This window comes from Streptomyces sp. MH60 (genome assembly GCF_002939385.1).
In the GTDB taxonomy this organism is placed as follows: Bacteria; Actinomycetota; Actinomycetes; order Streptomycetales; family Streptomycetaceae; genus Streptomyces.
This window is the reverse complement of sequence record NZ_MULI01000002.1, coordinates 169,678-337,438: the sequence shown is the minus strand read 5'-3', so window position 1 is coordinate 337,438 and position 167,761 is coordinate 169,678. Positions and strand designations below refer to the sequence as shown.

Annotated in this window: 119 protein-coding genes and 19 pseudogenes; 59 read left to right on the top strand and 79 right to left on the bottom strand. The window is 70.2% G+C overall.

The features are described 5' to 3' along the window. From BZZ08_RS38740 to BZZ08_RS03410, 4 genes and pseudogenes are all read left to right on the top strand, one after another. Positions 1–1,051 (top strand): hypothetical protein (locus BZZ08_RS38740; protein WP_157953312.1); only part of this gene is annotated, 1,051 nt, incomplete at its 5' end. Between the two features lie 768 nt (positions 1,052–1,819). After that, positions 1,820–2,287: a RipA family octameric membrane protein gene (locus BZZ08_RS03425; protein ID WP_104630590.1), complete on the top strand. Its 468-nt coding sequence runs from the start codon at positions 1,820–1,822 to the stop codon at positions 2,285–2,287. Between the two features lie 295 nt (positions 2,288–2,582). Beyond that, positions 2,583–3,224 (top strand): PASTA domain-containing protein, encoded by a 642-nt coding sequence (locus BZZ08_RS03420; RefSeq protein WP_198601257.1) that lies wholly within the window; start codon positions 2,583–2,585, stop codon positions 3,222–3,224. A 302-nt stretch (positions 3,225–3,526) separates the two neighbouring features. After that, positions 3,527–3,884 (top strand): annotated as a pseudogene (locus BZZ08_RS03410) (transposase); the annotation flags it as partial. 123 nt (positions 3,885–4,007) lie between these two features. Here BZZ08_RS03410 and BZZ08_RS03405 read toward each other — a convergent pair. Beyond that, positions 4,008–5,264 (bottom strand): serine hydrolase domain-containing protein, encoded by a 1,257-nt coding sequence (locus BZZ08_RS03405; protein WP_241965353.1) that lies wholly within the window; start codon positions 5,262–5,264, stop codon positions 4,008–4,010. Between the two features lie 301 nt (positions 5,265–5,565). On the opposite strand from BZZ08_RS03405, the pseudogene BZZ08_RS03400 reads away from it, so the two are divergent. After that, a pseudogene (locus tag BZZ08_RS03400) lies at positions 5,566–6,686 on the top strand (IS1380 family transposase); the annotation flags it as partial. Positions 6,687–7,004: 318 nt separating this feature from the next. Here BZZ08_RS03400 and BZZ08_RS03390 read toward each other — a convergent pair. Next, positions 7,005–7,322 carry a hypothetical protein gene (locus tag BZZ08_RS03390; protein WP_104630588.1) on the bottom strand — a complete coding sequence of 106 codons (318 nt, stop codon included), beginning with the start codon at positions 7,320–7,322 and terminating at the stop codon, positions 7,005–7,007. Next, entirely contained in the window at positions 7,319–7,522 is a 204-nt protein-coding gene (locus BZZ08_RS38735; protein WP_157953311.1) for a hypothetical protein, read from the bottom strand. Before BZZ08_RS38735 ends, BZZ08_RS03390 begins: the two co-directional genes overlap by 4 nt. Before the next feature lie 225 nt (positions 7,523–7,747). On the opposite strand from BZZ08_RS38735, the gene BZZ08_RS38935 reads away from it, so the two are divergent. Beyond that, on the top strand, positions 7,748–8,212 hold the full coding sequence (locus BZZ08_RS38935) for a hypothetical protein (RefSeq protein WP_198601256.1): 465 nt from the start codon (positions 7,748–7,750) through the stop codon (positions 8,210–8,212). Between the two features lie 31 nt (positions 8,213–8,243). Here BZZ08_RS38935 and BZZ08_RS39350 read toward each other — a convergent pair. Further along, positions 8,244–8,360 (bottom strand): annotated as a pseudogene (locus BZZ08_RS39350) (dienelactone hydrolase family protein); the annotation flags it as partial. 233 nt (positions 8,361–8,593) lie between these two features. Next, the gene (locus BZZ08_RS03375) at positions 8,594–10,417 is read right to left on the bottom strand and encodes a sigma-54-dependent Fis family transcriptional regulator (protein WP_104630586.1); all 1,824 of its coding nucleotides are present in this window, start codon (positions 10,415–10,417) and stop codon (positions 8,594–8,596) included. Positions 10,418–10,643: 226 nt separating this feature from the next. Between BZZ08_RS03375 and BZZ08_RS03370 the strand changes: the two genes are divergently transcribed. The 5 genes from BZZ08_RS03370 to BZZ08_RS03350 all read left to right on the top strand — a co-directional run bounded on the left by BZZ08_RS03370 (position 10,644) and on the right by BZZ08_RS03350 (position 14,738). Beyond that, positions 10,644–11,441, top strand: a complete 798-nt coding sequence (locus BZZ08_RS03370) for an acetoin reductase (RefSeq protein WP_104630585.1) — start codon at positions 10,644–10,646, stop codon at positions 11,439–11,441. 80 nt (positions 11,442–11,521) lie between these two features. Further along, entirely contained in the window at positions 11,522–12,523 is a 1,002-nt protein-coding gene (locus tag BZZ08_RS03365; RefSeq protein ID WP_104630584.1) for an amidohydrolase family protein, read from the top strand. A 1-nt stretch (position 12,524) separates the two neighbouring features. Beyond that, on the top strand, positions 12,525–13,334 hold the full coding sequence (locus tag BZZ08_RS03360) for an iron-sulfur cluster assembly protein (protein WP_104630583.1): 810 nt from the start codon (positions 12,525–12,527) through the stop codon (positions 13,332–13,334). Further along, entirely contained in the window at positions 13,331–14,356 is a 1,026-nt protein-coding gene (locus tag BZZ08_RS03355; RefSeq protein WP_104630582.1) for an NAD(P)-dependent alcohol dehydrogenase, read from the top strand. The genes BZZ08_RS03360 and BZZ08_RS03355 overlap by 4 nt, the downstream gene beginning before the upstream one ends. 52 nt (positions 14,357–14,408) lie before the next feature. Beyond that, complete coding sequence (locus BZZ08_RS03350) at positions 14,409–14,738, top strand: putative quinol monooxygenase (RefSeq protein WP_104630581.1); 330 nt, start codon at positions 14,409–14,411, stop codon at positions 14,736–14,738. A 77-nt stretch (positions 14,739–14,815) separates the two neighbouring features. On the opposite strand, the gene BZZ08_RS38730 is transcribed toward BZZ08_RS03350, so the two are convergent. Next, a complete protein-coding gene (locus BZZ08_RS38730) occupies positions 14,816–14,962 on the bottom strand; it encodes a hypothetical protein (protein WP_157953310.1) in 147 nt (48 codons plus the stop codon). A gap of 417 nt (positions 14,963–15,379) precedes the next feature. Between BZZ08_RS38730 and BZZ08_RS03345 the strand changes: the two are divergent. Both BZZ08_RS03345 and BZZ08_RS03340 read left to right on the top strand, forming a co-directional pair. Further along, positions 15,380–16,273, top strand: a pseudogene (locus BZZ08_RS03345) (transposase); the annotation flags it as partial. 424 nt (positions 16,274–16,697) lie between these two features. Beyond that, positions 16,698–17,330 carry a DUF6368 family protein gene (locus BZZ08_RS03340; protein ID WP_104630580.1) on the top strand — a complete coding sequence of 211 codons (633 nt, stop codon included), beginning with the start codon at positions 16,698–16,700 and terminating at the stop codon, positions 17,328–17,330. 60 nt (positions 17,331–17,390) lie between these two features. Here the strand turns inward: BZZ08_RS03340 and BZZ08_RS03335 are convergent. After that, positions 17,391–18,505 (bottom strand): annotated as a pseudogene (locus BZZ08_RS03335) (IS630 family transposase). A 107-nt stretch (positions 18,506–18,612) separates the two neighbouring features. After that, complete coding sequence (locus tag BZZ08_RS03330) at positions 18,613–20,769, bottom strand: hypothetical protein (RefSeq protein ID WP_133169147.1); 2,157 nt, start codon at positions 20,767–20,769, stop codon at positions 18,613–18,615. A 430-nt stretch (positions 20,770–21,199) separates the two neighbouring features. Between BZZ08_RS03330 and BZZ08_RS39335 the strand changes: the two genes are divergently transcribed. Next, positions 21,200–21,727 carry a mycothiol transferase gene (locus BZZ08_RS39335; RefSeq protein WP_241965352.1) on the top strand — a complete coding sequence of 176 codons (528 nt, stop codon included), beginning with the start codon at positions 21,200–21,202 and terminating at the stop codon, positions 21,725–21,727. A gap of 644 nt (positions 21,728–22,371) precedes the next feature. On the opposite strand, the gene BZZ08_RS03315 is transcribed toward BZZ08_RS39335, so the two are convergent. Continuing rightward, entirely contained in the window at positions 22,372–22,689 is a 318-nt protein-coding gene (locus BZZ08_RS03315) for a DUF6355 family natural product biosynthesis protein (RefSeq protein WP_104630576.1), read from the bottom strand. Positions 22,690–22,955: 266 nt separating this feature from the next. Here BZZ08_RS03315 and BZZ08_RS03310 point away from each other — a divergent pair, with 266 nt between their 5' ends. Continuing rightward, complete coding sequence (locus BZZ08_RS03310; RefSeq protein ID WP_241965351.1) at positions 22,956–23,945, top strand: AraC-like ligand-binding domain-containing protein; 990 nt, start codon at positions 22,956–22,958, stop codon at positions 23,943–23,945. Here the strand turns inward: BZZ08_RS03310 and BZZ08_RS03305 are convergent. Then, positions 23,905–24,243 carry a hypothetical protein gene (locus BZZ08_RS03305; RefSeq protein WP_133169146.1) on the bottom strand — a complete coding sequence of 113 codons (339 nt, stop codon included), beginning with the start codon at positions 24,241–24,243 and terminating at the stop codon, positions 23,905–23,907. The two genes, BZZ08_RS03310 and BZZ08_RS03305, sit on opposite strands and share 41 nt — an antisense overlap. 726 nt (positions 24,244–24,969) lie before the next feature. Between BZZ08_RS03305 and BZZ08_RS03295 the strand changes: the two genes are divergently transcribed. Continuing rightward, positions 24,970–25,272 carry a hypothetical protein gene (locus BZZ08_RS03295; RefSeq protein ID WP_241965350.1) on the top strand — a complete coding sequence of 101 codons (303 nt, stop codon included), beginning with the start codon at positions 24,970–24,972 and terminating at the stop codon, positions 25,270–25,272. On the opposite strand, the gene BZZ08_RS03290 is transcribed toward BZZ08_RS03295, so the two are convergent. The 4 genes from BZZ08_RS03290 to BZZ08_RS03275 form a co-directional block, all read right to left on the bottom strand. Next, positions 25,269–26,135: an SCO6745 family protein gene (locus tag BZZ08_RS03290; RefSeq protein ID WP_446750229.1), complete on the bottom strand. Its 867-nt coding sequence runs from the start codon at positions 26,133–26,135 to the stop codon at positions 25,269–25,271. The two genes, BZZ08_RS03295 and BZZ08_RS03290, sit on opposite strands and share 4 nt — an antisense overlap. Positions 26,136–26,231: 96 nt before the next feature. Next, complete coding sequence (locus BZZ08_RS03285) at positions 26,232–27,122, bottom strand: fumarylacetoacetate hydrolase family protein (RefSeq protein ID WP_104630573.1); 891 nt, start codon at positions 27,120–27,122, stop codon at positions 26,232–26,234. After that, complete coding sequence (locus BZZ08_RS03280; protein ID WP_104630617.1) at positions 27,119–27,886, bottom strand: oxidoreductase; 768 nt, start codon at positions 27,884–27,886, stop codon at positions 27,119–27,121. Before BZZ08_RS03280 ends, BZZ08_RS03285 begins: the two co-directional genes overlap by 4 nt. A gap of 8 nt (positions 27,887–27,894) precedes the next feature. Then, a complete protein-coding gene (locus BZZ08_RS03275; protein WP_198601254.1) occupies positions 27,895–29,004 on the bottom strand; it encodes an epoxide hydrolase family protein in 1,110 nt (369 codons plus the stop codon). A 94-nt stretch (positions 29,005–29,098) separates the two neighbouring features. Between BZZ08_RS03275 and BZZ08_RS03270 the strand changes: the two genes are divergently transcribed. Next, positions 29,099–30,025, top strand: a complete 927-nt coding sequence (locus BZZ08_RS03270) for a LysR family transcriptional regulator (protein WP_104630571.1) — start codon at positions 29,099–29,101, stop codon at positions 30,023–30,025. Between the two features lie 148 nt (positions 30,026–30,173). On the opposite strand, the gene BZZ08_RS40045 is transcribed toward BZZ08_RS03270, so the two are convergent. From BZZ08_RS40045 to BZZ08_RS03250, 4 genes are read right to left on the bottom strand one after another with little or no spacing between them, the layout of a single operon-like run. Continuing rightward, entirely contained in the window at positions 30,174–30,704 is a 531-nt protein-coding gene (locus BZZ08_RS40045; RefSeq protein ID WP_446750226.1) for a DUF6207 family protein, read from the bottom strand. Beyond that, positions 30,704–31,423 carry an alpha/beta fold hydrolase gene (locus tag BZZ08_RS40040; RefSeq protein ID WP_133169145.1) on the bottom strand — a complete coding sequence of 240 codons (720 nt, stop codon included), beginning with the start codon at positions 31,421–31,423 and terminating at the stop codon, positions 30,704–30,706. Before BZZ08_RS40040 ends, BZZ08_RS40045 begins: the two co-directional genes overlap by 1 nt. Then, positions 31,423–31,779 (bottom strand): hypothetical protein, encoded by a 357-nt coding sequence (locus BZZ08_RS03255; protein ID WP_104630569.1) that lies wholly within the window; start codon positions 31,777–31,779, stop codon positions 31,423–31,425. Before BZZ08_RS03255 ends, BZZ08_RS40040 begins: the two co-directional genes overlap by 1 nt. After that, positions 31,769–32,254 (bottom strand): hypothetical protein, encoded by a 486-nt coding sequence (locus BZZ08_RS03250; protein WP_198601253.1) that lies wholly within the window; start codon positions 32,252–32,254, stop codon positions 31,769–31,771. The genes BZZ08_RS03255 and BZZ08_RS03250 overlap by 11 nt, the downstream gene beginning before the upstream one ends. Positions 32,255–32,699: 445 nt before the next feature. Between BZZ08_RS03250 and BZZ08_RS03245 the strand changes: the two genes are divergently transcribed. The 4 genes from BZZ08_RS03245 (at position 32,700) to BZZ08_RS03230 (ending at position 37,279) form a co-directional block, all read left to right on the top strand. After that, positions 32,700–33,791: a hypothetical protein gene (locus BZZ08_RS03245; RefSeq protein ID WP_198601252.1), complete on the top strand. Its 1,092-nt coding sequence runs from the start codon at positions 32,700–32,702 to the stop codon at positions 33,789–33,791. A 291-nt stretch (positions 33,792–34,082) separates the two neighbouring features. Next, positions 34,083–35,045 (top strand): alcohol dehydrogenase catalytic domain-containing protein, encoded by a 963-nt coding sequence (locus tag BZZ08_RS03240; RefSeq protein ID WP_198601251.1) that lies wholly within the window; start codon positions 34,083–34,085, stop codon positions 35,043–35,045. A gap of 123 nt (positions 35,046–35,168) precedes the next feature. Next, positions 35,169–36,107, top strand: a complete 939-nt coding sequence (locus tag BZZ08_RS03235; RefSeq protein WP_104630567.1) for an SRPBCC family protein — start codon at positions 35,169–35,171, stop codon at positions 36,105–36,107. Then, on the top strand, positions 36,104–37,279 hold the full coding sequence (locus BZZ08_RS03230; protein ID WP_104630566.1) for a zinc-dependent alcohol dehydrogenase: 1,176 nt from the start codon (positions 36,104–36,106) through the stop codon (positions 37,277–37,279). The genes BZZ08_RS03235 and BZZ08_RS03230 overlap by 4 nt, the downstream gene beginning before the upstream one ends. Before the next feature lie 103 nt (positions 37,280–37,382). On the opposite strand, the gene BZZ08_RS03225 is transcribed toward BZZ08_RS03230, so the two are convergent. The 10 genes from BZZ08_RS03225 to dnaK all read right to left on the bottom strand — a co-directional run bounded on the left by BZZ08_RS03225 (position 37,383) and on the right by dnaK (position 47,481). Then, entirely contained in the window at positions 37,383–39,140 is a 1,758-nt protein-coding gene (locus BZZ08_RS03225; RefSeq protein ID WP_104630565.1) for an FAD-dependent oxidoreductase, read from the bottom strand. Then, entirely contained in the window at positions 39,140–39,403 is a 264-nt protein-coding gene (locus BZZ08_RS03220) for a UBP-type zinc finger domain-containing protein (protein ID WP_104630564.1), read from the bottom strand. The genes BZZ08_RS03225 and BZZ08_RS03220 overlap by 1 nt, the downstream gene beginning before the upstream one ends. A 107-nt stretch (positions 39,404–39,510) precedes the next feature. After that, positions 39,511–39,939: a DUF2267 domain-containing protein gene (locus BZZ08_RS03215; RefSeq protein ID WP_104630563.1), complete on the bottom strand. Its 429-nt coding sequence runs from the start codon at positions 39,937–39,939 to the stop codon at positions 39,511–39,513. 71 nt (positions 39,940–40,010) lie between these two features. Then, positions 40,011–40,502 carry an Hsp20/alpha crystallin family protein gene (locus BZZ08_RS03210; RefSeq protein WP_104630562.1) on the bottom strand — a complete coding sequence of 164 codons (492 nt, stop codon included), beginning with the start codon at positions 40,500–40,502 and terminating at the stop codon, positions 40,011–40,013. Positions 40,503–40,513: 11 nt separating this feature from the next. Next, a complete protein-coding gene (gene trxA / locus BZZ08_RS03205; RefSeq protein WP_104630561.1) occupies positions 40,514–40,972 on the bottom strand; it encodes a thioredoxin in 459 nt (152 codons plus the stop codon). Beyond that, positions 40,969–43,611, bottom strand: a complete 2,643-nt coding sequence (gene clpB / locus BZZ08_RS03200; RefSeq protein WP_104630560.1) for an ATP-dependent chaperone ClpB — start codon at positions 43,609–43,611, stop codon at positions 40,969–40,971. The genes trxA and clpB overlap by 4 nt, the downstream gene beginning before the upstream one ends. Continuing rightward, a complete protein-coding gene (locus tag BZZ08_RS03195) occupies positions 43,602–44,009 on the bottom strand; it encodes a chaperone modulator CbpM (RefSeq protein WP_104630559.1) in 408 nt (135 codons plus the stop codon). The genes clpB and BZZ08_RS03195 overlap by 10 nt, the downstream gene beginning before the upstream one ends. Further along, entirely contained in the window at positions 44,006–44,959 is a 954-nt protein-coding gene (locus tag BZZ08_RS03190; protein WP_104630558.1) for a DnaJ C-terminal domain-containing protein, read from the bottom strand. The genes BZZ08_RS03195 and BZZ08_RS03190 overlap by 4 nt, the downstream gene beginning before the upstream one ends. Positions 44,960–44,965: 6 nt before the next feature. Continuing rightward, positions 44,966–45,577, bottom strand: a complete 612-nt coding sequence (locus tag BZZ08_RS03185) for a nucleotide exchange factor GrpE (protein ID WP_104630557.1) — start codon at positions 45,575–45,577, stop codon at positions 44,966–44,968. Between the two features lie 8 nt (positions 45,578–45,585). Further along, positions 45,586–47,481: a molecular chaperone DnaK gene (gene dnaK / locus BZZ08_RS03180; protein ID WP_104630556.1), complete on the bottom strand. Its 1,896-nt coding sequence runs from the start codon at positions 47,479–47,481 to the stop codon at positions 45,586–45,588. A gap of 431 nt (positions 47,482–47,912) precedes the next feature. Between dnaK and BZZ08_RS03175 the strand changes: the two genes are divergently transcribed. Continuing rightward, positions 47,913–49,694 (top strand): PucR family transcriptional regulator, encoded by a 1,782-nt coding sequence (locus BZZ08_RS03175; protein WP_198601250.1) that lies wholly within the window; start codon positions 47,913–47,915, stop codon positions 49,692–49,694. Between the two features lie 34 nt (positions 49,695–49,728). Here the strand turns inward: BZZ08_RS03175 and BZZ08_RS03170 are convergent, their stop codons facing one another. Continuing rightward, the gene (locus tag BZZ08_RS03170) at positions 49,729–51,903 is read right to left on the bottom strand and encodes an FUSC family protein (protein WP_104630555.1); all 2,175 of its coding nucleotides are present in this window, start codon (positions 51,901–51,903) and stop codon (positions 49,729–49,731) included. 136 nt (positions 51,904–52,039) lie between these two features. Then, positions 52,040–53,128, bottom strand: a complete 1,089-nt coding sequence (locus BZZ08_RS03165; RefSeq protein ID WP_241965349.1) for a hypothetical protein — start codon at positions 53,126–53,128, stop codon at positions 52,040–52,042. Between the two features lie 407 nt (positions 53,129–53,535). Between BZZ08_RS03165 and BZZ08_RS03160 the strand changes: the two genes are divergently transcribed. Together BZZ08_RS03160 and BZZ08_RS03155 are read left to right on the top strand one after the other, a co-directional pair. Continuing rightward, the gene (locus BZZ08_RS03160; protein ID WP_104630553.1) at positions 53,536–53,985 is read left to right on the top strand and encodes a DUF1931 family protein; all 450 of its coding nucleotides are present in this window, start codon (positions 53,536–53,538) and stop codon (positions 53,983–53,985) included. Between the two features lie 98 nt (positions 53,986–54,083). Beyond that, positions 54,084–54,847, top strand: a pseudogene (locus BZZ08_RS03155) (IS5 family transposase). Positions 54,848–54,917: 70 nt separating this feature from the next. Here the strand turns inward: BZZ08_RS03155 and BZZ08_RS03150 are convergent. The 3 genes and pseudogenes from BZZ08_RS03150 to BZZ08_RS03140 form a co-directional block, all read right to left on the bottom strand. Beyond that, a pseudogene (locus BZZ08_RS03150) lies at positions 54,918–55,687 on the bottom strand (transposase family protein). 40 nt (positions 55,688–55,727) lie between these two features. Then, a complete protein-coding gene (locus tag BZZ08_RS03145) occupies positions 55,728–55,970 on the bottom strand; it encodes a DUF5133 domain-containing protein (RefSeq protein ID WP_104630552.1) in 243 nt (80 codons plus the stop codon). Positions 55,971–56,086: 116 nt separating this feature from the next. Beyond that, a complete protein-coding gene (locus tag BZZ08_RS03140; protein ID WP_198601249.1) occupies positions 56,087–56,509 on the bottom strand; it encodes an STAS domain-containing protein in 423 nt (140 codons plus the stop codon). Positions 56,510–56,569: 60 nt separating this feature from the next. On the opposite strand from BZZ08_RS03140, the gene BZZ08_RS03135 reads away from it, so the two are divergent. Beyond that, positions 56,570–56,932 (top strand): helix-turn-helix transcriptional regulator, encoded by a 363-nt coding sequence (locus BZZ08_RS03135; protein ID WP_198601248.1) that lies wholly within the window; start codon positions 56,570–56,572, stop codon positions 56,930–56,932. Between the two features lie 7 nt (positions 56,933–56,939). Here the strand turns inward: BZZ08_RS03135 and BZZ08_RS03130 are convergent. Further along, positions 56,940–57,790: pseudogene (locus BZZ08_RS03130) on the bottom strand (IS5 family transposase). 79 nt (positions 57,791–57,869) lie between these two features. Further along, positions 57,870–58,214 (bottom strand): STAS domain-containing protein, encoded by a 345-nt coding sequence (locus BZZ08_RS03125; RefSeq protein ID WP_104630550.1) that lies wholly within the window; start codon positions 58,212–58,214, stop codon positions 57,870–57,872. Here BZZ08_RS03125 and BZZ08_RS38545 point away from each other — a divergent pair. Further along, positions 58,183–58,533 (top strand): hypothetical protein, encoded by a 351-nt coding sequence (locus tag BZZ08_RS38545; RefSeq protein ID WP_133169144.1) that lies wholly within the window; start codon positions 58,183–58,185, stop codon positions 58,531–58,533. The two genes, BZZ08_RS03125 and BZZ08_RS38545, sit on opposite strands and share 32 nt — an antisense overlap. Before the next feature lie 41 nt (positions 58,534–58,574). Here the strand turns inward: BZZ08_RS38545 and BZZ08_RS03120 are convergent, their stop codons facing one another. From BZZ08_RS03120 to BZZ08_RS03080, 10 genes and pseudogenes are all read right to left on the bottom strand, one after another. Then, positions 58,575–59,516, bottom strand: coding sequence for an urease accessory protein UreD (locus tag BZZ08_RS03120; protein WP_104630549.1), 942 nt, complete (start codon positions 59,514–59,516; stop codon positions 58,575–58,577). Further along, on the bottom strand, positions 59,513–60,229 hold the full coding sequence (gene ureG / locus BZZ08_RS03115) for an urease accessory protein UreG (protein WP_241965348.1): 717 nt from the start codon (positions 60,227–60,229) through the stop codon (positions 59,513–59,515). Before ureG ends, BZZ08_RS03120 begins: the two co-directional genes overlap by 4 nt. A gap of 54 nt (positions 60,230–60,283) precedes the next feature. Beyond that, on the bottom strand, positions 60,284–60,970 hold the full coding sequence (locus BZZ08_RS03110) for an urease accessory protein UreF (RefSeq protein WP_104630548.1): 687 nt from the start codon (positions 60,968–60,970) through the stop codon (positions 60,284–60,286). 107 nt (positions 60,971–61,077) lie between these two features. Further along, positions 61,078–62,802 (bottom strand): urease subunit alpha, encoded by a 1,725-nt coding sequence (ureC, locus tag BZZ08_RS03105; protein ID WP_104630547.1) that lies wholly within the window; start codon positions 62,800–62,802, stop codon positions 61,078–61,080. Then, positions 62,802–63,212, bottom strand: a complete 411-nt coding sequence (locus BZZ08_RS03100) for an urease subunit beta (RefSeq protein ID WP_104630546.1) — start codon at positions 63,210–63,212, stop codon at positions 62,802–62,804. The genes ureC and BZZ08_RS03100 overlap by 1 nt, the downstream gene beginning before the upstream one ends. A 39-nt stretch (positions 63,213–63,251) precedes the next feature. Next, positions 63,252–63,557, bottom strand: a complete 306-nt coding sequence (locus BZZ08_RS03095) for an urease subunit gamma (RefSeq protein ID WP_104630545.1) — start codon at positions 63,555–63,557, stop codon at positions 63,252–63,254. Between the two features lie 4 nt (positions 63,558–63,561). Next, positions 63,562–64,515 (bottom strand): urea transporter, encoded by a 954-nt coding sequence (locus BZZ08_RS03090; RefSeq protein WP_104630544.1) that lies wholly within the window; start codon positions 64,513–64,515, stop codon positions 63,562–63,564. Positions 64,516–64,861: 346 nt separating this feature from the next. Then, a pseudogene (locus BZZ08_RS39325) lies at positions 64,862–65,147 on the bottom strand (telomere-protecting terminal protein Tpg); the annotation flags it as partial. Next, complete coding sequence (locus BZZ08_RS03085; protein ID WP_104630543.1) at positions 65,069–65,317, bottom strand: glycosyltransferase; 249 nt, start codon at positions 65,315–65,317, stop codon at positions 65,069–65,071. The pseudogene BZZ08_RS39325 and the gene BZZ08_RS03085, both read right to left, overlap by 79 nt. 192 nt (positions 65,318–65,509) lie before the next feature. After that, positions 65,510–66,353, bottom strand: a pseudogene (locus BZZ08_RS03080) (COG4705 family protein). Between the two features lie 155 nt (positions 66,354–66,508). Between BZZ08_RS03080 and BZZ08_RS03075 the strand changes: the two are divergent. Next, positions 66,509–67,594, top strand: coding sequence for a sodium-dependent transporter (locus BZZ08_RS03075; protein ID WP_241965347.1), 1,086 nt, complete (start codon positions 66,509–66,511; stop codon positions 67,592–67,594). Between the two features lie 317 nt (positions 67,595–67,911). Here BZZ08_RS03075 and BZZ08_RS03070 read toward each other — a convergent pair whose 3' ends face one another. Both BZZ08_RS03070 and BZZ08_RS03065 read right to left on the bottom strand, forming a co-directional pair. Continuing rightward, positions 67,912–68,841, bottom strand: a complete 930-nt coding sequence (locus BZZ08_RS03070; protein ID WP_104630541.1) for a M48 family metalloprotease — start codon at positions 68,839–68,841, stop codon at positions 67,912–67,914. Further along, entirely contained in the window at positions 68,838–69,209 is a 372-nt protein-coding gene (locus tag BZZ08_RS03065) for a BlaI/MecI/CopY family transcriptional regulator (RefSeq protein WP_104630540.1), read from the bottom strand. The genes BZZ08_RS03070 and BZZ08_RS03065 overlap by 4 nt, the downstream gene beginning before the upstream one ends. Before the next feature lie 126 nt (positions 69,210–69,335). Here BZZ08_RS03065 and BZZ08_RS03060 point away from each other — a divergent pair, with 126 nt between their 5' ends. The 7 genes and pseudogenes from BZZ08_RS03060 (at position 69,336) to BZZ08_RS03030 (ending at position 75,945) form a co-directional block, all read left to right on the top strand. Next, on the top strand, positions 69,336–70,004 hold the full coding sequence (locus tag BZZ08_RS03060) for a DedA family protein (protein ID WP_198601246.1): 669 nt from the start codon (positions 69,336–69,338) through the stop codon (positions 70,002–70,004). Then, positions 70,001–70,609: a phosphatase PAP2 family protein gene (locus BZZ08_RS03055; protein ID WP_104630538.1), complete on the top strand. Its 609-nt coding sequence runs from the start codon at positions 70,001–70,003 to the stop codon at positions 70,607–70,609. The genes BZZ08_RS03060 and BZZ08_RS03055 overlap by 4 nt, the downstream gene beginning before the upstream one ends. Continuing rightward, positions 70,606–71,280, top strand: a complete 675-nt coding sequence (locus BZZ08_RS03050) for a phosphatase PAP2 family protein (protein WP_198601245.1) — start codon at positions 70,606–70,608, stop codon at positions 71,278–71,280. Before BZZ08_RS03055 ends, BZZ08_RS03050 begins: the two co-directional genes overlap by 4 nt. A gap of 66 nt (positions 71,281–71,346) precedes the next feature. Next, entirely contained in the window at positions 71,347–72,009 is a 663-nt protein-coding gene (locus BZZ08_RS03045; RefSeq protein ID WP_104630537.1) for a response regulator transcription factor, read from the top strand. Further along, entirely contained in the window at positions 72,006–73,385 is a 1,380-nt protein-coding gene (locus BZZ08_RS03040) for a sensor histidine kinase (protein ID WP_104630536.1), read from the top strand. Before BZZ08_RS03045 ends, BZZ08_RS03040 begins: the two co-directional genes overlap by 4 nt. A gap of 362 nt (positions 73,386–73,747) precedes the next feature. Then, positions 73,748–74,740 carry an aldo/keto reductase gene (locus tag BZZ08_RS03035; RefSeq protein WP_104630535.1) on the top strand — a complete coding sequence of 331 codons (993 nt, stop codon included), beginning with the start codon at positions 73,748–73,750 and terminating at the stop codon, positions 74,738–74,740. Between the two features lie 143 nt (positions 74,741–74,883). Then, a pseudogene (locus BZZ08_RS03030) lies at positions 74,884–75,945 on the top strand (IS701 family transposase). 165 nt (positions 75,946–76,110) lie between these two features. On the opposite strand, the gene BZZ08_RS03025 reads toward BZZ08_RS03030, so the two are convergent. Both BZZ08_RS03025 and BZZ08_RS03020 read right to left on the bottom strand, forming a co-directional pair. Then, the gene (locus BZZ08_RS03025) at positions 76,111–76,473 is read right to left on the bottom strand and encodes a VOC family protein (RefSeq protein WP_198601244.1); all 363 of its coding nucleotides are present in this window, start codon (positions 76,471–76,473) and stop codon (positions 76,111–76,113) included. A 120-nt stretch (positions 76,474–76,593) separates the two neighbouring features. Then, positions 76,594–77,362 (bottom strand): annotated as a pseudogene (locus tag BZZ08_RS03020) (transposase). A gap of 189 nt (positions 77,363–77,551) precedes the next feature. On the opposite strand from BZZ08_RS03020, the gene BZZ08_RS03015 reads away from it, so the two are divergent. Next, positions 77,552–78,388, top strand: coding sequence for an alpha/beta fold hydrolase (locus tag BZZ08_RS03015; RefSeq protein ID WP_104630533.1), 837 nt, complete (start codon positions 77,552–77,554; stop codon positions 78,386–78,388). Positions 78,389–78,554: 166 nt separating this feature from the next. On the opposite strand, the gene BZZ08_RS03010 is transcribed toward BZZ08_RS03015, so the two are convergent. Next, a complete protein-coding gene (locus tag BZZ08_RS03010; protein ID WP_133169143.1) occupies positions 78,555–78,971 on the bottom strand; it encodes a hypothetical protein in 417 nt (138 codons plus the stop codon). Positions 78,972–79,357: 386 nt separating this feature from the next. Here BZZ08_RS03010 and BZZ08_RS40035 point away from each other — a divergent pair. Then, positions 79,358–79,723 (top strand): annotated as a pseudogene (locus BZZ08_RS40035) (helix-turn-helix domain-containing protein); the annotation flags it as partial. 270 nt (positions 79,724–79,993) lie between these two features. Next, positions 79,994–80,133, top strand: a pseudogene (gene cas2e / locus BZZ08_RS39315) (type I-E CRISPR-associated endoribonuclease Cas2e); the annotation flags it as partial. A gap of 293 nt (positions 80,134–80,426) precedes the next feature. Here cas2e and BZZ08_RS39925 read toward each other — a convergent pair. Further along, positions 80,427–80,732, bottom strand: a pseudogene (locus tag BZZ08_RS39925) (ATP-dependent DNA ligase); the annotation flags it as partial. On the opposite strand from BZZ08_RS39925, the gene BZZ08_RS02990 reads away from it, so the two are divergent. After that, positions 80,721–81,362 (top strand): nucleotidyltransferase domain-containing protein, encoded by a 642-nt coding sequence (locus BZZ08_RS02990; protein WP_104630530.1) that lies wholly within the window; start codon positions 80,721–80,723, stop codon positions 81,360–81,362. The pseudogene BZZ08_RS39925 and the gene BZZ08_RS02990 overlap by 12 nt on opposite strands. Before the next feature lie 728 nt (positions 81,363–82,090). On the opposite strand, the pseudogene BZZ08_RS02980 reads toward BZZ08_RS02990, so the two are convergent. Then, a pseudogene (locus BZZ08_RS02980) lies at positions 82,091–82,393 on the bottom strand (transposase); the annotation flags it as partial. Between the two features lie 138 nt (positions 82,394–82,531). On the opposite strand from BZZ08_RS02980, the gene BZZ08_RS02975 reads away from it, so the two are divergent. The 5 genes and pseudogenes from BZZ08_RS02975 to BZZ08_RS02955 form a co-directional block, all read left to right on the top strand. Then, entirely contained in the window at positions 82,532–83,254 is a 723-nt protein-coding gene (locus tag BZZ08_RS02975) for a GntR family transcriptional regulator (protein WP_104630528.1), read from the top strand. After that, positions 83,251–84,243, top strand: a complete 993-nt coding sequence (locus tag BZZ08_RS02970) for an ADP-ribosylglycohydrolase family protein (RefSeq protein ID WP_104630527.1) — start codon at positions 83,251–83,253, stop codon at positions 84,241–84,243. Before BZZ08_RS02975 ends, BZZ08_RS02970 begins: the two co-directional genes overlap by 4 nt. Before the next feature lie 112 nt (positions 84,244–84,355). Beyond that, entirely contained in the window at positions 84,356–85,828 is a 1,473-nt protein-coding gene (locus tag BZZ08_RS02965) for a purine-cytosine permease family protein (protein ID WP_104630526.1), read from the top strand. Then, entirely contained in the window at positions 85,825–86,784 is a 960-nt protein-coding gene (locus BZZ08_RS02960) for a PfkB family carbohydrate kinase (protein WP_104630525.1), read from the top strand. Before BZZ08_RS02965 ends, BZZ08_RS02960 begins: the two co-directional genes overlap by 4 nt. Positions 86,785–86,818: 34 nt before the next feature. Beyond that, positions 86,819–87,282, top strand: a pseudogene (locus tag BZZ08_RS02955) (IS5 family transposase); the annotation flags it as partial. A gap of 641 nt (positions 87,283–87,923) precedes the next feature. Here the strand turns inward: BZZ08_RS02955 and BZZ08_RS02950 are convergent. Next, positions 87,924–89,486, bottom strand: coding sequence for an MFS transporter (locus tag BZZ08_RS02950; RefSeq protein WP_104630524.1), 1,563 nt, complete (start codon positions 89,484–89,486; stop codon positions 87,924–87,926). Positions 89,487–89,716: 230 nt separating this feature from the next. Here BZZ08_RS02950 and BZZ08_RS02945 point away from each other — a divergent pair, with 230 nt between their 5' ends. The 5 genes and pseudogenes from BZZ08_RS02945 to BZZ08_RS02925 all read left to right on the top strand — a co-directional run bounded on the left by BZZ08_RS02945 (position 89,717) and on the right by BZZ08_RS02925 (position 93,205). Next, positions 89,717–90,595, top strand: a complete 879-nt coding sequence (locus BZZ08_RS02945) for a TetR/AcrR family transcriptional regulator C-terminal domain-containing protein (RefSeq protein ID WP_104630611.1) — start codon at positions 89,717–89,719, stop codon at positions 90,593–90,595. 191 nt (positions 90,596–90,786) lie between these two features. Beyond that, complete coding sequence (locus BZZ08_RS02940; protein ID WP_104630523.1) at positions 90,787–91,482, top strand: alpha/beta hydrolase; 696 nt, start codon at positions 90,787–90,789, stop codon at positions 91,480–91,482. 253 nt (positions 91,483–91,735) lie between these two features. Further along, positions 91,736–91,965, top strand: a pseudogene (locus BZZ08_RS39920) (hypothetical protein); the annotation flags it as partial. Between the two features lie 326 nt (positions 91,966–92,291). Further along, positions 92,292–92,882: a DUF5994 family protein gene (locus BZZ08_RS02930; RefSeq protein WP_104630522.1), complete on the top strand. Its 591-nt coding sequence runs from the start codon at positions 92,292–92,294 to the stop codon at positions 92,880–92,882. Between the two features lie 5 nt (positions 92,883–92,887). Beyond that, entirely contained in the window at positions 92,888–93,205 is a 318-nt protein-coding gene (locus BZZ08_RS02925) for a hypothetical protein (protein ID WP_104630610.1), read from the top strand. Between the two features lie 532 nt (positions 93,206–93,737). On the opposite strand, the gene BZZ08_RS02915 is transcribed toward BZZ08_RS02925, so the two are convergent. Beyond that, positions 93,738–94,223, bottom strand: a complete 486-nt coding sequence (locus BZZ08_RS02915) for a potassium channel family protein (protein ID WP_446750225.1) — start codon at positions 94,221–94,223, stop codon at positions 93,738–93,740. A 187-nt stretch (positions 94,224–94,410) separates the two neighbouring features. Here BZZ08_RS02915 and BZZ08_RS39305 point away from each other — a divergent pair, with 187 nt between their 5' ends. The 3 genes and pseudogenes from BZZ08_RS39305 to BZZ08_RS39290 all read left to right on the top strand — a co-directional run bounded on the left by BZZ08_RS39305 (position 94,411) and on the right by BZZ08_RS39290 (position 95,381). Further along, the gene (locus tag BZZ08_RS39305; RefSeq protein WP_241965361.1) at positions 94,411–94,665 is read left to right on the top strand and encodes a hypothetical protein; all 255 of its coding nucleotides are present in this window, start codon (positions 94,411–94,413) and stop codon (positions 94,663–94,665) included. Further along, positions 94,554–94,986, top strand: a pseudogene (locus BZZ08_RS40030) (DUF1254 domain-containing protein). The gene BZZ08_RS39305 and the pseudogene BZZ08_RS40030 overlap by 112 nt, the downstream one beginning before the upstream one ends. Further along, positions 94,983–95,381: a DUF1214 domain-containing protein gene (locus BZZ08_RS39290; RefSeq protein ID WP_241965360.1), complete on the top strand. Its 399-nt coding sequence runs from the start codon at positions 94,983–94,985 to the stop codon at positions 95,379–95,381. Before BZZ08_RS40030 ends, BZZ08_RS39290 begins: the two are co-directional and overlap by 4 nt. Positions 95,382–95,779: 398 nt before the next feature. Here BZZ08_RS39290 and BZZ08_RS02905 read toward each other — a convergent pair whose 3' ends face one another. After that, positions 95,780–96,529, bottom strand: coding sequence for a hypothetical protein (locus BZZ08_RS02905; RefSeq protein ID WP_198601243.1), 750 nt, complete (start codon positions 96,527–96,529; stop codon positions 95,780–95,782). Positions 96,530–96,564: 35 nt separating this feature from the next. On the opposite strand from BZZ08_RS02905, the gene BZZ08_RS02900 reads away from it, so the two are divergent. Continuing rightward, complete coding sequence (locus BZZ08_RS02900; protein WP_104630519.1) at positions 96,565–97,773, top strand: glycosyltransferase; 1,209 nt, start codon at positions 96,565–96,567, stop codon at positions 97,771–97,773. A 104-nt stretch (positions 97,774–97,877) separates the two neighbouring features. On the opposite strand, the gene BZZ08_RS02895 is transcribed toward BZZ08_RS02900, so the two are convergent. The 3 genes from BZZ08_RS02895 to BZZ08_RS02885 are packed head-to-tail and all read right to left on the bottom strand — an operon-like array spanning position 97,878 to position 112,065. Then, a complete protein-coding gene (locus BZZ08_RS02895) occupies positions 97,878–98,750 on the bottom strand; it encodes a TauD/TfdA dioxygenase family protein (protein ID WP_104630518.1) in 873 nt (290 codons plus the stop codon). A gap of 26 nt (positions 98,751–98,776) precedes the next feature. Beyond that, the gene (locus BZZ08_RS02890; RefSeq protein ID WP_104630517.1) at positions 98,777–108,058 is read right to left on the bottom strand and encodes a non-ribosomal peptide synthetase; all 9,282 of its coding nucleotides are present in this window, start codon (positions 108,056–108,058) and stop codon (positions 98,777–98,779) included. Next, positions 108,058–112,065 carry a non-ribosomal peptide synthetase gene (locus BZZ08_RS02885; protein ID WP_274543245.1) on the bottom strand — a complete coding sequence of 1,336 codons (4,008 nt, stop codon included), beginning with the start codon at positions 112,063–112,065 and terminating at the stop codon, positions 108,058–108,060. The genes BZZ08_RS02890 and BZZ08_RS02885 overlap by 1 nt, the downstream gene beginning before the upstream one ends. A gap of 385 nt (positions 112,066–112,450) precedes the next feature. Here BZZ08_RS02885 and BZZ08_RS02880 point away from each other — a divergent pair, with 385 nt between their 5' ends. Next, positions 112,451–113,260 (top strand): hypothetical protein, encoded by an 810-nt coding sequence (locus tag BZZ08_RS02880; RefSeq protein WP_198601242.1) that lies wholly within the window; start codon positions 112,451–112,453, stop codon positions 113,258–113,260. A gap of 271 nt (positions 113,261–113,531) precedes the next feature. Here BZZ08_RS02880 and BZZ08_RS02875 read toward each other — a convergent pair whose 3' ends face one another. From BZZ08_RS02875 to eccD, 12 genes are all read right to left on the bottom strand, one after another. Continuing rightward, positions 113,532–114,599 (bottom strand): RICIN domain-containing protein, encoded by a 1,068-nt coding sequence (locus BZZ08_RS02875; protein WP_133169142.1) that lies wholly within the window; start codon positions 114,597–114,599, stop codon positions 113,532–113,534. A gap of 351 nt (positions 114,600–114,950) precedes the next feature. Further along, complete coding sequence (locus tag BZZ08_RS02870) at positions 114,951–117,899, bottom strand: hypothetical protein (protein ID WP_104630514.1); 2,949 nt, start codon at positions 117,897–117,899, stop codon at positions 114,951–114,953. A 203-nt stretch (positions 117,900–118,102) separates the two neighbouring features. Beyond that, complete coding sequence (locus BZZ08_RS02865) at positions 118,103–118,738, bottom strand: type VII secretion system-associated protein (RefSeq protein ID WP_241965345.1); 636 nt, start codon at positions 118,736–118,738, stop codon at positions 118,103–118,105. A 135-nt stretch (positions 118,739–118,873) separates the two neighbouring features. Then, complete coding sequence (locus BZZ08_RS02860; RefSeq protein WP_133169141.1) at positions 118,874–134,572, bottom strand: lonely Cys domain-containing protein; 15,699 nt, start codon at positions 134,570–134,572, stop codon at positions 118,874–118,876. A gap of 12 nt (positions 134,573–134,584) precedes the next feature. Beyond that, complete coding sequence (locus BZZ08_RS02855; protein ID WP_133169140.1) at positions 134,585–134,950, bottom strand: hypothetical protein; 366 nt, start codon at positions 134,948–134,950, stop codon at positions 134,585–134,587. Positions 134,951–135,014: 64 nt separating this feature from the next. Further along, positions 135,015–135,470, bottom strand: coding sequence for a YbaB/EbfC family nucleoid-associated protein (locus tag BZZ08_RS02850; RefSeq protein ID WP_104630511.1), 456 nt, complete (start codon positions 135,468–135,470; stop codon positions 135,015–135,017). Between the two features lie 13 nt (positions 135,471–135,483). After that, positions 135,484–139,071 (bottom strand): AAWKG family protein, encoded by a 3,588-nt coding sequence (locus BZZ08_RS02845; RefSeq protein ID WP_104630510.1) that lies wholly within the window; start codon positions 139,069–139,071, stop codon positions 135,484–135,486. Positions 139,072–139,171: 100 nt separating this feature from the next. Then, positions 139,172–139,702, bottom strand: coding sequence for a type VII secretion system-associated protein (locus BZZ08_RS02840; RefSeq protein ID WP_104630509.1), 531 nt, complete (start codon positions 139,700–139,702; stop codon positions 139,172–139,174). Between the two features lie 125 nt (positions 139,703–139,827). After that, a complete protein-coding gene (locus BZZ08_RS02835; RefSeq protein ID WP_104630508.1) occupies positions 139,828–140,148 on the bottom strand; it encodes a WXG100 family type VII secretion target in 321 nt (106 codons plus the stop codon). 74 nt (positions 140,149–140,222) lie between these two features. Beyond that, entirely contained in the window at positions 140,223–140,591 is a 369-nt protein-coding gene (locus BZZ08_RS02830) for a hypothetical protein (protein ID WP_104630507.1), read from the bottom strand. Between the two features lie 174 nt (positions 140,592–140,765). Further along, a complete protein-coding gene (eccB, locus tag BZZ08_RS02825) occupies positions 140,766–142,310 on the bottom strand; it encodes a type VII secretion protein EccB (RefSeq protein WP_104630506.1) in 1,545 nt (514 codons plus the stop codon). Positions 142,311–142,442: 132 nt separating this feature from the next. After that, positions 142,443–143,843, bottom strand: a complete 1,401-nt coding sequence (eccD, locus tag BZZ08_RS02820) for a type VII secretion integral membrane protein EccD (protein WP_104630505.1) — start codon at positions 143,841–143,843, stop codon at positions 142,443–142,445. Between the two features lie 347 nt (positions 143,844–144,190). On the opposite strand from eccD, the gene eccCa reads away from it, so the two are divergent. Further along, complete coding sequence (gene eccCa / locus BZZ08_RS02815) at positions 144,191–148,210, top strand: type VII secretion protein EccCa (protein WP_241965357.1); 4,020 nt, start codon at positions 144,191–144,193, stop codon at positions 148,208–148,210. Positions 148,211–148,332: 122 nt separating this feature from the next. Here eccCa and BZZ08_RS02810 read toward each other — a convergent pair whose 3' ends face one another. Continuing rightward, positions 148,333–149,556: a S8 family serine peptidase gene (locus BZZ08_RS02810; protein ID WP_104630503.1), complete on the bottom strand. Its 1,224-nt coding sequence runs from the start codon at positions 149,554–149,556 to the stop codon at positions 148,333–148,335. Between the two features lie 182 nt (positions 149,557–149,738). Here BZZ08_RS02810 and BZZ08_RS02805 point away from each other — a divergent pair, with 182 nt between their 5' ends. Both BZZ08_RS02805 and BZZ08_RS02800 read left to right on the top strand, forming a co-directional pair. Then, a complete protein-coding gene (locus tag BZZ08_RS02805) occupies positions 149,739–153,089 on the top strand; it encodes a right-handed parallel beta-helix repeat-containing protein (RefSeq protein ID WP_104630502.1) in 3,351 nt (1,116 codons plus the stop codon). A gap of 415 nt (positions 153,090–153,504) precedes the next feature. Then, entirely contained in the window at positions 153,505–155,694 is a 2,190-nt protein-coding gene (locus BZZ08_RS02800; protein WP_104630501.1) for a polysaccharide lyase family 8 super-sandwich domain-containing protein, read from the top strand. 77 nt (positions 155,695–155,771) lie between these two features. Here BZZ08_RS02800 and BZZ08_RS02795 read toward each other — a convergent pair whose 3' ends face one another. From BZZ08_RS02795 to BZZ08_RS02780, 4 genes are read right to left on the bottom strand one after another with little or no spacing between them, the layout of a single operon-like run. Further along, entirely contained in the window at positions 155,772–156,851 is a 1,080-nt protein-coding gene (locus BZZ08_RS02795; RefSeq protein WP_104630500.1) for a glycoside hydrolase family 130 protein, read from the bottom strand. Between the two features lie 2 nt (positions 156,852–156,853). Further along, the gene (locus BZZ08_RS02790; protein ID WP_104630499.1) at positions 156,854–157,687 is read right to left on the bottom strand and encodes a carbohydrate ABC transporter permease; all 834 of its coding nucleotides are present in this window, start codon (positions 157,685–157,687) and stop codon (positions 156,854–156,856) included. Between the two features lies 1 nt (position 157,688). Then, positions 157,689–158,669, bottom strand: a complete 981-nt coding sequence (locus BZZ08_RS02785) for a carbohydrate ABC transporter permease (RefSeq protein WP_104630498.1) — start codon at positions 158,667–158,669, stop codon at positions 157,689–157,691. Between the two features lie 11 nt (positions 158,670–158,680). Further along, positions 158,681–159,982: a sugar ABC transporter substrate-binding protein gene (locus BZZ08_RS02780; protein ID WP_104630497.1), complete on the bottom strand. Its 1,302-nt coding sequence runs from the start codon at positions 159,980–159,982 to the stop codon at positions 158,681–158,683. Between the two features lie 232 nt (positions 159,983–160,214). On the opposite strand from BZZ08_RS02780, the gene BZZ08_RS02775 reads away from it, so the two are divergent. Both BZZ08_RS02775 and BZZ08_RS38725 read left to right on the top strand, forming a co-directional pair. Beyond that, complete coding sequence (locus BZZ08_RS02775; protein WP_104630496.1) at positions 160,215–161,306, top strand: LacI family DNA-binding transcriptional regulator; 1,092 nt, start codon at positions 160,215–160,217, stop codon at positions 161,304–161,306. A gap of 218 nt (positions 161,307–161,524) precedes the next feature. Beyond that, entirely contained in the window at positions 161,525–161,692 is a 168-nt protein-coding gene (locus BZZ08_RS38725) for a hypothetical protein (protein ID WP_157953309.1), read from the top strand. 415 nt (positions 161,693–162,107) lie between these two features. Here the strand turns inward: BZZ08_RS38725 and BZZ08_RS02770 are convergent, their stop codons facing one another. The 4 genes from BZZ08_RS02770 to BZZ08_RS02755 form a co-directional block, all read right to left on the bottom strand. After that, positions 162,108–163,067: a family 43 glycosylhydrolase gene (locus BZZ08_RS02770; RefSeq protein WP_104630495.1), complete on the bottom strand. Its 960-nt coding sequence runs from the start codon at positions 163,065–163,067 to the stop codon at positions 162,108–162,110. Between the two features lie 390 nt (positions 163,068–163,457). Continuing rightward, positions 163,458–164,828 (bottom strand): FAD-binding oxidoreductase, encoded by a 1,371-nt coding sequence (locus BZZ08_RS02765; protein ID WP_104630608.1) that lies wholly within the window; start codon positions 164,826–164,828, stop codon positions 163,458–163,460. Positions 164,829–164,933: 105 nt separating this feature from the next. Beyond that, complete coding sequence (locus BZZ08_RS02760) at positions 164,934–165,788, bottom strand: alpha/beta hydrolase (protein WP_104630494.1); 855 nt, start codon at positions 165,786–165,788, stop codon at positions 164,934–164,936. Next, on the bottom strand, positions 165,785–166,996 hold the full coding sequence (locus BZZ08_RS02755; RefSeq protein ID WP_241965343.1) for a metal-dependent hydrolase family protein: 1,212 nt from the start codon (positions 166,994–166,996) through the stop codon (positions 165,785–165,787). The genes BZZ08_RS02760 and BZZ08_RS02755 overlap by 4 nt, the downstream gene beginning before the upstream one ends. 67 nt (positions 166,997–167,063) lie before the next feature. On the opposite strand from BZZ08_RS02755, the gene BZZ08_RS02750 reads away from it, so the two are divergent. Further along, positions 167,064–167,660 (top strand): TetR/AcrR family transcriptional regulator, encoded by a 597-nt coding sequence (locus tag BZZ08_RS02750; protein WP_104630493.1) that lies wholly within the window; start codon positions 167,064–167,066, stop codon positions 167,658–167,660. The last annotated feature ends 101 nt before the right edge of the window (positions 167,661–167,761 follow it).

Genomic DNA, 167,761 nt, shown 5'->3' with positions numbered 1-167,761 from the left:
CTGGTTGTTGATCGCCCTGAACACCTTCTGCAGTTTCATGGCAGCCCTGTCGATCCGGGCGCGACTTCCGGGCGGCGACTACAACCCGTCGCCCGCCCGACAGATGCGGCAAAGACCGGGAGTGGGGCGCATACTCACCGCTCTGGGCTGGACACTGCGCGCTGTGGCGGTGTCGGCCGTGCTCGTCGCCGGCCCCTTGTACAGCGATCTGGCGGCCGAGGAGACAGTCCTGTCCTGGGGACCCCCGCTCGCGGCGTTCGCGCTCGTGTGCCTCCCGTATCTGGTGTTCGCGGCGGGCGGTGCGCTGCTGCATCGGGGCAGACTCCACCGTCATCGGATCATCGCCGATCTCGCGAGCCTCAGCGGCGAGCGCTACTTGATCCACCTGCGCCCCTTCGCCGTCGACGCGGCGATGGCGCTGCCGCCGGAGGAGGCTCCGGGCTGGTACACCCGCTCACCCTTCGAGATCTCGGGGTCGCTCGAACAGTTCCTGACGCGTCAGTTCCGGAGCCTCGGCCGCGTCATTGCGATCGGGCAACCCGGCGAGCTCCTGCCGCCGCTCGGGGCTGAGCGCGGCTACCTGCCCGTCGACAACTGGAAGGACACGGTCAGCGACCTCATCAGGGGCGCCCGAGCCGTCTTCCTGACGGCGGCCCCGGGCCCCGGAACCGTCTGGGAGTTCACCGAAGCGCTCCGCACCACCACGCCTGACCGCATTCTGTTGCTCATCTACGACGCGGATCTCTACCACGCCTTCCGCGACGACGTCACTCAGGCATGCGCGGAAGACATGTCCGCCGGTTCGACTCCCGCTGCCCCGCGGATGCCGCTGCCGCGTGCTCCGTGGCCTCTTCCGGCCGCAGCACCGCGAACCAAGGGGCTCCGCTGGGACTTCCCGCTCAAGGGAGTGCTGTCCTTCGACCCTGAGGGGCATCCCCGCTTCACGCACTTCCTGCCGACCGTTCCCCGGTGGCGAACCGTCTGGACCCTGCGCCGACTGGCACGGCGCGACCTCGCGCCGGTCCTCGACGCCATCGCCCGTCTGCCCTGAGCATCCTGCTCCCCGTCCACCGGCCACCATGTAAATCCACGCAACGTGCATGACTGCTAGTCGAGTTGGGGAAGACCGAGGGACAGGGAGAGACTTTGGACGCCGGTAGTTGCCACACCGCCGCGGACGCGGGGCTCGGACTCGCCGAGATGGTCCTCGCCCCCGGCTACGTCCTCGGCCCCATGACGGCCTGGGTCATCCAGACCCCGGCGCCGCGCAGGACGCTGTTCCCGCACGCCCACACACACGCTCGGCTCAAGCGCAGGAACCATGTGGGAGCTGACCGAGGCCATGCGTGTCCTCCCACCCCAACGGCTTCTCCTGCTCGTCCCCCGACGGCTGGACCTGCGGCGCCCATACGAGACGACCCGCGAGAAGAACGAGACAGCGGTCCGCGCCCTCCCCGCTGGCCGGCGGAAACCCCTCGTGGCCAACCTCATACGTCGTCAGCTCAGCGAAACGAGGCGCAGTCCACGCATGAGGCTGGTTGCACAGGTTCTTTCAGGGGAAGCCGCCAACGGCGTCCCAGGAGAGGCCGTGAGTGGGTGGGCGCGTGAGGACGGGTTCCCGGTCCGCGTGAAGTGGATGACACCAATCACCGGGTCGAGGGACGGCAGGCCGGGCAGGGAAGAGCGGCGGGGAGTCGGGGCGGGGACCGGCCGGGAACACGACAGACTCACGATGCGTCGCGGCGCATCCCGACCGAGGGAAGGACAACATGCCTGAGCGCGGGCCCATCAGCTACGCGAACAGGGGTGGAGGCGCCCGGTGACTTCGCCCCAGGAACCGAACCCGTCTCCCGACGTGCTCGACCTCTACAAGCTCGCCGTGGAGATGGCCGACCGCGTCTCCGCACGCCGGGGAAGCGCCAACGCCTTCTTCCTCTCGGTGCAGACAGCACTCGTCACCCTGGTCGGCTTCGGCATCCCGACACTGTCCGAATCACCCTGGTGGGTGCCGTCCGCCGTGGCCCTGGCCGGAGTCACCCTGTCCGCAGCCTGGTGGATGCCGCTGCGCAGCTACCGGGATCTCAACACCGCGAAGTTCAAGGTCATCCACAAGCTGGAGGAACGTCTGCCGGTGAAGCTCTTCGCCGACGAGTGGGAAGCTCTGCGCAGCGATCCCATTCCCTCCTGGCGCAAACGCTACGCCGAGCTGGGCACCTCCGAACGCCTGATCCCCGTCGTGTTCGCGGCGGCGCACCTGATCCTGGCCGGGGGCACACTGAGCGTGTGACCTACCTTGATCCCCTCGCAGACCTCGCAGGGCTGCCTCAGCAACGCTGGGATCGTGGCTCGTCGGCTTCTTTGCGGCCAGGGCGAAGTACTCCATCGGCCGATGATGGCAGCCGGCCATTCTGTCCGTCAGGTAGATGGGGGCTCTCACGCCTGAAAGCGGGATCGCAACTAGCACCAAGATGAGGTGCAACCATGAACCATTCCGTCACGGACCGGTAACCCGCCCTCACAGTTCCCTCACATGTGCTCTACCGTGTTCCGCCTGTACTGGCATCACTCGGGGGGGGGAATCTGTGCGTACCCGCATCATCACGGCGGTCCTGCTTTGCGCTGCGGTCGCTACCGTCACGGCCTGCGAACCAGGCGACGACGGCAAGTCGTCCAGCAGCGCCCCGTCCAAGGTCGCAGAGTCGTCGGCTGGCGACCCGGCGAAGGACGACGAGGCGGATGGGGAGCAGGCGAAGGTGCCCAACTTCGTCGGCATGGGGCTGCAGTCGGCGCAGGACAAGGCGCAGGAGGTCGGCTTCTACAGTCTCGACTCGCACGACGCGCTGGGCCGGGATCGGATGCAGGCGTTCGACCGGAACTGGAAGGTGTGCAGCCAGAACGTGGCCGCCAACACCAGCACGTCCACGGACACCGATCTCGACTTCGGGGCGGTGAAGCTCGAGGAGGACTGCCCGGCGAAGGATGAGAAGCCGCCGTCTGCTGAGGGCGGCAAGATGCCGGACTTCAAGGGCAAGTCGGTGAAGGCTGCGCGTGGTGCGCTCGACTCCGGCATGTCGATCACCGTGAACGATGCATCGGCCGACGACCGAATGGTGCTCATGGAGTCGAACTGGCAGGTATGCACGCAGAACCCGGCGCCCGGCACGGCCCTCAACGGGCAGCCCGTCGAGTTCACTGCGGTCAAGTTCGGCGAGTCCTGCCCGTAGCCCGACAAGGTCACCTTCTTGAGACTCATTCCTGGGGGATCTATGCGCGTGCGCGCGTCTGCGGCTACGGCTACGGCTACGGCTACGGCTACGGCTACGGCTACGGCTACGGCTACGGCTACGGCTACGGCTACGGCTACGGCCGCAACGTCTGCCTCACCACGTAGGACACGGTCCTAGCCTCGCGCTTTCACCAAGTGGGCTGTCCGATGGTTGATCAAAAAAGCGGGAAGTGCCTCTGACCTGCAACGATGGGACTTGCTGACGGTCCTGTTGGCTGCAAGGAAAGAAGCACTTCTCAGGTGAAGAAGCGTATCGGGTGCTACCCGCGTGTCCGCGTCGAGGGCGGCGGTCGTGGGGCGGTCTCGCAGGCCAGGGCCGTGCTGCTGGTGGAGACGGTCCGCAAGACCGGCCTGCACCAGGCACTAGCGGCGGCGTTCGCGCCGTGACGCAAGGCCCGGGCGGTGCACGATCCGGGCAAGGTGCTGCTGGCGGTGGCGCTGGGCGGGGACTACCTGGCCGACGTCGCGATGCTGCGGGCCGAGCCGGCCGTGTCCGGGCCGGTCGCCTCCCGACCCGACCGTCTCCCGGCTCGTCGAGACGCTCGCCGCCGGCGGGATACGGGCCCTGACCGCCCTCCGCCGCCGCAGTACGCGAATCGCTGGAGTCGAGCCTGCGACGTCTGAAAACCGATCGCGTGGACCTGTTGTGGGCCCACGCTCCCGACTGCGCGACTCCTATCGAAGAAATCAAGTGGTGTCTTCTGCGGGTGTGCGCCCTTGATCACCCGCGCTTCCGGTCCCCGCACACCGCCCGGTCCAGCAGGCGGACCGCGGCCTCCGCCTGCTCGAGGAAGCGCTTCTCGTCACCGAAGCGCGTGGTGAAGACGGCGGCCGCGGCCGACACCCGGCCGTCGGGCGTGACGGCGGTCTCGGAGGCGGTGCCGAAGGACGTGCCGCCGTGGTACCAGATCCCGCTTCTGCAGCCCTCGGCCGGGCGCCAGGCGAGGCCGAGCCCGTAGCGGGCCCTGCCGTCGGTGGCGTAGCCGGGCGCCGGGACGGTGGTGCGCATCTGCTCCAGCTGCTCCGACGGCAGCAGCCGGCCGCCCATCAGGGCACGCAGGAAGGTGTTCATGTCGCGGGTGGTGCTGATGATGCCGCCGTCCGCGCCGCCGCCCACGGCCAGCGTGGTGTCGGTGAGGTCGTCCCGGCCGGGGAACTGCGTGTACCCGGTGGCCGTCGGCATCGGCACGTACGGCGAGGTGTCCGGTATCAGCGTGCGGCGCAGCCCCAGCGGCTCGATGATCCGGTCGTGCACCTCCTGCGCCCAGGGGTTGCCAGTAGCCTTCTCGATGACCATCCCGAGCAGCACGTAGTTGGTGTTGGAGTACGCCCACTGCGTCTCGGCGCCCGGATCGTCCGCGTCCGGCAGCCAGCCGGGGGCGCGCTCCATCGCCACGGCGACCTGCTCCTCGGGGCTCTGCGAGCGGAACCGCTGTGCGTGGAAGCGCTCGGGCGTCAGCTCCGCGGGGTCCTCGAAGGCGATGTCCGTGTAGTTGGCCAGGCCACTGGTGTGCTGGAGTAGGTTGCGCAGCGTGATGCGGCTGCCGTCGTTGCCGTTGCCGGCGACCACCCCGGGCAGCCACCGCTCGATGGTGTCGTCCAGGCTCAGCGTGCCCTCGCCGACGAGCTGGAGCGCGGCCACGGCCGTGAAGGTCTTGGTGTCGCTGCCGATGCGGTAGTAGGCGTCAAAGGGCACCCGGCCCCCGTCCTTCAGGCTCGCGGTGCCGGACCGGGCCTGCGTCTCGCGCCCGGCCGAGTCCCGGGCGAGCACCGTCAGCCCGGTGGCTCCCGTGTCCCGTACCGCGTCCGCGTCCCGCTGCAGCCGCGACCGTGTGTCCCCGCCGCCGGCGCCCATGGCCTCGGCCGTGGTGCCCGGCCCGAGAAGCGATGCGGTCCCGATTGCGGCGACCCCGGCCACGGCCAGCCCCGCCCGCCACCGTCCGGACCGGCCCCACCGTGCACTCTTCGTGATCTCCATGGCCGGAACGCTACGGAGGGCTGGCGCCGAGGACCATCCAGCTGGCTGCCCAGGCGGGGTGGTGCTGGCCCCCCTACCACCCGCCGGCCACCGCCTTCCTTGGCGCCCCTCTGCTGACTGTGCCGGTGAGAAGCAACAACGCGTGATGGTGAGTTCTGAGAGGGCATTTGATCTAGGCGTATTGCCCTGTATGCCCTAGCCTCTTGCTTTCGCGAGGTGGGGTTGTCCGAGGCTTGATCAAATAAGCGGGGAGTGATCCTGACCTGCAACGATGGGACTTGCCGAGGGTCCTGTTGGCTGCATGGAAAGAAGCACTCTCCAGGCGAAGAAGCGTGTCGGGTCCTACCCGCGCCTCCGCATCGAGGGCGGCGGCCGGGCGGTGGTCTCGCAGGCCGGGGGCGTGCGGCTGGTCGAGACCGTCCGCAAGGCCGGTTTGGACACCGCGATATCCGCGGCGCTGACGCCGTGGCGAAAGCCGCGGGCCGCGCACGATCCGGGGAAGATCCTGCTGGGCGTCGCGCTGTCGGTGGCGCTGGGCGGGGACTGCCCGGCCGATGTCGACATGCTGCGGCCCGAGCCGGCCGTGTTCGGGCCGGTCGCCTCTGACCCGACGGTCTCCCGCCTGATCGACACCCTCGCCTCTTCCGGCGACCGAGCTCTGCAGGCTGTCCGGGCCGCGCGGGCCGAAGTACGCGAACGGATCTGGCGGTGGCCAGCCGGGAAGCGCCCGATGCCGACGGGAGGGTGACCGTCGATCTGGACGGGATGCTGGTGATCTCGCACTCCGACAAGGAGGACGCGGCACCGACCTGGAAGCGGAGGTGGGGCCACCACCCGCTGATGGGGTTCGTCGATCACGGGCCGGGCGGCACTGGAGAGCCGGTGGCAGCCCTGCTCAGGCCCGGGAACGCGGGCTCGAACACCGCCACCGACCACATCGCCGCCGCCCAACTGGCCCTGGCGCAACTGCCGAAGAAGCACCAGCGCGGACGCCTGCCCCTGATCCGCACCGACTCCGCGGGCGGCACCCACGACTTCGTCGCCTGGCTCGCCCGGCGGGGGCTGTGGCTGTCCTACTCCGTAGGCATGGTGATCACCGACGCGACCACCAGCATGTGCTGCAGGTTCCCGCCTCGGCCTGGACGCCGGCCGCCGAGACGGACGGCGAGATCCGCGACGGGGCCTGGGTCGCCGAACTCACCGGAGAAGTCCTGAACAGCTGCCCCAAGGGCATGCGGTTGATCGTCCGCAAGGAAAGACCGCCCCCTGGGGCCCAGTTGCGGCACGGACGCGGACGGCATGCGGCTGACCTGTTTCGCCACCAACTCCCCCGGCCGACCGATCGCCGAACTCGAACTCCGTCACCGGCTGCGAGCGAGGGTCGAGGACCGCATCCGCGCCGCCCGGGCCACCGGCCTGCGCGGGTAGACCTGGTCGCTGGAGGAGCCTCCATCGTCTTGGACTGCCCGGAGGGCCCGCAGGATGGCGAGGACGCCGAGGACCGCCGGTAGGAGCAGGAGCGCTCCTGCGGCAATAACCCGTCGTGGGTCGATGAGGGCCATGGCCGCGGTGCCCAGCAAGGGCGTGACGACGAAAGTGAGCTCTTCGACAATGGAGTCGAGGGTGTGGATGCGATGCAGGTGGCCTCTGTCCGGCATCAGGCGGGACCAGATGGCGCGTAGGTTCGGGGTGAGCGGGGGGGAAGAGCGCGCCGGCTGCCGCGGTGACGGCCAGGGGAATCTACCAGGCGTCGTCGCTGGTGAGAGCGCCGGCTGCCAGGAACAGCAGCACGCTGGCCAGAGTCATGGCGACCATGCCGGCGACACCGTGCCGGGTGCACCAGCGGGCACGGGCGGGCCCGAGGACGGCGATGGCCAGAAGCAGGGCGCCGGAGGCCAGGCCGGCGATGCCGGTGCCGTGGTGCTGAGTGAATGAGATCAGTACGGCGAAGGGGACCAGGCCGGCGGGGAGCCGACTCAGGATGCCAAGCGTGAGCGCCTGCCTGGCTCTGGGGATGGCGAGGGTGGTGCGGTAACTGGGGACAGTCGTGTCACTCACGAGGCAGCTCCGACGCGTGGGGAGGGGCCGAGGACCGGGATGTTGGTTGCCTGCGCCCAGCGACAGAGGATGGTCAGGGCTTCGTTGAGGTGTGCGGGATCATAGCCGTCGAGGAGCTGGTGGCCCTCGACGATGGCGGAGCCCTTGCTGATGCGGACAGCGATGCGGCCGACCAGATGGGTACCGACGAGGATGGGCATGCCGAAGTATCCGCACTCCCGCGTAGCCGCGGGCCGTAGGCCTCCAGCAAGTACTCCATGCCGAACAGACGCCGCATGCGGGGTCGGTGCCAGATCAGGGAATGGAAGGGCGAGAGCGGGGTGCACACCTGCTCGTTGACCGGGGGAGATCCAGGGCGGTGCGCGCTGCCCAGGTGGGTTCCGTCCACCCCTGTACTCGGACAGGCTCTGCTTCTCCATGGCAGGGTGGTCGGTGATGCAGTAGACGCACTCCCCGAGAGTGCCGTCTGGGCGGCGCAGGCGTTCACGGATCAGGTAGCCGTACGCCTCCAGCTCCCTCAGGCCAGCGCCTACCGCGTCCCGGCCATCGGGACGGCCACGAAGGACGACGCGCTGAACGCCTGGACGACACTCCGGGACTGCACCAGCCCGCTCGACGCCCTCACCGCCGCCAGCACGGCGGCCCCCGTCCAACTGGCTGACGACCCGGCGCTCACCCACCGCCACACCGAGGCGACCGCCCGGACCCCCACCGTCCGTCGCACCATCGGCCGTCGTCCCCAGCCACCGGCCCCCGAACCGGCATCCGGCAACCTCTTTCCCGCCGCCCCCGACGCCTCCACCCAGACCGCACTCGATGGCCACCTGGACACTCTGCTGGCCTGTTACACCCCACCAAGCCCCCAGGAACCCCCGACCGCCACACGCTGAGCCGGGGCTGACCATAACTGGCCGTGCAGGCATCTCCCGCTGCGTCGTCCCGTCCGCACTCGACGTCGCTGAGCCCCATGCCCTTCGGTCCGAGCAGCACCGCGGGCCGGCGGTCGGCACCAACCGGGAGCGCGAGGTGCCCGATCATCGTCAAACCGTCGGCCAGGTACGCGAACGTACGCGTCGCGATCGTCGAGCCCGGTTCGTCCGGTCTTCTGCCTCTGGCAGAACAGTGTGCGTGTCCCCCCGCATCCCCCGTGTACCTCTGAAACGTGGGACCCGGGCACTCGAGGCTGTGGAGCGGAAGGTCCAGGTGATCACCGACCGCGTTCGCGGAGGATCTGGATGCGACCGCCGCCGCCCGCGCGGTCTGCGCCCGCCTCAGCCCCGGGCGGGGAGGGTGATGCCGTAGGCCCGCATCTTGCGGTAGATCGTCGTACGGGAGATGCCGAGCCGCTGGGCGGCGAGCAGTTTGTTGCCGTCCGCCTCCAGCAGCGCCTGGACCAGGGTGTCGCGCTCGGACGCCTCCCAGACGCTCAGGGAGCGGCCGCCCGCGCTGTGCAGGGACGGCGGCAGGTCGCCGACCTCGATCCGGTACGTACGGCGGGCCGCGGCGGCCTTGCTCAGGACGAGGCTCAGTTCGCGGACGTTGCCCGGCCAGTCGTGCCGGCGCAACGGCGGTAGCACCTCCGGTGCGCATTCCACGCCGCCGCCCATCCGCTGCAGCAGGCAGTCGACCAGCGCCGGGAGGTCGGTGAGGCGGTGGCGCAGGGCGGGCGCCGCCGCCGCTTCCAGGAAGCAGTGCCTGAGCGACTCCGGCATGCCCGCCGCGCGGTGCACGGTGCCGACCACCCAGGTGCCCCGGGCCGCCGCCGTGTCCAGTGCTTCGGCGACGGCGGCTTCGTCCTCGGGGAGCACCTCGTCGACGTTGCGCAGGACCAGGGCGCGGCCCGGTCCGGCGGGCGCCGCGCGCAGGGCGGCCGCCGGGTCGTACCCGGCGTGCGGCGTGCCGGGGGCGGCGGCGTCCACGACGACGGGCGCCCAGGACGCCCCCGTCAGCGCGTGCGCGGCACGGATCAGGGTGGCCTTGCCGGTGCCGGTCTCGCCGTGGAGCAGCAGCGGGGTGCGGTCCCGTGCGCAGCGCGTGACCGTGCGGGAGACCGTGTTCCAGGCCGGGTCCGTCCCGGCCAGGCCCGGCAGCGGCCGGGGCCCGGCCTCGCTGCCCTCAGCGCGGGAGCCATGGCGGAATCCGGTACGGGAGCCCGTACCGGGGCCGGGGGCGTCGGCCTGGCGGTCCGTGAAGGCCAGCTCCAGCAGGTATCCGGCCGCGCCCGCGGAGCTGTCGACCTGCCGGCAGCGCATCATGACGCTCTCCCCGCCGGTCAGCCGCACCTCCCTGCGGGTGCGGGGTGCGTGCCCGAACTCGGCGGCGGCCTCGTGCAGCAGCCGGTGGTCGTCTCCGGTGAGCCTCGCCGAGGCGGCGGTGTTGGCGAGCACGAGGTCCTGGCCGAGGCAGAGCACCGGCCGGTCACCGTAGTGGGTGACCTGCTGGAATGCCTCCAGCAGGGCGCGTTGGTGCGCGCTGCTGAACTCGTACATCACGCGCTCGATGTCTTCGACGGCTTCCTGCACGAGGGCTGCCATGAGGGTGCGCGCCGGACCGTTCCAGCAGGTCAGGTTCATGGCTCCCTCGACCCGCCCGGTGACCGTGTTCCGGATCGGGGCGGCCGCGCAGGAGACGCTCTGCAGGCGTTCGTTGAAGTGCTCGGTGCCCAGGACGACGTTGGGCCGGCGTTCCTCCAGCGCGACCCCGATGCCGTTCGTGCCGACGAACTGTTCGGCGTAGTTGAAGCCGGGTGCCAGGTGGACCCGGTCCAGGTGCGCCGAGAGCCGCTTCTCCCCGACGCGGCGGTCGCGCACCCAGCCGTTGCGGTCCGTCACGATCACACTGGCGTCCGAGCCCGTCAGCGCCTGTTCCAGCCGGTCCAGGACCGGTGTGGCGGCGCGTACCAGGCGGCTCTCCCGGTCGTAGTCCGGCTGGTAGGGGACGACCACCTCGTCCGTGCCGATCCCCAGGTACTTGGAACGCTGCCAGGAGTTGAGGATGCCCTCGGGCACGACCGCCGCAGGCAGTTCCGCGTTCTGAAGGAACTTCAGGCGTGCTCGCGCGATGGTTCGGTCCCGCGCTGTGCTGTCACTGAGCATGGCGCCCCTCCGATGAGCGTGTTTCCGCCATATTACGAACGCGTTTGCACCTGTCAACGGGTGGTTCGGCACGGCTTTTCCCGGCGTTCGCCGTGCCCTGATCAGGGGCGGGCCGGGTGTGTTCCACATTGAAAAAGTCGACGGCGCTCCCCGCCCGCACGCTGTTGGGCAGCACCGCACGAGAGCGCGGATGCTCATCGCCTTGCAGTCGAACCCTGGAGGACCCATGACTTCCGTCGACAACGCCACCCCCCGTATCGCCGTCGTCACCGGCGCGGCGCGGGGCATCGGCCGCGGCATCGCGGAGCGGCTGGCCGAGGACGGTCTCGACGTGGTCGTCGCCGACCTCCCCGGCATGGCCGAGGAGTTGAGTGCGGTGGCGGACGGCATCGAGAAGACGGGCCGCCGGGCCCTCGCCGTGCACGCCGACGTGACCAGCAAGGAACAGACCGACGCACTCGTCGCGGCGGCGGCGGACCGCTTCGGCCGGGTCGACGTCTACGTGGCCAACGCCGGTATCGCCCGGGTGACCCCGCTGCTGGAGACCGGTCTCGACGAGTTCGAGCAGGTCATGGCCGTGAACCTGCGCGGTGTCTTCCTCTCCTACCAGGCCGCCGCGCGGCAGATGATCGCCCAGGGCGGTGGCGGCAAGATCATCGGCGCCGCCTCGATCGTCGCGCACCGCCCCTTCGCGCTGCTCGGCGCCTACTCGGCGTCGAAGTGGGGCGTACGCGGGCTGACCCAGGCCGCGGCGATGGAGTGGGCGCGCCACGGCATCACCGTCAACGCGTACTGCCCGGGCATCGTCGGCACCGACATGTGGGACCTGATCGACGAGCGGCTGGCCGAGGAGGCGGGCATCCAGAAGGGCCAGGCCATCAAGAAGCACGCGGAGTCGATCGCCCTCGGCCGGGTCGAGGAACCCGCCGACGTCGCGGCCTTCGTCTCCTACCTGGCCTCACGGGACTCGGACTACATGACCGGCCAGTCGGTGATGATCGACGGCGGCATCCAGTTCGCCTGACCCGCGCGGTCGAGCCCTCCTGTCCCGCACCGCCGAGCGCCCACTCGGTCCACCACCCACCGCGAACCGAGGAGTAACCGATGTATTCCAAGGACGGCGAGAACTACTTCATCGTGGACGCGCACGTCGCCCTCTGGGACGCGCGCCGCGAGAACCAGCGCAACATCCACGGCAAGCAGTTCATCGACTGCTTCTACGACTACCACCGCAACCTGAGCCCGGAGTCGGAGCTCTGGCCGTACGAGGACTTCCTGTACCAGGGCGGCGAGCGGCTGATGAAGGACCTGTTCACCGACGGGTACGTGGACCACGCGATCTTCCAGCCGGCGCATCTCGGAGCGTTCTACAACACCGGCTTCGGGCAGACCGAGGAGGCCTTCGCGCTCACGCGGAAGCACCCCGGCATGCTCACCTACAACCACTGCTTCGACCCGCGCTTCGAGGAGGCGGGCCTCAGGCAACTGCGCGAGGACGCCGCTCGCTTCGGCCTGAAGGGCGTCAAGCTCTACACCGCCGAGTGGAAGGGCGACTCCCGCGGCTACAAGCTCAGCGACCCGTGGACGTACCGCTACCTGGACGCCTGCCGGGAGCTGGGCATCAAGAACATCCACATCCACAAGGGCCCCACCATCCGTCCGCTGGACCGGGACGCCTTCGACGTGGCCGACGTCGACGCGGCGGCCAGCGACTTCACCGACCTGAACTTCGTGGTCGAGCACTGCGGTCTGCCCCGCCTCGAGGACTTCTGCTGGATCGCCACCCAGGAGCCCAACGTGCACGCGGGGCTCGCCGTCGCGATCCCGTTCATGCACACCCGGCCCCGCTACTTCGCGCAGATCATCGGCGAGCTGCTGTACTGGCTGGACGAGGACCGCATCCAGTTCTCCAGCGACTACGCGTTGTGGACGCCCAGGTGGATCGTCGAGCAGTTCGTCGACTTCCGGATCCCCGACGACATGACGGGCGAGTACCCGCAGCTCACCGTCGCCCAGAAGAAGAAGATCCTCGGGCTGAACGCGGCCGCCATGTACGACATCGAGGTCCCGGCCGGGCTGGGTCTCGCCGAGCCGGCGGTGGTCTGACATGGGGGCCGCGCAACTCGAGGCGGCGGCGCGCGCCGCGCTCGACACGGTGTACGACCCCGAGCTGGACGAGCCCGTCACCGACCTCGGCTTCGTACGCTCGCTGACCGCCGAGGACGGCCGCGTCACCGTGCACCTGCGGCTGCCGACCTCGTTCTGTTCACCGAACTTCGCCTACCTCATGGCCTCCGACGCCAAGGACGCACTCGGCGCCCTGCCCGGCGCCCGGGAGGTCACGGTGCTGCTCGACGACCACCACGACTCCGATCTCATCAATCGGGGGCTGGCCGCCGATGCCGGGTACCGCGGCACCTTCGGCCACGAGGCGGAGCAGGACCTGGAGGAGCTGCGGGGCATCTTCCGGCGCAAGGCGCACACCGCCGCGATGGAACGGGCGCTCACCGCGCTGCTGCGCGCCCGGCCCGCCCTGGCCGAGGCACAGCTCGGCGACGTCGTCCTCGGCGACCTGCCGGACACCTCCGCCACCCGGGCACTGCTGCGCCGCCGGGCCGCCCTCGGGCTCGGCACCGCCCCTGCCGACCCGGTGCTCGTGGACGACGACGGCCGGCCCTACCCACCGGGGGAGATCCCGCTGCGGCTGCGGTTCGCCCGCTCCGTGCGCATCTCCATCGACGGCAACGCCCACTTCTGCCGGGGCCTGCTGCGCACCCGGTACCCGCAGTCCGCGGACGCCCAGTCCGCGCGCCCGGAGGAGTTCCCCGCGGGCGGGAAACCCGTTGGGGCCGGGGAACCCGTACCCGCGGGTGAGCTCTTGCGGCTCTCCGCTCCAGCGAAGGAGAACGTCTCGTGAAAGCAGTCCAGGTGGTGGGCTACGGCAAGAGCCTCGAGCTGGCCGAGGTCCCGGCCCCCGAGGTCACCGGACCGTACGACGTGATCGTCAGGATCGGCGGCGCCGGGGTGTGCCGTACCGACATCCACATCCTGGAGGGGCAGTGGGCCGAGAAGTCGGGGGTGGAGCTGCCCTACACGATCGGTCACGAGAACGCCGGGTGGGTGCACGCCGTCGGCAGCGCTGTCACCAACGTGTCAGAGGGCGACAAGGTCATCGTGCATCCGCTGATCACCTGCGGGCTCTGCCGGGCGTGCCGGGCCGGTGACGACGTGCACTGCGAGAACAACCGGTTCCCGGGCATCGACACCGCGGGCGGTTACGCCGAGTACCTGAAGACCTCCGCGCGCAGCGTCGTACGGCTCGACGACTCCCTCGAACCGGCGGACGTCGCCGCTCTCGCGGACGCGGGCCTCACGGCGTACCACGCGGCGGCCAAGGCGGCCCGGAGACTCCGGCCGGGCGACCGCTGCGTCGTGATCGGTGCGGGCGGTCTCGGGCACATCGGCATCCAGGTGCTGGGGGCCCTCACCGCCGCCGAGATCGTCGTCGTCGACCGCAACCCCGGCGCGGTCGACCTGGCCGTCTCCGTCGGGGCCGACCACGGTGTCCTCGCCGACGGCGACCACGTGGACCGGGTGCGCGAGCTGACCGGCGGGCACGGGGCGGAGGCGGTGATCGACTTCGTCGGTGAGGGCGGCTCCACCGGGGACGGCATCGGCATGCTGCGCCAGGCCGGCGACTACCACGTGGTCGGCTACGGCGAGAACATCGACGTCCCGACCATCGACATCATCTCCGCCGAGATCAACTTCATCGGTAACCTCGTCGGTTCCTACAACGACCTGTGCGAGCTGATGGTCCTCGCGGCGCGGGGCCGCGTGCGCCTGCACACCGCCAAGTACTCTCTCGACCGTTTCCAGGAAGCCCTGGACGACCTGGACAGCGGCCGCATCCGGGGCCGCGCGATCCTTGTTCCGTGACCCGGCCCGGGGTGACGGAGCCCCGAGTACGAACAACGAAGGAAGCCAGACCTTGATCTTCATCACCGCGAAGTTCCGTGTCCTCCCCGAGCATGCCGACCAATGGCCGCAGGTGGTGGAAGAGTTCACCCGCGCGACGCGGGCCGAACCGGGATGCCTGTGGTTCGACTGGTCCCGCAGCCTCGACGACCCGACCGAGTACGTCCTCGTGGAAGCCTTCCGGGACGACGAGGCCGGTGCGGCCCACGTGGGCTCGGCGCACTTCAAGGCGGCCCAGCAGACGCTGCCGCCGCACCTCGCGACGACCCCCAGGATCGTCAACGCCAACGTGCCCCAGGACGACTGGTCGCTGCTCGGCGAGATGGCGGTCGACGCGGGCTGACGCCGGCGAGCGTGACGGAGGGGCGACAGCCGGTCGTACGGCTGCCGCCCCGCGGCCGGTCCAGGAGGCGGCCGAGGTCAGCCGATCTGTTTGATCACGCGGGCGGGCACTCCACGTTCGTCGGCGGGCGGGCCGAGCAGCACGCCGAGCGCGCGTGCGTCGTCGACGTCGCTGCCGATGTCGGTGTCGGTGTTGAGGAGGACGTGATGGAGCAGGGTGGTCATGCGGTGGGGCCGGGCCTTGACCCCGAATCCTGAACGCGGGATATGCAGCTTGGCCAGCGTAGTTGGTGTGAGGTGGAAGGCGTTCTCGAAGGCGGTCGGTGATCGTTGTCCGAGGCGGGCGTGTCGGCGTCGGGTGTTGCAGCGGTTCAGCCATCGGGAGGCGTCGAGTCGGGCCTCGCGCTCGGTTGGTCAGTTTTCTCGTCCTTGCAGGGTCTCGCGTTTGAAGGTCGCGTTGAAGGACTCGGCGAGTGCGTTGTCCGCGCTGGGACCCGACCGCGCTCATGCCGCGCCGAACCCCTGCTGAACTGCAGGCCTCCTCGTTCGCGGCCAGTCCTCATCAGTGCTGGGCGCCTGCGGGTGGTGGCTGAGGGCCTGCCAGCGTCGCTCGAATTCGGCAGCGTGCTCGGTGATGTAGGCGGCAGCACCAGTTCGGTGCGCTACCCGCGGGCGATGATGCTGCTGGCCTCAGCCGGCGGCAACCGGGGCCCGGTGATCGCCCCGTTGGTACCGGCCGACGAGGACACCGTCCGGGACGTGATCCACCAGTTCAACAAGATTGACCTGCCTGGACCCTCGGTGGGCGGGAGGCCGTCCCCGCCTTCTCAGTGAAGACGACGAGGATCATGTCGTTCAGACGGCCGCCTCCCGCCCGACCAAGCTCGGCCAGCCCTTCACGCGCTGGTCGATCCGCAAGCTCGTCGCCTACCTGCGGAAAGTCCACGGCCGCGTGATCCGGATCGGCCGCGAGGCACTACGTTGTCGGCATCCGGCCCGTGGGCGGGCCGTGCTGGGCGCCTGCTGGTCGCCCCGAACGGCATCCCGCGAACTACCACCGCACCCACGGGGTCCGGTATTTCCACAGCTGCTACTCGATCGGCGACGACACCCTGTGGGGCGTCAACCGACATAAAAAGGGCGCCGCGAATACCCTGGCCGCGCTGAGGTCGATCCGCGCGGCCCGTCCGGACGGGTGCCCCGATCTACGTCATCTTGGACAACCTGTCCGCCCACAAGGGCGAGACGATCCGGCGCTGGGCGCGAAAGAACCGGGTCGAACTGTGCTTCACGCCGACCTACGCGTCCTGGGCCAACCCGATCGCAGCACACTTCGGGTCGCTGAGACAGTTCACCATCGCGAACTCGAACCACCACGACCAAACCGTCCAGCCTCGGGGCCTACACGCCTACCTGCGCTGGCGCAACAGGAACGTCCGCCACCCCAACGTGCTCGCCGCCTTGAGGAAGGAGCGTGCTCGCGTCCGCAGCGAGAAGAGCATCCGCTGGGGCGGACGACCAGCCCTCATCGCGTGATCAGACCTTGCCCTCGCTCGCAGCCCCCTGTGACTGGTGCGAATTCTGCGTCGCGAGGCTGGCCCCCGCCCGTCGTCTCAGAGCGCGCCGCAACTCTCGCACCTGGTTCTCCGTGCGCGCCTGGTCCCGCACGGCACTCTCCAACGCGTGCTTCGATTCTTCGAGGGAACGCTGGCGTCTCGCCGCTTCCTCCCGAACGCCAGCACTCCAGTCCTTGCTAGGACCGCTGAACCTGACGAACTCGGCCAGCCCACTCCGCTTCCGACAAACCGACAGCTGAAGATACCCGAGAGCATCCTGGTCACAGCACTAGTGCTGTGACCGCGTAGGTTCGCCGGGTTGGCGGCGTCGGTGCTCGGACCGGCTGGACTCGGTGTGGGAACAATGCGAGCGGTCGCGGAGCCGATCAAACTAGGCTCCCAGCATGTCTGGTCCGACGTTGGTGATCGAGTTGGCGAAGCCGCTCTCCCCGGCTGCGCTGCGGGAGTTCCGCGCGTTGATGGTGGGGCTCTCCTCCCACTTCGCCGAGAAGCGGCCCGGGTTCTTCGACGTCAACGTGCCCGCAGAGCGACTGGGCGTCGAGGACAGGCGAGAGAAGGACTGGCGAAAGCCGTTCCCGCTTCCACTCCTCGGCAACACCTCTGCGGATGAGGAGCTCACAGCCCTGGTGGGATGCAATCCGCAGCGCGAGGACTGGCGTCGGCCCTTCCTGGTCTACTTGATGGGGCCGGGCGTCGGCGACGAAAGCACCTTCGAGGCTGAGCACGCGGACGAGCCCGAGGTGGAGGCTATCCTCGGCTTCAGACCGACCCATGCCGTCAATGTCAGCGCCTGCTGCAATCGCGAGATCGACCACGTGACCACGGCCCTGCTGACCGCCGCTGTCATGGATGTCATCGGGGGCGTGGCCAATGTCGAGCTGCTGGACGGACAGGCGTCGGTCGTCGCTGGCCTTCCGGGGGTGTTGGGGATCGCGGGCGACGACTGGATGGCGCTGGGATCGGCGAAGTTCCTGCGGGCCTGGGTTGGGCACCCCGCCTTCCGGCTGGTCAAGTAGCCCAGACAGATCCGCGGCGGAGGTGATGCTGTGACCTGGAACGTTCGCCAGGTTGCCTGATCATGCGGCGAGAGCGGGTCGGCCGCCCCAGCGGATGCCTTTCTCGCTGCGGATGCGGGCGCGTTCCTTGCGTTCGGCGGCCAGGACGTCGTGGTGGCGGGCGTTGACGTTGCGCCAGCGGAGGGAGGCGTGCAGGGCCCGGGTCTGCACGGTGTGGTTGGGGTAGTTCGAGTTGGCGATAGTGAACTGCCGCAGCGGTCCGATGTGCGCTTCGATCGGGTTCGCCCACGAGGCGTAGGCCGGGGTGAAGCACAGCTCGACCTTGTGTTTCTTCGCCCAGCGGCGGATGTCAGCGCCCTTGTGGGCGGACAGATTGTCCAGGATCACGTAGATCGGGGCGCCGTCGGGCCGGGCGGCGCGGATCGATTTCAGCGCGGCCAGCGTGTTCACGGCTCCCTTCTTTCGCCGGTTCACGCCCCACAGACGGTCGTCGCCCACCGAGTAGCAGCCGTGGAAGTACCGGACTCCGTGGGTGCGGTGGTAGGTGGCTGGCAGCCGGTCGGGACGCCGTTGTTCGGCCCAGCCCGAGCCCGCGGTGGGCCGGATCCCGAGTGGGCCGAACTCGTCGAAGGCGAAGACCCGGTCCGGGAAGCGGTCCAGGACGTACTCGATCCGGTCCAGCTTCGCCTCACGGTCGGGGTCCGGGGACTCCTTCCAGGTCTTGGTGCGCTGAAAGGTGACGCCGCGGCGGGCGAGCAGGCACCGTAACGCCTCACGGCCGATGCGGATCACCCGGCCGGGCACTTTCCGCAGGTAGGCGACCAGCTTGCGCAGCGACCAGCGGGTGAACGGCTGACCGAACTTGACCGGGCGAGTAGTGGCCGTCGCGATGACGAAGTCCTCGTCGTCATCATTGAGTCGGCGGGGACGGCCTCCCGCCCACCGAGGGTCCAGGCAGGCCAGGCCCTTCTCATTGAACGCGTGGATCACATCCCTGACGGTGTCCTCGTCGGCCTGCACCAGCTGGGCGATCACCGGCACTCGGTTCCCGCCGGCCGAGGCCAGCAGCATCATCGCCCGCCGGTAGCGAACCGAACTGGCGCTGCCCCGGCGTACGATCTGCTGCAGCTTCTGACCCGGTCGGTCAGTCTGCGCACACGGACGGGCTCGGCCACCGCGCCTCCAGTGGTCGGATGGGATGTCACCGCACATCCAACCGTTACGACCGCCAACCCGGCGAACCTATGCGGTCACAGCACTAGACGCAGATGTCAGCCCTGAGTCACCCCTTGGAGCGTGCAGAACCGGTCAAACTCTCCCGCAGCCAGTCATGGCGGAACTGGTAGGCCGGTCCCGCCACCCGCAGAAGGTTACGCCGCCGGGCGTCCTCAAGGAAGGACATCAGACGCACCGGGGTGCCCTCACTGATGGAGAGCTGGATGGCGGAGAGGACAGCGGCAACACCCAGATTTCCGACAGGGCCGGCGAAGAGGCAGGCCCATAGCCCAGCTGTGGCACCGACCAAGACGCCGTTACTGAGGCCGTACTCGTGGGCTACGAGCGAGCCGGAGAACACCGCGACTGCGACTCCCGTCAGAAGGCCGAGGACAAGCCTCAGCCCGATGTGGTGCCGCCACACGTCACGCGGACTGACCGCCCGGGTTTCCGTCACGGGGCGCTGGCTGAGACGGTTCCTGAGTTCGTCATATTGGGGTCCAGATCCGGTGCCGAGGATTGTCCCGGCTACGAGTTTGTAGCCGCGGCTGCTCACCATCGTCGTACCGAATCCGAGCGGTAGCGCGGCGAGGTAGGCGAGCCAGGCAGGAAACGGGTCGTTCCCCGGCAGTTGAAAAACAAGCCAGGACGTGGTTCCCGAGAGGAGCCAGATGAAGATACCCAAGGCGACAGCGCCCGGCGGGAAAATGTCGCGCCACCCGGCGCTGGGGAGCGGCTGCTGGTCACTGAGCTCCGAATGGTGGTGGGCGGCCAGGAAGCCCCCACCGAGTGCGCAGAGGGGCCCGAGCAGACACGCCCACACCGGGCCAGCCGTCCCCCACAGTGTGAAGAGGCCGACCGCTCCGTACAACAGACCGGTGACAGCTCCGATGAAGATCATCCTGGGGCGGCGGTCCGTCCAGGTGGGGATGTGCCACCAGCGCAGCTCACGGTCGGTTTGGGTCTGGGTGACTTGCGTGGCGAGGTAGCGCAACGTCCGTTCGGCGGTCTCGGGCGAGAAACGCGGGCGGGGGCGTCTCGGTCTCGGAATGTACGCGGCCCTGACCAGCTGGTCCAGGAGGTGGTCCTGAAGGGATCTAGTGCTCGGAAAGCGCTCAGCATCCAGCAGTTCGTCTACCGGGCGTCCTTCGCCATCGGCATAGATGTCGCGGAGCAGGCTGATCGCCAGCGGACTGGTTAACGTCTCCGCCACTGCGCTGCCGGGTTCGTTCAGAAGTCTGCGGTTGAGCTCCTGCCAGCCGGACGGGGCCGGATCCCGCAGGGGATTCATCAGGTAGGCGCTGGCGTCCTCGGAGCACACCGGCTGAATCTCCAGCGGTGCCGCTCCGCTCAGCCGCTGCCGCCTGCCGGTGAGGGCCCTGGCCCGGGAGACAACCACAACGCGAAAGCTAGCCTCCTCCAGCGCGCTTAACATGGCGGCGCGTTGCTTCCCACCTACCTCGTCGAGCCCGTCCAAAAACAGGGCAATCCGCCCCTCCTCCAGCAGTTCTCTCGCCCGGTCAGCCCCTCCCCTGTTCCGGAAAAGGGTGTACTCGCGCAAGAGACGGCCAGCCACCCAGTCCGTCGCATTGTCCTGATCGGGGTCCCAGCCGAATGGCGTAAGCATCACCGGTACGGGGATATCGCCCCTTACGTCCGGTGTCGCCTCCGCGCGGTACATGAGCGCCTCCCGGAGTAGCAGCACCGCGGCAGACGTCTTACCCACCGCCGGCTCGCCCACAAGGAGCAGACGGCCTGAGGCCAGCCCGCCGTAAACCGCGTGCAATTCGGGCAGGGCGCCGCCCCGGCGCAGAACGTCACGGGTGACTGCAGTCAACCCGGGCAGTGGGGCGAAACGGGCGCGGCCGTCCTCGGCGATCGCCCCGTCGATCCGGCCTGCCACTCTGCGTTGGGTCACCTGCCATCGCACCGGAAGAGGCGCAGGTTCCAAGAGCCGCCGCAGCCTGGCCTCCTTCTCCCACTCACGGCGCACGGCCTTGGCCAGCGCATCGGCCGCAACGTCCAACGGGTGACGCGGGGCGGCGGCCTGTCGCACCTGGACGAACTTGCGGATCGACAGGTACCCGCTGTTGGCCAGTCCACCGTTGGCATAGGCGTTCCCGGTACCGCTCACATGTACCGCACCTGCGGCAGGTCCGGCGTAGCCGGACACCGCGATGCCGCCGTCGCGGGCAGTCGCATCACCGGTATCCGTGGCGGTCAACTTCGACCCTCGCGTTGCGTCTGCGGCCTCCGGGCGAGCGCCAGGGCCCCCGCCCGGGCTGGGGCGGCGACGGGACCATCTCACGGCCAGAACCTCCCCCGCATGCCGTGGCCTTCAGCTGAAGTCGACGCCCGTACTTGCACTGCTGCCAGGACCGTCCGAGGTGGCGTCGCCGGTTCGCTCCACCCGGACAGGCACGTCCCCGGCTTCCCGCGGGCGTCGCACACCGGTTGACGCCCGGCCTCCACCGGTCGCCTCCGCCCTCCCCGTATCGGCCACCACAAACCCGGGTTGTGAGTCGGGGGATGGGGACTGCATCAATGCCCAAACCAGAGCGGCAATACCAGTGGCGCCCTGGACTGACGCGGCAACCAACTGCCCGGTATTCGGATTGCCCAGCAGCCAGAAGAACGGCGTTGATGCCGTCAGCATGACCGCGACCACGATGACCGTGATCTTCCTGCTTCGCGACATACACACTCGCCCCTCCCAACAGGCAACGAACCCCTGCCCTCAGCAGCATCGGATGAACTTCGCTGGTACGCAAGGACGCCGCTGCGTGGCCACCGGTTCCAACCACACGTCGCTGGTACGGCTGCTTTCGGCGGCGGGCGCCAACTCCCAGCTCCTCCCGCCAGAAGAACCGCACCCACCGATGATGCTGCTGGGACTCGTGCAGCACATGGCTGAGGTGGAACGCAACTGGCTCCAACGTGTGCTCGCTGGTCAGGACGTGCCGCCGGTCTTCGGGAAGAGCAACCACGATGGTTTTGCCCTCCAGTCTGAACGAGGGCTCGACGAGGCGGTGACCGCGTGGCAAGCCGAGGTCTCCTGCGGCCGTGAGCTGGTCGCTAACGCAGGACTGGACGACTCCGGCCACCTGTCTGAACAGGAAGCAGGTCATGTCGGCGATAAGGGAGTCTCCCTGCGCTGGACCATGGTGAACATGATCGAGTAGTACGCACGTCATAACGGCCATGCCGACCTCGGCGGACCGGAACCGCCCCACCCCGGCAGAACCACGCCCGGGCCGCCAGGCTGCAGGCGGGGAAAGTGGACAAGCACTCGGCCACACCGACTGTGGGTCGAGCAGACCGAGGACGCGAGCTGGGCGAGGACCAAGAGCGCAGGCTGCTCGGGGCGGTACACCAGGACGCTGCCCGTCCGGTGCGGATGGCGCACTGTTGCACCTACCAGAGAAACGAAGAGTCGACTTCGCCGGGATTGCGCTGACTGGCTGTCCCCAACTCGCCTTCGCATAGTGGAGCTCGCGCGGCTGCAGCGTCGACACTGGGCACCGCCGACCACTCAGAAGGACGGCTTACGGGCGTCATCACTCCTCGCGCAGCCGCCGGGACGAGCCGCAACTTGACCATGATTCAGGCGAGCGCAAAGGGGAGATTTTCCTGCTTCGGGTGGCGATCAAGAACGGCCCGGCCCGGGTCAGGCGACGATCGTACGAGCCTGACGCGGTGCGGCACGAAGACCTCTGTGTGGTGCAGCCCTCGCCGGCCCCACCACACAGAGGTCTTCGCCATGATCAAGCCCGGCCGGTGTTGACAACACTCGTGATCAATACACCTAGCGGGGCTGGGCCGTGGCTCAGCAGGTCTTGCCGGCGTACCAGGCCCCCTGGAAGTCGGGCCAGGAGCCCAGGTAGTGGTCGCCCGGCGTTACGCACGTCTCGTAGTCGCGGATACCGCCGATGTTGAGGCGGTCGACGAAGATGACGACGTTGCCAGTACCGCAGTGGTTGTAGTAAGCCCTGCTCAGGACCGTGTACCAGCCGCAGGGGGAGGCCGCCACGGTCGGGCTCACCTCCTTGGCGGGGGCCGCCGACGCGGTCTGCACACCCATCGCGGTCGCGGCCAAGGTCAGGGCCGAAGCAGCCGTCAGTGTCACCCGGTAGTTGCGTCGCATGTGTCTTCCCTCCAAGTAGCAGGGTCCCCGTGTGGGCCGCCAAGGGCACCCAATGCCCCGGGCCGGCGGTTTTTCCGGGCGCCCCGTTCTCTGTTGAACAGCGATTCCAGCAACTGATGTGTTGTGAGACGTCGGTTCATTCGGCGAGTCCGCGGTAGCAGAAAGAGGCCGGAGACTCAGGTGCTGCATCGCTTGTGATGACCGTAGACGGAAGGCGCACCCCATAAGCACCAATATGTGCACCGCGACACGCCACTCCGTGCACAGTGCACGAGCCGGCAGTAGGGTTCCTGTGCGCGACGGGATGGGGGTGGGTTGGCGTGACAGACCACGGGGGCTGTCGGCTCACGGGGACCGAGTCGTTCGAGGCGGTAGCCTCGGGCTTGTTCGCTCCATTGCGGGTGACCGGTCCCCAGCCACAGGGGTTCGAAGCCGTGGTCGACCACACAACTATGGGACCCCTGGTCATCGCTCGTATCCAGGCCAGCACCGCAACGGTCACGCGAGGCAAACGGAGTATCACTTCCAGCGACGTGGAGTGGATGCATTTCAATCTGCACCACCACGGTCCGGTCACGGCGGCCCAGGATGACCGGACCACGACGGTGAAACCCGGTGAACTCTTCGCCTGTGACAACACCCGGCCCTACCGGCTCATCGGTGCCGACTCCAGTGACATGACCGTGCTCTGCGTTCCTCGGGCAAGTCTCGGCAGCTACGCGAACTCCATCAGTCGGCGCACGGCGTCGCCCATCCCCACTCAGGGCGCGATCGGTAAACTCCTCGGCCACGCGATGGCCGCAGTCGACGAAGGCCTCCCCCGCCAAGGCGTTCCATGCACGCATCTGGCCGACGCTCTCACCGCACTCCTGCTCGCCGCTTTCGCCGACACCACCCCCGAGCGGGTTTCCGTCGCCAGCGACCTTGCCGACCGTATCCGCGCCTACGCGCTGGCCCACCTTGGCGACTTGCACCTCACTTCGGAACAAGTCGCACGTCAGCACTACATCTCGGTCCGACACCTCCACGCGTTGTTCAAAGGCAGCGAGCTGACTTTCTCCGCCTGGGTCCGGCACGAACGTCTCTTACGAATCCGCCGAGACCTTCTCGATCCCACATGCTCGGACGTCTCCACGGCCACGATCGCAGCACGGTGGGGCGTGCACGACCCCAAACACCTCGGCAGGGCCTTGAAACGTGAGTTCGGCGAAACGGTCAGCGACCTACGCCGCGGGCAAAAGACTGACTGGCTCTAACCAAAGCTGCAGCCCGGTCCGGGAGTTCGGCCGCTGCCGCTTTCAGCGGCAACCGCACCTGACCGAACATCTCCGGGGCAACGAGCGCCTCACCCTCGGCATCCCGGATCGCCAGCGCACAGCGGATGATCCGCATCACCGTATGGGGCCACGTCGAGGTCAGCCCTTGTGCCGCTGCCCGCTCCTCGGCCAGTGCCCGAACAGCGCTCTCCTCCGGCCAGCGCCGGCCGCCGATCCGGCGCGCGTGCTCGCGCTCCAGGCGCCACCGAACCGGGAACAGCGTCAGCTGCCCCGGCATCACGGCGGGACAGATCCTCGGGTCGTCGACCGGCCGCCGGATCTGGGGCGGCCCCAGGCACGGGGTGGCGGCATCGCGCGGCCGTGCGAGATTCCCACCTCTCCTGCTGTCCCAGCCCGATCACGTACACCCGCAGCTGCGTCGTGCCCGGGAAGACGACCTCGAACCCGGTGGCGATCTCCTCGCGTACCGCGACCACGCAGGGACGGCACAACCGGTCCGTGCACCCGGTCGAGCCGGGTGCACCGGACATACATCGCTGAGTCCGGGTGGATCTTGCGCCAGCCCACACAGCCCCAGCACAGACCATCACACAGCCGGTGCACACCCCAGTCCAGACAGCGGCAGCGCATCACGGCACGCGGCGAAGAACTCGCGTATCGCCCGCTGCGAGGGAGGCACCCGCAACCCGAAGTCACCACGATGGCGCCGCCGGTTGAATGGGCGACCGGCGACTCCACCGCGGTGCCGAACCGGCGGCGGACCCCGGACGCACCAGCAGAGCAGGGGGCTCTCGGTCACTTCGTGGAACCTCTGACCCGTCGTGATCGAACTTCAGCGACAAAAGTCGCGCCAGCCAAAGTTCGGTGTCACGTGCTCAAGGTTCATTGGCACGGGACACAAGTCTCCCGTGCCAATGAACATTGAGCGTTTGCTTGACACCGAATCCTGACGGCCGCGAGTTGGCCTCAGCGAGGGTTGAGTACCGCAGGTCCAGGAGGCGCGATGTCCGAGCCCATCCTCGACGACCTGCGCTGCTCTCGCTGCGGTCAACTGCCGGAGCCGCTCCTCCGCCTCGGCCATAGGGCCGACGGCACACCCACTACTGACTCACCCGCGGCGATGGTCGCGCTCGAAGCCAAAGTCGGCCTTGCCGATGACGCGCGCCACCGGGCCACCGGCGCCGCGCTCACCGATACCCAGACCGCCGCGTTGCTTCGCGCCACGGCCGACGGCCCCGACCTGGGCATCTGCACGGGGAGCGCCTTGGCGCAGGGGCTCGGGACGGGCTGGCGGGGTTCGGCCTAACTGGCGGCCTCCGGATCGCCGGACTGTTTGCCTCCCATCTCCACGCGGAAAGGGTATGTCCCGGCCGCGGTGAACGCCGCGTGGATCGGCATGATGAGCGAGGTGAGGCGCCGGACGTTCACCTCGCCGATCGGCGTCCAGAGCGCGGCACAGTGCTCGTCGGTCTCGACCTCGATCCGCTCGCGTGCCGCGACGCCGGCATCGGTCGCGGTGCCGTCGGTGTTGAGCCAGTAGCGTGCGACGAGGCGCGTCGTTGCCGCAGCCACCTCCTCCTCGTCCCACAGCCGGGTGGCACGCGCGATCGCTTCCGGGAAGTGACCTGTCGCGGTTTGCAGAACGTTGCAGTCACACGGCCCGAGGTCGTTGGCCGCGAGCACGGTGACATGCGCGTCGCCGCGCCATTCGCGCAAGACCGTGATCTGCTGCCACAGCGCGACGAGCGGATCGGCTGGGAGGGGGACCGAGGCGTTGGCGGCAGCCATCGTCTTTCCGGCGTAGTCGGCGCTCGCGACGACCGGGTCGATCAGTGATCGTGCCTCGGCGATCTGATCGGCGGTGAGACCTACGTCGACGCGCCGCAACGCACGATCGGCGGCTGCGAAGCGGGCGGCCTGCCACTGCTCTGGCGTCGCTGTCTCCCACACGCCTGCCATGGCCTGCACCGACCGCGGGCTGAAGCTGTAGAAGGCCGCAAGTGTGACCTGCCACGGGACTGCGCCCATCGGGGCTGACCGGAACGCGAAGTACGCCGGGCCGTACTCGGTCACGCCCAGTGCGGCGGCCTCTTCCGGTGCCTCGGGGATGAAGTAGATGAACAGGTGGGCCGCGTTGATGGTGAGGCTGACCTCGCGGACAGCGGTCATGTCCATGTTGGTGCGGCTGAAAGTGCTGGCGAGATGCATAGCGGTGGTCTCCTGGCTAGTGGAAGGATCGGGATCGTCCTTGGTGTGTTCGGTAGGTCAGGACGGCTCTGGCGCGGTGATCCGTGCGCAAATCGCGCCGAGTTCCTGCACTTCGATCCGGACCGTGTCCCCCGCTACCAGGTAGGGGCGGTGGCTGGACAACTCCTGGATGCAGCCGGTGCCCACGGGGCCGCTGGCGATGATGTCACCGGCGCGCAGCGTGGTGCCGCGTGACGCGTGCGCCAGCATCTCGCCGAAGGACCAGTGAATCTCGTCCCAGCTGCCGCCGCCGTAGTGGTCGTCGTTGACGTACCCGTCCATCCGCAGCGCATAGCCCTTGCCCGAGCGGTAGGGCTCCAGCTCGTCGGGGGTAACGAGGAACGGACCGAGGCTGGTCGAGGCGTCCTTGCTCTTGGAGGGGCCGTACACGAACCCCATCTCGCGTGCGGAGATGTCGCGTGCGCTCCAGTCGCAGTAGACCAGGTAGCCGGCGATGTGCTGCTCCGCCGTGGCGGCGTCAAGGTTCGAGCAGTCCCTGGCGATCACCGCGGCGACCTCGACCTCGTAGTCCCACAACTGAGCGCCCGGAGCGATGGGGACCTCGTCGTTGGGTGCCTTGATCGCCGCCGGGTTAGAGAAGTAGAAGAGCGGATACTCGTACCAGACCGGACTGACCGTGCCGTCGCCAACGGCGGCCTTGCCCGCGTTGCTGATGTGACGTTCGAACGCGGCGAAGTCCCGGATCGCGGGAGGCACTGGTATCGGCGCTCGCAGGTCGGCCGTGGCCAGCTCGACGATCTCGGCCGGTTCCCGGGTCGCGGCGGCCTGAAGCCCGCCGTCGGCGCGGAGCAGCTCCAACAGGCCCCTGCCCACGGCATGGATCTTGTTGTCACGCACCACGCCGCAGCGCGTGGAGCCGTCGGCGGAGCGGTAGCTCACCCACTTCATCGGGCAAGCACCTCCCGGGTGTAGTCGTAGAGCCGTCGTGCGTCGGCGGGGGGTGACGAATGAGAGTCCAGGAGGACGGCGCCCCTCGCGCTCACGGCGACGGGGTGGCCCGGGGAGCCGGAATCCAGGAACGGCAGGATCTCCTTGACGGCGGTCTCCACGGGATTGCCGGTCACGCGAAGACGGTCGATCTGCGCGGCCTCGGCATCGTCGCAGTCACCGGCGAAGCTCGTGGCGACGGTACCGGGGAAGTAGTTCACGTACCGGATGGCGGGGTGGTGGCCGACGAAGTCGACCGCGAGCGGGGCGTTGAGGATTCCGGCCTGGATCGCCGCGGTGCGGCCGTGGTGCTGCGTCCGCTGCTGAAGGCCGTCCCAGCGCGGGGGCCCGAAACACCCGGCGCCGCAGTAATTCAGCCCTCCCGGACCGGCGGCGCGGCCGAGCAGGCCGGCCAGGCCGCGGCTGAGCAGGAAACGGCTGAGGTAGGTCAGCTCGAAGTAGGACTCCAGGCCGTCGGCGGTCTCCGTATGCCGGGAGCGCTGGACCCGGGCACCCAGGACGAGGACGTCGATGGTGTCGAGCTCGGGGGAGAGCCGGTCGATCAGCCGCCCGTTCTCGTCGATGAGGTCCAGGTCGGCCCGGAGGAACCAGGCGCCGGGCTCGGTCTTGGCCTTGTCGGTGCCGATATCCACGACCCGCTCCCCTCGCGCGAGGTGGACACGGGCGATGCCGCGCCCGATGCCGTCCGTGCCCTCTGTGATCACCACCGTTTTCACGCGGCCACCGCCCGCGCGAACTTGACGATCTCCTCGACGAACAACTCTGGCTGCTCCAGAGCGGCGAAGTGGCCGCCCGCGGGGATGTCGTCGTTGAAGTAGCGCAGGTCGCGGTAGGCGCGCTCGGCCCAGATGCGCGGGGTACGCGTCAGTTCGTCCGGGAAGACGCTGACGCCGACGGGGAGGACCAGCTCGGTCATCGCGGGCGGCTGCTGGGCGTACTCCCAGTACAGGCGGGCTGAGGAAGCCGCGGTGGCGGTGAACCAGTACAGGGAGATGTGGTCGAGAATCTCGTCGGGGGTGAGGGCTTCGGGCCGGGCCCAGTCGAGGAATTTCTCGTAGATCCAGGCGGCCTGCCCGGCTGGGGAGTCGGTCAGGGCGTAGCCGATGGTCTGCGGCCGGGTGCGCTGCACGACGTGGTAACCGGAATGGAGGGCGAAGAAGAGGCTGCCCTGTTCGAGTGCGGCTTTCTCCTCAGGGGTCGGGTCGTCGCCGACCGGTGGTTCGGCGAGGAACTCGGGGAAGTTGACGTGGATCGCCCGCAGGCCCGCCGGGCGCTGCGCCCCCATCCGGGTCGCGACGACACCGCCCCAGTCTCCGCCCTGGGCCAGGTAGGAGTCGTAGCCGAGGCGCTGCATGAGCACGCCGTACGCGCGGGCGGTCCGGTCCGGATCCCAGCCGGTCGAGACGGGCTGGTCGGAGAAACCGTAGCCGGGCATCGAGGGGATGACGAGGTGGAAGCCGTGCTCGGTGAGCGGGCCGACGGTCTTGAGGAACTCCAAGAACGAGCCCGGCCATCCGTGCAGCAGCAACAGCGGGGTGGCGTCGGGGCGGGGCGAGCGTACGTGCATGAAGTGGAGACCGAGACCGTCGATAGTGGTGCGGAACTGGCCCAGCTCGTTCAGCCGCCGCTCCAGATCGCGCCAGTCGTACCCGGTGGCCCAGTACTCCAGCAGCTTCTCCAAGCGCTCCCGCTGCACCCCCTGACTGCTGTCCCGCGCTGTCTCCCGGCCGGCGAGGCGTACCCGGTGGAGCCGGTCCTTCAAATCCTCCAGGGCACTCTCGGGAACGTCGATACGAAACGATGTCACGCTGTCCGATGTCATGGTCACCACGGTGCGGCCGCAAGGAGCGCGCAGTCCAATGATTGTTCCGTTACATGTAATACGGCGTGCGTATAAGAGCAGCTAGAGTGGGGTGATGTCCGAACGCTTCCCCGCACCCGTGGACCTCGACCTCCGGCTGGTGCAGTGCTTCGCAGTGGTTGCCGAGCACCAGCACTTCGGGCGTGCCGCCGAGGCGCTGCACACCACCCAGCCATCGCTGAGCCGGCAGATCCGCCGCCTCGAACAGCAAGTGGGCGTCCGCCTGCTCGACCGCACCACTCGTGGCACCCGCCTCAGCAAGGCCGGCGAGGTCTTCCTGCCTCAGGCCAGGGAGCTGCTGCGTACCGCGGTCGAGGCGATGGCCCGCACCCGGTCCGCGGTCCAGCCCAGCAGCATCACCATCGGCTACAGCAAGGGTCTGATCATCACTCCGGCCGTGCGCGCCCTGCGGGACCGCAATCCCGATGCCGAGGTCCACACCCGCCTGCTCGCCTGGAACGACTCGCGCGGCGCGCTGCTGGAGCACCGTGTCGACGCGGTGGTAACGCGGCTGCCGTTCCCCACCGACCGGCTGCGCGTCACCGTCCTCTACGACGAACCGCGCGTGCTGGTCGTGCCGCGGGACCATCGTCTGGCGGACAAAGAGTCAGTCACCCTTGACGACATCGCCGACGAGCCGATCCCCCACGTACGCCAGTCCGACCCGCTGCTGAACGCCTACTGGCGGTTCGATCCCCGGCCCGATGGGCGGCCCGCGCCCGACGGCCCCCTGGTCGAAGCCCTTGAGGACAAACACGAACTCATCGCCGCCGGGCAGGCGGTGGCCATCGGGCCGCCCCTCGACCACGCGACCGGCCTACATCCCAGTCTCACCACCGTCCCGTTGCACGGGGTCGAACCGAGCCAGGTCGTACTCGCCACGCGCACCGGCGACCGCAGCCATTTGGTCAGCGCTTTCCGTAAGCATGCCGAAGCGCTGCTTACCGGAACCCACCGGGACGGACCGATACGCACGACGTGATCAGCGGCTGCGCGGCTCCGCCCGCACACTCAAGCGATCACCGACCGTGCCTGGTCTGCCGCCCCGGCGTCCCGACAAGAGCGGCGGTCTCGGCCGGGGACGTCCTGTGCACTGCTGAACTGGACGACGCCGAGCGGGCCACACTCTGTCAGGGCGTAGACAGTACAGCGCGGTCAGCGCCTTCTGCTACGGACTGCCGGAGAGAATCCCCCCGCACCATGAAAACTGGAACACCCAGTGCAAAACCTGGCCTGGGTCGGACCTGTAAGTCGAAGGTGTCCGGGTGGCGGCGTACATCCGCGTACATCCGGACCCTGACCCCCGGCTTCCCCAGCGTAAGCCGCACCGGGCAGATCCCCGAGAGCTCGCCCACTGCTGCTGGAGGCCGTCCATCACCGCTCGCAGGGTGTCTTCGCCCCCCGGTGACGTCAAGGACAACGAGTCCCGGCTCGGAAGTGTGCTGACCACAGCAACATCCACGGCCACCGCGTCCTGCGCTCGCACCGTCAGGTCCACGTCCTGACGTGAGGCCTCGGCTCGCAGAACGGCTGACCGGCCGGTGTCCCGCGTCGTCGCCACGACGCGCCGTCCCTTGTGGGCCAAGCCGAGTGCCGTGTGCAGGCCGATACCGCTCGCAGTTCCCGTGACCACTGCGATTTCTGGGTCCGCCATGTCGCATCACCTCGAGCGAAGATCTGGATGGCAGGCAACAGTCCTCAGCTCGTCCGGCTGAGCACCGCGCACAGGCGCTCGTCGTCGGTGACGGGAGCCATATGGCCGGCGCCCTGGACTGTCAGGAGCCGGGCCCCGCGCCGCTGCGCTGTCTCCGCAGCGTCGGCGAAGGGGAGACGCTCCGAACCGTATGTATGTCACCGGTGGGTGAGGGGCGCGGATCGCGGGGCCCGGCAGGGCCTCCTCGTGGGTGGCGCGGGTCATCGGCCGAGCCCGGGAGGTCACCCACTCCAAGTCCGCCGCCGCGAGCCCCATCGTCTCGAAACCGAAGGGTGGGATCAGCCATGCCTCCCGCTCCGGCCGCAGAGCGGCATCGGCGTCGCACGCGTCACGCACGACGGGTTGGAGGTCGAAGGCGCACTGGCCGGGCGAGGGAAAGAACGCGTCCAGATACACGAGTTGTCGGATGTGCTGCGGTCGTTCGCTCCCGACACCGGAGATGACCATGCCTCCGTAGCTGTGGGCCGCGAGGATCACGTCGGTGAGGTGGTGTCTGTCGATCAGCGCGACGATGTCGGCGATGTGCGTGCTCAGTCCGACGCCGGGTCCGGCTGGAGTGAGTGAGGGGCACAGGACGGTGTGGCCGGAGGCCCGCAGCCGGGGGGCGACCCGCTCCCACGCCCAGCCTCCAAGCCAGGAACCGTGCACGAGAACGAAAGTGGTCATCACGCCTCTGCCTCCGCCCTGACCGCCCAGGAAGAGCGGATGTCCCGCAGAATCCACTTCAGACGGTCGTCGGGGATCAGGAACCCGCCGACTCCGGACGAGAACAGTACGTCGTACACGCGCTGGGAGACCTCGGTGAGTCGTTCTTCGAAGTCCTCGTCGTCCTCCGGTTTCGCGGGAAGCATGATGACGATGGTGTCGTCCTGCTGTTCCACCGCCTCGACGGCGAAGTCCTCGCTCGGGCTGTGGCCCGACTCCTCGCACCGGACTGCTTTCGGGTCGGAGACAAGCCTTTCCCGGTGAACGCTGTCGTTGACGAGCCGGAGTGTGTGGACGGTCCCGGCGTCATGCTTCATGGTTGCTCCGCGTCGCAGTGGTGCCGGTCTGGGCTTCGTGGAAACTCCTGCGCATGGCCAGCAGTTCGGTCTTGAGCCGTTCGGGCATCATCCAGACGAAGTTGTCCCCGCTGCGCCATAGATCCATCACGTTCACGGGCTCACGGCGGTCGGGTTCGTCCGGCCGCTTCGCGGGTGGGACGACGTAGTACAGAGTGTCGCGTTTCTGCAGCCTGACCTGCACCTTGACCTCAGGGGCCACGTGCACTCCCATCGACGCCAGGGTCTTCAACGGTTCACTCTCCAGTTGCTCGGCGAAGCCTGGGTCCTCCCAGGCACGGCGGGTGAGCCCCGCTTCGAGATCTTGGTCCTCGCTCCGGGTGGGTGTCCTGCGGATTCCGCCGGGTTTGCGTGCCTCGGCACGTTCGCTCACCGCGGTGTGGCCGGTCGCTATCGTTCCGCCGCCGCGCCAAAGGCCGACCGCGTACCAGAGCAAAGCGCACTCGCTGCCGAGTCATTTCCGACGGATCACCACTCACCGCACAACTGGAGGCCCACCGGTCGATCACAGGACAACTGGCTTAACGTCAGACCAGGTCGGGCACTGAGGCGGCCGGCAGCGGCCACCAGATGTCCACCTAGAGCGGCTACCTGCTCCAAGCCGCCCTCGCACAGTCCACCCCCGCCTCATCGATCGTCGTGTTGTGGCAAAAGGTGCAGGGCCGACGAGGCGGCCGTTCCGTAGAAACGATGGGACCGCTGGTCAGGGCATGACGTCGCCGTGCCTGACGGGCAGAGGTACGGCTCAAAGCGGTCCTCCGGTTTGGACGCCCATCGTGGGCTGGCGCGGCATACGCTGCGACCCGGGGTGCGCCGACGCATGCGCGGAGGCATTCTGTGGTCACCTGCGATCGCGGGCGACCGACGAGAAGGGGCCAGTCATGCGGGTGGTTCTCCTGGCGGATCCGGATGCGCCGACGGAGATCGCTCAGCGTGTGGCGCGGAGACTTCCTGATCGGCTCGCCGAAAAGTCTGGCCATGAGCGACGGTTCGACGTCGAGGTGGTCAGTGAGCCGTTCACCTCGGGGACGGAGGACCCGCCCACCTTGATGCGCCGGATCAAGGACCGCGGGAGGGCGGAGAACTGGGACATCGTCGTGGCCCTCACCGATCTGCCGCTGCACTCACATGGGCGCAAGCTCGTGGTGGACCTGAGTCGCGAAGACGGCTTGGCGCTGCTGTCCCTTCCTTCACTGGGGGGATGGCGCCTGCAGACGAGGGCCCGGCGGGCCGTTGAGGAAGCCGTACTCAGCTTGGCGGGCTTGCGCGCCAGGGAGGGCGTAAGAGCTGGTCAGCTGTCACTGAAGCCCTTCGTCGGCCGTCTCGCGCCTGTCCATTCAGACACGGTCGGTGAGGAGGAGACTACCGATCTGAGGTACATCGCCAGTGGGCCGCGCGGATACATCAGGGTTCTGGTCGGCATGGTTCGCGCCAACCGGCCGTGGCGGTTGGTGCCGGGTCTGTCGAAGGCTCTGGCGGCCGCACTAGCCACGGGAGCCATCGCCACCGTGAACTCCACCGTCTGGAGTCTTGCCGCGTCTTTGAGCGCACCACGCCTCGTGATCGCCACCGTCGGGTCTGTCGCGCTCATGATCGGCTGGCTGATCGTGGATGCACACCTGTGGCATCGAACGGCGGAAGAGTCACCGGAGGCGAGAAAGCGGACAGCTCTCTACAACACCTCGACCGTCGTGACCGTGGGCATCGGGGTAGTCGTGTGCTACGTGGGTCTGATGGTCATCAATTTGGTGTGGGCACTGTTCATCCTCAACGACAGGGTGTTCGCTTCCTTCACTCGAAACCCGCTCGACGCCGCGGAGTACTGGACACTGTCCTGGTTCGTCGCTTCGATCGCCACGGTGGGCGGCGCCCTTGGCTCGGGTTTGGAGACCGACGAGGCGATCCGGGCAGCCGCCTACTCCAAGCGTGAGCAAGAGCGTCGCCGCATGCTGCAGGACGACCAGGACCACTAGCAGCAGATGCGTCCACAGGCATCGACCGGGTCCGGAGAATTGCGCTGACCGGGCAGTGCGTGGCTGTTATAAGCCGAGGTCGACGCGGACCCGGACAGCATGCCGCCGGAGCACTGGAGTTTCGCCCGGCAGGACGGCGGCACCACCGTTCCCCCTCAATTCGGGTGAACGGCCTGCAGAGGCGTGCCAAAGCCGCGCGCGCCCCCTCGTGGCGACCCAAGGCATTCAGGCTCTACGCCGTCTTCATCCCTTTTGTACTGCGGTCGAACAGCGGCACCGAAAGAAGTCATCGTGAAAGCAGCGGTATACGAGGGACCGCGAACGGTCACAGTGAAGGACGCACCGGACGCTAAGACCGAGCACCCCTGCGACATCATCGTCAAGATCACCGCTACCAATATCTGCGGTTCGGACCTGCACATGTACGACGGCCGCACCTCGTTCGAGTCCGGCCGCACGCTGGGACACGAGAACATGGGCCAAGTCGTAGAGCTTGGCTCAGCTGTCCGCAAGGTCCAGGTCGGCGAGTACGTGGTTCTGCCCTTCAACATCGCCTGCGGCTTCTGCATGCAGTGCGAGCGAGGGCTGACCAACTACTGCCTGACCATGCAGCCAGAACCCGCCCTCGCCGGAGCCGCCGACGACTTCGCCGACATGGGCCCCTACCAGGGCGGCCAGGCAGAACTGCTGCGCGTGCCGTACGGCGACTTCAACGCGCTGCGCCTGGGCGAGGACGCCGCCGAGCGCCAGAGCGACCACCTAATGCTCGCCGACATCTTCCCCACCGGCTACCGCGCCACCCAAATGGCCAACGTCAAACCGGGCGACCAGACGATCGTCTTCGGTGCCGGCCCCGTCGGGCTGATGGTGACCTATTTGCTCACGCTCAACAGCCTGATCGACTCGGTCAGGTTCACCGGTGATGTCGGCGTGGTGGGCGTGTTCCTGCCCCAGGACCCCGGCGGCGCGGAGGCCCAAAGCGAGCTGGAGGCGCAGGGCAAGGTCCCGATCGACTCCGGGATGATGTGGTTCAAGGGCCAGCACGTGGGGACCGGGCAGGCGCCGGTGAAGAAGTACAACCGCGCGCTGCGGGACCTGATCGCCAGCGGGAAGACGACGCCGGGCTTCGTCGTCTCCCACGAGTTCAGCCTGGACGAGGCTCCCACCGCCTACGAGCACTTCGACGCCCGTGACGAGGGCTGGACGCAGGAGGTGCTGCACCCTGACGGCCACGGCAACGGACACAAGCAGTAAGGGACGCGAGGACCTCCGTCCGCTGTTCACCTCGGACCAGTCCGACCGGCGCGTAGCAAGCGGCCCGAGGTGGGCCGGTGGTGGACGGCAGTGCCTTCACCCCACCGCAGGTACGGAGCACCCATGAACACGAACACTCATCACATCTCCCGCCTTCGGCGCGATCCGCTCGTACGCGGCCTCGGCTGGGCCAGCGCCCTCTTGGGCGTGCCGCAGGTCGTTGCCCCGGCGGGCGTCGCCCGCGCACTGGGCGTGGGCGACGCCTCTCGGCACCGTCTGGCCACGACCGTGGTCGGAGTGCGGGAGCTGGCGGCAGCGGCCGGGCTGCTGGGGCGGCCGCATCCGGCCTGGCTCTGGGGACGCGTCGGTGGCGACCTTACAGATCTGACGATGCTGACCCGGGCCCTGAGGAACCACGACGGACGCGGCTTCGGTCGCACTGTTGCCGCGACGGCCGCGGTCACCGTCGTCACGGCTACGGACCTCTACGCGGCCGTGACCCGCACCCGTAGGAGCACCCCCATGGAACTGACCGCGGCCACCACCGTCGCCCGGTCCCCGGACGAGGCGTACATCCTCTGGAAGGACCTGGAACGACTGCCGTACTTCATGGTGCACCTGGACGAGGTGCACGTGACCGGCGAGCGCACCAGTCACTGGCAGGCCAGCGCACCGTTCGGCAGGACAGTCGAATGGGACGCCGAGATCGCCCGGGACGTCCCCGGGCAGTTGATCGCGTGTCGGTCGGTGAATGGTGCCGACATCGACCATTCAGGCGAAATCCGTTTCGTGCTGGCCCCCGGCGGCCAGGGCACGGAGATCCGGGTGTTCCTGCGCTACGTCCTGCCCGGCGGAGCGGTGGGCAAGGCGGCGGCGCGCTACTTCGGCGAGGAGCCGCACCAGCAGCTGGACGACGACCTTCGCCGCTTCAAGCAGATCGCGGAAACCGGTGAAGTCGTCCGCTCCGAGGGCGCACCCGGCGGCAAGCGGGCCCGTGGCGAGTTCCCGCAGCACCCGGCCCGGCCGTTGACCGTGGGCGAACTGAAGGAGGCCCTGGCATGAAGGCCACCTGCTGGACGGGACGCAACTCGGTCGAGGTGCAGGACCTCCCCGACCCCTCGATCCTCAACAGCCGCGACGTCATCGTGAGAATCACCTCGACGGCGATCTGCGGCTCCGACCTCCATCTGGTCGACGGCTACGTGCCCACCATGGAGAAGGGCGACATCCTGGGCCATGAGTTCATGGGAGAAGTCGTCGAGGTCGGCCCCGGCGTCAGCGACGGCAGCCTGCGCGTCGGCGACCGTGTCGTGGTGCCCTTCCCCATCGCCTGCGGCTCCTGTGCGTCCTGCCGCGCGGAGCTGTACTCGTGCTGCGAGAACAGCAACCCCAACGCCGGCATCTCGGAGAAGCTGTTCGGTCATCCCACCTGCGGCGTCTACGGCTACTCACACCTCACCGGCGGCTTCGCCGGCGGCCAGGCCGAGTACGCGCGGGTGGTCCTCGCCGACGCCAACGCCCTCAAGATCGAGTCGGACCTGACCGACGAGCAGGTCCTCTTCCTGTCCGACATCCTGCCGACCGGCTACATGGGCGCCGACATGTGCGACATCAAGGAAGGTGACATCGTCGCCGTCTGGGGCGCCGGGCCGGTCGGCCAGTTCGCCATGGACAGCGCCGGCGTCCTGGGCGCGGAGAAGGTCATCGCCATCGACAAGGAGACCTACCGCCTCGACATGGCCGCCGCTCAGGGCTACACCACCGTCGACTTCGACAACACCGACGTACGGTCCGCCCTGCTCGAACTCACCGGCGGCCGTGGCCCCGACAAATGCATCGACGCCGTCGGCCTGGAGGCCACACACGGCGCCTCCCACATCCACCTCTACGACCGTGCCAAGCAGGCGGCCCGCTCCGAGACCGACCGGCCGCACGCCCTGCGCCAGGCCATCATGTCCTGCCGCAGCGGCGGCGTCGTCTCGGCCATCGGCGTCTACGGAGGAATGATCGACAAGTTCCCGGCGGGTGCCTGGATGAACAGGTCAGTGACCCTGCGAACCGGCCAGTGCCACGTACAGCGGTACATGAAGCCACTGCTGAGCATGATCGAGCAGGGCAAGATCGAGCCCACCCGGATCATCACCCACCGGCTGCCCCTGACCGAGGCACCGACCGGCTACGCCCCGTTCAAGGACAAGAAGGACCACTGCGAGAAGGTCGTCCTCACGCCATGAGACCCGAGAGGACGCACTCCGTGTGCGGTCCCGGTTACGGCTCGGTGGCCGGCACTGTTCTACGGGGCGCGGGTGCACTCCCGACAGCGAGCCTGCCCAGGGGTCAGCGCCCGGGCCCGGATTGAGCCCTCACCGGCCCGCGCCCCTCCGGGCCCGCGGCGCGGACCAAGTTGCCCGTCTGCTGCCGGTGCTCGTGCACGAGGTGGATCGACATCGCACCCTCACCGGTCGCCGCGGCTACCCGCTTGACCGAACCGCTTCTGACGTCGCCGACAGCAAAGACGCCGGGAAGGGTGGTCTCCAACGGCAACGGACCACGGCCGAGCGAGGCCCACCGGTCCGGGCCGGCCAACGCCTGGGCGTCGGCACCGGTGAGGACAAAACCCTTCTCGTCCAGGGCCAGCAGATCCCTGAGCCATTCCGTGCGCGGTCGGGCTCCGATGAACACGAACAGCGCCGCGGCTCGCACCTTCCGCCGTCGGCCGCTTGTGTTGTCCTCCACCAGCAGCGCTTCCAGCTTCTCCGCCCCGAAGACGCGCCGGACTTCGGTGTGCAGCAGTACCTCGATCTTCGGATGCCGTTCGACTTGGTCGACGAGGTAGCGGGACATGTCCGCGTTGAGGTCACGGCCCCGGATGAGGAGCTGGACCCTGGACGCGTGGTTCGCGAGGAACAGTGCCGCTTGTCCGGCGGAGTTCCCGCCACCGACCACGGCGACCGGGTCAGCCCGGCAGAGGCTGGCTTCGTGGACGGTCGCCGCGTAGTAGACGCTGATGCCCTCCAGGCGGTCGATGCCGGGCACCTCGAGTTTGCGGTACCACACGCCCGAAGCGAGGACCACGGCGCCAGTCCGGGCCCGCGACCCGTCGGCGAAGCTGACGACGTACTCGTCGTTGTGCGGAGTGAGCCCGGTGACCTTGGCGGGCACCATGAGGTGGGCGTCGAACTTGCGGGCCTGGAGCACCGCGCGTTCGATGAGCTCGCCCCCGGAGATGCCCGACGGGAAGCCGAGGTAGTTCTCGATGCGGGACGAGGTACCCGCCTGGCCACCGGTGGCCACAGCGTCGACGACGGCCGTGGTGAGGCCGTCGGAGGCGCCGTACACGGCGGTGGCGAGTCCCGCGGGACCCGCACCGACCACCATCACGTCGTACCGCCGCCCGGCCTCCGGCGAGGGGGCGGGCAGCCCGATGATGCGGGCGAGTTCGGCGTTGCTGGGGTTCCGCAGTACCTGGTCGCCCTTCCAGAGGACCACGGGGGTCTCTTCGGGACGGACTCCGAACCGGCGCAGCAGCGCCTCCGCCTCCTTGTCCTTCTCCAGATCCACCCAGCGGTGGGGCAGCCTGTTGCGGGCGGCGAACTCACGCAGCCGCAACGTGTCCGGTGAGTAGCACGATCCCAGGATCCGGAAGCCCGCGCCGAGGCCGATGAGTAGATGTCTGCGGCCCAGGTATGCGCGGAGGATCAGGTCACCGAGGACGGGGTCGCGGCTGACCAGGGCGCGTTGCCGGCCCACCGGTACGGCCAGGATCTCGCCCGGTTCACGCACCACGGCGGTGTCGAAGGCCGCCTGGCCCTCCAACAACCCGAGTTCGCCCAGGAATCTGCCCGGTCCGTGCACCGCCACCGTGCGCTCCTCGGGGCCGCCGTGGTCATGGATGATCTCGACGGTCCCGCTGAGGACCGCGAGGAACTCCCGGAACGGCTCACCCTCGCGGTACAGCACCTCGTTCTCGGTGGTCCTGCGGCGTTCACCATGCGTGGCAAGGATCTGGAGCTGCGCCGCTGAGAGGCGCGGGAACGCCCCGTACTGGTCCGGTGTCTCTCGGGGCCCACCATGCACGTGCTCTGCGCTGCTCATCAGACCATGACCTCGTGGACGTAGCACCAGCGCCAGTTCTCCCCCGGCTCGAAGGACTGCACCACGGGGTGACCGACGCCGGCCGCGTGGCGGCTGGCGTGCTTGAGGGGCGAGGAGTCGCAGCAGCCGACGTGCCCACAGGTGAGGCAGAGCCGCAGGTGCACCCAGGGGGAGTGGACCTTGAGGCACTCCTCGCAGCCTTCCGGGGTACGCGGACTCACGGGACGCACCATCGCCAGGTGCGGGTCGGGGATCGTAGCCATGATGGCGTGCTCCTTCGTGGACGGGGCTGTTCGGCAGCTGGGCGCGGCAGGGCGTCGGTCGGCCGGTGCCGGCCTCGGAGCCCACGGGCGTGCCCGTGCGCCGGCGTCTACGGCAGTACGGAGGTCAGCGATTTCGGCAGTGCGGACTTGAGGTGGTCCCACTCGCCCTCGCTCACGTGGCGTTCCAAAACCTCCAGGACGGTGTGCACGACCCGTTCGACGCCGCCGTCGACCGCGTAGGGAAAGTCGTCCCGGACGCGCTGGAGGAAATCCTCACCGCTCAATTTCACCGGTGTCTCGGACGGCTTCCAGCCGTCGTAGTAGATGCCTCGGATCAGGGTGGGCAGCTGTGCCCCGAAGTGCGCGGCCCCGTCCACGGAGAGCCGGTCCCGTAGCCGGTGCAGGACGGCCCGCAGCGCGGCGTACGACTGCTTACGGCGTTCCTTGGGCCACCCGTTGGCTTCCTCGATCTCCCTGAGCAGTCGGTTTGCCTTGTCCACCATGGTGTCGAATGAGGAGAATCCTGTTTCGGTCATTACCCGGGCTCCTTTCGCTTCCGGCGGACCGGCGGTGCCGGACCGCGGTCCCGCACCGCCGGGCTCCCGGGTCAGTCGGCGCTGTTCTCGTCGCTCTCGGTGACCTGGATGTGACGGGGCTTGGCGGCCTCCGCCTTGGGAACGGTGACCGTGAGGACACCGGTCGACATCTCCGCTGTGACTCTCTCGGTGTCCACCTCGCCCGGCAGCCGCAGCCGGTACTCGAAGGCACCGGTTCGGCGGGCGCGGCGGCGCAGGACGCCTGTGCGCTCCTTTTCCTTGATCTCTCCGGCGACCACCAGCTCTTGTCCGTTGGCCTCGACGTGGACGTCCTTGTTCTTGACGCCGGGAAGTTCGATCTCGACCTCGAAGGCGTCATCGGTCTCCGTGACGTCCGCGAGGGGGGTCCAGGCGGCTGCGGGCGTGGCGCCCCCCACCGTCGATTCGAGCAGACCGCTCATCTGGTTGAGCAGTTCGTCGAATTCCGTCAGTGGGTTGCGGGCCCACCCGAGAGGCCGCTCTGCCGTGGCGCCACCGCGGTGGCTGCGGACGGGCATGTTCATCACCGATCACCTCAGCTTTGTCGTCGGTCCGGCTGGCTTGTCATGGCCTGTTCGACCCACTGTCGTAGGACGTGCGCGGGCGCCGCGCCCGCCTGCCGGGCGACCGTCTCACCCCGGTCCAGGACCAGCAGTGTGGGCACCGCCTGCACTGCGAACCGGCTGCTGAGCAGTGGGTTCTTGTCCACGTCGACCTTGACGAGTTTGATCCGTCCGGCAAGGTCGCGAGCCACCTGTTCGAGTGCGGGGCTGACCATGCGGCAGGGGCCGCACCAGGTGGCCCAGAGATCGACGACGACGGGCACCGTGGCCTGCTCGACGACCTCGCCGAAGTCACCGTCGCTCGCGTCGACGATCCATGGCAGGTACTGCTTGCAGTGGCCGCACCTGGGGCGCCCCTCGGCGGTCACGGGGATCCGGTTCCCGCGCCCGCAGTGCGGGCAGGTCACCGTCGTCGTCCGGCCGGTGTTCACGCTGCCCTCGCTTCCCGGGCGGCGGCCTCCGGCTGGTCGTAGGTGACCACCAGTTCCCCGTTCTCGGTGTCCACTCGGACCGTCGCGCCGTCCTGGACGTCGCCGCGAAGAAGGGCGCGCCCGACCAGGGTCTCCACCTCGTGGGAGATGTAACGGCGCAGTGGCCGCGCCCCGTACACGGGGTCGTAGCCCTGGTGGGCGATCGCCTCACGCGCCCGATCGGTGAGTTCGACGTCGATGCGGCGTTCGGCGAGCCGCTGCCGCAGCTCGTCGAACTGCAGCTCCACGATCCGCTCGATCTGGCTCTCGCCGAGCGGCTTGAACAGCACGATGTCGTCGACGCGGTTGAGGAACTCCGGGCGGAAGTGCCCGCGCAGTTCGCCCATGACCAGGGCGCGGGCGTCCGGCTTGATTTCCCCTTCGGCGGTGACGCCTTCGAGGAGATGCTCGGAGCCGATGTTGGACGTCATGATGATCACGGTGTTGCGGAAGTCGACGGTACGACCCTGGGCGTCGGTGATGCGACCGTCGTCGAGGACCTGCAGCAGCGTGTTGAAGACATCGGTGTGCGCCTTCTCGATCTCGTCGAACAGCACAACGGAGTACGGCTTGCGGCGTACGGCCTCGGTGAGCTGCCCGCCCTCCTCGTAGCCGACGTATCCGGGTGGTGCGCCCATGAGCCGGCTGACGGTGTGCCGCTCCTGGTACTCGCTCATGTCGAGGCGGACCATGTTCTCCTCGGAGTCGAACAGGGCCCGGGCGAGGGTCTTGGCCAGCTCGGTCTTCCCCACGCCGGTGGGGCCGAGGAAGACGAACGATCCGATGGGTCGGCGCGGGTCGCGGATGCCGGAGCGGGCGCGGATGATGGCGTCGGCGACGAGCTTGACGGCCTCGTCCTGGCCGATGACGCGCTCGCGCAGGATCTCGTCGAGACGCAGCAGTTTCTCTCGTTCCCCCTCCTGGAGGCGGGCGACGGGAATGCCGGTCCAGGCGGCGACGATCTCGGCGATCTCTTCCTCGGTGACCACCTCGCGCAGCAGCCGATTCTGGCCCTGCTTGGAGGCCAGCTGCTCCTCCTCGGCGGCGAGCCGGCGCTCCAGGTCCTGGAGCCGGCCATACCGGAGTTCGGCGGCGCGGTTGAGATCGTAGGCGCGCTCGGCCTCCTCCGCCTCGTGGCGAACCTGCTCCAGTTCCTGGCGCAGCTCCTGCACGCGGCGGATCGCCTGTCGTTCGGCCTCCCACTGGGCGTGCTTGGCGTCGGCCTCGCCGCGCAGGTCGGCCAGCTCCCTGCGCAGTTCCTCCAGGCGGGCTTCGCTGGCGGGGTCGGTCTCCTTGGAGAGGGCGGCCTCCTCGATCTCCAGGCGGGTGACGCGGCGGGTGATCTCGTCGAGTTCGGCGGGCATCGAGTCGATCTCGGTACGCAGCCGGGCGCACGCCTCGTCGACGAGGTCGATGGCTTTGTCCGGCAGGAACCGGTCGGTGATGTAGCGGTGGCTCAGGGTGGCCGCGGAGACCAGCGCGGTGTCCTGGATCTTGACGCCGTGGAAGACCTCCAGGCGTTCCCGCAGTCCGCGCAGGATGGAGATGGTGTCCTCGACGCTGGGTTCGTCCACCAGGACCTGCTGGAAGCGGCGTTCGAGTGCGGCGTCCTTCTCGATGTGCTGGCGGTACTCGTCGAGGGTGGTCGCGCCGATCATGTGCAGTTCGCCGCGGGCGAGCATCGGCTTGAGCATGTTGCCCGCGTCCATGGCCCCTTCGGCGGCGCCCGCGCCGACGACGGTGTGCAGTTCGTCGACGAAGAGCAGGATGCCTCCTTGGGCGGCCTTGACCTCGCTGAGCACGGCCTTGAGGCGTTCCTCGAACTCACCGCGGTACTTGGCCCCGGCGACCAGGGAACCCATGTCTAGGGCGAACACGATCTTGTCGCGGAGCCCTTCGGGCACGTCACCCCGCACGATGCGCTGGGCGAGGCCCTCGACGATGGCGGTCTTGCCGACTCCGGGATCGCCGATCAGGACGGGATTGTTCTTGGACTTGCGGCTGAGTATCTGGGTGACGCGGCGGATCTCGGAGTCCCGGCCGATGACCGGGTCGAGCCTCCCGTCCCTTGCCTCGGCCACGAGATCGCGGCCGTACTTCTCCAGGGCCTCGTAGGCCACTTCCGGGTTGGCGGAGGTGACACGCTGGTTGCCGCGCACCTGGGTGAGCGCGCCCAGGAACGAGTCGGTCGTGATGCCGGCCTGGCCGAGCAGTCGTCCGGAGGCGGTCGAGGAGCCCTCCCCGGCCAGGGCGAGCAGGAGGTGTTCCACGGACACGTACTCGTCCTTGAGCCGCTTGGCCTCCTGTTCGGCGGTGTCGAGCAGGCCGGCGAGGCGCTGGGTGACGAAGACCTGGCCGGGTGCCGCGCCGGGGCCGGTGACCCGCGGGCGACGGGAGAGCTCCTCGCGCACGGCCGCGCGCAGTTCCTTCGGCTCGGCACCCGCCTGCTGCAGCAACCGCGGGATCAGTCCATCCTCCTGGTCGAGAAGCGCGAGCAGCAGGTGTTCCCCGTCGACCTCGGTCTGTCCCATACGGGCGGCCGCGGTCTGGGCCTCCTGGAGCGCCTCCTGGGATTTCTGGGTGAGACGGTTCATGTCCATGGGGGTGTGTCACTCCTCGTGCCGCGGACGCGCAGGGCGGACTCAAGCAGACTGATGCGGTCGAGCAGGTCGAGCACCAGGCCGATGGCCGCGTAGTTGAGGCAGAGCCCGGCTCGCAGCCGCTGGATGCGGGCTAGGACCGCCGGGGCCGTGGGGTCGAACACCAGCTGTCCCGCGGCGTCGCGTTCGGCGTCCACCAGCCCGAGGGCGACGAACCGGCGGACGAGATCCGGGTGGAGGCCCGAGCGGCGGGCCACGGTGTCCAAGGAGAGCCTCGGCGCGGGCACGAGTGCGAACCGGACAGCCGTGGAGGCGGTCGCGTCGGCGTGCGTCCGTATGGGGCGGTCGCCCAGCCCGGCCCGGACAGTGCCTGCCGCTCTCTCGGGTCGGTCTTTCATCGTGTCCTCCTGGGGTCGAAGGAAGAGGTGGCGGCCAGCTCCTCGAACAGTTCGCGCTCCCGGTCGCCGAGGGTGGACGGCACCATGACACGGACCTCGGCGTACAGGTCGCCACTGGTGCCGCGCGGATTGGGCATGCCCTCACCGCGCAGTCGCAGCCGTCGGCCACTGGACGAGCCGGCGGGCACCGTGACCTTGGCCGTGCCGCCGCCGGGGGTGGGCACCGGCACGGTCGCGCCCAGGGCCGCCTCCCAGGGGGCGACCGGGAGCTGCACGTACACGTCCCGGCCCTCCAGCCGGAACCGGGGATCGGGCTGGACACGCACCCTCAGATACAGGTCACCCCCGGGGGCGTCGCCACTGCCCCGGCCGCCCTCACCCGCCAGCCGGATGCGTTGCCCGTCGGTGACGCCCGGCGGCACGTCGACGTCGTACCGCCGCGGCTGTCCCGCGTGGCCGGCGAGCGTGACGGTACGGCGGCCGCCCCGGTACGCCTCCTCGACGGTGAGCGGCAGTTCGGCCTCCTGGTCGGCGCCCGGTACACCGCCGGGGGCCGCGCCCGCTCCGAAGAGCGAGCCCAGCAGGTCCTCGATGTCGACGCCCTCCCCCGCGAAGTCGTCGCCGAAGCCGGTGGCGTACCGGACGCGGGGGCCGCCCGTAGCCGCGGTCCTCCGTGCGCGGAACCCGCCACCCGCTCCGGCCGCGACCCGTTCGTCGAAGTCCTCGGGGATCTTGCGGAAGTCCTCGCCGAAGCGGTCGTATCGGGCCCGGGTCTTCGGATCCGAAAGAACGCTGTACGCCTCGTTGAGGTCCTTGAAGCGTTCCTCCGCCCCCGGGTCCTTGTTGACATCGGGGTGGTACCGGCGGGCGAGCTTGCGGTATGCCTGCTGGATCTCGTCCTGGCTCGCGGTCCGCGACACGTCCAGCACTTCGTAGAAGTCCCGTGCCATGACCGGTCACTCCCGCTTCGCGACGATCACGGCGGCAGCCCTGAGCTGCGTCTCACCGTCGCCGTAGCCCGGGCGCAGCACCTCGACGACGGTGCCCGGTGGGGCGTCGGGGTCCTGGACGACGCCGACCACCTCGTGCCGGGCCGGGTCGAAGGCGACGCCGGTCTCCGCGTGCCGTGGGTAGCCGAGCAGTTCGAGGACGTTCACCGCCTGGTCGCGGACCGCCCGGACGCCCTCCACGATCGCGCCGGGGTCGGGGCCGGCATGGGTCAGGGCCAGTTCGAGGTTGTCGATGACGGGGAGGAAGGCGGCGGCGGTGCGGGACCGTTCCGCCGCCCGTTCCCGCTCCAGCTCCCTGGCGTGACGCTTGCGGAGGTTGTCGAGGTCGGCGAGCGCGCGCCGCCAGCGGTCTTCGAGTTCCTGGACCGCGGTGACGTATTCGTCGTCGACGGGCTCGGGGCCGAGTGCGTGGGGTCCCGATTCGTCGTGGGCCGCTTCCGGCCGGGGCGGTGGCGGTTCCGGTCGCGGCACGTCCCCGCGCGGCGGGCGTACGGCCTCCGGAGCCGGTTCGGCCGGGTCCGACGCGGCGCGGTCGGGCTCGTTCGGGTGGGTGGGCATGGCGTGCCTCAGTCCTTGTCGAACTCGGCGTCGATGACGTCGTCGTCACCGCCACCGGCGGCGCCACCGGCGGTGGTGTCCTGGCCGGGCCCGCCTGCGGCGGTGGCGCTCTGCTGGGCAGCCGCCAGCCCGGCCAGCACCTGCTGGAGTTCGGAGGTGAGGGGCCGTACGCGCTCCACGCCCGCCTCCTCCTTGACCGCCGCGCGAGCATCGGACACGAGCATCTCGGCGCGTGCCTTCTCGTGCGCCGGGGCGGCGTCGCCCAGCTCGGCGAGGCGCTTCTCGACCTGGTACGCGACGGCGTCGAGCTCATTGCGGGCGTCGACGGCCTCGCGGAGTGCCTGGTCCTCGCCCTGGTTGCGCTCGGCCTCCTGGACCATGCGTTCGACCTCGCTGCGGTCCAGGTTGGAACTCTCACTGATGGTGATGCCCTGTTCCTTGCCGGTGTCCCGGTCGCGGGCCCTGACATCGAGGATGCCGTTGGCATCGATGTCGAAGGTGACCTCGATCTGCGGTTCGCCCCGCGGTGCCTGCCGGATGTCGGTGAGCTGGAACCGGCCCAGCACCCGGTTGTCCGCAGCCCGCTCACGCTCACCCTGGAGGACCACCACGTCGACGGCCGGCTGGTTGTCCTCGGCGGTGGAGAAGGTCTCGCTGCGGCGTACCGGGATGGTGGTGTTCCGTTCGATGATCTTCGTCATCACGCCGCCACGTGTCTCCACCCCGAGCGACAGGGGCGTGACGTCCAGCAGCAGGACGTCCTTGACCTCGCCCTTGAGCACCCCGGCCTGAATCGCGGCGCCCAGGGCCACGACCTCGTCGGGGTTGACGCTCATGTTGGGGTCCTTGCCACCGGTCAGCCGGCGCACGAGGGCCTGGACGGCAGGGATACGGGTGGAACCGCCGACGAGAATGACCTCGTCGATGTCACTCTCGCCGACCTTGGCATCAGCCATGGCCTGCTGGACGGGCCCCAGGCACCGCTCCACCAGGTCGCTGGTGATCTGCTCGAACGTGGAGCGCATCACCGAGTCGGTGAGGTGCTTGGGACCCGAAGCGTCGGCGGTGATGAACGGCAGGCTGACCTGCGTCTGGGTCACCGAACTCAGCTCGGTCTTGGCCTTCTCCGCCGCCTCGAACAGCCGCTGCAGCGCCTGCGGGTCCTTGCGCAGATCGACGCCGTTCTCCTTCTGGAAGTCGTCCGCGAGGTGATCCACCAGACGCCGGTCGAAGTCGTCACCGCCCAGGTGGCTGTCGCCGGCGGTGGACCGTACCTCCACCACGCCGTCGCCGACGTCGAGGATGCTGACGTCGAAGGTGCCGCCGCCCAGGTCGAAGACCAGCACCGTCTCGTGCTGCTTCTTGTCCATGCCGTACGCGAGGGCGGCCGCCGTCGGCTCGTTGATGATCCGCAGCACTTCCAGTCCCGCGATCCGTCCGGCGTCCTTGGTGGCGGTGCGCTGGGCGTCGTTGAAGTAGGCGGGCACCGTGATGACCGCCTCCGTCACCCGCTCGCCCAGCTGCTTGGAAGCGTCGTCGGCGAGTTTGCGCAGCACCTGAGCGCTGATCTCCTCCGGCGCGTACAGCTTGTCGCCCACCTTGAAGCGCGCCGACCCGCCGTCACCCTCGACGACGTCGTACGCCACCGCTCTGGCCTCGTCGGAGATCTCGTCGAAGTGCCTGCCGATGAACCTCTTGGCCGAGTAGATGGTGCCTTTGGGGTTGAGGATCGCCTGGCGACGGGCCAGCTGGCCCACCAGGCGCTCACCGGTGTCGGTGAAGGCCACCACGGATGGCGTCGTGCGGTTGCCCTCGTTGTTGGGCACGACGGACGGCTCGCCGCCCTCCCACACGGCGATCACCGAGTTGGTGGTGCCCAGATCGATGCCCACTGCCTTGGCCATGAGGATCTCCTCCCGCTGTGGCGGCCTGCGCCGACTCTCCGGATCACGCTCGTTCAGTGACGACCGGCACCTCCTGGCGTGCCCCCCGACGAGGTGATCAGCCGCTCGCCTCGTAGGCGACGAACCGCTGGCCGGAGGGACGGTCGACGGCGCGCACTGTTGCCCGGTACGTCCTGTGGGGGGCGCATTTGGGCCTACGGTGCTCGGTCGTCGCCCAGCTCTTGATGTCGATGTGCACGGAGGTTCTCGGACACGCCCCAGGGTGGTGAGACGAGTGGCCGCGCGCCTGCGCCTGACGAGTCGAAAAGGCTCGCGTCCGGTCGTCACGCGGGCACCAAGCAGAGCAGTGCGGACGCCCCGATTGAGCCGGCCCGTGAGCGGGCACCCGACAACGGGCCCATCTGTAGGCTCAGGCGAACGGAGTCGATTCCATGGCCGACAGCCGGGCGCACGACCCGTACTCCCGCAGTTCCGGAGGGGAGAGCGATCCTTCCCGAAGCGGACTCGGGCTGTCCGTCGCAGCCGCGCCGGCGGAACCCCGCCCGCCCCCGCCCGGCCAGGCCGTCCGTGGCCTCGACGACCTGACAGGGCTGTCTCACACGTTGCTCGATACCTCGGACGAGGCCGAGATCCTGGGACTGGCCATGGCCCACGTAGCCGCCGCGGGGCCGTACAGCGCCGAGGCCGGATACATCGAGGTGGGCGGTGATCTGGTCGCCGCTCCGGCGAACGGACGGCTGCACGCCTCGGCCGTGGACCGGAGGGTGCGGGAGCTGGCCGGGCACGACGGCCCGGTGACCGTACGTGGCAGGCCCTGGGGCCGTGCCTTCGGGCTGCGCGGACTGCAGAGACTCCACGGTTACCTCGTGGTGACGTCGGACTCCGAGCCCACCGAGGAAGAACGATTCCTGCTCGCCACGCTCGTCCGGCACACCGCCGCCGCTCTGTCGCTCGCCTTCGCACACCGCCGCCAACGTGATGACTCCGTGGAGCTCCACCGGGTGAGGGAAGAACGCACCGCTCTTCAGCGACAGCTGATCTCGGTCATGGCCGAGCAGGCGTACCAACGGGCCGTTCGCACGCTCCTCACCGACGTCGCCGCCGCGGGTGGCGGCGAGGGAGCCGTCACGCGGGCACTCCACGGCCTCACCGGCCTCCCCGCGCTGGTCGAAGACCGCTTCGGTCGGCTGAGGTCCTGGAGCGGCCCCGGCCGGCCCGACCCCTATCCGGAACCGGATCCCGTGCGCCAGGACGAAATGCTGCAAGCCGTCGCACGGCAGGCCGGGCCGGTACGGGTGAAGGACCGGCTGATCACCCTGGTCCGTCCGCACGGCGAGATCCTGGGCGTGCTCGCCCTGATCGACGCCGGGGGCGAGGCCGGCGAGCACGCCGTGCTCGCACTGGAACACGCCGCCACGTCACTCGCCCTTGAGCTGGCACACCTGCGCCGTCTTGCCGAAGTCGAGCTGAGACTGCACCGGGAGTTGGCCGACGACCTCCTGGCAGGGACGGACACCGCGAGTGCCTACGCCAGGTCCGAGGCGATCGGACACGACCTGCATCGCAGGCACTTCATCGTCGTGGTGCGGTGGTCGAACCGCACCGCGGACGACTCCTTCGCGGAGACCGTGGGCCGGGTGGCGACTGCCCTGGGCATGCGCTCGCTGCAGACCCGGCGGTCCGATCATGTGATCCTGGTCACCGACGCCAAGCCGCGGGCCCGCGCGCTGTACGAAGCGCTCGCGCTGGAGACGGGGACGCAGTCCGGGGCCATCGGTGTGAGCGCTCCGTGCGACTCCCCGAACGACATCCCCCGGCGCTATCAGGAGGCGCAGCGTGCCCTGGAAGTGCGCCGCCACTCCCGCGAGGGCAGCGGCACGACGTTCTTCGACGAGCTCGGCCTCTACCGCATTCTCGGCCCCGGCAACGACTACCGGCAGTTGGAGGCGTTCGTCCACGAGTGGATCGGGCAGCTCATCGACTACGACTCCCGTCACCACGCGACCATGGTGGACACCCTGACCCGGTACTTCGACTGTGGCGGCAACTACGACGAGACCGCCGCGTCCCTCGCGATCCACCGGAGCACGCTGCGCTATCGGCTCCAGCGGATCCGTGACATCAGCGGCAACGACCTGGCGAACGTCGAGGACCGGCTCAACCTCCAGGTGGCGACCCGCGTGTGGAAGATCGTGCTGGGCGGATCCGGCTGACTCGCACGACGTCGCTCTCCTCGACGCCGGCCCCTCACCCTCCCTCGCGGGCGGGTCCTGATCCGTCACCCTCCGAAGCCAGAACCGCCCGCACCCGCTGCTCCTCGCGGGCGGAGCCGACGTCTCGCTCCAGGGGTGTGCGGCTCACGGCTGTCGCGAGGTTGTCCAGAGCCTTCTTCTGCAGTTCCGCACCACGCCGCATCACCGGGCTGCGGTCTCCGGCGGCACCCTCCCACGCGTGGAGCGCCTCCGCCACGCGCCTCCAGTCCGGGTTCCTGTGCTCGCGCATGGCTTCTTCCGCCTGGGCGGTGTCCGCCTCCAGGGCCTCGGCGAACCTCTCGGCCCCGGGGGCGAAACGACTGTCGGCCCCCGGGACGCGGCTCTCCATGAGCATCGTCGCTCGGTCGAACCCCTTGAGCGCCTCCTGCGCATCCTCCGCCTCGCGGGATGTCAGGCCCCTGGGGCGGACGGGCTCCTGCCTGGCCTGGTCGTAGGCTTTCTGCCAGGCGGCACGTGCCTTCCGGCTCGCCAGCAGAGCGCTGCGCATGTCGGCGCGACGCTCCCGGGTCGGCTCGGCGTAGCCGCGGAGCACTGCGGCCGCATAGCGGCCATCAGCGGCAAGCCAGTCCGCGAGCCGACCCGGGAGCCGGGGGGTCTCCCATGCGGGGAACAACACGTACGCCAGCATGGCCAGGGCCCCGCCGAGCAGGGTGAGTACCACCCGCTCCGGCACCGTCTGCTCCCATGTGTGGCCGCCCATGCCGAGCAGGAAGACGACGTACGCGGCAGTGAAGCACTGGGAGTAGGCGTAGCCGGTCCGGAGCAGCGTGTACGACAGGGCCGCCGAGACCACCGCGAGCGCGCCGAACAGATGAGCGTCGGGGCCTATGGCCCGCACCATCCCGGTGGCGAGCGCCACCCCCACCAGGGTGCCGGCGAGGCGGCCCACCGCACGGGCGTACGTCCGGTGGAAGTCCGGCCGCATCACCATCACCGAGGCGATGGGCGCCCAATATCCGTGGCCCACGGGCAGCGGGGACGCGATGAGATAGCCGAGCGTGGCCACTGCCGCCAGGCGGACGGCGTGCCGGAACACGGGTGAGTCGCGGCGCAGCTCACGGCGGACCGCTCGGATGACAACCGGGAGCAGCCGGAACATGGTCGGGCGCACCAGGAACTGGGCGTCCGCAGGGCCGGACGAGGTAGACGCCTTGTCGTACGCGCCAACGCCCCCGGCGACCTCCAACGCCTCGGCGAGCAGCTTGACGAGCTCTACGGCGGCCTGCCGGGCAGGCCCCTCCAGAACCTCGCCCTGCCCGTCGACGCGCAGGACCTCGGCGCTCCGGGGCGGAACCTCGGTGGGAGTGCCGCGGCGGATCGAATGCGCGGCCGCGTCCAGCACGTCGGCGGCCGCGTTGAGCAGCTCCCGTACGCGGTCCCGGCCGGGCCCCTCCGCCGGGGCGCCGACGTCCGGGTCGGCGAGCGCGGCGACGACCGGAACGATGCGCTCGGCGAGGCCCCGGGGACCGTGGAGGACGGGGGGCCGGGTACGGGCCTGAGAGGGCGTCACGGCAGCCGCGTCCCGTGCCGTCATCAGGGGTTCCGGGTCGAACGGGGCCGCGGGGTCGTGTTCCAGGCGACGGGCGTAGTCCGCCACGGCGGCCAAAGCGTCGGCGAGGGCGTCGCGATGCGCCCCCCATCGCCGGATCGGGAACAGCAGGATCAGTACGGCTTGCGCCACGCCTCCGAGTGCGATGACGCCGGCGTGTTCCATGGCCAGCCCGAGGCTCGTGGGCAGGGTGACGGTCACCAGCATGCTGCCGACCGTCGTCGCCGCGACGATCCCAGCGGTCGATCCGAGGGCCCACGCCAGCCCCGCGGCGAAGGCCCACACGGCCAGCAGCGGGAGGAACGTCACGAGTCGTTCCGCCGCCAGGTAGCCCACGAAGGTACTGAGTGCCAGACCCGCGCCCGCACCGAGCGCGATCGCCTTGCGCGGACGCCAGGTGCGCTGGAAGGTGGCCGCACCCGCGGAGAAGGCACCGAGGGCGGCGGACGCGGCGAACGCGGGCGACACCAGCCACAGCGCCGGCCCGACGACCAGAGCCACCCCTGCAGCCGTGCGCAGCGCGAGCAGGGGCTCCAGCCGCGTCTCCTCGATCGTGAGCCCGGATCGCACGACCTCCCCGAGGGTTCGCGGCCATCTCACGGTGTGAGCCCGACCGTCCCACCCTGCCGGGGCGTGACGGCTTGGTCGCGGTGCGGCAGCGGGGCGAGGATGACCCCCGCAGGGCCCAAGAGCGACCACCGGTCACCGACGCAGTTCCGACACGGGTCCCGGCCGGTCATCGTGGCTCTGCCTGGAGTGTGTGGCGACGTTCCTGTTCACGCTTGGAGTAGGCGGCTGCCCGGATCGCCTCGTCGCTCTCCAAACCCGATCCCAGCGCGCCGCCCACGGTGGCGACCGAGGCGACGAACCAGGACAGCGTCAGGTACTCCGTGGCGTGCAGCGGGGATCGCGTCATGGAAGCGAACACCTGTTCATTGAGGATGAACAGCGCCCACACCAAGTTGATGACCAGCAAACCCACGTAGCAGACGAGGGCCCCGATTCCCACGGTCACGACCGTCGAGGCGTTGTAGAGCCTGGCCTTTTGCCTCGCCTCTGGTGAGCCCTCGGCTGATCGATGCCACAGCTCCCCGTCGATGATCAGCCAGCCGATCATGAGCGCGACGGACCCGGCCATGGCGATCACGAGGCGTGGCGCGCTCAGAGCCTCGGCGAGGCTCCAGGTGGTGGAGTCGAGGGTGGCGATGGCCCCGGTGGCGAGTGCGGCCGCCAGGGCTTTCGACAAGCCCGTCACCAGCCGCCACGGCCGGTTGGCGCGGACCATACCGACGAGTACACGCAGGTAACCGCGTGGTCCGCCGACGACGTACCGAAGATCGTCGGCCTCCTGTTTACCGATCGGGCTCGGATGAGCAGGCGCGAGACGATCGTCGAGAGGCCCCGGAGACGGCTGGCTTCGCGGGGGTCCTTCGGCCGCCGTGGTCCGTGGACCCGCCAGGCCGAGCACGGCCTCCTCGACGGCACGCCGGGCCCTCGTCTGCAGCCGAAGGCCCCCCAGCGAAGGAAGAGAGAGCAGCGCCAAGCCATGCTCGTGATTCAGATCCACGGCGAGCCTGCGTCCGTGGGCATGCAGCGGAAGGTCGGTGAGGGCCACGACGATGTCCCAGTTCTCCGCCCTCCCGCGGTCCAAGATCCGGCGCATCAAGGTGGGCGGGTCCTCCGTCCCGGAAGTGAACGGCTCGCTGACCACCTCGACGTCGAACCGTGGCCCCTCGGCCGACTCGTCGGCGAGCCGGGCGGAAAGCGTCCGGGCCACGCGCTGCGCGATCTCCGTCGGCGCGTACGGATCCGCCAGGAGAGCCACGACCGTAACGTCCTGAGACGACACCCGCATGACAGGAACCTCCTCGTCGGCTGCCCCGCGAGCCCAAGTGCCCGCAGACGCCTCCGAGGTAACGCCGACGCCGTCTGCACCTGCCGGCCGTACCGCCGGCGTGTGCGGCCGACAGAGCCACGCATTGCCGGTCTCGGGACGGATGAGGGGCGGGGATGAGTCGGGTCACCCGGCCCCGGCTGCTCCTCTCACGCCCAGCCGTCGGTCAGCTCGGCCGTCCGACAACCCGGAAAATCGGACGCATGGGCCTGGCAGGGCGAGACAGTGAGCCCGATTGGGCCCGGCATGCGCATGCATGCGCACGCTTCCGTCGGCCAGGCTGGCCGGGAAGCCCAGGGGCCGGGAGGTACCGGCTCCCGCAGCTGGAGGTTGCCGTCATGACAGTGATGTCCATCGCCAGATTCGAGAGGTTCTTTCGCGCGGCCGCAGGACTGAACGTCGACAAGAACGATCTCAAGCGTTACAGCGACTTCGTCGACGCCAAGCTCTACGACCTGCTGACCGTCGCCCAGGCCACTGCCAAGGCCAACGGGCGCGACATCATCCGGACCTGTGACCTGCCGATCACGAAAGGCTTGCAGGAGAGCATCCACCACTTCCGGAAAATCGACCAGGAAGTAGAGATCAAGCCGATCCTGGAGCAGCTCGCCACCCATCCCGCTCTGGACCGCACGCCCGATGAGGATACCGAGGCGGCTTATCCGGACATCGTCGGCGGACTCAGCCTGGCCCTTGCGCAGAGCTTCAAGATCCTCCACCCCGACCTGAAGAACCCCCAGACCCAGCACTGGGACGAGGCGCGAGCCGTCTTCGACCTCCTGCTGTAACTGGCTCTAATAAAAGCTGCTGATCATGAAACAGCGGGCCCGAGGTATGGGGAAGCGGCAGTCGCGGCCGTGGACCGGGATCGGATGAACTGTGGTCGATGATCGAGACGTTGCTGACGAAGCCGGGTCCGAAGTAGGCCGAGCGCAGACCGCGAGTGCTGGACCAGCAGGCCCTGTGCGGGATCCTCTTCGTCCTGCACATCGGCATCCAGGGGAGAGCTGCCCCAGAGCTCGGCTTCGGCTCGGGCATGACCTGCTGGCGGCGCCTGGCAGCTTGGAACGACGCCGGCGTCAGGGACCAGCTGCACGTGCTGCTGCTCAAGAAGCTGCGGTCGAAGTACCAGGTGGACCGGGACCGGGCGGTGATCGGTTCCTCGCACGCCCGGGCCGCGCTACGGGGCCCAAAGGCGGGCCGAGCCGGTCGACCGCGCACGGCCGAGCAGTAAGCACCACCTCATCGTCGACGGGCAGGGCATCCCGCTCGGGGGTGTCGCTGACCGTCGGCAACCGCAACGATGTCACCCAGCTGCTGTCCCTGCTCGGCCAAATTCCCCGCGGTTGCGGGCCACTTCGGCAGACCTCGCCGGCGCCCGGACGCGCTGCTGGCCGACCGCGGCTACGACCACGACAAGTACCCTGCCTGCTCTGGCAGCGAGGGATCGGGCCTGTGATCGCGAAGCGGGGCGAGACCCACGGCACTGGCCTGGGCATCTTCCGCTACGTCGTCGAGCGAACGATCGCCTGGCTTCACGGCTTCCGCCGCCTACGCATCCGCTGGGAGAGACGTGCCGACATCCACGAAGCGTTCCTCAGAGCCTCCGTCTGCCAAATCGCCTACCGCCACGTCCAACGGCTCTGTTAGGGAGAGTTAAAGGGTGTGTTGCGGAAGGCCGTGATTAGGCAGGTCGGAGCGGGTGGCCGGGGCTGTGCGGTCATGCGGCGAGGGCGAGGTTGTGCATGCGGGCGACTGCCTGGACGGCGTGGTGGAGGCCGTCGCCGCGTTGCCGGCAGTCGCGGAGGATCTTGTAGTTCTTCATGCGGGAGAAGGTGTGCTCGACGCGGCGCGGACCTTGCGATGCTGCGCGTTGTCCTCTTCCTCGCCCTTCAGCAACGGGCGGCCGGGGCGTTTGCGGTGCGGGACGATCAGACCGGTGTTGATGTAGGCGCCGTCGCCGAGAACCGTCGCACCTTCGCAGTGTGCGGCAAGGCCGGAGTCCCGCCAGGCTTTCGCATCCGCAGTGTTGCCGGGCACCGGTCGGGCCGCGGCCACCACCAGGCGGGTCGCCGCGTCCACGATGACCTGCACATTCGCTGAGAAGCGGTAGTTGCGCGACGACGCGCCGACCTTGCGGTCGCGGACCGGGACGAGGGTTCCGTCGACGATCCACAGCCGCTCGGCGGCGTCCTGGGAGGCCCGGGCCGGCTGGAGCGCGAGCAGCGGACCGAGCCGCTGGATCACCCGGCACACGGTCGCCGGTGAGACACCGAACAGCGGGGCGAGCTGCCGCATCGTGAGGTTCGTGCGGTAGTACACGGCCACCAGCAGCACCCTCTCCGCCAGCGGCAGCCGCCACGGACGACCCCACCCACACCCCTCGCCACCACGCTCCCGGACTGCCCTCAACAGCCGGCCGAACTGATCGACCCGCAACCCGGTGAACGTCTCCACCCACACCCGCTCGGCCCTCAACACCCCAGCCATACACAGGATATGACCAGATCACGGCCTTCTCCAACACCCTTTAGGCGGCCAGCGCCTCGTCGCCCTGGGAGACACTCCTGCGGTCGGTATACCGATCGAGCAGGGCGTCCGCCGTGGCCAGGGCGTCCACGGCGGTGCGGGCTCCGGTGATCACACACAGCGTGTAGATGGCGTCCTCGAGTGCCCTGCTGGTGTGGCTGGTGGGACACACGTCGTGCTCCATGCGCGCGTGGGCGAACCGGGCCAGGACCGCACGCAGTTCCTTCTCCGCCGGAAGGATCATCGTCTTACCTCTCCCCTGGTGAATCTCCCGCGACTCGGGCGGGACCGCGTCAAACAGAATCCCGAATGCCCCGTGCCGAAAGGTCTAATCCGACCTTCCGGCCACGACCACGGGGCCTAGCACGTGGCGGCTTCCTCCACCGTCTCCCGCACCTTGAGGAGCGTGTCGACCCCGGTAATGTCGAGCAGGCGGCGCAACTGATGCGTCGGCGCGGCCACTCGGAGGTCGACGGCTCGCCGGGTGAGGATCAGGAGGTTCAGGAGGGTCGAGTCGGCGAAGGTGATGCGGGAGGCGTCCAGAACCACCTTCGAATGCTCCTTCACCGCCGCGTCCAACGCCTCCGACAAGGGGGCGATCGAGTACAGATCGTACGAGCCACTCGCACCGACGACACAGACGCCGCCCCACTCGTACCGCGCCACCGCAGCCTGGTCGAGGCCCTGTGTCCGGCCCGCGTCGGCAGCGTCCGTGCACCCAGTGACCGCCTCATACAAAGACACTTCGGCCCCCTCCCGCGCTACACAGGTCCTGTCATCCATTACACGAAATGTATGTCATGTACTGGGGTTCACGCAAAGACAGTCCGTAGAATGCCCTGCATGGTTGAAGTGCCCGAAGCTCGCCCCGGCTGGACGTTCCTCACCAATCACGCCCGCGTCCTGGCAGCCATCGCCGACAATCCGAACATCCGGATCCGCGACATCGCCGCCCACTGTCGGCTCACCGAGCGCGCCGTCCAGCGGATCATCTCCGACCTCGAACAGGACGAATACCTCTCCCACACCCGCGACGGCCGCACCAACACCTACCGCGTCCAACCGGACAAGGTGCTGCGCCACCCCGCCGAAGCAGGCCTGACCGTGACCTCGCTCCTCTCTCTGCTCATACAGGACGAAACCCACCGCGGACGACCGTCCGGCACCACCCTGTCCCGCCAGGCGCAGACGAGTGGTGCACGGTAAGTTGTCGTCAAATGTCACGCCTCATCAGCAGGGTCGCGAGGGCGATTGCCGCCTGGTAGGACTCTGTGGTCTTGTCGTACCGGGTGGCGATGTCGTGCCACTGCCTCAGTTTGTTGAAGCACTGTTCCACCACGTTGCGCCGCTCGCAGGCGTCGCGGTCGAAGGCCGGCAGCCGTCCACCACGGCTGGCGCGGTTCAACCGGTTGCGGACTGGTCCGCTCGCTCGGCAATGGTGTGGCTGATGCCTCGCCAACCAGCCAGCTGCGGATCGCCCGGAGGCTGTAGCCCTTGTCGCCCATGACGTGCGAGCGCACCCGGGGGCCGTCCCGGACCCATCCTGGACACTCGGATCGCCTTTATCACGGCGGTGAACTGGCTGCAGTCCCTGGTGTTGCCGCCCGTTGGCAGTGAAGGCGAGCGGGCGACCGGCGCCGTCGCAGGCCAGATGAATCTTGCTGGTCAGGCCACCTCGGGAGCGTCCGAGGGCCGGGGCGCGGCGCCTCTTTTTCGGGCGTCGGGCGGCATGCTGGTGGGCGTGGACCATCGTGGAGTCGACCGACACCAGCCGATCGATGTCCCCGGCGGCGTCCGCCCGGAACCGGGCGGCGCAGAGCATCAGCTTGAGCGTGCCGTCCGCCCCCACCGGCGACAACAGGCGTGCAGCGTGGCCCACGGCCCGTACCGCTGGGCACGCACTGCCAGGCCGTGCCCGTACGGAACTTCCACACGATCCCGTTGAGCGCCCCGCTGTCGTCCAGCCGCTTGCGCCGACGTCCCGACACGGGCAGCAAAGGCCGGAACGAACTCCCAATCAGCGTCGGACAGTTCATGGCGCCGTACAACCCGACCATGTTCCACCAGCCAAGATCGTTTGACGTCAGACCACAGGGGCAGCGTCGCGGACCACTTACGGGGCGCCACGCCTTGACGGGTGGGGTCACATGACCGCGGCGCTGCCGGGATCGATGGGGAAGCTCTGATCCAGGCCGACGATGCGCAGCACGCGCATGATGTGGTCGGGCACTCGGGCGAGCGCGACCTCGGCCTGGGCGGCCAGCGCGTGGTTGCCGGCGACGATTAGCGCGGTGATGCCGCTGGAGTCGCAGAACGTCACTCCCTCGAGGTCCAGGACCAGGCGGCTGTTCTGCCGCAGGGCAAGCGTCGAGAGCAGTGTGCGCAGTCGGTCGGCGGTGTCGTAGTCGAGGTCGCCGAGGAGCTCCAGAACGGGCCCGGAGGCAGCCTTTCGCGTGATGGTCTCCAGCTGGCTATGCGGCTTCGTCACCCTCGTGGCCGGTGACGGGGACGCCGAGGGCGAGCAGGGCCGTGTCGTCGTCGAGGCCGTCCCCGAAGCCGTCCAGCAGATCGGTCAGGGCCTTGCCGGATCATGTACGGGCGTCGGCACCAGCGCCTGCGTCTCGGTGGCTGGAGTGCGCATGATGCGCCAGCTGGTGCGCGGCGCGGTGACGACGTGGACCAGGACGACGACAGCCTGGCGGCCGAAGCCGCCATCGACGCCGCACGTTAAAGATCAAGTGAGGTCAGTGAGCCGTATCCGATCTGACTTCGGCGTCAGGCGGCCGGAAGCCAAGGGATGCACGTGACAACGACCGCCGACGCCGCGTGAGGCCGGGGAAGCGGACAGTCAGGTCTTGCGTAGATCGGGGGCGGGCACTCCGATGAGCAGGCGGCGTACGGCATCCCAGGCCGTACGCATCGCACGGGTCATCGCCGGCGGTTCGCTGCCCATGATCCGCGCCCACGCCCCGCAGTCGTCGGGCAGCACGCTCACGCCGAAGTCCAGGCCGGTGGCCAGCAGGGCCTCGTACAAAGTGTCGGCGACCTCCGAGGCGGCGGCGAGCGGGGTCACCGCGTAGAGCGTGGCCATCAGGTCGTGGCCGCCGAAGACCGCCGGGCCCGTCACCGAGCCCGGTTCCTGCGGATCCAGTCGGACGGTGTCCACCACCACCAATTCGCCGCCGGGACGGGTGATCACCAGGTCGCTGTACAGCATGCGGTAGGCGTGCCGTTCACCGCGGGCCAGCCGGCCGGCCGCGATCGTCTCCCCCAGCAGCACGGTGGCTGTGGGGTCGACGGTCACGCAGGTCTGCTGGTAGAAGCGTGCGTCCCGGTAGGGGATCAGAGGATCGGGCAGATACTCCACGTAGGCGTCGGCACCGGCGGTGAGATGGACGACCTGGGTGGCGTGGTCGAACTCCGCTCGGTGCAGTTTGGTGGCGGCCTGCGTCGTCAGGTGCACGGCGGTGCCAGGCCCGCAGTCGATGTCGATCCGGTTGCGGTCGGCCTGCACGATGCCGCCGCCGGTGGACATCAGATACGTCACCGGCAGGTCCGGCCGCAGGGGGTCCACGTACAGCGGCCGCATGATCTGCAACGGTGACTTCTGGTAGCGGTCGACGAGTTCGGTACGGTCGCCGACGCGCGCGTAGCGCAGTTCCAGCAGGCCGACCTTGCCGGGGCGCCCGGCGGCCAGAGTGTCCGGAGTGCCGGCCAGGCCGAGCATCCGGGCCGGTACCCGCCGGGGTTCGTAGTGTGCGGGGTCCAGCCGCGCGGGCGCCTTGGTCATGCGGAGGCCGCCTCCTGTCCGGCCGGCTGCGCGGCCTCGTGGGCCAGCACGAAGTCGGCGATGGCGTCCAGGCCTTCTCCGGTCAGGGAGTTGGTGAGCACCACTGGCCGGCCCTGCCGGACGTGGTGGGCGTCCGACTCCATCCGGGCCAGGTCGCACCGCACGTACTGGGCGATGTCGATCTTGTTGATGACGAGCAGCTCGCACTCCGTGATGCCCGGTCCCCGCTTGCGGGGCATCTTGTCGCCCTCCGCGGTGTCCAGCACGAACAGGAAGAGGTCGACCAGAGCCGGGCTGAAGGTGAGTGTCAGGTTGTCACCGCCGCTCTCGAAGAGCAGCGTGTCCACCTCGGGGAAGCGCTCCAGCATCTCGTCGGCCGCGGCCTGGTTCATCGTCGGGTCGTCGCGGACCGCGGTGTGCGGGCATGCGCCGGTCTCCACGCCGACGATGCGGTCGGCGGCGAGGATTCCGTCCAGGGTGCGCCGCACATGGGCGGCGTCCTCGGAGGTGTAGATGTCGTTGGTGATCACGGCGGGGGTCCGGCCGCGCCCGATCAGCACCGGGACGAGCGCCTCGATCAGCGCGGTCTTGCCGGAGCCGACCGGTCCGGCGACGCCGACGCGCAGCACGCCGTCCTTGGGGCGCTGCACGAACTCGTCGTGGTCGTGGTCGCGGTGGTGGCGGGAGCCTCGGACCTGTGTGGGGTCGTGCATGGTGATCCTTGTCCAGAGTGGTGTGTCTTTGGGGTGGGAGAGGCCGGCCGGGTTTCAGCTCGCGAACAGGCGGGCCTCGGCGCGTTCGTGGCGTCCGGCCATGACGTCGGCCACGGGAACGCACCCGCCGAGGTCGGCCAGTTCCCGGTCGAGGGCCGCCGTCACGGCCTCCTCGATCACCGGGGCGGCGCCGTGCAGGACGACCTGGGCGCGGCGGTGGTCGGTGAGCCGCAGCCGCAGGGCGGCCCCCACGAAGCTGGCCGCGAAGGCGAACAGCTCGCAGGTGACCGCCTGCCGGGCGGTGAGGCCGTTGCCCGCGTGGACGACGCCGGCGACGACCGGCTGGCAGCCGCGTACCGCGCCATCCCGGTACAGAGTCCTGTACCGCTCGATCGGCGCGGTGCCGTAGACCTCGGCGGCCAGGTCGAGCAGCTGCCGGCCGGTGCGGACGGCGGCTTGCCGGGCCTCGCGGCCGAGCTTGGTGGCGTGCAACCGCTGCTCCACGGCGACCACCTCGTCCCAGTCGTCCGCCGTCACCGCGCGGTGGGTGAGGGCGAGTGCGGTGGCGTCCGACGGCCCCGCGCTGTGCCGGAGCAGATCGTTCAGGAGCGCGGGCAGACTGCGCGGGGTGACCGCGCGGGCCTGCTGGAAACCCTCCAGGCCGTGGGAGAGGGTGTAGTAGCCGCTGGGAAAGGCCGAGTCGGTGAGCTGAAGCCCGGTCAGCAGCGCCGCGATCGGCATTGGTTCGTTCACGCCGGGTTTCCGTTCTGCCGGACGGCCGTCCGCCGGGGGCCGGCCGTGGAAGGCCGCAGGGCAAGCGGGGTGCCCTGCGAGCCGTCGCGGGTGGGTCAGACGATGTAGAAGAGCTGGTTGAGCGGGAGACGCTCGGCCGGCTCGATGGTGGCGGGCTCACCGTCCACCGTGACTTTGTAGGTCTCAGGGTCCACCTCGATGCGCGGCAGCGCGTCGTTGCGGACCATGTGCTGCTTGCCGACGGTCCGGCAGCGCCGGACCGGCTCGATCCGACGCTGCAGGCCCAGCTCGCCCGGGACACCGGCGGCGATGGATGCCTGGGACATGAAGGTGACCGACGTACGCTGCCGGGCCCGGCCCATGCTGCCGAACATCGGCCGGTAGTAGACCGGCTGGGGCGTCGGCAGGGAGGCGTTGGGGTCGCCCATCAGGGCCCAGTTCACCATGCCGCCCTTGATGATCAGCTTGGGCTTGGCGGCGAAGGAGTTGATCGGCCAGAGGACGATGTCGGCGAGCTTGCCGGGCTCCAGCGAGCCGATCACGTCGGAGGCGCCCACCGCGATCGCCGGGTTGATGGTGAGCTTGGCCAGGTAGCGCAGCACCCGCGCGTTGTCGTTGCGGGAGCTGTCCTCGGCCAGCGGCCCGCGTACCTCCTTGCAGTGGTGTGCCGTCTGGAAGGCACGGGCGAAGGACTCGCCGACTCGGCCCATGGCCTGGGAGTCGGAGGAGAAGATGCTGATCACGCCGAGGTCGTGCATCACTGTCTCGGCCGCGATGGTCTCCGCGCGCACCCGGCTGTCGGCGAACGACACGTCCTCGGGTATGTCACGGGACAGGTGGTGGCAGACCATCACCATGTCCAGCAGCTCGTCCACCGAGTTGACGGTGTACGGCAGAGTCGGGTTGGTGGAGGAGGGCAGCACGTTCGGCTCGCCCGCGACCCGCATGATGTCGGGGGCATGACCGCCGCCCGCGCCCTCGGTGTGGAAGGTGTGGATGGTACGGCCGTCGATCGCGGACAGGGTGTCCTCGAAGAAGCCGCCCTCGTTGAGGGTGTCGGTGTGGATGGCTAGCTGCACGTCGTACTCGTCGGCGACGCTCAGCGCGTTGTCGATGGCGGCGGGGGTGGCGCCCCAGTCCTCGTGCACCTTCAGACCGGACACGCCGGCCTCGACCTGCTCGCGCAGCGCCCCGGGCAGGCTGCCGTTGCCCTTGCCGAGCAGTCCCACGTTCACCGGCAGGTCCTCGACCGCCTCCAGCATCCGGTGGATGTTCCACGGGCCGGGGGTGCAGGTGGTGCCGTTGCTGCCGTCGGTGGGACCGGTGCCGCCGCCGAAGAAGGTGGTGATGCCGTTGGACAGGCCCTCCTGGGCCTGCTGCGGCGAGATGAAGTGGATGTGGGTGTCCACGCCGCCGGCGGTGGCGATCAGATGCTCACCGGAGATGACCTCGGTGCCGGGACCGATGACCAGTTTGGGGTCGACGCCGTTCTGCGCGTGCGGGTTGCCGGCCTTGCCGACACCGACGATCAGTCCGCCACGGATGCCGATGTCCCCCTTGACGACACCCAGCACCGGGTCGAGGACCACCACGTTGGTGATGACCAGGTCCAGCGCGCCCTCGCGGTTGAGCGCGGCGGGGTCCTGGGCCATGCCGTCGCGGATGGCCTTGCCGCCGCCGTAGACGGCCTCGTCCCCGTAGGAACCGGCGTTGTGGTCGTACTCGACCTCGACCACCAGGTTGGTGTCGGCGAGGTGGAACCGGTCGCCCACGGTGGGGCCGAACAGGTCCGTGTACTGCTTGCGCGGGATGATCGCCATCAGTCGTCGGTTCCCTCGTTCTCAGTGGCGGCGTCTTCGCCGGTGTGGGCGAATCCCAGCTCTTCGGCACGACGCAGCGCGGCGCGACGGGTGTCATCGGCGTTCAGGCCGCCGTTGACGAGCCCGGAGAAACCGACGAGCCGCCGGGTCCCGCCGAAGGCGACCAGCTCCACCTCGCGGGTGTCACCGGGCTCGAAGCGCACGGCGGTGCCGGACGGGATGTCCAGGTGCATGCCGTACGCGGCCTCGCGGTCGAACCGCAGCGCGCGGTTGACCTCGAAGAAGTGGTAGTGGGAACCGGTCTGGACGGCACGGTCGCCGGTGTTGGCGACCGTGAGACTCACCCTGGGCCGTCCGGCGTTGATCTCCACCGGGTCGTCCCCGTAGAGGTAGTGGGCTCCACCCGACATTGTTGTCTCCTAGTTGCAGGCGGTGTTTCCGACGGCGTTTCAGGCGCTGATGGGGTCATGGCAGGTGACGAGCTTTGTCCCGTCCACGAACGCCGTCTCGACCTGGAGGATGCTGAGCATCTCGCGCACACCGGGCATGACGTCGTCGGCCGAGACGACCTGGCGGCCCAGCTCCATGCACTCGGCGACGGTGTGACCGTCACGGGCGGCCTCCAGGACGGCCTCGGTGATCAGCGCGGCCGCTTCGCTGTAGTTGAGCTTGGTGCCCCTGGCCCGGCGCCGCCGGGCCAGGTCGGCCACCACATAGACGTGGAGTTTGTCGATTTCGCGTGGTGCGAGGTTCATGGCGTCACTTCGCTTTCTCGAACGAGATGCCCGGCCGGTGCAAGGCTGGAGCGGCGGCCAGGAAGAGCCAGGTCGTCACGACGAACGGCCAGGTGAAGGGGGAGCCGCCGGAAGGCTGGGCGAATGCCTGCCAGGCAGCCGTGAAGGGAACCGAGGAGAGGACGGCGAGCGCGGCGAATCCCGCGGTCCACGGCGTGAGGGGCAAGAAGGTGGCCGCCAGCGCGATGGCGACGAGTACCGCGTTGTAGCCGTACACCCCCGCGCTGATCAGGTCGGCGGGCAGGCCCATGGCACAGGCGGTCACGATCGCGACCACGCTGCCGCAGGCCGCGGCCACGGCGGCGACCCGGGAAGCGACGAGCAGCCCGGCCAGCAGGATCAGGCCCGCGTACCACTTGTCGAGGAAGAAGATCTGACCGAAGTTGTTGCAGAAGGCGCGGCCGAGTTCGAGGCCCGACAGACGAGTGATCCCGTCGCCGTCGACCGTCGGCGCGGTGGCGGCCGGGGCGGTCGTCAGGGCGATCTGCAGCACTCCGGCAACCAGGCAGAACGGGGCCGTCAGGACGGGCAGGCCGATCCGGCCCAGCAGGTGGCCGGCCGCCGCTCCCACCACCGCGCAGACCGCTCCGGCGAGGACGGCGAGCAGCGCGGTGCGCCATGAGGCACCGAGCCGGACGACGACGGAGATGGCGGTCAGGCAACCGCAGTAGCCCTCCAGCCCTCTGGCCAGACCGTCCCGGTCAGCGCCCAGCACGGACGCGGCCACGGTGGACGCCGCCGCGCCGAGCAGGCCGTACAGGCCGATACGCCAGCCGTTCGTGAACAGTGCCACGGTGAACAGCAAACCGGTCCACGGGCTGGCGCTGAGGGCGACCTGCGCAATGCCTCGCAGCTGTATCCGCGCCGCGTCGGCGGCAGCCCAGCGTCCGGGCTGCGCCGCCGCCCCTGCAGTAGGCATGCCTCTCCCTGGTGGCGACACGTCAAATCCGCCAACACCCCATGACTTCGGGGGAATTGGCGATTGGTCAACAACTTGTTGAAGCTTACGCTCGCCAGGACCGCCAAAGGCTCGGTGACGACTGGTGACCGAGTGGGCACTCACAGAGATACCTGCCGATCACAAGCGTGCGGAGGTGTGTCGAGATGCCGACGCCTTGACCCTCATCGAACATCCTTGGGCAGCCTTTGACATTTCCGTGGCGAAAATTCGACCAAGATACGGAGAGCTTCCTCAAGCACTCAGAAATCCCGGTCGAGCACCGGCTTGCCGAGTCGAGCATGCAGTCGCATTCGGGTCTCTCGGACTATTCAGGTCGCTGCCGCCGTAGGCCGAACTTCGGATCCTCGGTGTCCGTGAACCCGTCCTCCTCCCGAGAGCCCCCACAGCGGCCGCCGTCCCGGAAGTTCACCTCCTTGAGCCCTTCGGCAGCGATCCCCTGGAGTCGCTGGTCGCTAGCGTCGGCCTCTTGAGCCTCGCAGAGGCGGGCCGCACTGCGAGGACAGGGCGGCAGTCAGACGCCGGATGCGGTCCTCATCCGTCGGACCGATCGGTGCGACATGGCCCATGCGGGCGCGGGTGTCGATGGTGATGCGGCAAGTTGCCTAATCATGTCCGGTGTACGGTCAGTACTGCCGTCATCCACATAACAGATCTTGTAGTCGATGTCGGACGGTGCCACCACGTTCCGGACGGCCGAGTGGAACTTCTCAATAGCGGCAGCCTCGTTAAGACACCGTTTGGCCGCATCACGAGACCTCATGGAGCTACGGCGAGTTCGCGCGCGACAGCGCGCGGGAGTTGGTACTTCAGTAGCGGTTCGTGTCCTGAGCTGCGGCTTCGTACCAGCTCGGTGATCTCGATACCAACAGTGCGTAGGCGAGGTAGTAGGGCTGCGGCGCTCCCGTTAGGTGAGGGCGCCGAAGGGCGCCGGTCCCCTTGAAGGCGACAGCGTTCAGGCCGCCTGCCGCGCGACGCGACCGGTATCCGCGACATCCTTGCGGGTCACCGACAGGTACACCACCAGGCCGAGGATGACCGCCAGGAAGAGGCCGCTCGTGACGACGGTGCCGAAGCCGAGACCGCAGTGGCCGGTCGGCTGCGAGAGGTAGTCGCCAATCGAGGCGCCCAGTGGGCGGGTCAGGATGTAGGCGATCCAAAAGCTCCACACCGCGTCCAGACCGAGGGCGACATGGGCGACCGCCATGGCTGCGATGGCCAGGGCGAACAGGACGGCGGACAACCAGTAGCCGAGGTCCATGCGCTCGGAGACCAGGTCGCCGGCAGCGGTGCCGAGGGCGAACGTGAACAGCACGGCCATGCCAGCCGGTAGAACGACTCACGGCTGGTGGTGTCGATGCTGTGAACGGACAGGGTCCGCTCCCGCCGGTACCAGACGACGAACACGACCGCGAGGAGGATTGCGAACACCGTGGTGCTCGTCTCCAGTGGCGCGCCCATGTTGTCGGTCAGGTTGTCGCTGATCAGCGTGCCGACGACGCTGATCAGGGCAATGGCGAGCCAGTACACGCCCGCGCGGTAGGCGGTGGTGCGGAACTGCAGGACCAGGACGATCGCGAGCAATGCACTCATGAGCACCGACACGCCGGTCAGACCCAGGCCCGCCTTCTCGTTGAGCAGATCGGCCGCGGTCTCACCAACCGTCGTGCACAGGACCTTGATGATCCAGAAGTAGGCGGTGACTTCGGGACCTTGTTCAGGCTGGGGCGATGTGCGTGCCGGGAGGGACCGCCGATGTCCCGTGCGGCTTTCAGTGTTTCGGACAGTTCAGGGGTCATGAGGCACGGCGCTGCCAGCGGTTACCTGAACGCAGCCTGACTGCGCGCGGCGATCGCCACCGCAACGTCTGCCGTCCCAGCACGATGACCTCATGTACCTCCACCTGTTCCGCCCGCGCATAGCGGCCTCCTTTCCCGCCTCAGCCCCAGCCCCTGTGACGGAAGAAGGCCGCCGTGAATCCTCCGCCCGTCCGCCAATCCCCCTCGACCGCGCGACGAACTGGCTGCGCCGTCGGCTCGGCCGCGCCGTCCTCCTCTCCTACGCCGCCGCTCTGCTTTTGCCAGGACCCGGTCTGTGGCTGCGCCGCCCGCACACGGTGCTGCCGGCCGGTCCGGCCCACCTGACGCTGCGCACCGCCTCGTTCCTGCTGTCCCTGGTGCTGTTCTCAGCCGGGCTCCAGGTGCCCTTGCGCGGGCTGGGGCGCGTGCTGCGGTATCCCAAGGCACTGCTGGCCGGGCTCACACTGCATCTGGCTCTTCCGCTGCTGATCATGCCGTTCGTCGCGTTGCTCCTGCGTCGCACCTCCGACACTGACGGCGGCAGCGGACTGCTCACCGCGATGATCCTCGTCGTGGCCATGCCCGTGGCTGCTGGCGCCACCGTATGGACCACCAAGGGTGACGGCGACCAGCCGACCATGGTGGGACTCGTCCTCGCCTCCACCCTGCTCAGCCCTCTCACCACACCGCTTCTGCTGACAGCGCTGGCACCGCTGCTCAGCGGCGGCTACGCCCACACGCTCACCGACACGGGTCGCTCCGTCGACAGCGGATTCACCCTCGCCACCGTCGTCCTGCCCTGCGCCGCGGGTCTGCTGTGCCCGTTCGTGCTGCCGCCGGCGCGACGCGACGGCCTCCTGAGGGCCGTGATGCCGTTGGCGATGGCCGGCTCACTGCTGCTGACCTACGTCAACGCCAGCGGCGCCCTCGGCTCCTTCCTCGCCCGACCGCGCCCGCTGCTGTTCGCCGCCGCACTCGCCGTGGCCGCCCTCGTGTGCCTGCTGTCCTTCGCGCTCGGCCGGACGGCCGCCTGGGTCCTGCGGCTGGATGCCTCCGCGGCCTCGTCGCTGACCCTGGCCTGCGGCATGAGCAACAGCAGCGCGAGCGCCGTATTGATCACGACCTCGCTGCCCGACAAGCCCCATCTGCTGCTGCCGGTCCTCGCCTACGGGTTACTGCAGAAGACGGCCGCCAGCCGGGTCGTCACCCGACTTCGGCCCGCCTCCCCCACGGTGCCGTAGCGGTCACTCACGCCGACCGGCCGTACCGGCGTCTCGGCCGCTGCCGTCTCCGGTCTCGTCCCGTGGGACCCGGCACCAGCATGGTGAACGTGGTCGGACGGACGGCCGCCAGAAAGAGCCTGCCTGCCGGAGAGACGGCCAGGTCGCGGACGAGGGCGGGGCCGATCCCCTCGCCCAGGCCGCCACCGCTGGACCCGCGGTCGAGGGCGCCCCCCAAGGTCCCGCACCGTGAGGCGGACGGCGCCGCGCCCGTCAACGCGGGCTGTCCAACAGCACAGCGAGGATCTCGGCGACCGCGCCGCCCGGGACCGCGTTGGTCAGGGGCTGTCCTCGCCCTGGGCGATCTCGACCTCGTGATGGAAGTCGACGACGCCGACCGTTCCGGCGGCGACGGACAGGAGCGTGCAGACCACGAGCAGGAACGCGGCGGTGCGCGGGGTTCTCGGGCGTCCCCCGGCGGGGCCGAGGAGGGCGGCGACCCGTTGCGGAACCGGGCCGGTCGTCGCCGCGGGGGCGAAGTCCGGGCGGGTGGAGGGGGACGCGTGAGCGGCAAGGGCGGCGCGGGCGACGGCGGTGGCGATCAGACGCCGGTCCCCGACGGCGGTGGCGGCGGCCTCGTCGGCGGCCCGCTCGGCCGCGAGCCGGATGACGGCGCGCGCTCGACGCAGGGCCGGGTGGCAGTGGGCGGCGAGTTCGGCGGCGGCGAGAAAGTAGTGGTGGCCGGCCCTGTTGTGGGCACGCTCATGGGCGAAGAGCGCCTCGCGCTCGGCCGGACTCAGACTGCGCAGCATCGCGGTGGTGGCGACGACGCGGTGCGGCCGTCCGGGCAGGGCGTAGGCGTCCGCTTGGGGCGAGTCGACGACGCACAGGTCACCCGCGGCCGGGCGGCGGTCGGCCTGCCTCCGGGCGGTGCGGAAGGCGCGAGCCTGCCGGAAGGCCGAGCGCGTGAGGGTAAGGCCACCGAGGGCGAGTACTCCGGTGGCGGCCGTCGCCGCGGGAACGACGACGTAGTCGGAGGCCGTGCGCAGGGGGTGGACGAGTTCGCCGAGGGCGGCGAAGGCGGGAAGCTTGAGCAGTCCGGTCAGGACCAGTGCTCCGAGGGCGGCGACGCAGGCTCCCGCCAGCGCCAGGGCCGAGGCGGTCAGGACCCACAGCGCGGTGGCGGGCGAGAGACGGTCGAGGGTCCGCCGGGCCAGCGCCGGCGCGAGGAAGGTAAGGATCAGCGGTACGAACAGCACAGCGGTCATCGCTCGTCACCGTCCAGGAGCTGACGCAGGACCCGCTCGTCGCCCGGGTTGAGCTGGGCGACGAAGCGGGCCAGGACCGTCTCCCGGTCGTCGTCCCGGTCGAGTTCGGTGTGCATCCGCCGGGCGGTCAGGCCGGGAGCGTCCTGCACGGGGAAGTAGGCGAAGCCGCGCCCCTGCCGCTCGCGGCTGACGACGCCCTTCTCGTGCAGACGGGTCAGTATCGTCGCCACCGTCGTGCGGGCCAGGCCGAAGCCGAGTTCGTTCTGCAGCCGCCCGGCCGTGAGCGGGACCCCGGCGGCCCACAGTGCGGCCATGACGGCGGCTTCGAGCTCACCGGCCGGCCGCCTCTCGTCCTTCGCGTCGGTCATGGGAACGTTCCTCACTCCGCCATCGTCTACAGTGCAGTAGACCGTCTACAGGATTGTAGTCACGTGCCGGTTGCCTCCGTTGGGCCCATCCGACGGTGCAGACGAACGATGAAGGGGCCCTCGACGATGACCACAGCCATGCACCTATCGTCGCAGCTCGCCGTCAATGTGCTGGACGCACGCTCGCTGCTGTCCGCTTTCGGCGTGCTGGGCGTGGGTATGGTGCTGTTCGCCGAGACCGGACTGCTGATCGGCTTCTTCCTGCCGGGTGACTCGCTGCTGTTCACGGCCGGCCTGCTGTGCACCGGCACCGGCGACCACGGCCTGAAGCTGTCCCTCGGCCCCCTCCTGGTCGCCGCGGCGGCGGGGGCGCTGGCGGGCTCGCAGTGCGGATACCTCCTGGGCCGAAGAGCAGGGGGCGCCCTGCTCGCCCACAGCCGCTCGCCCCGCCTGCACGACGGAGCCAAACGCGCCGAGGATCTCCTGGAACGCTACGGGCAGGCAAAGGCGATCGTGCTGGCCCGCTTCGTTCCGGTGGTACGCACGGTCCTGAACCCGATGGCGGGCGCCCTGCGGGTGCCGGTACGGACCTTCACCCTCTGGCAGGTCACCGGCGGGCTGGTGTGGAGCCTGGGTCTCACGCTGGCGGGCTATGCGCTGGGCTCCTCCGTCCCGAACGTGGACCGGTACCTGTTGCCGACGGTCGCGGTGATCGTGGCCCTGTCCCTGATTCCGCTCGCCTCCGAGGTCTACCGCTCGCACCGGTCGGCGAAGGCCAAGAAGGCGCGAGGATGACCCCCGCCTTCGACGGGTCGTCCATCGACGGCTCGGCCTACACCGCCGTGGTGCATCTCGCCCGCCGCTCCCCCGCCTGGCTGAACGACACCGTGGCGGCGTGGTCGACGTACGGGCTCGCCCTGTTCGCGGTGCTCATGACCATCGGCTGGTGGCGCGCCCGGCGGGTGAGCGCCACCGCATCGGTGACAGCGCTCGCGGCGCCGTTCGTCGTGGTTGCGGCCTACGGAGTCGATGCGGCGCTGAAGCTGCTGGTGCGTGAGGACCGGCCCTGCCAGAACCTGCGGGTGACCACCCTGGAGGCGTGTCCGGCACCCGGCGACTGGTCGTTTCCCAGCAACCACGCGACCATCGCCGCCGCCGCGGCCGTCGCCCTGCTGTTCGTCTCCCGCCGGCTCGGCAGCGTCGCCGCGGTGGCGGCCGGTGCGATGGCGGCTTCACGCGTCTGGGTGGGTGTGCACTACCCCCACGACGTGGTCGCGGGAGCCGTGGTGGGCACGCTCACCGTGCTGCTCGCCGTATCCGCACTGCGCAGATGGGCCGAGCCCCTGGCCGGGCGGCTCACGGCCACCCCTCTGCGTCCGCTGCTGGTGGTGGCGTCGTGAAGCGCGGCAACGCCGCCGCACTGGCCGGCGGCTGCGGCCTCGGCGCATGGACGGCGTTCGGCCTGCTGACCATGGTCGTCGTGGGCCACGACGGCAGACCGCTGTTCGCGGACCAGAGCCTTCTCACGTGGTCCGTCGACCATCGTCCGGACGTCGTGGTGGCATGCGCCCGCGGGCTGACCGCCACCGGTACGGGTGTCATCCCGTACTCGCTGGCCGCGCTCGCCGGAATCATCGCGGGACGCACGCGGCGGCAGCGCGCGCTCGCCGTCGCGCTGTGTCTGGCCTGTCTCGGGACGGGCCAGGCCCTGCGGTACGGGACGATGGTCCTCGTCGCCCGGCCACGGCCACTGCCGGCGGACTGGGACACGCACGCGTCGGGATGGGCGTTCCCGTCCGGTCACACCACCACGGCGGCCCTCGCCGCCGGGCTGCTGATCGTCGCGGTCTGCGTGCGCGGTCCGCGTGGCAGGACCCTGCTCGCTCTGGTCATCGGCTGTTGGGGTGCGCTGGTCGGGCTGACCCGCGTCTACCTCGGGGTGCACTGGTTCACCGACGTCGTGGGCGGCTGGCTGTTCGCCCTGGGCTGGCTGGGCGTGTGCCTGGGCGCCGTGACTCACTGGCTGCCCGGGCGTTGGACGCTGTACACGACGGACGCGGGCACGGCATGACGGACCAACGGCCGTAGGACACAGCCGGAAGCCGGAGGGACACGGCACGCGAACCGAGGGAGGACCATGCGGCAGACGATCCTGGTCGTCGAGGACGATCACGCCCTGCGTGACGTGCTGGTGCGCGGGCTGCGTGACGAGTGCTTCGACACCGTCCCGGCGCCGGACGGCGCCACCGCGCTGCGGTTGGCCACCGCCGACGTCTGCGCCGTCGTACTCGACATCGGGCTGCCCGACGCCGACGGGCGGGACGTCTGCCAGGCCATGCGGGCGAACGGGTTCCTCTCCCCCGTCATCTTCCTGACCGCCCATCACCGGCTCACCGACCGGCTGTCCGGGTTCTCGGCCGGCGGCGACGACTACCTTCCCAAGCCGTTCCACCTCGCCGAACTCGCGGCCCGCCTGCGCGCAGCCCTCAAACGGGCCGCGCCGACGCCGGTCGTCACGACGGGAGACCTGGTCATGGACGCCGTCCGGCACACGGTCGGCGTCCGCGGCAACCGGGTCGATCTGACGCCGACCGAGTTCCGCCTCCTGGCCGCGCTCATGGCCGCTCCGGGCGCCGTCGTGCGCCGCCGCGAGCTGGTCCGGGCGGCCTGGCCCGAAGGGGCACAGGTCCACGACAACACTCTCGACCAGTATCTGACCCGGTTGCGCCGCAAGCTGCGCGAAGCAGGCAGCGACCGGACGATCAGCACGGCCCGCGGCATCGGCCACCGTCTGTCATGAGCGGTGCCTACCTCCGACCGCGGTGCGCCACGACCGCCCTCCTCCACCGTCTGGCACCCCGCACCCTGCGCGGACGGCTCTCCCTCGTGGCCCTCATATCGGCCGCGCTGCTGATGCTCGTCCTCACCGTCGCCTTCAACGCCGCGGCCCAGCACCGCCTCCAGCACCAGGCGGACGACGAACTGCGCACCCGCGCCGCCGCCGTCGCAACGACCGTCGACACCAGTGGCACGACGGTACGTGTCCTGGAAACCTCCCACGACGAACTCCTCGACGCGAACGTCTGGATCTACGCCGACCGGCGACTGCTGGAAGAGCCGCCGAACGCCGGCACGGTGACCCGCGTCGCCGACGCACTCGCCGGGCGCGGCGGGCAGCGCTGCGTCAGCGCCGACGTTCACGGCCCCTTCCGGCTCTGCTCGCAGCCGATGCCCGGAGACAGGAGCGACGCCACGGTGGTCACGGCACTCGACCTCTCCCCTTACCGGAGTTCGGCCGACACACTGCTCCTGGGATCGTTCGTCCTGGACGCCGTGCTGCTCGCCTGCACCTACGCCCTGACCCGCCTGGCGGTCGGCCGCGCGCTGCGCCCCGTCCGCACGATGACCGACCAGGCCACCCAGTGGAGCGCCGTCGCCTCCGAAGAACGCTTCGGACAGCGGCGCCACCCGGCAGAACTCGCCCGCCTGGGCACGTCGTTGGACGCCATACTGGACCGCATCCGCACCATTCTGCGCCACGAGCGGCAGCTCACCGGCGAGCTCTCGCACGAGCTGCGCACACCTCTGAGCCGGATCATCGCCGAACTCGACTGGTGGCAGACCCGCCCCCGCACAGCCGACCAGACCCAGGCCGCCCACAAGGTCATCGCGGATGCCGCCGAGTCCATGCGTACCATCTGCGACACTCTCCTGGATGACGCCCGGGGCGGCACAGTCACCGCTCCGGGCTCCGTCGAGGTGCTGTCCACCCTGCGCCGTCTCACCCAAAGCCTGGACGTGCCCGGCCACTTGACCGTCACCGTCGACGGCCCCCCGCTTGTAGCGGGAGTTCCGCCCGCCCTCCTCGAACGCATCGTCAGCCCGCTCCTCGCCAACGCCTGCCGCTACGCCCACTCCACCGTCGCCGTCCGCGCCTGCTCCGACCCCGCCGGCCTAGGCGTCGAGGTCATCGACAACGGACCCGGCGTACCGCCATCGTTCGCCGGACAGCTCTTCGAGCCCGGTCGACGCGCGGAGCCCTGCGACGGACACGGCGGAGCGGGCCTGGGGCTGCCGCTGGCTCGACGCCTTGCACGCTCCGCCGGCGGCGAAGTGACCTACGACCCCGGGCACACCCCCGGAGCACGGTTCGTGGTCGGCCTGCCCGCCGGATGACAGCAGGCCTGCCCGGCGATCCGGCGTGCCAACGGGCATGACGCTCTCCCTGAGCGGCCGCGCGGGCCAGTACTCCAGTCTGACTTCGCGATCTTCTCTCTGACCCTGCTGGGAACGGGTTCGGCCGCTGGGCCGCAGCACCCGCTGGTGAAGACGGCCGGGAAATACGCGGTGTCCGGGCCCTGTGGCGACCTGCTGCCGGTGGACCGCTGCCCCCCTTCACCCGCTCCCGCCGCGCCTGACCCGCTGGCGGGGGCCGGCCCTCCGGCTTGACTTCGAGCGCACTCCAAGTCCTAGCGTCCGAGGCGTTCGTCAGTGCTCAAGGTACCGCCCGGTCCGCCGGGCAGGAGGAGTGTCCGCGCATGATCACCCAAACCACGCTCGGCTCGCCCGGTCTCACCGTCAGCGCGATGGGCCTGGGGTGCATGGGGATGAGCGAGAGCTATGGCGCCACCGACTGGGACGGCGGCTTGGCCACCATCGGCCGGGCCCTGGAACTGGGCATCACGTTCCTGGACACCTCCGACTCCTACGGCACCGGCCACAACGAGGTGCTGGTGGGCCGGGCCATCCACGGCCGCCGGGACCAGGTGCAGCTGGCCACCAAGTTCGGCATCGACCGCAGCGCCGGCGACCGGGCACGCCGCATCCGCGGTGCCCGGGACTACGTGCTGCGCTCCTGCGACGCCTCGCTGCTGCGGCTGGGCGTCGAGGTGATCGACCTGTACTACGCCCACCGCGCGCCCCAGGACGTGGAGATCGAGGAGACCGTCGGGGCGATGGCCGAGCTGGTCGAGGCGGGCAAGGTCCGCCATCTGGGCCTGTCCGAAGTGGACGGCGAGCTGCTGCGCCGTGCACACGCGGTGCACCCGATCACCGCGGTGCAGAGCGAGTACTCGCTGTGGACCCGCGACGTCGAGGCGGTCACCCCGGTGATGGCCGAGCTGGGGGTCGGGCTGGTGCCGTACTCGCCGCTGGGGCGGGGGTTCCTGACCGGCACCCTGGACCGCTCCACACTGGGCCAGAACGACTTCCGGCGCACCAACCCCCGCTTCGCCGGCGAGGCGGGCGAGGCCAACGAGAAGGTCGCGCAGACCGTGCGCGAGGTGGCCGACCGGCTGGGTGCCACCCCGGCCCAGGTGGCGCTGGCCTGGGTGTACGCCCAGGCCGACCGGCTCGGGGTGGCGATGGCGACCATTCCGGGCACCCGCAGCCCGGCCCGGCTGGAGCAGAACGCGGCCGCGCTGGAGCTCACCCTGGACGCCGAGGCGCTGGCCGCGCTGGACCCGCTGAGCGACCAGGTGGCGGGCGAGCGCTACACCCCCGCGCACACCGCTGAGGTCGCTCGGGGTTAGGACTCCAGTCTGACTTCACGATCTTGTCGCGGACCCGGCCGGGAACGGGTACGGCCACTGCCTGATCATCGGGGGTTGTGTGGACTCCTGAAGATCGTGCGGTGGCCGCGAGCCATAGCGTAGACCCTGCCCGCTGGTGGGCGATGTTCGACCGGGTCACGGCCCGGATCGCGGGCCGGTTCGGGCTGGTTGAGTCACGGAGGACGGCCCGCGCTTATCTGCTCGGGCTGCTGTCGGGCGTTGAGTAGAAGAACTGCTGGCAGCTGGCCGAGCAAGCCGGTCACGCCCGGCCCGGGCCGATGCAGCGCCCGCTGGGACGCCGATGCCGTCCGCGACTACCTGCGCGCCTACGCCGCCGAACATCTCGACACCGACGGCGGTGTCCTGGTCGTGGACGAGACGGGCTTCGTGAAGAAGGGGTCCGCCTCGGCGGGCGTGCAACGGCAGTACACCGGCACCGCCGGATGCATCGAGAACAGCCAGGTCGGTGTGTTCCTCGCTTACGCCACCCGCCGGGGACGGGCGTTGATCGACCGCCGGCTCTACCTGCCCGAGCGCTCCTGGTGCACTGATCCCGAGCGCCGCCGTGCTGCCGGGATACCCGACGGGGTGGACTTCGCCACCAAGCCCCGCCTGGCCGGTGAGAGGACGGCTTCCGCGCTCGACGGCGGTAAAGGCCTGCGTTACTACGACTGGGCCTGGATCCACATCGGCGCCGGCAGCCACCGCCACCTGCTCACCCGCCGCAACCGGACCACGGGCGAACTCGCCTTCTACCTGTGCTGGTCACCCGCCCAGATGCCCCCTGGCCGAACTGGTCCGCGTCGCCGGCATCCGCTGGAGCGTGGAGGAATGCTTCCAGGCCGCCAACGGCCAGGTCGGACTCGACCACTACCAGATCCGCAACTGGTCCTCCTCGCACCGGCACGTTCACCCTCGCCATGCTCGCCCTGGCCTTCCTGACCGCCCTCGCCGCTGACGCAGCCCCCGACCGTCCCACCGATCCGCACCATCCCGCCCGCAGCCCGGACCCCATCGCGCTGACGACCGTCCCGGCGATCCGCCACCTGTTTGCCGTCGTCTTCCACCCACCGGCCCTGTCAGTGGCCAAGTTGCTGCACTGGTCCACCTGGCGCAGACACCACCAGGCAACAGCCCGCCGCGGCCCCTACCGACGACGGGCCACCGACGAGCCCGCTGGATAGATCACGAAACCGTACTGGAGTACTAGGCGGTGTCTTCAAAGGATCACCGCTGTCGCCTGAAGCAGTGGCGTGGGATCGCCACCCGCTACGAGAAGACCGCCACCGTCTACCTGGCCGGACTACACATCGCCGGTGTCTTCCTCTGGTCTGCCCAAGGCTTCATCCTCAGACGTGACTGTGGACGTTGATGACACTTCCGTCGGGTGCCTGAACAAAGAAGCGTCGGATTCCCCATGGTTCCGTGGTCAAGGGATAGACCACCTGGTACCCCTGGCGCTCGGCTGCGGCGTACGCGGCGTCAACGTCCTCGACTTCGACCGCCAGTGTCGAATGGGCCGTATGCGGGTCCCATGAGTCTGCGGCAGGGGAGACCACGGTCATCTGCGCCGTCGGGTTACCCGGCGAGGCCAACATCAAGAAGCCGGGCTCGTCCATGCGCACGTCCATGCCCAGGAAGTCGCTGTAGAAGCTTCGGCTCTCTTCGATGTCCTGGGTGACGACGTTGGGCATGATGCGACGGATCGTCATGCTCGCACTGTAGCCGAGGACCGCTCCAACAACTTGTTCCAAATGAGAGGCCCTGTGGGCTGTCCCGTAAATGATCTGTGCCGGACGGGAACGTGGGAGGCGATCAATCCGGCCGCCTATCTATCCGGTGAGGTTGAGGTTGTGCAGCCGGGCGATGCCGAGCATGGCGTGGTGGACACCATCGCCTTTGCGGCGGCAGTCACGGAGGATCTTCCAGTTCTTCATGCGGGTGAAGACGTGCTCGACCCGGGCGCGGACCTGCTTGTGGGATTTGTTGTGGGGCCTCCTTGCAGTCGGGCAGCTCCTCGGCTTCGCGGCGCCGGTGAGGCATCACGAGTCCGGTGCCCGGATAGCCGTCGTCGGCGATGGTGATGGTCGTGCCAACGGCAGCCTTGGCCCCTGACTCCGTCCATGCCTTGCAGTCATTGCGGTTGCCGGGTACTGGGCGGCCCACCAAGACGACGTGGCGAGTGTCGGCATCGATGACCACCTGGTGGTTGGTGGAGTACCGATAGTTCTTGGATCGCTCGGCGGTGGTGTGGTCTCGGGTGGGCACGAGCGTCCCGTCCCCGATCAGTACGGTGCCCTTGTCGAAAGGCATGCGTGGCCGGAGCGCGATCATCGGCCCGAGATGGTCGATGATCCGGTCTGCGGCTGACTTCGGCACACCGAAGATCAGGTCGAGCTGCCGCATCGTCAAGTTCGTTCGCCGGTAAGCCGCGACCAGCAGCGTCCGGTCCTGCAGAGGCAGGCTCCACGGCCGCCCTCTACCAACGGCGTCCGTACCCTCGCGCCGCAGAACCGTCACCAGCTTCCCGAAGGAACGCAGGCGCAGCCCGGTGAACGGGGCTATCCAGGACGGCTGCGATGCCGTAATCGCACCAGTCACAACTGGATCATCCCAGTTGCCGCTGCCGCCCCATGCCCTCGATTCTGCGTGAGGTTCGTTCTCTCCGAGATGCGAGGACTTCGGCACCGAACGCCTGGCGCACCGATGAGTTTCCTGCACTGCGGGGGTCCCATGGGCAGCAACGCACCCCACAGCAGTACGGCCCCTACGTGAACCGGAGAGACAAACATGGCAACAGCGCGAGAGCAGTCGGCCGGAGCCGAGGCCCGTGTCGCCTCCGCCGACGGCACCGAGATCGCCTTCGAGCAGTCGGGCCGCGGGCCAGCCGTCGTCCTGGTTGCCTCGGCACTGGCAGACCGCTCGGACACGACCAAACTCGCGGCTCTCCTCGCCGACCACTTCACTGTGATCAACTACGACCGGCGCGGCCGCGGTGCCAGCGGTGACGCCGGTACATACGCCCCCGACCGCGAGATTGAAGACATCGCCGCGTTGGTCGAACACGTCGGCGGTTCGGCGTCGCTGTTCGGCTCGTCCTCCGGAGCGGTCCTCGCCCTGCGCGCGGCCGCGGCCGGAGTCAACGTCGACCGCCTCGCTCTGTACGAACCGCCGTTCGTGGTCGGCGAAGGCGACGACGGACCGCCCAAGGATCTCGCGCAGCAGATCAACGCATTGCTTGCGGAGGGCCGGCACAGCGACGCGGTCAAGTACTTCATGACCAGGGTGCAGGGCATGCCAGGCATCGCCGTGTTCTTCATGAAGCTCATGCCGAAGATATGGGCAAACCTCACCAAGCTGGCCAGCACTCTGCCCTATGACATCGCGGTCATGGGCGATACCCAGCAAGGCAAGCCGCTCGAAGCCGAGGAGTGGAAAGGAGTGGCCGTACCCACCCGCGTGCTGACCGGTGGCAAGAGTCCGGCCGCGTTCCAGCGCGCCGCCCTCGCCGTCACCGAGATCCTGCCGCAGGCCGACCACCGCACTCTGCCCGGACTCAACCATGGCGCCGTCGTCATGGCTCCGAAGAAGATCGCCCCGCAGATCATCGAGTTCATCAAGGGATGAGCTCGTCGTTCGAGCGGTTCGGCGGCGGTTGGTACCCCTCCTGACACTCGGAGCGGAGCACGCCCCATCCCCAACCAACCGCCGAACCCCGAACGACCACGACTTACGGGACAGCCTTTAGCCTAGGACCCGGCTGGATGCTTGCGGAAGCGTGGTGGTGTGAGGGTCAGGCCTTGTCCTCACGCCATCCGCTGCAGTTGACGGCGACGCCGTCGACCAGGTTACAGACCTGGTATGAGACCGGTGAGCCTTCCTTGAATTCGTAGTCACAGGTCACCGGCGGAGCGTCGTAGCCCTTGGTGTTCTTGCAGGTGTAGGACTCGTAGTTGTTGTACAAGAAGGCGATCGCTCCCTTGCCGTCCGAGTCGTAGTCGTGCACCACCAGCTTCTCGCCCAGTGACTGGAAGTCGGCGGCGGCGGAGCAGCCCGGATTGCACAGGCTGCTGCTGGCACTGGCCGCAGGCGCCTCGACCAGGGCGCCCGCCAGAGCCAGGGCGGCCGCTGCCCCGAGCAGGGCCAGGGGCTCGCCCCGGCGTCGACGTGTTGCGGGCGTGTGGTTGCGCTCCATTCTCCGAATCCTCACGCGGGACCCCCCAGTCGCCTTCGTCGCGTTTTCGGCCGCCGGGGCTGCCCGCTGTACCAGGACCGCATAGGAACGCACCCCCGACTACACCACCATGGACAAACAGCTTCGGCGGGACGAGGTCCTTTCACGCCATGTTCCTCAGGAGAGCCCCCCGACGCCCTCCCCGAGAAGCACCTCAAACCCGTCTTCGTACGCGATACGGGCAGGGCGTAGCCGTCCAGCCGCGCCTCGGCATCCGGAGCAAGCAGTGAGACTTGCCGAGCGGCGGAACAAGCAAGACAGCACCGGCATGATCGGACACGAACACCCACGAACACCATGGTTGGAGCCCCGTCAGCCGACGGCTGGCTGTGTGATTCCGGCAGGAGTTGGGATCCCGGTCCATGACCGAAAGCCCCCAAACTCCGCCGTCACACTCCCCCGCTCGGGCGCTGGTCTCTCCCGTCCGGGTACTGCGTGAGGAGCGCGCATGGACTCCTGAACTCCTGGCGAAGGAAGCAGGTATCCAGGTTTCATGCGGTGCCGGGGATGAAGGTGATCCCCGGGCCCCTCTGCCGTCCGCTACGCTGCCGGCGCGCTGGCTGGGCCTGGAGCTCAAGCGCCTTCGCAAGGCCGCCGGGTTGACCGGTGCGCAGGTGGTGGCCAGCAGGGCCATCAGCGCGCAGGCCGTACTGAGCCGCTGCGAGACGGGCAACGACGCAGCCAAGCTGGCACAGCAGACGGTGCGTGCGCTTGCGGAACTGCACAGGGTGGGTGACAGCCCGGAAATGCAGGCATTGATGCGCAGGACGAGGAGGACACCGGCCCACGCACCCGCCGCGCCCTCCGGGACGGCATCAACGAAACGTCCCTGCTTGACCGGTGCGTCAACGACATCCAGCGCCTCCTGCTCCCGGATTCGACCAACTCCAACGGCTCCGCCGACGAGCGGGACGTGGTCACACTCCAAAGCCTTCACGGCCACCGGGTCGCCTCCGGCACCAACTACGAGGGCCCCGAGGACTACAGGACGAGCTCTGGTGACCGTCATCGTCCTCACCAACTGCCCGGTCGGCGTGCGCGACTTCCTCGCCCGCTGGCTACTGGAGATCTCCGCCGGGGTCTTTGTCGGCACCCCCCCGCCCGCATCCGCGACGCACTCTGGGAAGAAGTGCAGCAGTCCACGGCGACTTCCACCACCAGCTGCGGGTCGACGAGCGTGACGTCCAGGACGTCACGGCTGCCCCACCGGCGGTGAGCGTCTGCCCTGCGCACGGATGCCTGCTGACAGTCGAGGTCAGTGCGTCCGCGAGGGCGGCTGTCATGGTGCGGGTGAGCGGGACGGTGCGGCCGGTGGAGCGCAGCCGTCCCGTGTCGTCGTGGCGGCCGAGCAGGAGCGTGCCGGGCACCGGCCACGGATCCGGTGACGGCACCGACGATGGCCTCGGTGGTGGCACGGACCTTGTACTTGCCCCACGCTCTGGTCCCGGAGCGGTACGGCTCCGACAGCCTTTTGAAGCACAGCCCTTCCAGGTCGGCGGACGTCCAGGTGAGCCAGTCCCGGGCGGTGGCGGGGTCGGTGGTCGACGGGCACAGCGTGAACGGCACGGCCGGGGGCGCGTCCGCGAACAGGGTCTCCAGAGCGGTCCGGTGCCGGGCGTAGGGCCAGGGGGTGAGGCCGGCGCCCTCCTGGCGCAGGACGTCGAACTGGCCTGCTTCATCAATCTTGGCCGGGGCTCCCTTGGAGACTGCTGATAGGTTCCTGCGGTGAGCGAGCAACTGCCCAGCGGCGGCATCGAACTGTCACCCGGCGAGATCGACGCCCTCCACCTCAGGTGGTCGTCTTGTTGGACCCCGAGTGAGGTTGCGCAGCAGTTGGCCGGGATCGGCACGCCCTGGTACGTGGCCGCGGGCTGGGCGCTGGACCTCTTCCGTGGCAGGCAAACACGCGCTCACGGGGACATCGAGATCGCGATTCCGGTCGCGGGCTTTCCCGAGGTCCGCGACCGCTTCCCCGGATACGTCTTCGACGCGGTAGGCAGTGGCCGGATCTGGGAGGAAGCCACACCGGAGGTGCTGGCCGCCGTACATCAGACTTGGCTCCGCGATCCGGCCACCGGCAACTACCTGCTCGACGTGTTCCGCGAACCGCACGACGGCGACACCTGGATCTGCCGACGCGATGAGAGGATCCGGCTCCCCTACAGCGACATCATCCACCACACCCGAGACGGCATCCCGTATCTGGCGCCCGAACTGGTCCTGCTGTTCAAGGCCGAGCACGCCCGTCGCAAAGATCAATCAGACTTCAACGCGACCGTCCCATACATGTCCCCGGCTCAGCGCGAAACCCTGGCCGAGCTACTCGACCGCGTACACCCAGGGCATCCTTGGATTGCGGAGCTGTAGCCGGCTACTGGTGCGCTCGCTCAACTGTCACTGGCTCCCTGAGGAAGCCGGTCTGCGCGCACCCGGCCCTGCGGGAGTGGTCAGGACGCGGACTGGTGACGGCTGGACAGCGCAGCCCGACTCGGCGGATCCGGGGCAGCGCCTTGCGGAACCTGCGCGTACTCCAGCAACCAGGTGCGCGCGCCAGGCGCGAGCGGTCGCGAGCGTGCCTGCGCCGCTGCGGGGGACCAGGCGCCGCTGCAACCGCTCGAACGCCAGCCGCTTCGGCTCGGCCACGGCACCTGGCGGCAGGTCGGGGCTGGCCACTGGTGTGGTGAGCATCGGGTCCCGCAGCGTCCAGGTCATGCCCGATGCTTTCCACGTCTGCTCGCTCTGTGTGCGCCCGTCCGTTCAGTCCCGGATGGCTGCGTGCCAGTCCCGGAAGGATCAGCGCGGTTCGGCCCCGGGCCCGGGGACAGAAGGAGCTGTCCCGTGCGTGTCCGGGGTGGGCGAGGTAGCGGGTGCGCAGGTCCGGGCCCACCGGCCCACGAGGCGCGTGGGGCCGCATTCGGCGCAGTGCATGAGGTGGTTCAGGTAGGCGGCGTAGTGAGCACCGTACGGGTAGGCGCCCCAGTCGATGCCCATGCACACGCTCCCCGTTACCGTCGTTCCTCTTCGCGGGCAACGCTACGTGACTGCGTATGCGTCGGTGTGCAATTGCGCCTCCCTTGGTGGTCAGCCCGCCTCGGGACCGGCCGAGGGCCTGGCGCGTCTGCGAGCGGCCCGGATCTCCTGAGTTTGGGGTGGAGCCGGTCCCATGACCGGGCCAGGGCGCTGCCATAGACGCGTGGGCCGGTGACGGTCTCGGCCGGGGCGCCCCAGGTGTCGGGCTGTCCGAAGGCGAACTCGCCGCCGTGCCGGGGCGGCCGGCCCCTGGTGTGAGGCTCCCCCGGCGGGACCGGCCGGCGGGGAACGCGGTCCGAGCGCATCCGGGCCAGCACCTGCACCGGCAGATCTCGCAGGAGGAAGGCGAGGTGGGGTGCGTCGTATCCGAGGTGAAGGTAGCTGCCGCCGCGGCTCATGCAGGGCGGCTGCCGGAAGCGAGGACGCCCCCTTACCTCCGCTCGCTTCCGCAAATAGAAGAGGCGGAGCTATAGACCGCGCGGTACCTGTCCATCTAGTGTCTAGACATGCCTGGACAGGTACATAAGCATCACCGCATCGCTCGCGTCCTCGCGGACGAGATCCGAGCCGGAATACATACCGACGGCAGCCGGCTCCCCGGCGAGCACGCCCTCACCCAGCGCTTCGGCGTCAGCCGCACCACCTTGCGGCAGGCGCTCCAGGTGCTCGGCGAGGAGGGACTCATCACCACACATGCCGGGATCGGCTCGTTCGTCACCTTCGACGGCGGTGCGCCCCTGGACCATCGCCTCGGCTGGACCCAGGCTCTGGCGGAGCAGGGCACCGAGCTGACGACCGAGACCCTCCGGTTCGAGCAGGCAACGGACGACGCGCTGGCCGCCGAGCTGGGGCTGCAGTCGAGCGCGTTCGTCGCCCTCGACCGGGTCAGGCGACTGCCCGACGGGCAAGGTGTTTCCCTGGAGCACAGCCGGGTCCCGGCCATCGGGCGACTGGCTGGACTGCCCGAGCGCGGCCTCGACGGGGGCTCCCTCAGCCGGACCCTGGTCGCCGCAGGCCGTGTCACCGAGTCCGGCGAGGGGCTGGTGACGGTACGCAGGCTGGAGCCGGCCGAAGCCGCCCTGCTGCACCGCGCACCGGAGGAGTCCTTCCTGTGCCTGAGCCAGGTGTACCGAGCCGCCGACGGCTCGGTCGTCGAGCACGTCACCAGCCTGCTCGACCCGGCCAGGTTCCAACTGCACATCCGCTCGGGCCGAGGAGGCCGACTGTGACCGACCCACTTGACCGCGCCCTCGGCGCCTACTACGGGCTTGCCCTCGGCGACGCCCTCGGTATGCCCACCCAATCGATGTCCCGGGAGGACGTCGTCCGCTGCTACGGCACCCTCACCGGGTTCGTGCCGGCCCACCCCGACAACCCCATCAGCGGGGGCATGCCGGCCGGATCCGTCACCGACGACACCGACCAGGCCGTGATCGTGGGCCGACTCATCGCCGAGGCCCGGGGCCGGATCGACCCACTGCGGCTTGCCCACGAACTGCTCGACTGGGAGCAGAAGATGAAGGACAAGGATTCCTTCGACCTCCTCGGCCCCTCCACCAAGGCGGCCCTGGACGCGGTGGCCCGCGGTGTCCCGCCGCACGAGACGGGGCGTACCGGTACGACAAACGGCGCCGCCATGCGCGTCACCCCGGTCGGCATCGCCTGCGCACCCGAACCCATGGACGCCTTCCTCGACCGGGTCGTGGAGTCCTGCCAGGTCACGCACGACACGAACATCGGCATCGCGGGCGCCGCCGCGGTCGCCGCCGCCGTCAGTACGGGCGTCAGCGGTGGCACTCTGGATGAGTCCGTGGCCGCGGCGGTGAACGCGGCTCGAGCCGGCGCCCGGCGCGGGCACTGGGTCGCGGGAGCCGACATAGCCACCCGTGTCGCGTGGGCCTGGGACCTGGTACGGGGCCTCCCGGAGGCCGAGGCCCTCGACCGGATCGTCACGTTGGTCGGCACCAGCGTCGCGAGCCAGGAGTCTGTGCCCGCCTCGTTCGCGGTCCTCTCCGTGGCCGACGGCGACCCTTGGCGGGCCGCCCTCCTCGCCGCCAACCTCGGAGGCGACAGCGACACCATCGGCGCGATCGCCGGTGCCGTCGCCGGGTCGGTCACCGGCCTCGCGGCGCTGCCCACCGAGGACGTACAGACCCTCCGCACGGTCAACTCCCTCGAACTGGAAGTCCTGACAGAAGAGTTGCTCGCCCTGCGCTGAACGGCTCGCACCACCCTCCCTCTCCGACCTCCCGCACACCGCACACCGCACACCGCACACCGCACACCGCACACCGCACACCGCACACCGCACACCGCAAGGAGGTTCCGTCATGACCGCTTCGAAGACGAACGATCGCGTCGGCACCATTGAAACCCGAGGCATCGAGCCGGTTCCCGACGGCGAACGGCACGGCCGGGCCAGCCAGATGTTCTGGACCTGGTTCGCCGCCAACATCAGCATCCTGGGATTGCCCCTCGGCGCCACACTCATCGCCTTCCGCGGGCTGAACGTCTGGCAAGCGGTACTGGTCGCCATCGTCGGGGCCTTCGGCTCCTTCGCGCTGGTGGGTGCCCTGAGCCTGGCGGGCAAGAAGGGCGGCGCACCCGCCCTGACCCTCTCCCGCTCGGTTTTCGGGCAGCGCGGCAACGCCGGGCCAACCCTGATCAGCTGGCTGAGCCGGATCGGCTGGGAGACCATCTCCACCACCACCGCGGCATACGCGCTGCTAGCGCTGCTGAACACCGCGTTCGGTGTCGGCCAGAACACCGTCCTCACAGTCGTCTGCCTGCTGGTCTTCATCATCTGCACGCTGCTGATCAGCGGCCTCGGCCACGCCACCATCATGTGGATCAACAAATGGGCCACCGTCGTCTTCGGCCTGCTGAACCTGGTCGTGATGGGCTTCCTGGTCGCCACCGTCGACTGGGCCAAAGTCCTCGACACCCCAGCGGGCCCCGTCAGCGGAGTGATCGCGGGCATCGGGTTCATCGCCGCGGGCACCGGCATCGGCTGGGCCAACGCCGGTGCGGACTATGCCCGCTACCTGCCCCGCACAGTCCCGGGCCGCCGCCTGATCACCGCCTCGGCGTTCGGCGCGGGCATACCACTGGTCCTGTTGATCTCGCTCGGCTCGCTGCTCTCGGCGGGCGACACGTCCCTGGCCACCGCCTCCGACCCGGTAGCCGCGATCAACGCGATGTTGCCCTCCTGGATGGCGATCCCCTACCTCATCGCGGCCTTCGGCGGGCTGCTGATGTCGAACCACCTCTCCACCTACTCGGCCGGCCTGACGATGATCACCCTCGGGCTGCGGGTGCCGCGGGCCGCCGCCGTCACCCTCGACGTGGTGCTGATGTTCGCCGGCGGAATCTACTTCATGCTGATCGCCGACGACTTCTACGGGCCATTCTCCACGTTCCTGACCCTGCTCGCCGTGCCCATCTCGGCCTGGATCGGCGTCATCGCAGTGGACTCGCTGCGAGGCCGCGCCTACGACTCCCAAGCGTTGATGGACACCACCCGCACCAGCCGGTACTGGTACTCGGGCGGTTTCCGGCTCCCCGCCGTCGTCGGCTGGGCCGCCGCCATCGTCGCCGGGCTACTCTTCACCAGGGCGTCGACCAGCGACACCGACGTGTGGTTCGCAGGTCCGCTTTCGGACACCTGGCCCGGGGAGAACGGGCTCGGCTGGGCCATCTCGATGATCGTCGGCGCCGTGGTGTACACGCTGCTCGGCCGACGTCCCGGCGCCGGAGACAGTGACGACGCCACCGTCTCCCCCGCTCTTCAGGAGGCCCGGTGACGACCCGCCGACTCGTCCTCGCCGGCAACGTCCTTGCTGACCTGGTCATCGAGGTACCCGCGCTGCCCGAGCGCGGCGGCGACGTCATCGCCACACGCACCGAGACGACCGCCGGCGGCGGCTTCAACACCCTCGTCGCGGCCAGGCGCCTCGGCACGGAGGCCGTCTTCGCCGGGCTGCACGGCACAGGCCCGCACGGCGACCTGGTGCGTGAGGCGCTCGCGACCGAGCACATCGTGCCGCTGCTACCCGCCCGTACGGACAGCGACACCGGTTTCACGGTGGCTCTGATCGACGCCGGTGGCGAACGTACCTTCGTCACCAGCTTCGGCGTCGAGGCCACCCTGACGCAGTCGGACGTCGATGCCATTGCCGCGCAACTACGCCCCGGCGATCTGCTCCAGCTCTCCGGCTACGGGCTGGTACTGCCGGGAAACGGGCCGCTGCTGTCCGCGTTCACGGCAGGTCTGACGACGGAGGTCACCGTCTGCCTGGACCCGGGCCCGCTGGTCGCGGACATCCCCGAAACCGTGCTGTCGCCAGTCCTGGCCCGCACGGACTGGCTCAGCGCCAACGCCCGCGAGGCCCGGCTGCTGTCCGGGCAGGAGGACCCGCGGGCCGCAGCCACGGCGCTGCGGGACCGGCTGGCGCCAGGCGCAGGGGTGCTCGTCCGGGCCGACAAGGACGGCTGCTGGCTGGCGGCCCCCTGCGAAGCGCCGGTGCATGTGCCGGGATTCCCTGTCGAGGCGGTCGACAGCAACGGCGCCGGGGACGCGCATGTCGGCTCGTTCCTCGCCCTGCTCGGACAGGGACAGGGCCCCCTGACCGCCGCCCGAGGGGCCAACGCCGCCGCTGCCTACGCAGTGACCCGAAGCGGACCGGCCACCGCACCGGACCGCACGGAACTGGCCCGCTTCCTCGGCGACGACCCCCTCGAACGACTGCTCTTTGGTTAAAAGCGGCTAACACAATGAGGTGGATCAGTCCTGGCTGCCGTGTCCGGGACGGGAGTTGAGCGTTCGGTCCGGTGTGGGGACGTCGCCGTGGATCGTGTCGGATGAACTGTGGCACCGTCTGGAGTCACTGCTGCCGCAGCGTGAGCGCAGGTTCCGGCATCCAGGTCGCAAGCCGTTGCCGGACAGGGACGTGCTGTGCGGGATCTTGTACGTGCTGCACACCGGGATCCAGTGGGAGTACCTGCCCAAGGACCTCGGCTTCGGGTCGGGCATGACGTGCTGGCGCCGGCTGCGGGACTGGAACGAGGCTGGCGTCTGGCAACGGCTGCACGAGATTCTGCTGGCCGAACTGAACGCGGCCGCACGTCTGGACTGGTCCCGCTGCGTGGTCGACTCCTCCCACGTCAGGGCGCTAAAAGGGGGCAGCACACGGGCCCATCGCCGGTCGACCGGGGACGAGCCGGCTCCAAGCATCACTTGATCACCGACGGACACGGACCCCGCTCGCACCGAGGCCGGGCGCCGTGCGGCCCTGCCGGTCCTGGCGGCCGGAGGTGCCGCGTTCGACCTGTTCACGGCCGCGTTGTTCACCCTGGTGCTGGCGGGTGTGCGGGGCGCCGTCGCGAGTTCGGTGGCCGGGCTGCTGCCCACAGGCCAGCAACTCGGCGGCTCGGTCAGAGTGACGGCGGCCGGGCTGGCGTACTTCGCACCGGCCGACGGCGCGAACTCGGCGTTCGCCCGCACCATGGCCTACGAGGTCGCGGTCTTCGCACTCACCGCGCTCATCGCCCTGCGGCTGCGGGACCGGTTCGGGCGGGAGCAATCGTCCAGGGACCGCCCCAGGCGGGCAGACCCAGCGGGGGGGTCGGACCGCCCTACCGGCGTCCAGCGTCGGCACCACTTGTCGGCGTCCGGACTGAGATGCCCCGTCGCGCACCTTTCCCCGTCCCACCTGACAGGCCACGTCCGCTTCGCGCTCGGGTGGTGGAGTCGAGACCGGTCTCCCCGGCGAGGTGAAGGGCCGTGCGACCGGCCCTTCACCCACTGGTCCGCATGTGCCGAAGGGGCGCACGCCTCCCGGCGAACTCCCTCATGGAACCGAGGCAGGCCGCGAGTTCACCGCCCCGTGTGCGTCAGCGTCACGCGGGGGCCCGCCCCAGGTCCTCCGGAGCCGGGTCACGGTCCGCCGGTCGGGTGCGTGAGGGGCGGAGCAGGCGGGCGATGAGGAGTGCTCCGCCGGCGGTCAGGACCGCGCTGAGCACGGCGGCGATCCGGAGCTCGTGAGTGAAGGCTTCGAAAGCGGCGTTCCGCAGGGCCGCGGCGGTATCGGCCGGCAGTGTCCGGGCGGTGTCGACCGCGCCACCCAGGGTGTCCTCCACGGCGGCCAGTTGTTCGGGGGTGAGGTTCGCCGGAGCCCGGGATTCCATCTGTGTTCGGTAGACGGCGGTGCCGATGCTGCCCAGAATCGCGATGCCCAGGGCGCCGCCGAACTCCGCGGAGGTCTCCGCGAGGGAGGAAGCGGCCCCGGCCCGTTCCGGTGGCGCGGCGGAGAGGATCACGTCGGTGACGACGGCGGCCACACCGGCGATGCCGAAGGAGACCACGGTCAGGGCGCACACGAGATGGAGGATGCCGGAATCGGGCCTGATGAGGGTCAGTCCGATGTAGCCCGCGGCCGCCACCAGCAGGCCGGCCGTCATGACGCGGGGCTTGCCGATGCGGTGTGCCATGCCCGTGGCCAGGGCGATGCCCACGGGCATCACGAGGAAGGTGGGCAGCGACCACAGGGCCGACCTGAGAGGACTCATGCCCAGGACGAGCTGCATGAACTGCCAGTTGAACAGCGAGAATCCGACCATGGCGAAGGTGGCCAGGGCGTCGATGAGCAGGGGCACGTTGAACCAGCGGGTGCGGAACAGCGTGATGTTGATCATCGGATTCGGGGTGGTGTGCTGGCGGCGCAGGAACAGGGCTCCCGCCGTCACGCCCGCGAGGACGGACCCGGCCCCGGCCCACTCGATTCCATGCTCGGCGGTCGTCTTGATGCCGTAGATCACGGCGAGTACTGCCACCAGGGACAACAGAGCGCCGAGCAGGTCGAAGCGGCTGCCCGGCTTCGGGTCGCGGAACTCGGGGAGCAGGAGCGGACCGAGGCAGAGGAGCAGGGCCATGACGGGAATGTTGACCAGGAAGACCGAACCCCACCAGAAGTGTTCGAGCAGGAGGCCGCCGATGATCGGGCCGACGACGGCGCCACCCGCGAATCCGGCCGTCCAGATGCCGACGGCGGTGGCCCGCTGCCGGTCGTCGTGGAAGAGGTTCCGGATCAGGGCCAGGGTCGAGGGCGCGAGCGTGGCGCCCGCGATGCCCATGAGCGCGCGGGTGGCGATCAGCATTTCCGGACTGGACGCCCAGGCGGCCAGGGCGGAGGCGAGCCCGAAGGCGGCGGCCCCGGTCAGCAGCACCCGGCGCCGTCCGATCCGGTCGCCGAGCGTGCCCATCGTGATCAGGAGACCGGCCAGCAGGAATCCATACGCGTCCATGATCCACAGCAACTGGGAGCCACTGGGTCTGAGGTCGGCCGTCAGGGAGGGCAGGGTGACGAACATGACGGACATGTCCATCGAGGCCAGCACGCAGGGCAGCACCAGGACGGCGAGCCCTGCCCATTGCCGGGTTCCGGCTCTCTCGTTCGCATGCATCACGTCGTGTACTCCTGCTCCTGTGGCGGGTGACGGAACGGCGGCGGGGACGCATTGCGTCACTCGTCGCGTACTTAGTACGCACCGCCGTGTACAGAGTAAGCCCCCCTGGGCGGCAGGCCGCAAGCGAGTTATCGAACTGGGAATTTCCGGTGCTCCGGGGCGCTTTCGTCCGAGGCACGATAGGATTTCGACACACATGAGCGAGTGTGACGAAAAGAGGTGTGAGGGTGGCAGAGCACGCGACCTGCGCGTCCTGCGGAAAGGGCCTGGAGCCCGCTGACCGGGGCCGCCCGAGGCGCTACTGCTCGCGGGCCTGCCAGGCGCGGGCGTATCGAGCGCGCAGGACCGGGGAGACGACGGAGCCGGACCTCACCCTGGCGCACAGCTCGACGGCCGTTTCGCCGGCAGGCGACGACGGCGCGCCCCACCTGTCGGCCGAGCGCATCGCGCGGGCGGGCATCGACGTCGCCGACGCCGAGGGACTCGAAGCCCTGTCGATGCGCCGGGTCGCGACTGACCTCGGAGCGAGCACCATGGCCCTGTACCGGTACGTGAGGTCCAAAGACGATCTGGTGGCCATGATGGTGGAGGCCGCACTGTCCGACGTCCCCCTGCCCGACACACCGCCGCAGAACTGGCGTCACGGCCTCGAACGTGCCGCCCGCCGCGACTGGGAGCTCTACCATCGCCATCCGTGGATTCTGGCGAAGGTCCTGGTGACGACCCGTGCGCACTTCAGCCCCGCGCTCGCGGCCGACAGCGAGAGCGCCTTCTCCTCCTTCGACGGCCTCGGCCTGGAGCCTGCCGACGCCTTCCGCTACATGTTCATGTTCGCTTCCTACGTCCAGGGCGTGGCACTGACCTACGTCAGCGACGTGGAGGCCGAGCGACGGTCGGCTGACGCCGCCCGCCGGGGGGCCACTTCCCCGGAAGCCGTACGAGCTCCGCTATTCGCCCCCGGCGCCTATCCACGGCTCGGCCCGGCCATGCGCGCGGGCGCCGACCCCTGGGATCTCGACGCCCTGTTCCTCGCCGGCCTCGCCGGAGTCCTCGACGGCATCGAGGCCGATCTCGCCCGGCGCGGCCTCCCGGGCAGCGTGGGCTAGGACGTGCCGCACGCACGCCGTGCCCGTACGAAGCCGGGGCCTGTACTCGTGTACGCCGACCGCGACCCGGCAGCCCGCCGCCTGCCAGCCGCTCCGCGGTACGGGCGGGCCACTCCGGCCCCGTGAGCGGGTGCTCTGCTCTCAGCCGAGCCGGTCGCGCCCACGCCGGCGCGGGCGACAGAATCACCCGCATGCAGCCGACCTTCGTGCTCGTCCACAGTCCGTCCGTAGGCCCCTCGACCTGGCGTCCCGTGGGAGAACACCTGACCGGTGCGGGATACCGAGTACGGATCCCCTCGCTCCTGCAGACAGCCTTCGGGTCTCCGCCCTTCTGGCCACGCATCGCCGAGGCCGTCCACGACGACCTCCGGCAGGTCCCGGCCGACAGCCCCGTCATGTTGGTCGTCCACAGCAACGCCGGCTTGTTCCTCCCGACGATCCGCTCGGGACTCACCCATCGGGTGACCCACTCGATTTTCGTCGATGCCGCACTGCCGGCCCGGACCGGAACGACCCCGGTCGCCCCGGCCGAACAGTTGGAGTTTCTCCGATCCATGGCTGTGAACGGCATGTTGCCCCGCTGGACCGACTGGTGGGACGAGGCCGATGTCGCCCCCATGTTCTCCGATCCCGTGGTGCGGCGCACCGTCATCGAGGAACAGCCCACCCTGCCGCTGTCCTACTACGAGCAGCACGTCCCGGCCCCGGTCGGCTGGGACGACCATCCCTGCTCCTACCTACTGTTCGGCCCGCCCTATAACGAGTTCGCGGCCGAGGCGCACGAACGCGGCTGGCGCGTGGGACACCTGCCCGGAGCGCACCTGCATCACCTCGTCGATCCGGCCGGCACGGCCCGCCAGCTCGTCGAACTCGCCACTACGACCTGATCCACTTCCGACACGCCGTTGTCGACGTCCGGCGTCGAACGGAGCGACGAACTCGGTCACCCGGTCACTCGATCCGGTAACCGACGTACACGGAAGCGGCCTTCGAGCCGGCCCGCCGGGCCGCGCAGACGACGGAGTCGGCGTTCGCATGCCGTCCGGCACACCTCGTCATCCAGCTCTCCTCGAGCTGCCATGGATTCCGGGCGGGACGTCGAAGGAGAACGCGAGTGATGACCGGTGCCGAGAGCCGTTTGCGCCGCCGCTCCCTGCCGTCGCGCCGGACCTGCCCGAGCACCCGGACTACCCCCGCATCCTCGCCGCCTTCAACCACACGACCAGACCGCTACGAGCCAAGGACGCCTGCGAAGCCCTCGGCCACGAACTGCTGCCGAAGAACGTGGAGGGCACCCGCGCCAAGCTGAAGCCCTGGTCAAACTCGGCATCCTCACCGGGACCGACACCGGCAACTCCGCCAGGGAGCAATTAGCCGACTGTCCCTCCACCAGCGACCTTGCCCCGACCCCAGCCAGAAGCGGATATCACATTACGAACCGCCCACGAAGAGATCGGCCTCATCGGCTGCACTCCAGCCACGACCGGACCCGGTCCCTCCACACGGGCCGTGTCTCTGGCGGGAGGAGTCTCCTGGGACGTCATGACGACCCTCGACGCACGGCCCGCTCGGGCACCGCGAAGAGTACGCTGGACAAACCGGGGACACTCCGCGCACGGACATTTCGCGCCTGTGCCGTTCTCGGTGATCGAATACGCCGGGCTGGCTCAGGCCCGCCCGGGGCAGGGTTCGCGTTATGACTGCGACTGTCTCCCCTGCGATGACGTCCGAAGACCGGCGTTCCGTGTCTCGCGTGCGTCTGTCGCTTGTTCACGACGGTTCGGCACCACCCCTGCTGGACGGCGCGTGGTGGCCGCCCTCTCGTGATCTCAGCGCCGAACTGCCCGCAATGGTGTCCGTTCTCGATCCGCTGTGGGGGCGGATCACCCAGGTCACGGTGAATCCCGCCCAGTGGCCAGTCGTCCCGCGCAAAGCGTCTGTCGCCGGGCATGTGGTGCAGGTGGGCTCGTTTCGCCACGAGCAGGACAAGCACGAACTCTTGCTGCTCTCCTCTCACGTGGGTCGTTGGAACCTGCTGGTCGTTCCCCCGCGGACGCCCCCGGCTGCGGCCGCCTGGCTGATGGCCGTGGCGAGCGAGCCACGCCGGACCGTGACCGCCAGCAGTCTGGTGGCGGATGGCACGCGTACGACGGCGATCGCCGAGGCCGACCGCGCCGGGGAAGCGGTGTGGGGGTCCGAAAGAGGACACGGACGAGGTGCCTTCGTCATTCCCGCGCGGGACCAGACGGTCACCGAGGCAGCGGCGGACCAGCCGGAGAGGGGGTGAGGACGGTGGACATCCTCATGACGGTGATCGTGCTGCTGGCGGTGATCGTGACAGGCATGTTCCTCATCCACCGGCTGAACTCTCAGCACGGGAGCAGGAACGCCGGCTTCCACTACAGCCGCGGCGGTGTGGTCGCACCGGACCGGAACCACACCGACGGGCCGATCGCACGCCGTCGGGCCGCCGTCGCGAACGACGACGAGCGCCGGGGCCGTCGGGACGGCGGACGCGGACGGTTGCGTCCTCGACGCCGTGGCCACGACGTACTGGCCGCCGACCGCAAAGAACGCGCCCGCATCCGCAGCGAGAAGGGCATCCGCTGAGGCGGACGCCCCCCACCGCGGCCTGAAGAACCCGACGAACCTCACCCGGTCACAGAACTGTCCGGCGCAGGGGTTGCCGTCGAGCCAGGTGGTACCGTCGATCAGCTCGCGCACCGCGTCGAAGTGGCCGCGGTGGCAGGCGACTTCGGCGAGCACGTGGGTCAGTATGGGCCGTACATCAGGCAGCTGCCAGGTCGGCCAGATCTCCACAGCCAGGCGGCGGACTCCTGTTATGGCACAGCCGCTGCGAGCACGGCATCCGCACGCGGCCGATGGCCACCCGGTAGAGGGCGAAATTCAGGGTGAGGTGGCGCAGCAATGCCAGGCACTCCAGCCGCTGGGCAGCACCGGCTGCCGCAGATCCTCCTCCGAGAGCCCTTCACCCGCCGACCAGCGGACCGAGGCGAACAGCGCCACCCAGTACATGAGACCTAGCCGTTTACACAGCCGCCCTGTCCGCCAACGTCCACGGCACGACATAGGCGGGCAGGACTGTCCGCCGGACGACCCCTTCGAGGCCGCGCGGACGCCGTCACGCGGGCGGTCCGCCACGGTGGTCGCCGAGCAGCCGCTCCAACCGGTCGAAGCGCTCGTGCAGCGCGCGGGTCGCCTGCGCGTACGCCTCCTCAGCGGCCTCCTCCGTGTGGCGCACGAAGTGACCCTGGCGTTCTTGTTCCCTGCCGACGAACCAGGTGGCCAGCGCGGCGGTGACCAGACCGAAGGAGGTGATTCCGGCGACCATCACCACCACGGCCACGAGCCGTCCCCACAAGGTCACGGGATACAGATCGCCGTAGCCGACGGTCGTCGCGGTTTCCACGGACCACCACAAGGCCCGCGGATAGGTGGTCAGCTGAGCCCCCGGTGCGCCGCGCTCGGCGAGAACGGCGACGTACGAACCCGCGAGGATCACGATCACCAGGAGGACCGTCGCGGCACACGAAGCCTTCAGGTGCAACGAACTGCCCTGGCGCCCGAGCAGCAGTTTGACCAGTCTGGCCAGGAGTCCGGACAGCATGCGCAGCATGCTCCGCCACCGGCCGGATCGACGGTGCGGCAACGCGCCGGTGTGCGTCGAACCCACCCGAACAGCGGGTGTCAGGTGGTGGGGCCGTGGCGAGTGTGGCTTCCCGCCCGAGATGCCGGGGGGAGCAAGGCTTGCCTAGCGTCAGTGCGGGATCGGGTACGCGCGCGGGGAGAGGTCGATGGCGGACGAGCAGTTGGAGCGGTTGGCGACGCAGGCGTGGCTGTATGGCTGCCCGCCGGTGCCTGCGGCGGTGACCAAGGACGTCATGACGGCGGTCGCCCCACGGGACGACGAGCGGCGCAAGGCCCCGGTCAACCAGTTCTGCTACATGCGCCACACGCCCGACGCCACCTTCACCGAGGTGGTCTCCCGAACACCGACACCCTGTACTTCAGTGCCTGGCTGGACCTCGCGACGGAACCGCTGGTCCTGAACCTGCCGGACTTCGGGGACCGCTACTGGATGGTGCCGATCCTCAACGTGCGGTCCGATGCCGTCGGCGGACCCGGCTGCCGGCAGGACGGGTCCACCGCCGGGCCCTTCCTCCTGGCCGGCCCCTCCTGGTCGGGCCAGGCGCCGCAGGGGCAAGACCGTGCTGAAGTCGTCCACGGCCATCAACTGGATCATCGGCCGCTGTGGAACCACCGGGTCCTCGGACTACTTGGCCGTCCACGTGCTCCAGGACGGCACCCGACTGACTCCCTTGTCACGGTGGACCGGAGATCCGGAGGAGTACACCTCCCTCCGGGCGTGAGCGCCGCCGGCGGGTTCGACGCGGTCACCACACCCGTCAGCCAGGTCCACCGGCTCAGCGGCCGGACCCATTTCGCGCGGCTCAACCAGCTCCTGGTGGACAACCCACCGAACCCTGCCGACGCCGCCTTCGTCGAGCGACTGTCCCGGCTGGGCATCTCACCCGGAGCACGCCTCGACGACCAGCCGCAGGACGTGCTCGCCGCGCTGGGCCACTACGGGACCAACTACGCCAAGCGCGCCATGGTGACGTGGGTCGGCTACGGCGGCAGCCTCGATGTGGACGCGCTCTACCCCCACGCCACCGACGACGGTGACCGCCGCCCCCTCGACGGCGCTCACCGCTACCTCCTCCACTTCGCCGCGGGCCAGACCCCGCCCGTGCGGGGCTTCTGATCGCTGACGATGATGAACGACCGACAACTGTTCGCCAACAACCCCCTGGACCGGTACGCGATCGGCGACCGCGGCGGCATGCGCACACGGGCCAGGGTTACACGGCCACGAGCCCCGACGTCACCGCGTGGATGCAGTACCACCAGGGCGCCGACGGCTCGGCAATGTCGTGGACCGAAGCGCAGGGCAACGGCTCGACGGCCAACTGCACGCTCAACACGCCGATGGGGTCATCGTCGCCCAAGCGGTGGTATGGCCGACACGGTCGTAGAGCTTGGCGCCGCGACATGCCGCGGTGTCCCAGAAAGACCGCATGGCTTGGGCGAGTTGTGCCGCTCCCCCGGGCCCGTGCCGGTACCGCGTGTGCCTCGCCGCGGACCTCGAGAACCTTCCCACGGTCAGCCCGCAGCGGTGTTGTAGTTGACGATCTTCTCCGCCAGGAGGGCGACCGCACCGACCAGCGGGCTGCCGGCGCTCTCGCTGAACACGTCGGGCAGCCGGTGCGCTTCTTCTTCGGCGGCCGCCACCATCCCCCAGAACGCGTTGTAGCGCGCGGGATCGGCGGGCTTGTCCACAGCCGCCTCGACCGACAGCAGTCCGCCCTCGCGGGTCAGGGCCAGCGCTCCCATCTGCCGCAGCGTCTCCGGCTCCCGTGTCTCGGCGGCGACGACGCTCCAACCCGTCACCGCGGTCCGGTCCAGCGCGGCGAGGAGGCTGCCCGGAGCGCTGGGGCCGTCGACGACGATGTCGGGCAGGACGAGGGCCACCGGCCCCAGTGTCATCGGCAGCGCGGAGCGGATCGCGCCGTCGAGACTCGGTTCGTACGACTCGTCCTGGTAGACGAACACCATGTGGAATATCCCGGCATAGCGTGCGAGATAGCCGACCGTGTCCAGCTTGTGTTTTCCGAACACGACGACCATGCGTACGTTGAGGCCATTCTTGGCCAACTCGACGACGGGTTCGAGACTGCGGTCCAGCACGGTCACCCCGGGTGCCAGACAGTGGAGTTCCTTCGCGTACGGGGCACCGAAGCGGGTGGCGAACCCGGCACAGGGCAATACAACCGAAACGTCGGGAAGGGAAGCGGAGCAATTATGCATCTGGCTGCTTTCAGGTTGTGTTGACGGCTTGAATTCCGACAGCATTCACTTGCCTATCCACCGGACCGGAAGGACGAACCATGCGGGCGCTGTTGTCCACATACGGAACGCGGGGCGATGTCGAACCGCTGGTGGCACTCGCGGTGCGGCTACGGGCGCTCGGCGCGGAGGTCCGCGTGTGCGCCCCACCGGACGAGGAGTTCGCCAAACGGCTGGCCGGCCTCGGCGTAGATCTGGTACCGGTCGGCCCCCCGGTGCGGGAGCTGATGCGCGGGACGGAGCTTCCGTCGGCGGCGGACCTGTCCCGGTACCGGGACGAGCTGGTCGACCGGGAGTTCGACGTCTTCCCCGGCGCCGCGGACGGGTGTGACGTGTGGGTGGCGGCCGGCCTGGCCCAGATCGCCGCGCGGTCGGTCGCGGAGGCCACGGGCATCCCTTACGTGTACGTGAGTTACGCGGCGGTACAGCTGCCGTCGCCGCATCACGCACCACCGCCCCGTCCGGGCTGGCCGGAGGCGGAGACGGGCGACAAGCGGGTCCTGTGGGAGTTGGACGCCCAGCATGTGAACGGGCAGTTCGGCAGGGCACTCAACAGCCACCGGGCCTCGCTCGGCCTGCCGCCGGTGGACAACGTCCGCGACCACGTCGTCACCGACCGTCCGTGGCTGGCGGCGGACCCGGTCCTGGGACCGTGGCGGCCGGCTCCGGGCCTGGACGTGACACAGACGGGCACATGGACGCTGCCGGACGAGCGCCCGTTGCCGGCCGATCTGGAAGCGTTCATCGACGCGGGCGAGCCGCCGGTCTACGTGGGCTTCGGCAGCGTGCGTCCGGTGCGGGACATCGCGCGCAGGGCGATCGAGGCGGTCCGCGCACAAGGCCGCCGCGTACTCGTCGCCCGGAGCTGGGCGGAGCTGGACCTGCTCGACGACCGGAGCGACTGTTTCGCCGTCGGCGAGGTCAACCAGCAGGCGCTGTTCCGGAAAGTGGCCGCGGTGGTGCACCACGGCGGCGCGGGAACCACGGCGACGGCAGCCCGGGCGTCCGTTCCCCAGGTGGTGGTGGCCAGTCCACTCTCGGACAACCCGTACTGGGCCGGCCGGGTCGCGGACCTGGGCATCGGCACGGCACTCGACGGCACTGCGGTGACCACCGGGTCCCTCGATGCCGCGGTCGGGACGGCCCTGGCACCGCGGACCCGGGACCGGGCACGGGCCGTGGGCGGTCTGGTCCGCACCGACGGAGCGGCGGTGGCCGCGCGTCTGCTCCTCGACGACGTTCGGCGGTGAGCCGCACCGGCCCGCACCGGTCCCGCGGCGACGCGTGGGCGGTGCGGGCGGGAACGCGGGGCCGGCGGTCCTCATCGGGGTAGGTCGGGGCGGCCGTCGGGGCGTCAGCCCTTGACCGGGCCGCCGTTGATGGCGACCCGCCGGCCGTAGCGGGCGTAGGGGTAGTAGTCGTACGTCGCGTGGTGCTGGACGCAGCGGTTGTCCCAGAAGACGAGGGTGCCCGGCGTCCAGCGCACGCGGCAGTGCAGGACGGGAGTGGCGGCGACGGCGTCGAAGAGCATGTCGAGCAGGGTCCGGCTCTCCCGGGCCGAAAGCTGGGGCACGCGGCTGGTGTAGGCCTTGTTGACGTAGAGCAGCTTGCGGTCGGTCTCCGGGTGCCGGGCGACCAGCGGGTGTTCGCTCTTGGGGATGACGTAGTCCGGCGGCGGGGTGTAACCGCCCAGCGCCTGGGCGCCGTCGTGGACGGCGGTGAGCGGGTCCAACAGGGAGCGCATGGCCGGCGAGAGCATGTCGTAGGCGAGGTGCATGTTCGCGAAGAGGGTGTCGCCGCCGCAGCCCGGCTCGGGGATCTCGGTGATGTACAGCATTGATCCCAGCGACGGTTCGGCGTCGGCGGTGCCGTCGGCGTGCCAGCCGTTGCCCGCCACGTCCGCCGCGGCCGACGTGGTGCGGATCTCCAGGACGCAGGGGTCGCCCTCGGGCGGTGGCGGATTGACGGGACGCAGTTCGCCGAAGGCGGCCGCGAAACGCTTGTGGTCCTCGGTGGTGATCGTCTGATCGCGGAAGACGAGAACGTGGTGGTCGAGGAACGCGGTGCGGATCTCGTCCAGCTGGTCCACCGGGAGTTCCTGCGACAGGTCGACGCCGGAGATCTCCGCGCCCAGCACGGGGGTGATGCGCTCGGCCGTGAGCGTGCGGTAGGACCTCGTGGGACGCGTGGTGACCGCTTCCAGTGCTTCGCGTTCGTACGACTCCATGGCTTCTCCTCCAGAGGGGGGTACGGTCAGGACGACGTGGCCGGGGACGCGGCCGACGGGCCCGCAAGCGCTGCCCTGATGGCCTCGGCGACCGTGTGTACGTGGGGCGGCGAGACGATGCCGTAGTGGTCGGTGGGCAGGGTCCGCCGTACGGCGGTGGGCGGAAGACACGCCCTCCACTGCCGCTCCGTCTCCCGGGGGTCGCCGGGTGCGGGCAGTCCGGCCGTACGCTGTTCGGCCAGCCAAAGGAAGGTGGGAACGGAGGCGAGCGGCCGCACACGGTGCTCGTCCAGGCTGCGCAGGTTGGCCCGGCAGCAGCGGGCCAGCCGTTCGGAATAGGCCCGCGCCGGTGCCGCCGGGTCGGACGAGCCGGACGGTAGCGAGGCGCGGGCGCCCAGTTCGGCGGCGAACACCGCTTCCAGGTAGGTCTCGTCCCGGGCGACGGCCGGCGTCTCCGTCCGGGGCGGCGGCGGGTCCAGCAGGTGCAGTGCCTCCAACCGGTGCCCGGCCGACTCTGCCAGCCCCGCCATCTCCATGGCCACCCGGGCTCCGAAGGACCACCCCGCCAGGTGAATGCGGTGGCCGGGGCCCCCGAAGCGGGCCCTCAGTACCGCGTCGTAGTGACGGGCGCGTTCGGCCAGGGACCAGGCGGGCGCTCCGGTGTCGCGCAGGGCCGGGTCGGCGATGAGGCACACGGTGGGTGCCGGGCCCAGCTCCCTCACCAGGGACCGGTACGCCTGGATGTCTCCGCCGACGGGGTGCAGCAGGCACAGGACGGTGTCGTCGTTTCCCTCCTGCCAGATGTCGAGGACGACCGGGGAGCGGGTCTCCCCCGTCTCGCCGACGGTGGGCTCGGCGGGAGTGAGGGACGCCTCCAGTTGTTTGAGGATTTCGGCGAGGCTGACCCGGTGGCTGAAGGAGGCCAGGTCGAACTCGACGCCGTAGTCGTCCTCGATGGTGGCGATCACGCTGATCAGGGTCAGCGAGTCGGCGCCGAGGTCGTACAGGGAGTCGTCCGGGTCCAGTTCGTCCACGCCGAGCAGGTCCCGGACCACGCGGCCCAGAGCGGCGGCCCGTTCCGCGGCGCCGTCCGGCGGGGCGGGACACGGGACGGGTGGTTCCGGCCGGTCCTCGGCGGCGGGGGCGTAGAACGCGCGGGAGGCGGCGAGGTCGGTGGTGGAGACGAGGAGCTGGGGCAGTTGCAGAGCCAGGGCGTGGGCCAGGACCTCCTTTCCCTCCTCGGTCGTCAGGCCGACGTCCAGGTGTGCCCGGTGGCGGCTGTCGGGGTGCGCGACCCGTGTCGCCATCCCGGTCTCGCGCCAGATGTCCCAGTCGATACCGATCCGGACGGTCTCCTCCGCCTCGGTGGCGCGGTGGTGGGCGAAGCCGTCGAGCAGGCTCGCTCCGGCCGCGTAGTCGCTCTGCCCGACGCCGCCGAGCAGGGCGGACATCGAGGAGCAGTAGACGGCGAACCGCGGCCGGAGGGCGGCGATCAGATGCTCCACGACGAGCGCGCCGCCCTCGCGGGCCGCGGCGGCGTCCCGCATCGCCGCCGCGTCGCGGCGCACGAGCAACCCGCCGTGTCCGAGGCCGGCCGCGTGGACGACACCGTCCAGGCGTGCGGTGTGCTTGGCGACGGCCGCCGCCACCTCGTGTGCGGGCGTGGTCGCCAGGTCCATCGTCATGAGGCCGACGCGATCGGCCCAGCGGTCGAGTTCCTCGGGGAGCCGGGGGCTCCTCGACAGCAACAGGATCCGCCCGTCGGTGTGTTCCAGGAGCCAGGCGGCGACGGCGCGGCCGATGCCACCGGTGCCGCCCAGTATCAGGTGGACCGTGTCCGGTCCGGCCGGTACCAGGGGCTCGGGCTCCGGCGGCGCGGCCACGGGGGTGGTGCCCATCCGCCACCAGTAGCCCTGCCGCAGCGCAAGCTGCCGGGTCGGGCCCCCGCCGTCCGAGCGTCCCACCGGATGCGGGCCGGCGACGAGCGCGGCCACCGGTGCGGCCCAGCGGGACAGGTCACCGTCGGGGAGGTCCAGCCAGTGGCCGTCCAGGGCGGCTTCCTGGGCGGCGGCCTCCACGGGCCCCCCGAGGAGCGCGAGTTCGGGTCGGTCCACCGTTCCGTGCACGGGGCGCGCGCCGTACGACAGCCACCACACGCGGGGACGGCCGGTCCGCCCGGCCAGCGCCTGGGCCAGGGCCGCCGTGGTGTCCAGGCAGGCGTGACGGGCACGGGCCAGCGTGTCGGCGCCGACCGGTCCCGTCACGTCCAGGGGCAGCGCGTACACCCACTCCGTTCGAACCGCGGCCTCGACGGATCCGGTGCCGTCCTCGGCCAGGGCGTCGAGCACCAGGCGCAGCGACGCCGGGTCGGCCGGGTCGGCGTCGAAGCTGTCGGGCCCCCCGCGGGCGAAGGCGGTGGACGGATGGATCCGGATGAGCCTGGAGGACACGGCCTCGAACGGTGTGAACGCCTCCCGGGGGGTGCTTTCCGCGGCCACGACGACCACGAGGGGCCCGTCCCCGGTCCGTGCGGCGCCGTCCGGGACCCCGGCGCGGCGCGACCGGACCCAATGCGGCTGGTGCAGCCAGTCCGACGGGGGCAGCCGCCGGGGTCCGGTGACCGCGGGCGCGCGGTCGAAGTCGTACTCCGTGACAGCGAACGACGGGGGCGGGAAGTCCCAGGGGGCCGGGGCGGGGCCCGGGCTCCAGTCGACGGACCGTCCGGCGGTCCACTCCTGGGCGAGGTCGTGGGCCGTGCGGCCGACGGCGGGAACCGGGGCGGCGTCCGGGTCGGCGGTGCCGTGCGGGACCTCTCCGGCGGCGACCGTGCGCAGCCAGTCCACGGCGGCGGTGACGTCCTCGACGGCCGCCGCGATCCGCAGGCGTCGGGCGGGGCGGCCGGCCTGCAGGTGACGCAGTACCGCCTCGTAGCGGTCGGGCCGTGAGCCGAGGTAGTCGGCGATCCGTGCGGCGTCGGCGACGAGGGCGTCCCTGCTCGACGCGGAGAGCACCAGGCACCTGGGTACGTCGCGGGGCGCGGCGTCGCCGGTCCCGGTGGGCCGTTCGACGATGACGTGCGCGTTGGTGCCGCCGATCCCGAAGCTGCTCACCGCGGCCACCCGTTCGCGTCCCCCGGGCCAGGGCGCTGCCTCGGTGGGGACGTGGAAGGGGGTGGGGTCGGGCCCGATCTCGGGGTTGAAGGCGCGGAAGTTGCGGGTGGGCGGGACGGTCCCGTGGTAGACGGCGAGGACGGCGCGTACCAGGCCCACCACACCGGCAGCGGCTCCCAGGTGGCCCAGCTGGCTCTTGACGGAGCCAAGGGCGCAGCGGCCGGACTCGTCGACGCCGTAGGCCTGTCGCAGGGCGCTCACCTCGATCGGGTCGCCCAGCCGGGTCCCGGTTCCGTGTGCCTCGACGTAGCCCAGGTCGGCGCCGGTGCGTCCGGCGCGGGCCAGCGCGGCCCGGACGACCTCGCGCTGTCCGGACACGGACGGTGCGGTGTAACCGATCTTCGCCGCACCGTCGTTGTTGACGGCGGAACCGGTGAGGACCGCGTAGACGGTGTCGCCGTCGCGCCGTGCCCGTCGCAGCGTCTTGAGGACCACGACACCGACACCGCTGGCGCCGACCGTTCCGGTCGCGTCGTCGCTGAAGGGCCGGCAGTCGCCGTCCGCGGAGAAGATGTGCTGTGGCCGGTACCGGTAGCCGCCGGTGAGGCGGGGGTCGATCAGCACTCCTGCGGCGAGCATGGCCTCGGCTTCGCCCTGCCGGAGCAGGCCGGCCGCGAGGTGCACGGCGACCAGGGAACTCGAGCACGCGGTCTGGGCGCTGAAGGCGGGGCCGGTCAGCCCGAGGTGATAGGCCGCCTTGGTGGCCAGGAAGTCCTTCTCGTGGTGCAGGGCGAGCTGGAAGCCGTCGGGCAGCCGGTCGGGGTCCGCCTGGAGAAGCAGGGACTGGAAGTAGGTGTTCTCGCCGGCACCGGCCACCAGGCCCACGCGCGCGGCCGAGGTGTCCGCGATGCCGGCGTGCGCCAGTGCCTGTACGCAGGCCATCAGCAGATGCCGCTGCTGAGGGTCCATCAGGCGGGCCTCCTGCGGGCTGATGCCGAAGTGGCCCGGGTCGAAGCCGAGCATCTCGTCGAGCGTGCTGTGCGCGCCGACGACTCCTTCCGGGGCGTCGATGCGGCGGATGCCGGTGCCGCCCGAGACGACCAGGTCCCAGAAGGCGGCGAGGTCCGCGGCGCCGGGCACCCGTAACGCCATGCCGACGACCGCGACGGGTTCGCCGGGCCGGGGGTCCTCGTCGTTCTCATCGGCGAGGGCGGCGGCTGCTTCGGGGCCGCGCCGGGCGGGGGCGGCGAGGTGGCGGGCCAGGGAGCGGACGGTGACGTGCTCGAAGAGGTCCGCGACACCGAAGCGCAGTCCCAGCGAAGTGGTGCAGCGCAGATGGAAGCGTATGAGGGCGAGGCTGGAGGCGCCGGCCTCGAAGAAGGTCTGGTCCGGTCCGATCGCCGCCCCGGTGACCTCCTGGAAGGCGGTGGAGAGCCGCTCCTCGTCGGCCGACAGGCCGGTGCGGGCGGCCGTCGTACGGCGCAGCTCCTCCCCCGGCGCCCGGAGCGCGGCCCTCCGGTCCAGTTTGCCGCTGGGGGTGCGGGGCAGCACGGGCAGTGCCCGGAAGCGGTCCACGCGGACGTAGGAAGGCAGTGAGGTGGCGAGGTGGGCGCCGAGCTCGTCGGCGGAGGCGGTCTCGCCCCGGAACTGCAGACAGGCGGTCAGCCGGTTCCCGTCGAGCGCGACGACGGCGTTGGCCACCAGCGGGTGGCGCAGCAGGGCCGTCTCGACGGCGCCGAGTTCCAGCCGGTGCCCGCTCCATTTGATCTGCTGGTCGTCGCGGCCCGCGTAGTGCAGCAGACCCTCGTGGTCGAACCAGGCCCGGTCGCCGCTGCGGTAGAACAGGCCGGCCCCGGGCACCTCGGTGAAGCGGGGGTCGTCGGACGCGGGAGCGTCGAGGTAGCAGCGGGTGGCCATGGTGCCGCCGATCAGCAGTTCACCGGTGCACCCGGGCGGGACCGGGTCACCGTGGGCGTCCACGACGCGCAGGTCGGCACCGGCCACCGGGCGTCCGACGGCGGGTCGCTCGGGCCACTGGCTCGGGTCGCCCTCCAGGCACAGGGCGCTGACCACGTGGGTCTCGGTCGGCCCGTAGTGGTTGAACAGCCGGGCGCCGGGCAGTCCGGCGAACCAACTGCGGACGGTGTCCGTGCACACCGGCTGCTCGCCCGCGGTGACCACCTCGCGCAGCCGCGAGGGGAACCTTCCCAGCCGGACGCCGTACTCGGCGAGCAGTTGCAGGGCCACGTACGGCATGAAGATCCGTTCGGTGCCCGCCGACTCCAGCCGGTCCAGGAGCGCGGGGACGTCCTGGCGCCACTCGGGGCGGATCAGTTGCAGGCTGCCGCCGGTGCACAGCGTTCCGAAGATCTCCTGGAACGACACGTCGAAGGACAGCATGGAGAACTGCTGGGTGGCCGCCGGTCCGGCCGGACCTCCGGTGCCGGACTGCCACCGGATCAGGTTGCACAAGGTGCGGTCGGATATCTCCACGCCCTTGGGGACGCCGCTGGAGCCGGAGGTGAACAGCGTGTACAGCGGCCTGGCGCCGCTGTGACAACCGGCCACCCGGGGGATCCGCCGCGGCGGCACCCGGTCCGTCAGGACGACGGGGTGGCGGGCCACGTCGGGTGGGAGCGGTGTGTCCGGCGCGGGCGCCCCGTCGGGTGCGACCAGGACGCAGAGCGGGTCGACCAGTTCCAGGACCCGGCGCAGCACGTCGGGCGGGTAGGAGGGGTCCAGGGGTACGGCGGTGACGTTCAGCCGCGCCAGTGCCAGCAGGGACACCACGTGCTCGGTGGACGGCTCCAGGTACAGCGCCACCCGGCAGGTGCCGCCGTCGGCGGGGACGGGGTAGCGGTCGGCCAGTTCGGTGGCGAGGTCCGCGGCGAGGGCGTCGAGGGCCTCGTAGGTGAGGGTGCTCCCGTCGGCCGTCAGCAGGGCGGTGGCCCCGGGGGTGCGGGCGACCTGCCGGGCGAAGCCGTCGGAGACGGTGGTGAAACCCGGCTGCGGGGCGGGTCCGCGCCCGTACCGCGGCAGGGAACGCCGGTACGGCGCGACCAGTTCGCGCGCGGTGGACCGGCCACCGGCCGCGAGTGCGTCCAGGCCGCCCGCGAACAGTGCGGCCATCGCCTCGACGTCCTCGGCGGAGAAGCGGTCCTCCGCGTACTCCCACAGCAGGTCGAGCCCCTCGGGGTGGTCGACGACGGACACCGTCATCGGGCACTTGGCCTCCGTCGCCGCCCACCACAGGGGACGCTGGGCGCAGCCGGGCAGCCGCAGTCCCGCGAAGTCGGTGTTCTCCGACACGAACAGGAAGTCGAACGGGGTGCCGTCGCCGAGGTCTTCCCAGCCGGTCAGTACGTCCGTGAGGGCCACGTCCTGGCAGCGCAGCACCTGTTCGGTTCCGGTTCCCGTGCGAAGGAGGTGTACTCGCAGGTCCTCTCCGGGGTTGACGGTCACCGGCAGCAGCACGGTGTTGGCCAGCATGCCGACGCTGTGCTCCAGCTCGGCCACCGGGCGGTTGGCGACCGGCGTGGCGACGCGCGGGCGGACCACGCCGGTCACGCCGTACAAGCTCCAGGAGAAGACGGTGAGCAGCGTCTGGAAACGGGTCAGGCCGAGTTCGGCGCAGAGTTGGTCCAGCCCGGCCCGGCGTGCGGTGTCGAGGCGGGTGCGCAGCAGCCGGGCCCGTGGTGCCGGTTGGGTGCCGTGGCCGGTGAGCGGTTCCTGGGGCTCCTGCGACTCGCGGTAGTGCGCGAGGAGTTCGTCGCGCCGGGCACGGTACGCGTCGGTCGCGAACCAGGTGTTCTGCCAGACGGCGAAGTCCAGCGGGGTCGCGGCCCGTGCCATGGACGGTTCGGCCGGGGTCTCGGCCGCTTCGGCGTAGGAGGCGGACAGGTCGCGCAGCAGGATACCCAGTGACCATCCGTCGACGGCGATGTGGTGCAGGTGGAGCAGGAGTGTGCCGCCGCCGTTCCGGGGCAGCCAGCAGGCCCGGAGCATCCGGGGGTCGGCGAGGTCGAAGGGCTCGGCGAAGAAGGCGTCGGCGAAGGCGTGCGCCTCTTCCTCGTCCCATGCCGGCCGTGGTTCCGGCTCGTGCCAGGGGTCGTACGGCTCGCCCACTCTCTGTTCGAGTCCCCGCGCGCCGTGGCTGAAGCCGGTCCGCAGGGCGGCGTGACGGGTCACCAGGGTACGCAGCGCCCGTCGCAGCCGGGCGGTGTCGACGGGTCCGTCCACGCGGAACGCCTGGTGGACGGAGTAGGCCCGGGAGTTCGGTGCACGGCGTTGCAGCAGCCACAACCGCTGCTGCTCACTCGTGGCGGGCGCCGAACGGGCGCCGGCGGCCGCCAGTGGGGGGTATGCGTTCCTCGCGTGCGGGCCGGCCGCGGTGACGGCTCGGACGACGGCGGCGAGGTCGCCGTGGAGAACGGTCGCCTGCGGCAGGTCGTGGCCCCAGCGCTGCCGGACGGCGAAGCGGAAGCGCAGGGCCTTCAGCGAGTCGCCGCCGGCGGCGATCCACCGGTCACCGAGTCCGAGGCCGCTGGTGCCCAGGACCTGTTCGGCCAGTTCCAGTACACCCCGCTCCGTGTCCGTCGCGGCCGGTGCGCCGGACGCGCCGGGACGCCAGGGCCTGCCGGCCACCCGCAGCAGCGCGGCCTGGTCGATCTTGCCGTTGGGGTTGAGCGGCAGCTCCGCAACGAGGTGGATGTGGTGCGGGCGCATGTAGGCGGGCAGGTGCGCCGCGAGATGGGCGTCGAACTCCTCGAAGGGGACCTCGTGCCGCAGGACGACGAAGGCGAGCAGTTCGTTGCTGCCCTCCTCGCCCTCGCGGCGTGTGCAGACGTGGGCCTGCCGGACGCCCGGGTGGGTGAGGACGTGCCGCTCCACCTCGCCGGGCTCGATCCGGAAGCCGCGGACCTTGACCTGCCGATCGGTCCGTCCGACGTACTCCACGCGCCCCTCGTCGTCGGTCCGTACGAGGTCACCGGTGCGGTAGTACCGCTCCCTGCCTCCGTCGAGCCAGGCCAGCCGCACGAAGCGCCGTTCGGTCTCCTCCGGGAGGTTGCGGTAGCCGGACGCGAGTCCGGCGCCGCTGAGCAGGAGTTCGGCGACCTCGCCGGGCGCGGCCACCCGCCGCTGGTCCGGTACGGCGACGACGGCCCCGGTGTGCGGCAGGGGCCGCCCGATCGGCACCACGTCGCCGTCGAGGTCCCGCGGGATCGGCTGGCACAGGGCGAACGTGGTGGACTCGGTCGGCCCGTAGACGTTGTACAGGCACGTGCCGCTGCCGGCGTTGTCCCGGTACCAGCGGCGCATCACCCGGGGGTTGAGCTGTTCCCCGCCCACGAGGACCTGACCGGCCGCGGCGAAGCAGTCGGGGACGGCCGTGACCACCGCGTTGAACAGCGCGGTCGTGACGAAGACGGTGTCCACCCGTTCACGCCGCAGCGCCGCGGCGAGCCTCTCGGGATTCTGGGCGTCGGCGTCGCGCAGGACCACGCACACTCCACCGGTCAGCAGCGGCACCCAGACCTCGAAGCTCAGCGCGTCGAACGCCGGGTTGGCCAGGCACGCGTAGCGAAGACCGGGTCCGACCCGGATGTAGCCGGGCCGTGCCAGTCGCATGACACCGGCGTCGCGGATCTCGACGCCCTTGGGCCGGCCGGTCGTTCCCGAGGTGTAGAACAGGAAGGACACGTCGTCGGCGGGGTGGGGTTCGGGTGCGGTCCCCGCGCCGTCCGGGGGCGCGGGCAGCAGCGTGTCGACCGCGAGCGCTGTCCTGCCCTGTCCTAGTTCGCCGCCGTTCTCCGAGGCGGCGTGCACCAGGACGTCGGCGCCGGAGTCCCGGAGGACGAAGAGGAGGCGTTCGAGGGGGCTCTGGATGTCCAGCGGTACCACCCGGGCACCGGTGCGCAGGATGCCGAGCATCACGCAGACCAATTGCCACGAGCGCGGCAGTGCGACGGCCACGGACCGCCCTGGTGCCACGCCCTGGCGGCCCAGTGCCGCGGCGACGGCCGCCGCCGCGGCGTTCAGCGTCGCGTAGTCCAGGCGTACGTCGCCGTCGACGACCGCGTCCGCGTCCGGAGTGCGCAGGGCCCGGCGGTGGACGGCGAGGGCGATCCCCGACGCCGTGCCCGGGTCGGCGGTGGGTTCGGCGGGGGCGGAGGGGTGTTCGGGCAGGGGCGGTTCCATCAGTCCTCCGACGTGCCGTAAGGGGTCGCGAGCGGCGTCCCGGTGCCTGCCGAGCCTGGTGTCAGCCGGGCCAGCTCGGCGACGAGGACGGAGGCGACCCGTGGCAGTTCGTCGCTCTCCAGCATGTCCCAGTGGCCGCAGGCGACCGGCTCGACGCTGAAGTCGCCCGTGACGCGGCGGTGCCAGAACGCGCGCAGGCGGCCGGGCGCCTCCTCGTCGTCCTCGTCCCGCACGTCCGTCGCCTCCATCAGCACGACCCGGGCCGGTGACTCGGGTACGACGTAGGCCGCGGCCGTCTCACGGTGGTGGTTGTAGACCGTCAGGTACCGAGCCACCTGGTCGTCGTCGATGCCCGGGTACATGCCGTTGAAGCGCACCAGCTTTGCCCGGAACTCCTCCATGCCGACCGGTTCGACCGCGGTGCGCTCCCGTGCGTCCTTCCCGCCCTGCATGCCGTGGGTGTCGAGGAGGACCACGCTCACCCGCTGCCGTCCGGTCGCCGCCAGCCGACGGCCCATCTCGTACGCGATCAGGCCGCCGTAGGAGAGTCCGCAGAGCACCAGTGCCTCGTCCGGCCCGGGCTCGACGAGCCGAAGGTACTCCTCGGCCATCTCCTCGACGCCGGGCAGGACGGACTCGCCGGGGTTGATGCCGGGTGCCTGGAGTCCCACCACGCCGACGCCGTCGGGCAGGGCCGCGGACAGCGGCAGGTAGCAGAAGGCGGTACCGCCGGCGGGGTGGACGCAGACCACGCGCTGCCGGCCGTCGCCCGGGCGGAACTCCACCAGACTGCTGACGTCGGCGGGCGGCGTGGCGCCGGCGCCATGGCCGCGCACCCGTCCGGCGAGCGCCTCGATGGTGGGGTGCAGCATGACGTCCCGGACCGGCAGGGGCACGCGGAGCTCTTCCTGGACGGCGGCGGCCATCTTGATCGCCGATATCGATGTGCCGCCGAGTTCGAAGAAGTCGTCGCCGATGCCGATGTCCGGGTGCAGCAGCAGCCGGCGCCAGATCCGGTGGAGCGCCATTTCCACGTGGTCGCGGGGCGCGGCCGTGTTGACCCGGCCGGTTCGGGTGCCCGCTGCGGCGCGCAGCACCGCGGGCCGGTCCACCTTGCCGCTGCGGTTCAACGGCAGGCGCGGGAACTCGGCCACCACCACCGGGATCATGTAGTCGGGCAGGTGGTCCCGGAGGGCCGCGCGCCACTCGTACGCCGTGCGCGTGGTCCCCTCGTCGCAGCCCACGCCGGCGACGAGGTGCGGGCCGCCGGGTGTGTCGCGGTCGGCGAGCACCACGGCCTCCCGGACGCCGGGGACCGCGAGCAGGGCCGCCTCGACCTCACCGGGTTCGATGCGGAAGCCGCGCAGCTTGAGCTGGTCGTCGCGGCGGCCGGCGTACGCGGCGTTGCCGTCCGGCAGCCAGCGCGCCAGGTCGCCGGTGCGGTAGACGCGCTCTCCGGGGACGAAGGGGTCGGGGACGAACGCCTCGTCGGTGAGGTCCGGGCGGTTCAGGTATCCGCGGGCGAGGCTCGCGCCGCCCAGGTAGACCTCACCGACGACCCCCACCGGGACCGGGCGCATACGGTCGTCGAGCAGGTACAGGCGGGTGCCGCGCAGCGGCCGTCCGATCGGGCAGGGCCGCTCGTAGGGCCCCGGATCGGTGTAGGCGGTGGAGTAGAGCGTCGCCTCGGTCGGGCCGTAGCCGAAGCAGATGCGCAGGCCGGGAAGGCACTCACGCATGCGGTACAGAGCCCGCTCGGGCAGGGACTCCACCCCGGTGAGGAGCTGGCGCAGGCTCAGTCCGGCCAGGCGAGCGGCCGGGTCCTCGTCGGCCCACAGGACGTAGGAGGGCGGCAGGAACGCCTGGGTGACCCGGTGCTCGCGCAGCCACGCCATGAGGGCCCGGGGGTCACCGCGGAGTTCGTCGGGGACGAGGTGGAGCACGGCTCCGGTGGTCAGCGGTACGAGGAGTTCGTGCACCGACGCGTCGAAGCCGATGCTGGACCAGGCCGACGCCGCCTCGCCGGGCGCGTCCCCCATGAGGTCGCGCCAGTGGTCGAAGAGATTGACCACGCTGCCGTGCGTGACCGCAACGCCCTTGGGACGGCCGGTCGATCCCGAGGTGTAGATGACGTAGGCGAGCCGGGCGGGGTCCGCACCCACCTCCGGTGCTTCCTCGTGCGCTCCCTCTGCCTCGACCTTCGCCAGGTTCTCCCACGGCTGCCGGTCGTCGCCCGGCGTGCCCTCCCCGTCGGTCAGCACCAGGACCGGCGCGGCGTCGTCCGCCATGGCGGTGAGGCGCTCCGGGGGCTGGCCGGGGTCCAGGGGAAGGTAGGCGGCGCCGGCCTTGAGGATGCCGAGCACGCCGACGACGAGGTCGGCCGTGCGGCCGGCGTGCAGGCCGACCACGCGATCGGGTCCGGCGCCGCGAGCGGTCAACGCGTGCGCGAGCCGGTTGGCCCGGCGGTCCAGCGTCCGGTAGTCCAGCACCGTGTCCCCGGCCACCACGGCGGGCTGCCGCGGCCGTGTCCGTACCTGTTCGGCGAACCGCTCCAGCAGGCCCGCCGGTACCGGTGAGTCCGGCTCACGGGCGGCGGGTCCTGTGCTGAGGGCGACGAGGAGTTCGCGCTGTTCGTCACCGTGCAGCAGGGTCAGATCGGCGATCTTCGCTCCGGGCTGCCGGGTCATCAGATGCAGCACACGTAAGAACTGGCGTACGTACCGTTCGACGGTCGTCCGGTCGAAGAGTGACACCGCGTAGTCGAGCTCCCCGGTGAGCCGTGGTCCCTCGTCGGCCAGCGCCAGGACCATGTCGAACTTCGCCGGCACGTGGGCGGCGTCCTGCCGCAACTCCACGTCCAGACCGGGGAGTTCCAGTTCCCTCCGCATGGAGGGGACCCAGGCGAACATGGTCTGGAACAACGCCGTGTGGGCGGGGCTGCGCGGTGGGTTGACCACTTCCACCACCCGCTCGAACGGCAGGTCGACATGGCGGAGAGCGTTCCGAACCCGCTGGTTGACCCGCTTGAGGGCGTCGGCGACACGAGGTGAGCCGGACAGGTCTGCGCGCAGGGCGAGCGTGTTGACGAAGAGGCCGATCAGGCCCTCCACATCACCGCGGCGGCGGTTCGAGGTGGGGGCCCCGACAACGATGTCGTCCTGCCCCGACAGCAGCGAGAGGAGCACGGACCAACCCGTCAGAACGGTCGCGTACAGGGAAACACCGTGGTCCGCGGCGAGGTCGCGCAAGGCCCTCGTCAGATCCTCGTCGACGGTCACGGTGACCCGGTCGCCACGGAAGACCTGTTCGGGCGGGCGGGGCCGGTCGGTGGGCACGGAGAGCACGGCCGGAGCGCCCGCCAGCGCGCCGGCCCAGTACTCCGCGTGCGCGGCGGGGTCCGCTCCCGACATCCACTCCCACTGCCAGCGGGTGTAGTCGCTGTACTGCCAGGTCAGTTCCGGCAGTGCGGCGTCCCGCTCCTCTTGGAGCGCGGTGTACACCTGGCCCAGTTCACGCAGGAGCAGCGAACGGGACCAGCCGTCGAAGACGATGTGATGGGCCGTCAGGAGCAGTACGTGGTGGTCCGTTCGGAGCTTCACCAGACAGCCGCGCACCATGGGTTCCTCGCCCAGCCGGAACGGGGCGCCTTCCACCGCGTGCCGGATGCGGGTGAACCGCTCGGCCGCGTCGGGCCGCCGCGTCAGATCCTCGACCGTCACCCGGAACCCGGTCCCGGGCGGGTCGACGACCTGGAGCGCCGAGCCGCCGGAGGGCACCAGCCGGGTGCGTAGCGCCTCGTGCCGGGCCGCGAGCAGATGCAGCGCCCGCACGAGCAGGTCCCGGTCGAGGGCCCCGCGGATGTCGAAGGGCATCGGCTCGTTGTAGGCGGCACTGGCGTCTGCGCCCATGCGTGCCATGACCCACAGTCGCTCCTGCGCCAGGGACAGCGGCGCGGGAGGCGTCCTTTCGCCGGAAGGTCGGGGAACTTCGATGCGGGGAGGAGACACGGACCACCCTTCACACGAAACAAAAGGGACGGAAACATGCACTGGCACTCTCGACGTGAATATCTGCCCCCGCGCAGCCATTCCTTCCACAGCTCCGCATTTACTGCACCAAAGGCACTCGGGATACAATTCGGAGGAATAATCAGGGAAGTGTCCGCTTTTTCCGTCCATCGCGGCGGCGATTTATTTCCGCTGATATTAATTGCGAGTCGATCACCAGGTCAACAGTGACCCACGCCACACCCCTCTGGCCGGCGGTCGGTCTCCTGCGCAGAATTCTGCGCACATCAGACCCTTTTGCACGACTCTCGACGACCCTGATTCGACGTGCACGCATCGCCCTACAGTGGCCTCAGGACCACAATCACCGGGGGGATCGGAACACATGCGACGTACAAGATCACTGGTTACGGTGGTCGTGCTGAGCGCCGTCGGCGTGCTGCTGCTCGGTGCCTGCGGGACCGGCCGGGCCGGTACCGGCGGCACGGCGACTCCGACAGAGCCGGCGCGCTGGCAGACGTTCGCCCCATTCCGGGTGACGGCCGCCCGACTCGCCGAGGACCGGCGCACGCTCAGCGTCGATGCCGAGGTGCCCGGCGGCGGGAAGACGTGCGCACGCGATCTGAAGGCGACCGTCACCGACGCCTCGGACCGCACCGTGTGGGTGCAGGTGACGTTCTCCGCCCTCACGGGCGGCGCCCCGCACGCCGAGTGCCGCACGACCGCGACAGCCACGGCGAAGGTGCGACTGCCGTCCCCGCTCGGCAACCGCGAACTCGCCATGGACACCCACACCGTGTTCACCGCGGACGGCGCCCACCTGCCGGACTTGCGCCTCTGCGGCGAACTCGGCTGCCACCCCGCGCCCACCGGCTGCACGCCCGCCTCCTACGACCAGGCGGTCATGGCGCTCGACGTACCGAACCACACCTCCCGCGGCGAGGAGCGTTGCGACGGGAAGTGGCTGGTGTTCGACGTCTCCTCGCGCATGGGCCCGGCCTGCCCCGAGGGCACCGGCCCCGGCTGCGGGGCGAGTCTCCGTGACCGCTGGTTCTTCCGGGCCGAGACGTCGGGCTGGAGACCGGTCGCCCGCAGCGCGAAGGGCGGATGCACCGACGTGTACCGCATCGAACCCGCCTTCCCCTCGGTCCTGTGCGACGGACTTCCTCCGCTCGAGCGGACGGAGGGTCGCTGACAGGGCCGACAACGTCGGTCGAGGGACCCCGGCGCCATGTTCCTCGCACGAGTCCCGAGGTGCTTCGGAAACCCGAACGATTCGTGAGTAGGCGTGTGCCCGTGGTGCCCCGTCCGCAGACGTGAAGCGGTGGCTCTCCGCCGTCAGGGCCGTGCGCCACGCTCCGCGGCCTGGGGGGATCGGCTGCTTGGGGTGCCCGGCTGGGCGTCGCAAGCAGCCGATCCGACGTGTCTGCCCTGCCGCTCCCAGGACCAGTCAACAGGGCTCGCGCCTACCCGAGCTGGCTGACCATCCAGCGCTGGGAGCTGAACTCCTTGCCGCTGCAGGTCTGCAACTGCAGCGCGGCATCGAGTTCGGAGCGGTCGCCACCTGCCACGCCCATGCACAGGTTGTTGCTCACGACGTTACGGACGCGGTTCCCGTACTCGTTGGGATCCAGCCACCAGAGCTGGTTGTCCGCGGTCGTACTGTTGCAGTGGTATTCCATGATCTTCGAACCGGGCTTGACGGCCTTGTAGTACGACAGGTCGAGGCAGAGCCCGCTCTTGCGGTTCTTGATCACGAACAGGCTCGATCCCTGCGGTCCGCCGTCCTTGCTCACCACCTTCAGGTCGTAGAGCTGGTTGTCCGCGGTCGTGGCCCTGCACGTGCCCTGCTTGAGCGCACCGGCGGGCTTCCCCTTGCCTTCGCCGGGGACGTCGACGCAGAAGCCGGTCAGCTGGTTCTTCAACATGACGTTGGCCTTGCCGGACAGGGCGTTGGCCATCTGCCGGCGGGTGGGTGGGGCCGGCTTCTCGGTCTCCTTCCGGGGCGCCGCCGACTCCGCCTTCCCGGGCGCCGCCGACTCCGCCTTCGCGGGTGCCCGCTCCGTGTCGGCGGCAGGGACCTTCCTCACCTCGGCGACCGCCTCGGGCGCTGTCTTCCTGGCGGTGCTCGGGGAAGCACTCGGGGACGGCGACTCCGCCACGTAGTCGGCGGGCGGCTTGTCATCGGACATGTTGGGTTCGAGAGGCTCGCCGCCCAGGGGCTTCGAGCTGACCGACTGCTCCGTGGGGCGGTCGTCGTCGCTCGTACCGACGAAGACGATGATCGGTACACCGATGAGCACCGCTCCCGCGAGGGCGGCCGCGGCGATCATGGGGCCGTGCGGGCGTCCCGGGCTCGCCTCGTCCGGGCCCGGGCCGTCCGGGTGGTCGTGGTCCGACGCGAAGAGCAGCCCCGACCGGCCGTCGTTGTCGGGCTCCTCGGCGGCCGTGGACTGCTCGGGCCGCGTGCCCTCGGCCCGTGCGGGATCGGCCGCCTCCGGGGCGGGTTCGGTGCTCTCGGAGCGCGAGCGCACCCCGAAGAACCGTCTGCGGGCGGGCCCGTCCGGCGTCGGCGCGGTGACCGCAGCGGTCGCGGCGGATTCCGATGTACCCGAGGCGGGGTCGGCGGACATCGTGGCGGGGCCCGGCGGAGCCGATGGCTCCGCGGCGCCTGTGGCCGTGGAGCCGGACGTTATCGGGTCCGGGGCCGCGGCACCCGGGGAACGGGGACCGAGGTCCGCGCCCGGCCCCTGGTCCGGCGGCGGTACGGACACCGCACGGCGGACGGAGACGGACGACGGCCTCTCCCCCGCCGGGGGATCGTGCTGATGGGGCATAACAGCTCCTTGTCGAGGTGGGTGTGCGGGGAGGTGGCCCGCCGGCCGTCAGAGGACACCGATGCCGCCCAGAGGACCCGCGCAGCGGTCCGGCCAGTCGCCCGTTCCGGGCGCCGTCCGGCCTGACAGAGCTTGGTTCAGGCGCTCCAGCGCGGTCTCGTCGGCGTCCTCCAGGAGGACGGACGCGGTGTCCGGGCTGCGTATCTGGCGCAGCATGATCAACGGGCCGGCGCCGTCCGTACGGACGGCGAGGACCCGGTAGGCGGTTCCGGGGGCGAAGACGATCTGCTCGTCTCCGTCCAGCAGCCGCCGGACCCGGCGGCCCGTGGTGGACCAGATGGCGAAACCCGCCCCGGCGACCCGCTGCGTCCCGGCGGGGTCGAGCGGCAGCCCGCTCACCGGTGCTGCGTCGCGCACCACGTCACCGGGTCGCAGTCGACCGGGTCCGGCAACGCCGCCGAGCCCGCGCAGGACGACCCCCCGGTACGACGGCAGCCGTGCGAGCGCGGACGCCATGCACCCGGCGTACGGCACGAGGCGCGGTTCGCCGGAGCGCAGCGACTTCGCCAACTCACGGTGATCGAGAGGGCCTTCGGCGTTGTCCAGGTACATCCGGAGGGCCACCAGGTCGGTACGGGCCGTCTCCTGCTCCGCGCCGCGCAGGGCCGGCATCTCCGCCAGCGCGCGGTTGACGACCGCGCTGTGCCGCTCCCAGGTCGACTCCGCGAGCCGCCGGAACTCCGTACGCTCCGCGGGCGTGCTGCTGTGCTGCGGCTCCACCGGCACCGGGGGCAAGGGCCCACGCGGCGCGGCGGACTCCGTACGGGTGGCGGGCCTGTCGGCCTCAGCGGCTGCGGGGGCCGGAGCCGCGGGGACGGGTTCGACTCGCGGCCGGGGTGCCGGGTCGGGCCGCGCCGGAGGCTGCCCGGCGGCCGTACCGCCCACAGGGTCCGGCACCGGAGGGGCCGAGCGTGCGGAGGGCGCACCGGTGGGCACGGGCCGCGCGCGGGGGGCGTCCGGTACCGGGGCGGGCGGCGCGCCGGTCTCCGCAGCCCCGCTCTCGGTCACCGCCCTGCGGGGCTGGGGCGTTTCCGTCGTGATACCGGTACCGCCGGTCCCCTTGTCCCCGCTCGCGGCAACGTCCGGGGCGAGCAGGGCGGAGGAGAGCCCGGCGGGCCTGACGGAGGGCGCCGGGGCGGGTACGGGGGGCGGCACGGAGGGCTCTCCGGAAGGCTGCGTGGGCGTGGCCAGCACGTCGGGGGTGGCAGAAGACGGCGCCGCTGCCGTTGCGCCGGACACAGCCGTGGCGGCCGCTGCCGCCGGTTCCGGCGCGACGGCCGGCGTGACCGGGGACGGGGGCGGGGGGCTGGGCAGCGGTGTCCGCTCCGGTGAGCCGGGGGCGCTCGCCTGCCTGGTGGACGTCGGGACGGCAGACGGCACCGGAGTCCGGCCGAGGGCCCCGGCGCCGGTGCGTGCTCCCGCCTCCGTGACGGTCGGAGCCGGGGCGCGTCGTGCGGGACGCGGGGCGGTGGCCGGCGCGAAGCTGATCATCCGGAGAGCGTGGTCGGCGGCGAGGCCGCGCAGCGCCCGGCCGCCGTCCGGTGTGCGGGCGTGCACGTGGAGCGTCGTACGGGAGCGAATGTCGGGGGCGAGACGACCGAGGAGGTCGGAGAGCAGGGGCCAGAGCGAGGCGTCCACCCGGTCGCCGCCGCGGCCGATCTCGACGACCGGGCCCTCTACGCTCACCGGCCGGGCGGTGCGCGGCGCGTCCGTACCGGAGGGTCCGACCCACAGCCCGGCCCGGGTGGCTACCGCCTGCCAGGCGTCGGAGAGCCGGGCCACACCGTTCTCGGACAAGCCCAGTTCCGGGGCGGGGCCGGACCACCACAGCAGCCGGGGCGCGGGTGCGGTGGACCGCACGGGACGGGCGGACCCGCCGGGCTCCGGGTCACCGGCCGCCGTGGCGGGCTCCCGGGACGGCAGGCACATCACGGCGTCCACGAAGGGCAGCCAGCGCGGTTCACCGTCCGGCCCGGACAGCACGGACCGGATCCCGAACCGGCCCAGCAGCTGGCCGGTGGCGATCAGCGGCAGCCCGGTGGTGACCTCGACCTCGGCGTTGAGGAGCCCGGCGACCGACTGGCCGAGTCGCAGCAGGTCACGGCGCCCGCCGGGAGCGAGCCGCACGCCACGACGGACGACGGCGGGCAGAGCGGCGAGGACCTCGGCGACGTCGGTGGCCACGACGTCCTCCCCCCACGGCACGCCGACGACCACGGCCGGGTGGCCCGGGTCCATGGGTATCGCGTGGAACAGGTCGCCGGGCCTCGGTGCGCTGGCCCCGGCGGGCCGGATCACCACGCCGGCCGGGATCTGGTCGACCACACAGCCCTCCGCCGTACGGGCCGGGGCGCGTCGCAGCGCGGGCTGCCAGCCGGGGGCCGGGGCACGCGGCCCAAGCTCCTCCGGCTCGCCGTCCGGGGCGAAACGACGCCAACCACCGCGCCCGGGTGGTACGAAGACGGAGCCGCCGGGCACCACGAGCACCGGTCCGTCGGGTGCCTCGACCGTCATCTTCCAGGCGTCGGCGATCTGCTGGGCCAGTGCGGGACGGTCCGGGTGGCCGGTGCCGGCGTCGGACATCACCAGCCGTACGGACGATGTCCCCTCGTCCCGAAGGGAGTCCAGCGTCTCGCTCAGCCGCGGCCAGAGCGCCTCCGCGGCTCCGGCCGCCGCGACGGCGACGATCGTGACGGTGCCGTCCTCGTCCGCGCCGAGCGTCCTGGCCAGGTCGGCGACGTCCGCCGGATGCAGGACCTCGTCCGTGGGCAGGCGGAGCAGCAGCAGGCCGCCGTGGTTCTCGACCAGCACCCGGGACACCCGTCCCCCGCCGGTCCCGGTGTCCCGCCCGGTCGTGTCCCGTCCGGCACGCTGTCGCACCGCACGCGACGACGCGGCGCTCCGCCGCCGGGACAGCGGACCGTTCCAGCGGCTCATCCCGCTTCCCTCCACACGCTGTTCATCTCCGAACCCATCTCTGGCCCTTTCTCCACGCCCGTACGTCCTGGCGAGATACCGCTCTGTTCGGGCGGACCACCGCCCCATGAGCACGCGTTCGCTCACCGCGCTCGCACCGGCCCGCCTCGGTGTGTGGACCGCGGTACTCACTCGGGTCGTTCACCGCCCCGATGCGGTCGATCTCACGCATCGCCTGCCGCTACCCGTTCCGTCCCGTCCGGTTCCGTCCGTGGCCGCGCGGTCTTCGTGAGGGCCATCATCTCCGCCAGCGGCCCGGTCTCCAGCACCGCACCCGCGGGACTCGGGGGGTTGACGTAGATCCGGTGCTCTTCGGGCAGTTGGGGCAGCAGCTCGATCGCGGCCCGGTGCTCGAAGGCGAGAGCACCCACCAGGTTCAGGTACCGGGAGGAGGTGAAGACCGGGACCACCGGGGTGCCGTCCGACCCGGTGGCCGTGACCGGCGAACCGTCCGGCAGCGTGAGGACGGCGACCTCGGCGTCGGTCAGTGCGTACGCCACGTCCTCGGCCGGGCCGTAGCCCGTGACGGCGCGCTGGAGGGCCGCGTCGACGGGGTCCGTGGGCTCGGGCCAGCCCAGCACCTGCGGGGAGGGCAGGTAGGCGTCGTTGTCCTGCCACTCCACGATCTCGCCCGTGGCGTCGGAACGCCAGCGGCCCGCCACCGCGTAGTCGGGCGGCACACCCTCGCCCCGCCACCCGGGATCGACCGTACCGAACCAGTGCCCCGGGGCCAGCCGGGCGGCCCGGACGATCTCCTCGGGGGGCTCGGGCGGATCGGGCCGCTCCTTCGCCTCGGCCACAGCCCCGACGGGGTCCGCAGCCCGGACGGCCTCATCCGGCGGCGGGGAGTCCAGAGGGAACGCGGGGGGTTGTGCAGAGTCGGTCATCGTGTCCTCGTTCACTGGGCAATTCATCGGGAACCGTCTGACGGCCGACTACCGGGCACGCCTACGATGACGCCGGTCCGAGCTGTGTTCGGACCCGTGCCGGTGGCCCCCGCCCGACGAAGCGCCCTCCTCTGCCTCACGGCGCCGGCGAGCCTCCGAAGCTGCCTCTTCCCTCAGCAGGTTGTAGCGGAATTCGTAGCTGTGCGTGTGGCCGGAGCGCACCTGACGCTCATAGAAGGCATTGAAGTCGCCCTCGGCGGCGAACAGGTCGGCCCCCGATCCCCCTCCACCGGCGCCGGCCACGATTTCCTGGTGCCTCATTCCGTTCTCCCACTCGATGCGTTCCACCTCCATGGCGAAGTACTGGGCGGCCGGCCACCCGGTCTGCTCGGCCAGGACGCCCAGCCTGCCGCTGCGCGCCTCGTCCTCCAGAGCGGCCAGGCGACGTGCCGACGCGGCATTGAGAATCTCGAACACGGCGGTTCCGGCGAGATGACCGGCACTGGCCCGCCCTCGATCCAAGATGATGGAACGGCTGTCCGGCCGCCATTCGCCGGGGGTACCTCCACGCGTACGACCGAACCGCACCGTGATGGGGCCGGCGGCTGCGATCTCCTGCCCGAAGAAGGGGGCAGCGGCGGCGACGAAGTCGTGCACCTCCCACATGGCCGTACCGTTGCTCCGGCTCTCGAAGGTCACTCCGCCCACCGAGCCGCGAAACGGGGTACCGGGGGACGGCGGAGTCCCGTGGTCCGATCCGTAGGCCAAGTCCGAGTCGGAACTGTCGTTCCTGTCCCGCCGCCTCCGGCGGGGAGAGGGCTCGGCGCCGCCCGACGAGCTTCCGTACGCCAGGTATGAGTCGTCATCCACACGATCGTGCCGCCCACTTTTGAACGCAGATTGCCCTGTGCCGACCTCCCTCACCGGGGCATTCCGAGCCGGGCTCTGCGACGACGGGATGTCCGCCGACGGCGATGGCTCCGCGGGCTCCTGCGCAGGCGGGCGGGCGACAGGCGAGCGACCGGAGGCCGTTCCTCGGGCGCCGTCGGGCCTCTCCCCCCGTCCGGCCGGCGCACGCACCGGATACTCCCTGGCATCGGCCTTCAGCGCCGCGGTCAGGTCCGCCGCGATCCCCGTGACAGCCTGGGCGTCGTCTCCCGACCACGCGCGCAGCAGCCGGTAGCGCTGGACGAGCGAGAGGTCGGCGGAGGCGGTCGGCAGGCCGCCCATGAGCGCGGCGTAGGCGTGCTGGTCGTGGTCGAGGACCACCCCGACCGCCAGCAGGTCGGCCACGGACACCGTGGGGCGGCCACCGGCCCAGTCCGCACCGGCCAGTTGGGGAACGTATCGCTCCGTGCCGGGTTCCTCGAGCCGCGACTCGACCCAGTCGTGCGGCACGCCCTCCGCAGTGCGGTCCGGCTCCGCCGGAGCAGTGTCGGTGTCGGTTTCGGTGTCGGTTTCCGTTTCGGTGTCGGCAGTAGCCTCCGTCTGGGCGGGGGCCTGCGAGCGGGGCGGCAGTTGCTCCGGATGCTGGTCCCACCAGTGCCGGTGCACATCCGGGTCCGAGGTGGTGATGTTCAGGTAGTGCGCATGGCGCTGCGCGTCGAATCCCAGGTTCATCGGGTGCCGCGGGATGAGCACTCTGCGGCCGAGCGCACGGCGCGTGCCCAGGACGTCGGCGAGGTCCTGGGTGGCCCTGTCCTCCAGCCCCACCACGACCACTCGGGCCGCGACCGGGGCCATCTGGCGCAGAGCGGGTTCCATGCGCAGCACTTCGGCGAACTCGTCGTAGGGAACGGAGCGGTTCGGGCCGTTGAGCCACGGCATGGACACCGTGCCGGCTTCGGAGCCGGGCTCCACCGCGACGACGAAGGGCCTCTCCGGCCCGTACCAGGGCGGCAGATGGCTGGTCCTGGCACCGGTTGCCGGATCGGTGACGGTGTACAGGTCGGCGTTGAACCGGTCGGAGAGTGAGAACGACGACCAGTTCCGCCCCACGGGAAGACCCGCGGTCGACACCAGTGCGGAGTCGGGGGCGAACACGCCACCGCGCTGAAGGTGGTAGGCGGCGAGGGCGACGGGGCGGTAGACGTCCCGGCCGATGGCCGCCGCCGTGGCGGCCATCCAGAGCAACGCCTCGCCGTCCTCCGCGACATCGACGCTCTCGTACGGGCGCAGGTGCAGCACCTGCCGTACCAGGGACTCCGTGTCCGGGTGGCCGTCCACCGCCTCGACGGCCGCGACGGTCGCCCACAGGGCGTGCTGCCTGAGGTCGGCGGTGACGGGCCGGTCGGGCGCGAGCCTCAGCACCTGCCGGACCGACTCGTCCTCGTCGTCCTCGGTCAGCAGTTCCAGGGCCCGGTCCACGCCCGGCAGCGCGACGAACGAGGACAGCTGGGCCGAGGCGCCGGACTCCAGCGCCGTCCGGGCGGCGAGCAGGGTGGTCCGGACGTCGGCGGGGTCCGTCGGCACGGGCCTGGTGTGGGGAGCGGGCTCCGTACCCGAATGCGCCCGAACGATCCGCTCCACCAGGTGAGGGGTGAGCCGGCCACGCGAGGCCAGCCGCGCGTCCGCCCGCCGCATGGCCTCGACGGCTCCCAGCCCGCTGAGCAGCGCTCGGTAGTCGCCGGCGGGGTCGTCGCGGTCGTTCTCCACCTCCACGCCGAAGAGGTCGCGCAACCCGCGCACCAGACGCAGGGTCGTCTCCCGCCGGTCTTGGAGGCCCGCCGTCAACCCGTCCAGACCGGCCACCGTCGAGAGCCGGTCCAGTTCCTCCGGTGTCGGCTCCGGCCGGTTCACACCGTAGGTGCCGGTGGCGCCCTGGGCGTTCGTATAGACACCGCTCTCGGGCTTGCCCACCGGCCCCCCGGTCACGTGGACCCGGCTGGGACCGTAGACGTCCTGGCCGAGCCCGTTGGCGACCTGCTGCGTCCAGGACACAGTGGCCCACGGGTCCGGGACGAAGGGCGCGTCGTCGGCGAACCCGCCCAGCGCGCCTCCGGGCTTCGCCGAGGCCCAGCACATCACGGCGACCAGCGGTTGCTTCCGGTCGAGCCTGCGGAAGCTGGGCCGACGCTTCAGGTAGCGGACCGTTTCGGGACCGCTGAGGCCGACGGGCCGGCCATCGGTGGCGCCGACGGTGGCGACCCCGGGCATTCCGTGTGCCCACAGGACATAGGGCTTGCGCCCCTGCCACTCCACCGGGTGGGCTCCATCGAGGGCGCGGTCGGTGACCGGGTCGACGTCGACCCACTCGGTGAACCCGGCGAGGTCCAGGCCGGTCGATTCCCGGCTGAACTGATCCTGGAGGTTCATCAGCATCCGTCCGGCCGGACGTCCGCCGACCATGATGGTGACGTTCTCGATGTCACTCATCCGGATGATCCGGTTGTCCAGGCCTCGGACGACGTCGCCGCCCATGGCGGGAGGCTCGGACGCGTCCCAGTCGTCGGGAAGACTCAGCACCCAGGAGCCCAGGGGGAGCTTGGCATCGCGCCGGTCGGACAGTTCGATGTGGAGGCGCGAGGTTTGCCCGCCCGGCACGAGTTCCGCCCGCCCGGTGTGCGCGTAGACCGGCCGCCCGGACCGGAACGCGCTCATCCGGGGCAGGTCGAGCCCCATGGCGCCGGCTCTCGACGAGGCCAGCACCACGGGGCGCGTCCCGTCGGCCGACGACAGGTCCGGGTCCCGTCCCACCAGCTCCGAGAGCTCCTGGTCGGATACGCGGTAGCGCGTCCCGTCCGGAAGAGCCAGCTCGGCTCCCCAGTGACTTCCGTCCGCGGTACCGACCACGAACGGGTCCTGGGTGACTGTTCCGGCCGCCCAGGGCGTCGGCGAGGGGTCCGTCGTGTCGCTGCCCGGCACCCGTTGACGCACGGCGGTGTCCGCCAGGGGGCCCGGGTGGCCGGTCCAGTTGCGGCCGCGCACCGAACCGTCCACAGCGAGCAGGCGCGTCCCTTCGGCGAACACCCCCTGACGGTCCAGGTGCAAGGCGGTCAGGGAAGCAACGCTGGTGGCGTCGTCCGTGGCCATCGCGTCGGTCACCAGGGCGTACAGCGGGCGCAGATGATCCGGCACGGCGTCGGTGTCGAACCGGGCGGCGTCCGTCGCCGGCGCGGGCGGCGGCGGCTCCGGGGCGCCCAAGGGCCGGAGCAGCACGAGGTCGGGCGCCTTGTCCAGGGTGAGGACGGGGTCGGCGTCGGAATAGAGGTTCAGTCCGGGCATCAGCCGCATCAGCTGATCGACGGCGCGCGACAGGGTCGAGACCTGCACCTCGACAACGGCGCGGCGCTCCCCCGGCCGGGGGTGCGGGGCGGGGTCCGCCCCGCTGCGGGCGTCGATCGGGAAGTCGTCCGCGGTGAGGGCTCGTCCGCGAACCCTGCGCACGGCTTCCCGCATCTCGGCAGGAAGCGTGGACAGGTGGGCGTCGATCTGCACCCGCAGCGCGTCCTCGACGATTCGGGCGGGCAGGCGCCCGGCCCCCTCGGGGCGCTGGGCGGGGCCCGAGCCGACGGCGATCCGTGCGCCGTCGCCGTAGCCGGTGATCTTGAGTGAGGGGATGCGCAGCCCGGCGGTCAGGTCGCGGACCGCGGCGCCTACGAGCCGCTGCGCCATGGTGGTGACGAGTCGCTGGGCGTCCTCGCCCAGTTGCGCCCCGCCGTCGATGAAGTCGATGTCGTGCCGGGCGGCCGTGCGCACGGGCACAGCGGCCCGCACCGGCGGGGAAACCGGCGCGCTCGCCGTGCCAGAGGACGTCGGGCGGGGCCCGTCGGCGGGCGGCGCTCCGGGGAGCATCCCGCTTCCCGCGGCCGTGTCGAGCCGGTCGGGCCGCTCCGGAGCGGGGACGGGACTCTGGGCCGCGGACTTGCTCCGGGGCCGGCCCGGCGCACTGGTGGGGAACCTGCGGGGCTCGCGGCGGGCGGCCTCGGCGTCCGGTGGCGCGGGACCCGGGTCCGATGGGGAGACGGACCGGGGGTTGCCGACGTCTGCGTCCGACCCGTCGGAGGAGTCCTCCGTGTCCGGGGCGAGCGCCACCGGGGGCGTTGGTGTCGGTTCGTGGTCCGTCTCGGCGGGGGCGGTGTCGATCCGGACCGCCGGCGGCCCCACCGCTGCGGGCGGCGTCGAGGGCGGTTCGGAGTCGGCCCGGGTCGGGGGCGCGAACAGGATGTTCGGCATGTTGGGCAGGCCCGGGAGGCGCAGCGTTCGGTGACGGGCCGCCAGCAGCACGTCCCGCAGCAGGGTGTGCGTCACCACGCCGCCGGAGAACCCGGCGCGTCGGGCGAAGTCGTCGGTGATCCGGGTGAGCTCACGCCAGGTCAGCGGTCTGGTGCCCTCCGGTCCCACGCCCAGCGCAATCCGCTGCATCTCCAGCTGGCCGAAGTCACGGATGAGTGCGGTGAACTCGTGCTGACGTCCGGGGTCGGAGTCGATGTCGATGTCGAACACCTCGCGCAGGGCGCGCACCCAGCGCAGTGCGCGTGTCGACCGCTCCGCCACCTCGGGGGGAAGCCCCGCCACGTCGGCGATCCACCGGAGTGTGTCGGCGTCCGGCTCCGGACGGTACTCCCAGATGCCGTGCCGGGGACGGTCCGGGTCGTCGCTCAGGACCAGGATCGGGGGCGAATCACCCACGGTCGGGACCGGGGTGACCTGGGCGTCCGTGGCGAACAGGACGCGCTGGGTCTGCGTGGAGACGTTCTGTGCCTCGGACGGTTCCACCAGCAGGTCCGAACCCGGCCTGAGCTGCGCGAGCTCACAGCCGAGTGCGAAGATGGGCAGGTTGGGGTCGAGCTGTTGCAGGCTGGGACGCCGCCGCACGATCCGACCCAGTTCGCCGGGCCGCAGATTGTACTGACGGCCGCTGCTCCGGCTCGAAACACTCGCCCAGCCTGCCCTGGCGTGCAGATAGAGGACATAGCTGTCCGTCAACGCCCGGGGCAGCCTCAGCATGGGGCCGTGGCGGCTGGGGATGGCGCCGGGCACTCCTTCGTCGTAGTTGGCGTAGTACTCCACACCTGACGCCTCCCGCAGCGCGGCTTCCATACGGACCAGATCGTCGCTGGTCAGATAGGCCCGACCAGTGAGCAGCTGTCCGTCCAAGGTGGTCAGCGGGTAGGACTCCACGTCGGAGGAGTCCAGTGCCGTGCCGACGGTGGTCTGTATCTCGTAGCCGGGAGAACGGTCGTGAAGGCCCGGATCGCTGGGGAACCAGACGCCGACGTGCCGCCCGGGACGGCGGTCGACCAGCGCGATCAGCCTGACGTTGCCGGGGCCCTCCGCGGGCATCAGGGAGAAATCCCCGTCCGTGCTCCAGACACGGGTCCCGGCCAGGTCCGCGAGCAACCGCGGCATGGTCTCGGGCGCGGCGTTCCGCGGGGGCCGGACGAGCAGCAGCACCGGGGCGCCCGGCGGCCGGTTGGGGTCGAGGGCGACCAGATGGGCGAACTCCCCGTCGTCCACGTACCGGGCGTTGCCGGACTGGTCGCGGACGATGATCAGGTCGGCGTCGGCGTCCCGCTCGGCGAGTGCCACGTGCGGCCGGTGGCCCCACAGCGCGGGGGAACCGACCATGGGTTCACCTCGCCGGCTTCCGGGCGCCCACACCTGGTCGACGTCGAGCTGGAGGGCTCCGCCTCCCGACCAGTCGCGCGCGGTGTACCTCTGGTACGGGTCGGACGACCACGTCTCCGGCCCCAGCACACCGGTGGTCCGGTGTGTCGCGTAGCCGGCGATGGAGGCGACAGATCTCGCCCAGCCGTGCCGGGCGGCACTGGCCGTGGTGAGCAGGAGGTTGCGGTAGTCCTCCGGGGTGATGTCGACGCCGGGGTCCAGGTGAAGCACCCGCTCGGCCGTCGCGCCCACGTCCATGGGGCCCCGGGGGCGTCCCGGATCGGACTCGTGCAGCCGGTTCAGCAGGGCCAGCGCGTCGTAGAGCGCGTCGAACTGCGGGTGCCGCCTGATGTCCCGGCCGAACATCTGCTTCATGGCTTCGACCAGCCTGCGGCTCAGGCGGCCGCCCTGGGCGGGAGGGGCCAGCAGCGTCCTGCCGTCCGGGCCTGCCCCGGTACGACCCCTCGGACCGGGGGACGGGTCGGACGCCGACAACGACGGGTCGGGCGCGGGCACGGGGGAGGGCGGCTCCGAGCCGGACTCCGACGTCCTGAGCTCACCCGCCAGGTCCCGCTCGGCGCGGTCGAACAGGGCGCGGAAGCCGCTGAGCACGTACGGGTTGTCCTGGCTGCCGAGAATCCCGGGCCGGCCGGGACCGTAGAGCCGTTCCAGGAGCGGCAGCAGCTTCGGGTCGTGCTCCCGCACCCAGTCGGCGCCGTTGTTGCGCGGCGAACCGGTGGCCAGGTCGGTACCGGCGTTGACCGCCAGGTAGGTGTTGGTGAGCTGGGCGAAGTAGTCGCGTGGGTTGCTGGCCGAGTAGTTCGCGCCGGGACCGTCCGGCCACCGGGCGGCCTCCCCCTCGGCGCTCTTGACCCGGTAGTGTTCCTCGATCTGCTTCCGGTCGGCCGGATCGAGCACCTCTTCGATGGCGTGGGCCAGCTCGTGCCGCAGTGCCCCGTAGCCGTCCGCCTGGATTCCGGCGCCCGGCACGTCGGCCGGCTCACCCAGCAGGTTCTCCTCGCCGATGGCGATCAGACCGTCGTGGTAGAGCGCCCGTTGGACGTCCACCGGCCGCCCGTCCGCCTCAACGCCCCGCAGGCCGGCGAATTGGGGCAGCGAGGTCACCGCCACCCCGCGCGGCACCACGACCACCCGTCGGCCTCCGGTCAGCAGGGACACCGTGACCTCGGGGTCCGCCAACATGCCGGACACGATGTCCTCGGCCTCCTGCCGGGCCGCGCTCGCCGGACCCCCGGACTCCGGTCCGTCGACCATCAGCCCCGCCGCGGCCGCCGCGAAGTCCTCCGGGGACAGGTGCTCGCGCAGACTGTTGGCCAACTCCTCGTTGGTGGCCAGCATCCGACGCTCAGCCGGTGACAGGGCTCGCAGCAGGGCGGCACGTTGGCCGGGGTCCACGGTCGGCAACCGCACGGCGAGGTCCGCCAGGACCGACGAGGAGAAACTGCCGCGGAACGTCGCGTGCGGTGTCAGGGTCGGACGGAAGGTGAGGTTGCCGTGCTTGCCGAGGAGGTCCGAGACGTAATCGTCGAGTTGGTCGATCTGGTTCTCACGGGAGTACACCTTGACGAGCGCCGCACGCTGCTCCTGGTCCACCCTGGTCTGTTTCCGGTACCAGTCGGCGTCGGCGGGCGCCTGGGGCACCTGGTCGAACTCCTCCTGGGTCCGCACCGGAAAGGTGTCGACCGGCACCAGGTCCAACGCACCGGTGTCGGGGTGGGAGACCGACCGGTAGACGACGATGTTGAGCCCGTCCACCTTCCCGGCCTCGATCTGTCGCCTGAGTGTGGGCCATTCGATCCGGTTGAGCACGCTGGTATTGGTCGTGCCGTCCAGGACGTGGGCGGTGGCCCAGCCCGTCAGGGACTCCACGTACGTCCTCGACAGCTGCTCCCAGAGCGCTCCCAGTGCGGGTGACGAACTCCACGTCGAGAGTCCGAAGAGCAGGCCGTCGAACATCCGGCCCTGGATGGACGCCTCCAGCACCACGCCGTGCCCCACGCTCGCGTTCTCGGTGGGGATGGCCGAACCCATCTTCGACCAGAGTCCGCCGTGGTCGGCGGACTGGGTCGCGTGGGCCTCCAGCGCCTCCTCGAAGCCTTCCTTGTCCTGGTGCCGGTGGTACCAGGAGTACTGGATCCTGTTGCCGTACACCCCCTTCTTCTGGAGGCCCGTCATGATCGCCTCGATGGCCGCATGGTCGACCGGGGTCGGCGTGCTGGACTTCCGGTCGCGATCGATGTTGTCGAGGAAGTCGCTGATGCCCTTCCTGAAGGCCGGGTCGGCGGCGAGAGCGCGGATACCCGCGATCCGGTGATACAACTCGCTCTTGTCACGCAGGAACTTGATGTCCTGGGCCTGCTCCGCCGTCAGAGCGTCCATCGAGCTCTGCGACGAGGAGAGGGAAGAGGCGGAGGACAGCATCGTGTTCGTCCGCCTCGGCGGGGTCGGTGGACGCGACCCCGCCGGGGCGAGGGGACGCCCCACCTTGGGCAGGCCGCGTCCGGTCCGCGCCGCCCGGTACAGGCCGAACGACAGGTCGGCCAGGGTGTCGAAATCGTTCTCCACCGTGCCGGCGGTGGAATCGGTGGCAGCGTAGAGACGGACCTGCACCACGGCGACGGGCGGTTCGAGGCGTGCCGCGCCCGCTTCCGGATTTCCGTCCAGATCGGGCCAGGTGCGGCGCAGAAGCAGCGCCTCACGCTGGTCGACCGGACGCTCCGGGTTCTCGCGGAGCAGGTTGTCGAGGTACTGACCGACCGTCGCGCGCTTCCCCTGATCCGCTCTCGGCGGCAGCAGCCGGTCGAGCACACCGACGTCCTTCGGAAGGTCCGCCACGTCGAAGGAGGTCGCGAACTCGGCTGCGAGCTGCTTGGCCTGATCCTCCAGGAACGCACGGGGTACGGGGCTGAGGCCGCGGCGTATCCCGGCGAGCGAGCCGCGCGAGACCACCGCGGTCAGGTCCTTGGGCGGCCTCGACCGGTCCAGACTGCCCCGAACGGCACCGGCGGCCTGGGCGTAACCGAGTGCGAGCGCGCCCTCCAACTCGGCGTGGTCCCACGCCAGCAGGCCGGACCTGTGCTCGGGATGCTGGTCCAGCCAGGAATCGAACCGCGTGCGTCCGTGCTTGGCGAACTGGAGGCCGAGTCCGAGATCCGAGTGGGCGGTACGGGCCGGGCCGGGCTCCCGGCGCATCCTGCTGCCGACATGTTCCAGGAAGGGCACGGCCTTGGCGATCGGCGTGGACGCCGAGTGGTGCACGAGCATCCGGTCGCCACCGGCCTCGTTGATCTTGACTGGCAGCCCTTCCGCGAGGGCGTCGACCCGGTAACCGGCCTCGGCGGGGAAGACGGAGCTGATGCTGCTGCCCGGCCTGGCGTTCTCCAACCGACTCACCACGTCGCGGAAGGCACGTACCACGTCGGAGCGCTCGGCCCGTCCGTCCGGCCGCCCGTTGGCGAGTCCACGGGCCGGTTCGGTCACCAGTTCCAGGACGGGCACGCCGCCGGCCCGGTCCAACGTGATTTTCAACAGGCCCGGCACCGACACGAGTTCGTCGTACTCGTCGTAGGTGTGGCCGTTGGGCAACTCAAGCCGGTATCGGTGCAGTTCCACCTCGAACCCGCTGGCCGGAGCGTAACCGTCGACCTCCACGGGGTGTTGCCGGGCCGCAACGGACACCGATGTCACCGGCGCGCCGGGCGCGGGCCGCTCCGGAGCGTTCAGCTGCCGTATCCGGTCGATGCGGTCGATGACCGCGGACTCCAACCGGGTGATCGCGTCCCATCGCCCGCTCTGCGGAGTCTTGCCCTTCTTCCACTCCCCCACCGCGTCGAGGACCGGACGCACGTCCTCCGCGCTCGGGTCGGCGGGCAGACCCGCCACCGCCTCGTCCACGGCGCTCAGGGCGTCGGAGCGCAGCCGGTTCGGCCCGGCGGAGATCAGCCGCCAGTCACGGATCGGATCAGCGTCGGCCGGGACAGGGGGGGCCAGCATGGAGTGCGGCTCAGTCGGAGGCGCGAGCAGGGCGTCCGGCTGCTGGGGCGGAGGCGAGGCGGTCTCGGAGCCGCGCGGAACAGCGTCCTCGGACGAGGTGGCGACGAGCGGCACGGCAGGCACCACCACCGGTGCGGGCCGGCGTACCAGAGCTACCGGCCCCTCGGCCGTCAGCTCCGCCTCCGCCGCCACGAAGGCCTCCGGGGACAGGTGCTCGCGCAGGCCGTTGATGAACTCCTCGTCAGCGAGTAGCTGATGACGCTGCTCCAACGACAGCCCCCGTAGATGAAGCGTGCGTTCGCCGGCGTCCACGCCGGACAGCTCCGCAGCCAGGGCCGCCGAGCTCCACGGTGGGACGCTGACGACGTCCTCCGCCTCCTGCTGGGGCGGTCCTTCCGGACCATCGGCTCTCAGCCGCTCCGTCGTCGCCGTGAAGTCCTCCGGGGACAGGTGCGCTTGCAGGCTGTTGACGACCTCCTCGTTGGCGGCCAGTGTCCGACGCTCATCCGATGACAACGCGTCGATCAGAAGGGCACGTTGGTCGGGGTGAACGACGGGCAGCCGCACGGCGACGTCCGCCAGGGCCCGCGAGGAGAAACTGCCGCGGAACGTGGTATGCGGTGTCAGGGTCGGACGGAAGGTGAGGTTGCCGTGCTTGCCGAGGAGGTCCGAGACGTAATCGTCGAGTTGGTCGATCTGGTTCTCACGGGAGTACACCTTGACGAGCGCCGCACGCTGCTCCTGGTCCACCCGGCTCTGCTTCTGGTACCAGTCGGCGTCGGCGGGCGCCTGGGGCACCTGGTCGAACTCCTCCTGGGTCCGCACCGGAAAGGTGTCGACCGGCACCAGGTCCAACGCACCGGTGTCGGGGTTGGGGACCGTCCGGTAGACGACGATGTTGAGCCCGTCCACCTTCCCGGCCTCGATCTGCCTCGCGAGCGTGGGCCACTCGATCCGGTTCAGCACGCTGGTATTGGTCGTGCCGTCCAGGACGTGGGCGGTGGCCCAGCCCGTCAGCGACTCCACGTACGACTTCGACAACCGCTCCCAGAGCACTCCCAGCGCGGGTGACGAACTCCAGGAGGAGAGTCCGAAGAGCAGGCCGTCGAACATCCGGCCCTGGATGGACGCCTCCAACACCACGCCGCGCCCCACGCCCGCCTCAGCGGTGGCGGTGGCCGAACCCAGCTTCGACCAGAGCGCACCATGGTTCGCGGACCGCTTGGCATGCGCCTCCAGAGCTCCCTCGAAGCCTTCCTTGTCCTGGTGCCGGTGGTACCAGGAGTACTGGATCCTGTTGCCGTACACCCCCTTCTTCTGGAGGCCCGTCATGATCGCCTCGATGGCCGCATGGTCGACCGGGGTCGGCGTGCTGGACTTCCGGTCGCGATCGATGTTGTCGAGGAAGTCGCTGATGCCCTTCCTGAAGGCCGGGTCGGCGGCGAGAGCGCGGATACCCGCGATCCGGTGATACAACTCGCTCTTGTCACGCAGAAACTTGACGTCCTGGGCCTGCTCCGCCGTCAGAACATCATCCGAGTCCTCCGATGAGGAAGAAGCGGAGGAGAGCATCGTATTCGTCCGCCTCGGCGCGGGCGGTTTCGGATCCGCCGCGGCCCGGACAGGAGAAGCCACCACGACGTCCGGCTCGGTCGGGGGCGCCAGCAGGACGGCCGGCTGCCGGGCCGCAGGCGAGGCGGTCTCGGAGCCGCGCGGAACAGCGTCCTCCGACGAAGTGGCGACGAGCGGCACGGCAGGCACCACGACCGGGGCGGGCTCGAGTACGACGGTCTCCGGGTCGGGCTGCGGCTCCTGCTTGGCCGGCCCGGGCTCCGGTTCTCCGGACTGCGTTCCCCCGGCCTTGGGCCCGGTCTTCGGTGCGGCGGACGTGAGGGCCGAGGGCGGGGGCACGGCGGCGGGTGGCACCGCTGTGCGCGGTGAGACGGAGGCAGTGGGGATCGGTGCTGGGAGGCCGGCCGGGGCGGCGGTCGGGGGCACGGCGTCGTCCGCGTGGGACGGTAGACCGAGGTCGGCCCGGAGCCGGTCGGCGAGCGAGTCGGCAGCGTCGCGCCCGCCACCCGCCATCAGCAGGTCCGCGACCTCGCGTACGGCGTCACGGTACGGCGCTACGGCGTGCCGCGAGTCGGCGCGCACGGGGTGCATCTCGAGCGGGAGCACGAGGCCAGTGGCTGTGCTCCAGGCCTGGGAGGGGGTGTACCCCGTTTTGCCGTCGGCGAGTGGAGGGGCGTCGGCCGCGAAGTCCGCGTACGACTCCTGCCACAGCCGCCTGGCGGCGTTCGCCGCCGTGACCTCCAGTGCCTGCGGCCACGGTCCGGGCTCCACCATGAGCAGCCGGGCCTGGTCGACAGGGGGCAGGCCGCTTTCCGCCAGCGGCACGTCCGTGCTGCCGAGCTGCCACTGCGCCCGCAGCGCGGGCGGGGCGGAGATCCCTGCCGTGTCCAGCGCTTCGCGGTCCACGGCACGGCCGAAGTCGAGGTTCCGCACGTCCGCGGCCAGGTCCTCCGGCCTCACCTGTCCGGCGATCCACCGGCGCTGGCCGCCGTCCCGCTCGACGGCGGGGGCCGGACCGTGATCCCGGTCCGGGGGCAGGGAGTGCGGGTCCGTCCCGAGGTCCCGCAGCTGATCCTCGGCCGACGTCAGTTCCTTCTCGGCCCGCGCGACGTCGTCCAGGGCCCGGTCGAGGCGGGCTGCGTCCCCGCTGGTTCCCACGCCCGTGTCCATCCGGTCGCGCAGCTCCTGTACGGAGTCCAACGCGCCCGACAACCGCCGTACGACCTCACGGTGTTGCTCACGCAACGCCTCCGCGGCCGAGGGGCGCTGGGGGTCGGTATGCCCGTCCGCTCCAAGGGGGCCGGGCGACGCGGCGGTGACGGGATCCGGTGCTGCCTCGTCCGCCGGGGGCGGAGCCTCCCCGGACGGCTCGGACTGCGGAGGGGAGGAGGGGGCGTGCGTCTGGGGCTGGGGTGAAACCGGAGTGTGCGTCTGCGGCTGGGGCGAGGAGGGGGTCTGCGTTTGCGGCTGGTGCGAGGAGGGGGTCTGCGGCTGCTGCTCCGGACGAGGCGAGTCGGAGGTGTGCGTCCCCGGCTGCGACTGGGACGGTGCCCGGGACCCGGGCTGCTGCTGCGTCTCCGGGTGCGACTGCGAGTGCGACGAGGTGGCGATGCGGGTCTCGGGCTGCGGCTGAGGCGAGGCGGGAGTGTTACTCGGGGCCTGGGTGTGCGGCTGTTGTCCGGACTCGAACCGTGTCTCGGGCTGCGGTCGCGGCGCCTCCTGCTTCTGGTCGGCGCCCACCTCCAGCGCCTCTTCCGCGTGGCGGTGCCGGGCCTGGTCCTGGCCCTGATCGTGCTGGGCACCACCGGACGGGGCCTGCCGATGGCCCTCGTGCTCCCTGTCCGGCGACGCCCCCGAGCTGGTGGGCACCTGCCCTCCGAGCGTGCCACCGTCCTGACCGGGAACCCGCTGGTCGAGGTTGCTCACCGCGTCGAGCCCGGTGGACCGATGGGCACCAGGGGTCTGCGGGGAGCCGGGAAGCTGCTGAGAACCGGAGGCGAGGGGGGAGCCGGGGGCCTGTTGCGGCCCGGGGACCTGCTCGGAGCCGGAGGTCAGGCTGAGGCCGGGAAGCCGCTGGGGCCCGGGTCCAGGGGTCTGATGGGAATCGTCGAACCGGGTGAGGGGGCTGTGCCCATTGTGGCGCCGGAGTCCGTCGAGGCCGTCCGGCGTGCTCAGGCCGGCGGAACTGCCGAGACCGCGGACGTCGCGGCCGCCGTTGACGCTGCCGGGGCCGGCGATCGGGTCCGGCCCTCCCGCTCCGTTGGGGCCGTTGCCGTTGCCCCCTCGGAGACCGTGTCCTCCGTCGAGGTCGCCGACCCCGCCGAGGCCGTCCAGGTCACCTGTCCGCGTCTGGAATCCGGTCCGGAAGCCGCCTCCCGGGCCCGTGTCGACGTTCCCGAGCTCTCCGTTCCCCGTCTCTCCCGTGGATCCACCCGTGGAACCACCGGAGGGCCCACCGGTCGCACCGCCCGGGCCACCAATGGAACCACCCCGCAGGCCGCCCCCGAGGCCGTCCTTGAACGAGAAGAAGTTGTGCAAAGCCCCGCCGAACGCCAGACCGCCTCCCATCAGGCCCATCTCGACCTGCCGACTGACCATCGCCCCGACGGCGGTCCAGGGATTGACCTCGAAGCCGTCGTAGAACATCTCGTTGACCAGTCCCTCGGCAAGGGTCTCCGCAGCGCCTTCACTGGGGGCCTGGCCGATCTCGTCGATCACGTGACGCCGGATGCCCGGGCCGGGTCCGACGCGCGGCGGACCGTCCGGCAGGTCGCCCCACCGGTTCCCGCCCGGGGTGTTGAAAAGGCCGTCACCGAGGTCGTCGTTGTTCCACTTCTTGGTCGGGGGGTCCTTCATCCAGTTGTCGGCATAGGAGTTGAAGGCGTTGGTGACCTTCCTGACGACGACTCCGAACAGTTCGGAGAAGGCCCCTGTCAGCGCGCCGAACACGGCGGCGATGCCGACGTCACGCCAGTCGACCCCGCCGGGCCGCTGTCCCTCCGGTGCCCACCGCATGAGCGCGAGCCGGGTCGCCAGGGTGAGGAGGGCCTCTTCGATCGCCTCGGTGACGGCGGAGAAGATCGGGATGCGGTTGGACAGCTCATACAGGATGACCAGCATCCGCACCCTGGCGATCATCTTGCGCACGGCGATCTGTGTGGCCGACGCGCCGCCTGTGACGGCTGCCAGGGCGGTGAAGATGGCGATTTCGGCGGCCAGCCGGATCAGCTCGGCGATGAGGTTCCACTTCGCTTCGCGGACGTCCATGGCCGTCTTCCGCAGCCCGCCGGACGCCTTGCCCATGCCCTCGGTGAGCTTGTCCAGCTCGGGCCGGACGCTCTCCATCGCGGCGATGAAGTTCCTGCCGATGTCACCGGGCAGCGCGTCCCCGACGAAGGCGATGCTCTCGTCGACCTTCCCCTTGAGGATGTCGACCTTGCCCTGCGTGCTCTGCATGACCAGACCACGCAGCGCGGCCACGTCCTCGTCGGTCTCGGGGAACCTCTCCCCCGTCACGACGAACATCAGGTTCCGCAGCTCTTCACTGGGCATGAGCGCCATGGGTCAGCCTCGCCGACCGCCGCCGGGAGCATCCTCGCCGGCCCCGTAGCCGGCGATCTCCGCGTCGATCCCGGCCAGGATGTCGCCCTGCGTGCTCGATGTCGCGTTCAGGTTCAACAGCACCGCGTCACAGGTCCGTTCCAGCACTTCACCGAGCCCGTTGAGGGCGGCCGAGACCGCATCGCGGTTGCTCGTGAAGTTGGCCTCGATCTTCCTGCCGTTCTCGTCGCCACCGCACCACGAGGTGTCGCCCATGATTGCGTCGAACTCGGCGACGAGACCCCAGCTGTAGGAGCCCAGTTCGGCGAGCAGAGCCTTTCCCTGTTGCACACGCTCGGGTTCCAGGTGAAAGGTGTCGTCGTCGCTCATGTCCGTCTCCTCGTACCGCACTCGTCCAGTCCTTCAGGGGCGTCCTCGCTGTCCGCCAGAGCCGTCAAGCCTCGTCCCCGTCGATCTCGTCGCGGAGCCTGTCGTTCGCACCGCGCGGATACGACTCCTCGGGGAGCGCGTCGGCCGCGGGGCCGAGGATGCGGTCCCAGTCCAGCTCCAAACCGGGCAGCTCGGGCATGACGGCGCTCGGCCGGGTGAGCGGCTCGAAAAGGTCGCGCACCCTACGGGAGTGGTGCGATCTGGCGTCCTGGATCGTGCCGAGCACCGCGTCGGACAGCTGCGATGCGGTCATGGAACGGTACTTGCCGTCAAGGAACTTGATCTCCGTCACCTCGCCCTGACCGCCCACGGACACCTCGACCGAGCCGTCCGCCGAGAAGGCAGAGGACGTGAAGGCGCCCAACTGCCGCTCGGCGTCGGCCGCGGCGCTCTGCAGGCTTTCCAACTCCGCGGTCGCCCTCGCTAGCCGCCGCTCAAGCCGTTCGGATTCCTCGCTCATCGTTCACCCCTGTTCATCGCCCGATCACCGCCGGCGTGGTGCCTTCGTCGGTGCCCCACACGTCCTCGTCCTCCGCGTTCCAGTGGGACCGTTCGCGGTCGCCGCTCTGCGTGGCCTCCGAGCGCTGCGCGGGGGGCGGCATCATTCCGCCGCCCGAGGCGGTCGGCCGGGCGACGACCACGTCCTCGTGCATTTCCTGCTCCCGCTGCGCCGCCGCCCGCCGACTGGCCGCCTGGGCGGCGGCTGAACCGCGCCGCGGGGCGGGCCGGTTGATGCGGGAGCCCGGGTTGGACCGCTCGCGCTCGCCGTTGGAGTCGTTGCCCGCGCCGGCGCCCTGCATTCCCCCCATGGGCGGCATCATCGGAGTGCCGCCCTGGGAGCCCTGGCCGCCCAGCCCGCCGGAACCGACGTGGCCCCCGTCCCCCTGGGTGAACGGGTTGGCCGACGTCCCCTGCCCGTTCGTGGCGTTCCCGTTCTCCGAGCCGTAGTCGTCGTACGGGTCATCGTCGTAGCCCCACGCGTCGCCGGGGCCTCCCGGGACGAGCGCCCCATGGTCGCGCAGATCGCCGCCGGAGCCGCCCGTCGCACCGTTCGGCCTGTCCGCGATGACCTGGTCGAGTCCGCTCTTCGGGTGGTCGATCTCGATACGGGGGACATCGGAACGGTTGCCGAGGCCGCCGGGGTTGTCGATCCCGATCCGGTCGCCGGGATTGCCGAGGCCGCTCCCCGGGTTACCGACTTCGACCTTCGAGCCCTCGACCACCGTCCGACCGTCCGCGGATATCTCCTTGACCGTGCCGTCCCGCGAGATCTCCTGCACGGAGCCGTCCGGCATCATCACCTTGGCGCTCCCGTCCGGGTAGGAGACGGTGACCTTTCCGTCCGGCTCTTTGACGGTGATCCGACCGTCCGCGCCGGTCTCCCGGACCGTTCCGTCCGACAGTTCCACCCGTGAGCTGCCGTCCGGGCGCGTGACCGAGCTGCTGCCGTCCGGGGAGTTGACGGTGACGCTGCCGTCCGGCGAGGTCACCTTGGTGGAGCCGTCCGGCCCCGTCACCTTGACCGTGCCGTCCGACGACGTCTCCGTACGGCCGCCCGGTCCGTCCACCACCGTGGACCCGTCCGGCCTCGTGACGATCTCGCCGCTCGGACCGCCCACCACCGTCGATCCGTCCGGCCTCGTGACGATCTCGCCGCTCGGACCGCCCACGGTGATGTGATCGCGCGAGCCGTTGTGGTTCCCGCCCGGTCCCGAGGCCAGCACGTTTCCGTCGGGGTCGGTGATGGTCCTGGACCCGTCCGGCCTGGTGACGGTCTTGGTGCCGTCGGAGCCGATCTCGGTGATGGTGCCGTTGGAGTCGACGACCTGCCGGGAGCCGTCGGGAAATTCGGTCGTGAAGCCACCGCCCAGGTTCGGGGTGCTGATCCCTCGCGACTTGTTCCCGAGCGGGCCGCCCGGCTGCCGGCTGGTGACGAAGCCGCTGCCCGGGACCGGAGGGAGCGAGGACCCGCTACCGCCGAGTCGTTCACCGTCGCCACCGACCTGACCATTGGGGCCGCCGATGACTGTCCGCGCCTGGTTGCCGGCTTCCTGAAGGGCCTTGTCCACCTGGTCGTTGGCGCTGTCGATCGCCCTCTTGGCTTCGGCATCGGTGTGGTCGGCGCGGTGGCCGCCCTGGTTGTTGGCGTCCCCGACCTGGAGGCTGGTGCGGTCCTGCATCTTGTCGGCCTGACCGTTGGCCTCGTCGATCGCCGTCTTGGCCTCAAGGTTGGTCCTGTCCAGGGCCTTTTCGGCTTCCTTGTTGGCCTCGTCGATGGCCGTCTTCGCCTCGGCGTTGGACTCCTTCGCCGCCTTCTCGGCTTCCTTGTTGGCCTCGTCTATGGCGACCTTCGCTTCGGCGTTGGACTGCTTCCCAGCCGCCTTCGCGTCCCCAACCGCCTTCTCGGCTTCCTTGTTGGCCTCGTCTATGGCGACCTTGGCCTCGTCGTTGGACTTCTTCGCCGCAGCCTTCGCCTCCTCTGCGGCCTTCTTCGCTTCGGCGTTGGCCTTCGCGACGGCCGCCTTCGCTTCGGCGTTGGCCTTGTCAGCGGCCGCCTTGGCCTCGGCTATCGCCTTCTCCGCGGCCGCGTTGGCCTTGGCGATGGCCTTGTCCGCGTCATCCTTGATCTTGTCGACCTTCTTGTCGACGCCGCCACCGCCACCGCCGGCACCGCTCCCGCCGGCACTTCCGTAGCTGGTGACCTCGGGTTCCAGAACCTCGTCGATGACGGCCTGGGCATCCAGGAAGGCGTTTCTCACATCGGACAGCGCCTGGTTGGCGGCCGGCTCCAGGTACTCCTTCACACCCCGGTTCCAGGACTCCACCGCCTCGGTGCCCAACTTCGCCCAGGTGGAGACATCGTCCAGCTTGCCCAAGCCGGGGATCGACAGTTTGGCCTCGGAACGGAGTACGTAGAACTCGGTGGTCTCCGAAGTTTCGCTCCAGGAATGGGACGAGGAGCTGTTCCCCTGGCTGTGAGTCGAACTCGTGGTGGTCTTCGACGCCTCCACGGCGAACCTGGCGTTGTTGTTGTACACCCAGTCGCTCACCGACTGAAGCATCGAGTAGAGAATTCCGTACGGGTTGCCGAGCCCCGGCCAGTACTCGATGGGATCGCCACCCCCTTCCGACAGCGTCTCGCGTTCGCTTGCGAGGCCGCCCATCCACTCGCTGTGGACTTGGGAGAGTTCACGGTTGGCTTTGAAGACGGCGTTGCCGGCCCCCACGATGGCGTCACCCTGCCTGCTGGACGCCTCGTACCAGTCCCACTGGCTCTGGTGCTGGGCTTTGAAGTTCTTCGGGTGCATCTGGTCGCCGTATCCGGCGTAGTTCTTGTACAGCCCGTCCATGAGATCGACGAAGACTTCGGCGGCCTTGCCCTTCCAGGCGGCCTTCTCCTTCCCCAGGGACTCCTTCCACTGCTTCAGTGTCTCGGCGTGCTCGGTGAAGAACTTCGCCACCCGGTCGTACGCCTCGGCCGTTCTGGTGAAGGTCGAGAAGTCCATGGCGTTGGTCTTGTCGACCGACGCACCGTTCGACGAGAAGCCGACGTTGGTGTGCGAGACGATGTTCTCGTAGCCGGAGTTGTGCAACGCGGCGCCGGCACCCTCGATGTACTGACCCATCGCGTGCTCCGCTCCGGCCAGGGAGTTGTCGCTGTACTTGTACCAGCTGAACGGGTCCATCTCGCTGAGGCTGACGCCCTCGCCGCCCGGCCCGACGAAGTTGATGAGGACCCGGCGGAGTCGAGGGTAGATCTTCTCCTTGAGGTCCTCCTCGGAGTAGCCCTTGAGGCTGACCTTCTCCGGGTCCTCCTTGCCCGGCAGGTAGAAGTTGATCACGAAGTCGTTTTTGCCCGTTTTGGCGCCGGAATGGTAGTCGTAGTTGGAGTCCGTCATCTCTATGAACTCGGCCGCGTCCTCGATGGTGACCTTGAGCAGCGGCGCGTTGCCCTCCGGCTCCGTCCCCGTCGCGTCGCTGAACAGGCCGCTGCGCTTGGGCATGGGGTAGCCCGTGAACATCTCGACGGCCTTGGCCCAGCGGTCGGAGGGATCTGGCATGGAGGTCTCCGGGAAAGAGAGGTCCGGTGACGGACGGGATCAGGAGGACGAAGAGGCCGCCCCAAGTGGCGGCAAGGCGTCTCGGATGAGGGACGACGCACTACGAGGCTCGGTCGTCGCCCTCCTCGCCGTCGTCGCCCTCGTCCTTGCCGCCGCCCTTGCCGCCGTCCGTGTCGTCTTCCTTGTCGTCCGCACCGGGGGCGGGCGACGGCGTCTCACCCGAGAAGCCGGATTCGGACAGGATCTCGGAGAAGTCTTCGGCGTCGATGGCGGCGAGGTTGTCGCTCTGGGTCTTGAACAGCTTCTCGATCGTCTGACGCAGCCCGTCCTCGATCTCCTCGAACGTGCTGAGCTGGCCCTCGAGCGTCGTGACGGCGGTCTCGATGTTGGACGCCAGGGACTTGACGAAACTCTCACCGTTCACGTCATCGCTCTCGCCGATCTTCCCCATCACGAGCGGCTCGTTCTTTCCGATCGCCAGGACGGTGTCGGCCGTGGTGCGCCCCTCCGACATGGCCTTCAGGGAAGGGTCGCCTTCGAGCACCTTCTTGATGTCGGCCTTGAACTCGGACAGATCCTGTTCGACGAACGCCTGGAGGGACGCCTTGTCCAGCTCACTGAGGTCGGCCATGTGTGTCTCCCGTCCTGCGAGGGTGTCCGCGGCGCCTGCGGCGCCAGGTGGTCGCGCTCCGGTGGCTCAATCCCCGGTCGGCCAGATCCCGTCTCGGCAGGGGGCGGAACCGGCACGGCCAACGGTCACCTGCCGATGTTCACCTCGGACCAGAGCTGGCTCAGGCTGTTCTCCGTCTGCTTGTAGTTGCCGGAGACATCGCCCAGCAGGGCCGCGTGCGAGCTGAGGAGCTGCTGCATGGTGGCGACGGCGGCGTCCCACTTGGCCTGCTTTTCCGTGTAGACCTCGGCGTCGGAGCCGTACCAGGTCTGCTTGAGGTCGTTCAGCTCCATCTCCAGCTGCGTCAGCGTGGTCTGGATGGCGCGCGTCTGCTCGATCATGTTCTCGCCGGCGTTCTGCACGTGGTTGTACTGAACGTGAATGAAACCGTCGGTCGTGTCTGCCATGAGGGGTCCTCGTCTCGGGGAAGGGTCGGTCGGTACGGCGAACGGCAAGGAGGCGAACGATCGCTTTGGGGCACCTAGCTCGGGTTGTTCCCCAGGGCGCCGGACCCGGACAGGGCGTCGAAGGCTGCCTCGCTGGCACTGAACGCCTGGTCGATGGCGTCATTGCTGGAGCCTTGGGCCTTCCCGTGCTCCACGAGGCTGGTGTTGAGCTTGTCGATCATGTCCTCCAGGTTCTTCAGGATGATGACCACCTGGTCGTCCCACTTGTCGAGCAGCTGACCGAAGCGGCCGCCGTCCGACCCCTGATACGTGCCGGACAGGTTGCCCCTGGTGCTGTGCACGTCCTGGAGGATGCGCTGCACGCCGCTGTAGGCCATCTCCAGCGCCTGGATTCCGCTTCGAGTGGAGCCCTCTGATGACTGCTGGAGGCCCATTTCGCTCATGTCGTCTCTACTCCTAGGACAGTCGGAAAACTCAACTCAGCCTAGTCAGACAGAAGTTGTTACCGCAACGACGACCGGAGACGTTGTCGAGAATTCACGTCGCCGTTCGTGCCTCCGCCCGTGGACCTCAGGCACCAATGCCGGACGTGAATGACGCCAACGCACCGCATCACGCTATTCGGAAGCACTTTGAGGGGTAGACGGCTTTTTCGTCTCCTCGGCTGCTTTCCCACTTCTACAAACCGGTTTGAGAGGTTCCTCCCCTGCTTGGGGGGAGACGGCGGCAGCGAGGGCTCCGAGATCCGGGCCGGTGGGGAGCATGGCGAGCAGCAGCGAGGGCACCGTCCGCACCTGACCGGCTCCGTAGCCGAGGGCCTCGGCGTCCGCCTCGGTCGGCAACCGGTGTTTCACCCCGGTGTCCGTGACCAGATAGCGGGTGCCGCCGACCTCACCGCCGGCGGCGCTTCCGGCACGTACCAAGGCCCCCTCCCCCGGTCCGACGGCCACGGCGTCGACAGCCAGGCAGGCCTCGACCACACCGGTGGAGGACCGTTTGGCCGCCGGTCCCAGGGCGTCCTGGTCCACCAGAGCGACACCGACCCGCACGCCCGAACCAGGGGGCGAACCCGGCGTCACCGAGGCGCAGAGGCTCCGCTCATCGGCGATCCGGGCGAGGGTCGGCGGCGACTCCGGCATCCCTGCTACGGCGTCGGCGGAGAACCCGTCCTTGCCGGGCGCGAGCTGCCCCTTGAGGGTGCCCGGCTCCAGCTCCCTGGGGTGCGGGGGGCTGCCCTCGTACGCCTTGCGGGCGGTCTGCGGGTCGCTGAGCTGAAGGGCCGCCTGGGTGTTGGTCAGTGGCACCAGGCCCTCTTCGCGCAGCAGATAGTACTGGCCGCGCTCGGCGCCCGGCACGGTGGTGCGGAAGACCTGCCCGACACGAGTCGTCAGGCTGCCGAAGGACGGGCCGGGCTCACCGAGCCCGGCCAGGGCCGTGGGCGCGAGGTCCGGCCCGGCGGGCAGCGCGTCGATGAAGGCCGCGGACACCTTGCGCGGCACCGCCGCCCCGTAGCCGAGGCCCTCCAGCGCACTGCTCTTGCCGTCGATCCGCAGCCTGGCGCCCTGCCAGACCAGGTATCGGCTCCCGGACGGGTCGGCGACCAGCACCGCGCCGCCCCGGGGCAGCGGCCGCTGTGGCGCGGCCGAGGCCACCGAGAGCACGGTGGCCCCGGTGCCCGCTCCGTCGGCGGAGGCCGAACAGACCAGCCACGGACGGGACTTCTCCAGGGCGCCCGGGTCCGGCAGCACGTCGGGGGCGCCGCTGATGCCGACCGGCAGGCCACGAGGGGTGGAGCGTAGCGCGTCGGTGTCGACCGTCTTGCTGGTCAGACCGGAGCGGGACGCGCCCGCGAGCAGCTTGGCCGAGGCGTAGTTCAGCACGGGGCGCAGTTCACCGTTGTCGTAGAAATAGCGCGAGCCGGTGTCCTCGTCGACGATCAGCGTTCCCTCGGCGCGCCAGGAGTTGGAGGTGGCCGGGGATATGAGGCCCCAGACGAACGCGCCGGCGGAGATCAGCAACGAGACGACGATGCCGATCGCCAGACCCCGGTTGGTGCGGCCGACCGGACTCTCGGGCGCGTCCAGGTCGGTGCGGAGCAGGCCGGAGGTGAGACGCCCCATGACGAACATGTGCGCCTGGACCTGATCGCGTCTGTTCTGCACGTCTTGCTCTCCCATGGTTCAGGAACGGACCGATGGCCGCGCGGGGGGCTGTCGGCGCCGGGCGCGGCGGGGAATGCGGGGATGCCGGGGCTGCGGCGGCGCGAGGGCGGGCGGCGCCCACCGTCCGTGCCGTCACAGACTCAGTGAGCGCAGCCACCCGAACACGCCGAGGATCCACAGGGCCAGCGGCAGCAGACTGATCGCCGCCGCGGAGTGCATCAGCTCACCGATGCGGCCCCAGTAGGGCACCAGCCTGCGTCCCGGCACCGTCCAGGAGGCGATGGCGCACACCGCCGCGACCGCGAAGAGCACCACGACCAGTGCGGGCACGGTACTCGGGGACACCGCCTGCCCCGCGCGGATCACGAGCGCCGCCGCTCCGAGCACGCCGGGGACGAGCAGGGCGAGCCGCTGCCAGGAGCTGCCCATGCCCCGCCCGTGCAGCAGCAGGAGCAGGGACAGCGCTCCGGCCATGCAGCCGCCGGGCCAGTCGAAGGGCTGGACCAGGGCGGCCAGCCCGGCCGCGCAGAGCAGTCCCGTGGCGGCGAACAGCGCGGTCATCCAGCCGTCCGCGATCACGGTCCTTACCGCCACCTCGTTGCTGCCGTGCGGGTCGATGCCCTCCTGCAGTTGCTGGGCGTTGGTGGGCAGCGGAGGGGTGCGCATGCCGGAGAGGCGGAACGAGAGCGAGGGCACGAACGCCCCGAACAGCACGGTGAGCAGGAGGGCCACGGAGGCCGCCTCATGGACTGTGAGGTCGAACAGGATGAGCAGCAGCGCGGTGAAGGCGCCGCCCGTGGCCACCGTGGCGATGGCCAGGAACAACGGGGTGAAAGCGGCCACCACCGCGAGCGTGAGCACAGCTCCGCCCGCGGCGGACGCGGAGGCGGCGAGCAGCCGGGCACCGAGCACGTGGGCCATGTGGTCGCCTTCGGGGCTGCTGCCGGGCAGCACCCAACCCGCGTGGGTCCAGTAGACGGTGGCCATGACTCCGAGTGCGGCGCCCGCGCCCGCGTCGCCGACGGCGCGGCTGGCCGACGCGGCGCCCGCGAGCATCAGAACGCCTCCCGCGAAGAGCACCGTGACGCGCAGCCACAGGCTGATGCCCGGCAGGGCGAGCAGCACCGTGCCGACGGCGAGGGCGGTCGCCGAGAGACCGATGAGCACCCGGCGGCCGACCGTGGGCGTCCAGGCGAACGGGCGGCGGTCCATGTTGGTGGCGATGCCGTCGACCAGGTCGTCGAAGTGCGGTTCGGGCAGCGCCTCGGCCCGCGGTCTCAGGTGCAGGGTCTCGCCGTCGCGCACACCCACGGCGTCGAGCGTGGACTCCTCGTCCAGGGGGGCGCCGCCAAGCCGTTGGAGCACCCAGCCTCCGTGCTCCAAACCGGTTTCCTGAGTTTCCTCTCCCGCGTAGTCGAGCAGCGCCGGGAGCAGGTCGGCCACCGGTATGTCGCCGGGAACGGCCAGGTCTATGGATTTCGCGGGGGCTCGCACCGAGATCCGGCACAGATGTGCCACCGTACTGTCGGTCAAGGCTCGCTCGTCTCTTCCGAGGGGCGTGGCAGGCGAATTGCAGACACCTTGCGATAAGGGGGCGCCGCAATGGGAGTTGGGGGATCGGCGCCAATAGGCGAATGACTGTAGCCTATGAAACCATTCACGGTTCAGCCGTGCCGCCCGGGGCCAACTCCCGCCCGGACGCGCAGGGTCGGACCGTCACGGCTCACGGTTCGCGAAGCGTTCCCCGGCAGTTCGTCGCGGAGACTCCGTTTGTCCGTAATCACCGGCCCTCGTCCGCCTTTCGACACCGGGCCGGCACCGTCACGTCGTCCTGGCCGACCGCAGGACCCGTACTGCCGCCGAGGAGGCATCCCTTGAGTGTGGTTCTCTTCCGTCGCCCGCCTCGCCGACGGGCCCCGGACATGCCCGACGGGGAGCTGAGCCTTCAGGAGCCGCCCACGCTCCCGGAGATCGTGCCGGACACCTCCGCGGTCTGGAACTACCTGCCCATGGGCATGATGTCGGCCTCGATGATGCTGCTCTTCGTTCGTATGGGCAGCGGCAGTTCGGCGCTCGGCTACACCGCTCTGATCCTGATGGTGTCCGCCTCCGCCCTCATGATTCTCGGCCAGTTCATGCGCCGGGCGGGCGAACGCAAGGGGCGTCTGAAGGGCGAGCGCCGTGACTACCTGCGCTATCTGCGCCAGACCAGGCAGCAGGTGAGGGGCGCCTTCATCCAACAGCAGCACGCCCTGTCCTGGCGCCACCCCGAACCGGCCGCTCTGTCCTCGTTGGCCCGCACCTCCCGGCTGTGGGAACGCAGGCCGGGCCAGGACGACTTCGGCGAGGCCAGGATCGCGGTGGGCACGCAGCGGCTCGGGCTGCGTCTGGCTCCGATGTCCACCAAACCCGTCGAGGACCTGGAGCCGCTCTCGGCGCACGCGCTGCGCAGCTTCATCCGTGCGTACGCCAACGTCCCCGACCAGCCCATCGCGCTGTCCCTGCAGGCTTGGTCCCGGGTGTTGTGCCGGGGGGACCAGCGGCAGATCCGCGACGCTGTGCGCGCGGTGATCGCCCAACTGGCGGTCTTCCACTCGCCGGAGGACCTGTGGCTGGCCTTCTGCGTGTCCGAGGAGAGGCGGGCCGATTACGACTGGGTGAAGTGGCTTCCGCACACCCTCCAGGCCGAGGCGCACGACGGGGCCGGGCCGGTGCGGCGTGTGGTCACCACGGTGGCGGGTCTGGAGGAGATGCTCGGCGCGGAGTTCCAGGAACGGCCCCCCTTCGATCCCGAGGCGGTATCCGGCCAGGACGAGCCGTTCACGGTGATCGTGGTCGACCACGGCGGTGTGCCGAGCGGTCACCGGCTGGACGGGGCAGGGTTCCGCAACGCGGTCGTCATCGACCTCTCCGGTGAACTGACCTGGCGTCCGGGCCGCACTACGCTCCGGCTGGAGTTCGGCGAGGACGAGGAGGGCGGCTCCGGGCGGCAGGGAGGGACCGTCAGCCTGGTGCGTACCGACCGCAACCGGCAGGAACAGCGCACCCTGCTCGGCCGCCCCGACCGGCTGGGCCCGGCCGTCGCCCGTACGGTGGCGATGCGCGTGTCGCCGTACCGGATGGCGTTCGGCGGCGACAGCGCCGAGCCGATGTCCGCGGACATCGAGCTCACCTCGCTGCTCGGCATCGCCGACCTGAACCGTCTGCAACCGCTGGACCTCTGGTCGCGCCGGAGCGAAGCGGACCGGCTGCGGGTCCCCATCGGCATCAGCGCCGAGGGCCGGCCGGTGGAACTGGACATCAAGGAGTCCGCACAGGGCGGCATGGGCCCGCACGGGATGCTGATCGGCGCCACCGGCTCCGGCAAGAGCGAGACGCTGCGCACCCTGGTCCTCGCTCTGGCGCTCACCCACTCGTCGGACACCCTCAATTTCGTCCTGGTCGACTTCAAGGGCGGCGCCACCTTCCTCGGCCTGGACGAACTCCCCCACACCTCGGCGGTCATCACCAACCTGGCGGACGAGGTGGCGCTGGTCTCCCGTATGCAGGACGCGCTGCACGGCGAGATGATGCGCCGTCAGGAACTGCTGCGGGCGGCCGGGAACTACACCTCGGCGCTGGAGTACGAACGCGCCCGTGCGGGCGGTGCGCCGCTGCAACCGCTGCCCAGTCTCTTCGTCGTCGTCGACGAATTCAGTGAACTGCTCGCCGCACACCGCGACTTCATGGAGCTGTTCGTGATGATCGGCCGCCTGGGCCGGTCGCTCGGCGTGCATCTGCTGCTCGCCTCCCAGCGGCTGGACGAGGGCCGGATGCACCAGTTGGAGAGCCACCTCTCGTACCGGATCGGGTTGCGGACCTTCTCCGCGATGGAGAGCCGCGGCGTGCTCGGCGTACCGGACGCCTACCGGCTGCCGTCCCAACCGGGCAGCGGCTACCTGAAGAGCGGCGTCGAGGAACTGACCCGCTTCCGGGCCGCGTTCGTCTCGGGCGCCTACGAGCACCGCAGCGGTCCGGCCGTACAGGCGCGGGCGGCCGGGCAGGTGGTTCCCTGGACAACGGAGTGGGTGGCCCCGCGCCCCGCGTCGGAGGCCCCCGACGAGCCTCCGGAGACGGAACCCGCACCGGACGAGGCGGGCGAGGCGCGGTCGCTGCTCGCCACCGCGCTGGACCGGCTGCGCGGCGCCGGCCCGCCCGCCCACCAGGTCTGGCTGCCGCCGCTGGACACCCCGCCCTCCCTCGACCAACTCCTGCCGCCGTTGGCGCCGCACCCCGAACACGGCCTGACCACCGTGGGCTGGGCGGGGCGCGGCCGCCTCTCGGTGCCGGTCGGCATCGTGGACCGGCCCTTCGACCAGGTGCGCGACCTGCTGACCGTCGACCTGTCCGGCGCGGGCGGCCACGTGGCCATCGCGGGCGGCCCGCAGAGCGGCAAGAGCACCGTCGTACGGACCCTCATATCGGCGCTGGCGCTCACCCACAGCCCGCGCGAGGTGCAGTTCTACTGCCTCGACTTCGGCGGCGGCTCACTGGCCCCGCTGGCCGGGCTTCCGCACGTGGGCTCGGTGGCCGCGCGGGTCGACGCCGAACGGATCGGGCGGACCGTCGCCGAAGTCACCGCGATCATGGAGAACCGGGAGAAGCTCTTCCTCCAGCACGGTGTCACCTCCATGCCCGACTACCGCGCCCGCCGGGCCGCCGGGGAGTTCGCCGACCAGCCGCACGGGGACGTCTTCGTGGTGGTGGACGGCTGGTCCACCGTCCGTCAGGACCACCAGGATCTGATGCAGACGTTCACCCGCATCGCCTCCCGGGGACTCAACTACGGCATCCACCTGATCGTCACGACCGCTCGCTGGGTGGAGCTGACCGCCGCTGTCCGCGACCAGTCCGGGACCCGGATCGAGCTGCGGATGGGCGACCCGATGGAGTCGATGGTCGACTCGCGCCGGGCCAGGTCCGTGCCCTCGTCCCCCGGCCGCGGCCTCACCGTCGACTCCAAGCTGCACTTCCTCGCGGCGCTGCCCCGGATCGACGGCGTGGACGGCGCCGCCGGCCTCTCCGCGGGGGCGGCCGACCTGATCCAGGACGTCAAGGAGCACTGGAACGGACCGGAGGCCCCCGAAGTGCGGCTGCTCCCCGCCACGGTGTCCAGCCGCACGCTGCCCGAACCCCGGAAGACGGAGGAGGGTGACGGTCTGCGCGTCGCACTGGGCCTGGAGGAGGACGGACTGAAGCCCGCCTGGCACGACTTCTCCACCGCACCGCACCTGATCACCGTCGGCGACACCGAGAGCGGCAAGACCAACCTGCTGCGCCTGATCGCCCGCGCCATCACCGAGCGGTACAGTCCCGAGGAGGCCCGGGTGCTGCTGGTGGACTACCGCCGCGACCTGGCCGACGCCATACCGGAGGAGTACCGCCTGGGGCACGCCGTGTCCATCGACGCGCTGCGCGATCTGGTCAACGGCGCGGCACGGGCGATCAAACTCCGAGTGCCCGGGGCCGACGTCGCCCCGGCCCGGATGCGGCTGTGCGACTGGTGGACCGGACCGCGGCTGTTCGTCCTCGTCGACGACTACGACATGATCGGTGTGGGTCCCGGCAACAACCCCTTCATGCCGCTGTTGGACCATCTGGCCCTCGGCTACGAGGTGGGTCTGCACATGGTGGTCGCCCGCTCGGCCTCCGGCTCGGGGCGTGGCCTCCAGGAGGCCCTGCTGCGCCGCCTCCAGGAGATCAACTCGCCTGCTCTGCTGCTGTCCTGCCCGCCGACCGAGGGATATCTCTTCGGGAACGTCAAGCCGCGCACCCTGCCCACGGGACGCGCCCTGCGGGTGGCCCGGCGTACCACGACGCTGGTGCAGACGGCCCGGCTGGACGAAACCGGAACGGACTGAGCCGCCTGGACACCGGACACTCGCCCCAGCCTCGTCGCCCGGGAGCGGCCCGGGCTCCCCGGCGCGCCGGACACGCACCGCGCCAGGTGTCGTGGGCCCGGTCAGGGTCGGCCGGACGCTCTTCAGGGCCGTCGCCAGCCCCGGGCGCGACCGCGCGGGATCACCGCGGCCGCGGCGGCGACGAGGATCACCAGCATCGCCATGGCGCCGGCGATCACCATGGCGCGGTCCTGGAGGACCGTGGACGCCACCGGCAGCCGCAGCGGTTCGCTCTCCACCGGGGCGGCCGCCGGGGCCCGGGACGTGGCGGAGACCATGGAGAGGGCGGCGTAGGGGTCGAGCCGGGCGGCCTCACCGGCCGGCGCGGCCGAGAGGGTCAGCCGGTCGGCGGTCTCGGCGGCCGTCAGGTCCGGGTCGTAGGCGCGGACCAGGGCGGCCGCGCCCGCGGTGTAGGCGGCGGCGGCCGAGGATCCGGCGGCGATGAAATGTCCCTTGCCGCGTGGGCCGACGCCGATCACGGGACCACCGGGCGCCGCCAGCTCCGCCGTAGCCGATCCCACCGCGCTCTTCAGGGCGGCTCCGTCCTCGCCCACTCCGACCACGGACAGGACGCCGGGCGCCGCCGCGGGCCAGTAGGCCTCGGCGGTCCGGTCACCCGGCCGGGGCTCGGCGTCCGGAGCGACCGGGGCGACCACGAGCACGTCGTGCTCGACGGCGTGGCGGACGGCGTCGGTCAGCTCCTTCTTCCCGGTGGGCAGCGCCGAGGCGACGCTGACGACCCGCGCACCCCGGTCCACGGCGGCGCGGATACCTGCGGCGACGCGTTCGGCGGAGGGCACCCCGCGCTCGTCGGTCCCCCGCACTCCGAGCACCCGTGCGGCCGGGGCGATCCCCTGGAAGGCCGTGCCCTCGGTGCGGGCCGCGGCGATGAGCCCGGCGATGAACGTCCCGTGCCCCACACAGTCCTCGCCCGCGTCGCCGACCGTCGTGACCCTGCCCGCCAGCGCCGGCGCGGCGAGGGACACGCCGGAGCCCACCACCGCGACGGTGACCCCCTGGCCCTGGGACAACTTCCAGGCGTGCGGCAGCGACAGGCTCTTCTGCGCCCAGGTCACCCCTTCGGCGGTGCGCTTGGACCCGGGGGTGCAGGGGGCGTCCTGGCCCAGTGTGAGGGGCATGGCCGGCAGGCTCGTCGTGCCCCCGTCCGCGGCGGCGGCCTGCGCCGGGAGGCCCACGGCGCAGACCGCCGTCACCGCCAGCGCTCCGACCCCCTGGGACCACCGACGGGTGCGGCGGCGCCGGCCAGGAGCGGACAGGGGGACGGTGGGAACCCGCGGTTGCCTCATGGGACGCATGATAAGAGGCGTCTCCGCCCCTTCAACCTCCCGGCTCCGTACGGGAGATCATGGCCACCGATGGCCATGAGGCCCGCCACCGCCCGCTGTTCACCGACGCCTTCTACTGTTTACTACGGTCACCCCCATCGTCGTCGCCAGCGCGACGGTGACGAAGAAGAGGAGAGACGCGCGTGGTACGCCAGCTGTTCACGGTTGGTCCCGACCGATCAGAAGGGCCGGACAGCTTCCGTACCATCGGTGAAGCTCTGGCACAGGCCCGGACGGGTGCGGTCATCAGTGTCCTGCCCGGGCGCTACGAGGAGAGCCTGCGCATCTCCCGGCGGGTGACGATCGTGGCCGACGGCAACCGGGGAAGCGTGGAGATCGCGCCGCACAGCGGTTCCGCCGTGACCCTGGTCGCCGACGCCGTGATGCTCACCGACCTGGTGCTGCGCGGCCCCGAGGACGAGGACGTCCCCGTCGTGGACGCCTACCAGGGCCAGGCGGCGCTGGACGGCTGCGAGATCGCCGGTGTCGGCTGGACCGCGCTGCTCAGCCGCAACGCCGGTTCGCTGGCCATGCGGGACTGCCGGGTCAGCAACCCGGCGGGGGCGGGGATCGTCGACACCTCGGCCGAGGAGAGCGTGGTCGCGGACTGCGTGCTGGAGAACCTGGGCAGTTCGGCGGTGGTCATGAGCGAGAAGGCCAGGACCGTTATCCGCGGCTGCACCGTACGAGATTCGCGCGGCAACGGGGTGCTGGCCAACGGGCAGGCTCGCGGCAGGGTCGAGGACTGCGACATATCCGGCACCGACAAGCCCGGAGTCGCCATCGAGCAGAACAGTGCCACCCAGGTGCTGCGCACCCGGCTGCACGACTTGGCCGTGGGCGCCCTGGTGACCAGTGCCTCGCGGCCCGAGCTGGCCGAACTGGACGTCCAGGACACCTCCGAGCACGGCATCCTTGTCTCCGCCGGCGCCGAACCGGTGCTGCGCGACTGCCGGGTGGCCCGTACCAAGGGCAGCGGCCTCGTGGTGACCTCACGGGCACGCGGAAGCTACGAGGGGTGCGAGTTCACCCGCTGCGAGGGGCCCGCGGTCCTGGCCACCGAGAGCGCGGCCCCGGCGCTGACCAGGACCGTCGTACGGGAGTGCGCCGCCTCGTCCGCCGTCCTGCTGACCGGCGAATCGGCGGCCGAGGTCGACCGGCTGGAGGTGACGGCCGCCGCCGGAACCGGCCTGCACATCCGGGCGGGGGCCAATCCGCTGGTGCGGCGGGCCCGTATCGTCGCGGCAGCGGGCCACGGCGTGGAGGTGGCCCAGGGCGGGCGCGGCCGGCTGGAGGACTGCCAGGTCGAGAAGGCGGGCGGCGCGTCCTTGCGGGTCGCGGCCGACAGCCGCACGCACGTCGTCAACTGCTCCATGAACGAGGCCGGAGGGCCCGGGGTCCTCATCGACGCGGGCGGCTTCGCGGACATCCGTGACACGGTCCTCGAGAACAGCACGGCGGAGGGCATCCGGGTCGAGGAGGACGGCGAGGTCTCCGCCATACGCAACCGAATCATCTCCTCCGGCGCGCACGGGGTGCTCCTCCTCGCCGGATCGCGGGCCACCCTCAACGGCTGCGAGATGCTCAACGGGCGGGCGGACGGCGTCCGCGTGGAGAGCGCGGGCCAGGTCTCCGTGCTCGACTGCGCGGCCAACGACAACCGGGGCGCCGGTCTGCGACAGACGGCCAAGGAGGGCGCGCTCACCGTCGACCGGCTCTCCAGCGCGGGCAACGGCGGCCGGGACGCGTACGACGGGGCCCCGCCGCCCGACCTCACGGACCCGTCCCGGACGGGGGCGAAGCGGACCGACGACGAGCTGCCCGCCGAACCGGCCGGACCGATCGAGGAGTTGGAGGCACTGGTAGGGCTGGAGGGGGTCAAGCGCCAGGTCAAGAGCCTGATCAACCTGACCCGGCTGGCCCAGCGCCGGGCCAGCCTCGGCCTCCCGGCTCCGCCGATGAGCAGGCACCTGATCTTCGCGGGCGCTCCCGGTACCGGCAAGACGACCGTCGCCCGCCTCTACGGCTCGATCCTCGCCGAGCTGGGCAGCCTGCGCTCCGGCCACCTGGTGGAGGTCTCCCGGGCCGACCTGGTGGCGCAGGTGGTCGGCGGTACGGCGATCAAGACCACCGAGACGTTCAACCGGGCGCTGGGCGGGGTGCTGTTCGTGGACGAGGCGTACACGCTCGCCTCCGACGGCAAGAACTCCGGCGCCGACTTCGGCCGTGAGGCCGTCGACACCCTGGTCAAACTGATGGAGGACCACCGTGACGACGTCGTCGTCATCGCGGCCGGCTACACGGACGAGATGGAGTCCTTCCTCGCCGTCAACCCCGGTCTCGCCTCCCGCTTCGCCCGCACCGTCGAGTTCGCCAACTACACCGTCGACGAGCTGGTGACCATCGTGGAGACCCTCTGCGAGCGCCACCGCTACGACCTCTCCCCGGACACCAGGGACGCGCTCTCCGCCCACTTCGGCGAGATGCACCGGGGCCCCAACTTCGGCAACGGCCGAGTGGCCCGGCAGGTGTTCGAGGAGATGGTGGACCGCCAGGCGTTCCGGCTGGCCGGTCTCATGGAGGCCGCCGAGCACGACCTGACAGTGCTGCTGCCGGAGGACGTCGGCGAGGCCGCTGCCGCCGCCGCCAAGGCCGCCGCCTCGGGAGTCCGGGCGACGTCGCCGGTGGAGGAACTGGAGGCGATGATCGGCCTGGACAGCGTCAAGTACGAGGTCACCGACATGATCAATCTCCTTTCGGCCTCCCGGCAGCGCGAAGCGGCAGGACTGCCCTCCTCCCGGATCAACCGGCACCTCGTGTTCGCCGGGCCTCCCGGCACCGGAAAGACCACCGTGGCCCGCCTGTACGGCAAGCTGCTGCGCTCACTGGAAGTGCTGCCCCGCGGCCAGATCGTCGAGGTGGCCCGCGCCGACCTCGTCGGCCGTTACGTGGGGCACACCGCCCAGCTCACCAAGGAGGTCTTCCAGAAGGCCCTGGGCGGCGTCCTCTTCATCGACGAGGCATACACCCTCGCGCCTCCCGACTCGCCGTCCGACTTCGGCCGCGAGGCCATCGACACCCTCCTCAAACTGATGGAGGACCACCGCGAGGAAGTCGTCGTCATCGTCGCCGGCTATACGAACGAGATGAACCGCTTCCTCGCCTCCAACCCCGGCCTCTCCAGCCGCTTCTCACGGCACATCGAGTTCCCGGACTACAGCTCGGAGGAACTGGTGACCATCGTCCGGCAACACGCGGCCCTCTGCGGCTTCGAATGTGCTCCGGACGTGCCGCCGGCGCTCCTGAAGTACTTCGACGCCCAGCCCCGTAACCGCTCCTTCGGCAACGCCCGCCTGGCTCGCCAGACCGTTGAACACATGGCCACCCGTCAAGCCCGCCGTCTGGCCACCATGGACTCCCCCACCATGAACGACCTGCAGACCCTGATCCTGAACGACCTGCCTCCTCTGGACCTGGCTGATGCGCCACGTTGACGGGCCCTCGGCACCTGTCGGCTCCTGACGCTCGGCTGGGGCCCGGCACTCGTCGGGACCGCCGGGCCCATGTCGGCGCGCTTCGGAGAGGTGGGGCAAGGGGGCGCCGGCCGGGACGCCGAGGCATGAGGCCGGTCCGCCGGTGCGCGTCTCCCCGCCCGGACCGCGAGCCGGGAAACCGTCGCGGGAAAGCCTCGCCGCACACAGGTTTCGCCGTTCGGAGTGTTGACGCGGGCGAGCGCCACCGGATAACTGTTGAACATCATCCTCAAACCGGTTTAGCCACCTCGTGTCCCACCTGGCGGCCGTGACCGAACCAACGCCCGCACGCTCGCGCCGGCCGAGACGCACCCTCCTTGACGGATCAGGCGTCCTGCACCCTGCCGGCAGGCCGGACGCACCGAAGGAGTCCTTCATGTCTGACACCGGAGCCGTCTTCCTGCCCGACCGCCGACGCGTCCTGCTCGGCGGGTTGGGGCTGGCCGCCGGCACGGCCGGCCTGACGCTGACGGTGCCGTCCCTCGCCCGGGCCGCCGAGGCGGGCGGCGACCCGTCGGTCGTCGACGACATCCAGATCATCGTCGAGCGCCTCCAGCAGCGCTTCCTCGCCCAGGGCGACCAGGTGCGACTGGCCAACGGCATTTTCCTCGCCCGCGCTTCCGAGGCCCTGTCCTACGCGGCGTCCCTGCGCTCCGACGGGTCCTGGCCGAACGTGGACTACGCCGACACCACCAGTTCCGCGAACGGCCGGGTGTGGTCTCCGTACCACGCGCTGTACCGCATGATGGCGATGGCCCACGCCTACCGGGACCCGGAGGCGGAGGGGCATGGCAGGCCGGAGTTGATCGAGGCACTGAACCGCGCCCTGCTCCACTGGGACAAGACCAAGCCGACCTGCACCAACTGGTGGGAGACCGAGATCGGCAAGTCGATGGCCATGGGGCGGGTGTCGATCTTCGTCGGTGACGAACTCAGCGCCCCGGCGCGGGAGGTGGCCTACGCCCACAACACCGGGCGACGCGACCCGGCCGGGGCCAACGGCTCCTGGCGCACCGAGAACTACCTCTACGAGGCGGTCGCCAAGGGCGCCTCGGACGACATCCACCAGGGCTACGGCACCATGTCGCAGACGGTGGCGGTCGACCGCAGCGGCGGGGTCAAGGAGGCCGTGCAGGTCGACTCCAGCTTCTGGGCGCACGGCGCGCAGCTCTACAGCGAGGGCTACGGCATGGCGCTCTTCACCATCGTCGCTGCCTGGGCCGACGTGGCGCGCGGCACCAGCTTCGACTTCTCGCCCGAGGACATCGACGCCGTGGCCTTCTACATTCTCGACGGCACACGGTGGCTGATCCGCGGGGAGATCGGGATGCTGTACCTCGGTTACCGGCCGCCCAACACGATCGACGGCGTCACCAGCTACGCGGCGGACTTCCTGGAGCCGCTGGACCGGATGGCCCGCGCCGACGAGGCCAGGTCGGCCCAGTACACGCGCCTGGCCGACAACATCCGGGGCCGGAGCCGGGGCAACGGCGTCACCGGCCACAAGTACTTCTGGCGGTCGGAGTTCTCCTCCCACCTGCGGGACGGGTACGGCGTTTTCACCAGGATCAACTCCCCCCGGATGAAGGGCAGTGAGTACCGCTCCACGCTCCGGCCCGAGGTCGGCAACGAGATCGCCTGGAACGCGTCCGGGGCGACCTCGATCCAGGTCAGCAACCGGGAGTACGACGACCTCGTTCCCGCCTTCGACTGGTCCCACTACCCCGGCGTCACCGCGCCGTACGCCAAGGTGACCTCGGCCTCCAGCCCCGACAACGCGGGGAGCTTCACCGGCGGCGTCAGCGACGGGCGCTACGGCGCCTGCGTCCTCACCCTGGACCGGTACGGGACCAAGGGGCTCAAGAGCTACTTCTGCTTCGACGACGAGCTGGTGGTGCTCGGCACCGGGATCAGCTCCACCTCCGCCCACGCCGTCCACACGACCGTCAACCAGGGGGCGGCCCGCTCCAACGCCACCGTGGGCGGGCGGGCCGTGCGCCCCGGCACCGACTCCGCACCGGTGACGGCCTCCTGGGCGTACAACGACGAGATCGGCTACGTCTTCCCCGAGGGCGGCCCGCTGAAGGTCTCCCGCAGGAAGCAGCGCGGCAGCTGGATCGGCCGCGACCCGGTCGAACGGGACGCCTTCACGCTCTTCTTCGACCACGGCACCGCCCCGGAGGACGCCGGGTACGCCTACATCGTCCTGCCCGGCGCCACCCCCGGCCGGGTCAGGGCCTACGCGGCCAGGCCGGTGGTGCGGACCCTGCGCAACGACGAGCGGGCGCAGGCCGTCACCCATCCGCGGCTCCGGCTGACGATGGCGGTATTCCACGAGCCCGGCGTCCTCGACCTGGGCGGCGGGTGCGCCCTGCTGGTGGACCAGCCCGCCCTGGTCGTCCTCGACCGGACGGGTCACTCGCCCGTGGTGAGTGTGGCCAACCCGGACCGGCCCGGCCTCCAGGTCTCGGTCACCCTCACCTCCCGGGGCCGTACCCGCCGGGGCGACTTCGCCCTCGGCACGGGCGCGGACCTCGGCAGGACGGTGACGCGGGCCCTGGCATAGGCGGCCCCGGAGCAGGAAGAGGCGGGCCGCCGATGGAATGCGATCCTTCGGCGGCCCGCCTCTTGGTATGCGGCCCGTCAGTCCTCGGTGCGCTCCAGGGCGGCGACCCCGATCGAGCTGTCCGCCATGCCGTAGAAGACGTACGTGGTGCCGGCTATCCGCTCGACGGCCGTGGGGAAGACGACGTTGCCCAGCGTGCCCACCGTCTCCTCGTGCGTCTCCGGGGAGAGCCAGGGCTCGGCCGAACGGGCCAGCACCCGCGAGGGGTCGTCCGGGTCGAGGAGGATGCCGCCCGCCCGGTAGACCGCCCCGTGGCTGAGTTCGAAACCCCTGGCGACCGGGCCGGTCACGCCGTGGTGGATGAGAAGCCAGCCCTCGGGCACCCGCACCGGCGGCGGGCCCGCCCCGATCTTGGCGGCCTCGAAGGGCATCTCGGGCCCGGCCACCGGGACGGAGTGCCGCAGTGACGTGAGCGCGGAAAGGTCGCGGGAGACCTCCTCGGCGTCGGCGTAGGCGATCCAGATCGAGGGCCGCCCGTCACTGATCCCGGCGGGCGCGGGGGCACCCTCCCCCGGCCGCAGCCACTCCAGGTCCCACATCGGACGGTGCAGCATGGCGAAGCTCGGCCGCCCGTCCGGGCCCGGCACGATTTCCGGGAAGAACACCAGGTCCTTGTTGGGGAAGAAGTTCAGGTCGGTGGCGAGTTCCGGCCGGTACGTGAAGTGCAGCGGCCCGAGGCGACGCCAGGCGACGGTGTCCGTGGAGACGGCCAGCGCGGGCCGGGGACCGAGCGGGCCGTAGGCCACGTACGTCATGACGTACACGCCCAGGTCGGCGAGGAACGTGATCCGGGGGTCCTCCACCCCGGCGTTGCCCGCGCCCCGCTCGAAACCCTCGTCCGGCGCGAGCACCACGCCCTGCCGCTCGACACCGACCGGCACACCGTCCTCGATGACCACGCGGGCCCGACCGATGCGCGAGACGTTGCCCTCCGCGACCATGCGCGGGAACAGGTAGAGCTGCCCGTCGGGCGCCCAGGCGGTGCCCGGGTTGAGGACGCCCTCGGCCTCCATGGGGTCGGCGGGGTCGGGGCTCATGATCACGCCGACCCTGCGCAGGGTGTAGGGGAGGGCGCTGGGGGTGGTGAGCTGGGGCATACCTAGCCTTTGATCGCGGAGCCGAGGTTGGCCGAGGTGAAATGGCGTTGGAAGAGCACGAACAGGACGACGGCAGGCACCGCCAGCACGCAGGCTCCGGCGAGCACCGCGCCCATGGGGTTGGCCTGGAAGGTGGAGTTGGCCTGGGAGAAGTTCGCCAGGCTCACGGCCAGCGGCTGCATCCCCTCGTCCTTGGTCACCAGGAACGGCCACAGGAACTCGTTCCAAGGGCCGATGAAGGTGACGAGCATGGCCGTAAGGACGGCAGGGCGCACCAGCGGCACCGCCACCGAGCGCAGGATGCGCAGTTCGCCCGCCCCGTCCATGCGGGCCGCGTCGAAGATCTCCCTGGGGATCTGCAGGAAGTACTGGCGGAAGATGAGCACCGCGACGGAGTTGACGGCGAACGGCAGGATCATGCCGGCGTAGCTGTCGGCGAGGCCGAAGTAGCGCACGACCATCACGTACAGCGGGATCATCAGCAGTTGGAAGGGGATCGCCTGGACCAGCAGCACGAGGGCGAAGACCAGGCCGCGGCCGCGGAACCTCAGGATCGCCAGCGCGTACCCGGCCAGCAGGCCGAAGACCAGCGTGCAGGCCATCACACCGGCGGTCACGATCAGCGAGTTGGCGAGAGCGCCGACGAGGCTGAAGGAGTCGTCGATGCCGCTGAGGTTGGCGAGAGTGAGGTTGGCCGGATCGGGCAGCAGGCCGCCCAGGCTGGTGTCGCGCTTCTTCTGCAGCGCGCCGATGATCATGTAGTAGAACGGCAGCAGCGCGGCGACGGCACCGAGGCCGAGCGCGGCGTAGCGCAAGGCCCGCAGGACGCGGTCCATGTCAGTCCCTTTCCGTGATCCGCCGGGCGACGGTCGCGATGACGAGCACCCCGGTCACGAGGATCAGCCCGATGGCGGCCGCGGCGTCCGGCTCCCCCTGGGCGATGCCCCGCTGGTACACGAGCAGCGCCGGGGTGAGGGAGGCGCCGCCCGGGCCGCCGCCGGTGAGCAGGAACGGCTCGGTGAAGATCTGTCCCGCCGTGATGATGGAGAGCAGGACGACCAGCGAGGTGACGGGACGGACGGCAGGCAGGGTGACCGCGCGGAACGCCTGGAAACGTCCCGCGCCGTCCGTGAGGGCCGCCTCGTGCAGCTCCTTGGGAACGTTCTGGAGGGCTGCGAGGTAGAGCAGGATGTAGAGCCCGAGCTGCTTCCAGGTGACGTACACCGCGATGAGCGGCATCACCAGTTGCTTGTTTGCCAGCCACGAGGGGTCCGGCGCGTAGGAGCCGAGCACGTGGTTGACCGCTCCGGAGCCGTTGAACAGGAACAGCCAGACGGCGAGGGTGGCGACCGAGGCCGTCACGTACGGGACGTAGTAGGCGATCCGGAAGAAGCCCCGGCAGCGGGTCACGGCGTTCAGCGCCGACGCCAGCGCGAGGGCGAGCACCACGGTCAGCGGGATGTTGATGGCCATGAACAGCGCGAGGTTGCCGAAAGCCCGCCGGGTCTCCGCCTCGCCGAGGACCTCGGTGAAGTTGTCCAGGCCGACGAACGGGTGCGGTACGGAGACGCCTGGCGCGGTGAAGAAGTAGTCGTGGAACGCCATCCACACCCCGGCCCCGAACGGGATGACGAACACGACCAGGACGTAGGCGGTGTACGGCGCGGTGAGGAAGAGGCCGAGCGGGCTGCCGCCCAGCCACCGCTTCGTCCGCGAGGCGGGCGGCCGGCGGGGTGGTGCGGAGGCGTGCGCCGCTCCGCCGCGGGCCGGGCCGGTGACGGCCGGCAGCGTGTCGGCCTGGGCACGGGGTGGGGTCATCGTGTGCTCCGTCAGCCCGCGGCCTGGTCGTCGATTTCCTGCGCGACCTTGCCGAAGGCCGCCTTCACATCGCCCTTGCCGGTCAGCACCGTCTCCTCCCAGCCGCCGCGGAAGGTCTTCCACACCTCGGTCGAGCCCGCGATGTTCGGTACGTCCACGGCGTGGGGCACGGCGTCGGCGAAGGGCCGGTAGAAGGGGTTGTCCTTGAGGAAGGAGACCGCTACCGAGGCCACATCGCTCCGGGTGGGGAACTGGCCGGTCCTTTCGAGGAGCGCCGTGTCCATCTCCTCGCTCATGGAGAACTTGGTGAAGTCCCAGGCGGTCTGCTTGTTGGCGCAGGAGCTGAAGAACCCCACGTTCTTGGAGTCCGCGAAGGTCGGCGTCGCGGCGCCGGCCCTTCCCGTGGCGGTGGGGAGCGGCACCACGCCGTACTTCACCTTGCCGTCGAACTGCCCCTTGCCCCAGGGTCCGGCGATGCCCATCGCGGCCACCCCGTCGGCGAACGGGCCCGCCCACATGTCGCCGCTGTACGCCTCCGGCGAGGAGTAGCCGCGGTCGTACATCCGCTGCCAGAAGGCGAGGGTCTGCTGCCCGGCCTGCGAGGTGAAGGTGGCCTTGCCGTCCTCCACCAGCTGCGTGCCGCCGGAGTTGGCGAGGTAGAGCGGGTAGAAGTCGAACAGCGCGTTGGTGGAGTCGCTGGTCGCGGGCGGGTAGAGGGCGAACTTCGCGGCGTTGCTCTTCTTGATCGCCTCGGCTGCCGCGAGCACGTCCTCGTACGTGCTCAGCTGCGGCTTCTCCGGATCGAGACCAGCCTTCGCGAAGACGTCCTTGTTGTAATAGAGCATGAACGGGTTCGTCTTCCACGGCACCTGGTGGAACGAGCCGTCCGGTGACCGGAAGCCTTCCGCGACGGCGCCGGAGCGCTTCTCGATGAAGGACTCGGCGTCGTCGAAGGTCTGGGATAGGTCGACCAGACCACCCTGCTTCTGAAAGGCGGGGACCGCGGCCGGGGCGGTGTTGTAGACGAGGCACGGGGTGTTGCCCGCGGTGATCGCGGCCGTGAGGACGTCCTCGGTGGACTTGCCAGACGGCACGGCCTTGGCAGTGACCTTCTCGTCGGCGTGCTGCGCGTTCCAGGCGGCCACGGTAGCCTTGGCCCACGCCTGTTCCTGCTGGTTCGTCGCGTACCAGATCTCGATCGGTCCCGACGTCGGCTCACCACCGCTGTCGCCGCCCGAGCCGCAGGCCGACAGCGGCAGCGCGACCACCGCGGCGGTCGCCAGCACCGTAACGCGCGGATAATGACGCCTCATAGCGCCCAACTCCCTTCCCTGCGGATGGTCGAGGGCCCGGAGCGGACCCTCTGCGTCGGCGCTGCGGACCTGCCCCGCCGGAAAGATCGTCGCGGGGTGACGGGCTCATCAAACCGGTTTAGTATGAGACGGTCAAGGGATGGCACCGAATCGTTCTGTCACCGGGCCGACATAAACTCGTCCATCCGGCGGGTCCGCGTGGGAAGTCGTCGACGAGGAGAAGCGAGGCGGCATGACGCAACAGAAGGGCCCGACGGGCGAACCGGCGGCGGACAGCACCGGCGAGGCCCCGCCGCGGCCGCCCCGGGCCCGCCGCCCCACGATCGGCGACGTGGCCGCGCTGGCCCAGGTCTCCAAGGCGACCGTCTCCTTCGTCGTCAACGACCGCCCCGGGGTCAGCCCGCAGGCGCGCCGCCGGGTCCGCGCCGCCATGGACGACCTGGGCTGGCAGCCCAACGCCGGCGCTCGCGCCCTGTCCACCAGGCGGTGGCAGACCCTGGGGCTGGTAATCCGCAGGCCGCCCGAACTGCTGAGCACCGACCCGTTCTTCCCGCAGTTCGTGGCGGGCATCGAAACCGGACTCGCCCCGCTCGGCTACGCACTCGTGCTCCAGGTCGTCCCCGACGCGGAGTCCGAACGGCGGGCCTACGAACGGCTGGCCGGGGACGGCCGGGTCGACGGCGTCTTCCTGACCGACCTGCGGGTCGACGACCCACGCCCCGCGCTCATGACGGAGCTGGACATCCCGGCACTGATCGTGGGTCCGCCCCAGGAGGGCACCGGTATCCCGTCCATCAGCGTCGACGACGGCAGCGGCATCCGCCAGGCGGTCAGGCATCTGCGGTCGCTCGGGCACCGGCGCATCGGCCATGTCTGCGGCGCCGAGGGGTACGTCCACACCGAGAGCAGGCGCATCGCGTGGAGCCAGGCTCTCGCGGAGGCCGGCCTGCCCGAACTCCCGCCCGCCAAAGCCGACTTCACCGGCGCGTCCGGCGCCCAGGCCACCCACCGGCTGCTGGACCAGGACGAACCACCGACGGCGATCGTCTACGCCAACGACCTGATGGCCATCGCCGGGATCACCGCCGCGACCAGCCGCGGCCTGCGGGTCCCGAAGGACCTGTCGGTCGTCGGCTTCGACGACATCCCACTGGCCGACTGCATCTCACCCCCTCTGACCACGGCCCGTCAGGACGTCCTGGCCTGGGGCCACGCCGCCGCACAGACGCTGGTCGCACTGACCGAAGGCAAGGACTTCCGGCCGGTCCAGCTGCCATCCGTGCAATTCATCGTCCGGGCCAGCACCGCTCCCCCGCCGGCGTGAGCTTCGTCGCCTCTTCACTCCCCGGCAGGGAGCCCGAGGCGGCACGCACCCGCTACGCGTGGTTTCGCCCCACCCCGTGGGACCCAGACAGCGGCTACTCACAGAGCACGTGGCTCGCCCACGACGCCAGCCTGCTGTACGGCTCCCAAGCCTGTGCTACGGCAGAGCCGCGCACTTCGTCGGCCGGCTCGTCGCCGAGAAGGACCAGGGGTGAGGCCGTGCTCGTCGCGCAGGAGGGCACCGCGGGCGCCGGGAAGAGCACTGTGCTCAACCGGCTCACCCTGACGACCACGAGTCTCCTCGCCCTGCTGCACAGCAGGCGCGCTGCCCAATACATCCAGCACCTGGCCGATGTACGGGCCGCACGGCCACAGGTGAACGTCTGATTCACGACCACTTCCTGGGCTGTGCCTGACACGGGTGGTCAAGAGGCCCACGCAGCGCGGCTTCGGGGAGGAATCGGCATCTCAGGCCCCTAGCGGTCGGCGAACGGGTGAACACGGCGGAGTGAGCGCGCGACGCCGGGAAGGGCGTAGACCTGACTCTGTTTCTTGACGTGCATCACTTGGACGCCGAAGCCGTACAAGAGTTCCGAGGTCCCAGCCGGGGTTCCGGCGTGCTGGCACCGGTTGCGGGCGTGGCCAGGCAGCCGACGGGCAACGCGGAGATGACCGCTGTCGGGGACCACGGAGGTGAGCGAGGCGTCGCGTGGAGCGCCTCGCCCGAACCGTCCACGTTCGCCGGCGCTGTGTCACCGGGAACGTCAAGGACTGCGTCAACAGTGCCCACATCGCCTTCTGGCTACTCGAAGAACTTCAGGCTGTAGCCCGCATCGGTCGTGCTCCCGGGAACGTTGGCGCGCCGGTAGGTGGTGTTGCTCCACCAGACCGCCGTACCGGAGTACCAGTAGCGGTTGGACCACGAGTACGGGGTGCCCTTGGCGACCGCGTGGTAAAGGGTGGGGAAGCGGTTTCCGGAGGGCGGAGCGGCGTTGACGTCGCCCCGGGGCAGGATGAACGAGTGATGGCCAGGTCCGTTGACGTTCACGGTCGGGGTCCAGCCGGACATCATGGACGGCGCGTGCGAGCCGAAGAGGCAGCCGTTGCTCTTGTACCAGTCCCAGACGTACGTGGGGTCGCCGCCCGCCCGCAGCCGCAAGTCGGCGATGCAGTACTTGTCACTCCAACTGCCATTCGCGGAGTACACGACGTGCAGCCGTCCGGAGGGGTCGACGACAGGCTGGGGAGCCTCGTTGATGTACGGGTTGCCCACGACCCGCTCCCATGGCTCGCGCGGCTGCGAGATGACGTAGCGGCCGCCGGTGGCCGCGGTGGGGCTGCTCATCCGGGCGATGTAGAGGTTCTGTTCGACGTTGGTGTCGCCGGACCAGCCCGACCACACGAACCAGCGCTGCCCGTTGTAGGTGAAGGGAGCCCCGTCGATGGCCCACTTGTCGCCGGGCAGGGACACCTTGACGGCCGGGGAGTAACCGGACGTCGGGTTGGCTGAGGCAATGTGATACATCCGGTGGGCCGCGCCCCGGCCGGCGGCGAAGTAGATCCGGTACTGGCCGTCGTGATGCACGATCTCCGGTGCCCACACCTCGCCCAGACCGGCAGTGTCCCGCCACACCTGGTGCTTGGGCGCGGTGGCCACTTCCTCCGGGGTGGCGGCCGTACGCACCGCGATCCCGCCGTCAACGGCTTTGGCCGAGACGTACAGGTCACCCACCTTGATCACGGTCGGGTCCGCCCCGCCCACCAGGGAGCGCCCCAGCGTTGAGGGCTGATCCGCAACGGTCACCGCCCGCTCCGTCGCCCCCCTGTCCGCCTCCTGGGCGCTGTCGGTGGGCCGCTCGTCCGGCTGGGCAGCGTTCGCGGCCTGCCCGAGTGCGAGGAGGCCTACGAGCCCCAGCGGAACAGCACCGGCGAGCCAACGGGAAGGGCGCATCAGTTCTCCTCGTGTACATCACGTGAGTGAGAGCGCTCTCAACGGTCGTGTCGGCGGGTAGCCCTGTCAAGGGGAAGGGGTCGATACGCACCAAAGGGCGGTGGTCGGCGTCGACATGACGATTGGGAGGTGCTGGCTCTGCAACCGCAGACACGCCTCATGCGACGGCCCTGAAGCTGGAGCCCGCACACGGCCAAGGGGTCACGCCGGTCCGAAAACCTTGCCGGGATTGAGGATTCCGGCCGGGTCGAGAGCGTGCTTCACCGCGCGATGCAACTGCAGGACGGCTGGACCGAGTTCCCGGGTGAGACCGGGCCGCTTGAGCAGTCCCACACCGTGCTCCCCCGTCACCGTGCCACCCAATTCAAGGGCGTCTGCGATGATGTCGTCGAACGCCGCACGAGCCCGGACCTGAGCCGCGGCGTCACCGTGTTCCGTCACAAGCAGCGGATGCAAGTTGCCGTCCCCAACGTGCGCGATGTTGGCGATGGTGATCCTGTGCCTCTGCGCGGTCCGGTCGATGCGGGTCAGCATCTCCGCCAGCGCCCCGATGGGTACACAGACGTCCTCCGTGAGGACTGGGCCCAGCCGCTCGAGTGCCGGGAAGGCCAGTCGGCGGGCCGCGAAGAGCATCTCTGCTTCTTCCTCCGTCTCCGACCGGTCCGCCCAAGTCGAGCCGGCCCCACGGAAGCAGTCGACCATCCGGCGGGCGCCTTCGTCGGCGGCGCGGCCGTCATCGTCGAAACGCGCCAGGAGCACCACGTCCGCCTCGGTGGAGAGTCCCATGTTCTTCCAGGCGTCGACCGCGCGCAGACAGTGCCGGTCGATGAGCTCCAGCGCGGCCGGCCGCAGCCCCGCGGCAGCCGTCGCCCGCACCGCGTCACCGGCCTGCCCGACGCTGTCGAAGTAGCCGACGGCGGTTACGCCGACAGGAGGCAGGCGTCGCAGCCGGACCGTGATCTCGGTGATGACGCCAAGAGTGCCCTCCGCCCCCACCACGAGGCCCACAAGGTCGTATCCTGCAACCCCCTTTGACGTACGGCGCCCGAGCCGGACCACCTCGCCCGTGCCGGTCACGACCTCCAAGGCGAGGACATAGTCGCGGGTGACGCCGTACTTGACGCAGCACACTCCGCCGGCGTTCGTCGCGACATTTCCTCCCATGGTCGACCAAGGCGAACTGGCGGGGTCGGGCGGGTACCACAGGCCGAGTGCCGCTACATGGGTCCGGAGGTCGTCGTTGACCACACCGGGCTGTACGACGGCGAGGCGCTCCAGCTGGTCGACCTCCAGCACCCTGTCCATGCCGTCCAGCGCGAGAATCACGCTTCCGTCGACGGCATTGGCTCCCCCCGACAATCCAGTGCCGGCGCCGCGTGCGACCAACGGGACTTCTTGCTCCAGGCACGCACGCACCACGGTCTGGACCTCGTCGGTGCTTTTGGCGCGCACGACCGCCACCGCTCGCCCCACAGGTGCCCACACCGCCTGGTCGTGCGAGAGACCGGCGACGATGTCCGGATCAGTCACCACCCGGCCGGCGGGCAGCCGTCGTCTGAGTGCTTCGGCGATACCCGCGGCCGGGGGCACCGTGCTGACGAAGTCACGCTCGGCCACTCGCACACCTCCAGAGAAGTCGACTCACATGGGACGGAAGGAGAGCTGCGGCGTCCAGGCTCACTGGGCGCGACAGGTCCTGAGGTAGCTGAGGAACGACGCCTGCAGCCCGGTCACATGCGTCTCGTGCATGAGTGCGCTGGTGACGGATCCGCCGTGCGAGGTGAGGCGGTGAAGAAACGTGGCCGCGTTCTTCGCGAGATTCTGGTAGACCGCCAGGTCTCCGAGTATCTCCTGCTCGTTGAAGGTCACGTGCAGCTTGGTGCCGGGCAGGGTGCCACCCATGGAGTCAAGCCCAGCGAAAACCCGACTGTCCGCATTGACGATGCCCGGGCTGCCCGCGCCGATGCTCTCGAAGAAGGTGCCCTTGGTGAGCCAGGCGTAGAGGCTGAAGAGTCCGCCGTAGGAGTAGCCGAAGAGGCCGTGACCGCTCGGGGCTGTGCCGCAGTCGCGTTCGATTCGCGGGTGCAGGTCGTCGGTAAGGAAATTCAGGAACATGTCCCCGCGGCTGTCGCTCAATTCAGCCAGGTAGGCGTCGGCTTGCTCGCGAGTCGTCACACCCTTTTCGACCCCCATTTCCACCGCATCGATGTACTCCTTTGCTATGGGTTCGCCGGGCGGCACGAGGTCGCGATTGCGCAACCGCTCCCAGTGCTCGGCTTCCTCGCCCGCGTAGCCCACGCTGACTTGGACATAGGGCTGAATCGCCTGCATGGGGTCCAGCTGCGTGACGATGAGTGGAGCAGTCATGCCCACGGCCCAGTTCCCGTCCAGCACGTACACGACAGGCGCTGGCGCCGTGGCAGGGTCGTAGTGCGGTGGCGTGGTGACCCAGACGCCGTAGTCATGCCCACCGCTGGAGCGCATCTCGAAATAGTCGGTGTGGGGGAGGCAGCCCCGCCACATGGTGCTCATCTGAGGTCCTTTACGATTTCGCCGGCCTGGATTACGAGGACGGCGTTGGTGGGGTCGGAGAACAGTTCTGGGTCTTCGAGCGGGTTGCCGCTCCACAGAACGAGGTCTGCCTGCGCACCGGGAGCGATGACACCCACTTGGCCGGACAGGCCGAGGATCTCAGCATTGGTCCGGGTCGCCGCCACGAGCGCTTCCATCGGCGTTTCGAGGGCTGCGCGCAGGCTGAGTTCTTTGCCGCGCCGATCCTGGGCCGGACCGATGAGATCGGAACCCAACCCGATCCGTACTCCTGCGTGCTTGGCGACAGCGAGCGCATGCGTCATCTGCTCGCGTGCCCCCTGGGCCCGATCTCGGGCCGACTCGGCGAGACCGGCTCCGGCGGTGTCGTGCAGCAGTTGCTCGACGACGGCGAACGTGGGCACGAGGGCAACCTCGCGATCGGCCATCAGATCCGCGGTGGATTCGTCGAGGCTGGTGCCGTGCTCGACACAGCGCACCCCGGCCTCGACCGCATTGCGTATGCCCTTGTTGTTGTGGGCATGGACGGTCACATAGGTGTTCCGCGCCGCAGCTTCCTGAACTGCGACAGCGATCTCGTCGACGGTGAACTGGGTGTCGGTCAGTCGATCATGCCCGCCCACCACTCCGCCTGTCACGCAGAGTTTCAGGAAGGAGGCTCCGCGACGGAAGGCTTCGCGGACGTTGTGCCGCAGCTCGTCCGCGTTGCCCGCCATCATCGACAGGGCACACAGGCCCGGGATGTGGTGGCTGCTCCACAGCTCGGTGGGTTCCCAATCGGCTCCGTAGTAGCCGTGCCCACCGATCTGGCACTGAACAGGTCCGCACGACAGCACGCGCGGCCCTCTGACCTTGCCCTTCGCAATCGCGGTGACAACACCGCCGTCGATCCCGCCGGTGTCGCGAACTGTGGTGAAGCCGGCCTCGAGCGTCGCGCCGGCCGTGGCAAAGATGTCCGCCGCGATCTCGGCGGCGCTGATCTGAAACGAGAAGTGCGGCTGGATCGGGCTCGACAGGCCCAGGTGGACGTGAGCGTCGATCAGGCCCGGCGTCATCGTCAATCCCTCGGCATCGAGACACTCGCCGTGCACGCTGGAGGCGCCGAGGCGGGCAATACGGCCGTTCTCGATCGTGAGGCCGAGCTTGCTGGGGTCGCGCCCCGATCCGTCGATGACCGTCGCGCCGGCCACATGAGCAGGTCTCATCATCGATCCTCCGCCGTTGCGAATCCTCTTTTCCAATGGATAAACTGCGGCCGTGATCCTGTCAACCTCGCAACGCGACGGCAGCGCGCGCGAACGACTCCTGGCACGGCTGCTCGACGCCTTCGGTGAGACCCTTCCCCCGCCAGAGATGTCCCTCCGTGAGATCGCCGCCCGCATCGAAACCAGCCACGCCCTGTTGCGCTACCACTTCGGGGCGCTCCCGGGCGTCCTGGCCGCCATGCTCACGGCCCAGCGATCCCGTGACAACGAGGCACTTCTCAAGGCCGCCCAGCAAGGCACCTTCGACGATTTCGTCGGGGCGATCTGGGCTGCTTACACCCGGCCGGAGCAGCTGTCGCGTGTCCGCGGCTTCTTCTACGTCGTCGGACTGGCCGCGTACGCCCCCGAGGATTTCCGTGAGTTCGTGGAGTCGATCGACGACCTGACCGTGATGCTGTCGTCACTCGCGGAACGTGAAGGGCTTGAGGCGAAGCACGCGCGGGAGGTAGCCACCGTCACCATTGCCGCGATTCGCGGCCTCCTCCTGCAGGAACTCCTCACTCCCGGAACCCGCTCGGAGGACGCGGTCACCTTGATCTTGCGCATGCGCGAGGGCCCACCCGCTCCACGATCACGTCCGGAACGTTGAGCGGCCTTCGCCCCTCACACGCAACTGAGCATCCGGCGCACATGCGTGACAACGGTGCTGTACGGCGACGTCAGGTGACGACAACAGCGTCCGGAGCACGG

Coding starts and splice junctions, on each gene's coding strand:
- BZZ08_RS02915 (WP_446750225.1), bottom strand. CDS start 94,223: ATGCTGTCCGGACTCCTGGCCAGACTGGTCAAACTGCTGCTCGGGCGC.
- BZZ08_RS02830 (WP_104630507.1), bottom strand. CDS start 140,591: ATGAGCGAAATGGGCCTCCAGCAGTCATCAGAGGGCTCCACTCGAAGC.
- clpB (WP_104630560.1), bottom strand. CDS start 43,611: ATGGACATGAACCGTCTCACCCAGAAATCCCAGGAGGCGCTCCAGGAG.
- BZZ08_RS03365 (WP_104630584.1), top strand. CDS start 11,522: ATGTATTCCAAGGACGGCGAGAACTACTTCATCGTGGACGCGCACGTC.
- BZZ08_RS03295 (WP_241965350.1), top strand. CDS start 24,970: ATGTCCGAGCCCATCCTCGACGACCTGCGCTGCTCTCGCTGCGGTCAA.
- BZZ08_RS03095 (WP_104630545.1), bottom strand. CDS start 63,557: ATGAACCTCGCACCACGCGAAATCGACAAACTCCACGTCTATGTGGTG.
- BZZ08_RS03185 (WP_104630557.1), bottom strand. CDS start 45,577: ATGCCCACCCACCCGAACGAGCCCGACCGCGCCGCGTCGGACCCGGCC.
- BZZ08_RS03140 (WP_198601249.1), bottom strand. CDS start 56,509: ATGGATGACAGGACCTGTGTAGCGCGGGAGGGGGCCGAAGTGTCTTTG.
- BZZ08_RS40040 (WP_133169145.1), bottom strand. CDS start 31,423: ATGACCACTTTCGTTCTCGTGCACGGTTCCTGGCTTGGAGGCTGGGCG.
- BZZ08_RS02950 (WP_104630524.1), bottom strand. CDS start 89,486: ATGCATGCGAACGAGAGAGCCGGAACCCGGCAATGGGCAGGGCTCGCC.
- BZZ08_RS02780 (WP_104630497.1), bottom strand. CDS start 159,982: ATGAGGCGTCATTATCCGCGCGTTACGGTGCTGGCGACCGCCGCGGTG.
- BZZ08_RS03235 (WP_104630567.1), top strand. CDS start 35,169: ATGAACACGAACACTCATCACATCTCCCGCCTTCGGCGCGATCCGCTC.
- BZZ08_RS03195 (WP_104630559.1), bottom strand. CDS start 44,009: ATGAAAGACCGACCCGAGAGAGCGGCAGGCACTGTCCGGGCCGGGCTG.
- BZZ08_RS03225 (WP_104630565.1), bottom strand. CDS start 39,140: ATGAGCAGCGCAGAGCACGTGCATGGTGGGCCCCGAGAGACACCGGAC.
- BZZ08_RS02835 (WP_104630508.1), bottom strand. CDS start 140,148: ATGGCAGACACGACCGACGGTTTCATTCACGTTCAGTACAACCACGTG.
- BZZ08_RS03215 (WP_104630563.1), bottom strand. CDS start 39,939: ATGACCGAAACAGGATTCTCCTCATTCGACACCATGGTGGACAAGGCA.
- BZZ08_RS03060 (WP_198601246.1), top strand. CDS start 69,336: ATGACCACAGCCATGCACCTATCGTCGCAGCTCGCCGTCAATGTGCTG.
- BZZ08_RS39305 (WP_241965361.1), top strand. CDS start 94,411: ATGGCGGACGAGCAGTTGGAGCGGTTGGCGACGCAGGCGTGGCTGTAT.
- BZZ08_RS03055 (WP_104630538.1), top strand. CDS start 70,001: ATGACCCCCGCCTTCGACGGGTCGTCCATCGACGGCTCGGCCTACACC.
- BZZ08_RS02880 (WP_198601242.1), top strand. CDS start 112,451: ATGCGACGTACAAGATCACTGGTTACGGTGGTCGTGCTGAGCGCCGTC.
- BZZ08_RS03135 (WP_198601248.1), top strand. CDS start 56,570: ATGGTTGAAGTGCCCGAAGCTCGCCCCGGCTGGACGTTCCTCACCAAT.
- BZZ08_RS03045 (WP_104630537.1), top strand. CDS start 71,347: ATGCGGCAGACGATCCTGGTCGTCGAGGACGATCACGCCCTGCGTGAC.
- BZZ08_RS02900 (WP_104630519.1), top strand. CDS start 96,565: ATGCGGGCGCTGTTGTCCACATACGGAACGCGGGGCGATGTCGAACCG.
- BZZ08_RS03245 (WP_198601252.1), top strand. CDS start 32,700: ATGCGGGTGGTTCTCCTGGCGGATCCGGATGCGCCGACGGAGATCGCT.
- BZZ08_RS02940 (WP_104630523.1), top strand. CDS start 90,787: ATGCAGCCGACCTTCGTGCTCGTCCACAGTCCGTCCGTAGGCCCCTCG.
- BZZ08_RS40045 (WP_446750226.1), bottom strand. CDS start 30,704: ATGCGACATGGCGGACCCAGAAATCGCAGTGGTCACGGGAACTGCGAG.
- BZZ08_RS02870 (WP_104630514.1), bottom strand. CDS start 117,899: ATGAGCCGCTGGAACGGTCCGCTGTCCCGGCGGCGGAGCGCCGCGTCG.
- BZZ08_RS02790 (WP_104630499.1), bottom strand. CDS start 157,687: ATGGACCGCGTCCTGCGGGCCTTGCGCTACGCCGCGCTCGGCCTCGGT.
- BZZ08_RS03230 (WP_104630566.1), top strand. CDS start 36,104: ATGAAGGCCACCTGCTGGACGGGACGCAACTCGGTCGAGGTGCAGGAC.
- BZZ08_RS03175 (WP_198601250.1), top strand. CDS start 47,913: ATGGCCGACAGCCGGGCGCACGACCCGTACTCCCGCAGTTCCGGAGGG.
- BZZ08_RS02895 (WP_104630518.1), bottom strand. CDS start 98,750: ATGGAGTCGTACGAACGCGAAGCACTGGAAGCGGTCACCACGCGTCCC.
- BZZ08_RS02975 (WP_104630528.1), top strand. CDS start 82,532: ATGCCTGGACAGGTACATAAGCATCACCGCATCGCTCGCGTCCTCGCG.
- BZZ08_RS03220 (WP_104630564.1), bottom strand. CDS start 39,403: ATGGCTACGATCCCCGACCCGCACCTGGCGATGGTGCGTCCCGTGAGT.
- BZZ08_RS03160 (WP_104630553.1), top strand. CDS start 53,536: ATGACAGTGATGTCCATCGCCAGATTCGAGAGGTTCTTTCGCGCGGCC.
- BZZ08_RS03100 (WP_104630546.1), bottom strand. CDS start 63,212: ATGTCGGGTGGAGCCCACTACCTCTACGGGGACGACCCGGTGGAGATC.
- BZZ08_RS03270 (WP_104630571.1), top strand. CDS start 29,099: ATGTCCGAACGCTTCCCCGCACCCGTGGACCTCGACCTCCGGCTGGTG.
- BZZ08_RS03085 (WP_104630543.1), bottom strand. CDS start 65,317: ATGAGGTCTCGTGATGCGGCCAAACGGTGTCTTAACGAGGCTGCCGCT.
- BZZ08_RS02965 (WP_104630526.1), top strand. CDS start 84,356: ATGACCGCTTCGAAGACGAACGATCGCGTCGGCACCATTGAAACCCGA.
- BZZ08_RS39335 (WP_241965352.1), top strand. CDS start 21,200: ATGACCGCGACCACGATGACCGTGATCTTCCTGCTTCGCGACATACAC.
- BZZ08_RS02775 (WP_104630496.1), top strand. CDS start 160,215: ATGACGCAACAGAAGGGCCCGACGGGCGAACCGGCGGCGGACAGCACC.
- BZZ08_RS03315 (WP_104630576.1), bottom strand. CDS start 22,689: ATGCGACGCAACTACCGGGTGACACTGACGGCTGCTTCGGCCCTGACC.
- BZZ08_RS03070 (WP_104630541.1), bottom strand. CDS start 68,841: ATGACCGCTGTGCTGTTCGTACCGCTGATCCTTACCTTCCTCGCGCCG.
- BZZ08_RS03035 (WP_104630535.1), top strand. CDS start 73,748: ATGATCACCCAAACCACGCTCGGCTCGCCCGGTCTCACCGTCAGCGCG.
- BZZ08_RS03275 (WP_198601254.1), bottom strand. CDS start 29,004: ATGACATCGGACAGCGTGACATCGTTTCGTATCGACGTTCCCGAGAGT.
- BZZ08_RS02905 (WP_198601243.1), bottom strand. CDS start 96,529: ATGCTGTCGGAATTCAAGCCGTCAACACAACCTGAAAGCAGCCAGATG.
- BZZ08_RS02840 (WP_104630509.1), bottom strand. CDS start 139,702: ATGGCCGACCTCAGTGAGCTGGACAAGGCGTCCCTCCAGGCGTTCGTC.
- BZZ08_RS03340 (WP_104630580.1), top strand. CDS start 16,698: ATGTCTGGTCCGACGTTGGTGATCGAGTTGGCGAAGCCGCTCTCCCCG.
- BZZ08_RS03405 (WP_241965353.1), bottom strand. CDS start 5,264: ATGGAGATCACGAAGAGTGCACGGTGGGGCCGGTCCGGACGGTGGCGG.
- BZZ08_RS03375 (WP_104630586.1), bottom strand. CDS start 10,417: ATGCTCAGTGACAGCACAGCGCGGGACCGAACCATCGCGCGAGCACGC.
- BZZ08_RS38735 (WP_157953311.1), bottom strand. CDS start 7,522: ATGCCCATCCTCGTCGGTACCCATCTGGTCGGCCGCATCGCTGTCCGC.
- BZZ08_RS02850 (WP_104630511.1), bottom strand. CDS start 135,470: ATGAGCGAGGAATCCGAACGGCTTGAGCGGCGGCTAGCGAGGGCGACC.
- BZZ08_RS02795 (WP_104630500.1), bottom strand. CDS start 156,851: ATGCCCCAGCTCACCACCCCCAGCGCCCTCCCCTACACCCTGCGCAGG.
- ureG (WP_241965348.1), bottom strand. CDS start 60,229: ATGCACGACCCCACACAGGTCCGAGGCTCCCGCCACCACCGCGACCAC.
- ureC (WP_104630547.1), bottom strand. CDS start 62,802: ATGGCGATCATCCCGCGCAAGCAGTACACGGACCTGTTCGGCCCCACC.
- BZZ08_RS03290 (WP_446750229.1), bottom strand. CDS start 26,135: ATGACCGCTGTCCGCGAGGTCAGCCTCACCATCAACGCGGCCCACCTG.
- BZZ08_RS02810 (WP_104630503.1), bottom strand. CDS start 149,556: ATGAGGCAACCGCGGGTTCCCACCGTCCCCCTGTCCGCTCCTGGCCGG.
- dnaK (WP_104630556.1), bottom strand. CDS start 47,481: ATGGCCAAGGCAGTGGGCATCGATCTGGGCACCACCAACTCGGTGATC.
- BZZ08_RS03090 (WP_104630544.1), bottom strand. CDS start 64,515: ATGCCTACTGCAGGGGCGGCGGCGCAGCCCGGACGCTGGGCTGCCGCC.
- BZZ08_RS03145 (WP_104630552.1), bottom strand. CDS start 55,970: ATGATCCTTCCGGCGGAGAAGGAACTGCGTGCGGTCCTGGCCCGGTTC.
- BZZ08_RS38730 (WP_157953310.1), bottom strand. CDS start 14,962: ATGACCACCCTGCTCCATCACGTCCTCCTCAACACCGACACCGACATC.
- BZZ08_RS38545 (WP_133169144.1), top strand. CDS start 58,183: ATGGTCTCCAGCTGGCTATGCGGCTTCGTCACCCTCGTGGCCGGTGAC.
- BZZ08_RS03110 (WP_104630548.1), bottom strand. CDS start 60,970: ATGCCGATCGCGGCGCTGCTGACCGGGCTTCAGCTCACCGACTCGGCC.
- BZZ08_RS02860 (WP_133169141.1), bottom strand. CDS start 134,572: ATGCCCAGTGAAGAGCTGCGGAACCTGATGTTCGTCGTGACGGGGGAG.
- BZZ08_RS03015 (WP_104630533.1), top strand. CDS start 77,552: ATGGCAACAGCGCGAGAGCAGTCGGCCGGAGCCGAGGCCCGTGTCGCC.
- BZZ08_RS02800 (WP_104630501.1), top strand. CDS start 153,505: ATGTCTGACACCGGAGCCGTCTTCCTGCCCGACCGCCGACGCGTCCTG.
- BZZ08_RS02760 (WP_104630494.1), bottom strand. CDS start 165,788: ATGAGCACCATGTGGCGGGGCTGCCTCCCCCACACCGACTATTTCGAG.
- BZZ08_RS03190 (WP_104630558.1), bottom strand. CDS start 44,959: ATGGCACGGGACTTCTACGAAGTGCTGGACGTGTCGCGGACCGCGAGC.
- BZZ08_RS03370 (WP_104630585.1), top strand. CDS start 10,644: ATGACTTCCGTCGACAACGCCACCCCCCGTATCGCCGTCGTCACCGGC.
- BZZ08_RS03040 (WP_104630536.1), top strand. CDS start 72,006: ATGAGCGGTGCCTACCTCCGACCGCGGTGCGCCACGACCGCCCTCCTC.
- BZZ08_RS03210 (WP_104630562.1), bottom strand. CDS start 40,502: ATGAACATGCCCGTCCGCAGCCACCGCGGTGGCGCCACGGCAGAGCGG.
- BZZ08_RS03255 (WP_104630569.1), bottom strand. CDS start 31,779: ATGAAGCATGACGCCGGGACCGTCCACACACTCCGGCTCGTCAACGAC.
- BZZ08_RS03025 (WP_198601244.1), bottom strand. CDS start 76,473: ATGACGATCCGTCGCATCATGCCCAACGTCGTCACCCAGGACATCGAA.
- BZZ08_RS03120 (WP_104630549.1), bottom strand. CDS start 59,516: ATGACCAAGGCGCCCGCGCGGCTGGACCCCGCACACTACGAACCCCGG.
- BZZ08_RS02785 (WP_104630498.1), bottom strand. CDS start 158,669: ATGACCCCACCCCGTGCCCAGGCCGACACGCTGCCGGCCGTCACCGGC.
- BZZ08_RS03360 (WP_104630583.1), top strand. CDS start 12,525: ATGGGGGCCGCGCAACTCGAGGCGGCGGCGCGCGCCGCGCTCGACACG.
- BZZ08_RS02855 (WP_133169140.1), bottom strand. CDS start 134,950: ATGAGCGACGACGACACCTTTCACCTGGAACCCGAGCGTGTGCAACAG.
- BZZ08_RS02930 (WP_104630522.1), top strand. CDS start 92,292: ATGACTGCGACTGTCTCCCCTGCGATGACGTCCGAAGACCGGCGTTCC.
- BZZ08_RS02845 (WP_104630510.1), bottom strand. CDS start 139,071: ATGCCAGATCCCTCCGACCGCTGGGCCAAGGCCGTCGAGATGTTCACG.
- BZZ08_RS03065 (WP_104630540.1), bottom strand. CDS start 69,209: ATGACCGACGCGAAGGACGAGAGGCGGCCGGCCGGTGAGCTCGAAGCC.
- BZZ08_RS03305 (WP_133169146.1), bottom strand. CDS start 24,243: ATGCCGGGGCAGCTGACGCTGTTCCCGGTTCGGTGGCGCCTGGAGCGC.
- BZZ08_RS02890 (WP_104630517.1), bottom strand. CDS start 108,058: ATGGAACCGCCCCTGCCCGAACACCCCTCCGCCCCCGCCGAACCCACC.
- BZZ08_RS03285 (WP_104630573.1), bottom strand. CDS start 27,122: ATGAAGTGGGTGAGCTACCGCTCCGCCGACGGCTCCACGCGCTGCGGC.